Consider the following 230,686-nt stretch of genomic DNA (forward strand, 5'->3'; position numbering starts at 1 on the left):
GTGTCAAGCCCGTTATTGAACGAAATAATAATTAAATAGTAAAAGGGGTACATCGTAACCAGTGCGATAATAACAAGCAAACTTATATTTACGATATCAACGATGCGATCTTCGATCGTTCTGCGATGCATATTTGACTCCTTTCCGCTGTTAGAACAAGCTGTTTTTGGTGACTTTTTTGGACAGGTAATTGCTTCCGAATACAAGAATGATAGCGATTACCGATTGTATTAAGTCGATTGCCGTCGCATAAGCGTATCGTCCTTGCGCTAAGCCCATCTTAAACGCATACGTTTGCAATATTTCCGAGCGTTCATTATTAATCGAATTACCGAGCAAGTAAGATTGCTCAAAGTTGGATCCAACAAGGCCTCCGCCGAGCATGCTTCCAACTGCAAGAATAAGTACGACGATAATCGTGCCACGGATGCCAGGCAGTGTGATATGCCAGATACGGCGTAATCGACCGGCTCCATCCATCTCGGCCGCATCATACAACGTAGGATCAAGACCGCTGATCGCTGCGAGGAAGATAATCGCCCACCAGCCCGCCTCTTTCCACATGGCCGTCGTGACAGCTAGTCCCCAGAAATAGTCCGGACTGGACAGGAAAGGAAGTGAATTCTTCACAAGTCCTAATCCCTTCAATAAATCGTTTACAATGCCATTGTTGGTCGACAAGAAGACAACGAGCAACCCGGAAACGACGATCCACGAAATAAAATGAGGAAAGTAGCTGACTGTCTGTGCGAAACGCTTAAAGAACTGATGCCGCACTTCGTTAAACATAATGGCCAATAAAATTGGCATCGGGAAGGTAAAGACTAATTTCAAAAGACTGATTGCCAGCGTATTCGTTACAATGAGCTTGAAATTGTAAGCGTGGACAAACTCCTCGAAATATTTGAGCCCTACCCATTCACTGGTAAAGATCCCTTTAATGCCACTCGAGATTGAATAATTTTTAAATGCCATCAAAATGCCGAACATCGGCAAGTAATGGAAGATGAAGACAATCAGCATTCCCGTTATAACGAACAAATGAGCATATTTCTGTTTCACAATTTCACGCCAGATGGATCGTTTCACCACCGTGAGCTGCTTTGTCCGATGCGTTGTGCCTACCTTCGTTAGCTGCTCCAAACCATCCTCACTCCTCCCTCTTCCCCCGACTCAAGCTGCCGCTTGGAGAATATGACTTTATTGTATAGTCGATAGATTGAGATGAATAGTGTTGAAAACTTATATTCCAGCGATCATTTTTAAGGTATTTGTAAGCGTAATCAAATTTCAATGTTTCCAAATTTGTGAAGTGAATATTTTAAATTTCCGTATTCATTTTATGTGGAATTTTGACATCAGCGATTATGATTTGGGGGCCGGAGAATAGGCGTTAGGAGTCGATCGGATGAGTGTATTGTCCATTCTGGAACAATATGGGTATTTAGTTTGTCACACGACTACGGTCACTTTTTGTTGGTAAAATGTAAAGCTTCCAGATTCAGTCTCGACTATTATATAATCCATTGCGTCTTGAAGTTTTTTGATTCCTTTCGGCAATACAGCATGCTCATCTTGCCCACAGATGGCACCCTGTCCACTTCTGATTGAGCAAGCCCTCTTCCATCAGCAACTCGGCACAAGTCAAAACAACCTTCGAACCCGCAGCCCCGCTGACACGAATCCTCGGCCATCCCGAGAAGTTTTGGCCTAGATCCACCACATAGACGCCAGGCTTGGGATTTTTGCTGGCTTGCCAGCTGCCGTCCGTACTGATCCTCTCGCAAGCGCCGGAAGCATATTCAATGACGATATCAGCCAGGCACGTAGGCGTACCGAAAGAATCCTTAAACTTCGTATATTTTCCGCCAGGTACGTGGTAGAAGCCGTTCCCCAGCTCAATTTGAACGATATTAACACCAGACTTAAGCTGCGGCGTAATATCATAAGTCGTGTACAGAACCGTCTGGTCATAGTCCGTCCAGCCGGGATCAAGCTCATGATCGCCTATTTTGTTGCCGTTCAACAGCAATTCATAATGCCCAAGACCGCTAATATACACCCTCGCGCGCGCAACCTCATGCAAGGCATCGAAGTGACGCCGAAAGCGGGACGCTCCTTTCCAATTCTCTGTCGCGTCCGGATTTGCGATCCACTTCCCCTGCCAGCTTCGACTTTCCAGCTGTCCCATTTCCCACTAGGCTACCACGCTGTCATACTGCGTCCCCTGTTCATCTTCAATGTTAACCTTCCAATAGTATCTCTGCCTTGGCTGCAGTACAGTGCCAGCATAAGGAATAGCCGTATGATCGCCGCTGCCAACAATTCCGCTGTCCCATGCATCCACATCGCCATTCATCAGTCTCGCACAGCTCGTTGCAACCTGAATCCGATATGCCTTCTGGCGAAATGCCACCGGCATTTGTTCAAGGAACGACCAGCTCAGGCGGGGAGCTGGTTCGTCAAGGCCGATCGGATTAGGCCTGCCTTCTGTCCGCAGAGAACCAATCGCGAGCGGCAAGGACGTCGCAACCGCAATCGTGCGGGATTCGGGGAAGATATTACATGTCGCGTCGCCTTCCATCGGGCGCCTACATGCTGTATAGAAATGGTACAAAACCCCGTTATGGGTAATAACCGACGGTTTATGAGCAAAAACGGAATCGATCGCATTGCCTTCGCCAGTCTTAATGATCGGCTCTTCATATTTGCGCCAGTCAAGCAAATTATCCGACTGTGCAATCCCTTCCTGTGCCGCTTTATAGTTAAATCCAAAATAGAACATCGTCCAGCGCGATCCGTCCCGCAGTACGCAAGGATCACTAACGAAACCGCTGTCCCATGCGTCCGGCGTCACTTGAAGAACCGGATTGTGCTCATAGCGCGTCCATTGTACAAGATTCTTCGAAGTGGCTAGGCCAGTCTGTTCGGTCCAAGCGCCTTCATCTTTATCCTTCGCATTGTAAAACAAATAAAAAGTACCTTCATACTCCAACAAACATTCCTTATATAGCCTGCCTTTCTCCCATTCCCCGCCATCCTCAGGCACGAGAATCGGATTCTCCAGGCGATTCCAGTTCATCAGGTTGTCGTCTTCTGTCCATGCAAGTCCAATCTTGGCAGATCCCGCTTCGTAACCATCACCCGGATAAGAATGATAGACTAACCAGTACTTGCCGTTCCATTTCTTCAAACAGCCTGGACCATGCATATCATTGTCACGTAAAATCCATGTGCCGGCAATATTGCGAGAATCCCATGTGATACCTTCCTCATTTCTAGTCAATATTGTCGACAGATGCTGCCAATCATTGTGCCTAAACACGAACGGGCAATCTACGGCATGGCTATCAAATGCTCCCTTCGCACCTGATCCGACAAGCACAGGCTTCTTCCATTTGTATGGTGTCAAACAAGTGGCGATATCCATTATGCATTACCTGCCTTTTTAAATTCTACTAATCATTAAATCCATCGACTCATTGTCTGAGAATGGCTTTAATCGAACAGTAAATTCCGTCGTTTCTGCCGTAATCAGATAAGACGGCAAGGTTGGGGCATAGCCGCAGCTATGATTGCCTAGACCCGATTGTCTCCAATCGGCATTAATTTCTACTTCGCCCAGATGGATCAGATCAGAATGATGCTTGGCTTTGCTCAAAGCCTGGGTTGAATATCGGCTTACACCAACTTGCCCGAGTGGCATCCCCACTCCAGCAATAAGCAGTCCTACGCCGTCTACGTCCGTGACAGAAGCCCAGCGCACGTCCGCCTTGCTTCCACTCTCTTGCGGCTTGATATATGGCACGAATTGCTCATCAACTGTCCCTTCGTACACACCAAGCTTTCCGCTGGTCTTGCGGTCGGCGTAACATTCGTGCGGGCCTCGGCCGAACCATGAGAAGCGATCGAATCGATTCGGCATCGTGAACCGAATACCGGCTCTGGGAAGAGGCGGCAGGCCTTCCTTCAAAGGTTCAAGCCGGTTCTCCAGCTTCACTTCCCCGCTGCCGTAAATCGTATATAGCTGCTTTACTTGGAATAATGGCCGGGAGCCTTTTACGCTGAGCACGGACTCCGTCTTTATCTGAATGAAGGAGTCTTCTTTATGCGACACTAACTCGACACTGCGAACGTAGGCATCAAGTTCATGATAGCCTGCATCACGCCACTGCTTCGCCAGATGGACGTCATTGTCAATCGGTGCCCGCCACAAATTGATGCGAGGTCCTTGCGCGAGCAAAGATACGCCTTTATAATCCCAGGCAGTTATGTCTCCGTTCAGCTTATCGAACGTCAACGTGAAGACGTCGCCGTCGATGCGAATGAATTGATCGTACTCTGCAGCGGACACTCCAGCCAACACCTCCGTATCGGCGGCAGACTCCGAACAAGTTGAATTGTTCAGCGGCACGTCCGCCCAGGCCACCTCGTGGCCAGCCTGCGCCCAATCCGTGGAATCGCGCAGGACGAAGCTAACATGCAGCCAATATTCACTGCGCTCATCCGCCCAGCGCGTGCAGAAAGGAATCGTGACAAGCTCCTCTCCTCCTGCCGGAATATCCAGCGACGCAAGCTTCCCTTCCTCTAGTAGGATGCCGTCACGATACACACTCCAATGGATGGCAAGATGGAGCAGCGAAACAATATCGTAACGATTGCCTATCCGTAAGACGCCTTGCTCTGCTTGCACTGGAAGGACGGTAACCGGTTCGATCGCCTTCTTGAATTCGATTAAAGCAGGCTTGGGGCTGCGGTCGGGGAACAGCAATCCGTCGATACAGAAGTTGCCGCTATGAGGCTCATCACCGAAATCGCCACCATAGGCGTATTCGAGGCTTCCGTCGCTTGCACGGCGGCGAATCGCGAGATCTGTCCACTCCCAAATCAAACCACCACAAAGCCGAGGGTACCGGTAGACGGTGTCCCAATATTCCTTCTGATTGCCAAGTGCATTGCCCATTGCATGCCCGAATTCAACCATTAGATAAGGACGTGTCTCCTCCTTCTCTCCCTCTGCGATCAGCATGTCTACCGAAGGATACATCGAGCTGATGATGTCAACGATCGGTGCATCCTTGGCCCGTTCGTAATGAATCGGACGCGTCGGATCCACCTCTCTCGTCCATGCAGCCATGGCGTCGTGATTGTCACCATAGCCCGACTCATTCCCGAGGGACCAGACAATGACGGAAGGATGGTTCTTGTCTCGCTCTACTAGACGAGCCATCCGATCCAGGAATGCCTCTCTCCACTCAGGATCCTCAGCCAACCGGCTTTCATAAGCCGTCTTCTCGTCTGGATTGTTGATCCAACGACTGATCTCTCCGAGAAATACACAACCGTGCGTCTCCAAATCCGCTTCGTCGATGACGTACAGCCCATATTGATCGCACAGATCGAGCCAGCGCTCGTCGTTCGGATAATGAGAGCAACGAACGGTATTAATGTTATGCTGCTTCATCAGCGTAATGTCACGAACCATCGCCTCCATCGTCGTCACATGACCGAGATTTGGATCGAATTCATTACGGTTCACTCCGCGAAGGATGACCGGCATGTCGTTAACGAGCAGCCGTCCGGCCTGCACTTTCACTTCCCTAAATCCAACTGTATAGCGATGTGCTTCTGCCACCTTACCTTCCGCATTGGTCAATGTCAGCAGGAGCGTATAGAGAGCTGGCTGCTCAGCCGACCACATCTTAGGGTCGCGTACTGGAAACTCCGCATGGGCGACAGTTTCCTCACGAGGAGCAAGCGCAGCGACAGCAAGCGTTACGCTGGCAAGTTCATGCGCCGATTCGAGCAGAACCGCATGAATCCCGCAATTCTCTCCCCATCGGTCAGAACGATTCGTTAAGGTCACGGCAAGCTCCAACAAACCTTCCCGGTATGTCTCGTTGAGGCGAGTCCGAATGCGGACATCAAACATATGTACGGTGGGGATGGATAGCAGATATACGTCCCGAAATATCCCGCTCAGCCGCCATTTATCTTGATCCTCAAGATAGCTGCCTGTCGACCATTGATAAACGCGTACCGCTAGCTTGTTCTCACCAGAGCGGATATAAGGTGTAATATCAAATTCCATCCGGTTATGGCTGCCTTGACCGAAGCCTACTTCCATGCCATTCACCCACAAATGAAAAGCCGAATCCACACCATCGAACGCGAGAATGACAGATCTGTCGATCCAACTGTCAGGGATGTTAAACATCCGAGAATAGCAGCCCGTCGGATTCATCTTCGGAATGAACGGCGGGTCTACTGGAAACGGATACTTGCTACTGCTGTATAAGGGCACGCCATAGCCGTGTAACTGCCAATTCGACGGAACCGGGAGTGTATCCCACGCCTCGCAGGAAAACGCTTGTTCATAGAACCTTTCCGGGGTTTTGAACGGGTTCTCCGAGTAATAAAACTTCCATTCTCCATTCAGACAATGATAATAAGGGGAGGACGTTCGATCGTCCACTAAAGCCGCTTGAGCATTGGCGAACGGGATTGAAGCGGCCCTGGGACGCTCTGCGTTTATCTGCAACATGTTTACATTTTCATAATCGGGCAAATTGTCCATACTTTTCCTAGTACTATCCATACCCTTCCTCCTCCTTACATATAAGCGAACCTATTCAGCTATCGTCATGCCTCAGGTATAGCAAGCTTCAAGGTAAATGTCGTGCCTTCTCCTACGCGGCTTTCAATAAGCATACACGTTTGTCCGCCGTAGAACGTACGAATACGTTCGCTGACATTGTATAAACCATAACCTGAATTCTCGTTTTGGAGAGCTTGTCGATCCAGCTCGTTGCTGAGCACTCCTCGAATCAGATCCAAACGTTCCTCCGAGATGCCAGGCCCATTGTCGGAGACAATGATTAGGAGTTCAGTGTGTTCTCGTCTAACGACAATATCGATCTCCCCGCGCTTGCGAATGCGCCCGATACCGTGCTGGATGCAATTTTCTACGATTGGCTGCAAAATAAACCGCGGACAGCGAATATGGTCGATATTCGTCAATATATGGATTGAGAAGCGCAGCCGATCCAACATGCGCAGCTTATGCATATCGAAATAATGCTGAACATGATCGATTTCGTTCGTCAGCATCGTCTCGTTATCTCCTGAATTCAGCGTATATCGAAGCAGCCGGCCAAATGTATATGTGGCATTGACCACTTCTTGATCGTTATTGATCTCTGCCAGCATGCGAATGGATTCAAGCGTATTGTAAAGAAAATGAGGCTTGATCTGTGCTTGCAGCACAAGATAGTCCGCCTCCTTCTTCATGAGCTCGGTTTTATGAACGGTATTTAACAGTTCATCAATGCGATGGACAAGCGAATTGTAGGATCGGGTCAGAAAATCGATTTCATCATTAGATGTTCCAACCTCGTAGTAGGTTAGCTTGTTTTCGTCCACATGTCGCATATGCTTTGCCAAACCAAGAATTCGACTAACGAGAGAAGTAGCCGTCGCGTAATAGATCCCCGTCAGCACAGCCAGTGATCCCAATAACGAAAGTGCGAGAAAGAGCACCTTGGTCCGGATGTCAACGAATACTTCATCCATTTGACTGGAGAAGTAGAACTTCGTTGACAGCTCAGGGATCGACAACGTGTTCACAAGCGTCCTCTGCTTGCGCAAATAGGCGTAGCCTTGATTGCTTTTTTCGGCCATAGCCAGCAAGCTTACCGTCTGTTCGTTGTATAACCCGTTCCCCCCGCTGTTGTAGACTGTATCGCCGCCTTGCACAATCAGTACTTGCATGTTCTGATTGACATCAACCGCCTTGAGGAAATTTCGCAGCAACGAATCATTTGTTATAATCTCCAGCACAGCCAGCGGCTTCGTATAGCTGTTATTATAAACACGTTGGTAGTAGCTCAAGTTCGGAAGCACGGTAGTATCGGCTCCGCTGCGACGCAGCCAGACGCCTTTATCTACATTAACATTGTTTAGCAATGCTAGTGGCTTCTTATCCAATTGGTTCAGGTCCTCAAGCTCTCCGTTGACTGCGTGAACCTCATGCAACGTTTTGTACAGTTTAATAGACGAAATCTCGTTATGGTGCGATTGCGCATAAATAAATAGTGGTCGAATGTCTTTAAGATAATTGTATACAGATTGTAGCTCTGAAGTATTATAGCCACTAAGATAATCGATCAACTGCTGATTGTTCATGAACAGAGCATGAATCGATTCCACCTGGTTCAGACTCGACCGAAACCCTTCGCCAGCTTGAATGACCAGCTTCTGCTTACCTTCCGAATACTCTGATGTGACATCCATATAGAACTGATTGTACAAGTAACCGCCGAAGACAATAATCGGCAAAATCACGAGCAGCAGGTATCCGATCGCCATTTTCTTTACGATCCTCAAATTCTTCATTTCAACGGCCTTCCTTTGCATCGAGCAGCCTCGATTGAAGCGCTGTCATTCTGGCATTGTTTTTAGATCCATAAGCGTCTAAGCGAGTGATCATTCTCCGTTTCTTCCTACGTGTGCTGCCGTTAGGAGAATATAATTATATTGTATAGATGTGCGCTTGGGATGAATAGTGCTGAAAACTATAAAAACAACGAACATTATTAAGATGTATGTAAGCGTAATTATTAGATTCGGAATTGCAACGCTATATCTCGTCTCTTTCATAAAAAAACCATTTCTAAAAATAACCACAACATCATCTAACGCTCCTTTGCTCAAAAGAGTAAAATGATAGCCATGATCAATTCCGAAATGGTCCCATGAAATGCAACGCTCAACTCTCATTCTTTCTCAATACAGAAACGATAGCTCTTTTCCAACCTGCCCTATACACATCCCGCACTTCCGGATCTATCAATGGCAAATAGGTCTGATAAATCGATTTCTCATTCTTTACTTCTTCCCAAGAGGACCAGAATCCGATGCCGACACCACCGATATACGCGGAACCCATAGGCGATAACTCAGCAACTTCTGATTTAACGACTTTCTTGCCTAGCAGATTGGATTGGAACTGCATCAAGCCTGCATTCTCAGATGCTCCACCATCGGCACGCAATTCTTGAAGCTCAACATGGGTTTCATTCTCTATCAGATTAACAGCATCATCGACCTGATAAGCTATACTTTCAAGAGCTGCACGAATGATATGGGCTTTGGTTGTTCCTCGATTCATTCCAGTAATTGAAGCCCTAGCGTAAGAATCCCAATAGGGGGCTCCGAGTCCAACGAACGCCGGCACTAAGTAAACGCCTTCACTATCCGGGGCTTCTTGAAGCAATGCCTCCATTTCGTCGAAAGTCCGGAATAGTCCAAGATTATCGCTAACCCATGACAAGCAATCCCCTGAGGTGCGAATAACAGCCTCAACGGCATACGTTACATTTCCTCTTATTCCCCAAGCGATTGCACTTACTAATCCGTTCTCGGCTTGAACCGGCTTATCCCCCACATTCATTAACACGGACGTCCCCGTGCCATAGGTTGCTTTAGCCATCCCGATATCGAAGCATTGATTTCCGAACAGGGCTGCTTGAGAGTCTCCAATGATACCCGTAATTGGTACACGATACTCGCCAAACATAGTTGGATCTTCTGTGTATCCGAATATATCATCTGATGATTTAACCTCAGGCAGCAAGGTGATTGGAACCTCGAATAGGTTGCAAAGTTCTTCATCCCACTCTAGTGTATGAATATTAAATAGTGATGTACGGCTTGCATTGGTGTAATCCGTTGCATGTACGTTACCTTCAGTCAACTTCCATATTAACCAGCTGTCTATGGTTCCAGCCAGAAGATGTCCTGCATCCAGCTTATCCTCCATGCCTTCCACATGCCCAAGAATCCATCGCCATTTTGCAGCCGAGAAATATGGATCCAACATTAAGCCGGTTTTGGATCGTACCCTATCCTCCGCACCTGCCGCCTTATAAGCTGCACACAGATCTGCGGTCCGTTGGCACTGCCATACAATGGCATGATATACGGGAAGACCCGTCATACGATCCCAAATAACAGCTGTTTCTCGCTGATTCGTAATCGTCATGGCAGCAATAGCCTCATAACCAATCCCAGCGGAGCGTATAGCTTCATGTGCGGAGCGTTTTACATTGTTATAAATCTCGATCGGATCCTGTTCAACCCAGCCAGTTTGTGGATAGGATGTTCTATGTGAAACCGTACTACGCGTTACTATGGCACCCTCACGATCAACGATAAGTGCTTTCGTTCCAGATGTACTTTGGTCAATGGCCAACAAATATGATTTATTATTCATACTTACTCCCGTTTACCCAGCATTTCGAGTGCGAGTTGCTTAAGATTACTTTTGCTTAGTCCATAATACTCAAACACTTCCGCACTTTTGCCAGCAATCGCTGGTTCATCTGGAATTCCAATAATACGCATGGGAACCGGATCGTTTTGAACAACGACTTCGGCTACAGCTGCACCTAGTCCGCCAAGAACGCTGTGTTCTTCTACAGTGATAATATGTCCTGTTTCTTTGGCAGCTTGTATAATGGCTTGTTCATCCAGCGGTTTAATGGTGTGCATATTGATGACCCTGCATGACACGCCAACCTGCTTTAACTCGTCATGCGCATCAAGCGCTACACGAACAGTTTCTCCAGCGGCAATGATTGTGATGTCGTTTCCTTCTCGCATCCTTACGGATTTACCAATAATAAATTCGTAATCGTGAGATTCATACACATCTTCGACGGCATTACGGCCTATGCGAATGTATACTCCGCCGTTATGCTTTACAAGCGCTTCTGTCATACGTTTTGTTTCATGCCGATCTGCGGGCAAGATAACACATAATCCTGGAATTGCACGTGCAACTGCTATATCCTGTACAGAATGGTGAGACATTCCCAATGCGCCATAACTAACTCCACCGCTAATACCAACCAGCTTTACATTGGTTCCCGAATACGCAACGTCCACTTTGATCTGCTCAATGCTTCTCATACTTAGAAAGCAAGCTGGTGAAGTCACAAAGGGCTTTTTACCGCTGTGGGCCAGTCCTGCAGATATCCCAACGATATTTTGCTCTGCTATACCCACTTCAACGAATTGATCTGGGTATGCTTTAGCGAAAGGTGCCATCGCTGCTGATCCCCTTGAATCACTAGCAAGCACCATAATGTCACGATCATCTTTCGCAAGCTCGAGAAGTGTTTCACAAATCACTTGGCGGTTAGGGATTGTGTTCATTATTATCGTACCTCCCCCTTCTGTTCAAACACCTCTAAAGCTGCAGTTAACTCTGCGAGCGCTCTCCCTAACTCCAACTCATTCGGGACATGATGATGCCAGTGGGGGACATTCTCCGCAAAGGAAACTCCCTTGCCTTTCACTGTATTCGCCATGACTAGTGTTGGCTTACCGTTTACTGCTGGAACTGCTGCAAATGTTTCAACCAAATCTTTCATATCATTGCCATCGATTGAAACAACGTTCCACCCGAATGCTGCCCATTTATCTTCAAGTGGGTCCAGCCCCATTACCTCTTCTGTTGACCCACTAATTTGCAACCGATTCCGGTCAATAATAGCAATTAAATTATCCAATTTAAAATGAGCTCCTGCCATAGCTGCTTCCCAAACCGAGCCTTCTGCTTGCTCACCATCCCCCATTAGACAAAAAGTCCGATAGGACGCACAATCACGTTTAGCAGCAAGGGCTATTCCTACCGCAACTGCCAAACCATGGCCAAGTGCACCCGTGTTCATCTCGATACCAGGCACTTTGTTATTCGGGTGACCAATAAGCTTGGTGCCAAATTGGCTGAATGTGGCGAGGTCTTCTCTTGGGAAAAAGCCTCGATCCGCGAGTATGGACCAAAGGGATTCTACGGAATGTCCTTTGCTCAAGATAAACCGATCCCTATCTACTGCCTTAGGATTCATTGGATCTATGTTCATAATGCGATAATATAAGGCAGTTAATATGTCTGTATTACTAAGTGAGCCGCCAGTATGGCCTGTTTTGGCGGCCGCAATCATTTGAAGTAAATCCATCCGAATTTGTGTTGCTTTGGCTTGCAACGCTTTGATTTCCATATTTACTTCCTCCTCCTTACAAGCCCTTGCCTCGCAGCCATGCTTGAATTTCACTTTCTGTCGGATCTACAGGATCAGGTGTCAGCCCCGGAATATATTGACATGCCTCATAAAGCGATGGAATCACGTTCGCATGAATCCCGACTGAGTGATGCACATAAGGCCCTTTGACTAATTTTTCTTCCCAAAGTGGCCAATCATTAACTTCTACCCATACATATGAACCTCGTGTGTACGGCCCTTGTATGCCTTGCGCACGCCCAAGAAACAGTTGATAATCGCCATGATCTCCATCGAACCTAGCCAGCGTCATACCGCCGCCTTTAATTTCTCCTTCATGCGTTCCTGGTGCATGGTCATCAAACAAAAAGTGCTTGCGTAGTTTAGGCTTCTCTTCTACGGAAAGTGATACTGGGAAGTTACCACAGTGAAAAAGCAATTCACCATTGGCATTCTCCGGGTGCCGAACCGTCAAATCAGCGAAGAAAGTAGGAGCTTGATTCATAGCAGCAGCTTGCACCATGACGGATGTAATCGCTCCATGTATGTCTGTCTCACATGTCACTGGAATTTGTTCATCTGTCAGAATCGCATTGGCTAGGCAAGGCATAATACCCATAGCTGTTTGTAAAGAAGACCAACATTGAATGGCAATTGCCGTACTGCCTGTTTGTATTGCATATTGTTTCATCGCTACTTTTAATGCAGCAATCCGCTTTACATCCGCTTCCGACACTTCTGTCCAATCCAGTTTTGCTTTAATGTAATCGATAGCTTGAGCTAATTCAGAGGAATTCCCATTCTCAACACGTTTGGATGCTTGCTGAATATCTACGAGTGTAATTGGAAATAACTCAATACCAAACCGTTCCAACAACTCTCCTTCGTTACACATCATTGTCCAAAACGAAGACGGCCTTGGACCAATTTGCAGAATGCGAAGTGCTCGGAACTGACGAACAACATTAGCTGCTGAAATAAAATTTGAAAACCCTCTTTCAAACACAGGGTCGTTCACTCGTGTATTCGTAACATAGGAAAATGGCACATTAAAACGTCTTAGTACCTTACCAGTAGCAAATAATCCACACTGCGTATCGCGAAGCCTCATCCCGTCTTCGAGCGGTGCCTCATCACGAGGGCCCCACAAGAGCACTGGTTTTCCTAGCGCTTTACCCACTCGCGCAACGGTATCCTCTGTTCCAAAGTTGCAATGCGGGAAGAAAACAGCATCAACCTTCTCCTGGCGAAATCGATCGATAATGAGATCAGCGTTGATATTGTCGTCGTATAGAAGACCTTCTGAATTAATTCCCTCAAGATCCACGATGTCGATATCGAGCCCGAAGCTTTGGATTTTCTCCTTAATAAGTACCTTGTACTTAAAAGCGTCTTCTGCACTAAAGACAAAGCGTCTTGTAGGCGCGTAGCCAAGCTTTAACTTTTTCAAATTGTACGCCTCCATTTTGTTTAGTTATAAGTTTAGTTGTATCCAATAAACATAACTAAACAGTTTATGTAATATTTTTAGTTAATATTCAATAAATTACGATGTAAAACAAATCTAACACGGCGTAATTCAGCCGTCAATCATCATTTTAGCTAAACTTTAGTTTATTTTTATATAATTATTAGTTGCTATTATTTTCTTTGTTGTACAAATCATCATTCTATTATAAACTAAACTAACTAAACACCTTTAGCGAATGGGGATTAATTCACATGAAAATGGAAGATATCGCGAAACTAGCAGGCGTGTCCAAATCAGCTGTTTCGTTTGCTCTTAGTGGGAAACCTGGAATTAGCAATGAAACTCGAGAGCGTGTTCTTGAAATCGCTAGAGTACACGGCTATGCACCCAAACCGAGATTGTCAGCAAATGAAGGCTCTGTGAAATCCTTAACATTTTTGGTCTTTACGAATTCAGGGATCGTCCTCGAAGCGTACTACCAACAACCTTTCTTTCGAGAGCTGATTCATTTCATCGAAGAACGATGTCGCGCCAAAGGTTATTCCTTACTTTTTTCAACAATCAATATGGCCTACTTCGAACAAGAAATTCGGACGTTTTCTGAGGAAAATCAAAGTGATGGTGTCATTTTACTTGGTACAAACTTAACCTCAGTTGATATATTGGAAATCGCAAATCGGCTAAACCCTCGTCTTGTCGTACTTGACAACTGTTTCGATACATTACCTGTTCATTTTGTCGGGATCAATAATAGGATGGGTGCTTATCAGGCGGGGACTCACTTATGCAAATTGGGGCATCGTGAAATCGGATATATAGCTTCGAATGTTCATATCCACAACTTCGAGGAGCGAAAAGAAGGTTTTCAAGAAGCACTGAAGGCATATGATATACAGATCAATCCAGAACACTACTTTTCTGTAGCACCGACAATGCTTTCATCGCAGGATAATTTGAAAGCCCAAATCAAATCTTACTTGGACACAGGTCGTAACCTGCCTACTGCTCTTTTTTGCGAATGTGATTATATTGCTATTAGTGCAATGAAGACGTTAACTGAGCTCGGTATTCGGATACCTGAGGAAGTTTCTGTTATTGGATTTGATAACATTACGGAATCACAAATCATTTCACCTGAGTTAACAACTATCCATGTTGAGAAACAACGAATGGCTCAATTAGCAGTAGATTTAGTTATTGAATCTATCGAAGTAGGGCTAGAAATAACATCCAAAATCAGGGTCGATACCCGGTTTGTCGAGCGACGTTCTTCGCACAAATAATATTCGTTTTTGGCAACCACAATCATGCAGAGGAGCTTATGCAGCGACGAAATGGACCTGCCATTCGGGATGCATTCATCTAAACGAAAAATCACCGATCGAAATCTTTCCGATCGGTGATTTTATTATTGCCCGTCCACAGAGAATTCATATGAGCATTATCGCAACTAATTCTTTTGTTTCAGCCACTTCGACATTTTGCCTGTTTCGATGCCCGCCAGCAACACAATCCCTATACCATGGGTATCATTCGTCACCGCGTTCAGTTCAACCTTATAGTAGTCCGGTGTGAAGGAATATCGGGAACCCCGGCATACCCCGTGTACATTCCCGAACCGATCGATGCCATATTTCGTCAGGGCTTCCCATCCCCTGTTCACCGCATGTACTGCTTTTGACGCCATGTCATCCCTAATCCATCCATGGCGGACTCCTCTGGATAAACCGTAAACAAACATACTGGTGCAGGAGGTTTCCTCATATGAGTCCGGATCAGTTAAAACCTGATGCCACAGCCCACTGGATCCTTGCAAAGCCATATACCCTTCGGCAAGCTCATTGTAGAATGTCAGCAAGTTCTCCCGCTCCACATGGTTTTCCGGCATAACCTCCAGCAACTCCGACAGGGAGAAGAACACCCAACCGTTGCCCCGGCCCCATGGGACATTGGTCGGCTTGTTATGCTTAAAGTCGTACACATGGGACATGATCTTGAATTCAGGAATAAAGAGATACTTCTTAAACTGCTTAAATTGCCTTGCTGCGTCATCCAAATATTGGGCATTCCCCGTCAGCCGATAATAGCGGATTAAGAATGGGGTGCTCATATATAGGTCGTCAGCCCATAGTGTATTTTCCTGAAAACTGTTCAAGCAGATGCGGTAGAAGGCGCCATCTTCAAGACGTTCCTGTTTAAATTCCATATGATTCGCGATCTGTTCAACTAGATAAGGCGTATGAGGATCTTGCGAGTCGCTGTACGCTTCGAGCACAGCGGAGCCGAAAGAACCGCAGTCATCCAGCATATCCATTTCCACCAGTTGATTGTTTACCGAGGGATAGCCGTACTGCTCCGCATCCCATTTCGCATATTTATAGATCCGGGTGCATTCGGTAATATGGTTCACCGAATAATCGAGGATTCCCTGCTTCTGTAAGAACCTGCCGGTCTGCATCAGCCCGTAAAGCGTAACCCCCAGGGGATAATTCCACTTGGCGAACAGCACATTATCTAAGTAAGGTCTTACCCATGTATTCGGCCGATCCAGCTGCCAGAAGAATTGACTATCCCCCTGTTCAAACAAACGGTATAGGGAACAAATGCTATCTGCGGGTTCCTCCAGCTGTTTGTCAAAAGGCCCCAGATACAGCCATGGTTCAGAGTTCCCCTTTACACCCCTAGGAATTGATAACGCAACATTTTCCCCATCCATGATAAAGTCAAAGCCGTACTCCCATCCATATTCCGAGGAACACAGCTCCACCAGCACCTCATGCTTCCCCGGATCCAGCTTGAATTCCACCATATCCGATGTCTTCAGCGCTCCCGAAAACACTTCATTGCCATCCAGCCACATCCTCAGCTTCCCTGTGGAACTCCCTTTCAGGCTGCACACCTTTGGGCTAGCGCTGGAATGGCTAAGCTCCGACCAGAGGTAAGCCACCTTGTGGGGCCTATTGCCGAAAATCCGCGTGCACGGATTCAACTTCATTTTTTCTGCATCCCAGGAAAGCGCGGGGTACCAGACCATGCCGGATTGCTCTTCCAGGCCTGTGTATTCCGGGCTATGCTCTTCACTGAAACAGTCCGCATTCATGGCGTCAGAATAGATCCAGCCGGCCTGTCCCTTTCTTTCCTGAAAGGGAGACATAAACTCCATGGGATTCCATTTTGTGTGCAGCGTACCAAAAACCCCGCCAAAACCTGATGCTGTCTTCACAAACTTTATGCAGACTGAATTCCAGCCCTTGTGCAACTTGGCACGAATGCCTTTATTCATCTTGGGATTTACTTCTTCATTAATATCGGCTCTATACAGAAATTCTCGGTTCAAATAAACAGTAGCAGGACCATAGCAGCTCATTCCAAAGTCCGTCCACCCATCATGGTTGCTCCAGAGCAGACCAAAGACATAAGCAAACTGGCCCATTTTGGCTTCTGACAGCTTCTCTTCTAAATTCATATCGTATCTTCCATTATTCTTCTTAAGGAAGCCTTCCCGCGAAAAACTCCGGAACTCAAATGGAAGTGCAGGATTCCTTCCTATGTAGGCATTAGCAACGGTTTCAAGGATCTCCTCTGTACGGTCATACAACTTGGAATAAATGCTTTCCTGTTCATCAAAATACGGTTTCATTTTCGCAACTCCCTTATGAATTATTCTACGATTTTATGGTAGCATATGTTGAGTGTTTAAGGGATGTATGATATGATCCGATTTGTAATATATCCTGATTATTTGGTGGTGTGATGGATTGAAGACTAGCGATATGTTAAACGCCATGGTTCCACATTTTCACTTCGCTATTAAACGGTACGCTACCCCTTCCTGGAGAATTCCACATGCTGTTTTTCATCATCATAATCTCATGTTAATCATTGATGGTGAAGCCAATCTCCTTTGTAATGATGCTGAGTTTAAAGCTACAAGCGGTGATCTTGTTTATTTTAAACCTGGCGATATGAGAAGAGGAGATACGAATCCGAATAGTCTTGTGAAATGTTATACCATTGACTTTCAATATGCCTGTCCTATTAGGGAGAACGGCAGTTGGGTTCATCTTGATGTTGTGCTTCCTTTTCCGCCTCACAGCCATATTCAGGACCGGTATCTATTCCGTCGTTTGAAAGAATTATTTGAAGAATTCATGCGACATTGGTCATCGGGGCACGAGAATAGGACGTTCAAATGCCGCGCCGACTTCATGGAAATCCTTCTTCTTCTTTCTAAATACATGGAAAATAACACGATAAACTACAGCTCTATTCATAAAGTGGAGAAAGTAATCAACTACGTTGCAGCCAACTATGCCCGAAAGTTAACCCTAAATGAGCTAGCCGACAGCATACAAATCAGCCCCTCTCATCTCGGGCATATTTTCAAGGAAACAACAGGAGAAACGCCCATTGAGTTTATTATCAAATATCGGATCGCCCGTGCCAAAGAATTTCTGGAAAACGGTTGTTCCGTAACCGATACCGCAAGATTAGTTGGCTTTGGCGACATGTTTTATTTCAGTAAGTATTTCAAAAAAATAGAGGGGGTCTCCCCTACTACATATACGGGCTTGTAGTGGCGTCATCGTACTAAAAGAAAACGCCTGATATTGACGCCGATTTGCTGGCTGCTTTAGTTAGTCTTAAATACAAAGCACGGCAGCCAGACCTGTCTGGCTGCCGCTTTTGCGATCAAATCAATTCTGATTTTTGAAGCAAGCGCTGGATAAGCGCCGCAACTTCCGCTCTCGAAATGTATGCTTTCGGAGCCAGCAAGCTTTCGGTTCGTCCTGAAACAAGTCCGGCTTTCAAGCTGTCGGAGACGCCATTCTTTGCCCATGACGATACATTTTGCGAATCATCGTATGACCTCAACATTTCATCTGCCGAACCGTTCGGAAACTTCTCAGCTAGATTCGTTAATGCCATCGCTTTCGCCACAATGATCATGGCCTGTTCTCTCGTTATTTTCTCCAACGGGCGGAACGTTCCGTCTTCGAATCCGCTGATCAGGTTGTAAGTGTGAGCGGTCAAGATCGCGCTGCTGAACCAATCTGAAGGCTTCACGTCTGCAAATGAGGCATTTCCGCTTTCGAGCTTCAATCCCAAGCCCCGAACCATAATTGCCGAAAATTCCGCTCGGGTAATCTCTTGATCCGGTTGGAAGAGATCCTTGGTTATACCGTTAATCACCATTCGGGAGCCCATTTCGTTTACGGCATCCTTCGCCCAATGCCGGGCCACATCCTTAAACTCTTTCGGATGCCATACCACAGAATATGTACTGTTCGTCAAGCTGTTGATCTTGGCGACATATCTGCCGTCCACTTTGATGACCTTCGTCGGCACATGACGCACGGTTCCATCTGGTTCGACCACGACTCCGGTGGTGATCTTATTGGGATCTACTTCATCCGGTATAGCAATGGTTCGTTCCACAAAAGCATTAAACTTCGAGATTTCAATCGTCGTGCTTCCGGATGTCACTTTTATCGTGAAATCCAATGGAGGCACAACAAGCGTGAACTCTCCAGAAGCAGCAGTATTTTCCACGACCTTCGCCATATCAGCGACAGGCTCGCCGATTTCGATCTGTACCTTGATATCCTGCAAAGTGACGTCCTGGCCAAGTTGATCGGTTATCGCACTGATATTGATCTGCTGGGCTGGCAAAGTATATGTTGCATTCTTCGTCTTGATCTCTACGACCGCTTGTTTATGTTCCATGTTTTTGACCATCTGACCGTTCAATTCGCCAACGATAACGTCGGATTGAATATTAACCGGAATCTTGATCACCACACCCTGCCCTTCAGTCGCCAGCATCTCCTCCACTTTCTGCTGATCAACTACGACGGTCGTGACGATCTGACCATCCCTTGTCGTAGTCGTTGCAATTCCTGCACTCTCCACTTTGCCATTCACCAGAATCTCCACACTTTGATTCTGGCTCTCAGTCGAACTTGTAGTTTCAGTCGTGCTCGACGACGGCGCACTAGGAGTGACGGCATTAGAGGCAGCGGAAGCTTGACTGCTTCCCACGCTGTTGATCGCTCTTACCGTAAATGTATATGTCGTTCCATTCGACAATCCCTTTACCGTAATCGGGCTTGATGTCCCCGATGTTATTGTTTCACCAGGAGAAGTCATCACCTGGTAGCCAGTCACGGCACTTCCTCCGTTAGACGCCGGAGGGTTAAACGCGATGATGACTTGCCCATCCCCCGCTGTCGCATCGAGATCCGTCGGCGCTGTCGGGACTGATTTAGGCGTTGCACTGATCTGGTTGGAAGCGGCGCCCTCGCCCTCTTCGTTCATCGCTGTAACGACGAAGTAATATGTCGTCCCATTGGTTAACCCGGTCACATCAACCCCGTATACCGATCCATTAACGGTAACAGCCTCGGTTCCGTAGGTGCTGGAAGTTACGCTTTGATAGATTTTATAAGCTATCGCGCCACCCACAGGGCTCCAACTAAGACCTACTTTACCGTCGCCCTCTTCCACTTTGACAATGTTCGGCACTCCAGGAACATCCGGAATAAAGTAGGTGGTGTACGTAATCGCCCTCGTCACGGACGGGATCGCGGGCAAGGCGGCAGTAATCGTCACGTCTCCCGCAACGGACGGCGCCGTAAAGACAGTGCTGAATCGGCCGTCCACATCCGTTACCGCTTTAGCGGTTTCGGAGCTGTCAGACGAAGACGCCAATTCGACCTCCACGCCGGGGACCGGAAGATCGACGCCGTCGTAGACGACTCCTGTAACGGACACGTCCCCTCCGACCGTCACGGAAGACGGCGTTGCTTGAAGTTCGATCCGAGCGGGTACCCTTTGTACGATCTCGGTACCGTACACTTTAAATTCCCAGAGCGAGTAACCGTATGCGCTTCCTCTTTTCGTGCCATACATCTGAACATATCTTGCATTCACCGGTTCGAAGGAGATATCATTGATTCCGCCATCTCCGGTTGTTGTGCTGTAAACTGTAGTCCAATTCGTCGCGTCGTCGGAAACCCGAATTTGGTATTCCTTTCCATACGCAGATTCCCAATTCAGAGCGACCTTCTGGATGGATTGGCTAGATCCAAGATCGACGTAGATCCACTGCAGATCGGAATAGTTAGATCCCCAACGAGTCGCCAATGAGCCATCGACTGCATTACCAGCCTTCACGTCCGCGGCTCTAGACGAGCTCGCCACGACTGGCATGCCTTCCGCAAGATTGGGTGCTACTGCTTCATACACCTTAAATTCATTAAGCGAGTAGCCATCTCCGGTACCCTGCCGAACTCCCTGCATCCGAACATACCGGCTACTAACCTTGCCAAAAGAAATGTCGTCGATTCCGCCGTCTCCCATCACCGTTGTGTAAACGTCCGTCCAGGTGACAGCATCGTTCGATACTTGAATTTTATAACTTTTACCGTATGCCTTCTCCCAATTTAACCTAACTTTATTGATCGTATATTGATTTTGCAAATCAACATAAATCCATTCATTATCAGAAGCATTTGAACCCCAATACGAAGTTCTGTAAATATCCGTAGCATTCGAGGCAAATTGTTTGCCTTTGCTGGATGAAGAGGTCGAGCCTTTATCGTAAGCGAGATCAAATCCGCTGTCGTCGATGGAGGTTCCCTCGTTGATAGTAATGCTTCGACCGGTGAACGTATCCTTGCCGAGTCTATAGCTTGTCGTGGATTTTTCTCCGTTTCGATCCAGCGTCACTTTCACTGTAATCCCCGGTGTTTCGGGATTGGCAACTGAGATACGAACAGGCTCTGCGGATTCGTCAATGATTACCATGGCCGGTTTATCTACCGTGACAGTCAAACCGTCTCTCACCGTCATCGTATCTGGCTGATAAAACAGCAATTCCGCAATTCTTAGAGTCTGATGCCGGATAGCCTGGACGGATGAGGTATTCGAAAGAATACTTATCGGGTTGTCGCTAGCATAGCTGCCGACCTCTTCAGAAGTTTTGTTTGGCAATACAATGTACTGATAGGAGGCGTTTGTGGGTTTCACACCATGATCAAGCCAAATGGAAAAAATCGATTTAGTGATTGGCTCTGGTGAACTTCCCGAAATCACGTCGCTCCAGCTCCCGGTTTTCGTCTCCCGATTCACTTGAAAATCCGTCGGATTCGGGAATATATAGCCGATATTATCGTTATATGCCCAGCGTCCGTTTGTTTGCTTCGCTCCCTCTGCTACCGGATTGCCATCTACGAGAACATCGCCTGTCGTTTGACTTTGGTTCAATGTCGTGTGGATAGGAGCGTTATTCGTCGAAGAAATTCCTGCACCAAGCGCCACCATTTCATCATCGAAAAAGAAGAAACCCTTCTTTCCGCTTGTATTCAGCTTGTTAAAATCAAACGCAGTGACTCCATAACGCTCATTTGTCACTCCGCCTACAAACGTTTTGGGATTGTTGAAATTCCCATCTTTCGTGAGAACGTAGGGAGCTGTAGTACCGGGAACATGAGCCCAATCCATCAACGGATAAATGGGTCTGTATTCGTCGCCGGTTCTCTGAATGGCGGTGGCTCCTTGCGGCGTCCAGTACAGAAGGTTAAATCCCCCGGGATTAATCGTTCTCCATTCACCGCCTTTAACCGTGCTAGAAGACATCTTGACCGTAATTCCGTAGTCATTTCGCATATGTGAGGAGACAAGCGTCTGCCATTGCGTCATATTGTTGGAGTTCTGCCCGTTGCTCGTGCTCGTGCCGAAGTTGCGAATATTGTCTAGGAAACTCGCAAACTCCCCAGCCCTCATTGGATTAGCCATCTGCATCCACAAGAGCGGATCTTCATAAAAGGTCAAAGCCGCGCTTGAATAACCCGGCCAATCAGGCCCATTCATCCCCATACCCAGATCGGCAACATCACCTCGTACGAGATACCTGGTGCCGTCCAACAAGTATGACGATAACGAATCAATTGCCGCCTTGCTGTACGAGAACACGGTACCAGAGGTAATGTACGCCCAGAATGACATATCTCTAGCAAAGCTTCTTCCGTAGCCCGTCGTATAATTCGTTTTGCCATGCATGAAAAAAGACATGTCCGACTGGATTCCAGTCACTGTCGTCGTCACATTCGACAGCACGTTAAATGCATTTACGGCGTTCCGAACGATCTGAGCATCCTCCAGCAGTAAGCCTCGGTACATATAATTTTGATTGTACCAAGACGAGTTGGCTCCATCGACAGTGTGAGGGTTGCTGTCTAAAGTGCCTATAATATTGGAAACTTGCTCAGCAGTTAAATAGCCCTCACATAAAAATGCAATTTTTCCCAACCTTAATTGTTTGCCGATTCCGGTCTCCCACCAGTTGGTTGAAGTCGGCTTTACCGTAAACCAATAGTTAAGCGCCTTTTTAATACCACCTAACAGCGCTTCACTATGATAGCCTGGGTCATTCGGGTCAGCAAACGCCTGAGCCATCGATTGCATCCGATCTAATGCAAGGTAGGGTGACCAACCTCTCCCATTGGCGGCAGAAGTCGTACTCGTGTAATCGACATCCCCCCAGCTTCCATCCGGGTTTTGATTGGATAAGTAAGTGCCAGCCTGTGATTTGAAGGTCCATTCAACTCGACCGTTCGTTCCATCGTTTATGATATCTTTGGAGATGTAAAAATCAACCATACGCTTTTTCATCAATTTCATATCTTCGATCTCCTGTGAAGCATTCGTCTCTTCGGAAGTGCTCGCCGATACGGGCGAGTATAAAAATATCGATGCTATCATTAAACAAACAGTAGAAAGACATATCCACCTCTTAAACCTTTGCATCTGGTTATCCATTCTAAGGCTCTCCTTTTTTAAGCTCAAAAGTAGTTGATTAACGCTTTCTAAGTTACGTTCGCAAGTATATTGAAAGCGTTTGCAGATCTTTCAGCGTTAGGGTCACTCACCCTAACGCGTTTACAGCGGTTGCCGTATTCGCGTAAACGACGTCGAACCAGCTATTATTAAATCTTCCGCAAGTGGTTTAGTTCAACTCTTCCGTTGTTTCGCGGAATTGCTTGGGCGTCATGCCTGTCGCTTTCTTGAATGCCGTAAAGAAATGACTTTTCGCTTGAAACCCGGCTGCATCAACAATTTGAGATACTGGCCATTCGGTGGAATGGAGCAGCTGTTTCGCCTTTTCAATGCGCTGTACAAGTATGAAATCCGACAAGCTCACCTGCAACGTATCCCTGAATATGGTCCGTACATAGTTCGGCGAAAGCCCGATGTGCAAACCGATGTCTTCGATCGAGAGGACCGGATTGTGCAAATTTTGGTTGACGAAATTGACGACAGATGCAGCTACGTCCTCTTTACGCTTCTCACGGCCAGGCTTCTTTACCTTCTCTTGCACGACTTGGATTTCTTCCCTCAGCCACTCGTTCACTTCATTTAAACTGCCATACTGTTCAAGCTTCAGATTAATCCCTTGCCAATTCTGAAGAGTATCCGTTTGGAGGAAAGATTTCGCGATTTCATACATAAGACGGGCTAAATGGAATTTGCATTCCTCAAAAGGCAATTGCCGAAGCCATTGGAAAATATCATCCATCACCTTCGCTGTCTCAGCTTCATCGCCTTTATTGACTGTCTGGATCAAGGTTTTGATTAAGTCGTTCGGAATATCCTCCGATGATTTTCCCAGCAGAGACTGACGGTCCGAATGACCATAAATCTTCTCTTCTCCAGTTAAAAACTTGATATAAGAAATCTCGAGCACATCACGGTATATAGCGTTCAGATCAAAGGAATCCGTGAAGGTTGTTGAGAACGCGCATACGCAATTGATGTTGAGATAGAGGCTCACATTCTCTTTCGCTTCCGCCAAAGCGGCGCGAGACTCGCCATCATCCGTTGGATCCGCCATGAGAACGACGAGATGGTCGTCTTTAAAGTCTATCGATGCTGCGGTAATTCGGCGATTCCGCATCGTCTCTTCAACGATATTGCCCATTGCGTATTTAAGCAGCCTGCGGGAATAATACGTATATTCCTCTTCGAAGGAAGGGTACGATTCAATCCTTACGACCGCAAGTCTCAATCTTCGGGCGCCGGCGATCGGGGTCAACTGCCGGAGAGAAACGAGCGTCAATTCCGGCAAGTTTCCGTTCTGCACCCATTGCCTAAGCAGATCTTCCCGAATAATGTGTTGACTGGACTTAATCGACTGATCCATTTGTTCGACTTGAACGACCAGCTTGCGAATGCCGCTTCGGATCAATTCATATTCGGCTTTATCGCGAATCGCATCGTCATGTCGGCCCTCATTCTTATGAAGCAAGCCGACCAGGTCGCTGAATGGCAAGTAAGTTCTTCTTGAGATCCAGAACACAAAAAACAAAGTCAGTAAAAACATTCCGCCCGCAGAAAGCAAAATCATATTCCTCAAATGGGATACTTTGCTCTTCCACATCTCCCAGGGCGTGAATTGGTAGACCGTCCAGCCCTCCGGATCAATTTTGCTGTACCGAACGGTCCACTTTTGCTCGCCGTTCTCCCATCCGAACGTTCCCGTTTCGTCTTGCGATTTATCTGGAATCGCTTGCGCCAAATTCTCCGGCACTTCACCGATGATCGGATTGCCGGAAGGATCGGTTATGATGATTTGCACCAGGCTTTGATCGTTTGACTGCATGACATAGCGTTCAAACAACTTCTGATCAAGCAGCATAATCAAATAACCTTCAGGCTTCTTTAATCCGATCGCGCGGACAGCCAGTTTAATGTAGGATTCCAATTGATAATCATGTCTGCTGAATCGAAGATACGGTTCGGAACCTTCAACTATTTCTTGCAGTAGTGCTTGATCATAGAATTCACTATAATCGAACATGGCTTCGCGCGAGGTCCACACGCGTTTTCCGGAGGCACTGATTAAATCGATTTTATAGATAAAGGGTTCTGAAGAGATATATTTCTTAATACTATCATTCAACCTGACAAGTAGTTGGGGATCATCGTAATCCGTGAACCATCCTTGTACAGTCTCGTCCTCATACATCCGCATTCCATAGAGGCGCAGCTTATAGAGGGTAAACTTTGTGTTTTCAACGATTTGGCCGAGCTGGGTTTGGGCAGCCTGGTCGATTTCTTCACGCGCAGACATAGAAAAGATTTGGACAAGGTACAATGAAAAGACAGTTACGATAATCGTAAAGAGGATCGCGAATGTGGCAAACACTCGGAGATATGTTTTATGAAGAGTCCATTTCAATCTTTTTATTCTGCGCATTAGAGTCCCTCTTACCTGTTGGAATAACTCTATTGTACCCAGTAGGCTCGGTTTTCGATAGTTCTGGTTTTTACAATGATGAAATTCAGAACGTACGATAAATATCCGCGAGAGAAAGATCCGCGCAAGCCATCACCTCATCCGCCGCACCGTAATACATGCGTACGGTTTGATCCATTAGCAATGCGCCGCAGGAAAACACGACACCGCCGAAGAATCCATTCATCTCGTAATCCGTTTCCGGCATTAAGACCGGAACACGGGATCTGGCAAGCACCTTCCCTGGATCCTCCCTATCCAGCAGAACTGCTCCCATACAGTATCGATCGTTCACATCGGCTCCATGATACAGCTCAAGCCACCCATCCTTCGTTAGAAAGGGTACCGCGCCTCCGCCGATTCTCCCGTTATCCCAGCTTTGCTCCCTTAAGCCGATCAGGAACCGATGATTTCCCCAGTGCATTAGATCCGGCGATTCCGCAATCCACATCTCCGGCGAACCGATTGATTTCGGGACAGGACGATGCAGCATAAAGTACTTGCCTTCAATTTTACCAGGAAAGATCGCAACGTCTTTATTTTCCGGCGGCAGAATTAGTCCGAGTCTCTCAAAGTTACGAAAATCTTCCGTTACCGCCAATCTTACCGCTACGCCTTTGGGAGATACGGCACTATAAGTGATGTAATAACGATTGCCCAGCTGAGTGATCCTCGGATCCTCGATACCCCAAGCCTCCTCGGCATCAATCGGAAACAGCGACGGATACTCGTCGATAACGAACCGGACGCCGTCTTTGCTTCGCGCAACCCGCAGGTGCGACATCGAGGTTAAATACGCGTACCGTCCTTGTTCTTTCACGACACGCGAATCTTCATAGTTGTATCTAGGATCGTTCTTGTTCAGATATTTGATCTCGAGCGTCCTATCCTGCTCGTTCAATACGGGTACGGCTATAGAGTTGCCCGGCACATGGACGGGCATCTCCGCAACTCGGAGCAGCAAGACGATCTCGTCATTGATGGCAGCCACACCGGCATTGAACACGCCGACGACTTTGAAATCGGGTCTACTGGGCTTCACATGGTTAGTCGTAATAATTGGATTTTCTTCTAGTCTGCCTATTCTCATCTTGTTCTCCTTCATCGTTTATACGGATAGCCGCATCGCGCCGAAGCGGTTACAGCTTCGGGCGCGATAGCAGCCTACAGTTCGCTTAATGACCGGAAATATACGCGTCTAGTTGTTTTTGGTACTCGTCTTGAACTTTTTTAAGCGTGTTGCCCAGTTTGGATTTGAATTCCTCCATCCCTTTGTTGGAATCAAGCCCGCCGAGCAGAATCGGATAGACGAATGAATTGGCTTTCAGCGTCGCCACTTCCTGGGCGACCGGATCAGGATTGAATGTAAAACCTGCATCCACAGATTTGATGAAATTTTTTGAATCTTTCGTCCATCTCCACCACTTCAAATCTTCTTCTGATAATGTAGAATTATAGCGTTCCAATGTCGGATTCCATATCCAGTCGTAGCCGAATAGCGGGTAATCCGCACTAAGCGGCTTAAAGCCGTCCTTGCCTACCGCTTCCCAATCTTGTCCCTCGATGCCATAACTAAGCAGATCATAATTTTCCTTCTGATTCGCCCAATCAAGGAACATGATGGACCGTTCTTTATTCTTGCTTGTCTTTGGAATACTGATAAAGTTCCATTGTTTGAAATCGGAAACATATTTATGAGACGGGTCTAGCAGCGTCAGCCACTCTACTTCGCCGCCGAGCTTCTTCACCGCGTCTTGAATATTTTGCTTAACGCCTACGTCCGCAATGGTGATCGCTGCAGTTTTACCGTTCATGAACAGATCCTGCTCGTTTTTTACAGCCAAATTATCTTTGTTGATGATGCCATCCTCATACCACTTGCGCATATTCTGGATGCCTGCCCAAATTCCGGCGTCTTTCTCTTCGAGCATGTTGTAGATTTTGCCGTTGTTATTTTTCTTGTAAAGGAACGGGAACATCTGTGCGATTTCTTGTTTATAGTCATAGGCGGGATCGTAGTTGAACTTATAAGCATTCGTAATCCTGTCCGTATCTACCATCGTAGTAAGAGGATTCATGCCCTTCTCGTTCTCTTTCACTTTATACAAATAAGTATTGAAATCCTCGAAGGTTTTGATCTTTCCTAACCCGTACTTCTCGCGTAAATCTTTGCGAATATAGATACCGCGGATTTGGTAATGCGAGATGCCTAGCGGAATTCCGTACACCTTGCCTTCAAACTTGTTGGCATCCCACATGTCTTGGGGGCGAGTGCTAACGATATTCGTCCCATACTGTTTCAACAATTCGTCCAACGGCTCATAAGCGTTCGAAGAAACCATTTTGTTCAAGTGGAGCCATGGTGCGTCGAAAATGAGGTCAATGCTCTCGCCGGAAGCGAGTGCCACCGAGGTCTTGCTGTCTAAATCGGACCAAGGAATGAAAGTAATATCCAACTTTGCGTTGATCGTAGAAGCCATCCGTTTCTCAGCTTCCGCAATGACAGCATTCATCTTCTTCGGACGGTCGCCAGGAATATAAATCTTAAGCGTAACAGGATCTAGTGCTTTCGACCCGCTGCCGTTCCCTTTAGCCGCCGTTTCTCCGGTATTTCCGCCTTTCGTTGTTGAATTTTCTTCGTTGTTGTTCCCGCTGCAGGCGGATAGGATACTCGATAAAACGAGAATCAGGACAACGAACATGAGCAGCCTGCTCTTTTCTATAGCCTTGAAGTAACTCATTGTTTTTCCTCCCTTTTTTGATAACGCATATATGCTCAACCGATTGTTCGGTTAACGCCGTTTTACCCTTTTACCGAACCAACTGTCAATCCCTTTACAAAATAACGCTGAAGGAATGGATACAATAAAACGATGGGACCGATTGTCAGACATACAGTTGCTAGTTGTACACCATAAGACGGAATAGCCTGCGTATAGCTTGTGCCTGAACCTTGGATGTAAGATGCGGCGTTAATATTGGAGATCAATTGGCGAATCATAATTTGTAAAGGGTGCAGGTTTTCATCGTCGATAAATAACAAAGCCAGCCACCAATCATTCCAGTATTGCAGCGCATACAAAAGCGTAACGGTTGCCAGCACCGGTTTGGAGATGGGGAGAATTATCTGGAAAAAGGTTCGGTATTCCCCAGCTCCGTCTACGGTAGCCGCCTCATTCAACTCGTAAGGCGTTGTCCGAAAGAACGCGACCATAACGAAAGTATTAAATGGATTTAGCACATAAGGCAAGATGAGTGCCCAGATCGTGTCCTTCAGGTGATACCAGTTCACGATCATCAGGTAGAATCCTACTAAACCTGATCCGAACAGCATAGTAAAATATGTAAGAAAAGCCATAGTGTTGCGAAATCGAACCTTGCGATGCGCAAGGACGTATGCGTACATAGCCGTTATGAGTACCGCAATCAGCGTTCCCAGGATCGTAACCGAAATAGAAACGCCATAGCTGCGGTATACCTGTCCTCCATTGAGCAGAAAGTTGTACGCGAATAAACTTAGTTTTTCTGGAATAATTTGGAAACCATTGACGCGAAGCGCATTCTCATCGGTAAATGATCCGATAAGAACCATCCAAAAAGGAATCAAACAGAATAACATGAAAATGGTAGTAATCAGATATGACGACATACTCAGGATGCGATCGTTCAGTCCATAAACCTTTCTTCTCAAGTCAGATCACCTCCTAAAACAGTTTGGAATCAGGGTCGTATAATTTGATGATCCAATTAAAAAAGAGGATCGTGATCAAGCCCATCACGGATTGATAGAGCGATACGGAGGAAGCCATCCCGAAGTCGCCGAGCCCGCGCAAAGCCCTGTAGGAATAAGTATCGATAACGTCTGTTGTCGGAAACAGCAGGCTATTCTCCCCGACAATCCCGTAAATCATCCCGAAATCGCCGTAAAAGATCCGACCGATGGCAAGCAATGTCAGGATGATGATGGTCGGGCGCATCATCGGAAGTGTAATATGCAGAATTTGCTTGAACCGGCTTGCTCCGTCGATTGTCGAACTCTCATACAACTCATCGGGTATCCCGGAGATTGCCGCCAGAAAGATGACCGAATTGTACCCAGCGAACTTCCATATGGACACTATTGTCAATATAACCGGCCAATACGAAGGTGAGCTGTACCAATCGACGCCGCTCACACCCGATTTCTCCAGCTGAAGATTGACAAGGCCGTTCGTGGAGTTCAGCAGTCCGAACACCATCAGGCTGACAACTAGCCAAGATACGAAATAGGGCAAGAAAATGAACGTCTGCGCTAGCTTCTTATAGATCCGAAATTGAATTTCATTCAATAGAATCGAGATGATTACTGCCGTCCCCAATCCAAAAAAAATGAAAAGCGCGTTAAGACCCAGCGTGTTTAGAGTAATCCGGATCCAATCCGTACCTCCGAAGAGAAACTTAAAGTTCTCGAATCCGTTCCAAGAGCTCCCCCAGATCCCCTCCGTAATTCTGAACTGTTTGAAAGCAATAATGTGACCGGCCATCGGCAAGTAGGCAAATAAAATGAGAAAAAGTATCCCCGGCAATGCCATCACATATAGACTTCGATTTCGTGCAATATCTCTCAGAAATCCCATGATGCTCTCTCCTTTCCATGCTCACATCATAGGTTCCGCCGATTGGTTCTGTATAGTTCTTGTTTTAATAAACGGCCATTAAACAGGTGCGGAAGGCAGTTCTGATCTTAACAAAAATAGATCCCGTGAAGTAATTCTTCTAGCTTCATAGCTCCATCGCTGGAATCGTTTCGACTTTTCACTGCACAAGTCAAATACCATCGGATAAAAATCCGATGGTATTTGACTTTATGGCAACCACATCATATATTTGCTTCTTGGTATAATTGTCAAGTTTAACCTTTGAGTGCTCCAACCATGACTCCCTTTACAAAATACTTCTGCAAGAATGGATATGCCGCCAAGATAGGGAGTGTAGCAACCATAATAGTTGCATATTTGATCGTTTCCCCAATTGCTGCTCTGTCCTGAGCAACGGTTCCGGACATCATTTCATCTGTACTGTTGGAGATAAGAATTTCCCTAAGCGCCAGCTGCAACGGCCATAAGTCTCTATTTCTTAAGTAAATCATGGCCCCAAACCACTCGTTCCAGTGGCCTACCCCATAATACAGCACCATAACGGCAATGGTTGGCAAAGCCAGTGGCAAAATGATTTTAAATAGTATGATGAAATCATGTGCACCATCGATATGGGCAGATTCTACTAAACTGTCCGGAATTCCCTGGAACGCCGTTCTCATGATAATCAGATTCCAAGTTCCGATTGCTCCAGGAATGATCAAAGCCCATAATGAATCCATTAAACCGAGATTCTTGACTAACAAGAAATTAGGAATCAACCCGCCGCCGAAGAACATGGTGAACACAATCATGAGGGTAATCGGCTTTCTCCAGAAGAAATCTTTCCTCGAGAGAACAAATGCTCCCATGGATGTCATAATAATATTATAAGCCGTTCCCACCACAACAATAAAAAGCGTATTCATATACCCGGAATAAATGATTGGATTACTTAACACAGCTTTATAAGCCTCTAGACTCAAATTTAATGGCTTTAGGAGTAAGCCGCTATGGGCTGTAAGCTCATCTGCACTGCTCAAAGATGCAAAAATAACGTAAACAAACGGATAGGCCGTTATCACAGCCAGTGCGGCTAATATAATAACAGTCGCCGAATCGAAAATGTAATCCCCAACTGTCCTTTTGACAACCATACCTTCCACTCCTTACCAAAGACTGGTTTCATTAACCTTTCGGCTAGCGTAGTTTGCTGTTACGATTAAAATCAAATTCACGATAGAGTTAAATAGTCCCACTGCTGCACTGAAGCTGTAATTTGCCTCCACCAATCCACGCCGGTATACATAAGATGATATAATATCCGCTGTTTCATAAGTGCTAGGATTATAAAGCAATATGACTTTTTCATAGCCTTCACTCATCATACGGCCAATACTCATAATTAATAGGATCACGATTGTGGGAGCAATGCCCGGCAGCGTGATATGGACGAACTGTTTCCACCTTCCAGCTCCGTCGATGGTTACCGCCTCATATAGCTCTGTGTCAATAGCGGTTAGGGCAGCGAGATAGATAATCGACCCCCAACCTACGCCCTGCCAGATGCCTGTACCTACATAAATGGTCCTAAACCATCCTGCTTCAACAAGGAAGATCGTTCGAGAGCCTCCAAAATAAGCAATAATATCATTGATCAGGCCGCTTTTTGCGAAAAAATCGATAATCATGCCACAGATAACAACCGTTGAAACAAAGTGCGGTAAATAGGTAACGGTTTGGATCGTCTTTTTAAAATATTTACCTTTGACCTCATTAAGCAATAACGCCAGAATAATGGGTGCCGGAAAAGCAAAGATAAGCTGATAGAAATTGATTAGTAAGGTATTCCGGATGACTCTCCATGCTGAGATACTATTAAAGAAATCATGAAAATGTTTGAGTCCTACCCAGCTACTGTCCCAGATGCCTTTAACGGGGCTAAATTGTTTAAATGCGATGATGACCCCATACATAGGAACGTAGTGAAACAAGATGTACCAGGCTACTACAGGCAGGGCCATCAATATCAACCATTTATTTTTTTTATAATCTTTTTTTATAGCCTGAATAAGGCTTGGCTTTTGGTATATCAAAGGTTGCGGCTGCATCTTTACTTCTGGCACTATTGGAACCTCCCTGTATTGTAAAATGGGGGAATTGCTCCCCCCATTTCACACATGCTATTTATCAAAGATGTCGCTGATATTAAACGATTTCGGATTCAATGCCTGCGGGAATTTTTTAATAAACCGATCATAGGCGCTCTGTCTAACTTTGTTGATATCCTCAATACCTAGCTTTTTGATTTGCTCCACATATTTATCCCAAGTAGCATCCACATCTTCTTTCCCCATAAGCCACTTCAGGAACATTTCATCCTTATACGTGTTAATTTCATTTTGTTTGGTAGTTGTTTGAGAAACTTCATCTGGAGTCAATGTTCCTCTATAGTTCTTATTGGCTTTAGTAACCTGCTCTGCATATTTTGTCCAGGTTTTTAGTGACTCTTGTTGCTGGGGTAACGCCATGTACTGCTCAAAATACCTTTGATCCTGTACAAAAGGGCCGTCTTTAAAGGCGCGAGCGTAAAATTGTCCCATGGTTGCGATCGGTTGTCCGTTCGGATTATTCGTCACCAGCTCCGTATATTTGGGATATCCGTTCTCCATCTTATAGCTCACACCTTCAATACCGAAGTTATAGAGCATGGAGCCTTCCTTCGTATAACCATAATTCAAGAATGCGAGCGCTTCTTTCAAATTCTTCTTAGCTGAGCTGGTCACATTCCAAGCGCCGCCGCCGGTGGTAGGTCCATCCTTCGGCATAAAGGGATTGAAGTCGCCCTTGTTAAGGACGAGGTACGGCATGGCGACCAGGTCAAATTTGGGGTCTTTGTTCTTCATAAGCGGCAAGTATTTACCAAGACCTGAACCGGTGTTTCCTACGGTTCCTCCAGCTTGATTTCCAGTAATTTTGGCATCGATGGTTTTGGAATTATTCGTAGCCAATTCGGGATCTAAGATGCCTTCCTTATACCATTTCACCATGGTCTTGGCATATTCTTTAAACCTCGGGTCAATAGCACCGTATAGCACCTTACCATTCTCAATGAAGTGATCCTGGTTAATCCCCCAAGCTCCGGTAAAGTAGATCCCTTTAATATTTCCAACACTTCCGGTAAAAGGTGTCGTTGCCCCCTTCTTTTCTTTGAACGCTTTCAATACCGTATATAATTCGTCAATCGTTTCTGGCACTTTCAGTCCCAGATCGTTCAACCAGTCCTTACGCAAATAGCCTCCAAAGTACGTGTATATACTCTCGTCACCTTTGAGGAAAGGGGTATAAAACTGATTTCCATCCTCTGTTTCTACATCCATTAATAAATCCGGATAGGCTTCATAGATTTTGGCAAGATCCGGTGCATACTTGGGGATTTCTTTCTTGATGTCAAGCAGTATGCCATCTTCGAAGGCTTTCACCCTGCCTCCCGGATAGTCTCCAAAGGTGCCCACAATAAAATCGGGTATATCGCCGGACGCAAGCATAAGATTAAACTGCTCCTTCGCCGAGCCTTCAGTAGGATGAATATACTCAAGCGTAACATTTAGTCTCTTCTGCAGCTCTTTATTCAGCTCTGACTCGGCATAATTCTTCATAACAGCAAGAGCAGTACTCGGTAAGGGCTCCCAGACGCGGAATTTCACAGGTTTCTCAAAAGGCAATTTTATTGCAGTATCCGTCGAAGCCGAAGTCGTTGGTTCAGCTCCTTTTTCCTCTCCTACACATCCTGACATTACCGCAGATGTCAAAAGCGCTATCAAGAGGGAACCGGTCGTCATCTTGTTAAAAACCTTTTTACTTTTCAACATATATTTCTCCCCTTACCTTTCATGTTTTGGCTACATGCAATTGTAACCTGACTGCAAGCATTCACACTTCATCAACAAATACATTTGCTAGGGTAAGTGTAGTATTTCTATCAACCGTAAATCAATCTCTATCCAACAGAATGCGTATTCTAATTCCCCAAAGTCAATATTAAATATGGGAAAATCATCATCAAAAAACAAAAAGCGGTGCAAAATCGATGACGGAACTCGCAAATATTCTATGGTAGGAGATTTTCTCTATCTATCCGATCAACCCCTCAGTTGCTGTACCAAGCTATAAAGCGCGCGAGTATGGCGGATACTTCGGCCCGGGAAGCCCTACTAGCAGGCTCCAGAAGATTCCCTAGTTTGCCGTTAAGGACCCCCGCCTTCACGGCCCAATCCATGGCTTCGCTTGCCCAGATGGAGATTTCATCACTGTCCGCAAAGCTCTTGCTATTGTTGTCCGCAGCAGGCTGTCCGGCGTACCGGTGCAGGATCGTAATCAGCTGTTCCCGGGAAATAGCGGCTCCAGGGTTGCTGCCATCGCTGATCCCGGAAGTGATCGCCCAGTCTTGTGCCTTGCTGTACCCGTCTGGTCCACCACCGATCTCCACGCCGTCGAAGCGGGCCAGCACGGTGTAGAACATAGCGAAGCTCAGCGTTTCATCTGGCGCGAAGATTCCTTCACTTATGCCATGGAATAGTTCACGGCTGGCGGTAAAGGCAATCGACTCGGCCGCCCAATGGCCGCCAGGCACATCCTTGAACACAATCTTGTTGTCGATCACCTTCACCGTCATATTGTCCTTGGCTGTGAAGCGCAATCCAGCTTTAGTCCGTACAGCAGTTCTGATCACTTCCTGAGTTCCGTCTGCATGAACCACAACAGCTACTGTGGAAGCGGAGGCATCCTTGACGGGAATCGTAACCTTCGCTTGCGTCATCCCTTCGGGCAAACTGATCTTGGCCGTAATTTCGCCGGCAGGTGTCGTAATCATCTCAATCTTAACGTCCTGTGCGTCCGTTTCATTTGTACTGGAACTTCCATCAGGCTTGGTCACTGGTGTAACGCCCGGTGAAGCGATTGGATCGGAGGAATTGTTGCCTCCACTTTGGTTATCTTCGTCGCTATCGTCTGATACATACACACTTACGGTCACTGTGCATGTATCAGAGTAGTCGCCATCTTCAGTTGCCACCTTAATCACAGCTGTGCCTGTGGTATGGACTGTCACCAGACCGTCCTCATCCACAGTAGCTACAGCAGGATTAGACGAGCTCCAGGTCACAGCCTTGTTATCTGCGTCAGCGGGCTCAACTTGTGCAGATAGCTGGATTGTTGAACTCCCAGAGTTGGTATACAGTTGGGCGCTAGTTTGATTCAGGCTTACCCCAGAGACAACCTTTGCTCCTCCCGCAACCATAACTTTGAAATCATCGAAGTCGATGGAGGCATTGGCGAATTTATCAATGCCGAGCACCTGGCCAATCAGCTTGGTGCCGCCTGTATGGCGGAAGTTAAAGTCCGTTGCCACCTCAACATCATCCATATAAACGGTATAGGTTTTGGCCATCCAATTGACCACCATCTTGATTTTATACCATGTATGGAGTGAAGCAGGTTGGACTGGGACCTTATTGGTTGGCCCCTTCTGCACTAAAATGTTCCCCTTATCAAACGCTGTGACCACGGAATAGTTGCTCGCACCGCTGTCGTTTCTCACCATGGCGCCATTGAAGTAACCAGTGCCAGCATTTAATCTGGCGCGATATTCGATAATAATACGCTGATCCGCTTCTGCCTTCACCTCGCCTGCGAACGGCAAGAATAGGTTTGCTTTAGGTTCCGTCGTAGCAGGTGTGACCAACCGGAGGAATTTATTCCCGTCCTCCTCCTGCACAGTGGCAGTAGAGCCCTTGGTCAGGGCTTCGATCGTAATCCCGAACGGGTACTTGCCCGTCTCATCATCGGAGAAATCCCGGTAAGCGTTATAGAACACGCCATTCTGTGTACCGTTGAACGAACCTAACAGATCTGTTTCCGCTTGAGCAAGAGTGCTCTTGGCCTGATTAAGCTGCTCTTCTGTCAGGTTGGCGTCTGCTGATAGTTCCTCCGCATGGTTCAACTGAGCCATAAAGGCGTTATACGCTGCTTGACTATAACTTCCTAAACCTTTGTCCAGAGGATATGAGGAACTGTCTATCCTGCTCTTAACTTGATTCACGATTTCATCAAGCCCTAATCCCAGGACAACCTCCACGGAAACGGCTGTAGGAATCGTCTCCCCATTCAGTGTCAGTATGGCAGGCACCAGCACAGAGCCTAGTGAGTTGAAGTTCATTCCATCCAATTTCCAATTAACTGCAGCAGTACTCTTCACTCCCTTGTAGATAACCTCCACAGTAGTGGGCAGTCTAGGTGTCACTCCGGAGGGAGTCTTGATTGGAGTAAGAATCTGTGAAATCAGATGCGGATCAGGGGTTACTGTCAAGTTAAACCGCGCTTCCTTGCCGCCATATGTAGCTTGAATCACCGTATCCCCCGGTTCTGTGTCATATACATGACCAGTGACCGAAACTTTAGCTACGTCGGGGTTACTGCTGGAGTACGTGGTGCCGACGCCAGCAGTAACATCCTGAGCTTCATTCGTGTTGTAGCTTGCTGCTACCCGCAGTTGCCCTGTCTGCCCGCTGGTAAGGACGTTGTTCAATCCGCTGATGGCAATGGACTGCATAGACCTAGGTTCAGCGGTAACAGTAACCGCGATCGTGGCCGTTTTCCCGTCATAGGTTGCGGTGATCGTGGCGCTTCCCGCTCCGACCCCCTTGATCCTATCCCCATTAATAGCAACGACCGCTGTATTGGAAGAAGAGAAGGATACTCCACTCTCCACGGGGGAGTAGGTAGTGCCTGTTACCGTATACACAGGCAAACTGCGACTTTCATCCAATCCCAGCGTATACCCAGGAGATTCGAATAAAATTGTCGGCGCAGCATCAAGCTCGAATACATCTATACTGTCAATTTCGGCAAGGTTGGTGTCTGCCGAGAAGCGGACCGTATTATCGCCTTGCTTGAGGAAGACTTTCGCTGTGGAGATTCCCCAACGATTCCAGCCAGAATGGATGATGCTCAATTTGGAGCCAGAGCTTCCGTTGACCGACAATATCTGGGTTGCCGCTGTTCCGCTCACTGAGCCGTTGGCATTGCGCACAGACAGCATATAAAACCCCGTCTCCGGTACGTCGACTGTAAACTGGGCATAATCATTCGCATTCGAGATGTTGGCGATCTTCATTCCGCCGGAAGCGGTGATTTCCGGTCGAACAGCTGGACCGCTGCTGCCGCTGGGGTCTTTCACCAACAGGGCGGCTTCCGCCTCATAGCGCTTTCGCACCGGCTCACCTGATGGGATGGCAATCGGTTTATTCGGCTCGACGGGCTCTCCCAGGTTCGGCGTACCGTCCTCGTTCCAAGTGAACTTCTGCGTGCGGATACTGCGGTTCCAGCCTGCGCCTTCCCAGCGGGCTCCGTGGTAAACAATCCAGTCCTCAGTGCCGTCGGGAGAAGTCGTGAGGCTGTGGTGACCCGGTCCGATAACACCGTTGGCGCTGGAGAAGATTGGCCGATCTCGTTTCGTCCACGAGTTGAGATCCATCAAGTCAGTGCCAATCTTGGCCGTGATCAGTCCGAGGCAATAGTAGTCTGTCCAGCTGCCGTTTGCAGAGTAGACCAAGTTGATGGTATCGCCCTTTATCGTAATTTCGGGACCCTCATTGATCTTGCCTGGGGTATTCTCCCAAGCATACTCAGGCGTTGAAAGCAGCAGCCGTTCCGAGCTGATGGTTTTGGGATCACTCATTTTGGCAATATATAAGTTCTGGCCTTGCCCCGACTGATCACTTGCCCAGCCAGACCAAATGAAATAGTGTTGATTATGTACCGTCAGCACCGTGCCGTCGATCGCCCAGCGGTCGGTGGAATCGGTAATCTTCCCTATGAAGGTCCATTCTCCGCTCATCGGATCAGCATTGGCGTTCTCCAACACGTACATGCGGTGATTTTTTCCTTCCCCATTGTCAGGTGAGAAGTAGATATACCATTTGTACTGGCCATCGGCATCTTGGAGATAGTGAATTTCCGGTGCCCACACATTGGAACTGTACATGGTACCCGGAACCGCTCTCCAGACAACTACCTTATCGCCTGCATCAATACCGGTTAGCGTCTTCGATCTCCAAAGTGTGACATTCCCGCCGGTTGTATGGGTATAGTAGTAATAGCCGTCCGTGTGCTTGTAAGCATAAGGATCAGCTCCGTTCTGAAGGATCGTATTGTAGAAATTGGACACTTCTGATCCCCCCGCTGTCGATGCCGATATCGAATCTCTCGTATCTGGCGTCGGCTCTGCAGCCGCAGCTGCTCCTGACCATTGCGGCAGCATCAGCAGCACTGCGAGAATAAGCAGCAGATGCCTGAATCTTTTCCTGATCATGTGCAACCCTCCCTGGAATCATATAGCCTCTCGGCTTTCTGCCTATTCCATTACTCGGTTATTTTAATAGTCGACGTTGCCTCAAATTTCTTACCATCATTCAAGCTGCCGATAACGGTTACTTTGATATCGCCGGAAAGACTGCCCAGCGCTGCGATTACTTTTTGCCTGTTGAATTTGACCATAAGATCCTTGACCTTATTACCGTTATAGCCTCCAAGCTCCGCAGGCACCGTCTGCGCATTCACGAATACCCCGTTCACGTATAATTTAATGGACGCCGCCTGAATCAGCGAGGGATCATAACCCGAGGGTAGTTCGATATAAGCGGTCATCGAATTGGCACCGCCGCCGCTTTTTTTATTCAGCGTACCAGGGTTCAAATCCACAGAAGCCGCAATCGACACGTTAAAGTTAACCGATTGGGTGGTTAAATTACCGGCCAGGTCCTCAGCCGTCACGGCTAACGTATTCCTGCCCGCCATACTCCCCAGACCCACAACCTGCCCGTTCGCTATCGGCTGCCCATTCAAGGTTGCGGTCACATTGCTGACGCCCGATAAATCGTCATACACGGCATATGTAACCGTCAACGAATCCGAGGTCTTATACGAAGCAGCGGCGTGAATAGCGACGACGGGATTCGTTTTATCGATCCGAATGCCGTATACCGAAGCTGTCGCTGTATTGCCCGCCTTGTCAACGGCCGTTCCTGTCACGGTCAGGCTCGCGCCTTCCTTTGTCAAGACAATGTCGGGCGTCACCGAGGCAAGGCCGGAGCCGCTGTCGGTTGCCGTGAAATGAACAGAGACGTTGTCTTTATACCATCCGTTTACGTTCGGCTGCGTCGTTGCTGCGCCTGTAATGATCGGCGGCTTCGTATCGACTACAGTGACTAATGTAAACTTATCAAATGCAAGGTTATAGCTTGAACTCGAATCATTTTTACCCGTGATCCTGAATTCCAGCGTTTGGTCGCCCCCTTGAGAGAAAGTCACGTCTCCATAATCTTCATCCGTGTAGAGGAATGGTCCGTATTCATCGACTGTATTCCCCATTGCCGCTCCATTCACATAAAGCTGAGATATACCTTTGTCATCGTCCTTTTTGAGCAATACCTTTAAGTTATATGTTCCAGCCGACGGTACATGGATTGTGTACTTTACCCAGTCGCCTACAGCATTGGCTTCATATACCGCTGCTGCTCCTCCTGATGCCGGAGTTTCTGAAACTGTACTGTAATTGGCTCCCGAATTCGTTTGGGAAAGGGATTCCGCCTGATATTCATAGGCAGCACCGGGCGTTACTTTCACGATATATGCCGTATCGGTTCCCATCGTTGGTAAAGCCAAAGTTAGGGCATTATCGGTAACTGCATAATTGCCTTCCAGTTCAATGTTTGTTCCCTTCTGTTCTTTACCATTTTTTGTCCTTGTATTCTCTACAGATTCAACTCTGATATGAACCTTTCCAGCATTCTGCAGGTAAGCCGGGATATCCTTCAGGTGTAACGGTGTATCGTAACGAATCGTATTATCGGGATTTCCCATAAGGATAATGGATCGTTTCTCTTCACTGTCGCTGGTCGCGAAAGCCTCCACCTGATCTTTGTTCTGGATGGTTTCTACCTTTCTGCCCGTCGCAAGGCCATACCAGTAATACAAATACCAACGGCTTGTCGGCTCGGACAGTGTGGCGGAATCCGCCAATTCGTCCAAACCTGCTCTGAAATCAGGATTATCACCTTGCCATTGCGTATTTCCCTTTAGAGCATAAAGCAAACCATTCTGCTCTGATCTTTCCAGCCTGGCGATGTAGTTGACTGACAATCCAGGATCATAACCCTGGTTGATGTCACTGAGCTCCCATGGCCCTTGATATTCAGTAATTGCCATCGGCATCGGAGTGATCCCATTTTCAAGCATCCAATTCTTTAACTCCAGCGTATGTCCTTCAATGTCTAACGGAGCACCGGACAATTCGTGCCAGCTCAATATATCCGGCAGGGCATTATTCTCTTTGCAATATAACAAGAAGTCCTTCAGCCCCTCGAAATTATATCCAAGGTATTCCGGAGCCTGAACTTTGTTATGCGGATCCCAATTCTTGATGACGTTATAAGCCCTTCTGTGTGTCTCATTGTAGTACTCCATACGGTCTTTCCATTGAATATTAGGCTCATTCCATGTGATCCATGAATGTATGTCAACATTTTTTTCTTTAGCTTCATTCAGAAGACTCCGTACATAGTCTTCCCATTCTTCATAGGTCGTGAAAGGCCTGTCAGTTACGGGTCTTCCGGGCCACTTTGTTTTACCGTCATCGAATTGAAACCCATGATACGCATTGATCATGATTTTGGCTCCTGTAGCCTTCACTCGGTTATAGGTAGCAGAGTCAAATAGGCTCGGCAGCAGATCATGGTAGGGAGCACCTCTGACCGTCCTCACGGTTAACGGATCAATTAACTTCTGGGCTGGGTCAATCTTCCTAATCCCATGCAAGAAACCGCTTGCCAATTGAGTCGCTTCTCCCCAGTCTTTGGAATAATCAATGGTTACAGCCGTTGCCCGCACAGCATCTGTACCTTGATAAAGTCTCAAATTGTCAAGATTAGGGCCTTCATTGACGGTGGTCGTCAGTTTTATGGTGTTATTGCCTGCCTGCAGAGCAACCGTTCTATCAACCCTTTTCCACGTTTTCCAATTAGCAGTTACAGGGAATGGAAGAGGATTTGGGTCCGGGTTACCATTAACTTCCACCATAAGAGGTCTCTCACTCTTCGTACCTTTGTCGTTGGAGTATCTGATTTGTAATAAGTAGGTTCCTGCGACAGGTACATTCACTGTCCATGTTAGAGAACCACCGGGTTTGGCATGGAAATCTACAAATCCGCTGCCTTGCCAATCTCCATTGTTCTTGTTGTTATCGACCTTCGCATTAACCAATTCAGCGTCTTCAGCCTCGTATACCAGAATTGAAGGGGGAGCTACAACAGCGTTATCGAACTTTGCAGATTGATTGAATGTAGCAAATCCGACTTTGCCCGTTGTAAAGGATTCATCAGTCACGGAAAGCTTTCGCTCACCGTTTACATATCCTATTATCGTACTGTCGTTAACTTGGATTTTCAGATTATACTCTGTATCCTTCATCAGTGGATGGGATATGGACTGCAGCACAATCCATGTACCGGCTTCTTTCTTCCTCAGAGCGAGTGTTTGATCAGAAGAAGTATATGTGAGCTCATAGTAGTTATCATGATCACTAAACCTTGCCATGAGATGTACCGAATTGGTTGTATAACTGTCCAATGCTTCTACATGAACATCGGCACTAAATGAATAGTTGGTCCAAGAGGGTTCTCCTGTTACGCTTTGTGCAGCGCCTGACAGACTGCTTTGCCTGTAAGCCCCGTTTCCTGCATACATAACAGTTCCCCAGGTTCCGCCCTCAACAGTCCAATTTGGTGTTAAAGCGTTTTCAAACTTGTCAGATAAGAGATACACAGGTACCATAGACGGGGTGGCAGCGAATGAAGCTGCAGGCCTCAAACTGAACAGCAAGGATAAAATCAATAAAAGGGACACAAATAACGTTTTCTTACTTTTACCCATGTGTCACTACTCCATTTCATGATTTAGTTTAATTCCTAATTAAAACGACAGTAAATCCTCCTCCCCCTATTTTCTGATTCTTTCAGGAAACGTGGCATGGATGTGCCATTGTCACAAACATCAACAATTGCTAGAGCCAGTGTAGTATTTCTGTCCGTAATAGATCAATCTCAAACCAATAGAATGCATATTCAAAATTCCAAAAACCAATATCAAATATGAGCAATTCATCATCAAAATCATAAAAACGGTGCAATAATCGCTTCCGGAAAATTGTGGAATTTCATTTGTCGTGTATAGTAGTATAATATTTAGGAACGTAGGCTCTCCAAAACTGGTAATCCCTGCTTACGGATGAGGAGGATCTCATGAACGTAAAGAGAGTTTTGAACACGAGAAATAGTATCATTTTCACCCAAATTTTATCTTATATATTGATTCTGTTAATTCCTATCATTTTCACTGGAATCGTTTATTTCGTTACTGTAAGGACTATTGAGCAAGAAACAAACAGGGCAAATCTTGCTATGCTGAAACAAGTCCAACTGAATATGGACAATATCTTAAAGGATGCGGAGCGCTTAAGTTTTGAAATTGCTTTTAACCCGGATATTCAAATGCTGGCCACTTCGCAGGAAACGAACTGGAATAACAAACAGTATGAGGTTTCTCAGATCGTAAAAGATTTCAAAAGGATGAATATAACAAATGGCTACATAGATGATTTTTATGTGTACTTTAAAAACTTGGATGCTGTGATTTCTTCGTCAGCGGCTTCAAGGAGTAATTATATGTACTCTTTTCTTGTCAAGAATGGGCTAAAGTATGAACAATGGATAGATACGCTTCAACATGCATACAGCGGTAGGTATATCTCTATAGACAATCAGACAAGCTCAAATGAGAATCCCGGAGCGCTCGCTTACATGCGTTCAATCCCAATATCAAATACTGAGAAGTCTCTTGCCACCATCGTCATCCAGTTAAAAAAAGAACGATTTACTGAAATGATCCAAAATTTACAATCGGCACAGTATGGAAGTATCTTTATTTTAGACAATGATAATAACATTCTTGCATCGACTGCTTCTTTTCATTTATCGGATATCTTACAGTTGGAAGAGCTTAAGCGTAGCGATAATATGCTGGTAAAAGGGCAAGGAAAGGATTCGCTAATCATTTCCTATACGAAATCCGATGTATCCAACCTAACGTATGTTTCCATTGTTCAGCGTGAGATTGTGATGGAAAAAAGTGAGTTTACAGAAAAATTAATGATTGCAAGCATTATCCTATGTTTAATTTTTGGAGGAGCCGTATCGGTTTTACTTACATGGCGTAATTATAATCCGGTTCGTAATCTCATCCGTATCGTCCAAAATGGGAAAATAAAGAACTCTTATGACAGATCCAGTAATGAATATCAGTTTATTTATGAGGCAATCCAGGATGCTCTTCAAGAAAAGGAAAACATAAACCTGAAACTTAAACAGCAAAGCAGTGTTGTGAGAGCCGATTTCCTGCAAAAGCTTTTAAAAGGGAAGTTTGGCAATATATCTGTACATCACAATGCATTTTACGCGCTTGACATGCAATTTATATCCGGTGATTTTATAGTAGTGCTCCTATCCATAGAAGATAAGGGCAAGCTTATTTCCCTAGGGATTGGAGATGATTTTGAAGCGAAGTCAAAGCTCCCCACCTTTGTGATCACCAATGTTTTTGAGGAGCTCTTGGGAGCAAGGTATAAGAATTTTGCCACAGAAATTGATGAGAAAATTGTATTCCTAGTGAACTTGCAAGATCCTGAAGCGGAAGATCATGTGCAGGAATTGGTAAACATTACAGAAGAACTGCAAAGCTTTTTTGGAAAATATTATAGTATGACCCTTACAGTTTCCATCAGCGATGCCCATACGGGTATCCATGGCATGCAAGAAGCCTATCAGGAAGCCGTTGAAGCACTGGAATACAAATTGATTGCCGGTAACGGTAAGATCATCCCCTTCCAAAGTCTGAAATATAATGTCAGAGATTATTTCTACCCTCTTGAAAAAGAGCAAAAATTAGTGAATTGCATCAAATCCGGAGAGTTTGAAAAAGGAAAGCAATTACTTGATGACATTATTCACTCCAACTTTATTGACGGCACTCCCACTGCTGAAATGACAAGGTATTTTATGTTTGACCTTGCAAGTACAGTCGTAAAAACAGTAAAAGAAATATCTGCTGATGAGCCGGTGGAAAAATTGTTTGAATGCGAAACCGTAGCAGAGCTGCAGGAAGAAATCACCCATACACTATCATCGGCATGTAAACGCATACAGTCAAAAACCGGCAATCGTTATTACGAATTGAGCAGGAATATCATCGAGTTTGTTAATAGCCACTTTGGAGAAGTTACCCTAAATGTAGCAATGATTTCAGAAAATCTAGGAATTTCTCCAAGCTATATGTCCAAGCTCTTCAAAGAACAAACCGGAGAAACTTTGCCGGATTATATCAATAAGGTAAGGTTGGAAAAAGCGAAAGAATTATTAAGGGACGAAAAACTCAATATCTCCGACGCGGCTGTCAAAGTAGGGTATTTAAACAGCAATGCGTTGATACGCAGTTTTAAAAAGTACGAAGGAGTTACTCCGGGGAAATATAAAGAGTAATGAAATATTAAAAGATGGTCTTTAGTTACAAGACCATCTTTTAATTTGTACCTATTTTGATGAAATAACTTTATCAAGGAACTTATCTGCATCACTATTAAATTTCCAAACAACACCAAATTGATCAACCAACATTCCAAAGCAGGATGACCAAGGCATTTGTGATAGCGGCATGATAACATAACCACCTTCAGACAAATTAGAAAAGTATGTTTCCAGTGTCTGTTTATCATCCATAACGACACTAATCAGTATATTGTTTCCTTTAACCAACTCGCCCGTTACACTCTTCATCGAAGGTAAAATATCCGACATCATAATTTTCCCGCCAGTGGATTCTATTGAAGACTCCATAATCATATGTAATTCATTTTCTGGCAATGGATAGTTGGGATCTTGCGGAAAATCGCTGAATTTCACCTTTTTTACCTCGTTTGCATGTACAGCCTCCGAATAAAACTCAATCGCTTGTTCTGCGATTCCATCAAAATTTAAATATACAATAGCTGCCATATCGTTATACCTCCTTCTTGTGATAGATGAAGTATAATGTATAAGCGGTGACACCTATATGTCACCTTTTTAAAATAAAAGTACAAAAAAAGAGGGACCCTATGGAAAAGGTTGAGAGATTACTATCTATCGTCATGATATTGCTGAAAAAAGATATCGTTTCAACTAAAGAATTCGCACAATTATTTAACGTTTCCAAAAGAACGATTCTTCGTGATATGGAAACACTGAGTTTATCAAACATCCCGATCTATTCTGTCCATGGAAGCTATGTTGAAGACTTTCGAGATTATTTGAATAAAATGGTGGAGATGTATACTTCAAAGGCCCGCATGGCGTCAATTTAGCAGCCATGTGTTACTTAGATATTGCTTACAATCTTCTTATTTTGAAGCAACGCCACGAGAAATGCGAGCGTGAGGCCTTGACCCCATCCTTGAACACGCTTCCTAGAAATGACCTTGTAGTCTTCTGCTGAATGCATGACTGCTGTACCCGCAGAAACATTACGCACCGCACCATCCTCATCGATGTTGGCGATAATTCCATTGTAGGCCTTGGCAATGGCATTTTGGTGAAGTGGGTGTGCATAACTGACAAGTGCTGCGGCAACCCCCGCCGCGGCGCTTGTTTCCTCATAAGAAGATTCATCGTCCAAGACAGTTCGCCATAGACCATCTTGGGTTTGCAGACGCACCAAAGTGCTCAATTGGTCGCCAAGAGCGCCACCGATTTGCATCCACATAGGCATAAACGGATTCAACATCTTGTAGGACTGTGCCATAGTGTAAGCAGCCCAAGCATTGGCTCGTCCCCAATAAATACCAGAAAGATGGTCCTTTCTTACATTATCCCATGCATGGTAGAAAAGATTGTTCTTCGTATCTTGGAGGTATTCTTCGTGCCAATAGAATTGGTTTAGTGCATCCTCGATATATTCCTTATTATCCATTTTGTAGCCAAGCCTCAGCAAGAAATAAGCTGCCATGAACAATGTATCAGCCCATGCTTGCTCGGGGAAATCATTCTTGGAAGAGACTGTGTGCTGGAATACCCCTTCTCCAAAGCGGATTGCCTCCTTGCGGAGATACTCGGCCTTCATCAAAGCCAGATCCAGATATTTATTATCACCAGTAGCCTCGTGCAAGGTGATCATGGTATGCCCCATAGCGCAGGCATTTACCATCATCGGAGGGAGCCCCAGTTCAAGATACTCATCCACCCATTTAACTAGAAAATCGATATAATCCTGATTGCCAGTTGCTTCCCATGCTTTGGATATCCCGTAAAAGGCCACACCGCAAGACCAGTTCCAGGTAAAATCAATATTCATTGTTCTACGGACAACTCGGTCGATGAGTTCCTTTACTTCAACTTCGTTGCATTCAAACTTTCGCATAGTGTCTATCTCCTTCATTTCAATTTGTGTTCGTTTAAAGTTATATACTTGGGACTTGGTCAAATTCTGTTTCATTTATTTTCCTCAGTCAGATTCTACTGATTTCTCGCTTCTGAATGACAAATCCGGAACTGGAACCTTGGACCAGTTCATATCCGTACCCAGATAGAAGCTGGTGTAGCACGGCTGGTTATACACCACGTTCTGCCAGGCCACCCCAGTTCGGTACTGGGGATCGTGCATTAGGGTGTACAGCTTCCGGTCCGTCACCTCCGTGCTCATATAGATGCGGAGGGCCGTGCTGTCCGCCGTTCGCACGACTAGTTCTTCCCGCCAATCTCCGAACAGATCCGCCACCAGACAAGGATTACCCTTGGTGCCGTTGTTAGAGCGAGTTCCTTCGGCCGTCAGCAGCTCCCCACGCTTCCAATCTTCGATAACCACTGGTTCGTCAAAGGTGCCGCTGATGAACTGTGTGGTCATGTCTGCCGCCCACTTGATGCTCATGTTGGTGCCGGGAGCCCGTTCATCCAGCTTCTTTCCTTTAGCCGAGCGCAGCCCTCGAGACGGTTCATGAGCAAGGTGGCTTTCGCTGCACCAGGTTTGCAGCCCCGGCACGTCCAGCTCCACCTTGCCTATCATACCCCGGCCCACATCCTCCGTGGCAAAGGCGCCGTACAGCACCTCTCCGGTTGCGGCATCTCGCAGGGTATATCCATACGGGCCATGAACGCCAGCCTCATGAACCATGTAGATCTGGAGGCCGTCCCGGTCGGGATCGACGGCCGCTACATGCAAGGCATCCCCGTGGCCCAACTTGGCATACTCCCCGGGAGCCGCGCTCCCCTCAGGCAGAATCCCCCCAGAGCTGTACAAAATGCTGCCATCCTGGTCGATGGTAGCCGCCCCGAAGATAATCTCCTGGCAGCCGTCCCCGTCCACGTCAGCAACGGATAGGGAATGGGCACCCTGTTTAGCAAGTCCGCCATAGCCAGGGTTCCGACCGTCCTGTAGGTGAAGTGTATCTCGGAAGGGATTGTTCATAGTGACCCAGCCACTGTCTGTGAACCATATTTCTTTCAGCTCCTGCCCGTCCCAGCTGTACGCAGCCATGGCCGCCCGGGTGTAATACCCTCGAGCCAACAAGGCATATGGCTTGCGGCCGTCCAGATAGGCCACGCCGGCCAGAAAGCGATCCACCCGGTTCCCCGGTTCGATGCGATTCCAGGCATAGTCCCCCCACATGAGCCCGTCATCATGACGTCCCGGGTTATATCGGACGGTCGTAAGCTCTTCCCCCGTTTCGCCACGGAAGACGCTGAGGTACTCCGGACCTTTGAGAATAAATCCTTCGAATTGGCGCAGCTTATTGCGGTCACTTCTTCCTGGCGCAAATACATCCAGGAAATAATCCGCCAGGCGCACCGCATCCTCCCGGGAGAGTGGATAAGCATACATGGGAGCAATGCCGAAGCACGCTTCCAGCGTAGCCGGCCAGTGACCGGCTACCACCTCCTCGTGCAAGTGCCAGCCCTGAAACATATCCGCCACATGATCCGCATAATCGACGCTGCTCATACGGTAATCATCCTCATGACTATATCCCGCCTCCGTATCCTCCGTCAGCAGCGTGATGAAGGCTTCAGAGATGGGAGCGCCGTCCTGATATCGAATCATTCGAGTGCCCGGCGCCGTCTTGAACATCAGCTCCGCCTTACCATCTCCGTCAAAGTCATAGACCAAGAACTGGGTGTAATGGGCTCCAGCCCGAATATTGACCCCTAGATCAATCCGGTATAAGAGGGTGCCGTTTTGCTTATAGCAGTCTATAAATACATTTCCCGTATAACCAACATGGGAGACATCCTTGGAGTTAGACGGATCCCATTTGACGATAAATTCGTACTCCCCATCACCGTCCACGTCGCCCACACTCATGTCATTGGCAGTGTAGGTATAGGATTGACCTGCTGGCGTAACCCCGTCTGCTGGCTTCTGCAATGGAATTTCCAGATAAGGAGCTTCCCACGAACGGATTTCCGCGCACCGCTCCTGTTCTTCCCCATTCATCACTGCGGCTACCGAATATACAGATTCCCGAGTGCCAGCTTTATCTAGATAGTTGGTGCTGTCGCCGATCTCCGCAACAAGCAAGCCGTCTCGGTACAAACGGAAATCCGCGCCGGTCAGGCCGTGGTCCGAAGCGCCGGTCACCTCCTGCCCCAACAGCCGCCAACTGATAAAGATGCCCTCGGACGTGCATACTGCCGCCAAACCTCTGTCCAAATGCTCCATTTGTACGCTCATTCCAGATCCTCCTGCGTCTAAAAATTTATTCTCAGTATGACCCACACGGTAAGCCTTTTCCCGCTTAAGGCCTGTGGATGATAAGAAGTAAAAGACTCAACACCTGTAGCGTACTTCTTCGTGCAACTTCCGGCAATTGGACATTTTTGGCCAGACGACTTCAGGGAGTATTACTATTTTGAGCGGATTGCATTATCTTGCACCGGCTATCTCATCCTCGAGCAAAAAGCGACCGATTAAGGTCGCTTTCCTAATAAGCATGCTGAAGATGAGCCGTGACTTCTGCTATTGAAATTTCTTATATAATCGTTAATTACTCGCTAAACGTTTTTCGAAATTTGTCTTAAACACAAGAATATCATCGAGATTTATAGCGAAATTATGGTCACTCATATTGAAATTGATTACAAACAATCCAGCTCTCTCGCGAACCATAATCGTCGGACGAATACTGTCGCCAACAGCGTCTTGGGTAGTAGAGTTTCCATAAAAATACCAGTTTGTTTCAGTCGGGGTAGGTGTCGTGCTTTCGGACAAATTATTTCTTATTTTTCTACACAAATCCTCCATTAAGTTTTCATTAAGATTAAGTTCTTTTCCGTACTCGCCATCAACAGACATGTCGGCATATCCGTACCAAATATTTCTGCTTGCTTTCTTCCCGTCCTCTGAAGCATACGTTTCATCAAATAAAATTTCCATTTTCCTTATCCCCCTAACATATATCACTGCTATTATTAACACATTTTAAACTAATGATAACTAAACGAAACCACTTTACGACCAAGAACCCTGCCCCGTTAGTTAAGCCCTTTTTACCACATACCGTACAGCCATTCATCTTCGGTGAATGGTCCCTTGACCTGTAAAGAACCATCCTCCTGTCTTGTAACTAGTTCCGGATCGAAAGTATCCCCCACGCGGTGCTGAACTTTCGAATGGAACAGAAATGTCATCTCGTGCCAATTAGCCTTCGACCAATCCGACTCCCAAGCGTAGCCATCTAGCGAAGGGGCTTGTTTTCTTACAAAGGATTGCTCCAACACCCGCAACTCCTGTATACGAGATAATCGAAACACTCGAAATTCACTTCGGAGCGTGCAATAAGCCTGCAAATACCATAGGTATCCTTTTAAAATTAAAGCTGCAGGTTCGACGACTCTCTCACTCTCTGTACCGTTCATATTCAAATACTTAAATCTAACCTTGCTTGTATGCACAATTGCCTGTCTCAGGCTGTTCACTTTATCCCGCGCAGCAGGTCCTTGCCCCCACGGATTGAAATCGAAAACAATTTCCGCTCCCTGCTGCTCCATTTGAAGGCGATCTCCTCGACTGAGCAGGGCTTTTACCTTATCCAGTAGCGTGCCAAACATGCGGTCATCCAATTCTTTGGAACTGACACGTCCACGATTCAACAGCAGCACCGTGATTGCCAGCAAGCGGTCAATTTTCATAACAGATAGCACACCCCACTAGACTCCACTTTAAGCTATCTTCTCTTAGCTGACAATCCAAAGTCTTACATTTCCGTTAATCATTTATTATTTGATTTTAGATCTGCGGCATGCATTAATGGCTTTTGAAGTGCGTCCACAATGGCTGCGAAGATACTTGTTGCTACAATACCCATTAGACATAATGATGTAGGACCCGCTGCATCATCACTATCTGTAACTGCAGCAAGCACCCTCAAACTTACTATTCCTATCACAATAAGGAAAATGACTGTAAAAGCACATTTCTTTATAATCTGCAACGATTTAATGGACAATTCAGAGAAAGCATTGTTCTTTTCGATGTAGGTTAATAGTTTATAGGCTTGATACAACGCAACAGAAAACGCACTACAGAATCCGTATGCACACACTAAAAAGGGGATCAGGAAGTAAGCCGTATCTGGATGTACCTTTGCATCTCTAACGGCTATCACTGGCAACCAGATACACAAAGCAAGCACTGCAATTCCAACCAGAAAAATAATTACTTTTAAGAAAGTGGTTGAACCTCGTTTAACCTTCATTTAAAACACCTCACTTATTTAATGACAACATGATTCTAGCATATTATTTATCGTTTTACAATAAATTTGTATTGTTTTATTATAATATTATCGAAGTATCCTTTAAATAACTCACGTCATTCCATGCTAGTCCAGCAGACATAGAAAAACCAGCAACCCTTTATTATGGTTGCTGGTTTTTGGGATATTGGGCTGCTCAACTGTCAGTGAAGCCATTTGCTCGGATATTGCCGACCGTGCTGACGCTGCCGGACTGATTTTCACTTTTCGCCAGAAGGTACATCAAATTCGACCTCAACCGGGATCGGAGCACCGAAGTCCGGGTTCCCGTCTGCCGTCCAACCGAATTTCTGCATTCTGGCGCTTCTCCGTTTACTGCCGCCTTCAGATTCCGGAATGGCATGATAGACGATCCAGTCTTCCATTCCGTCCGGGGATACGGTAAAGCTGTTATGGCCGGGGCCGTAGACGGAGTTTTCAATCGATTTAAAAAAAACGGGTTTCTCGCTCTTGGTCCATGAAGCCGGATTCAACAGATCACTGTCTTCCTTCGCAGTCAGCATCCCTAGTGCGTAGTCATCGGACCAGCATGTGCTTGCGGAATAAATTAGGAATACTTTACCGAAACGCTTAAGGAAGCAAGGGCCCTCATTGATCGCCATTCCGCCTTGATGCTCCCAATCGTATTCCGGCTTGGTGAGCAGCGATTCCTCGCCCTTGATCGTCCAAGGGTTTTCCATTTCGGCGGCGTAGACCGCCGAGCCGTATTTCGGAAAATGACCGTAGCCCGCGTACATGAAGAAGAGCTTCCCGTTGTGCTCCAGCACCGTTCCGTCCAATCCGGGCAAGGCCGTATTCACGGCCCCCTTCATCAGCCATGTCCCTTCAAAAGGATCGGCATGCTCATTTTCCAGCACATAGATTTTGCGGTCATCGTCTCCGCCGCCGTTATTGTCTGTGAAATAAATGTACCATTTACCTCCGAGATGATGAATTTCCGGAGCCCACAGTTTCCTGCTGTCCAGCCCTTCCGCCGGAGGAGTCCAGACAGTCTTCATTGCGCCGTTCGCAATTCCGCTCATCGATGCGGATTTCCATAAATCCAACCGGTTGCCTCGCGTCACCATAAAATAATAATAACCGTCCGTATGCCGATATATCCAAGGATCTGGGCCTATTTCCAATATCGGGTTGTGAAATGTTTTCATCTGCATCGTGCTCATATAACGACTCCTTCCCTATCTAACGCTTCTGGCTTGTAAATCAAAATTGGACTCCGCCTTGACCGCGATCAAGCTTGAAATCCCACCGCCATTCTTTTTCATCTACAGTACTGACATTATCCAATACTTCTCTAATGGTCCGCATACCGCATATGGCAACGGAAACGTCGGGATTAGAGAGAACAAAATCTAAGGCTATCTGATGGGGATTGACCGTTTTAAGTGATTCTGGCGCAACCCGTTTCATAAAACGATAAAGAGACTGACTCGTAAGCGGCCTCATGACAACGACTCCAACGTCATGCTTGGCAGCTTCCGGAATGATTGGATCAGCAGCACCCTGATAAAAGAGATTATAACGGACTTGAATGACATCGAAAGATCCAGAACGAATGGACCAAAGCAAAACGTGATCAGGAACTTCGTTCGTGATTCCGATGAAACGTATTTTACCTTGTTCTTGACATCGTTTTAGTGCATCCAGCGGCCCGTCATTCACAATTCGTTTATAATCCTCTTCCGTTAAATACCCGCCATGAAATTGCATGACATCGATGTAATCCGTCTGGAGATGCTTCAAGCTGGCATCGACGGATCGAATCACATCGTCATACCCAAGATTTGAAGGTACCTTTGTAGCAATATAGGCCTCATGGCGGCGTTCTTTCAACACAGCTCCGATGATACTTTCACCCAACCCATTTCCATATCCCTGTGCCGTATCCATATAATTAAGTCCCTTGTCCAAAGCTGTATGAAGTGAATCGATAACCACGTCACGGCTATTCTGAGCTTCATAAGGTTCCAAATAGTTATCCAGCCCCATCGGTGCGCCACCGAATCCAACACAAGAAACGTTTAAATTCGTACGTCCAAGTCTTCTATATTCCATTCTCAACACCGCTTCCTAGCTTTATGCGAGGTTAATTTCTTTGATAAGCTCTAGTGGAATCTTCGGTTTCCGATCTTCCGTGAGCAGTCCGTTCATTTCTTGTTGAACATCAGTCACCTGCGTATAGCAATACCCGCAAATATAGTCGATATCCTTAATCGCTTGGGTAATGCCTCGGAATCGCTCAATAAACGCTTCTTCCGTCACCACCTGATTGCCGTACCCCCAGCCTTTATCGGTTTGGAAAGCGATCCCGCCAAATTCGCTAATGATGATTGGCTGGCCACGATACGTGTATCCTCGAGCTAGGGCATATTTCCCTTTGTTGAACGCCCAATCGTTGTTTACAATAGGAGATTTATCCACATAACGCTGAAGGAATTCCGAACCGGATTCCACATAATCATGTAATGTCAAAATGTCTGAGACGGTATGTTCCCATCCGTCATTTGTGATGACTGGGCGATTCGGATCCATCGATTTGGTCAAATGATAGATACCTTCAGTGAACTTCTGCTGCTTATGGTCATTCAAAATTTGCATGATACCCCAAGACTCATTGAAAGGTACCCACGTGATGATGCTAGGATGATTATACTGCTGCCTAACAATCTCGATCCATTCCTTGGTGAAGGTCTCAACTGCCTCATCATTAAATTCAAAAGTAGCTGCCATCTCAGACCATACCAAAAGCCCTTTGACATCACACCAATATAGGAACCGCGCATCTTCAATTTTCATGTGCTTTCTCACCCCGTTGTATCCCATGGCGAGAATAGCATCAATATCCTCAATTAATGCTTGCTCCGAAGGCGGTGTCAAATGACTGTCGGTCCAGTACCCTTGGTCCAAAATTAACCGCTGATAAATAGGCGTATTATTGAGGAGAACTTTTCCTTTTTCTATGGAAATCTTCCTCATACCGAAGTAAGAATACACATGGTCGATCACCACGTCATCTTGAAATAAAACAAATTCCACATCATATAAGTTCGGATTTTGCGGAGACCATCGGCTTACCTTCCACGGACCATTAGCCTCATGCAGCAAGTCTACCTCCAATTGAAGCCAAGGCCGATCCACGATCAAAGCGGTTTGTTTGAGGAGCTTCCCCTTATAACTGATTCGAGTCTCTAAGCGAAGCTGCCCCTGCATTAATTCACCATGCGTTTGGTATTCGAGTCGTACCGATTGACTGTCAAGATCAGGTGTCATTTTCACGGATTTGATATAAGATTCCGCCACATATTCCACCCATACACTTTGCCAAATTCCAGTTGTCTGAACATAAAAGCATTCGAAATTGTCTTTCACCCAACGCTGCTTGCCGCGTGGTTGCGTGCAGCTCTGACTGTCCTCCACCTTCATGACTAGGCTGTTTGACTGACCAAATTGCATATAAGGTGTAATATCAAATGAAAACGCAGCGTATCCGCCTTGATGTTGACCTACATACGTTCCGTTCACCCACAATTTAGCGAGATAGTCCACCGCTTGGAAATGCAGGATGATCCGTTTACTTTCCTGTTCCTTCGGAACTTCCAGCGAACGTTGATACCATATTTGAGGGTGAAATGCCTCTTCACCAATGCCGCTTGCTTTCGTTTCATAGGTGAACGGAACCATGATCTTAAGGTCCCCATCAAACTCCTCGTACCACTTTTCTTTCTCTCCAACGTTCCCGTCATCAAATCGGAATTCCCACTCACCGTTTAAACTATTCCATGATTCTCGTACAAACTGAGGCCTTGGATAGTCCTTTATATACATTTTTGTCGACATCTTGTGATGATCACTCCTATTTCGCATTAATAATCATTCATATTCATGGAACCCGCGCACATACCATCACGTGCGCGGGAAATGCATTCAGTTAATTGGTTCGGAATAATTCAACATTATCGATATCGGACCATTGGCTGCTGCTGCTATTCGAGGCGAAAAATCCGATGATCGCCTGACCACTCGTGACGCTAATACCGGAGATCGTCACTTGCGTCCAAGTCGAAGTAACCGGGAAATTGGCTTGGCGAACAGTCCCTCCATAGTCTTTCACTTCCATATAGTTACTGCTCTGGCCTCCGCTGCTTCTCAAATAAGCTCTCATCGTATAAGTTCCGTTTTGCAGACCTGTAATAGTCTGGCCAACATAAGCTGTACCTGGTGAACTAATGCCAGCAAGACCTATGAAGTAATTCCCTCCTCCAGGTGCACGCGTAATGCCGTCGTTAATGCCATGAATGTGAATCCGATCTGGATAATCGGACCCATATGTTGTCCATCCGTTCACATTTGCCGTTTCATAACCCCAGTTATTCGTGAGATTGACATTCAGCGGCGTAGTCGAAGCTGTTTTGATAAATTCAACGTTGTCAATATCCGCCCATTGGCTGTCGCTTGTATTCGCAGCGTAAAAACCGATAGTCGCCTGTGCATTTGTTACACTAATACCAGAGATGGTTACCTGCGTCCAAGTTCCTGTAACGGGAAAATTAGTTTTCAGCGTAGCTCCACCATAGTCTTTCACTTCCATGTAGTTACTGGTTTGGCCGCCACTACTCCTCATATACGCTCGCATTGTATAGGTACCTCGATCCAGACCTGTGATAGTCTGACCGATATAAGCGGTACCAGGAGAACTGGTTCCTGCAAGACCGATGAAGTAGTTTCCGCCCCCCGGTGCACGTGCAATACCGTCATTTACGCCATGAATGTGAATCCGGTTTGGATAATCGGCACCCGATGGTGCCCATCCGTTTACATTCGCCGTTTCAAAACCCCAATTATCAGCAAGATTCACGTTCGAGGGAGTACCTGCATTTCCCGTCCGCAAGTAAATGCCTGTGCTAGGAAAGTTGGCGGAAGTGACTGCCATAACACGAGTCGTATCAACAGCCATTAATGAATTCCAGTTGGAAAGCTTCGTGTCCGATACAGGGAATACATTATATAAATAACCCCAAGTCGCTCCATTATCGGAGCTGATCATCGTTCGCATCGAAGAATAACTGTCTCCCGTATTGGCGCTGGAATCATCCGTTTGGAAGCTGGCCATTAATCTGCCATCGCCTAGTTTGACGACAAACGGCGCTCCGGCTTTTTTCCCTGCATTCGTTGGAATAAACATGGTTTGACGGGTACCTGACCAATTTATACCATCATTGGAAATTTTGTATTTGATCACAAATGGATGCCCGCTAACGTCCGTAGCCTCAAACACTACAATGTATCTGCCGTCTGCCATTTTTGTGAAAACTGGCATGCCATCTCTGGAGCTATTAGCTACCCCATCGCTGACAACTGTCGCGCTGCTCCAACCGCTTCCATTCCAGGTTTTCATCAATAATTTCTGCTTCCCCGAGGTACCGACAACGGCTGAACTATCGTTCGCATACATAACGGAAATCGTGCTTCCCACATAGCCGAGGAATGGCTCCCATACCCCCGTGAAAGAGCTTTCCGATTCGGAAGCTATTTGCCCATTTGCCAGATCCGACCAGGTGTTGCCTCCATCGCTGCTCTTTCGAACTTTCAAATAAGTGGTATACGTGCTGCCAACATGTATGACCACGCGATAAGCCAGCCAAATGTCCCCATTGGTTAATAGGAGCATCTGGCCGTTGCCGACATCCCCATTCGCATCAGAAGCGGCTGTAATAGGCGTCCCCCATGTAAGACCACCATCCGTACTTTTCGCTAACTTAACTTTCGTAAAACCTCCATCCGCATTTGAATCAAAGGAAACCAGCAAGTTACTGCTGCTCAACTGAAGCATCCTCGGATACCAGACTCCACCTGTACCGGTAGTGTAAACTGTCGTGTTTGACGTTGGCCAAGCCATCCCGCTCGTTGCCGCTTGAGCCATATTGAAAGGAATTATAAGTGAAGCCACCATCATCAAAACCATCATTAATTTACCCAAGCGCAACCGACTTTTAGCTTTCATCATTACATTTCCTCCTCTGGGAAAAATGTTAATCGAATAGCTTTATTCATTGCGTGCTTGTGTCGAATCTAGAGGTAATTTAAAGTATGTAAAACTATGAAATCACCTCCTTACTAAGGATAAATTGGTAAAGAGCCACGATGGTGACGCTGAACGAATTCCAATTTTCCCATGCATCCATGCATTCGCATCCGTCCATTCCAAGGCAGGTTGCTTCGAATTGTTTACATATACCTTCATTGTTGCTCCACTTACATCAACAGCGATGTGTACGGTCGAACCGGCGGCAAGACTGAGTGGAGCTGAAGCTACTTCATTCTGGTCATAATTCATTCTTTTCAGAATCATGCGACCGTTGCGGAAAGTCAGTTGATAACCCATGAACGAATCCCTTACCTGTTCGGGAAATTCAGATTCGTTCGTGACACGGAACAAGAGCCCTGCCTCTTCAATAGAATCCGCTGTAGATTTCAAATCAACTTCCACCCGATAGTCCGTCCATTCATCGCTGCCTGCATACATTTTGGCATCCGAGCCCTCAGTCTGTACGGTATACCCGTCTTCATGCTTCATCCACTTGCCATACATATCTTCAGGCACAATTTGACTAAACAAATGTGAGAGCTTTTCTGTCGGCAGTTCAGTGACTCTGTATATATCTAAAAAGCGATAATTCAATTTTCCTTTAACCAGTTTTACTGTCAAAATATGCTCGCCTTTCGTTAGCTTCATATTTCCTATGTGCTTCTTAACCCACTGGTTTCCTTCGCTCTGACTATTGCCTAGTTCGAAACGTTGGGACTTCCCATCCACTTGCAGTTCCACCGTATCTTCGTTCCCGTCTTCCTTCAACATGGCATCGAAACCGTAGGTTCCGTCCGATTCCACATTAATCCGATAGGAGAGCCAATCCCCTTTTCCCGCTATCGCTACGGCATTACTGCCGTCTTCGCTCGTTTGGATCGGAACACCATCGTCTTCACGCATAACAGCCCCATTAACGGGATGGCCAACATGAAAGCCTTGATCCCTTACTTCCAAATAATGAACTGCTTCAATACTTCCTGGAACCGGTTTAGCGGTCTCAAAGTCGCTGCTGCCGCTGGCTTCTTTAGAAAATGCCGTGAATCCCAAAGTCGGCTTGACGTTGCGGTAGGTATACCCGATTTTCCCCGATTTCGCAGTGATGTCTGTAACAGTCAGTTTGTTCATTTGATCAAAAAAGACCTTCGTGCTTCCAGCATCACTTTCAACTCGAATGGTATGCAGTTTAGTGAAGTCCATCGATTGGGGAAGCTCCGAAATTGCATGTTGCTTCTTCTTTCCGTCCTTCATTTCGAACAGAGCTATACTTCGCAACGCGGGATCAACACCGACAACCTTATAATTATTGTCATCCGTGTAGGAAAAGACAGTCTCGAAAGTAGTCTCCCCCTCCCGCGTATTCTCCATGTTCAAGCGGAAATTATATTCAGCAGTAAACCGACTCTTATCGGTCTTATCGGTAGCTTTACTGCTCAACCAATTCGTTTCATCACCTTTGACACGAACATCCCAAAGCTTCTGATCCAGCGGCTTATTGATGCCATCATAGAAATCCGGCATTCGTGGAACGGGTTGAGGAAAATGAGTGCCATCGCCAAGAACTGCCATTTTCTCGCCGTTAAAAACGATTCGGTCCATGTTTAGCCTACGAACCGGAGGCCCTTCCTTCGAATGGCCAATTAAATTATGATAAAACATATAATAAGCATCGAGGTTTGGACCTATCACACTGGAACTATGGCCCAGCCCATTAAAATCTTGTTTCGTGCTGATGACGATTGGATTATTGTCCGGCACATTATAAGTTCCGATTGGCGAGTCCGTCGCTACAGCGTAATTGATTCGATATCCTTTACTGAACACGTGATTTCCTGTATAAGTCATAAAATATTTGCCATCGCGTTTAATAATCATCGAACCTTCCGTCCAATGGCCCATATTCGTGTTAAGCGCCTTTTCCTCCGTCATTGTGTACGGATCCGACATTGGGTGCCCAATAATACCTTTAGCACTCGCGTGTGTAAAATACCATTTGCCGTCATCATCAATAAATACAGAGCCATCAATAGATAAACCCAAATTTTCAGTTTGAATCGTAAACGGTCCAGTAGGGCTCTCGCTGCGAAGCACATAATGGCCTTTTCCGGCAGGAGAGGTATACATATAGAAATACCCATTCCAGTAAACGACTTCTGGAGCGTAAGCCCCTACGGTCAGTGGCTCTTCCGTAGCTAGCCCTTCATATTTCCAATGAATCAAATCGCTTGAGCTCCAAGCTTTAACACCCACACGAAAATCTTTCGTACTGCAATACAAATAATAGAGTCCGTTATATCGCATCACATAGGGATCGCCTATCCCGTAATCAGGCCATTCCTGCTCAAGCGCCAATGAATTCTGATACGATTCCCCAAGCGTGGAATTCATCATAGGACCTCTTCCTTTCCCGCCCAATGAAATTGTAATCACGATGGCTAATAGGAATACTACACCTAGCCCAATAAACATCTTTTTCGTTCTTATCCTACGTTTGGTCATTTTAATCCACTGATGCTTAAGGATTCAATAAAGTACCGTTGACAGAAAAAGAACACGAGAACAACCGGCACTAAAGCGATCAATGAAGCTGCCATCATATTCGGATAGTTGGCTTGCGAGATATAGTTAGCTTGCAAACTTGCAATAATAACTTGAATTGTTTGTTTTTCCGACGAATGCAAATAGATCACAGGTCCAAGAAAATCGTTCCATATCCCCATAAATCCTAGTGCCGCTTGTGCAGCAATCGCTGGTTTAACAATGGGTAACGCCACAGAAGCAAACGTTCGGAAATAGCTCGCACCGTCGATTTTGGCTGCATCAATTAAATCCGAAGGAATGCCTCCTTGCATAAATTGTTTGAAGAAAAAGATCGTGACAATATGACCGAATAAGCCGGGCACTATGAGTGGAAGCAGCGTATCCACCCAATTCAGGTATGAGAAACCGATAAATTGAGGAATCATCACCACGGAGTATGGAATCATCATCGTGGCAAGCAAACAAAGAAAAATAGTCTCTTTAAAGGGAAAATCAAATTTGGAAAATGCATAAGCAGCCATCGCGGAAACAAACAATCCCACGCCCAAAACACAAACCACAATAATGGCACTATTCATAAATCCGGTTAACAGCGGAGCTCTATTCCAAACATCCACAAAGTTATTCCATGTAAATGGGTCCGGTATCCATTTTGGCGGGAGATCAAAAACATGCTCTTGCGTTTTAAATGCTGTCGAGACCGTCCATACAAATGGAGCCAGCATAACAAACGAACCTAGAAGCAAAATAACGTAGGCCATTACATTCGTAGACCGCTCAATTCTATTCATCGCGCAACCTTCCTTTCTCTAGTCGTTATAAACCCAACGTTTGGATAATTTAAATTGAATGAGTGTGATGATAAAGATGATGATACCTAATACCCATGCGACAGCACTGGCGTACCCCATGTTAAAATACTTGAAAGCCTCATTAAAAATATAGAAGACGATGGTTGCCCCGCTGTATTCCGGTCCGCCATCTGTGGCCATAATGTACATTTGGCTAAACGATTGAAAGGTATGGATAATTCCCATGACAATAACAAAAAAGTGAATGGGGGAAAGCAACGGAAAAGTAATATGGCGAAATAGATGCCAACGGTTCGCACCATCAACGGTTGCCGCTTCGTAATAATCGGAAGCGATCCCCTGCAGCCCCGCTAAATATAGCACCATGTTTCCGCCAATGCCTCCCCATAAACCCATAAGAATGAATGAAGGCTTAACCCAATTCGGATCACCTAACCAGTTAGGTCCCTGGATACCGAAGAGTTGATATATCCAATCATTGATCAACCCATAATCATTATTCAAGATCCATTGCCATAACAAGGAAACAGCAATGATAGGTGAGATGACTGGAATATAGTAAATGGTTCTCAGGAAAGAAATCCCTTTTAGCTTACGATTCATTAGAATAGCAACCAAGAGGGAAAAGAACATACCAATTGGTATACCAATAAGTAAATATAACGTGTTATATAATGATTTATAGAACTTTTCGTCTAATACCATTTCTTTATAATTCTCAACACCATTCCATTTCGCAGGCGTGATCATGTCCCAATCCATAAAGCTTAATACCAGCGATGACACGATCGGCGCAAGCCCGAAAATAAGAAACCCAAGAACGGGAATGGATACAAATAAGTACGACCATATTATTTCACGGCGTCTAAAACCTGTTATTTTCTGTGCCCTTATCATACTGATCCCACCTGTTTTAGGACGAAGGGCGAAACCGGAAGCCTTCGGCCTCTATTTTCGCCCTTCCATATCCTTATTTATTATTTCTTGTTTCCTTTATCATAGAGCTCTTGAAGCTTAGGTTTCATTTCTTTAGCCCAGACCTCAGCCGTTTGTTTCCCTTCCCATACACGGCTTATCTCTTGGTTAAAAGTGTCGAGCCATTTCGTATCAACGGATCCTACAGCAATCGTCGGATGGCCATAATCCTGTATGATATCCAAGAATACTTGGCGATTCGCAGGTGCTTTATCATATTTTAAGAATTCGCCTTTTGCCATATCGATCAGATTCGGAACCGCTTGACCCAATTGGTAGTTTTCTTTCTGTGAGCTAGGATCCAAACTCAAATACGAAGCAAAGTTAAATGCATCCTCAGGATATTTGGTTTTGCCCGAAATGACGAATCCTAAAGAACCTAACCAAGTTGCTGTTTTTCCTGTTTTCGGGCTTGCTGGCCATGCTGCAATATCCCATCCAAAAGGCAGCTTCCAGAAACCAGGCTGATCCCACGGCCCCATTGGGAACATACCAATTTTGCCTGCAACAAAGCGGGCATAACCACCTTGTGCTTTCTCATCTGTTGGCGAAGGAGCAACTTTATATTTCAATTTCAAATCTGCTACAAATTGTAAGGCTTCTGTGAAAGCAGGTTCGTCAATTTTGATGGTTCCTGTAGTGTAATCAATATAGTCCCCACCATTCGCCCATACGGCTGATTCCAATGAATAACCAGCAACTCCGAACACATCTGTCTTCCCATTCGCGCCTTGTGTTGTGATTTTTTGGGCAGCAGCAATCATATCATTCCAAGTCCATTCGCCAGCTTTTGCACTTGGATATTTGACACCTGCTTTATCAAACAGCTCTTTGTTATAAGCGAATGCCCAAGGACCTACATCTTTTGGCAATCCGTACAGATTACCTTTTCCAATAAATTTACCATCATAACGATAACGGTCTAATCCCTGTTTCCAAACATTCTTTTCATCAAAAGATGATGATGCTTTAATTAGATCATCCATTTTCAGCAAACTTCCACTGCCTGCAAGTTTTTGGAACTGAGCTTCACCTGCATAGAAAACATCCGGCGCTTTGCCCGAAGCAATCAAGGTATCCAATTTTTGATAATACTCAGCCGGAGGTACGACGGTATATTTCACTTTCTTTGTTGGATACTTCTGCATATAGGAGTCAGTTAGTTTTTGAAATACAGCCTTTTCCGAATCGCCACCCCAACCCATAAAGGAAATCTCGGAATTCTCTGCTGGTTTGGCTGTTGCAGCTGCAGGTGTTGCCTGGCCGGAAGGTTGCGTTGTAGATTTATCTGTCGATTCTGTTGTGCTTTTCGAGCATCCCGTTACAACCATGGCGAAACTTAGCATTAGTGGCACAGAAAGCTTAGCCATTTTACTTTTCAATACGTTCATTTAAACTCCCCCAAATCAGATTTTGGTTTAATAAAGCATAAATTTGAAAAGGTATTGATAAGAAATGTGAAGCGTTTGCAAAAAAGATATACCTTTCTTTTTGATTTATCAAACATCAAACATGTTTTATTACAATTATGATGTTTATATTCACATAATAATCCAGAATAAGCGCTTTGTCAACGCTTTCATTCAAATATTATGTTTGTTTCAGCGTAATATAGCGATAAGGCCGGTTAGTTACATATAACATGTAACTAACCGGCCTTATCGGGCATAACCTTTCTATATGTCTACACATATTGAATTTTCATTATTATTGCTTGGGCATAATCGCCGAACCCACGACCAAATAAGTTGATTCCTCCATGGTGCAAAGCATCTGGTTTAATCCCAATCTTGAATCCAATGAACGGGTACTTCTCAAGATGCAGATCCGCAAGCGAGACAGAGGACGTTTTCTCATTATCGACGGAACTCCGCTTTTCATCTACCCTCCATGTTTTCAGAATACCGTATTGCGTACTGCTGTCGTTCCACCACGGAGGATTAAGCTTGCCTCTATGGTCGCCGAAATCGCCTGGTGATGTCCAGGTTCCTATCTCTATGCCATTGACCCATACTGTAATGTCCGAAGGCCACTCATTGTTATAGTTAGGAGCTTCAGAACAAATTTCCAATGAAAACTCGATGGATTTGATCGCTGCCTGATGTGGAATTACTTTAGGAAAACGGTATTCAATCCATCCCTGACGTAACCAAATGATTTCAGCTGTTTTACTTTCCGGGTGATAAAAGCTGACCGGATCATCTTCCGGAATTACCATTCCGTTTAGATTAGCCATCCCGCATGTCGGGAATACTTCAAAGTTTATAAAATGTCCGATTGGCATCTCGATCTCATACAAATCGTTTGGATTTTTATACATTGCAATTGGGTTCAGAATCATGCGTACGTCATCAAAATTACGGCTGCATACCTTCATTGCCCCTCGAGATGCGGGCTGTAATTCCGTTAAGATAAGCCCTGATTCCTCCAGTACCTTAACATTAATCGCAGTAGTGGAAACTGGAATTTTAAGCATCTCGGCAATTTCAATAATATTCAGATTATGATGTTGCAAAAGGAGCTTGATGATATTGATTCTGGTGTGAGAAGAAAGTGCATGAGCAACAGCGACTAGTTGATCTGGTTCATTAATTGATAATTCCAACATACATATTCCCCCATTAACAAACTAAATCTTCGAACTTCTAAACGTTTTTACAATATATTAACCAATAATCTTGTCTCTTGTCCACTTATTAATAATAGCATTAGATTCCTAGTTGTAAGTACGATATTTCCGGTGTTGGGAATACAAAAAGCCCTACGATTTCTCGTAAGGCCAGTAGGGATTGAACAGTTAGAACGACAGATACGTTTCGTCCTTATATGTTGCGATATCTTTGTCTTCTCATCCACTGAGTCGCTACCCATTTCTCCCCGATTGCAACGGGGTTTCCTGCATGTAAAGTTAGTTCATTTAAGCGATTATCGTTATAAAAATATTCAAAATAGACGGCACTGCCTTTTTTCGGCGTTACTGAAAAACGAAGAGAAGGGAAATATGTTTCGCCTCCTTTTTCCACGTCATTTAAATACATCACCAGTGTGCTGATGCGATTGTTTACAACATCTCCAGATGTGAAATAGTCGAAATGAGGCTGATACTGTTCCCCAGATTTATAATGCAAGATTTGCAGCGGTTCAGCATGCGAGATCGGTATATTCATCAGTTCAGAAACTCTGGTTTCAATTTTTTGAATCCATTCATTTTCGTTCTCCTCAATAAACATGTTGCTACTTGTTCTAATGTTGCTTACAACGGGAGATTTGCCAATTTTAGCTCGCTGCATTCTATTTTTAGCTAAGTCAATCAACGCGTCACATTCTCCGTAGCTTAATACATTGTCAAGAATGACGATAAGCGGTTCATCCATTTTGCCGACAATATGAATCTCTTTATCCTTAGTGATAATTTTGTTCTCACATGCATTGAAAATCGTCTGCTCTATTATGGCCATCATTGCATCCTCCACTATGGATTAATGAGGAAGTAATCTACATGATGTCAGTCGATTTAAACAGATCTCGTTGAGTAAGACGTTCCTCCTATTGTTTAAATACTATTAACGAGGTTATTCTACTATTCCTCTTCGCGCTATATGAATTGACGTTGCAAGTACCCGCCGCGCAAAAAGAACCCCTCGAAAGGGGTTCAAATTACCTTGTGATAGCTTCTTTACAATTTACTTGCTCAACTCACGAATGAATCTGGCGAATACCGCAGCCACCTCCGCACGAGAGGCGTTTGTTTGCGGGTCAAAGTAGCCGCCGAATCTGCCGTTCAGAATGCCTGCTGCTGCAATGGCATCCACAGCTTTCCTTGCCCATGGACTCACGCTATCTCCGTCTACGAAATCTGCTTTAGTAACTGAAGGCAGCCTATATCCCTTACTTCCTGCATAGTTGTACAACATGACTGCCATCTGCTCACGTGTAACCGAATCATCTGGGCTGAACTTGTCTTGACCTGTTCCGCCCACAATGCCGTTCTTCGCCGCCCAGTTCACTGCCCCCGTGTACCATTGCCCACTTGGAACATCAGTGAAAACGGACGATGCGGCGTCGCTGGCGTCAATGCTTTCAAGATTAGCAAGTACTTGAGTGAACATAGCACGTGTCATCGATGATTCAGAACTGAACATGTTGTCGCCTGTGCCTTCAAACAGCTTGCGAGCCGTCACAAACGCGATATCCTTGGCAGCCCAATGTACTGAGGGGATATCATGGAACACTTTGCCGTTATACATAATATCGTAGATTCCCATCGTCGTTACGTCGAAAGTCACTTTCTCACCATCCACGATAACAAGAGGTAAAATCACATTTTTGCCGTTTTCTTTTTTTATCACAACATATTCAGATGCATCATGACCTTCAGCTACCTTGAATGGCAATGCGATGGTCAACGGATGGTTCGGTTCATTGTACAGAACAGGCTTCCCGTTATCGTACAGTTCAACCATATAGCTTCCCTTACGGACGCGAAGATTCAGTGTATTGCTGAACTTTTTCATCATATGCTGCAGGGCAGCGTTTGGTATTGTGACGGTTCCGAAATCGGTATCAACACGGAGAGTCGCATCCCCCATCGCTGTAACTGGCAGCGTCAATGTGAAGTCGATGATTTCGTTTGCATCGATGTTCAATTCGTTACTGCCGCTTAGCGCTTCTTTTATTTGCTCTTCCGTAATGTTCAGAAGATAACTACCGTCATCATTCTTGGTTAAGGTACCCTTATTACCATTCATGGAAACTTTCGGCGTATCTTCTACACGCACTGGACTTGTCGTACTAGCTCCTGATGCTGGAGTAGGCTCTAAATCGACAGGCGCTTCTGGAGCAATTCCATTGTACATAAAGATGAGTCTCTCGCTCGTCGTAATATTTGGCACATCTGTAATTTGGGAGAGTTTTTTGGTCCCCAGACGAAGTGTCAGTACAGCATTGCTGCCTGACCCTGCGATGTCTTGATAGACGATCCGATTCTCATATTTCGGTGAAGCCAGATAGAAAGGGCCGACGCCACTGGAGCGCAGAATAAATTTTTCATTTGTACCGATTTCCGAGGCATCGCCTTTGATCACATTGTAATTCCCTACCTGATCATCCTTTACAGATAAATACGTATTTGTTTGGAGCAGCCTTATGGAATAAGTGCCGTCCTCGTTAGTGATCATTTGATAGAATGGCGCATCTTTCTTCATGACGCTTGTCGTCAGTTCCCCATTTTCATTCATATTAAAATACGAATTGAGTGTTTCAGCGACTTTTTCCCCGTTAACGGTACTCCAATTTCTTTGATACAATGGCTCCCATCGCGTTCTCATCTGAAAATATGGTTCACTAGCTGCCTCGATCGGCTCATCCCGATAATAAGTCAGCGTGCCAAAGTTCAGATTATCAAAATGCACCATTCCTTGCGGGCGCATCGCCGCCGCAGCTTTGGTTGTCCATGTCAGATCGACGTCTGCCACCTTGTTGTAAAGAGCCAGCCCCTGTTCGAAAACAGGTCTTAATTCCCCTCTGTTAAGCCCGTTGCTATCTCTGTCAAAGCCAACCCCGTAATAGCCTCTGCTCGTATCCCCAAAAACATTGGGTATTGCAACGAAAGGTACATCCTCACCATTCAGTTCCTTCGCATACAGATTGTATTTCGCCATATATTCGAAAGCTTTCGCTAGCCTGTTATCATATAGGGAATATAAGTCCACATGCTGATTTTTAGCGATTAAACTAATTTCAGACATATACCCGAGACCTAACATGGCATGCCCCTGATCACGACCGGTTTCCATTGTCTGGCCTGAATCGTTCACATAAGCGAAGATGGAGCCGTTCGTATGAATGTCCTGATATAAGCTCATCGCGCGATCAAAAACTTCGGTATTATCATTCAAAACACCGATCGCTATCATACTAACCAAGGCTGCTACATCCCAATTACCATTGGCAAGCATGGGAACTCCCGCGTCCTGGATAACAGGATAGACGACATTGATCATCATATCCTTCAACGCTTTGAAGTCAGCGTCGCTATATCGGGTGTATCCACCGTCATAATACTTGATGATCTCCGCAGCACTGGCATATTTGTAGGCGTTAATACCAGCGCCTAATATTCTGTCACGACCGTCGATCACTTTCAGCGTATTGGCCCACTGTCTGAGGAGATCTACGGCCTTATCGGCAAATTGCTGCTCTCCCGTGATAACCCATTGTAAAGCATTGAAATACGCAGCGTTGCCGCCTTTCTCAAAATAGCCGATATTAGCGGAGTCCGACGGAGCACCACCGCGTCCAACATTCGAAAAGACCGTAGTCTGGTAGTCGACGCTGGATACGCCATAGGAAACACTGTTCAACATTCTCTGGTAGTCCGAGTACCACGGTTCCTCCTTCGCTTGAACACGAGCCTTCATTCTTTGCAGGTCTTCCATCGTTAGCAAAATACCCGGATGACTGAAAATACGAACATTGACATCCGTACTCGCTTGATACCCGCTTCCATTGTATTGAACGGCATACGTATGATTGCCGACGCGCAAGTCAGAAAGCGTCAAATGCATGAGACCACTGGCGTAAACCGCTCCCGAAACCGTCCCGTTCACACTGTAATTCGCAGGATTTGTATCGCCGTTTACTGGCTTCCAGAACAAATCGACACCATTTCCGCTTACTTCCTGACTGATTTCCAGTTGGTCCTTGTCCGTTACCTGTTCAAAATAAAACTTGTACTCGGTATTCTCAGAAGCAGTTCCACTGCTCTGCATCGCACCTTCGGTCATTTTCACATTAAAACGGTCAAAGTTGACATCGTCTCTCATGGTGGATAAATGCGACCAGATGCGGTAAAATCCTGAATTCGCATACTGATCTACATAAAACCGCTCATTCCAGCCAGGTAGACTTGCCGATGCTTTAATCTCAAATGTCCTGTCAATCGCGGTACCGTTTGGTTCGCCGCTTACAATATTAAAATAATGATGTGTATTGCTCAGAAACTCTTCTGCCGTGAAATAATTCTGGATGGTCAGATACTTGTTATTGTTCAATGACTTGATGGCATAAGATGTCCTCGTAGCTCCAACCTCGGGCTCCACATGATTCACTGTTGCAAAATAATTGTAGACATATAGTGCAAATGGAGAAGCCTCGGCGGCATTTGCCGTGAGCGAAAGCTTTTCCGTAACCGGATCCACCTTCACATAGTTGCCGGCGGCATTTTTCATTTTCATGATCATAGCCGCTGTTTTACCGTTGTTATAGTAATTTCCCATGTTGGGACCTGCAATCTTGACCGGTTGGTCCGCATCCACCAGATTATTTATCGCGGTTTGAAGCGTTAAGATCACTTGGTCCAGCTCAACTTGTGTCGTATTGTTTACTACTAATGCTTTGGCATTAGTGAGCGCTGTAGATAACACTGCCCAACTATTTGGTGTGTATGCGGTTACAATTAACTGCTCAGCCTGCGCGATCAGCGCGTTAAGAGAGGTTCTATCAACCCCGTCGTTCAGAGTGGGATCCCCCAATGTAACACTTAATGTAGGCGCTGGAAATGATGAAGCATTCCTTGAGGAATACAACTCACTGGCACTTACCGTACTATCGTCTACTTTCGCTGTCGCAAGATGAATACTTACTACTTTTCTTCCATTCGTTAGTGCGTTTTGAATTATGGATGACACATCAACAGAAAAGTTTTCTTCTCCGTTTGATGTAGCAATTTTGGAAACACTTGGAGAACCAGCGATTTCGTAGGGGCGGTTATTATACGTGACATTCGTCACCGTCCAGTCCGTGCTAGTCCCTCGTAGTGTAGATTCGCTTTCCGTAAACACAAGTTCATTCGGCGCATGCGATTTTCTAAAGCTCAACATCATGTTCATCTCGCCAATCTTGTATCTATTCGTATCAATAGAAGACAAATCAAACTTGACGTACACATGTCGAGACTTCCCATAAATTAATTTGGTAGCATTTAAACTTGTCCCCAGACTGCTTCCTTGCCCATTGAAATTAGATACAAATGCATCTTGCACCGCATGAAATGGCAGCACTGTTCCCGCTGCGTTCACTTTCATAGATCCAAAGAAAAGGGAAGGTAAAGACAAACATACGCATAGCAGTAAAGATATTCTCCGCTTAAAATTCTGTATCATACTCGCTCTCCTTTCGCAAATTGAACAATTTAATCTTAACAAGGGAGAAAATCGAGTTAAATCCAGTTTTTTAATTTCCTTATGTATGTTTTTTAAGAACTTTACGAAAATGATTTGAAAAACATAAAGCCAGAACGTCCGCTTTACAACGGAGTTCTGGCTTTATTCCCTTCAAGCAAAAACCCCAGGCAACGATGGTGCCATCTGCTATAAGCAATTGCTGCTTCGAGAGCTTGACCTATAGCCTTCGTCGATTGTTCAACAACTATATGAACAATATTAGCCCCGGAGCACCGAAGGAAAAAGCCGACACAGGAATCATGCCAGTGTCGGCTGAACACAAATTAATTTAATAGGGTTTGTTTCATATGTTGATTAAACCTTCTTAGCTGTTCAATCTCCCGGTGGTGCGTAACTTTAAAGTCGGTTGCTTGTTTCGAACGGCTTTTCAGGGTAACTTCCAAGCCCTCTAGCTGCAAATAATATTTCGCACTAGTCGGGTAATGCCTGCCTTCGAATAGGTTTGAGGCACCCAAGTAGTCTTGCAGCACCTGAGCCTTCTCTTCGTCCGTTTCCCAATTCTCCGTCAACCACACATATAAATCCGGCTGAAAATTGGCTAAGATTCCGCTATATCCATTCCCGCCAAGCCGTAACGTCTCCAGCACATGCGGGTTGTTCGCGATAAAGAGCTTAAGCGGCGTCCCACGGACAGCTTTCAGCTTCTCGGTGATTTGCACAAGATTGTTGCTGCACTCCTTCATAAAGGTAAACCGACCGGTTCCGGCGCACCACGCCAGCAATTCCGGAGAAAGCAGCCTGTGATAAGGAACCGGACACTCATACAGACCGAATGTCACTTCAGGCAATTCGCTGAGCAATCGCTCGGCATTGCGCTTCCACGCCGCTTCGTCTTCATCAGGTGCGGCAAGGCGGTTCGTGACCAGCACGAAAGCATCGATGCCGGTTGCCCAGATCTGCTTGATCTCTTCGATCTGCTGGCTAATCGCATCGGAGATATGGCCTGAAGCGACGACCGGCACCCGTCCGTCTGCCTTTTCCTTCACGAATGACGCGACTTGGACGCGTTCCTCTAAGGAAAGGTAGCCCATTTCACTGGATAGGCACACCGCAAACAGCCCATGTACCCCTTTTTCGATATACCAGTTTACCAACTGCTCTAAGGCCTTATAATCTACTTCGTTATCTTGCGTAAACGGGGTTAGCATCACCGGCCATACGCCGTTTGGGATCGTTGTACTCATGGACATTTCCACCTTTCAACCTCTTCAAATTTAGCCCTTCAGTCCTGTGGTTGAGATGCCTTCCACAAAGTACTTTTGCAGGGAGAAAAAGATAACCAAACTTGGCAACAGTGCCAGCACCGACATTGCGAACAAAGGTCCCCAAGCGGACTCGCCGGACGAATCCAGGAACAACCGCAAGCCCAGCGGTACTGTATACAACTTCGGCGAATTCAAGTACAGCAGCTGCGTGAAGAAATCGTCCCATGTCCACACGAACGTGAATAGCGCAGTGGTAATTAACGCCGGGACACTGAGCGGAATAATAATCCGCGCATAGATTTGCCATGGCCCGCAACCATCTATCCTTGCGGATTCATCCAGCTCCTTCGGCAGCCCGCGAATGAACTGGATCATCAAGAAGACGAAGAACGCCTCTGTCGCCAGCCACTTCGGAAACACCAGCGGGTAATACGTGTTGATCCAATCAAATTTACGGAAGAGCACGTACTGTGGAATGATCGTAACGTGATGCGGCAACATAATGGTGAGCATCATGAGGGCGAACCACACCTTTTTCAGCACGAAATTCATTCGTCCGAACGCATAAGCGGTCAGTGAACTCGAGAACAAATTACCGAGGACGCATAAGATACAGACGATAAATGAGTTCAAGAAAAACGTGCCGAAATTTGTTCTGGCAATGCCAGCCCATCCCTTGATGTAATTCTGCAGTGTAAATTCCTTCGGCCATAGGCCAGGATCAGAGAAGATGTATTGGCTCGGTTTAAACGAGCTGGCGATCAGCCATGCAATAGGGTATAGCATAAATACGCCCAACGAAAGGATGATCGTATGCATGATGATAGCACGCTTATTAAATGTAAACTGCATCGCTTAATTCCCCCCGTCCCCGTAATTCACCCAGTATTTCGAAGAAAGGAAGATCAGAGCGGTGAAGACCGAAATGATCAACAGCAGCACCCAGGCCATCGCAGAGGCATAGCCCATCTGGAAATACGTGAAGCCTTTCATATACATATATAGGGTGTAGAACAACGTGGAATCGATCGGACCGCCGGAGCCTCCACTGATGATAAACGCCTGTGTGAACGCTTGGAAAGCTCCAATTAGCTGAATGACAACGTTAAACAATAGCACTGGTGTCAACAACGGGATCGTAACGTTGCAAAATTGGCGTATTTTCCCTGCTCCATCCACTCTGGCCGCCTCGTAGTATTCGTGTGGAATTTGCTTCAGTCCCGCCAAGAAGATGATCATCGACGACCCGAATTGCCAAGCTGACAGGAGCGACACAGAATATAGCGCGTACTTCGGGTTCGCCACCCAATCGGGACCATGCAATCCCGTCAGCGTATGCAGGAGCTGATTGGCGACACCATCACCGCTAAACATTTTCCTCCACAGCACCGCAATCGCCACACTGCCACCCAACAAGGTCGGGATGTAATAGAGCGTCCGGTAAATCCCAAGCCCCTTCAGCCCCATATTCAGCAGCATCGCAACTGTCAAAGCGAACGCCAGCTTCATCGGTACAGAGGTGAACACGTATAGAAACGTAACCTTCAAAGCATTCAAATAATGTACGTCGTTTGTAAACATATTGGTGTAGTTGTCGAATCCGACCCATTGTGCTGGTTTAAGCAGGTCATACTGGGTAAAAGATAAGTACAACGAACTGATCATCGGTCCGAGCGTCAGCAGGAACATGCCCAGCAACCACGGTAGTAGAAACAAGTAGGCGGCGGCATTTTCTTTCCAGAGCCTCCTCACCTTATGCCCCATTCCTCGATTCGTCGCAGTAATTTGGCTCACAATGGCCCCTCCTTGTCGCAAGTTGCATGGGAAACCTTATTTCCGGTTTACAGTTTTCTCCGCTGCGTCCATGACTTCTTGTGCTGCTTGTTCAATTGTTGCTTTGCCAAACATCACCTTCTGCGAAGCCGAAACCATCGCGTTCGCATATTCAGCCCCGTTCGGCAGATCTGGATCCTTTACACCAGCCTTCGAAATATACGTTTCAAAATACGAATAAATCTTTTGTTCTGTCGGCGTAATCGTCGGCTTGATCATGTCTCGCACCTTGGCAGAACCCGGAATACCACGCTCGCTACCAAGTACTTTGGTCGCTTCTTCGTCGTTGATGAAGAAGTTGATGAACATCGCCGCTTCCTTCGGATGCTTGCTCGTCTTATTGATCGTCCAGAACTGACTCGGGTGAACCCACAAACCGTTCTTGGCACCAGAACCGCCGGATGGCAGCGCAGTGAGTTGCAATTCATCCTTCATGGCGTTCTGATATGCGGTCAACTGGTTCAGCCAACTCATCATGAAGACCGTTTTGCCTTTCGGGAAAATCGACGTATCAACGGACAAATCCGTATAGGTTGCCGCTTCCTCCGGCGTGGGCAGAAGGCCTGCTTTGCGCATGCGATCCCACATCGTGAACCAACGAACTACGTCATCCTTGGTAAAGTCCAGCTTGCCATCCTTATAGGTCGATTTGCCGCTTTGCCGCAGGAAATATTGGAAATACAGGTTGTATCTCGATTGATCCGCGAAAGCATAATAGCCCGGTCCGAGTTTGCTGACAACTTCTTTGCCATAAGCTTCGTACTCCTCGAAGGACATCGTATCCTTTGGCGGCTGCATGCCGGCTTTTTTAATCAGATCGTTGTTGTAGAACAATCCGATGCCGTTCGTCCCGAGGCTGATACCATAATATTTATCATTCATTTTGCCCGGATCGGAATAGGCAGGATCGATGCTGTCCAAGTTGATCTCCTTGTTCTTGACATAAGGCGTCAGATCCAACACTGCATCTTTGACGACGAGATCGGTAATCCCCCCGATGTTGATTAAGTCCGGTGCATTGCCGCCAGCCAGCTGCGTATTCAACTTTTCCCCGAATTGATCGGTTCCCGTGTATTCCGGTGTAATCTTGATGTTAGGATATTTTTTTTCAAACAGCTCAATGACCTTCAGTGTTCGTTCGTGGCGACTGGTCGTACCCGACCACATCGCGCGCAGCTCGACCTTCTCCCCACTCGTTTCTTTTACCTGTGTGCTCACTTGCCCTTCTGTTGCAGCATTCGAGCAAGCAGATAAAGTCAGCATAACAGCGGCCAACGACCCCATAGCAACCTTCGAACGTTTCATAGGAACCCCTCCTTGTTTTGTCTTGCTTGGCTGTAAGTATATAGTAACTGCTAGGCGAATAGCGCAACAACACTAAGAAATTAGTCTGAGGTTGAAGATTTTAGTGGCCGTTCTGCTATGACAAAAAAATCCCCTTGAAGGGGACCTTATTTAAAAAGGATTCGATATTCGCCGGGCGTCAGGTCCACCTGCTTCTTAAACACCTGCCCGAAATAACGGGCATCCTGAAAACCGACGGCTTCCGCAATTTGGGTCAGCTTGAGGTCCGTCTGTTCCAGCAGCTGCTTGGCTTGATCCATGCGGTATTTCGTTAAGTAGTCGACAAAGGTATTCCCCTTGTTCTCCTTAAACCATTTGGAGAAATTCGCCGGGTGCATACGGAAAACTTCGGAAATCACATCCAGCGAAACAACCTCGGGATAATGCTCGTGGATATAGTCGAGCACCTCCTGCAGTTTCGCCGATTCTTTTGCCTGCACGTTCTGGTGATAGAGCTTCTCAATAAATTCGCAGATGCCATTGCACAAGTTCTGTTCAATCACGTCCAAATTCTGAGCCGTTCCGACCGTATTTAGGAAGCTTTCTTTGGCCCGATCCCACTCCTCAGCCAGAAAGAACGGAACCATGGACAGCTCTTTCTCCAGAACCGAGACCATGGATACCATCAACTGTTTGATATAGGGCACGGCCAGCCCCTTCACTCTGATTTCCTCCACAATGCCGGATAGGAAATGTTTAATTTGCTTATCCGTCGATCCTTGAATACGGGTATTCCAGTTCATGATTTTCTTTAAAATATCCGTAACAAACAACAGCTGCTTCTCTTCGCTGGCGCTGTCCGAATAGTGAAACACGTGCTGATCCGCACACAGAAACTTCCCAGTTAAAGCTAAACCCGCTTCCTTGTAAGCGGCCGGAATGTCATTGCGATTAGGTTGGGAGGAGGAGATCCCTAGCTCTACCCCAGAATTGCCAAAAGCTTGGGAAATGTGTTCCATCTCGTCTTCGGTGGCTAGCATCACCCATTCACGCTTATTCAGCTGAACAAATTTATGTTGCGCAAGCCGATCGGCAATCTCCGCTTCCATTCTTTCGCTTGGCAAATAGGCCAGAACCAAACGGAAGGCGTGCTCCGGATATCGCGCCAGATTCAACGTTTCCATGGAAAATTGACTGTCTTTGACCTGATTGCGCAAGAGGAAATGGTACGTCATTGTTTCTTGCATTCGCTTCTTCTCTTCTCGATCACGCAAATGCTTATAGGCTTTGCTAAGCACCTGTTCAAAATCATCATCACTCGCCGGCTTCAACAGGTAGTCGAATACACCATTCTTAATGGCCTGCTGCGCATAAGTGAACTCGTTATAGCCGGTTAGCAGCAAAACCATCGTATCCGGATACAGTTCCCTGATTTTCCCGCTAAGCTCTACACCGTCCATACCCGGCATTTTAATATCGGTAACCACTAGCTCCACCTGATTGGCGTTCAGCCATTGCAGCGCTTCCCTCCCGTTGTTGCAGGCATGAACTGCTTCGAAGCCATAACTTTCCCATTCGAACTGAATCAGCCCTTGCCGTACGATCGGCTCGTCATCCACAATCAACACATGGTAGATCATCGGTTAGCCCCTCCTTTTAGTAAATCCTTCAGCAGCCACACTTCCACAATCGTTCCTACGTGCTCAATGCTATCGATTTTCAAGCCCCACTCTTGTCCGTACAGCAACTTGATTCTTTCGTCTACGTTAGACAGGCCCAAATGCCGGGATTGCTCGTGTTCCTTGGCAAGCAGCAGCTCCTTCAATCTGTCCACCGGAATGCCGACGCCGTTATCCTGGATGATGAAAAAGATTTTATCCTCGTACTGGCCGCCCTTAATATGAATTTCCCCCGGCCCTTCCTTCGGCTCCAAGCCATGTACCACCGCGTTCTCCACTAACGGCTGCAAAATAAACCTCGGCAGCGAATATGCACGAATCTGCTCGGGGACGTCGACATGGATGCGGATCCGGTCCGAAAAGCGGGTCTCCTGAATCTGCGCATAATACTTGATATACATGAGTTCTTCTTCGACGGTAATAAACTTATCCGACTTGGAAAGCGACAATTTGAACAGCATGGATAGGGCTGTGATCATTTTGCTGATTTCAGGAATCTTGTTCATTCGAGCGATCCAGTTGATCGAGTCTAGCGTATTATACAAAAAATGCGGATTGATCTGCGCCTGCAGCGCACTCCATTGCGCCTCATTTTTCAACCGCTGCTGCTCGTAGACGGTACTAATCAAATCGCGTACCCGCTGCACCATCCGGTTATAGCTGATAGCCAGCATGCCGATTTCATCGTTCGTCTTAATCACCATCCGCGAGGTAAAGTTGCTTTTCTCCACATCGTACATCAGACTGATAAACTGCTTGATCGGCTTCGTAAAGTACCGTGTCACCCATACCCCCAAGGAGAGGGTGATCAGCAAGATGACGATAACGGTCGTTAAAAAATAACCGCGAATTTGCGTAGTTCCCTTAAGAATGTCATCGCGTGGCGCGACGGAGACGAACTGCCAATCGGCTCTTTCGAGCCGGAACTGTGTGACGAACATGTTCTTTTCTTTAAAATTAATGTACTGGCTTTTATTTTTCTCACCGGTTAAATCAAGCTTGGTGGTCAGCTCCTTCACATCCTGATTCCTTCCAAGAATCGGGTGACGGGCTGAATCCACCAAGAATAGAAATCCCGTGCTATGCGGTTGGAATTTATTGATAACCGCTTCCAATCGATAGCTCGGAATGACGATTCGAATAATGCCCAAGCTCTTCCCGTTGCTGGCAATCGTGCGCGCGAACACCATGGCATTCCCATCTTCCGAGGCGAACCAGTAGGGCTGGCCATTGCGCTTTTTCACCTCTTCAACCCAAGGCTGTGATTCATCTATTCGATCCATATGGAACCCACCCATATAAGAAAATCCGTTATACCCAAAAATATCAATCCGCTCAATGTCCGAGCGCGAATAAATATATTGATTCAACACCTGTCCAACCAAATTGGCATCGACAACTTTATCGTAAGTGGATGCGTAAGTTCTGCTAAGAACCTTCAACACCATGTCGTTCGTGCAAGCAAAAATGCCGACCAGTTCCAGCTCTGAGAAATACATGCTCATATAGCCGTCGCTTTGCCGAAGTGCCTGTAGTGTGATATCCTCTGCTTGGTTCTCCAGCAACTGGTTGAATTTCTGATTCGCCAAATACCCAGTTACAGAAATAGGGATGATGCTCGTCATGAGGATGATTAACAAGATTTTATTCCGGAAGCTGAAAAAAAAATTATTAAACATGCGCTCTCCCCCTAGACCCCGTCTTTTTATCTATTAATTTAACACAGCGGCATGACTTTGAATATTGCAGAAATATTGATTGATCAAGAACTTCTCACTGCTCCGTGTATTGGATAAATACTTGTCCTTTTTTGCTATGAAAAAATCCCCACGGTTTTGCAGTTTTCAAGTCCATTGTACTCATGGGCTTTACTTCACTGTCAACCCTATGGGGATAATATCAGTAGGAAGTTATTTCATTTTCAATGGTTTGTCCACTCGATCTCAACCTACTACTATCTTTTTCCACTAACCCTTACTTCTTCTACCGTATACAAAATATAGGGTAAGGGCAGACATAATCATCAGAATAACAGAATAAACCAGAGTCAGCGCTTTTGTATCAGCTACTGCATCTGCGTCTGTGCTATTTTTGATAACGATGCCCAACGGCTGGTATAGAGGGTGATACAGAAATACCGTCAAGTCATAATCCGCCAATATCCCGTTGAAATTCAACGCGAGGACTGCCAGCGTGGAGGGAAGAATGATGGGCAGAAGTACCCTTCTGAAGGTATAAAAGGATTTGGCGCCCAAATTTTTGGCTGCATCCTCTAGATTGCTGTCAAGACTGAAGAAGGATGCCTTCACCATTCGAAGAGTAAATGGAATATGAACGATCACATAGGCAATGAAAAGCAACCACACGGATCCGACCAACACGTTATTGCCAATAATAAACCTCGGTGTACCAAAGGTGACAATCAGGCCGATTGCAATTAATGTCGAAGGCAGCATCCACGGGATCAACAGAGAATACTCCAGCATATTGGTCCAGGTGTTTTTATATTTATGCAAGATCCGGGAAGCCATTAAAGCCAAGGCCACGACAGTAATTGACGCTGCAGCCGCATAGCAGACACTTACCAGATAAGGTTTAAAAGCGGAAAGACTTGAAAACACTTCCATGTAATTTTTCAATGTCAAACTACTGAAGGAAATCGATGCTTTTGCAATACTTTGAGCATCTGTAAAGGAAAAAGCAATAATGAGAATGACCGGGATGATATAGATTAAGAACAAAAAGTAGGCTGCGGCATGGGTAAGCACATTCGCAAGCTGATTATTAATTTTCTGTTTAACCATCTCGGATTTAACTTTGGATACTGACATGAAATTTCCTTTTCTTTCAAATCGGATCATGATTGAAAGCAAAAGCATGGTTGCCAATCCGAGAACGAGCGCGAGCAGTGCGGCCAAATCTTTGGAATAAGTGCTGTTGGCGAAGGCAAGAATCATAGGCGTAATGGTTTGAAATTCCGTCCCTCCCAAAATCAGAGGAGCCGACGTAGCCGCTAATCCTGTAAGAAAGAGGAGGATCGTCAACGCATAAATAGTTGGCTTTAAAACGGGAAGCACGACACGCCTCAAAATATAAAAGGCCGATGCCCCCATGTTTTTTGCTGCCTCGATTGTTTGAAAATCCACCTTACGCATAGCATTACTTAGAAAAAGGACATGGTTGGATGTGCAGGCGAACGTCATGACAAAGAGAACAGCCCAATAGCCGTGAAACCACGTTGTATCAAAGGATGGGAATACAAAGGCCAAGACTTTCGTCATAAGTCCTGTTTCACCGTAAATCAATTTGTAACCAGATACCAATACAACACCACTGTAGATGAGGGTTGTAAAATAACCAAGCCTCAATATTTTTGCGCCTTTGATATCAAAGTACTCGACAACCAGAACCAAAAAAATCCCGACAAGATTTACCGTAAAAACAAGCGAAATCGCTAAAATAAAGCTGTTGTACAAGCTTTTCATGGCACGGGGGGAGGATAACAGTTTTTGAACGGGTTCAAATGATAAATTACCCTTACCGAAAAAGATTTCGTAATACACATTAAGATTCGGATAAATCAGAAAGGCGATGACAAACCATGCTATCAAAGCATAGAAAATCAATGTTGACAAAGGGACAGACAACCGTCCTTTTTTAGTATTCTGTACGCTCAACAATGTTACCCCCTAGTACTGCAAAATATCGCCGGTGTGCATATAAATGTCAATCTCATCTCCCGTTTGGTATTGGTCATGCCCTTTTTCTGTTTCAACAGTCTTCAGTATCCCGCCGCCTGCAATCTCCAGCGAATACTTTGTGTATATGCCATAAAATTCCTGATCCACAATTTTCCCTTTTAGTTGAACCGCATTTTTATTAGGAGGTAATGGTGTTAGGCTTATTTTTTCGTTACGAATGTAAGATTTCTTGGCGGGGTCAATTAAATCCTTTAAGGGAGTGTTATGAATAATCTCCGGTTGAATCAGATTAATATCGCCTATAAAGTTACAAACAAATTCCGTCTTAGATTCATTGTAAATTTCTCTCGGCGTACCGACTTGTTCAACAATCCCCTTGTTAAATACAGCAATTCGATCAGATAAAGTCAAAGCTTCTTCCTGGTCATGTGTTACATATACCGTAGTGATCCCAAACTTCTTCTGTAGATCCTTTAACTCATTACGCAATTGCACCCTCAGCTTGGCGTCCAGATTGGACAAAGGTTCATCCAATGCGAGTATACTTGGCTTGAGCACAAGTGCCCTCGCGATTGCGACACGCTGCTGTTGACCTCCTGATAACTCAGACACTTTTTTGGCAAGCTGTTCCTCGCTTAAATCGACTTTTCTCGCAATCTCTTTAACTTGCTTATCTACTTCGGCTTTAGAGAATTTCTTCACCCGCATGCCAAAAGCAATATTTTCGTATACATTTAACGTGGGAAACAGAGCATAACTTTGAAAGACCATGCTGATTTCACGCTTTTCGATAGGCACTTGAGTGATATCTCGGTCATTTAACAGGATCTGTCCACTCGCAGGATTTATGAATCCGACCAAGCTCCGAAGAATAGTCGTTTTCCCGCATCCCGACGGCCCGAGAAAAGTGAAAAATTCTCCTTCTCTAATGTTAAGATTGAGGTTCTTAATGGCATGGAAGTCGCCAAAATGAATTTGAACATCTTTAAATGTAATCATTTTTACCCTCTGTAAAAAGTATTTTTTAAATCTAGCAGGCTGCATGCTTGGAATATTCTATCATGCAGCCTGCATTTTCAAAACCTTATTTCATAATTTCCAATTGAATTTTTTCTACCCATTTCCCAAGATTTCCGGCAACAAATACCCAGTCAAAAGCAATAGGCTTAATTGAAGCATAAAGATCTTGTACATCTTTGTTTGCTTTTGCAACAGCTTTCGTATTGGCTGGCATGGCATTAAACTGTGCGGCAAATTGCCCTTGCACGTCCGCCGAACCAATCCAATCGATAAACCTTTTCGCTGTTTCTATTTTCTTAGTTCCATTCGCGATGGCCGCTTGTTCTACAATCATTGGTACGCCACTACTTGGACTTACAATTCCCGCTTTAACCCCAAATTGTTTCTCTTTTGCCTGCAAGGTGCCCGAAACGACGGCTCCAATCGGGGATTTTCCATTCACCATATTTTGGTAGAAGTCTTCACCTTTAACAGCCGGTACGCCATTGTCATACAGCTTCTTGATTTCATCCCAGCCTTGCTTGGAAATACCATATTGGCCTTTGTCGTCTTTGTATTTGGTTAATATGCTTGCCACAATTAACTGCGGCGTAATTTGATCAAGCTGAGTAGGGGTCTCATATTTACCTTTGAACTGCGGATTGCTATACACATCGGACCAATCCTTCGGTGCTGTATCCGCCGTATAAGACTTTGGATTATAGCCAATCAGAATGGCTTGCTTGACCAAACCGTGGTAATATCCTTCCGTGTCGTTCAAGCCAGCTTCAATTTCACCAGCCCATGCAGGGGCATATTTGGTAAGAACTTTTTCTTTCTTTAAATTTTCATATAGCATATTGTTCAATCCATAGATAACGTCCGCAACCGGATTGTTTTTTTCGGCTATCAAGCGATTCGTTAAATTTGCTCCGCCTGCCCCAACAATTTCGATTTCAAATCCGGCTTCTTTCGCCTTCTGAACTAACCAATCACCTCTGCCGTCTGAATTCGCGTTCGTATATACAATCAACTTTTCATTCTTAATCGGTTCTTTCGCTGCTGGTGCAGATGCGGCCGGTGTACTAGTCGGTGCAGTAGTCCCCGTAGTATTACCGTTTGTATTGCCTCCACCGCAGGCAGATACCGCTAAACACATGATTGATATCAAAGATAAGCTTACCATTTTTCTCATCATACTTTTTGACTCTCCTTTGTGTAGTTGATTTTTTATAAAGACAGTGAGACTTTTAGCAGCGGTATTTCTAAATATTAAAAATTAATCCGTCATAGGCCACCACGACCCCGGCGGGTTTGAAGATTTCATCAAATTCATCGTGAAGAAGTTTGGAATTATGGCTAAAATGCGTGACAATGATGTGCCCTTCTTCTTTCAAAATATTTTCTTTCCGAAACTCACGCTGAGCCTCAAGCACCGTCTCAATACACATATGATTGCGATCTCGGGAATTCCCCGTGTATCCGTGCGTGCAGTCGAGTATAGCACAATCTAGATTTTTCCCCTTTAACCATGCCCATGTAGCTTCTGGAAACCAGCCCGAATCATGTCCATACAGCAGCTTTTTACCATCCTTTTCGATCACATACAACAAGCATGTTTCCATACGGTCATGATCCGCCAGGAGCGGTGTAACAAGTGCATCACCTACCTTAATCGTCTCGAATGGGCGCAGCAGATGAAATGCAAACCTTTCTCCTTCGAAGCGTCCGATGGCGACACGCGTATGGTACATTACGGCATCATTCCCATAGATATGCATCGGATGCTGAAGTTCGTGAGCAATACCCGCTCTGCGGCATTCTAAATCATAAGCATTAAAATGATCGGAGTGCGTATGGGTGACAAGCAGGTGTTCGATCGCGCCTAAATCAATGTTGTCGCGAAGCGCCTGCATATAAGAATCTGGCGAATAGTCGAATTTGATGACATCGTCAATGATGGCGGAGGTCCGAGTACGTATGTTTTTTCCTCCTAGCTGTCGTGCTTTGAGGCAATGCTCACAGCGGCAAAATGCATTCGGAAAACCCTCCGCAGCTGCTGTTCCTAGAAAATGAATTTTCATATAAACTCCCTCTGTCAATCCTAAAGAACGGATTTCCTCTCTACGATCTTCGTTTGAATTTTGATTGTAATCGGTTTCTCATGTGAATGATTGATGCGCTTCATAAGAAGATTAAATGCCGATTGAGCAAGCTGCCCGGTATCCTGTCTAACCGTTGTAAGAGGAATCGGCGTTAACGCTGATAACTGGATATCGGAAAACCCCACAATTGATAGCTTATCTGGGACTGAGACCCCCATACTCAAAGCTGTATATAAGGTTGAAATGGCTACATGATCATCCCCGCACATGAGAGCTGTCATCTGTGGATTCTCCTGAATAAACCGTTCCTGTTCAGGGTCGCTCTCGTTAATACGACTTGGATTGCATAGCACGCTTTTAAAATGAATATATTGATTTTTGACGGAAATCGCATGATCGAGCAACGCCTGGATATAACCTTGATACCTCTCCTCCCTGCTAGTGATATTATCTATCGAGTTCGAGGTGTAGCCGATTTCCCGGTGCCCCTTCTCAATCAAATACTTGGTCATCTGGTAAGAACCCTGATAATGATCGTGATACACACAATCAATCTGAACCTCACGAAAGATTCGATCGATAATAACAATCGGAAACTGCTGTAATTTCAATCTCAGCACCTGGTCACTGCATGTCTTGCGTCCCTGTGGAAATAAAATGATCCCGCCTATCCCCCCTTCAACAAGCCTCTGCAGGCAGCGGTCCTCATCATCTTTATCCTTGCTTATTTTTAGAATAAGATCGCAATCATGTTTTCGCACTTCGATCTCTGCTGCTGCAATAATTTTTGAAGTATAGTCGGATAGATGGGGCACTATGAGAGCAATCTGATTACTCTGCTTCACCTCTGGAAGCGCTTTATTTTCTGATGGAAGCTCTCCGTTGTAAGGATCTCCATCCCTGTGTTCGGAAAGGAAGGTCCCCCTTCTCGGTAAGCGGTAAACTAGCCCCTGCTCGACCAACCGTTCCAGTGCCAGTTTACTCGTCATCCGACTAACACCGAACAATTTCGCAAGCTCTCCTTCCGAAGGGACGGGATCATGCGGTTGAAGCCTACGACTCTGGATAATTCCTATGGCCTTATCAGCTATTTGCAGGTACAGTAGACTCGGTTTCTTTGACGCGTGTGCATTTTTCATTACTGGTTATCCCTCGTTTTTAATGATTCACATACTGCTAATAATCACACATAAGTCAGTGATCTATAGTGAGCTTAATTCATGTCACTGACATATACAATGACATAGATCATTAAGTTTTTGTAAAATAAGCATTTCACGTTAAAAATTCTAGATCTATCAACAATCTCTATATCAATTTATATCAATACTAACATGCCATTAAATCCACAAATTCTGTCCATCATATGTATGCGCCCTATTTTGGCATTGTTTTTCTTTCCGTCTGGCAGGTAGCGAATGGTACGTGTCTTTGTCCGAAATGCCCTATATTAATGTCATAATCATCTGCAGTTTTGGACCCGATCTTATCTTATGATGATAATAACGAGTTCTAGCAAGAGAACAGCGATGCCACAAAAAAGAGGAGGAGACGCTCGTGAACTGGAAGACTAAGTTATATGATTCAATCCGGACCATTGCCGAGCCATTCAAGCGTGATTCGAGGGTGCTTGGCGTTGCGTTTGGCGGGAGTATTGGGCGTGGGGTTGCCTGGAAGCATTCAGATCTGGAATTGTGTCTGCTCGTCGAGGAGAAGATCGAGGAGTTTGAACATTTTAACGTGATCGAAGGTATGGGCGTCGAAATCTTTCAGTTTAAGCGATCACATATGGAACGGTTTCTTGCCAATTTCGTGGAGCCAGATGAGTCTGTGCTTGACTTCCGAATTCAAATCTATGGTTGTAGAATCGCATACGATCCTTCAGGACTGCTTGCCCGTTTCAAGGACACGTTCGATCCGAGCTTATTTCATGAAAACGTAACGAGACTCAAAGTCGGAGAAGAGCTGCGCCGCGCCAATGAACGGCTGAATAAGGCAAAGGAACTTGTGCAGAGCGGTCATTTCCGCACAGCTCTCGCTCACCTTCGAATCGGACTAAATCATCTGATATTGGCAACTTATTGGCAGCATCGGCAGTTACCACGCAGTCAGAACCGTACTGAATACTTCTTGCGAAAATATATAGGTCTGTTCGGACACGATCATCTCTATCAAGCATTTATACGAACCTATGGTTTGGATCAACCTATCTCTCATATGAAGCTGCTTTTTAATGAGGCTAAGCGGGACATTCATTCCCTAGCTGACTTCCATTGGGGAAGTAACACGTCTCAGTTTCTGCAAGAGGCAGTCGATGGGAATCTAGCGTGGGGCTACGAGAAGAGCATCCTGTATGTGAACAAATTCTGCGTGCATGTGATGCAATGTCTGGGACCAGATGCAGAAGAAAACGTGTACGATCGGGAAGCTAACGCTCAACGCTATGGCCGTCTTTACAGATTTCTGAATATGGATCAGGTGGATCAGGAACAAGTGCAAGAGATGGTGAGATTGTTTGAGAAGGCAAAAGAGAAAGTGGTATAGGGGGGTATTCAAACCTCCTCCCCCACTGTTCTTGCCGGTACATCCTACGAGACTGACCATCAAACAAAAAAACAGAACCCCACTTATTTCCATGGAGTCCCGTCTTGCCCATTTTATTTATCCCAAACCCTCTTATATTCAATCTTTATTTTCCTGGATCATCATCAACAGCAGCATTTTCTCTTTCCTTAAATTCTTTGAATGATGTTATGGTGTAAAAGTTATTATGTTTAAATCACGATTATTTGCTGTGCTTGAGGTAACGCTGGTTGCTGCCGTAACAATGACTCTAACAGAATAGGTCGAGGTAGCAGTAGCTGGAGCAACATCTACCTGGGTACTAGCTAATGGAAATCTATGAGTTCCTGCATTGTTTTGGTTGGAATTAAAAATCCTAGTATCAATTAATGTTGAATCTCGATATAATCGCATTTCAAAGCGAATTGACCAGTTTGCAGCAGTAACGGCTTCAATAGATAAAGAGTAATCAATTTTAAGTCGCTGGTTAACCAAGACACCTTGAGTAAGACTTACAACTGTTACTTCTGTGTTTAATGGTAAAACACTTATTGATCCTGCGTTTTCAGCAAAAGCTAAAGTTGGTGAAATAACAGATGGACCCGTTGCACCAGTGACCCCTGTTGCTCCAGTCACCCCTGTCGCTCCTGTTGCTCCCGTTGATCCTATTGCTCCGGTTGATCCCGTTGATCCGGTTACCCCAGGAAAAAAGTAGTGAAATAATTGGCATCGGCTAACCCTAGGCGCGTTGCAATATCATATAATTTCAGCTCTTGCTCTCGCAGTAGTTCCTTGGCCTTCTCAACTCGAAACTCAGAAATAAATTCTTTCACGGTTTGACCCTTTTGCTTTTTAAAATAGAAGCACAGGTACGTCTCACTTAAATTGACATGTTCCGCAATGGCACCAATCGTAAAGCCTTTCTCATGAAAATGAGCGTGAATATAACGAATCACTACGGTATTCGGTCAATTTCCTTCCATATGTAGCGTCTCTCCTCGTCCTCCGCTTGCTCTGTAATTCCTTGAATAGCGGCCACTTCAAGCGTGACGAGCAATAATTGAAAAAACGTATCTTTTACCCGGACGATGTCCAAATCCTGTTGTTGAAGCGCACACGAGGCCCAAGCTTCAATGATGGCGTTAGCTTCATCAACCTCACCTTTTCTTAAGATCTCCCGATAGTTCTTCAACTTTTCCCGATCGATCTCAAACGCTTGGGGTTGCCCGATGTCATTCACAAAACACATACTATGACTATCATAATAAAAATTCAAATTTCCAGCCTCATAAGCGGTTCGATACGCACGATGAATGTGCTGAAGTCCTTTCACTGGTTCACCGACACCTACATACATCTTAATTTGACTATCCAACATCTGTTTCAATTCCGAATAGAGTTGATCCAATACTTGTCTACTGTCCCGGTAGCTGCTTCCGTACGCTTCGGGTAAAATCACGATCAACCAGTTGATCGCATCGAATCCACACAGAGCACCTACTATCATCATAAGCGGGAGCTCATTCAATTGTTTCAGTAACGTTTCTTGGAGAAATGCGGGATCTTCAGGTAATTGCGTTGGTGACCAGTAGAACGAAACCGCCATTACGGTAAACCAACCATCTGCCTGATAAGGCAAACTATGCTGCGTGCTAAGCAACTGGGCGATTTCACGCGAGGTTCCTTCTGAAATCAACCTGCGGACAATGTCTTGTTTGAGGAACGGCAAACTTTGGTCGTAGCTAGACTGGAGTCGCTTCTCGGTAAGAACTCTTTCATCTTCTTCTCTGCGCTGCTCGACTGCTTTCTCCACAGCACCGCGAACGATGTCCAAATTAATTGGCTTTTCTATATAGTTGGCTGCTTTTAACTGGATTGCGGATATTAAATAATCTTTATCGGAATACCCGCTTAAGAAAATGATTTTACATGTCGCGTCTGTCCAGCGCAGCCTTTTAGCAAATTCAATGCCATCCATCTTCGGCATCCTCACGTCACAGAGCACAATATCCGGCCGCCATTGACCAGCAACTTGCAGTGCGTCTTGACCATTGCGTGCGGTTTGCACTTCCGTGATGCCAATCTCAACCCAAGCAATATGCTTGCGAAGCAGCTCTCGCGTACGTTCCTCATCATCTACGATTAATAGTCTCATTCAAGCTCCTCCTTGTGAAAAAGAGAGAAAGCAGGCCGCCTGTGCGGACTGCTGCAATGGATTGTGTTGGTATTTATTATAGTATAGAAACCTCTTTCAAACACCGATTATAATTTCATAAACAGGCACTGCCTGAATGGATTGAAGATCGGCGATTCGCTCGGTCGCTTGTTCATGCCAGCCCGCCATTGTTGTATGGCTATTCACAAATGATCCCTTGCGAATGGGCGAAATATAGATATACATCCCCTGGTCAATCAGTCTCTGTTCGAACTGCTTCAAACCGATTTCCCAAGGTAACCCATTGCTGAAATTGTCGTTGATCAGATCACCATCGATGAAGGCATAACCTATATCACCTGTATAATTAACCCTCAACAGCACTTGTTTCACATCTTGAAAAGCATCTGTTGCGAAGCGGATCTCTGCTTTATCTGCGCTCACCTTGGTGAAATCGAACTTGATCTCTTTGTATGGAATGCGAAATAGATATGTGGTGAATAGTTCTTGCTTGCTTGTTTCAACAAGCTCCGCACCGCTCATGACTTGACTCGCATCCAAATCGGGGAATACGCGCAGCATTACGTCCCTCTCATCTGTTGATTCAAGCTTGATTTGACCATTCATGACCAGCAAATTGCTACTCGTCATGAAAACCCGCTCAATTCCCTGTACCTCTGCCTTCCAGAAATCGAGACTTTGCGCGTCTGATAAGGCAACTACGTGCACAACCTCTCCTGATACTGCTGCCTGCATACTGAACATCACCATGTCAGCTTCATCCAATGTGACGATGGTTACATCATTCATCTTTCGTACCGAACCCTGATCGAGCTTGATTTCAGCTTGCAAGGACGTTGTTTGCACAGCAAATTCGCCCCGCATACCATCTGGAATCGCGAAGAAATAGTAGATCTCACCGTCTACCAAAAGATGCGTAATCAGCTGTGCAGTCGCATACTTCAGCCTTATGCCGCCAAGATCGAATTGATAAGGCAGCATACAGTGGCTGTCTTTCTTTACTCGCATGCCGCCTTCTGCCGGGAACCGAATGGTCTCTTCCTGGAGCTCAATCGACACCTGAATATCTTCCAAATCCATGTTCTCGACATGATCCTGATAATTATTCAAGAACAACAGTCCAGAGCCCTCAGCTGCCCGGACAGCAAATCGCAGTGTACTCACGTCAGTTGGTTCTATGTCTGATGCCCCGATCGGCAGCAAAGTCTTCGTTCGACACAGCCAGTCCTCGTACTGCGTATAGAAATAGTGTTGAAGCTTTGTTCTTCGGTAGGACTCCCGCACTTGTCCGAACTCCCCAATCATCGCATTAAAATCATAGGAGATCTTCGGTGTTGCTAGGTCATTTAGGTATAAATCACGTTTCCCCTTCGGATTGGAACCCCCATGATACATATAGTAACCAATCATATTACAGCCTTCAGCAACCTTCATTCCCGTCATCGCGGGTACACTCATATAGTCAAATTGAAAACGATATTTATAGAAAGGCGTCATGCCGCCACCCATTTCACAGCACATATAGGGATAGTCTTCAGGCGTGTATAACGGTTCAAAATTGTAGCTCTTCGGAATCTCATTATTGTGCTTATCACGGAACAGGTACTCGGGTGTAGGCGGGTGCTCTTTCCTATCACCAAAACGATCGTGTTCATAGTAAATCCAAGGCCAATAAGCGTATCCGCCCCATAAAGGCAGCATCTCCTCCGTTGGCGTCGTCGCGCCTCCCCAAGCCGTGCACGTATAGATCGGCGTAACAATGCCTGCTTCAACCGCTAGTTGTTTTAGCTTGATCAAGTGAGCATCCCCATCACTCCCTTGGCTTAGCCACAGGTTGCTAATACCCGTCGTGAGCGCCCATTGCGCTGCAGAATGGTTATGTTCATTCTCGATCTGGGTACCGATGATCGGACCACCTTGTGCATAGAGGAGACCCTGCAGTTGATTTCCGATCTCCTGATAGAGTACTTCCACAAACGCCAAATAGCCCTCGTCATTAGAGCGTACGTTAAACGGGCGACCGAATAACCAATCCGGCATGCCGCCATTACGCACCTCTCCATGACAGAAAGGGCCTATTCTGACGATGACGTAAAGTCCATGAGTACCGCATAAGGCTACGAATTTACGCAGATCTTTGTTACCGCTCCATTCGAATGCGCCCTGAATCTCCTCATGCATATTCCAAAACACATACGTAGCGATTACGTTAATGCCACCCATTTTCATTTTAACAATCTCATCTTCCCACAACCGCTCATCATATCTAGAAAAATGAAATTCCCCACATACCGCAAAAAATGGTTTGCCATCTCGTTCCATATAATAATTCGTAAAGGCAAGCTCCTCCCCTTGTGGGTTCGTGCCCCCTTGCCGAATATGTCCTGAGAAAATTAGTTTGCGGTCATCACGAGCATCTAATCTGTATGTATTCATCTTCAAACCTCCCCTAATCCATTCACCCCATTATAAATGAAAAAAAACGAGGTGAGAAATAGGTAAAGTTTCGAAATTCTTTGAAAATCTAATATAAGTTGTTAATGGCATCAAGCCAATCTCCTACACCAATGGTTAACTCTACATACCATTCAAAAGAGTCATGAGCCGGTACCTCTTGTGCAGTGCTTGTCCAAAGCACAAGTAACTCGGTCAATTCTATTATTTAACGAAGAAATCGGATTTCCACCAATTGAATACTTTTTGCGGATGAAAATTCAAAAAAGCAGCTCAATTACTTAGCTTAACTCCTCTCTCCATCAAAGAGGTCGGTGCAACCATTGGTATCTCCGACCCCTATTATTTCTCGCGTATTTTCAAGAAAATGACAGGCTCCGCCCATCCACATATCGAAACGTTCCGAAAGGATAACGACAGGATTTGGAAAGGTGTTGGCCAACTGCACAACAAACTAAAAAAGCCTGGTTTCTCAGACTTTAGGTTTAACGGGAAAATATACCGTGTATGTCTCGTCCTTAATCTCATAGAGAGGAATAAAACGTATCCCCTCGTTTTGCCCCTTTGTCCTATAGTATCCGACATTCCACCAACTGTGATTCCGTTCGCGATCCGTTGTAAGTATAGTCTCGGGCAGTGTAGCGTTCCCAACTAAACGATATTCACGATCAATCAATCCCGCCAATACAATCGGACCATCCATAAAAGCTACCAAGTTTTCAGAGCCAGGAAGCAGCTCGGTTGTCAAAGCTTTTGGGAACTCAATTTGGATAAGATCTCCATCCTTCCATGTTTTGCGAATCTCAATAAATGATTGAACGATAACAGAATCAACCACTCGGACACCATTTACATATAGGATCGGATCACTGCTTACCCACCTTGGAACTCGAAGTTTCATGGTAAATTCAGCTGCTTGATCACACTGAATTGTTAATCTATACATAAATCGATCCGGTCGTTGCCCAGGAATTGGCGGCATATCAATTTTGGTTATAGCTGTCATTCCCGTTACGTTCCAGCCATTCAAAGGATAGACACCATATTGACCATCCTGCTGGAGATGAATGTGAACCAAAACACCATCTAACTTAAGCCTAACCTCCGATGGAAGCCATTGGCACACTGCTACTCCCTCTTGATCCTCCATGAAAATCTGCTGCTCATAAGAAGCATTCGCTTGTACAAGTGTTCCATGGCAACACCAAAAGTGCTGCGTATGAGATCCCCACTTCTTAAGACTCCCTGCTCCGATGCCCAGAAAATACGTAATCATGCCAGTTTCCCCATGCTGGTGAGCCAGAACCCCGTTATAGAATCTTCGCTCCCAATAGTCCGCATATTCGGGTTTCCCTGTCCATCTGAGCAGCACATGTGCAAGCCGCATCATGTTGTAGTTAACGCAATGTTCCTGTCCTACTCCCATTCTCTCCGCCATGTGGCCCTGCGGTATCCATAATTCACCATCATCTCCAGCGCCGGTGCAATAGTATCCTCTATGCGTAACCGCGCATGTCCAGAACGCTTCCACAACCTCTCGAAAACGCTCCTCTCCCGTTACTTCCCACGCTCTAGCAGCTCCCAAAATTTCAGGAATCTGCGTATTCGCATGCTTATTCGTCAATACGTCTTGTCCCGTCAACAATGCGTCAAAAAAACGACGGCGATCATACCGATGGATTAATTCAAGATGTGTTTCATCCTTTGTTAAACCGTATAGATCTGCCCAGACCTCCAACATGCCACCTGTTTCTGAATCAAGGAGGTCATCCATGTGTTCTCGGCTAAACTGCCCTGTCCAGCGGTAAAACCAAGAAGCTAAGCCTCGCATGAGATCGAGCGCTCCTTCATTTTGACCAATTGCATACATCTCGTATAGCCCCATTAATAGCTTATGAATCGTATAATGCGGTGCCCAGACTAACTTTCCTTTTGCTAATCTGTTCATGTATGACGCTGGAAATGCAGCAAGCCATTCACCCCCATTCGCCTCCTGACAACGCGCCAATTCTTGGACGATGTAGTCCGCTTTGGCTTTAATCTGCATATCTTTGGTTTGCGCATAGATACGGGCCGCCGCAGACAACCAATGTCCCATCATATGTCCTCTCAGCTCACAGGTTGGCGACTCCCATCCCCAATGCCAATGTTCAGGACCGTCCATACTTGTCGTTGTCGCACTAGTCGTTCCTCCATTTCCACTATAGCTCCATAAACCGGCTTCCAGATAGAAATTACGAAGCAAGTTATCGTTCGTTAAACTTAAGATATAGGTCTTATTCAGTTCAAAGCGAGCTGCAAGCGGCCCTGCTGATAATGTAACTTGCCCATTCGGAAAATCTGACATTATACTTCCATTCAAATTAATAACCTCCATTTTTTTGTTTCCTCTATCTATAATAAACCTATGTTTTTACTATACAAATACACAAAATAACAGTTTACATATACTTTTTTTAGCTTTATTCTAGAATCAATGATGTAATGGAGGCGATAAGAATAGACACTCAGGTTTATTTATCAGGCGATCGCTTTCCCTTAATAAGAGATCTGGGATGGAATCAGGTTCATGACGTGTACTCGCATCCTGATCGCACATTGGATTTCGATGTTTTTATATATGTAACAGAAGGAAGCATGCAAGTCATGGAAGAGAATCAGGAATATGTAATCCAAGAACATGAACATCTATTCTTAAAAAAGGGACTTCATCATTGGGGGCACCCTGTGACGACACCTGGTACCTCTTGGTATTGGATCCATGTTACTTCCCCAGACTTCGTACAAACTGACTACAAAACACATATTCCACTTCCTGAGATAGATTTTTATTATCCGAATCATTATGCTTACACATTCCCAATGCCTAAACATGGGACTTCACCTTTTCATCGCACACTAGAAAGTAGACTTCAATTACTTGTTACTGACTTTGGCAAACCCACTACGCATGGAATGGCACAACTTAGCTCACAAGTGTATCAAATGTTCTTGGAATTGCATAAAGCGATGAGCGAAAACAAAACTACTGAGAGTACAGGGAAAAGCGAAGTTATTACGGGGCGCATAATGAGGCATCTCATTGAGCATACGGATGAAGATTTTGATTCATCTTCAGTAAGCAGCAAGTTGAGATTAAATTACAGTTATTTATCGGCTACCTTCAAGAAACAAACCGGTCTAAGCATTGTTGAAGCGCATACGAAATTAAGAATAAATAAAGCAATTGAATGGATGCGAAATTCCTCACTTAACATCTCTGAAATTAGCGAGAGGTTAGGTTATAAAAATCCTTATTATTTCAGCAGAGTATTCAAAAAAGTAACTGGAGAATCCCCTTCTGCTTATATGAGACATTTTTATAAAAAAGCGATGACATAGAAATGAACGAATAGTCAAAAGATCGCCATTCATTCGGCTATTTAAACCGGACAGGGCGATCTTTTTATTAATTGTTGACCTTTATATTTGTAATCCCAAACTGGTCTGCTTCCGCAGTCCAAACCTACTATCTCACCATCGGCTTAAACGCACTACTTTCTGTTACCCCTGGCGCTAACGGCTTCATCTGCCCCAACCCGGTAACTGGAGCAGATATACCTTCCTTTCCAGGAACGGCATATTTGCTAAACCAAGTTCCCAGGCGCATTCTGAGTTCTTCTATCACAGATTGACACGCTATATCTTCAGCTCGATTGATAGTCTCGTCTGGGTCATTCAAAAGGTCGTAAAGCTCATGAGGCCCATACGGATAGTGATGTACGTATTTCCACTCTCGGGTGCGAATCATTCGAACTGGTCCATACTCGTCATAAATGACGATGTCCTCTCGGCCTTCACCTGGACTGTCTACCAGCAGATCGTAAAAGCTTCGCCCCGGCAGCCGCTCCTCTTCAGGATTAGGCAACCCAACGTAATCAAGCAAGGTAGGGAACACATCATATTGACTAATCAACTCACCCTGTACTTGTCCAAAAGGAATGGCGCCGATGTGACTAAAAATAGCAGGTACTTTCACCGATGTATCATACATATTAAATGGAAATGTACCATTCCCTTTTCCCCATATCCCATGATGGCCCATGTTCATACCATTGTCACCCGTAAACACGATCAACGTATTTTCACGAAGCCCCCGCTCTTTCAACATGTCCATGATCTTGCCAATTCCTTCGTCCATGGCGGTGACGGATGCGTAATATCCACGCAATAGCTCTTTACGGTATTCCCCTTCTCCTGTCGGAGCGGTCCGTGTCTGGTTCGGATGTAACGGCAGCTCAGGCACTGAATTGAACTGGCAGTCCTCGTAAATAGCGACATAAGACTCCGGATGCTCCGACCGATCCCAGGGTGAATGCGGCGCCGTATAGTGAACACTCAAATAAAATGGGGAGTCTCCATGCGACATTTCGTCTAAGAACTGCAATGCGTTATCCGTAATCATATCGGTTACGTACCCGTCGACGATTTTCACCTCTCCATTCTCCACGATATCGGGTCTCATATAGGAGCAGCCACCTCTGGCGATGGAGAACCAGCGATCAAATCCTTTTTTTGGAACTGTGCTGTTGCCCAAATGCCACTTACCGCTTAATGCACAGGAATATCCGGCTTGAGCCAGCAGCTCCGTATAAGTCGGTTGCCCAGCTAAATAATCGATCGCGGTCCGCTCATCGGCAAACACCGGCTGTATTCGCACCTGTTCGTTTAATTCACTCGGGTTGACATTGCCTGAGCGAATCCAATCATGAACACCATGTTGGGAAGGAATCCTTCCAGTCAATATCGACGCACGTGCTGGCGAGCAAACCGGCGAGGTACAAAAGAAGTTATCGAACCGCATTCCTTCCGCAGCGAGTCGGTCTAGGTTTGGTGTACGTATTTCACTATTACCTGCACATCCAAGCGCCCAACTACCCATATCGTCAGCAAGAATGAACACGATGTTTGGTTTTTGATTAGTTTTTCCCACGAAACAATGCCTCCTTAATTATGATGTTTCTTCCCAACTATAACGTACTATTTACAACGCTTTGATTCCATGCCACAATCAACGGTAGATTTGACATTTCTTACGATGTCTGCGAGCAGGAGGTCCTCTTTTGTTTATTCTCTATCCTGATTCACAAAGGCTAGAATTTCGTTTTCAACCCAGTTGGATTCGACATATGCTAAAACCACATGATTTCAGCTTCGGTCCTGTAAGAAATCCATTGCCAGTCTTTTGGCTCATACTGGATGGGATTCGTACTATTCAAATCGAGGAAAAGCACCATATTGTTCGTAAAGGTGATCTTATTGTGTTTCCACCAGGTGTACCGTACCAGCTTCATGCGGAACAGTCCGGCGATCCCGTAAGTTACTTATCACTCAGCTGCATGATCAAGCTTGGACCGTTCAAATTTCATGAGTCTTATCCCTTTCCAATGATTACAACCTTAACAGATAGTGACGCTATCACTCGACTTGCTGATCTATGGATGACATCAGTCGTCTTATTTGAGCAATTTGCCACCACACTGCAACGACACATTGACACTAATGAAGATAAGCAAATGCAATTAACTACATCACTTGGACTGCTTCGAGTTCAAGGCGCCGTCCAGCAATGGTTTGCACTATTAATGGAATTGCTTCTACCACAAATGCCGAATCAACTTCCCAATATCGATCCACGGATTGTTAACGTATGTGCTTATATTCAGGAGCACGCTCATGAATCACTCTCACTTCAAAAGTTAGCTGCTCATGTTTATTTAAGTTCGAGCCATTTTAGCTATCTATTTCGAAAAGAGATGGGGCAACCACCTTCTCAGTATTTGCGAAACCATCGAATCCAGATTTCCGAGGAGTTGCTAGTTCAGACCGATTTATCCATTAACGAAATCTCTCGACGTGTTGGTTACAACGAACTAAGCGAATTTAGTCGCGCTTTTCGTAATGCTGCTGGGATTAGTCCACAAGCATATCGGAAACAGATGAGAATAACCGATTATTGATTACACACCTCAGTGAAGTTTTCGGCACAACTTGAAGGGTACAAACCTGCCTTACCCATTTGTGCCCCTAAAATTTATGCTTTTTTTGTGCCTGATACACTTTGCATTGAAACCTGACAGCATTTTCATGGAAGTGGCATAAAAAAAAAGATGCTATCGTACGAAAAGTTGTACGATAGCATCTTTTAGAATGTCAAACAAGATTGAATTGATAATGATCTTATCCACAGATTAGCGACAAACTCCCCTTGTTCAATTTCCAAAGAAACGTTGTCCAACGCACGGATCGTTTCCCCGCCCGTCACATTTTGCTTGCAGACAAATTATCCCAGATGTCCGGAATTGTTTCGTCAAAGAACTCATAAGTGCTTCCACCAAAAATGATGAGCGTTGGTACAATAAACACAATAAAAGCGATGAATAGAACCATTCTGCGAATGGCATGCTTCCTCCATGTTATGAAATAACTGTGCAAAACAGCAAGGAGAAAACCAGTTAAAAGAAATAGAATGGAAAACAACAGCACCGCAAGCGGCGCCTGCGGGCCGAACAATTCATTGCCAGGATTGGACAGAAAGAAAGGAGTACCGAACAGCAAGAGATTGATTGTTCCATATAAAAGTCCTTTGAACAAGGTTCTCTTAGGAAGAATCGGTTCCGCCAATGTAAACAGGAGGCTATTGGCAAGAGAAAATCCAACTCCAGTAAGCAGCAAGAAAAATACCCCACCTAACGTCAGGCCGCTTGCCATTTCTGGAAAAACTGCCGCAATAATACCCATGAGTACCCTAAGCCAAATACCCGCAACTATCCCGGTTACGTTTGCAGCGAGAAACGCTGCACCAAAGCTTGGAATGAGATTCCGACCTAGATAAGGGGAAGTTTTTCTTATGTTTTCGCTAACCAATTCCATGATTCCTCAACACCCTTCTTTCATCACTCTGTATTATTCTGCTTAGGAGGACTGTGGCTTCAGCACATACACTCAAAGCCCGTTCCTGAATCTGAGACCGATACCGTTATGATAGCCCTCTTGTTTGAACATCCTACGTGGAAATTCCGAAAGAATTTAGAGGTTTTTATGAAGTAACACACGATCTTGTTGATTACATAGCCTTTTTAAACATATGACCGCTTTTAATCGATCACTTGTGCCAATTTTCCCATAAATCACACTAATATAATTTTTAATGGTTCCTTCACTCATAAAAACCGTATCCGCGATCTCACGGTTACTTTTTCCCTCAATCATTAATTGAATTATTTTATTTTCACGATCGGTAAACGCAATGTGTTCATTTTTCAATTTATTCGGATCAAATTGAAGTTGAGAAGTACCAGACAGGAAGGATAATCGCTTAGCCAGCTTAGAAGCAATCTCGGCAGGCATCATTAGTTGGCCTTTGGAAGCATCTCTTACCGATTGAAATAATTTGTCACCAGGCATATCCTTTAGCAAATAACCGGACGCTCCGTTTAGTAGTGCCTCGACGATATAATCCTCATCCGCAACAGTAGTTAAGATGAGGATCAACGTGTTGGGAAAATCCTTTTTTATGCACTTTGTACTTTCGATTCCATTCATCAAAGGCATATGAATATCCATGATTACGAGCTCAGGACGATACTGCTTCACCAGATCATAAGCCTGTAATCCATTCTCTGCCGTAGCCAGTACTTTCATATCATCTTCGAAATTAAATAGGGCTTTCAATCCATCCCGCATTAATGCTTGATTATCGGCAATTATCATTTGAATCATTCGAATCCCCTTCCTATGAAAAAAGTACGTATAGACTTGAATTGATGACTGCACAATGACTCCCGTAACTAATCATATGACGATGCAATTGATACAATAAAACTCGTAACAGGTTGCAATTGTTCTTAGAAACCCGATGCGCATGAAGCAATCATAGATTAGATGTCAGGAGGTGAAAAATATGAAGCTACGTAATCGTGTTATGACCGCTTTCTTAGCGGTTTCTGCGTTAACTGCAATGGCAGCAATTTCGGTCTCTGCAAGAACCAGTTCCGACATTACTATTTTGGAGCAATGCTGGTGGTTTATCACAAAGTAAGCATTTCACAACAGTGAGCAGCTTGAAAGGCGGGCTGCTCCTTTTTCTATTGCCAAAGGAAGTGATCCAATGCGAAAAAACAAGTTTCTCCGGGAGTTCAGTGAATGGAGCAAAGCGATTATTATTGCTGTTATTCTGGTTATGCTTTTAAATATATATATCGTGCAAGTTTATAAGGTTGAAGGCCCTTCTATGATCCCGACCCTTCACAATAATCAATACGTCTTCCTCTCCAAGTTGAACCGAACGTATAAATACGAAGATATTGTTATCATAGATCCCCGTGTGAACCGAGCGCGATCATTTAGCGATTCGCTTCTGGACAACCCCGTACTTGCGGGTTTAACCGGAGGATATTGGATCAAAAGAGTGATTGGCAAGCCTCACGACCAATTGGAATTTAATGAAGGTAAATTATATCGAAACGGAACGCTTCTAAATGAATACTACCTTAATGAAACCATGAAAAATGTGCCAAATGCCCGCGTCGTTGTACCAGAAGACAGTCTCTTTGTGATGGGAGATAACCGAAATCACAGTTTGGACAGCCGATCGGTCGGTCCTGTTCCTCTCTCTCATGTTATCGGAATTGTAATACGTCATTAGCCATGCCATTTAAATAGATGACACTTTCCTCTTCACTTATTTTATTGATCACTTTTGAATTTTCAGCTGGATTTTTATCGAGATTTTGTGAATATCCTAACGAAAATCGTAGCTTCTCCTCTATAAAACAAGGGAGCAGCTCCCGAATGGCGAGCTGCTCCCTTGTTGATACTTGCTGGGGTTATGATTGTTGGTCAACGAAATTCACCCTATACCAAAATTGGTGAGAGGACCAGAACATCTTACACACCTGTCCGAACATAATCGCACGCACATCATACAGCGCTTAATCCGTTGGTAACTTCACGGTAGCAAATGTTTCTTTCAGCTTGTAGTACGATTTCTTCAGCCGTTCGTGTGTTTGAGGATAGTCCCATCCTTTCCATTGATATAACGGCATGTCATTCGCGCGAAGCACGCCGTTGCTTGCAGATGGCAGGAAGTCAGCAATTGCGCCCACCCCTGGATGCTGTATGGTGTCTGCGTCCGGTTCCGGCTTATAGGTGAGGACGGCAACACGGAAACCTGACGTTTGCACGCTTGCATCAAGGCCATTCTCCCTAATGTCTCCTATCGCTTCATGCATGCTGGGATCTTTAATATTGAGTAGTTGCCAGGGAATGCGCAGCTCGACAATCGCATCCTTGGCATTCACCGCCACATCCGTAAGAGAATCGTTTTGCTGACTGTCCGGGTCACCATCGCCGAAGCGAAGCAAGCCCGTTTCATAGGATTCGAAAGGAATAAACGCAGCGTCGCCTTGCCGATTCGGAATCGTCAACGGCTTATTTAACGTCAGCATCTGTTTATGGAATACGCCATTGTTTTTCTTGTCAGCGTATGGGGCTTGCGGAATCATGCCCAGCATGCGGCCATACTGCAGTTCGTGCAGGTCGTAATGCTGTCAACCCATATCCGGGAGGTGTTCGGTCCTTTGACATCGATCGCAAAATCAAACCCGGCATCGCTAGTTAGTCCTCCTCCAGGAATCGCCGACTGCCCTTGACCTGTCACCGTATCAAGCAGGAACGTCGCATTGGTTCTCGTCCAGTCGAGCGGCTTGTCGCTCTTACCAAAATCGAGGCGGAAGTATACATACCGTTCGTCACTTGCCATATACAGACGGTCGATTTGGCGCTGCTCGTCGTAACCGTCATTATATTTCCGCAGAACGCTTGCGCCGGTTTTGCCAGCGACGGCAAGCGGCCCAATACCGGCTCTCTCCCAGTCCTCCGTTTTTCCATCCACTTTCACAATCAGCTCCGAGGCGCCAGGATCGAAGCTCATCAACCCGAAGTTTTGCTCACTCGTCTGAACGTTCGACCAGAACGGACGGCGATCTGGATTGTCGTAGTCCATGTTGTTCCACGTACGCTTGAACCACTCGTCCTGCCAGGAGAACACGAGCCCGCCGGCCATTCCTTCACGATAGATATCCTCGAACAATCGGCTGTTGATCTCCCCTTGCTGATCCTCGGACAAAAAGCCTTGATTCCAGCCGCTGACATTGCGGTGCGTCATACCGCGCGATGCGGGAACGCCGAACTCCGCCACAACGACCGGCATCCGGTGTACCTGTTTCAAATCCCGCAGGTAACCGGCGTAATTATTCTTTTGCCCCCGATAATCGATATATTCAGTGTACTTCGTTTCGTAATTCATGAATTCCGGATAGTACGGATATACATGATAGGATGCGAAATAGCCGGCTTTGAGGGACGGTGTTGGCCAGATGACGTTCGGATCGATGGATATCGCATCCTCCTTGGCACTCGGCTCTGCCGGATGCTTCAAAGGATCAGTTGTCACCCAATTCGTAAAACTGATGGGCCGTTGCCATTTGTATTTCTCCGTTTCATACTTGACGGTATCGTCCATCGCTTTCGCCAGCCACTTCTCGAATGAGGATGCCTTCTCCGTCCGGAAGTAGGTACCTTCGAAATCCGGCGCATTCACGTGTTTGGCGTTCGTAGAGATAACAATGTCAGGATCCCATTCGACCCCGATGACCCAGCCGAGCACATACGGCGAAATGTCCGCTGTGTACGAGCCGGAGGCATGGCCAGGCCTTTCAGGAATTTTGGCGTTCCCGTGAATCACGTCAATGGTGCGTCGTGTTTCCTCGGCGAAATCTTGTGAATTCTCATCGGCAAACACGTCTCCTGACGCTAGGAGCTTGTCCTCGTTCATCCAAATGCCTTGCAGCACATAAAGCGGATTTACCGTCTTCTCATTGTACGCTTTAAGCGCCTCATAAAAAGCTGGCGGATGCAGCGTATAGATGCGCACCACATTCGCATGCATGTCGCCGATATGCTGAAACCATCGGGTATACTCGGCTTTCGATATCGCCGCTTCTCCTGGGAAATGCCCCGGTTTGGCGATTCCCATATTGACACCCTTAAGCAGCAAATCTTGCGGCTCGCCATTGCGGTACACCTGCAAATATTGGCTCCCAACGTTAGCTGGAATCGTCAATCCATCCACCTTCACCGTCTCCACATGTACGCGTGGAGCGAATACCCCAGACACCAAAACCGTCGCGATACCCCCTATAAGCAGCGCTATGACGGCAGAAGCAATAAGCATTTTCCGTTTCGTAAGAGCGCTGTACCCAGCTTTACGTATTTTTCTCATTTGCCGCTGCCTCCTTGATCTACGGAAATGCCTTTGCGAACCATGTCTCCCCACTCTTGTCGTTTACCCAGAATGGCTTGTACAAGTCCTGTGCATCGCCATATCGTTTGGATCGGCCGATACCAGAATGATTCAGACAGCGCCCACCAGAACAGCCGAGATACATCTGCCACTCGGTTATATCTACCCATTCCCCATTCCTCAAGCAGTACTGCCCCCATCGATAAAAACGAGCCGTACACGATCATGGCGGCGAGCAGCAACGCACTAAAAGCGATGTTGACGTCGCCGATCAGCAAATGAACAGCAAGGAACACATAACCGATCAATTCGACGACAGGACCGAGCAGCTCGACGAACAGAAAATATGGCATCGAAACAAGTCCGATACGGCCGTAACGCGGATTGAGCATCATGCCGCGATGTCGCCATAGACTCTCAAACAAACCGCGATGCCAACGTATACGCTGCCGCTTCAAATACTTCAATTGCTCCGGGGCTTCCGTCCAGCACACAGGATCGGGAATATAGGCGATGTGCGCCTTGCTCTTCTTTTGGCGAATCAAGCGATGCAGCCGTACGATTAGTTCCATGTCTTCTCCGATCGTGCCGGTCTCGTAGCCGCCCGCTTCCAGCAGCCAATCTTTGCGAAAAACACCGAATGCGCCAGAAACGATCAGCAGCATATTCATCTTGCTTAACCCGATACGTCCCATAAGGAATGCCCGGAAATATTCGATTACCTGCATGACGACGATCGTGTTGCGAGGCAAGCGAACGTCTTCGCCGAGGTAACCCCGATCGACGACACTTCCGTTGGCAATGCCGACACTACCGCCGCAAGCGACGATTTCTTCTCCAGGCTTTGCTTCCACGATCGGCTTCATAATTTTCAGAAAAGCGTCCGGATCGAGCACTGTGTCGCCGTCTAGCGAAACGACATACGGATAATGTGCAAGATTAATTCCGACGTTCAATGCATCGGCCTTGCCCCCGTTCTCCTTGTCGGCCAACCTGAGGTTTGGATGAATGCGTGACTGGTATATGCCGCGAACCAGTTTCGTCTCTTTGTTCAACCCTGACCAACGTACTTGATGCTTGACTTCAAACATATCAAACTCGTTGATCATCTTCTGTTTCGTCGCGTCTCGGGAGCCGTCATTCACGACAATGATCTCATAGGTTTCGTAATTGATGCCAAGCAAAGAGCGGACGCTGTCGACGATGTTGAGCTCTTCATTGTAAGCTGGCACAAGGATGGATAAGGGTGGACTGAAGGATGAGTGCAGGATTTCTTCGTTTTGAAAAGATAGGGAATTTGCTTTTCTACGAATCGCACGCATTGCGACGAAGAACAGTATCATGTAAAAGAGCATAATCATAAGGATGTAGACGACAATAGTAACCGATCCGATAACTGAAGCCGATGTGATCCATTCACTCCACATTTCGTTCATAGCTTCTCCTTTCCAGCATCTCTTCCGCTGCCTCACGTGCATAACGATCGGCATGCATCGAGGCGATGCGGGCGAGATGTGCATCACCTTGCGAATAACGACCGATTGATTGCGCAGCTTCGATACGGACTGCATACCGATCGTCACCGATCATTTGTTCCAGAAGCTTCAGGTACTCAGCATTCTTGATCTCCCCCATTAACCGTGCGGCCATCAGCCGTTCCTCCCATGGATATTGACGCCAACCGGAATAACGAACAAAATGAGCTTCCTCCGCTTCCTGACTCAAATACCCGAAACCCGCTGCCGCTTTTAGCGCACGAATGCGCAGTTCATCGGTCGAAGAGCACAACAAGTGCTCAATTAGGGCAAGGTAATGCTCCGTACGAATATTGCGAGTCCGCAGCACATCAAGAAGATTACGCTGCAACAAGTCATTCCCCATGTCGAACCGATCAATTAGCTCCTCAAGCAGTTCCGTTCCTAGCGTCATCAACAATTGTCGGTAACGGTGATCGGACAACAGCGGCAGTGGACCGTATACGCCGAGCAGCCAATCTAGTAGCTTCTTGTCCTGGAATGCCGCTAAAACCCGCAAAGCCGCAAACAACTCCTCAGGCTTAATCCGCTTGCCAGTTACAATAGTGGAAACTTCCTCATGAAGTCCTTTCATTCGAAACATACCGACTTGAGCAAGAGTACGCAGCCGTACTTCTGCCTTACGATCGTTCAAACGGTTTCGATATAACGGTCCATACAACTCTTCGGCGAGACGATACACACGCTCGTGTTCCGATTGCGTCCCCGCTACACGAAGCCGGTGCGTCAAATACGCTTCAAGGGCGCGCCATTGCCATGGATGATACGGTGAAATCCGACGCGACGTCTCTCCCATCGTCACATAACGTTCGATCGGTGAATCCGGCATCGAAGCGAATGACGACCATACCGCTATCTTGTTGCGTCTTTTGTTAGATATCCATTTCCGGGTAATCAAATAACAATAAAGGGCGAGTAGTAAACAGATCCAACACATGCAAAATAAAAGGATGGCATTAAAAGCTGTTGAATCGCTCATCAGCTCCTCCCCTGCAAGAGACGACGTATACGAGCTTCAAGCTCTGGCAGACGGAACGGTTTCGTGACGTAATCATCCGTGCCCGCCCGGATGGCCTGCGCGATTTCCGTCTCGTCGCCGTTGCCAGTCAGCATCAGAATGCGATATTTATCAGCCGGATATTCTGCTCGCAAACGAGTTAGCACTTCCATACCGTTCATACGCGGCATCATTCGATCAAGAATGAGCAAGTACTGATGCTCGCTGTGATGCCATAAGTCCGAGAAGAAAGCTTCTCCGTCCGCAAATGTACGAATTTCCAGCTCTTCTCCTCCCACAACTTCCATATCGCGCAGGCGTCGCTCCAGCATGTTACGGATTAGTGGGTCGTCGTCGATGACGGCTACACGGCAAGCTCCTTTGCGCTGAATGCCTATAATCGTATGGGTTTCGCTCAAGCGATTGCGAAGGCCGAGCTTAATCTCCCTCATTGCTTCACCCAGTGCGGCAATGCAAGCATCGGGATCATACGTCCCATCCAGAGTCGTGAAAACATAAGACAGCGACATGCTGACAGCATCCCCAGCGATCTCAAATCGTTGAGCGGCAAACAATGCCGACAACCGATTTAATCTCAGCGCTATGGTTTCCACTGTGCCTTCTCGTCCCAGAAGTACAAAACGGTCCCGATCCCATCGGACAAGCAGTTCGTCCGTCTGAACCTGCGCTCTCAGCCATCCGGCGGTATGATGCAAATAACCGTCGGCCGCTGCATGGCCATATCGCTCGTTCAAGCTGCGAAATGCATCAATATCAAACTGCGCTGCCCAATACGACTTTCCTTCAGCAATTGCCTCTTGGCCGATTTGCCCCCACCGGATTCGTAAATATTGCGTATTATAAAGCCCAGTTAACTCGTCTGTCAGCATCATTCGGCTAATTGCTTGCTTGCGGCGCAGCTTGTTCAGGACGCGTACGACAAACTCATTAAAATCGAAGGGCTTGGGGATGAAGTCATCCGCACCAGACTGATACGCCCTGATGCGAACAGCGGTGTCGTTCTGAGCGCTGATTAGCAAGACAGGCACCATAAAGCGCTGCGACCGCTCCTGCAGAATGGTTAGCAAATCAAAACCGCTATGGCCTGGCATGACGACATCCAATACGATACAATCTGGCTTAAGCTCATAAAACCATTTGATCGCCTTATCGGGATAAGGTGTCGCTAAGACCATGCATCCCTCTTGTTCCAACTGCTCTTTCATCAATTGAAGAAAGGCCACATCGTCATCGATCAGCAGAACAAGCGGGCCCGGCACCTCGGAAACCATAACCGGGGCCAGGGGTTCGGCTTCCACGGTTACTGCGGATTCCCGATACGTCGATCCCACAGCTCGATGCGAAATGACCTGTACGCCGTGTATATCCGTTGCTTTCCTTAATGTCATTATTGATTCGATAAAGCGTTCAAATTCCGCCATTGTCCACAATCGCGAACCATCTTCTGTAAGATCAGTCAACAACCGTTGGGCCGCTTCCGTCCATTCTTGCAAATCAATTGTAGCCGCTGTCCCTTTAATCCTGTGCAGCAACCCGTATAGGTCAGCTTCCCGGATCGGATTGTTCGCCGAACGCCACGAAGCAATCGTTTCGTCGAATTGCCTAATAAACAGTAGCTGATATTTCTTCATCTCGCTCTTCCTTTTCTCGCTAGGGTATAGTCCATTCATTATAGCTTCCGTTCTTCCATTCGTTCAAGTTCCTTTCAATCTTGTGTACACAAAGCAACTTGAACGATGCGAATCGGCATTTGTTGTCACGAAAAAAGCAGCCTCCCATTTACTTACCATGGTCAGCTGCCGAAGATTACGAATGCTAAAATGACTTGCTGCGTTTGCTTACGACTACCGTAACTGGAAACAATTCCTAAGGATCTGGCTATCCTTGCAAACAGCTTGAAGGGAAAAGGCGCGACCATGCGGTATCTTTTCTCATTTCGGTTTAACCTGCACGATCCCCTGCCTAGCAATATGATCAGCTGTACGAATAGCAAGCGCGATCGTAGTCAATGTTTGATTCTCAGCTCCGATGTAAGGCAGAGCGCTATTGTCGGCCACATAGAGGCCGGAGACTCCATGAATTTGACCATATGGGTTCGCTACGGAAGTATTGGGATCGTCTCCGATTCGGCATGTGCCCGAGTCATGATGCAAATCGCCGAGCGGAGTCAGGCAAATAGGCGGTCTCCCGTTCTTGGCAACCAAATGTACGCCCGTGTCTTTGGCAATGCGCTTTATCCCTTTCGTCATTTGATCCACGACGCTCCAATCTGCCTCGCTCAAGGAAAAATGAACCTTTATTTCAGGAACACCGTACTCGTCAATTTTGTCCGGATTCAGCGTAATCCGATTGTCAAATCTCGGTTCGGCTTTGCCATACCCATAGAAGTTGACCGTGGTTTCACCAGTTAGTGGTCTTTCAACGCTAATCGGATACCAATAGAAGGCTTCGGGCCCGGTCATTAATACAGAATAAGGTTTATTCGGTTCCTGCGGTATCATAATATTCAGCGGACCCCAAGGAACAGGAAAATCAGAAGTAGATATCGATCCTGTTGCTTGCACGAAAGTTTGATTCGTCAGAAAGTGTCCCAATGCCCGGTGCTGAAATCCCGAATGCAAGAGCAAGCGCGGCGTCTCGAACGTACTCGCGCTCACAACAACGGTTTTGGCTTTTAGGTTGTAAGCGGTTTTATCCGGTGAAACGACCGTAACTCCCGTGACTTTTCCGTTTTCTTGAAGAATCTTTGTAGCACGTGCGTTGATCGCCAAATCGAAAGGCCTCTGATTAAGAGCTCTGGCAAGTAAGGAAATAGAACTCGTAAACATGTCTGTATGGATTTGCCCGAGAGACTGAGGCACAATATCAGCAGCAATCGGAAGAGGAGCAGCTTTTGAATACCCACTCATCCATAACCGCTCCAGCAAAATTTCCGTGAACGACGCTCCTTCGGCGAAGGCCCCAGTGACATTCATGACTTGTTCTGCAATGCCGTAATAGCTTTCCATCTCATGGACAGGAATTGGCCACTTCGCCAGATCCCACGCATGTAACCGAGGAGTAAACGCGTACCAGAATAACGTTCTGCCTCCCAACGCAAATAGCTGTCTAGCCCCCGGATATTCGGGTAAAGAACCAGGCAGCGGCTTGGATAAGTAACTAAAATAAGCTACGAGACGATCTTGGTTTAACGTCGACACGTTTCGGGCATGCGTTGGGATGATCTGGTCGCCCCGTTCAATGATGCCAATTCGTTTATTTTCCCTCTTCCATTGTTCGCAGAGTCTCCAGAGCACAGATCCTCCCCCGGCTCCCGTACCGATGATTAGAACATCATATTCCTGCTGAGCCATCTCGGAGAGCGGCGTGAGGGGAATCCAGTTGTTCAGCGTCTCTGCTGATGCAACTGGGCAAGTCGGTAAAGAAGCAATCGTTGAAGCTCCTGATGTTGTTTCGGAAGGAAGATAAACTGACATACCGGTGATGTCGAGATCAGGATGTGGAATATGCGGATTGAGCACAATGAGCTCCTCAACGGATAAAGCGTTTTTCACCGCAACAGCTCTAAGTGTTTCGTGCATGTTAGAGACCCATATCTTCAAAGACTCTCACTCTCCATCCGGCCTATTATTGTAACTTAACCTTTCAAAGTTATCACTTAAGCTCGTGATCAAAACGTTGCGAATGGCGCTGTGTTGCCGAAGGTCGGCGCTGCTCCGTGAGCGGAGGCCGCCCAACGCACCGCATTGGCGATTACCCGCAAAATTTGTTTATGATAATAGGTCGGATACGCTTCATGTCCAGGTCTGAAATAAAATATTTTCCCAAGACCGCGCGTATAGGCACACCCGCTTCGAAACACTTCACCACCTTCAAACCAGCTTATAAACACAAGCTCTTCCGGCGCTGGAATGTCAAAAAACTCCCCATACACTTCCTCCGGTCTGAGATCGATATACTCGCCGATACCTTGTGTAATCGGATGGGCAGGATTGACAACCCACAGAAGCTCCCTTTTCGCATCTTCCCGCCATTTTAAGTCACAGCTAGTCCCCATCAATCTCTGAAATAGTTTGGATCGATGTCCAGAGTGAAGGACGATCAAACCCATTCCCTGCAATACCCTTCTTTGAATGCGTGTGACGACTTCATCAGAGACCTGATCGTGCGCTAGATGACCCCACCATATTAGCACATCAGTTGCCCTAAGCACCTCCTCGGTCAATCCATGTTCTGGCTGTTCCAGGGTAGCGGTTCGAATCTGAAAGCCATACTCCCCAATGCCCTGCGCGATTGCATGATGAATACCATGCGGGTAAACCGATGCAATCTTAGGATCTGTTCTCTCATGAATAAATTCATTCCAAATGGTTACGCGTATCGGTCCCATTCCATACATCCATCCATTTCCAATTGATGTTCTCACCCAGATTCCCTCCTAGAAGCTTAAATACCCGACATGCGACATAAACATTTCAACGCCAATCATATATTGAATTAATTATCAATGAAGGATGTGAGATGTTTGAACATTTATGTAGCTGACCGCGGCGATACCTTAAATAAGTTGTCCAAGCAATTTCAAATACCACTGGATCAATTGCTCGCGGGCAATCCACACATAACCAATCCCTTTATGGACCTTGCCAGGTTACATGTAAATCTATCCTCCACTAGCGGACAGAAGCATGCCAATCGAATCACCGCCACTTTTTGTCCGCCTGTGCATGAGCAGAACTTTATGTCGAATTGGATTCCACTTACGCCCATCGAACAAATGGCTGCAACTGAATACGATGTTCTTGTTGTTGGATCTGGCGCCGGAGGAGGCGCAGCGCTCTGGCGCTTATGCGAACAACTGGGACATACCGAAAAGCGGATTGGGATCATTGAAAAGGGAGATCTCTTCTTACCCACCCATGCAGCCAATATAGCAACGATTGACGGAGATAATTTCAGATTGTATGCGCCACCACAAATCACAGATCCAATCGGGAACAGACTTCCGCAATTTCCAGGCTTGAAGCTCATCTATGCACTTGGCGGAAGAACCTTGTTGTGGGGAGCAATCTCTCCTCGAATGGCCGCTTCTGAACTGGCAAACTGGCCGGTTCCCCTTGAAGAAATGGAGATCTATTACAATATCGCCGAAGAAATAATGAACGTAACAACCACCTATACGAAAGGATCATCCATAACGCAAATCCTTCTTCAGCGGCTCCGGGACAACGGATTTCACACGGCTGACGATATTCCTATCGCTACTGATCTGGATGAAACACGGTACGGGAAGCTGCACGCGAATGTGTTTTTCAGCTCCATCGTTTTTTTGGCCAGAGCATTACGTCATCGTTCCTTTGACTTGGCCGTTAATAGCTATGCGACTAAAGTTGTGACGGATGGCGAAAGAACCATCGGCGTTCAGGTGATGACCCCGGATATGCGCTCTTATTTCATCAAAGCAAAACATGTTATTTTATCAGCCAGTGCCTTGCAGACGCCGCGTATTCTTCTTAACTCTCAAATACCCGGGAAAGCAATCGGACATTATTTAATCAATCATTCGTACTTGATTGCCACAGCTAATGTAAATACATTGGGTTTTTATGAACCTCTAGGTGCATTGGGCATTATCATCCCCGAATCCCCTGGACATCCGTATCAGCTTCAGCTTCAAGGGCCTGAACAATTTTTTAACTACCAATACGAGAAAAAACCGGTTAAAGATGATTGGCGAATCAGCTTTTTCGGTGCTTCCGGCAGGGTTGAAGCCCGGTATGAGAACAAGGTCTATATCGACCAGGGCCGGAAGGATCGTTATGGTGTTCCGGACATACAGGTCAATTTCTCATACAGCCCGCAAGATGATGCGATTATGCGTCAAATGTATACTGCTATCGAAAGAGCCTCCTCTGCTATGCAGCTTCGTTTAGCCACGTTGAACGATACACTTGCTATTTGCTTAATGCCGCCTGGCGGGGATAACCACGAAGCAGGAACATGCCGAATGGGCGATGATCCCTCTATCTCAGCCACAAATCAATATGGTCAAATTCATGGGATTTCAGGTCTATACGTCGCCGATAACAGTGTTCTTCCTTCCATGGGCGCAGTGAATCCAACATTAACTACAGTAGCTTTGGCAATCCGAACAGCCGATTACATCTGTAAGCAAATCCTCTGAGCCTTGGACCCGAGCGATTCGGGTTATTTTTTTTGTCCTTTCCCTTACCCCAGTGTATGCCTAAACAAAAAAACAGATGACTGCCCCCAGCGTAAATCCCCATAAGTACTAATGCTACAAATTTCATGATTTTCATTCCCGAAATCAATGCACCAACCTACCAACCCTAAACCTCGCAATCCGCTTCGCCTGCTCCTACTAAGGTAACCGGCTAAATAGCACAGATATTTTCAAATCTCCCTGCTCAAGTTCCCTATTTCAATTTAAGTTGAATATTTTCTTTGAAAGTATTGTTATTTTTGCATTACTCAAAATAACAAATATATATTTAGTATTTTTGAAATAGAAACTGCATCGATTCTAGTTATGACGCAGGATTATAATAGAATCACACTTAGAAAACGCTTACGTTTTTGTAGTCTAATAAGTTGAGTTTTATAGGATTTGTGGTACATATCCGTGGTACGGGAGGGAGAATTCATCCCCCTCGTCAAAGTCGAAAGGATGGTATACATGCTTAAACGTAAACTAATTCTAACAGCTCTAATTTGCAATATGTGTTTAACTTTGGCTTCAGCACCTCCTGCAAACGCTGCAGACGACGCTAAGTTCGAGATGACTGCACCCGTTACCGAAGCAGAAAACGGTGAATTTACAGTTACGTTGAAAGGACAAAATATCCAGGATTTATTTGCATACGAAGTAAAACTTGGCATCGATGCCAACAATGTCGAAGTTGTAAAAGCCACCACAGCAATTGCTGGATTCTCCGTACCACCCATACTCAAAAACAATGAAATTACTTTTGCTCATACGAAAGTGGGTAAAGTGACTGGTGAGATAGGCAACGTAGACATCGGCACCATCACTTTCAAGGCCAAAAAAGCCGGAACGACAATTATTAATTGGACCAACATTAAAATAGTAGATTCGAGTTTGGACAGCAAAACATTCTCGCCAAACGCATCTACAAATTTCGTTAAAATTTTTGGCGACCTTGCAGGCCATTGGGCCAAATCTGATATTATGCAGATGGTAGATAAAAAAGTCGTAGAAGGTATGGACGATGATCATTTTGCGCCGAATATGAATGTAACAAGAGCTCAATTTGCAACACTGCTCTCCAAGGCATTAGACCTGAAGGATGATACGGGGAATAATCCTTTTACCGATGTAGCATCTGGATCCTGGTTTGAGAACAGCGTGAAAAAGGCTTATGCTGCCGGACTTATCAACGGCATAGCGGATGACGCGTTCGCGCCGGAGCAATATATCACTCGCGAGGAAATGACAGCTATGCTATTGAGAGCTAACGCCCATGCGACAGGAATTAATATTGAAGATATGACCGTCAAAGAGTCCATCAAATTCAGCGACGAGTCAGCAATCAACGACTGGGCTAAAAAAGCAGTCGCACTTGCAGTCGAATCTGGCTTGATGAACGGCAGAACAGAAAGCGAATTTGCTCCGAAGGAGCATGCCAGTCGGGCTGAATCCGTTGTCGTTCTGAAAAGGCTCTTAGCAGAGTTGAATTAAAAAGCTTCCCTTCCCGCTATTGCTGTGGGAAGGGAAGCTTTTTTGAAATAAGAAGAAGGGATAAATTGCAAATAAGCCGCTCCTAGGGAGCGGTTTATTTGTTTAACTACTCGAAGATCTTGGAGGCAATGTATGCCATATCAATAATATCTATCCTATTATCTCCATTCATATCGGCTATCTTCGCAGTTGCCCAGTCTGCATTTGTTGAGTACTTGCCATAATGGTAAGCACCAATTGCAAGGTCACCTATATCGAGGCTTCCATTCTTGTTCAGATCTGCAGATACGACCTTAATGACCGCCGCTTTGAAAATAACTTCAGCACTGCCCAACGTTTCTACCGCATTGTCAACTTGAATCTGGGTAGCATTTACGTTATCTTTTATAGCTTTTGCTGCATGAATAGCTGCGCCGAACGCTTCTTTAGCTGCTTGCGGATATTGTCCAGGCTGTGTACCAACCATGATACATTTTTATTTGTTACCACGGCAACTCCGTCTAGATAGAGGACATTTGTTTTAGTCGCCGAATCGATTGTCGTTACTAAGTGCTTCCACACGCCTGTTTGTAATGCGTCACTACCGGCAACACTCTGTTCACCACCACCGTTATTAATTGCTGAATGCAGTTTCCCGCTCCATAATTTTGGGGTTAGAAACTCATACTTGGTTGAATCGACTCCAAGGGCGTATAGCCATTGGTTTGAACTGCCGCCACTCCATTTTACCCATGCTGCGATTGTAATATTGTCCATCCCGTTTAAAATACCATTAGGAATTTTCACATAAGACGCAGTCGTCGAATTGGAGGCCCCTCCTGCCAAAACATAGCTTTTACCGTCCACACCTGTATCCCTAGTAATTGCGTTGACATATGTACCGTTGAAACCGTTGCCTGAAGAATCCTGCACTGTAGTCCCGCTTGCCTCGTCAAACTTGTACCAGAGCTTGAGATTTGTATCGGTTGCAGCTTTCACGGCAGGTTACACGCCAATTATGCTCGCTAAAACAGCCGCAGCCATAACCAGAGAGACAATTTTTCTAACTTTTCTCATCTTCTGAACTCCTTTTTTAAGAAAAGGTGGCCTTTAAAATAATTGTAATTCGAATTCTGCCCTATCCCGATTATTGAGAAAGGGCAGAACTCTCATTTCAACTAGCTATTACTTCAATTATTCAAGTATCTTAGTTGCAACAAACGCAATATCCAGAATGTCGATCTTATTATCAGCATTCACATCCGCAGCTTTAGCAGTTGCCCAATCTGCGCTTGTGGAATCCTTGCCATAATGGTAAGCAACCATCGCCAGATCTCCCACATTGATGCTTCCGTCATTATTCATGTCTGCAGACTTCATCACCGCAGCCTTGAAGATATCCACCGCGCTGCCCAGTGCTGTTACGGTACTGTCAACCTGAGACTGTGTTGCACTTACATTGTCATTTACAGCTTTTGCTGCGTTAATGGCAACGCCAAACGCATCTTTCGCAGTCTGCGGATATTGACCCGTTTGTGTTCCAACCACAACAGTGTCAAACAGGCTTTGTGCATTCGCAATCGCAGCTGTCAATGCGGATTTATCTACAACAATTTCCACGCTGCCTACCGCAATGTTCTTACTGCTAAGAGCTCCCTGAATCACGGTTCCTTCCGGACCCACGCCGAAGTTAACCTGGGTAGTTGCAATCGCTCCCGTCGTATCATGAACACCAGCCTTAACCTTGAAGTTCACATTTAGGACCGGTGTACTTGCTCCAGTAACCCCTCCGATATTAGCGGCAATAAGTCTTACTTTTCCAGCCGTCAACTTATCCTCTTTAACGATCTGGATATTGTTGTTGGCACCTGTCGCACTAACATAGTCAAATACGTTGGCATCATAAGACAAGGTGATGTCTTGGGCATAAACACTTTGAGCCAAATTGTCTAGATTTACGGCAACTGTGAAGCTGCTACCCGGCTTCACACTGCTGTCCGCCGAAATTGCAGCAGTAGGCACTTTTTGTTCAGGCCAGATTGGATCAGTGGTTGCATTGCTTGTGGTTAACAAGATCCGGTCAATAATCAAACCAGATTCCCTTCCCCACAAATTTAATACATGCTCGCCAGCGGAAACATTTATCGTCGTACCGCCTGTCACTGCTGTACCGCCATTACTGAGATTAACCCATCTAAATTGACTGTTACTCACATTCTGAATGCCATTGGATGTGAATTTATATTGATTATCCAATCCTACGTGGATGGAGTCCGTTTGGAAATTTCGACTCTTGGCAAGTAACCAAACATTGTAGGTTCCCGAAGCTGGAAAGTTAATCTTATAATTAAGCCTAGAACCAGCAGCGAGGCTGGCCGCATCAGTCCCTGACGTTATTGCCGTAGCATCGTCTGGGCCAAATAACATGGCTTTCGTTGACTGTCCGTCAACCAGGGACCAAGTATGTCCATTTATGGTGCCATATACGTAAGCATTAACTGTGTTTTCTGCTGCAGCCTCTGCTTCGATGGCCACCACGGCAGGCGTATTGACACTTACATTAATTTGCGTTGTTGCTGCATCGCCTATTGTTCCTTTATAACTTACAGTAACATTACTTGTTCCACTGGTTTTGGCTGTAATTGTACCGTTTGCAACATCTGCAACGGCTGGACTCGAATTCGTATAAGTTGCTGATTTCGTTACATCCTCCGTGTGTCCATCCATATACTCTGCTGTTATTTTAAATGTGGCGGTTCTGCCAGTATCCAGTGCGAAAGAAGCATTATCAACGGTTATCTTCTTCACCGTCAGCTCACTGTTCAAGTCTTTTACTTGTAGATTGAGTGTATCTGTTTTACCGCCATAGCTTACGTTGATGGTTGCTGTACCATACCCAGTACCCGTTACTACTCCGTTGCTGACACTAACAATGCCGCTTGGCGATGATGTTGAAGTTGCTTGAGCAGTAATATCTTCACTGGTTCCATCAGAGTATACGGCAGTAACCTTCGTAGTTGCCTGGTTCGTTCCAGATACAATATCAATCTTTTGTTTATCAATAGATGCATTAATGGCAGCTAATTCATGAACAGCGCTCTTTTGCGCGAACTGCCAAGAATCTACCTTGAAGAGATTGCCTGAAGATGCTCCCCTGTACACCATATAAACATCATGAACACCCGCAGCACCTGTAACATTTGTTGTTTCTGTTTTCCAAATGTTGTCTCCGCCTGTGTTGGAAATCGGAAGTGTCCCAATCAAGGCACCGTCGGCACTGTCAAGACGGAGTTCAATCGTGCCACCAGCCGAACCGCTTGCAACAGTAGCCTTAAAGATTCCGGCTCCTACATCACCGAAGTCGACTTTGGAAACGGCTGTCCAGTCTCCATCACTAATGTTGCTCACGGCCAGGTTTATACTACTTACCATTCCGCCAGGTTCGGTAGTGGTTTCCGTAGATATGCCTCCGTTCCAACCGATGGTTTCAGCCTCAACTCTTGTATATGGATTGAAATTTTTCAACTGCGGGACACCTTTATAATCTCCAGTAATATTTTGAATGACTCCGTTGGCATCCATATTTACCTTATTGATGTGTGCGTTGCGGTATCCGTGTGGTTGCCCCCCCATTTGAGGTACCGTCCCACTTTCAGCTAATGCTTTCGCAAGGGTCTGAGCATGGTAGACGATATACCATTGGTCGTTGAATTCAAAGACGGCATGGTGATTGTTGCCTCCGACACCGAAAAAGCTCGCTGGATTAGGCAATATGGTTTTAACATACGTAAATGGACCCATTGGATTATCACTTACCATATAAGCAATCGTTCCAGTTGGAATATCCGCTGGGTGCCCGCTTGAGAAATTCGTACAATAGGAATAGTAGTATTTTCCATTGTATTTATGGATACCTGAGTCTTCAAACAACCAAGGCGGATTAATACGTCCTAGTGTTCCGCCGCTTGCTGTCAAATCCAAACTAATCATATCGGCTCCGAGCTTTGCCACACGTGCTGTCCCGGGGTCAGCCTCCTTACCAGTCGGTACACCGCCTCCAAAATAAATATACCCGCTTCCATCATCATCAACTAACACCGCTGGATCAAACAGCCATGTAACATCACTAGCTCCTGGAGTGTTTCTATTCACCAGAGCTTTTCCAATTGGATCTGTAAAAGGACCGATTGGACTGTCCGCAGTGAGCACCCCTATTCCGTTTGCACTATCTGCAAAGTAAAGGAAAAATTTCTCCTTACCATCTATCGTTTTATGTGCGGCTGCTGGGGCCCAAGAATTATTAGCCCATTTGGCTGCTCCTTGCGCACCGGCTACAGGTATTTCACCGTGGTCTGTCCAATTAATCATATCGTCAGATGAAACAACCGTAATCTTATTAATCTTACTATATCCGTTATCTTTAATTGTCCCGTCTGCATTGTATTCAAATACATCATTGGTCATGTAAACATAGACTCTGCCATTATATACCATGGCATTCGGATCAGCACCAAACTTTTGCGTAAATAACGGATTAGCGTTGCCAGGAGTTTTGCCGATTGCTGGCGTGACCGTAGTTGTCGCAGCTTCGACCCTCTCTGTAATTACTGGGCTTGATGTAAGAACAACAGTTAAAGCCATTGTGACACCAAGCATTTTCTTCCACTTTTTCATAGAACAACCTCCACCATCATGAAATGATTTTTATTACGTTAGACATCACATTTCTTATTGCAATCTACTTTTTGTTTTTACCTTAGACACCTGCCCCTCCCTCTACACCACGGCAAGTAAAGCGTTTTCACCAACGCTGACACAAAATAAATGTCTTATCCCACTCTGCTTCCTCGTACTAAACAATTCTCATGACTACCATTCTGCTTCTGACTGCTTTAATTATAACTTTGCGATTTGGAAATCACGATGTAATTTCTTTGTTAAAAAGTTGAAATTTTAGGTGGGAATTTGCACGAAGTGAATGTCAAAAATGAGTAATCTTAGACAAATAGGGCGAACTAATTGATTATTTTTTTTGGGGCTTTTCTAGGTAGTAAGCTCTATCCCATAGTGACCTTTCATGTTTAGGAATAGAGCTTACTATCATTCAGTTTTTGTTAGCGTTTATGACCTATTCAAGTATTTTGGATGCAACAAACGCAAGATCCAGAATGTCAATCTTATTATCGCCATTCAGATCCGCAACTTTAGCTGTTGCCCAATCAGCGCTTGTGGAATCCTTGCCATAAAGGTAGGCAACCATCGCAAGATCTCCCACATTGATGCTTCCGTCATTATTCATGTCCGCAGACATAATCGCCGCTGCCTTGAAGATATCAACTGCACTGCCCAGTGCTGATGCGGCACTGTTAACCTGGGACTGTGTCGTACTTGCATTGTCATTTACTGCTTTCGCTGCACTGATAGCAACGCCAAGTGCATCTTTCGCTACTTGCGGATATTGACCAGCTTGTGTTCCAACCACTGCAGTGTCAAACAGACTTTGTGCGTTCGAAATCGCAGCTGTTAAGGCGGACTTATCTACAACGACTTCCACACTGCCTACTGCAACGTTCTTACTGCCAAGAGCTCCCTGAATCACGCTTCCTTCTGGGCCTATACCGAATTTAGCCTGGGCAGTTGCAATTGCTCCCGTCGTATCATGAACACCAGTCTTGACCTTGAAGGTCAGATATAGAACTGGTGTGCTAGCTCCAGTTACTCCTCCAATATGAGCTGAAATGAGTCTTACTTTTCCAGCGGTCGACTTATCTTCTTTAACAATCTGAATATTGTTGTCTGCACCTGTTGCACTCACATAGTCAAATACATTGGCATCATAATTCAAGGTGATATCCTGGGCATACACACTTTGAGCCAAATTGTCTAGATTCACCCCCACTGTAAAGCTGCTGTTAGGCTTCACACTACTATCCGCCGAAATTGCAGCAGTGGGAACTTTCTGTTCAGGCCAGATTGGATCAGTGGTTGCGTTACTTGTGGTTAACAAGATCCTGTCAATAATTAAACCGGATTCCCTTCCCCACAAATTTAATTCATGCTCGCCAGCGGAAATATTTAAAGTCGTACCGCCTGTCACTGCGGTACCGCCATTACTGAGATTAACCCATTTAAACTGGCTGTTACTCACATTCTGAATACCATTGGAAGTAAATTTGTACTGATTATCCAACCCGATGTGAACAGAGTCCGTTTGAAAACTATGACTCTTCGTAAGTAACCATACATTGTAGCTTCCTGTGGTTGGAATGTTAATTTTGTAATTAAGCCTGGAACCTGCAGCAAGGCTTGCAGCATCAGTCCCCGTCGTAACAGAAGTTCCATCATCAGGACCAAATAACATTGCTTTCGTGGATTGTCCGTCAATAAGCGTCCATGTATGGCCATTTGCGATACCTTGTACATAGGCATTTGCTGAGTTTTCTGCAGCCGTTTCCGCCTCAATGGCCACGATGGTTGGCGTATTAATATTAATGGTATAGACTGCCTGCAGACCATCCTTGCTTACAGTCACTGTAGCCTTTCCTGGTAGAGCCATTGCTTGTGTAATCGTGACATTTGCGTCAGTGTCATTTGAAGCAGCTGTAACTTGCGGGGGTGCTGAACCTGCAGGAAGATCTACGGAGTAGGTGTATACACTTGAATTAAATCCACTAAGTTGTACGCCATTCAATTGAAGCGATTTAAGATTCGTGTCGAAATTTGATCCCGACAACTTGTCATCTAATTTAAAATAATCAAAATCAACATAACCACCTGTTGTTTTTGTTGCGTAATTAAATAATGCAAATCGGTAGCCCATAAAATGCGGGAGTGTATACGACATTTGGAGTGTATTTCCTATAGAAGCCCAACGTTGACCATCAAGACTGAAATAGAAATAAGCTTTATCTGTCCTATTCTTAAAATCGAGTTCAGTCCTTAAGTAAACAGTATTTTGATTTAGAGGGATACTAGCTAATTCCACTGGCGATCCTGAACTGCCATTCACCATGATGACAGATTTCGTATTGCCGGACATTTTGACGCCAACATATCCATAGTTTTTTTGAAATGCCGCAATTCCAGCATAATCCCCATCTTTCATATTGCTAACATCCAAAGCAATCGTTCCTGAACTTTCTGGCCCGAAGGTTCTTTGTGTAAGAGAGTTTCTTGCATTCAAAATATCAGTGCTCGTTTGTCCTGTCTTAAGTCTCAGATACCCGGTTCGATCAGTTAAAGACCAGAACCTATTATCGGGATTATGGTTCCATTGCCATACAAGTGAAAGGTTGGAGCCATTATCGTCATTCTCACCACTCGCTACCGCTGTGTGATAAGCTGCGACCTTATCTGTTCTCTGATCGAAATTATCTGATGAAACCCATGACTTCGAAAGTGCCGCTGGAATTTCCGTATCATTGACATCCCCGAATATAGGCCACCCATCCTGACTCCATGTCATCGGTACAATATAAGGAATTCGCCCCACTGATCCGTAATCTTGGAATAAAACGCCATACCACTTTCCGTCAGGGGACTGAACAACTCCCCCTTGCGCTACACCAGCACTGTTAGAATTACTACCGGATTTTAAAGCAATTTTCCCTTCATATATGCCATCAATCGTATCCGCTCTGTGTACTAATTCAGTACGAATACTACCTGAAGGCCATGAGATGTTGAAAATATAATATTTACCATTAATTTTATAAATGTGAGAGCCTTCAGCTCCAAGACCGCCAGAGCCTCCTGGAGCACTTGCATTTTGAATGATTGTTTTATTCATTCCACCTGCTTTGATAGCTGTGGCATCGGCTGTAAGCTCAATTATTTTAATCGTTCCATTTCCATAAACCATATATACACGTCCGTCATCATCAAACAGCAAGGACATATCATGATAAACGCCCCCAGCTAATTCATACTTTTCCCAAGGGCCTTTTTCTATGTCCGTAGTCTGAAAAATATAGGTCTTACCAATATCATTAGAAGCAAATACCACATAAAACTTGCCGTTATTGTATCTAATGCTGCTTGCCCATGAGCCCTGTCCGTATATGTTCTGTCCATTAGAAAGCGTTTGCTTGTCATTAGCAGCTAAGATATCGTAAACATAATTGACGATTTCCCAATTTACGAGATCCTTAGACTTCATAATTGGTACTCCAGGGTTCACGTGCATCGTAGTACTGGTCATATAGTAAGTATCGTTTACCCTAATGACATCAACATCCGGTACATCCGCCCAAATAATTGGATTTTTGGCAGTACTCTCTGCTGCGTGTGTCATCTTGTTGCCTGGTAAACAACTTACTACAAATGTAAAAACTAATAAGAATGCAAACATTTTTTTATATATCAATTTGAATTTCCTCCCATTCTGGCTCAAATTTAAAAGTTAGTTTTTAACCATTTGGACCAATGACTTGAACTCTCATGATTTCAAAAGCAGAAATTGATTGCGCTTTAAAATTTAGCTATAAGCATCTCGTCTCCTTTCTGGTTAATATTTCCTTTATTATAACTGTGTCGAATTATAATCACGATGTAATTTCTTTTTATTAAAGTTTACTTTTTTAGGAATTGCAAAAATTAAAGGACACTGGTGGAATTTGATTCCGCAAGTGTCCTTACTAGCAAAATGAGTGCATTCGTTTAGGTTCATGAGGTTGCTCAGATAGGATTAGTCATATTTATCGCATGATAATCTGTTCACTAACATCACCACGCTCCATGACTAAAAGGGCGTTGTCTAAATTCCCATTTTTCTTAAATTCCGTGGTGGTCATCCCCGTTATTCGTTTAAACAGAGTTGAGAAATAATGAGAGTCGTTATAACCAACGAGAAATGCAATTTCAAATGATTTGAGCGATGTCGTCTTAAATAACTCCATCGCTTTACGTATCCGATAATGCGTCAAATACTCAATAAACGTACGACCTGTTTCCTGACTGAAAACTTTGCTTAGATGGCTGGAACTCACCTTGACATACTCCGCAGCATCTTGAAGTGAAAAGGTGTCATTATTGTAATTCGCATGTATATATTCCTTGACACTTCTCAGCATTTCACCATATCTGTCGTTAGTTTGAGAACGCCATGACCAGAATTGATTCGTAAGGCTGGTCAAATATTGGACAGCCTCTTCAGTGGTACGTACCGTTTTAAGAATTTGCTGTAATTGTTGGAGCGTTTCTTCAGGCGAATCCCAGTGCCGGTACATGTCCTTAGCCGAACGGAAAACCTCCAAAGTTAAATCGTTAAGAATGTAATAGCCGATTGGAGCTGTGGACCAATCAATTCCGCTCAATGCCGAAGCATATCCCTCAATAAACGATGACAATTGTGAAGAGGATCCTATTTTCAAGAAATTAACAAACAAAGTGCGGTCCAAGAAGACGTACTGCTCCATAGAGCCTGAGAGCGATTCCCACAGTGTGACCCGGTTTTGGCTTGACAGTCGCCTCCAATGCATATCCTCAACGGCTTCCAGAAAGGAGAGGTGAATATTCATAAGTCGCTCCTGTACGCTACCGATACCCAAAGCGATTGAAATCGAGGCAGCGGGGACCTGCTCAGTATTTATATTTAGTATTTCCTTGAATATTTCCAGCTCATACTTGATTTGTTCCAGAGTCTCTCCTTTAATCAGCCAACAGATCTCGGTGCGGCTTCGCTTGAAATGTAACAATTCCTTATGATCGAGCACGTGTTGAAATTTCTTAATTAAATCATTTTCTATTTGACTCACTAAACGGAGATCTGATAATGGCTTGTCTTCAAGCGTACGAACTTCTGAGATGACGACAACATAATACTGCGCTTGCAAATCAAGCGACAACGACATACCGAGTTGAATAGCTTCGACCGTTGTAACAAATCCGCTGCACAGATCATTGAGCAATTTCTCGCGCGAAATTTCCGTTTTCTCCATCTCGCTTTGCCTCAACTTATCAATGTTAGCCTTAATTTCTCGCTCCTTATCGATCAACTCGCTTGTGGAACGTAGTAGCTGGATGAGATCTGAGGGACAGATTGGCTTCAGACAGTAATCGTGTACCCCCATCCGCAATGCTGTTCTTGCATAACCGAAATCCTCATGTCCCGTCAAAATGATGATTTTCACTTCCGGATTCCGTTCTCGGACGATTGCGCTTAAATCCAGACCGTTCATAAAGGGCATCATAATGTCAGTAATGACGATGTCGGGACGTAATTGTTCGATTAAAGTTAGTGCCATTTCCCCATCGGGTGCGTCTCCGCAATAAATAAAGCCCTCTTGTTCCCATTGTGTGTTATCTCGTATCGTTTCCCGAATCAGAATTTCATCATCAACTAGCATGACCTTTTTCATTTCGTCTCACCTTTTTTCCATTTGAATGAGAAGGGCGACTAATGTACTTGACTGCGGCTTGTTGCTGATTTCAACTCTGTAGTATCATTTCCCCTTTTGAATACAGACCCTTAATATAAAACGCTTTCAATGCTTTACAACAATTCTCTTATTTACTATTTTAACAGTCTATACCCCAAAATTTAATGAACAAACTTTCGATATTTTGTAATTTTATCGGATTTTCGTATATCGAAATTAGTCCATGCCGGCATATCCACCTCATCCCTTCGTGGCATTGTTAAACACTCCGAATCAATAATCAATGAAAGGTTAACCAGATCATTCTGGTTAACCTTTTTGTGAAAAATTCTCAATTGGTTCAGAAAATAATGAGATATTGTTTTGGTCACACCAATAATTCGATAATAAGATCATCTAATTCCTGAGACAATCTCAGTACTGCATCTGAACAAAGATCTTCACTTTTTCCAACATAATTGAGCTCATTCCTTTTGGACTCGATCGCAATTTCGATATACAACACTTTATCCACCTCTTTAATAATGAAAGAACGGTAGTTTTTTCATCTTATAATTGTATTATAAATATCAGTATGAATTGATTCCATAGATAAACTAAATACGGTTTGTACAAAGTATGGATCCATCGACAATCCCACTCTGTTCAAAGAATATTATTCAAGTATATTGGATGCAACATACGCAATGTCAATAATATCGATCTTATTATCGTTGTTCATATCTGCAATCTTAGCTGTTGCCCAGCCAGTGGTGATAGAATCCTTTCCGTAATAATAAGCTGCAATTGCAAGGTCACCTACATCGATTCTTCCGTCTTTATTAAGATCTGCGGACTTCGTAACTTCAGCCTTGAAGGTATCTACTGCGTTGCCCAGTAATGTTACGCTACTATCAACCTGGGACTGTGTCGCACTTTGGTTGTCTATGACAGATTTTGCTGTGTTGATGGCAGCGCCTAATGCATCTTTGGCTGCCTGCTGGTATTGACCAGGCATTGTGCCGACTACTGCTGTGTCATACAGGGTTTGAGCATTCGTAATGGCTGTTGTCAATGCTGTCTTATCTACAACCATTTCTGTACTACCGATTGCAATGCTCCTACTGCCAGGAGCTGCCTGAATAACGGCACCGTCAGAATAAGCAAGATCTACCTTAGAAGTTTCAATCGTTCCAAACGTATCCTGGACACCTGCCTTTACCTTGAAGTTCAAATTCAGAGCCGTTGTGCTTGCTCCCATTATCCCTCCGATATTGGCTGCAATGAGTCTAATTTTTCCTGCAGTGGTACTGTCCTCTCCAACAATCTCGATGTTGTTGTTTGCCCCTGCCGAACTCACATATTCAAATTTATTGGTATCATAGGTCAAGGTAATATCTTCGGCATAAACAAGTTGGTCCAAGTTGTTCAAGCTGACTGCCAATGTAAAGCTGCTCCCAGGCCTCACACTGCTGTCTGCTGTGAGTGCAACTGTGGGTATTAGGTTGCCCGTATTAACATCGGCTACAAAGGTTGTAACACTTTGGGCAGGTAGTTCAGCTGTAAATGAACTGTTCGACACATTAATGGAAGCTCCGACTGCAAGATTCTTGCTACTGTCTGTTACCCATGAAGCTACTCTCGATGCTGACTCGTTCTGCAAAACAAACTTTTGACTCACTGCTGTATTACTTTTATTCACTGCGACAATAACCGCCTTATCGTCACCCTTATAAGCAGATGTATAAATCTGCGGTTCGGGATTTTTGGTAGCTTCAACCCTTACGTAGCCATTGCGAATAAATTTCGAGTAATGTGCCATCATGTATCCACGCTTGCTTATCGTGCCGTCCTCTTTCATGGGACCATATTGCCTGCGGATGTACCACCATACATATGTTTGAAAATTCCCTTCTACCATGGCATTATACATATGCTCTGCAATACCCAATGCCTCGGGCCAGCGATCTGCCGAATCGTTCTCACTATTCGGAGTGTATACTTCCGTCATCCACAATTCTTTCCCCGCTCCCTTTTGTTCGAAAAGTGGGTAAGGGAAATCTTTATAAGTAGTGCCATACGTGTGGGCACCGAGAATATCCATATTTGCAAGAGCTTCCGAATCGTTCAAAATTGGGTCTGACATTCGTTTTACGTAAGAAAATGACTCAGGTGCTATAACCCTATTATTTATGGATCCAGCATTTTCTTTCATAAACCGAAGCATTTCCTCGGGGCTCCACCATGTCCAATCATGTGCATAATCAGGCTCATTTTGAACAGAAATCGCATACAGATTCACACCGTTGCTCTTCATATATGTATCGAATTCGTTCAGGTACTGCGCATATTCATCGTACATATCGTATTTAAGCCGTTTTGATGTTGAATCTTCTACATATGGGGAAACATTGATATTATCAATATTCGGTCCTTCTGTACCAGTAGTTACTAGTTTTAAAGTATTGGTTCCGTTCTTCATGGATACCTGGATTGATTTTTCTCCCCAAGTTGACGGGCTGCCGGTTGCTGCAAAGGCCACATTGCTAAGCACTTTCGTCCCATTAACATATACATCCAGATTGCTTGGCCCATCCTGCAGCGCATACCGAACTCTTATATTTTTTGTCCCTGTACTGCCTATAGTAATGTTATTCCACTGAATAGCTGCATTAGATGAAGCTTGAAAGTCGACATATCCGGTACTGCTATAGCCCGAATTTGTACTATCCACCGCGGAGCTGGTCAATGTTGTCCCCATCTCAGCTTCATAAGTGGTGCCGCTGCCCGAGCTACTACCAAGACTGAAAGTTTCGAGCATCTCACTTGGAGGGTTCCATGGTGAAGCAAACACGATTGCTCCATGTTCTATCGCCTTCTTTGCAGTTTCCAATTCTCTTCTCCAGTTATTTTTATCTGGGTCTATAAAAATTCTCAAAACAGTAAAGCCCAACTGATTATTTTCGTTGCCAAAAGCTGTTTCTCTTTGAGCTGGTGTTAAATCTCCAATCCATGCAGGGTGGTTCATGCCTCCAAAACCGCGAATTACTTGCTTTTCTGCCGATAAATCAACGATTACATCGTTTGCTGATGATGCCGCTGAAACCTCAGTCGTTGCAGTCACAAAGAATAACGGCATCACAGTTACACATGCCAAGAGTACACTAATTGATTTTCTAATCCGTGGTACCATAGTTTTCATCTCCTTAATTGAAATCGCTCTCAATAAAAGTTTAATAAAATAAAGATTGGAATTACATGGATTATTTTATTTGAAAACTTTAATTTTTTTGGATTTCCTTCTATTTTCTTAAAAGGTGGAATGATGAAACTCGGTTCCCCCACTGAGAGAGAACCGAGTTCCTTAGGCTGTATAGCGTTATTTTGGGTAGGATTGTTGATACGCCTGTCTTCTTTCTTTCATAACTGCTTCGCCTCCGGCATCCTTCCATTCCTTAAGTTGCTGATCATAAATACTGTCGACTTCGGTAGACTTGGCAGTAATAATCTTTGCAAGCATCTGCTTGACCTTGTCGTTCAGAATCTGCGAATACTTAATTTCCGCCTGAATTGGAATGTCCACGCGTGGGCCTGTATAGCCGTCACGTGCACCCGTCTTAATACTGCTGATGGTGAAGTCTTTAAATTGCGGGTCGGTCGCATTGGCTGCCATGTTCTTTTCTGGTGTGTCCGTACTCACGTATTTACCATTCATTATCATGGCGTAATCTTGATTATTAAAAAGGATTTGGTTGGCTTCAGGCGTTGTTAAAGCGAACGGAATTCCATCGTCTCCAATTTTGTAAGAAACCCCTTCTTGTCCGAATTGCAGTGCGATAAGATTCTTCGGTTCCGCCATCCAGTTCAAATATTTGATAACCGAATCAACGTTCTTACTTGCTGCTGGAACCATCAGATAAACACCGCTAGGAGAATACATTGGTTTAGGATACTTGCCGTTCGATGCTTTGAACGGATCAATCGTCGCGAGCACGGCTTGAGGATTGTTCTTCTTCAAGTTCGCATAGTAGCCACTGTAAATCGGATCGTTTGTGTTCGGTGTAGCAGACCCTGCGAGGCCATTAACAACTTGCTTGTTGAACGTCTGACTGAAGTCTGCCGCAAGCGGGAAGTCTTTATCAAGTAGGCCTTCGTTGTATAGTTTGTTTAGGAACTTGAAAGCTTCCTTGTTACCAGGCAGTGTCCACCCGTCTGGATCAGCGAATAAGTCCTCTTCGGTAATCTTATTCCAATCCCAGAACGAGTTGGTCAGCGGTTTAATATGGAACATATCTATCAACGTAAAAGGAATGACCTTTCCGCCAGTATTACCTGGATCCTTCTCCTTAAACGCTTTCAATGTTTGATACCATTCATCCGTCGTCGTCGGCAATGGCAGATTTAATTTATCCAACCAATCCTTACGGATAATACTTGTCGTTTGCGATTGGATGACCCGTAACGCTGGAATGGTAAATTGCTTACCGTTAAAAACGCCGTCCTTCAGTGTTGGGGCAAGTACTTTCTTCAACTGCGGTCCGTATTTCTCAATCGCTGGCCCAAGATCAGCAATTCCACCACTTTGCACGTAACTTTGAACAGTTGGCTTGTCGTACGTAAAGACGAGATCAGGCGCAGTTCCGGACGCCATTAATACATTCAGCTTCTTGACTTCCTCGGAGCGTGGGATGGTGACAAACTTGATCGTAATATTGTTCGGATCTCCAAAGTTCTTCTGAACATACTGCGTCATGAAATTGTCAGTGATCGGCGGAGCGCCTGCTGGTGCATTACTTCGATCAAACAGCTCAACCGTCAAATTGATCGGCGGACCTTTCGGTGTCTCGCTCGCACCTGTCGAACTTTCCGGAGTAGCTGAGTTGCTTGGGCTGTTTTGTGAGTTGCTGCATCCTGCAAGCGCGATAGTAGACGTCGCTAATACTGCCATTGCTACTTGAATGGTTTTGCGAAATTTTACTCGCATGCGTAATCCTCCCTTTAATCTATTAAGTGTATAGTGAATTCAACCGCTTGAAACGGTCGAGACAGCTATCAGCCTTTAACTGCACCTACAAGCATGCCAGAGATAAAATAACGTTGGAGCCAAGGGTATACGAGTAAAATTGGTACAGTTGCGAACATGATGCTTGCCGCCTGCAAGCTCTCTGGCACTGGAGAAGAACCTCCAAATCCTTCCTGGGCTGTGGCATCGTTTACCTGGCTGTTAATCACGATCTCATATAGCTTTTGTTGAATGGGATATAAGTGTGCGTCGTTAATATAGAACAGCGCATCCTGAAACATGTTCCATCGATCGACCGCAGAATACAAAGCCAATGTCGCTAAAATCGGCAATGACAACGGTAGCACTATTCGCATCAAATAACGGAAATGACCACATCCATCCATCCAGGCGGAATCTTCTAGTTCAGCTGGGAGCTGTGTGAACGATGTTTTCAAGATAATTAACAAGAATGCGTTAATGAGCAGTGGTAAGACCAGCGACCATACGCTATTCAACATATGAAGCTCTTTAATCAACAAGTAGTTTGGGATAATCCCTGGATTAAAGAACATCGTTATGATGATCAGAGCGAACAGGATGTTTTTCCCTTTAAAATTCCGCCGGCTAAGTGGATATGCAGCTAGGATCGTAGCGATCAAGCTCACAATTGTATAAATGACAACAAGCCAGATCGTAAACAATAGCGAGCGGATCATGCTTAGGTCACCAAATACGTTCTTATACGGTTCGAAATTTAAATCTATCGGCCATAATGTCACTTCGCCGGACATGATTGCTCGATTACCACTGAGCGATAACGAGAAAATATGGATCATGGGCACCACGCAGAACAAACAAAAGATGCCCAGCAGAAGCATAATAACGGTATTGCCTATTTTCTCAGCCGGATTTTGAATCATATATGTACCCCCATTAAAAAATGCCTTGATTATTGATTTTTCTCGAAATGAACTCTGCCGACAGAAGTAGAATTAATCCGACTACTGACTGGAACAAACCGACAGCAGTTGCAAGTGCGAATCTTGCGGACTGAATCCCTACAGAATATACATAAGTACTGATTACTTGAGCGTAATCCATCACATATGAGTTCTTCAGAACATAAGGTTGCTCGAAGCTGATATTGGCCATATTCCCGATCTGAAGTATGAACAGGACGACAATGGTCGGCTTTATGCCTGGTAAAGTAATATGCCAGATCTTGCGCATTCGGGTTGCACCATCCACTTCCGCAGCTTCATACAATTCCTTATTAATTCCCGTAAGCGCTGCTAAATACAGAATCGTTCCCCATCCTGCATTGCGCCAAACCCCTGCCCCAACATAAGTTGCAATCCATAGCGCCGGTTTTTCCAAGAATGGAATGGGGGAAGCGCCGATAGCCATCAACATATGATTAATCGAACCATTATTGGTTGATAGCAACTCGATGGCCATCCCCCCTACGATGACCCACGAAATAAAATGGGGCAAATACATCAATGTCTGGCTTATCTTCTTATACCATTGCACCCGAAGTTCATTTAGAAGAAGTGCTAAAATAATGGGAACCGGAAAGGTCAGCAATCCGAGTACGTTCAACATCAAAGTGTTTCGAAGTGCCTTATAAAATTCGGGCATGGCGAGAATCTCCTTAAAAACTGCGAAACCTACCCATGGACTGGCCCAAACCCCTTTAAATATGTTGTAATCTTTGAAAGCAACTATAACGCCAGCCATCGGAATATACCTAAAAATGATGAAAAATGCCATTGGTACGACTATCATTGCGTATAATGACCATTGTCTTTTCAAATAGGCAACGCCACCTCCTTTGACTGTAAGAATGGAGGTTGTAGTGCTAGCTTCTGTTTTCATTACATCGTTCCTCTCCATTTGGTGTACTCACATATGTGTATTTTTCAACATAATGTTGCTTGCTTCAAATGCTTAGGAATTTAATCCAAATTTAAGCTCTCGAAGGCTTTTATGTTTCTTTCTTTTTATACTTAAATTGTAAATTTAAGCGCTTTCAAAATCCATGGACAAACTTTATACCGTTTGTATAAATTATGGATAACTTTTTATTTCACTCATAACTGTAACAACAAAAAAATGAACCTCCGAATAATCGATAATCAGAGGTTCTTGTCCTGTTAGGACAAATCACAAAACCATATTTTGTTCAGACTGCATTCGTTTCAGACATATAGATTATCCTATTGCTTAGGATTTCAAATTCCTGTCGATCAGATCCACTATTCTCTAGCAAAATTCTGGATGGAGGGAAACCTTTTATTTTCTTGAATACCTTGCTGAAATAATAAATATCTTCAAAACCGCATTTATAAGCTGCTTCCTGTACAGTAAATTCACCGCTAAGGAGAATATTCTCGGCATTATTGATTTTCATTCTGTTTATATATTCCTTAACGGATGCACCCATGTATTTCTTAAAAAGAGTTCCAAAATACGCAGTGGTCAAGCCAGCAATGGATGCTAGCTCCTCAACTTCTATTTGATTTTGCAAGTTGCTTAAAATGTATCTAATGGATCTCTGTATTCGTTTGTCTATGTTCACATTGTTGTCTTTATAGTATAAAGCCTTGAAATAGTAATGAAGGATCATAAGCAACAATGCGCGCGCTTTCAATTCATGACCTTTATTTTTCTTTAACCATTCAAATGTCAATTCATTGTACAATGAATGTAATTCTTCGGGCTCACCGATATGAGATATTAATGGAAACGGCAGATTAACATCCTTACCTTCCATATCATAGAGTTGAATATTCAGCGCATAACTGATCATTAGATTTGCAGAGTCAGTGGTTGCACTTCGGCGACTGCCCTTAGGGATGCAAAGGAGATCTCCTTGATTTACTTCATACACAGTACCATTAATGCAGTAGTAAGCCCTTCCTTTGAAGATATATGTTAAATCGTAAAAATCTATTGTCGCATCTTCAATAATCCAATTCGGTGTGGAGTGTCTATTGATGAATAATTCAATTTGAGGATTAATCCCGACATATTCCATAGAAATTATCCTTTCTAATATAATATTTTAAAGATAACAGCCCTTGAACGCTCATACTGGAGCGCCCAAGGGCTATTAGTTTGATGGGAAATGCAAGATCTGCATTCTCCGTAAATCATTAAATTGCCTAGTTTTAGTAATTCATAATAAGTCTCGCAATGTACGCCAAGTCTGAAATATCAATATAGGGGTAATGGCAGAGATCATCAGTGCACTAACTAGGATTAAGATTAGAAATAAAGAGCCTAGGCCCTCGCCATGGCTCTCGAGAGTTACAACTTTACAGCCCCAAGAAATTATAAATAACCTGAGAAGCCTCCGCTCTAGTTCCGACCCCTTGAGGTATAAATAAATTAGCCTCTCGACCCTCAATAAGAAGCAAAGCTCTCGCGTTCCTAACATAAGTCACGGCCCACGGTGATACAATATCCTCGTCATCAAAAGCAGATCCCAAAGGCATAACAGCATCACTGTGTTGCAATCCATAAGCCCGCATGAGCATGGCGACCATTTCTTCTCGTGTAATCGATGCCTCAGGCACGAAGGCTGTTTCGCTCTTTCCTTCTACAATTCCTGCCTTTACCGCAATGGAAACCTCAGGATAGAACCAGTCCGATAGCGAAACATCCGAGAAATTGATGTTTCCTTTGTCGGTTAAATGAAGGGCTCTCACCAGTAGGGCCGTGAATTCAGCCCGAGTAACCTTCCGCTCTGGCTCAAAATTGGTGTTACTTGTACCAGATACAATATGTTTAGCAGCAAGTTCGGTAATAACATTTTTCGCCCAATGAACATTTGGAACATCCTCAAACGTTTTCGTATATTCTAAGGCTGCATATTTACTAAAATGATAAATGTCAGCTGAAATTTCCCCGTTTGCGTAGGTACCTCCTATAAACTCAAGCGCTCCGTCATCCGCTATGTAATAAATGGAGACCAACTTGGTATTTAAGGAAGGATCCACTTTTAATCGCAAAGTGATTGGCTTTGTGAAAGTTGACAAGGAAGTAATCTGATTGTCACCTGTGATTAATTGCAAACTGAATTCGTATACGTTGCCAGACGATTTTAAACCGACGTTCTGGGATTGCTGGCTACGGTCTATCAAAGTGTCAGCTTCACTAAGAGTCAGCGGATTCATAGTGAATACGAGCGTACTTTTATTTAATTGTTCCTCAGTTAAATTTCCTCTTAGCTGCAGCAATACCTCGTGAGGAATCTCCACACTAAGATTTTCCTTCTTGATCTCTAGACGCGTCTGGGGATCCGTACCAATCTGGTTTACCGCTACATTCACTTTATTGGCAGTAGCCGGAAGCTCTACGGTTTTTTTGCCTTGACCATCGTCCCTAATCTTTATCGGATCAGTGATAGGATCGGTATTACCGTCCGTGTTACTGCCAGTGTTACCACCCGTGTTTCCGCCAGTGTTACCACCCGTGTTTCCGCCAGTGTTTCCGCCAGTGTTACCACCCGTGTTTCCGCCAGTGTCACCGCCAGCGTTTCCGCCAGTGTCACCGCCAGTGTCACCGCCAGTGTTTCCGCCAGTGTCACCGCCATTACCACCATTACCTCCATTCACAACGCTAATGCTTTTCTGAGCGCCGCCAACTGCATCGAAAGTATTCAATTGGGAATCAACTAAGATAATTTTGTCTAGCACGATGTCGGCTGTTCCAGCAGTTAGGCCTGTAAAGGTAAGTGTATATAGGCTGCTATTCCCATCTAATCCCCTAATGGCCCCTAAGTTTGAATGCGCGAGCTGAAGCTGATTGCCTTTAATGATAGGAGCGACTGTAAAGCCACCTGATACATCGCTTACCGCAGACTTAAATTGGAGCTTTGTCGAATCATAAGTAAGGTTTAGCTCATAGGCATATAAATCATTCAGTTGCAATCCTTTAATACTAACCTTCAGTTCACTACCAACAGTAGTCGAGTCGGAGGTTGTTGTTAATATAAATTGGGGTGAACCTTCAGCATGTGCAGGTGATAGGGGAAGCATACAAATCGTGTATAAGAACATGATTGCAAGAATCCCTCCCATCAAGCCTTGTCTTCTAGGCATTGCTTCTTCATCCTCTCTGCTAAAATACCGGAAAGAAGGTAAATAGTTACCTTCCTCCGGAAATCATTGCTTGCTTTAGTAATTTAGAATAATTCTTGCGATGTACGCAAGGTCGGAGATATCAATCCGCCCGTTATGATTATTATCGTAACGCTTAGAGATGCTCCAGTCCGGTGAATCGGAGGTTTTATTGTAGTGTTTAGCCAGGACTCCCAAATCACCGATTGTAGCTTGAGTATGAATCGAACTATGAAATGTTTGCAGCGCACTGCTAAGCTGCGAGACCATCTGGTTTACCTGATCTTGCGTAGCTGAGGCATTCAACGCCATCGTTTGTGCGTCGCTGACTACCATCTGCAAAGCCGCTTTGGCGCCGTTTGGATATTGTCCCCACAGATTACCTTCCATGGAATCATTAAGGCTTGCGACTGCCGTTTCAATCGTACTATTTAAAGCAGTTTTATCGATTATGTTTGCGGTTATGGTAACGTTATACGCGAGGCCGCTATTCACGGTCGAGACCGTTCCGTTGTCGTCAGATACTTTAACATCTGTCAGGTATACGGAACTCGTGACCGTACTTGACGAAGAAAGTGCCTTAAACTGAAACTGAAGAAGGTCCCCGCTTCCGTACACCGCATTCGCTACTCCTTGAGAGAATGCCAAGACACGGACTTGGCCAGGCGTCACAACATGACTGTCTGCGACAGTAACTCCGGTTTTCAAGGATTGAATACCTTGAAGCTCGAGCTGAGAGGCGTTATAGTTTACGGTTATATCTTGGGCATACACACTTTGTGTTACGTTTACCAAACCGTAGTTCACATGAAATGACTGGCCTGGAATAACACTACTTATACCCGTTAAGGTCGCCGAAAACCCCGTCTGACCGATGATGGAAAGTGAATTGACACTTATACTTGCGTTTCCTTTAACTATACGCAGTGCATATTGACCATTCTCATTGGAAATTGTGCTGGTAACTCCTAGTGAAGTTAGCGTAGCATTGTTTGCCAGTAATGCTAATGCTTTAGTTTTCAATGTTTCTGCGTTATCACCAGTTGCATTTGGCACCATAATCGTGTTGCCAATTAGATCTGCCGCTTGTTCTACAGCCAGCTGGTCTGCGTTGGCATCTCCAGGTTCTGCCAATGTCTTCACTAAGGTCACATTAGTGAATGTCGCTTGCAGATCTGCTGTAGCACTTAAGTTTGTTGCATATAATTGTACTTTTGCATCCTTGAAGAAATCAGGAGTAAAGGTTGTTGGAACAGTAGCACCTGGTTTACTACTCATAATCGTCCAAGTTGATCCACCATTCGTGGAAAAATACCCTTGTGCATCGTTTCCACTCTTCACAATGCGGAGATAATAGTCTGTGCCACTCAAGCTCGTTTGACCTGTTGTATTTGAATTTGGAGTCGCGCCTGATTTACCCGAACTATTAACTTTTATACTTGTACCAACTCTTATTGCATTGATTCTAAAGAACTCACCGCTTGAAGGTTTACTGATACCAAATCCTACTTGTGTATTATCAGTGAAACTTGCATCACTCAGGGCTTTATTCACGCTAATCTTCGCTGTAAGTGTCCAGTTGCCATCTGCCGAACCTGGGAATTGCAGCATATTATGGCTATTCGGGTAATCGGTATCCGATTTGGTGGTGGTAACCGTTGCACTTCCTGCTGCATTATAGGTTACAGCATTCACTGTCGGATTGATTACCTCCCAACCTACCGGTAGCCCGCTCGCAAAGTTAATGACCTCACTCGTGCTGAATGCTACTTTGAACGTCTTTACTACAGTTTGGCCTTTAATAAAACGTACAACAGCCGTACCTACATTGCTGTCAGCTTGCGAAATACTTACTTTTACATCTTTATCATTTGAAGATGCCGTTACTACTGGTAAGGCATTACTTGTTACCGTATACGCATAATCCGTCGTAGCGGCGTCAAAATTTGCTGGTTGTGCGCCATCGATGAAAATATTATACGAGGTTATCACTTCAGGTGTTAGTGACAGCTGATCTGCATAAAGGATGTTGGAATCCTTCGCATACAGTGCCAAAACAACCTTCGCAGTGCCAGCCGGTTCATTATAAGTGAATGGTTGGTTAGGTGTCTCATGCCAGTCAGCCACCTTTACGTCAACTGGCTGGAAGGAAGTTAAACTGACCGGTCCACCCTCAAGGATGCGGCCAACAAGTTGGCCACTGGCGTTCCAGTAAGCAGGATCTCCGGCTTCACGCGCTGCGTAAGGTTCAGGCATGTCACGACCATTGATACGGGTCATGCCCAGCTGATTTCCAGTGCTGTCGTAGTAGACCAGTGCGGCTTCAACGTCACCCGGGTTCTCCGCAGCAATGTCATAGCTCTCTGGACGACTCTTCATGGCAAGGAAGTACCCCTTGAAATTGTACTTTTCTCCCTTGGTCAGCTTACTAGTCACATCCTGCCACAAGCCATCATATTGCTCTTGGGCATTGATACGGTTGGCAATTTTGCCAGAACCGGCAACTTTCGATGTGGAATTGTTTTTCAGATAACGGGAAAGGCCCGAATAGCTCTGAATGTTATCCGCAGTTAAAGCAGGTCCTGTGACGGATTGTTCAAATGTTCCATTATTGTAACGTCCTGCAAACCAATTGTTTGTATTGGAGGCAGTTGTCGTATCAAAGTCGCCATTGAGCAGAATGTTGCCCGGAATGGACACCGTCGAGTTGTTCGCAGCCGTACTCCAGTCGGAGTCATTGGCTCCAAATAGGAAGCGGTCAACGGTAATTGAACCGTTAGATACGATGTAGAGATCCTTATGGCCATATGCGCTTAAGTCGCCCGTGTCTACCATGTCCTGATATTTACCGTATTTATCATTGGCAGGCACGTAGATATCAGCTACCTGTGTACCTTTGGATAAGATATCTGCCGTGCTGTTCACAGGTGTTCCTACCGGCAGGACATAAGCTTGAAGATTGCCGCCTTTTGCTGACTTCGTCTGTGCGGTCAGATTTAACAAGTGTCTGCGGACCACACCGCCGTTTGCGGAACCATCCGCAAAGTTAAGGTTTTTGTAAGCGAGGTATGTACCATTACCTAAGGTGATAGCCTCGTTGTCACGCCCAGCATTTCCTGCCGTGTTACCAGGCACGCTGTTGTCATTTCCTTCTGCCTCAAGGGAGGAGAAAATATCGCGTTCGCCATCAAGACCGTTATAAGTGGCAAAAGTGCCCTGGGACGGTACAATGGTAACGATGCTGGCCGATGGGATGTCGATAACAAATTTGCCGTTACTAACAGGAATCGTAGCCAGCTTCTTCTGGTTCTCGCTACCCGAGGTACGGAACACAGTTACACTCGTGGTACCTGCAGGGAAGTCCTTCAGCGTGAATTCCAAGGGCTGGATGCTGTCATCATTTTTGGCATTAGATACTGTCATAGAGAAATCATTATTCATCGGGTTCTTGAAGCCGACAACATTGATATCGGCTATAGGTGCCCGTGTTACATCGAAGCGTACGTCGCCAGGCTTCATAAAGCGGGAGAAATGGCCATAGCCGTAAAAGCGTTTAAACAAACGGTATTCGCCAGTCAGCGTGCTCGTGTGTCCTGCCTTCTGCTGCGAGTTGGTGTTGACAAAGCGAATGAGATCGGAGCCGTCTGCACCATTGTTATCCCACATACTCCACCACACGAACCCATTGAAACCTGGATTGCTTGTGAACATATTCGTTAGCAGGTTGGACCAACGAACGGCGTCATTAATGTTCTGATTGCCGTACCGCTGCGTATAAGCACCGGCTGATCCGTCGCCTGTATCCTGATTCATAAACTCGGCCTGCCAGAGTTTATACCTTGTCAGATATTCCGGATACTTGGATCCATCCTTTGTATAGTCCAACGGACTTTGGGAAAAGTCACCCGTATGGTACAACTTCGTTTCATCCGTACCGATTCCGACAGTGCCATACAAGTGAGTCGTAAACGTGTCGAGATACGGGTTTTTATCTGATGCATTACCTGGATCCGTTTCAGCGAATACCGTTCCGCCTCTGCTTAGAGATGCACTGAGGTTGGTACCATCTACAGCAGCAAGCTCAGGAATAAAATCAATAATCTTACCCGTAGGATTCTTAATATCGTAGAGGGCACCGCCTGGCTGCATAGATTTTTTCAGGGTAGGGCCAATGTAGCCGTCAATAAGCTCTTGGACATAAGCAGCGGTTCCTCCCGCAAGATCAACCTCATTAAAGGGGTTGATATCGGTAATGGGAATACCCCACTGTTCCCACATGCCTCGGATATAATTGACGAGATAATCGGCATAAGCCTGGTAGTAAATTTTTACTGGCTTACCGTCAATTGTAGCTACGTCCCCACGAATGATTTTGTTAGGCGTATTGTTCGACGTATTACTCATCCAGTAAGGTACGGTCCACGTGCAGGCATAGAATTGCTTCACGCCATACTGCATAGCCTGTAACATCGTCCATACCTGATCGTAGTCGAACAGCTCTTTTCTGGTCCGTGGCGTGTTTTTAATCACTACAGGATCTTGCCCTGGTGCACTCAAGAGATTGGTTGGGCCTCCATCGTCATTTGCAATCGGTTGATTCCAAGATGGGTAATCCCATACGAAACCCTCTACGGGCACCAGCGTACCTGGATCATGTTCGGGCTCGTTGGGCCAAATACTATCGGTATTCCCGTCGTAGAAACGGTCATAAGCTTCAATTTTATATCCGTACTGGCCAGCCGTCCCCCTCATGGGAATGGGATTTCCCTGGATATCAAAGCCGGGTCTTGCGACATCTGCAAGTAAGCCTGTAACAGGATTGAATCCTGGGCTAGTTGCATTCGCGTTAGCGGTGGTGAGACTGCCGTTATCGCCGATGATCACACGCACGATGTCGTGTCCAGTTCCGTCTTTTTCGCTGAATGTCAGATTTAGCAGATGTCTTACTTTGTCCTGATAACCAGCTGCAGCGAGCTGCATCATCTGGACGGAATCTGTGAAGGCATAGGCGGCGCCTACACCATCCATTGTCTGATATTGCGTGTACCAGTTAGCTGTTACCGGAGCAGCACTAACTGCTGCATGAACCGAATTCGAAAACGACATAGGAGCAATGGCGGAGAGCATCAGTGCGCTAACCAAGTTAATTGAAAGCGACTTTCGCCAGTTATTTAAATTCATTTTACGTGTTCCTCCTTCTCGAATTGTATGCGCTTTCATATTGATGAGATACGTTCCGTACAAGTCATTGATGCCATCAGATAACGTAATAACTGCGCTAGCACTGCGAAGAGTTTTATACCGCGAGCTTGTTGTTATCGCAATAATTCTTAGCTCTTCGAGTCTATGCTTATCACTGCATGCATGCTTAGGATGTTCTCACATCTCACAATGATTCGCTGGATGCCCAGGTGCGATAGAAGGAGATGGACAGCTTGCGGGTTCTTTATCGCCTCTCCGACCAACAGCCAGCGATCCACCAAAGCAATTATTGTAGCCAACGTTCCCCCTCTTTTGTTTCATTTATTAGTTGTCCTACCTGTTACTATAGTACCAACTCGCAAGTAAGTTATATATATGAATGATCCACGAATTGTTATAAAATAGACCGAAAATGCATACAATCCACGGCATTCGCAATTTTCCTCGACAGTAAAACGATTTTCCGACTTCTAAATGAGACTGTTTTGTTGCTTTCCGGGGTGAGTAATCAGAATTATTTAGCCCAATACGGTTTGGATGTGGTTATTGTCTCACCCGTCATTATAGCTTTCTCGATCATCATGCCCAAATAGTGGTCCTGTGAAGCCTCCGCCAAACTGTAAAATTCTGGACCTCCATTAATATATTCGGCCATCTTCGCCAGACAGCTGGCAATGGCAATTTCATCGTCATATAGCCTAGCAGGAGCAAACGGGTTCCGGTACAGCCATTGTTCCCCGCAAAGAATTCCTTGCAGGAAATAGCCTTCCGCATTTTCATACTCCCCTCGGTTAATTCGCTTTAAATCCATTTGCAATGGAACCGTGTTTTCCTGCTGAATCAGAATTCGATTATCGAAAATTTCGCCTCGCTCTCCCCTTATGGAAAGATGGTTGGAACGAATCCATGATCGATGTTGGTTTTTGGTAAAGTCATATATCCCCAGCCTGTCTCCGAAATCCAGCCACGCTAGATCCCTTTGCATGGGAATCATCCTGTCCTCTGAAGGTGGACCACTCCGGGTCGGACCGCTGACCCATTTGGATTCGAAACGCATAGCTTTGATCTTAACCTCCTCAAATGTGATCCCCAGAATCCGGCGGATCAAGCTGACGGCGTGGTACAGTTGGGAAATGGAAACCGTCGTTTCCGAAACAACTCCGAGTTTTCCCGAACGGATCATGGCTAACCTAGCTTCCTGAACTGGATGAAATTGATACTGCTCGGCTACCTGCACCCGGGCACCAGTCAATGTCAGTTTGTCGTGTAGAAGTTCTAGTCCCTGCATATCTGGTGCAGGCGGCGTTTCTACCAAAACTGGTATCCCTACCTCCACTAACTTGAACAGATAGTCCCTACTCTGAGAGCCACTTACACACAGCACAAAGAAATCTGGTTGGTCATGGTTTAAAAGTTCTTCCAAGGATTGGTAGGCTGGAACCTTCCATTGTTCTTCCATCGCTTTCGCTTTGGTTGAATCCCTCACGACCATGCTGCTTATTTGAAACCGTTCTGGTAACGCTTGGGCGATCCGTAAGAAGTACTGCGCTCGAAAGCCAGCTCCACCGATAATACTGATTCTCACTCCCAAATGACTTACCCCCTAAATAATTATAATCCGACTAAAAAATGGAATACGCATGTAGGAACAAACCATGTAATCTAAGCGATGCAGTTTTCCTTCTCGGCAGTGTTGTTTACCAGGGGAACCAATTGAAAGCGTTACCGAAAACTGGTGTAGACTTCGAGAAGGGTATCTGCGGCGGCGGAGTCACATTTTAATAAGGTCTGTCGGGTTCATTCCGGTCATTTTTTTGAAAAGTAGGCTGAAATAAGGGAAGTTTTTGTATCCGACGCTCTCTGCAACCTCATAGACCAGCATGTTCCGTTCCAAAAGCAGTTCGCGGGCTTTTTCAATCCTGACACGAGTCAGGTAGGTGTTGAAGGTTTCACCGGTCATATTTTTGAAAATGATAGAAAGGTGATTCCGTGAAATAAACACTTTATCCGACAGAACGGCAAGCGTTAAATCCTCCGCATAATGCTCGTGAATGTAGTGGGTAATGAAATCAACGACCTGACGGTGTTTGCTGCTGCCCTTCCATTGTCTACTGTCGCAGATAATGGAGATTTTCTCTGATAGCCACTTCTGTAGTTGATCTGGCTGAATTAAGCCCTTGATCTCCTTGGCAATCTGGTCGTTCGTGAAGAGATCATCCAATACATGTCCCGCTTCATAAAGACAGTATGAAATAATCCCCCATAATTCACTTCCCAGCATCTGAACATATTCAGAGTCTATCCCCACATGGCTCTCCAGTTCTCTGATATAATCGGCCACCAACTGCTGCGCCTTTGTTTCCTGAACAGCCTTCATGGCATTGGCCAGCTCGTATGAGAATTTTACCGGAAACAGGGCGACTTGCTCCTTCGCGGTCGCCACTTCTCCCTGATAAACAAAAAACTCAAAGGATGGGGTTGGGCGCAGTTGTCTCAAATCGATGGCTCGGAAAGCTTCCTCCGTTGAATCTGGAATTTTGGTCCAGTCGGACTTAATGCTACCGATTCCGACACGGCTCATCAATTTCAGATAGCTTGCAACGCTTTCAATGATCTGAATGCCTAAGACTTCAATGGCCTTTTGGGTATTTTCATTGTTATCCGCTTCCGGATGGATAATCAATACGGCTCGCGTGCTGTGAAGCTCTGTATACTCAACGGTAGGAAATACCCTGCGCGCTAGCTCGTAAACGATATTACTCACTGCGAATCGAAATAGGTTCCAGTCTGACACTGAAAATTTGCGAACTCGCTCATCGCGGATTAGCTCGATCCCGATCACTGCATGGTTGGTATCGGACCAGAAGCGGTAAGGTTGAGGCAGAATCCCCCCATTTTGGTTAGCATTGACCAATGTGCCTACTGCAGCTGACCGCACCCATTCCTTCTCAATAAATGGCTCGTACAACATCAGCTTGTGTTCTAGCTCTCCTTGCTTCATCCGCCTCTCTTCCTCATCCATCAACTCATGGATAACCTTGTTTAGAATCATCTTCAACGTCGGCACACTAATGGGTTTGGACACATAATCACTGACGTTATGCCTCAGGGCCTGTCTGGCATGTTCAAAATCGGAATAACCACTCAAAATGATAATTTTCCCGAGGAATTCTTCTTTTCTTAATTGTTCAATCATGTCCAGGCCGTTCATTAGGGGCATATATATGTCTGTTATAACTATATCCGGCTGTGTAGTCCTGATCATATTTAGCCCGTCGACGCCGTTCGATGCTTCCCCTACTAACTTCGTTTCTAATTCATCCCAAGGAATGTTACGCTTCATTCCTTGAAGCACTTGGCGTTCATCGTCTATAATGGCTATCTTCCACACCATATTGTCCTCCTTTAGCTATTACCAATATCAGCATTCAAGAGTGATAAGCCTAATACGTATGCCTGGAACATTTAAATCCTTGACTGCTATAAAATTAATATTAACTACCTTTAAACAAAGTTTAAATAGGAATCATCCACAAATTATTATAAAATATCACGATCCTATCCCTGTGTTCATTTCATCCCTCAATATTCATTAATAGGTGGTTCCGTCAACAATGGAAGAAATATTTCAACTCGGGTCCCACCCTCTTCTCGTTCAGACAGTTCAACGCCGTAGATCTCGTGGAAATAACCAGCAATTCTTTCCCTAACATTGCGTATGCCGTAACCGCCGGTATGGCGCTTCTTCTTATTTTCCACCACTTGCTGGAGACCAATGCCATCATCATCGATTATGATTTGAAGCGAGTTATCCTTACGGTTCATCTGAATATGGACATAACCAAACTGCCTCGTGTTAAACCCATGCACGATAGAATTTTCCACGAAGGGCTGTAATGTCAGCTTGGGGATATACAGATCCATAACATCTCTAGGCACATCAATGAAATAATTAAGGCCGTCGCCCCAACGGAGTTGTTGGATTTCCAGATAGCATTCGATATGCTCCAATTCACTCTCAATCGTAATGAAACTATCGCCGTTTGATAGGCCGATCCGAAACATTCGTCCCATCAGTTCTAGAATCTGACTAAGCTCGCCATGTCCGGCATCAATGGCCATCCAGTTCAATTGGTCCAGCATGTTGTAGAGAAAGTGTGGGTTAATATTTGCCTGAAGCGCTTCAATTTCAGCTTTGCGCTGCTGCTCATATCGACGCTGTAAGGACAGGTATAACTCCTCAATCCGCTCATTTTGCTTGCGGTAACCAGCAAATAAATAGCCAAACTCGTTCTGATAATCTCCTGGTAATTCCAAACTTTTACCACCGATGGAATAGGAACTCATGGCAGTTACCAACATATGGATGGGCTTTGTAAATTGTCTACTTAAATAGAGGGTAAGTAGTAACAACAGCAGGACGGCGGCAACACCAATGATACCAATTACTTCTGCTAAATGGATGCTGCTAGCTGTAATCTGGTTCCAAGGTGTCATTTCAACTAGTGTCCAATTGGAATTGGCCAACTTCGAATACACCAATAGTGAATCTTCCATTTTGGAATTTCCGCGAATATGAACATAGCCGGATTGCTCTGTTTTCATATTCACCCATTGGCTCACCTCCAACTGCTTCCACGTTTCTCCTATTTCCAAGAATTCCTGACCATTACTGTCTGTCATGATCCGATTGGAACCGCTTGAACGGCCAGACAACAGGGACCGGATTTCTTTGGCTTTAACATGAATAACAACGACGCCTAAAAAAGTATTATTAAATAAAATTTTTCGTCCAAAACTGAGAACTGGAACATCCCCCTGTAAGCTAGGGATATCATGCTCTCCTGTCCAAGCGAAATCATTTTTATCCAAATACTTGTCCCATCCTTGCCTATTTAAGTCCTTTATATCCCAAAATTGAATGTAACTATTTTCCTCTTTAAGGAAAGGACGTTCCATATATAGATCAATACCTTGTATAAGAGGTATGGAATATGTCAGGTTTGCCATCGCATTCTGAACATTATCGGCTTTCTGGTGCCGGTCGAATTCATCCTGACTATTCCAAAGAAGTCTAATCAATTCGTTGTCACGAGAGGTGGACAAGGAAATCTGCTCAATCATTGTAAGTCGTGTCGAAATTTCATTATTTAATTCATCCATTAATTGCTGTTGATAGTGGGAGGTGTTCTTCACCAGGGCTTTGGAGGAAATATTATAGCTCGTCCAAACAATACAGGCGAGAACTAACACGATGAGAACAAAAAAGCTGCGGAAAAATAAGCTTTCAATTCGAAATTTCTTAAAAAGATTCGTCATTCGGGGCATCTCCTTACATGGCTTTATGTTAAAGAAAACGGTAAAGCTACGAAGGAAATCCGTCTCTTTACCGTTTTCAAGTTGCTTATTTAAATTCATCTTACCCCTTAATCCCTGATGTCGCAATGCCCTCAACGAAATATCGTTGCAGAAACGTAAATACGATGGTCGCAGGGAGTATGGAAACCAGAGACATTGCCAGTAATTGTCCCCATTCTTGGGCGGACTGGGCGTCATTGATCATTCGCAACGCCAAACCTACCGTGTACTTATCAACTGAGTTCAGGTACAGCAGGTGACCAAGGAAGTCATCCCAGTTCCACAGGAAGCAGAAAATCATGATTGTTACGATTGCAGGCTGGGTAAGTGGCAGAACCACTCGCCAAAATATTCCGAACCATGAACAACCATCAATCTTGGCAGACTCATCAAGATCCTTCGGGATACCCCGGATAAACTGAATCAGCAGGAAAACGAAGAAGCTTCCGCCCGCGCCACTGGCTACCAAGTGGGGAACCACAAAAGGGAGATAGGTGTTTACCCAGCCCAGTTGGTGGAACATAGCATACTGAGGAATAATCAATACTTGTGCAGGCATCATCAAGGTCATCATAAGAATGGAAAACCAGAGTTTCTTTAACGGGAAATCCAGACGTGCAAAGCCGAATGCGACCAGAGTTGTTGAAAACAACGTTGCAATCAGAACCATTGCTTCAAGACTGAAAGTGTTCAAATAAAAGTCGGTGAAAGTGCGCCCGGGAATAGCATGCCATCCATCCGTATAGTTGCTCCATTTCGGTACGGAAGGGAAAATTCCAGGCGAACCAAGTTCTGCATTCGATTTCAGCGATGCGCCAACCCACCAGATCAAGGGATAGACCATCACAAAACTGAACACGATCATGAGGGTATGGCGGATAGTAGAATTCCATTTTATAGTCATTTCCGTTTCTTTCCTCCTGTGTCCGTTTCGTAGAAGACCCAATACTTTGAGGTGCCCGCAATAATAGCCGCAACTATGACAATCATGACCAGCATGATCCAGGCCAATGCGGAAGCATATCCTAATTCATAGCGGCTAAAGGCCCTCTCATATAGGTATAGTGCATATACATACGTAGAATTCATCGGACCGCCATTGGTAATAACGAAAGCAGATGTAAACATTTGGAATGAGTTGATTACACCCATTATCAAGTTAAAGTAAATAATTGGTGAAAGCATTGGCAACGTAATCTTGAAAAACTGTAAGACTTTGTTCGCGCCATCTACAGAAGACGCTTCATAAAGATCGCTCGGAATTTGCTTTAATCCTGCAAGGAAGATAACCATGGCTGAACCGAATTGCCAGACCGTCAGGAGAATTAGCGTCCATAACGCAGATCCCGGATTCGTGATCCAGCCTTTTCCTACAATACCGAAAATGGAAAGAATTTCGTTGAATATTCCGTCAACACCGAAAATATTACGCCACAATATAGATACAGCAATGCTTCCTCCAATGAGGGAGGGAAAATAAACCGCAGTGCGGTAAAATGAAATCCCTCTCATTGCTTTATTCAAGAGAGTTGCCACCAGTAAAGCTGCGACCAGTTTCAATGGTACTGATGCCAACACATATTGAAATGTTACACTAACTGATTGGGTAAATCTCGGATCATCTGTAAAGATGCGGACATAATTCCTAAGACCAATCCATTTGATTGGTTCCAACAAAGTATAATCGGTGAGTGAATAATACAGCGATAAGAACATGGGATAAGCTGTCAACCCAAAGAATCCGATTAACCAAGGAGAAATAAATAAATAGCCCGCAAACGGGGCATCCCATCTGCTAAAAAACTTGCGCTTCTTTTTCACTTCTGCGCCGTTTGGAGCAACGATAGTAGAATTGTTCAAGTGCAATCACCTCTGTACTTTCCATAAAGTCGGTATTTTTATAATTTAATTATATAAGTCGCGCTTGTCAGGCTAAAGTAGGCAAATCATCGAATTATTATAAATTATAACGAAAAAAACGAAGAAGCTAGCCAGGCCGCTTCCTCGTTTTAGTTAATAAAAATGAATAGATAGTAAATTTTTAGCTATAAATCAACCGTCCTGCTTGGTCGGCAATCCCGCTTTTTCTGTAGAAATAAGTATTAATCCGGTCCCTCCATTCTTTGGCATGCTCCGCTTGTTCTTCGATACGCTTAGCGACTTGCTTATGCAGAACCTCATCCATGGTTCCAGCAAGACTATACCAAAGTGTTAATAGACACTGAGCCTTTTCTGCACCTTCGAAATGGGAATCATAAATATGTTGAATAACGGTTTTGCCAGAATGAAGGACATGGGTATAGGGAACATGATGGAAGAACAACAGAAGTTCATCCGGGCAATCTGCGAGGGATTCATACCGCTCGAAATTAGGTGTGTTGTACTGGGATGTATATCCCGTCCCCGTTGCTACTGTCCGATCAACTCCGATTCCTTGCCAATCGGCATAATGATAAGTCCCCCATTTGGAGTATTCATATCCGTCAACATCAGGGCCATAGTGAGTATGGGGAGTAACCATAAAGCCTACGCCGAGCGGTGCCGTATAAGATTCATAAATGGCTGGCGAATTTAATAGTACGTTCTTGATAACCCTGATGATGTTTTCATTATCGCCGAAAGTTAGCTTAATCCAATCATCAGCAATATCCTCAGAAGTCAAGTCCGGATTCCAAACCAGTCTTCCATAGCCGTATAAGTTGGCTTGCGCTAGCAAATGGCCTGTCCAGTTCATGTCATTGCCGATATTAGAAACAGCAGCAATACCTGCCAACTGGTTACCATGAACGGTACCACTGGCAATCTGCTTGATGGTGGAGCCTTCACCTTTGGTGTAAGTTTCAAAATCCAGGATTTCCTTCCAGTGTGGGATCAAATAAAACACGTGGCGTTGCTGTCCTGTATACTCCTGGGCAATTTGGAATTCGAGTACCTGATTTGTGGATGGCATGGCTCCAAGTAGTGGAGAAATAGGCTCCCTGACTTGGAAGTCCATAGGACCGTTTTTGATCTGCAAAATGACGTTATCCATAAAGCGACCGTCTAAGGGTTTGAAGTGATCGTAGGCTGCTCGTGCACGGTCGGTCTTTCTGTCGCGCCAATCTTGCTTGCAATCATACACAAAGCAACGCCAAATCACGATACCGCCAAAAGGCTTCAATGCATCAGCCAGCATGTTGGAGCCGTCAGCATGATCACGACCATATGTAAACGGCCCTGGACGGTTTTCCGAATCCGCTTTAACCAGGTAACCTCCGAAATCTGGTATAGCCGCATATACATCGACAGTTTTTTCCTTCCACCATTGGCGGACCTCCGAGTCAAGGGGATCCGTAGTCTGTAGACCGCCGATTTCAATTGGACTAGCATAATTGACGGATAGGAACAGCTGGATTGCATATTTACGGAAAATGGCAGCTAATTTGGCCACTTCAGGCAAAAATTCTGTAATAAGCTTGCTTTCCACTTTATGAACATTCACATTATTGATCACAATGGCATTCAGCCCTGTGGATGCAAGCATTCTTGCGTAATCCCGAATCCGGTCCAATTCTTCGGTAATCAGATTGTCCTTGAAAAAGATCGACTCGCCAGCATAACCCCGTTCTACACTGCCATCCATATTATCCCACTGGTTGATCATTCTTAGCCTGTTGATAGGATTTTCGATAATATCTATTTCATCTAAGGACGAGCCTGTGCTTAATAGACGTAACAGGTGAAATGTGCCGTATAGCACGCCTTTGGCGGAAGATGCACCAACAGCAATACAAGCGTATTCTTTATCAGATTTGATGACATAGCCTTCCGAACCGACCCATGTAATTTTATCTGCTCCTAATACACGATCTACAAGAGGATGGTTGCCAAATGTTCCGAGCGCAATAACATGTCTCCCATAGTCCACAATTTCCGGCTGTACGCCCAAAATGCCCTCCAGACCCCTGGTTAATTCAGACACTGCGGTTTGGATAACCTCATTTTTTTCCATTACGGCAATTCGATTAAATTGCGCATATTGATTGTAGCGTTCGCCAGAAACCAACTGGCGATATCCCAGCCATGCTTGATAGCCGCTGTCGGCTTGAAAGTTAGATAATGTGCCCATGAATAAATAAATCCTCCTCATTTTGCCTTCATTATTATCTTAGTGCTTGTAATCCCAAATATCACCTGAAAGACTCTCTATGACACATCCACTAGCCCAGGGCATTAGGCAAAACCATGTACTAGCCGGCGAACCATCGCTATATGTCTCCGTTACCAGCCCTTCAGAATGACAGAATCGCTCTGACATCCAACCCTTTTTCCCATAATCAAATTCTTTATCAAACCGATTGTAGGTCTGACATCCCCATTCAATAGTATCTAACATCCGATCACGGACGTAATGATCGTTAGTGTTCTCCACGAAGTACAGCAGTTCATCAACAATGTTGCTGGACATAGGATGGATATGCGGATTCGCAGTAGAGGTGACACTGCCCCCACAGCTTGACCAGCCAAGTTTGCTCAGAGGCGCTATTTTTACTGGCGAATTATAACAGAACTTGAAGGTGAATTCGTAGTCTATTGCATCCCTCATATGCTTCAAATATAGCTTATCTCCTGTAAGAGCATGCAGATATCGAAGAGCCTTTATATAGGCGAGAATCCCCTCCGAGTCTATAGCCTTGTCTGCATCGAGGGGAGTCCCGTAGCATTCCATCCGTTTTACATAGGTTTCATAATAATGTCTTTCACTTCTCCGCAAGCTTTCAAGATATGTCTTGTCGCCAGTCAGCCAACTTCTATAAGCCATTGCCGCCATGCACCACGTTCCGCAGAAAGCGTCATATTCTATGCCAGCTCCTGTTAATTCCGAAAGAATGTAAGGGTATTCGTCATCTGTATTTTTTGTTCCCTCCATTATTACTAGAACCTTCGTTACAAAATCCAGCCAATCGTCATGGAGGCAATGCTTAAACCGTTTTTCATACTCATAAGCCTTCAAAATATAATACATAGCCTGCCCGATCAGGTAAGAGGTATGCCCTGGTGTATGCATTCCGTCAAACCACCATCCGTTGTTTGACCAATTGTTATTGTCATACGTTTCAAAGGGAAGCCCCGTAGCAGGATTCAGGGAATGCTCCACCATATTTGTGATACATAACAGAGCCTGATTTCGCATAGATTCATCTTCGAGCCGCAGGGCTGCCATTAAGACTGGTACTGCTACTGACAATCCATTTGTCCAAGAAAGAGAAAATATCTTATTGTATCGATATCCACCGTTTTCTTTGTCTTCAATAACAAACCCTGAATAACTCAGGTCTTCCGGAAGCCATGCATATTGATAAATTGCTTTGGATAAATCTGATACCGTTGTTCTCGGATCGCTGGCTTTTCTCGGGCTTTGATGATAGCGATAATAGACTTCTTGAATAGCAGTATTGATACCCAATTCTGATACTGCTGCATATTCATATAGCTCCAACGTAAACGCCACAGATTCCCCTGCCGCCAGCTCAAAGCAATTCTCTTCAAGAGGTGCCCGATTTTTAACAAGTGTTGCCTTAATGAATAACCACGGCGCATTCTCATAACCGAGTGTGTAACCGACAGTTCCTTTGGAAAGGGAACAAGTATAGCCGCCGTACTGATAAAATTCCCCTTCGTTGTCAGGCTTCCACTGCTGCTTGATTCCTTGTTTATTGATAAAATAAGGGCTGGCACAAAGTCCGTATATTTTTCCGTTGTCATATACAAATGCAGCAGGGTGAGATAGCCTGTCACTTCTTACCATCCACCAAGGCGAAGCTGGACGAGGCGGACTTCCGTCCCTCAATCTCGGAAACTCTTTAGGCACGTTCAGGGGAGCTTCTCCACGGTTTCTGCCATACATGAATGCGGGCAGGAAATAGCGAGGTTTTTTTTTCACAAAAGGCAATTCGACATGGATAACCCCCGACCATGCAACGCTGCCTTCATTGCTTACCGAAATCTTTGCCTGAAATGGATCTTTGGGACTACCGTTTCCGCCTGTAATATCTAACGATGCGATCAAACCATGATCCTGCAGTTCGGAATAATCGGTTGTTTTCCCTAATTTATTTCTTGCTGTTAGTATCAGTCTTTCCATGATACCCTCCATTTTCTTGTAAACATTGCTTCCCCTACATTCTCAAACATTTGGTTGCACTCTCCCATAAACTTCAAAAAATTAAAAGATACCCCGGAACATTTTTTTGTTCCAGGGCATCTAGCATTGACTACTTTTCGTAAGACTTCGAAGCAGACTTCAGCTGATCAAAGGCTTGTTGCGGCGTGATTTTGCCAAAGGTAAGTTGATCGCCAACCAGAGTCCAATCCTTGTCAATAAAGTTAGTCCAGCCGCTTGTTGAATCCCAAGTTTGGCCGTCTTTCTCTGTTGCGCGGAGCAGGTCCAAACCGACCTTGTCTGCATCGCTAAAGCTAGCTTGCAGAAGGGCGGAAATGTCTTTGTTTGCAGGCAATCCACGTACTGTCCCCAAAATTTTAGCTGCTTCAGCATCATTGACGAACCAATTTAAAAACTTCTTGGCTTCCTCTTGCTTCTTGGAACTTGCACTAACAGCCAAGTACATGGAAGGCTTCAACCAGCCGCCTGGAGCGGAGACGCGAGGCATAGTCACCAAGGCATAAGCGCCTTTTTTCAAGCTATCATACGTACCATAGCCATTAGAGAAGGCATAACGCACCAGAATTTTCCCTGAAACCATCAGGTCCAATTTAGGATCATTTTCTTTGTCAGAGGCGTTTACATCAGCTGGAGGAACAAGTCCATCCTTACGCAGCTCTTCGAATTTTTTGGTCCATTCTAGGTAAGTAGCTTGATCTACATTAAATTTGCCATCTTGGGAGACAACCGAGCCTTTCCCTTTTGCATACTGATAGGCTGAGTACACGAAGTAATTGCCGCCGTAATCCTTGGTGAAATAAGTTCCGCTAGGTAATTTCGCTTTGGATTCTTTGGCTAGAGCAAAGAAATCGTCCCAGTTCCAGCCATTTGCGGGATTCTTGATGCTTAGCTTATCCATCGCCGCCTTATCGTAGATCATACCAAAAGCAACAGAGCCAAGGGGAATAGCGTATTGCTTACCACCGGATTGCCCGCCTGCCATCAGCTTCGTATCGAATTTGCTTACATCCACAGCTGGAGTTAATTCAGCCAATTGCTTGCGAGCAGCCCAGTCTGGCGTCCAGCCCGGATCAAGCTGTACGATATCTGGCGCGTTGTTGGCTGCCGCTTGAGTGGACAATTTATCCAGATACCCGTCCATACCTGAGTATTCAGGTTCGAATGTTACGTTCGGATTGTTCTTGGTGTACAATTCAAGTGCTTTCAACGTTGCGTCATGGCGGTTCTGAGCACCCCACCACATAATGCGAAGCTTAACCGGTTCGGTGCTTGCCTTTGTCGTCGGTGCAGCAGTTGGCGCTATCGTGCTTGTTGCTCCTTTGTCGCTAACACCACAAGCAGCCAGCGATCCAACCAATGCGGTTGTTGTAGCCAAAACAGCTAGAGAACGTTTCCATTTAAACATTGTTACCCCTCCTGTATTTCATTTATTGTTTTTATTTCTATTACAATATTAACAACTCAGTAATTAGATTGATATATGGATGATCCACGATTTATTATAAAAAAGACCGATTATGCATAGGGTAGAAATATAACCTAAAAAGCAATAATCTGGTGCATACATAGGGTCAGAAGCTGTCAATCAGTGATAATTTATATCAAATTATAATGCTATCAACTTTCGATAAAATATACTTATAATGGTAATAGAAAGTGGATTCAAATAGGTATTAATTGCAACAAGGGGGGATTGGTGTGAAAAAGGGTGGATTGAGCAAGAAGCTTCGCAAGCTACATTCTGCTAATGCTTGGATTTCGTTGTTTCTGGCAGTAAGTGGTATTTTGCTTTATATACCGCCCATGCGGGCTTTGTTAGGAGAAGGCCGGGTTTGGGTGAAGCAGCTGCATATCGCAGTTGGGCTGGTATCCTTGGCGGTGGTCATCCTCTACCTACCGTCCATCTTAAAACATCTCCGCCAGTTGTCCGGCCGCAGAGCCCAGCAGGGTAACCTCATGGTAGTACTTGTCCTGTTGGCAGGCTGGATCGGGTCAGGCATTATCTTATGGAGGTACCGGTCGTTTCCTCCGGCTTGGAACAACACAGCGTTACTAGTTCATGATTTGCTGACATGGATTGGCATTCCATATGCTCTATACCATTCATTCACACGAAGCCGTTGGCTAATAAAGGCGGGCAGGGATGATGCTCGGAATGTGACTGCTCCTCCGAACAAACCTTTGAAGGTCATAGATCTCGGCTCCTACGAGCCATCTACAGGAAGGGTATTCCGCCATATATCCCGGAGATCCTTCATCAAGGTGGGGGTAGGGGCGATTATGGCGGCTGCCGTCTTGCCCCCGTTTACCCGTTGGCTGACCTCCGTAGTCGGTGACTCCAACCTCTCCTCACTTCAGGAATTGGAGTCCATGCCTGCAGATGTACTAAAGCTAACGCCATTGCCAGATTCGCTGCCTCCAAAGGGAGGTGGGGCGAAGGGCAACTTCAGAATCTATACCGTGACTGACATACCTAAGTTCGACCCAGAGAAGTGGACGTTTGCTGTCGACGGTTTAGTGAATCGGCCTTTTCAATGGAACTGGACCGAATTCCTGGCTTTCCCCCGCCAAGTACAAGTCAGCGATTTTCACTGTGTCACAGGCTGGTCGGTCAACAGCTGCACCTGGGAGGGCATTCCCCTGAACCAACTGTTAGAGTACGCAGGTGTCAAGGATGGCGTAAAGCTCGTGAAGTTTTATTCAACTGACGGCGAATATACGGACAACATCACCATAGAACAGACTTGGATGGAGGACGTGATGATCGTGCTTATGCTAGACGGCAGGCCAATTCCCCGAGAAATGGGAGGCCCTGTCCGGTTGGTGGTGCCACAAATGTACGCTTACAAGTCAGTGAAATGGCTGAATAGAATCGAGCTTATTGACACTGATCATATCGGTTACTGGGAGAAGCGAGGCTATGCCAAGGATGCCTGGATATGGGTTCCACCTATGTAAGTTTTCAGGGCAATTCGAGTGCAAACACACAATAATACCAGAGGTGCTTTTATGTTTCTTCACAAACTCATACAAAAAAGTGTGATCTCCTACTATTTTCAAAGTGTTTTGCTCACAACATGGGACCTTACATGATCATCATAATTTTTAAATATCAATCTACTAAAATTGAAGGCACCATGATTCCAAACATGGAAATCATGAAAACCATCCTTAATCAGAATTTGATAAAAATGATTAAGATTATTCCCCGATTGATGTATAAGCCCATCTATAGATTTTATATAGCTGCCATTTGCTACTCCATCTGCATCGCCGCAGGTGGTATATAGCAAATGAAGATTATGTATGCAAGACGCAAGACTGAGTCCAAGAGTTTTACCATCACTCGACGTAGGAGCACTTGAAAAAGTACCGACATAAGCGAACAGATCTATCATCCCTGGCGCTAGCACAGTCTTATCCAACCCGTTGTTCCAGGGACTCTCTGTGCCCGTGATTCGCGTCGAATCATGTCGGTAACCGCCAAGGATCAGATTCAAGGTCTGCATCCCCCCCATTGAAAGCCCAGCGATCGCTCTGTGGGTGCGGTTATATAGGATCCCCTCATAGGAGGTGTCTGTTATATCTGCGGAGGTTTTGTAATTCGATTCTATAAATGGAATCAGATCGTATCTCAGCTCATAATCAAAGTAATAGAATCCCAGCATATTGGTTCCTTCGGTATTAAATGAGGTATCTGTCCAGTCGTACGCGCTTCTTCCGTTAGGAAATACGACGATTAGCAGATCGATATCGCCGTTTACAATCAGATGATCCAATAGATTACAAATAATAAAACGCCCGTCAGACTTGCCGTTACTGCTAAACCATTCATCATGATCCCCACCTACGCCATGAAGCAAATACAATACATTATAGCTAACTGTGGTGTCGGTTGGGTCATATCCCGCAGGTAAATAGACGTTGCATTTCTTCAATATGGCATCTCCCACAATGGTCTCTCTTCCTGCTTCACTGCCATCAATGTTCCGATCTGTTACAAACTGTCGAGACAAATTAATATAGTTGCCTACCTTATAGGTAACTTCCTGAACCGTACCTTGAAGCTCATCATTAACTGACTTAAAATATTCGGCAGGCACTGCCGTCACGTTCTTACTTCTCATGGATCGTCATTCTCCCTTCGGTATATTTTCCAGTTAGCCCCATTCCGCACTAGAAGCCCTAAAACAAAGCTGCCGCACATGTCATCCATCTGCGGACAGCCTTTCTTATTCCATTCAGGTAATGTTAATGTACCTTTTGAGCTTCCATAATCCTAATGATGATAACCGCTGCTTCTCCACGTGTACTGAAAGCCTTCGGCTTCAACATACCGTCTTGGTAGCCGTTCAGCACACCCTTGGTGGTCAAAGCCGCAAGCGGCCCTAGTGCCCAGGCGGAGACGTCTCCACTATCCTTATATTCCAAGACGCCGTTGGCAGATGCCAAATGTGAGGCACGTACAAGGATTACGGCCATTTGTTCCCGGGTGATGTTGTTATCCGGGCCGAAGGTTCCGTCCTCATAGCCATCCACGATTCCCAGCGCCGATGTGGTTGCAATGGCGTCCTTCGCCCAATGGCTGCCGGTATCAGCGAAATCGGTTCCGCCTGCAGCGTTCAGTTGAAGAGCTCTGACGATCATGGAAACGAACTCGGCTCTTGTTATGGTTGAATCAGGCTGGAATGTGCCGTCTTGGTAGCCGTCGATCACTCCAGCTTTTACAAGTTCTTGGATACCTGCTTCCGCCCAGTGTCCTTTAATATCTATCAAGGCCGGAAGTTGGACAGATGCGGACTTTTCTGCCGCCAATACTGCAAACTTGGTGAAGTGCGTCACACTGCCGGAAACGGTGCCTTTCTCCCGGTCGATCTTAATATCGTCCAGTTTGACCCATGTGCCGTTTTCTTCGTTGTACCAGTACAATGCCAGTTCATGCCTATCATCCAACAAGTTGGTGTTGAACGGAATGGTGATCGTGACTGGTTTCTGGAATGGTCCTGCTACGTCTTTGATAATCTCGTACACATCTCCAGCCAGCTTCAAATCCGGATCTGGTTTCAGCTGTGAAGTGTCGCTCAAGATTTTAATGCTCACATATATGTCACTGCCTATTGCTCCTGCCGGCAAGTCAACTGCCGCCCCATTATGCTCTACCTTACCTCCTGTCTCTGTCTGCACCTTAACTGCCCCTTCCGGCACTGGGGTCGAGACAGAGGAAGTCTGCGACGTCGACGAGTCGGATGCCTGGACTTGATCAAGCTTCAAAATACCGAATCTTGAAGTGTTCTGGTAGGATTGCCCTGTCGGATCGCTCCAAGAAAATACGCTGTCACGGCTTCCTCCGTCCTGATCATTGTTAACCTGGAAGTCGAATCCGATTACGGTTCCAGCTTGTGGAGTAATCGTATCCAGCGCTATAGCTGCTTCTACAACGTAACCTCCATCCATAATTTTGGTAGCCGATGTATAGTTATTTTGGGTGGCATGGCCGCCAACAGTCTTTACATTTTTGAAATTGATCCGGTATTGACCATCGTCACCTTGGTAGCTATCGGTTTTTCCGTTGTTCTGGTCAACGAATATTTCCATCGAATCCTGCTCCCATGCGTTGGCATTGGCATCGCTCAATTTGCTGTCTAACACAACGGCATAGACATAGAGGTTATGCTCATCCCACATGGCACGCAATTGAGCTTTCGCGACTGCATTGTTATGCTGCTCTACCATCACATCAGTCGTATAAACTGGTGCGTTCGCCCACTTGCTGTCCATTTCGCCATCGATTGCAGGAGTTCCGTAAGAAGCGCTTGCCGCTATTACCGCATCGATATAAGTCAAAATCCCGTAACCCAGTACATCGTTGTCCTGAGTGTTCCGTGGATCACTCCAAGAAACGATAACGCCGTTGCTCCCATGCTCCGTACCATCATTAATCCCCATATCGGATGCTCTAATGTCAAACTTCACTTGCTTGCCCAATGTGCCTGCTATCGGGATTGCTGCTTGCAGCACATAACCATCGGTTCCTTCCGTAATATGAACATCATTTCGTGCGAATGTATATTTCTTAATTCCATTATCATCCACGAAGAGTTCTATTTGATCCGTTGCCGTTTTGGTAATGTCTTTGACCGCTACGCGGGCATAAACATGTTGTTCATCCCATAAGGTTTTCACTTCAGCCTGAAGGCTACCTAATTGTTGCGTTTTCAATGCAGGAACTGTTTTCCAAACCGGATCTGAAGCATTAGTCGGTGTACCTTTCGCTGTATTTGCTGTCTGAGCGGTTATTGGCAGGTGGGATGGCGTCAACGTCTTTACTGCTTCAATCATCCCCCAATAAGCATATTTGGCTTGGTACTGCACATCGAATGGGAAAGGAGCATCTTTACGGGTTGCACCTTGGTTATCAAGCCAGGTATGATCATCTGCAATCCCCCATAACGTAACATTGCTGATCCATCCGTCAGGATTGTATGCCTGCGTGTTCGACGCGGCATTTGTGCCCTCATTGTCCAGCCTAACAAGCTCTTGGTACAATTGCTTATAGCGGTAGCCTTGTTTCACAAGGCTGGACTCATCATAGCTGGTGGAGTTGCTGTCGGTATAAACCGAAATATCAAGTTCCGTTATTTGATTGTCGAATCCGGCTTCTCCAAATTTTCGTATGGAATCAGAAATTTGCTCGATCGAGGGACCGCCAATGCTGATGTGTGTTTGATGACCCACACCGTCAATTGGAACTCCCTCGCCTTTCAGCTTTGTCACCAAATTAAACAAAAAGTCACGTTTGACCGGATCCTGCGTACTGTAATCGTTGATATACAGTTTAGCGTCTGGCAACTCTTGACGAGCGACCCTAAAAGCTGTACGGATGAAATCCAAGCCGGTCAGCGTATACCACTCGCTCTTCCGCATGCCGTCTGGCTGTCCAGGATCAATGACTTCGTTTACTACGTCGACGGCATTGATCGGCACTTCCATGGAACTAAAGTGACGCGCAACGGTTTGGATATAAGCCGTCAGACGGTCAAGCACCAACTGTTTATTCTCTGGTGTAGCCGCAAGCGGCTGGCCCTGCGCATCCTTAAACATCCATTCCGCAGCCTGCGAATGCCAAGCGAGGGTATGCAGCCGGAAATTCATCGTGTGATCCTTGGCATATTGTGCGATCTTGTCTGCTTCCGCCCAGTTCCATTGCCCTTCTGCCGGTTCCAGAGAACCCGGCTTTGTGGCATTCTCTGCCACGAGGGAGCTGTAGTGATAGTCCAGAAGCGTGTGTACATCGAAAGTAAGCTGATCTCCTGTTACGGCAGCACCGATTTTGAAGTTGTCCGCATAGATGTCCTTCAAAGGTTCAATATCCGTCTGAATCGGCTTCGGCCCGGATACTTGACCGACATAGGACAAATCGAAATCGTCCATATAGAAGGACCTTGCATCTTCGTACTTGTTGGCTACTTCCACGTATGCATTCATTACGGTCGGAGTGGCCGCCACGGTAAAAGTACCCGTCAACTGTGCCCATTGATCAGAAGTTACCGTCACGTTTGACGAAACATTCGTATATGTACTATCGCCGCTCTGAACAGAGAGCCGCAATACTGTGGGGGATTGTCCTGGAGCCATTTTTACCCAAGTGGACAAATTGTACTTGTAGCCCTTGGACATCTTGCCAAGGACGTTCAGTAACGGCCCGTCATATTGCTCTGATACCGTGGTCAGCAAGCTCTTGGAGCCGCTTGTGGTGTGATTGTCTGCCGTCGATATATCGATATTGCCGGAGCCGTTTCTGCGTACCCAATTTCCTTGACCGTCCTCAAAAGAGGATTGGACTCCAGTTTGGTCAACTGTTCCCGAATCAATCGGTGCAGCCGGCGTGACATCCGTTAGCTGCACTTCATCGATATAGAGGTCCTCCATAGTGGTGGAAGCTGAATCCGACTCCACCCATATTTTGAACGCTTTCGTATCACCTGGAAGCTCGTATCCCTTCAGTTCAAAAGTGGTCCAATCGGTGGAACTAACCGATTTATTTCCTACCAGCCAAGGATATTTGTTGGTCAGCGAGGCGGCATCGATATTGGAAGCGATATGGAAATTATCGGTTCCTGCTCCGACTTTAAGCTTCAGTGACAAATCGTACGTATGGCCGGCTTGGGTATACGAAGTCAAATCCAAGAACGGGGAGCTATTACTTGCAGCACGGTTCGTCATCGCCAAGGATTTGGAGCCATCGGAGGCTGTCGCCGACGTCACGACAATGCTTCCGTCTCCCATCCAGGATACCCTAACCCAACCGCCAGTTTGGCCATCTTCAAAGCTTTGGGACAAAGCGTCCGTATTGCCAGCAGCCGATGCCATCACAGGCACTAAAAGTTGCGGGGAGAGCATTCCAAACAGCAGCGCGATTGCCATCCATACATTAATTTGTTTTCTCACAAGCATTTTCATCCTCCTCTTTTTGCAATCGCTTACAAGTTTATTCCAATATCATTCTACAACTTAGGTAATTGACTTCACATACTCAAAATAAAGAATAATCCCCCCTCAATTATGGCGTAGATAAACTAGTGCGATGTTTTCAGTCGCACTCATAGCAAATAGACGTGTATCTCTAGAAAAGAAATACACGTCCTTCATTTAACGTCCTCTATACCTTACTTAACTGTCTAAATACACCGGGCTTGTCAGACACACGTTTCTCAAACTCTTTGAGGAAATGATGGTAGTGAACATATCCGATCTGCTCCGCAATTAGACGAATCGTCTCATCAGTTTCGCAAAGCATACGCTTCGCCGCGTTAATACGCAGGTCATGAATATACTCAATGATGCCTACGCCGTTCCTCTTCATAAACGCTTGGCCTAAGTAAACTGGGTTCATGAAGAACCGTTCTCCGATATCTTTAATTGTCAGCGTTTCCCGGTAGTGATCCTGGATAAACCGCTCAATAACTCGAAGGGGATGACCAGAGAACTTCTCTTTATGCTGCTTCAGCTGGCTCATATACTGCTGCACATACGCCTGCAGGGACTCCTCCACTTCCTTTAGGGAACGATGCTCCCTTCTCAAAAAATCGCGAACACGAGGCAGCGCCTCCGAGTCAATCCCCATCTCCCGCATGACAGCAGCGCTTTTCAAAACAATACGTATGACCAGCATATGGACGACTTCCCGGGCCGTTTTGTTAGCTGACAATATCATAAACATTTGCGTAATCAGGTTCTCAACCCGCTTATCCTGAAGCGCCTCAAGGGCACTTTGAATATCATCTATGATCGAAACCCCATGAAGATCATAACTGATTTGCTTGTGATGAATCTTATCATAATCGAGTGGACTACCGGATATATGAAAGAAATGATGCATTGATGTCTCTAGAGCACCTGAATACGAAGCTTCTATATGATGGAGGGATTCCACCCGTGGTCCTATCGAGAGACAGCATTCGAAACCTTGCTCATGTAAGTCTTCGTATAGCTGCCCAGCCCATTTCTCAATCTCAGGGAATGACTCCATAACAAGACCAGCTTGGCTCCCAAACAAGTCAATTGTATGAGCTTTTCTGGAAAGGAAGTAACGTGCATCCAGCTCTTGTACGGAGCCGCTAAGCCATTCTATATGAATGTACCTCCAGCCCTGATCTCCTGTTGCTAAGGTATCAAGGATTTCCACAACGTTTACGTCTGTTGCCGAAATTTCTCCCCGAAGCATTTGAGCAAGCAGAGTAGGTACTAGACGGTCGGTAAAGAGGTCATGGCGTAGCCTTTGCTGTTTTCTGTGCTGCAGCTCTTCAGTAACGAATTGAATGACAGCCTCCCATTCCCTGTCCAGAGCCGGTTTAAGCAAATAATGCTTTACCCCATACCTTAAAGCGGATCGCGCATATTCGAAATCATTATAGCCGCTTAAAATGATGAATACGGGATCGTTGCCTGCCTTTTGCACCCGATCGATCAATTCTAATCCGTCAATTACCGGCATCCGAATATCTGTCACAACGAGATCAGGCTTACAGGCTTCAATGCAGGATAAAGCTTCTTCGCCGTTCTCGCACATTTCTACGATTTCAAAGCCAAGCTCTTCCCATTCGACCATAAGCTTTATGCCTTCCAAAGCAAAAGGCTCGTCATCCACGAAGATAACCTTATACATGTCCAATCGTCTCCTCCTGTTTCCTAATAAGACTCAAAGGAATCTGTATGGTAACGCTCGTTTTCTCGAAGGGGATACTTTCAATTTGGAACAAGGAGCGTTCCGCATAAAACAGATTTAAACGTCGGTACACATTACGAAGTCCGATATTCTTGCCGTTGTCTTCTCCCTTATTCAGACTCTGAACAATTTCATCCAGTTTCGCGCTGTTCATACCGATTCCGTTATCTTCGACCTTCATGAGCATGTTCATCCCAGCTCTTTCTACCGATATCCGAATTCTGCGATTCCCTTTCACCGATTGAAGCCCATGCTTGCAAGAGTTCTCCACGAGCGATTGAATACTCATCTTCGGGATTCGATACGATAGAACAGAGTCGTCAACGGACAACTCATAGTGAAACCGATCTTGGAATCTGAATTTCTCGATCTGGAGGTACATTTCAGTAAAGCTTAGCTCTTCTTCTACTGTCACCAAATCCTCCTTCCAGCTTAGCAGCCTTCTCAAAATCTGGGACAAGTTTTGTATAATTTCAATCACATGCTCATAACGATATTTCTTACATACAATAAGAATCGCATTTAACGTATTGAACAGAAAATGAGGATCTACTTGGCTCTGCAAATAATTCAACTCGGCCTGTACGCGTTCTAGCTCCAAATCCTTTTTTTGAATTTCGAGTTTGTACACGTCGTTAATTAAATTACGAATTTTCTCCGTCATCAAATTAAAGCTGCGAAGAAGATGACCGATCTCATCTTTTCCTTCATACATCGTAATGGGTTCGAACCTCTCGTTTTTCACCAACTGCATATGTTTGGAGAGCTTTCTTACCCGGAAATTGAAAGAGTGCATAATGATGTAAATCAATACCGTTGGAATAATCGTACTAATGAGCGTCAGCCAGATAAAGAAATGGATAACCCCTCTTCTCTCTTCCGCAATTCGACTTCCCTCTGGAATTCCGACCAGCCGCCAGTTAAGCACATAACTAGCGTTACTGAGAGGACTGACAAAACTCATCGCTGGTAAGCCTGTCAGTTGAGAAGCCTTTGACACAGGGAGTGTCGAGAGCAAAGGGGCACTTCCTTTAAATGTACCTGCTGATTCAAGAACAAGCCGATTTTCCTCATCCACGAGCTTGATTAACAAGTAATTACGCTCTTTATCGAACAGCTCCAGCAACTTATCCATCCGAATATCGATACGCAGATATTTAGAGAATTTCATGAGGTCTGGGAAATTGTCCAGCTTCCGAATAATGCTAACATATACCAATTTCTCTTCGGGATTCATCGGATTCGTATCTATATAAGAGGTCACTGTCACCTTATCTTTATTTGCGTTCATCTTCTGATACCATTCACTCTTCAAATCATTAGGTTTCAGCATAAAGTAGCTTCCACCATTGGATAGCGTTGGGTTCGATGTGTATACGCCAATCCAAGAGATGTAGGGATAAATATTCGGATACTGCCCCAATTTGTCTCGGAGGTAACTGTCGTATTCTTCGTAATAAGCAACATTATCCGAGTACGTATATTCGAGCATCTCATTAAATACACGATCAGCTGAAACAGCGTTGCCAATCACGACACCTGAGTTCACCATTTGCATGATTTCGTTTCCGACCCTATCCAGAGAAATCCGCAAGTTATCCATCTCTCTACGTTCTGTATTTTTACTATCTTGCAAGAAAAATAAGCCGTTTATACACAATATCGGAAGTAGCACACACATCAAGTAAATGATCAGAAACTTGAACTTCAGGGAAATATCATTAACAACACGCAACAGTTTCCATTTCCGGCTCATATTTGCTCTCCTTGTCAGTCATTGGTTAACCCTTCTTGTAGGCAGAGGGTAATAGGCCAGTAAGTGCCTTGAACTTGGTTACGAACTGTTCGGAATCCGAGTAGCCGACACGATCTGCTACATCGGATATTTTCATTTCTTCACGGCGAAGTAATTTTTTGGCCTCGTCAATTCGTACGACATGTAAATATTCATTAAAGGTAAGTCCAACTTGCTTCTTAAACCTCTGGCCAAAATACGCAGGATTCAGCTTAAAATGCTCTGCAACAACCTGCAGCTGCAGCTTTTCCCTATAGTGTGATTTGATATAGTCTCCCGCTGCAGATACGACTTCATCTTGCCCTAAGCCTTTCTTCTGACCAATCCACTCTGCAGCTTGCAGAATTTCTTGTGTTACCTTGCGCTCCAAGAGGCCAATATCCATTGGAACGGTGGGAAGAAACCAATTTGGAGTCCATATAAGATCACCGCCGAATTGGGTAATCGTCTTAAGAATTTCAAGCTTAATGTTGCCTAAATATGCACTTATCCAAGATTCAGATACAGATTGCCTCGAAAAAGCAACAAATAACTGGTGTACATGGGCTCGCACTGTTTCTGGACACCCACTCCCTACAGCATCTAGGATGGATTCCGTCATACCAAATGCAGGAAGCGTCTCCGCTGACCACTCTCCTTGATAGATGTAAATCCCTTCAGTTCCAGAAGGGAACTTGCACATTTCGGCTATAAGCCCCTCACGAAATGCTTCTTTTAACGCTTGAGGTCCCTTATGTTCACTGCTAATTGAAAAGGAGATCGCTGTACCCCAGTCATGTCTGAAACTGGTCATGATCTCTGTCATCATCGCAGTAGAAAGTTCGCGTTCCTCGGGTCCTGTGACCAGCAAGAATCCATGGCGTTCTTTCCCTACGCCAAATGGGAGCATCCTCACTTGCGTAAGCCTGAACTTATCTGCAATAATCTGCTTCAACTCCGACTGAGCTTGAGCTTCAATGTCAGGTTCAAGCAAAACGCAGCGGAATCTAGATCCTTCATGAAGCTCCAACAAGGTGCTCGCCTGCTCAATCCATATCTGCCTGTTCTCTCCCTGTAACAATTTTGAAATCGTTTCCAATCGTAAGCAATCCAAAGCAGCGCTTTCGAACTGGATAGCAGCTATACGCTCTCGAATCGTAACCGCGACCGCTTCCACTGCAGCTACAAGCTCCGCTTCCATCAAAGGTTTCATCAAATAATTGGCGACACCATGCCGCATCGCTGTTTTAGCATACTCGAAATCCGCATACCCACTCAAAATAATAAATTTCACACCAGGGTGTAGGAAGGAAGCTTGTTCAATCAATTCCAAGCCATCTATAACAGGCATTCGAACATCCGTTAGCACCAAATGAGGCAAGGTCGACGCCATCAAAGTTAATGCATCTTCACCATCTGAAGCTTCCCCGCACACTTCAAAGCCTAGTTTATTCCAATCAATCATCGTCCGCAGTCCCTCTAGCATGTAAGGCTCGTCATCGGCAAACATAACCCTTAACATGGGAATCACCTCACTTCGGAAAGTAGATATGAACTATTATAAAGGATAAGATGAGCTTGAATAAAGCAAAAACCGTCCCAGCACCGAGCTGAAACGGGAAATGATGATAATCATCGCTTGCTAAGTCTTATTCTTTGACACTTCCAAGGTTCATACCGACGATAAAATACCTTTGCAGAAAAGGATATACGAACAGAATCGGAACCGCCGCCACAATCGTGATTGCCGCACGTATGGAAGAAGGCGTAACCATGGCCTTCGTTTGATTTGTGTTTGCCCCAGCCATCAGACCGGGATCGTTGTTGCTGCTCATCGTTGATCCAAGCAGCTTCATCATTTCGTACTGAAGTGTACTCAGCTTCAAATCAGACGAAGCATACAGGAACGTATCGAACCAGGTATTCCAAGATCCAACCGCAATAAACAAGGCGATGGTCGCTAGTACAGGCGTACACAACGGGAATATGATGCGTATAAATATGGTGAAATCACCGGCTCCGTCCATTTTCGCAGACTCCACCAAGCCTGATGGAAGCGTTCGAATATACGTCCGAATGACAATGAGATTGAACGCATTCACCATTCCTGGGAGCACATACACCCAGAAGTTATTCAAAAGTCCCAGGCTTTTGATTAGAAAGTAGTTAGGAATTAATCCCGCATTAAAATACATCGTCAACACAAAAATTAAACCGATGATTTTACGAAAAAGATAGTGGGGCTGTGCTAGTGTATACGCTAACATGGTGGTAAGGAATACACCTATCACCGTCGTTGTAATCGTACGAGCGACTGAAATCCACGCTGCATGGTAAATCGTACCTGAAAGGAAAATCGCTTTATAATTTTGCAATGACCATGAACGAGGCCATATATAGATGCCTCCCCGAAGCGCATCATTGCCCTCATTGAATGAAATCGTTAGTGTATGAAGGAACGGATATAATGTTACTATAGCAAGAACGAGCATGAAGATGCCGTTAATTGTATGGAACAGAATCGGCTCCATCCGAATTCTGCGCGCAGTCATTGTTCCCATCATCATCTCTCCTTTATATCAACCGCTCTTCACCTAAGCGTTTGGCGGTAGAATTTGCAATTAGAATAAGGATTATACTCACAGCTGTTTTGAAAATACCTGCCGCAGTGGCCAGCGAATAGTTGCCTTGAGCAATCCCGTACTTTAGAACGAAAATATCAATCGTTTGCGACCAGTCGACGATCAATCCATTGCCGAGCAGGTACTGAATTTCAAAGCCTGCATCCAGAATATGTCCGATGTTCATGATTAATAGAATGATAAATGTCGACTTGATCCCAGGCAGTGTGACGTAAAGGATTTTCTGGTAACGGTTTGCACCGTCGATTCCGGCAGACTCATACAGCGACGGATCAATCGAGGTGATAGCTGCAAGGTAAATGATGGTATTCCATCCCACCTCTTTCCATACATTAGATAAGCCCACAATCCCCCAAAAATACTTACCTTGACTAAGCCACATCACAGGTTCCTTAATGATGTGCAGCTTCATCAACAGCTGATTAACGATACCATCATCAACGGATAGGGAAGTCGCTACAATACCCGCAGCAATGATCCACGACAGAAAATGAGGCAGATAAGAAATTGTTTGGATGGACCGTTTCCAGAAACGAGCTTTAATTTCATTCAGTAAAAGAGCTAAAATAATGGCTGTTGCAAAGCTAAGAACCAAATTAATCATACTCATGGCAAGCGTGTTGCGAAGCACCTGCAAGAACGTATCATCTTGAAAGAGAAATTTAAAATGCTTCAATCCCACCCACTGCTGTTTGGATAATTTCAAAGCCGGACGATAATTCTGGAACGCCATCAACCAGCCCCAAATCGGCACATAATTGAAAATCAGAATATAAATCACGATGGGAAACGACATCAGAATTAACTGCTTCTGATTTTTGATCGTCTTCCAACTTAAACCGACCCCGATTTCCGGATCAATTTTTTGCTTTTTCTTTGGTCTTTTGGACAGTATGGTCTCGGCCATCGACATTCCCTCCTAGGAAGTAAAGCGGAGAAGACCCTGAGTCTCCCCCACTCTACTGCATGTTCTATTCTCTTATTTGCTGCTCCAATTCTTAATACGCCAGTTAATTTGTTCATTGATACGATCTTCGATGGCTTTGAAATTGCTTTTGGAAATCTGATCCACATATTCCTTCCAAACACCTTCAAATTCATCCGGTTTGACCATAATAGCTTTTGGCAAATATTTGACGGCAAGGTCTTCCATCTTCTGATTGGCCACTTTGGCTGGTGAACCATCCACCAGATCAATACTCCACGCTGGGTAGTATATGGGATTTTCCACAGGTGATTTGAAGAACTCTGCCCATGTCTTATGGTTGTATGCCTTCAGTACTTCCTGATCCTGCGGCTTCAAGCTGTCGAAGAATTCCTGTGGCTGTGATCCCGCATCAGTTGCATTTCCGTCACTATACGACCCTTGCATCTTAGGCAGACCACCCAAGAACGCTTCCGCTTTATTCGCTAGCTTCCATGTATTATCGTCTGCTTTCGCGCGCTGTTCAGGCGTACGGTAGAACTTACCATCCTTCACCTCATAATCCTCGCCTTGAATACCCCATTGGAGTGTCTTCTGCCAATCTTCGGTCATTAGTGTGTCAAGGAATTTGATGATTTGAACCGGATCCTTGGCTTTCGTCGAAATCCCGAATCCGCGGTTGATGTTCAAAACTGGACGGTCACGGTAGTGCTCTTTGGCGCCTGGATATAAGAGCGGGAACCCGACGTATGTGCTGCCGAATTTACCTTGTGATTTCAAAGAATTTTCTCCATCGTTAAAATTCCATTGCTGGTCGAACATCCCAATGACGCGACCACTGGCAATTTTAGCTAAGTACTGATCGTAGTTCTGTACCAGTGCTTCCTTATCCATCAAGCCTTGCGCATTGATCTCATTCAGCTTCTTATAATAGGTCTTGGCAATATCCTTGTCCGCAAAAATTTGCGCTTTCCCGTTATCGACAATAACACCACCGTCATTTGGGTAACCAGCTAAATGCTCTGGCGGATTAAGCAACGGGAATTTTCTCCAGTCGAAGGCCAACGTCTCGAACCCGATCATATCTGGGTGTTTCGCTTTGTATTTCGCAATAATATCGAAATAATCGTCCAACGTTTTAGGAGTTGGATAACCCATTTCCTTCAGGACATCCTTTTGCAGGTAAAAGCCTGGTCCTCCATACGTAGTATCGTTAACTTGACCACTGAACACGCCGTAAGCCGGCAGAGCATAAAGGTGACCGCTTGCAGGATCCTTGGCCTGATTCCACACGGAGGCATAGTGCTTCTTCAAGTTCGGTGCGTACTTCTCAATCAGGTCCTCGAGGGGAATAAAAGCGCCGGCCGCAATAAGTTTATCATCCCCGGACATAATATCCGCATAATCACCGCCGGCAATCATAACGCCCATCTTCTGCTGCAGGTCACCGACAAGAAACTCCATTTTTAGGCTAACGCCAGTTTTATCTTTAATCATCTTGTAGATCTTGTTGTCAGGAGTCGGCTGTTGACCAGGGCCACCAATGAACACAGATAATGTAACTGGCTTAATCGCGTCGTTTTTCGTTGCTGCAGGACTTGTCTGACTTCCGCTAGGTGAAGAGGTGCTGCTTGCCGCATCCTTCGAGTCGGTGCAGCCTGTCAGTGTTAATCCTAGAGCCAGAACAGGTACCAAAGTTGCTAAAACAGGACGTTTTATTTTCTTAACCATGTTTCTAATCCTCCCTTATTGTCTCCATGAAGATGCATTTTTGTATAGGTCAATGTTTTATTTGCTTACACTATTTATTATACGGATCAAGAATGCGCTTACAATTCACAGAATATAGGTATTACCCCTACGAATTACAGCTGTTAATGTACAGTTATGAAACTATTTTACACTATTTAAAGTTCAGAACACGAATACAACCTTTATGGGAGGATCCAATATGGGAAAAACTTCCTTGTTAGCGAGGTGCGTATCGCTGGCCTTGCACTCATGCAAGAATTTTTGTTCAATAAAACAGCAGCAGTTTAGGACGTTATTTTCTCGTCCATGGCTGCTGCTGTTTTGTAATTCTGGGTTATTTGTAACCCCATAAGTCCATACGGGCGCTTCATCACTTTTTCTATTTCAAGCCTGTCGTTGCGATCCCATCAATAAATTTCTTCTGAGCGAAGAAAAATACGAGTAGGAGTGGAACGGTAGCCATCACAGATGCTGCCATTAATAAGTGCCAATCCGTTCCTGCTGTATCAGTGAATAACTTCATAGCAATTGGTAATGTAAACAACTTCGAGGAGCTGATGTAAATTAACGGATCGAGAAAATCTTCCCAGCTGTGTAAAAAGGTGAAAATCGATAATGTCGCGAATGCTGGTGTTGCCATTGGCACCATGATGCGCCAGAAAGTTTGCCACGGGGTACTGCCATCCATTTCAGCCGCTTCATCTAGTTCCATAGGAATCGTGATATAAAATTGTCGAAGCAAGAACACGCCGAAGATTCCGCCTGCCCCTAGCATAGGTGGGATGATTAACGGGAAGTGATTATTTACTAGCCCTAGCTGAGAGAACCAGATAAAGTTTGGAATAATCGTTACCTCATTCGGGATCATCATCCCCGTTCCAACTGTTACTACAATTGCGATGTACAGACTATTCGCATAATGCGTTACAAATAAGGGCTGTACTTTAAACACTTGCGAATAATTGGACCATACAATCGGACTCGGAATCCATTGGGGAGGAAACATAAATATTTTCGTTTGATCCTTAAGTGATGTGGTCAGCATCCAGACAAACGGCATCAAAATGACGGCGGAGACAATCGTTAGTAACACATACGTTAAGCCATTACCCAGCAATCGGATGGATTTATTGCTCATGATGCACCCACCTTTTTCTGAAGTTCCACTGCACCATGGTAAGTACGAGTATTAAGAAGAAGAGGATAAACGCAACAGCAGATGCGTAACCAAGATCATAGGTTTTGAAGGCTAGCTTATAGATGTAATATACAAGCACACTTGTACTACTTCCAGGACCCCCATCGGTCATAACACTGATCTGCGAGAACACTTTCAGTGAACCTATTAAGGTAATGATTAATGTTAGGAATAACGAAGGCGAAATCATGGGTGTATTATACAGAAAATGCGGATTGATCTGACTTTGTAGTGCATTCAATTCCGAGTCCTTCTCCCGTAACCTGAGCCCATACATCTCTTTAATCATGATATCTAGCTGAGAAACCATGTTGTTAAAGCCCTCTGTCAAAGGATTCAATAATCTCGACCGGATTGCCAGTGCCTACCTCGGGATCCGCAGCCAAAGTAGCACCCATCGCCATCAGAGATGCATGCATGGTAACAACCGCAACGAGCGCAAACAAGCGTCTCCAGTCTTGTCAGCTTTTAAATGCCTTGTTTCGTTTCATTAAATTTCCTCCTTTGATTGTAATTAATCATAAATGTTGATTCTAGGTTGAGTGTGATAATCTGCGCTATAGTGCTTAAACTCAAAACGGTTTCGGTAGTTAAAGTAAGCGCTTTCTATAGTGATTTTAACAATGGTATAAATTTGCGTATATATCACTTTTCAATGATTTCTTGTACTTTCTTAAAAGAGTAGATGCCTACGAAGCCCCATAATACAAAAGCAAATAGCCCTACGATTTCTCGCAAGACTAAACCATCCTTCAGGCGAAATTTTGATCAAATCCATCAGACAATCAGATTGTAAGAACTTTCTATATAACTAGTGTCTTCCCATGCAATAAAACAAAAAAACGCGTTTAACGCGGTTAACGCTGAGCCGAAGAAAAATGGGATGATGAGACATTGCTGCGTATCTATCCAACCCATCATTTGACTTGACTATTCGGATTACAAATGAAACAATTATTTATGAATAATCGATACTCAATAACTGGAGTGATGTGTATGGATATCCTATCAATGCATTACGGGAAGCACTGCGTTCCAGAATGGAAATGGCATGTTCCCGTTGGTTGTCATCCAGGGTTTACCCTGTGGAGTATTTGGGGTGGAGAAGGTCAAATCATGCTAGGTAAGAACTGCTACAAATTAAGCGTCGGTGATGTTTTTTTTATTAATTATAAGAAGGAAGTCGATGCCTTTCAAAATGAACATACCAGTCTCGATGTACGTTATATAGATTTTACATTGCGAAATCCGGATATCTTGGATGACTTGCCTGAGCATCACCATTTTGATCAATATCATTTTGTATTGGAGCTTTTCAATCGCTTTCGTTTAGCCGGAGAAAGAAATAACTTGACGCAAATGGAAATATGGCTGAAAGCACTTATTACGGAATATCAACATATAACGCCAACATCAGCCGGAGCATATACAATAAAAATTGATGAGCTATGTCGCATGTTTCAACAACATCCACAGCAGCAATTTGATATGAGCGAGCTTGCCCAGAACTTTTCTCTTACGACAGACCATTTTATTCGCATTTTTAAACAGGAACGCGGCGTTACTCCGTACGCCTATCTGCAGCGCTGCAGACTGGAAACTGCCAAAACTCTGTTGCGCATGTCTACTCTCAGTATCACGGACATTGCGAGCAGTTGCGGCTTTTCGGATATTTATAATTTTTCTCGTTTTTTTCAGTCAAAAACAGGAGTGTCTCCAAGCAGATTTCGCCATTGAAATGCTTCATCAATCAATCATTCAAGTTTACCGGAGTGCCTTTTTCAGCGCTCAAGTAAACCATATCTAACATTTGAGTGATCTTAAGTCCCTGCTGAGGCGTGCATGGTACCTCTTCATCATTAATAATGGCATCCAGAAACGCTTGCCGAACGTTCGGCATCGTAGAAATCTTCATATCTTCTAACGGAATGTTATGGACTTCTCCGCCGATTTCCAAAAACATCTTATTGCATGCTGCATTCCCATCTCCAACTACTTTATGCAGGACCGCACCGCCCTTGGAGCCATAAATCCGTGTTGTAATCACCTCGTTCTCTCGATTGCTGGCCCAGGATGCTTCCAATTCAAGCATAACCCCGCCCGTCATACGAAACATAGCTACACCCATGTCTTCAAGCTCGAAATTCTGAATGCCTCTGTGCGCAGCCTCGTCCTTGGAGACCTTGCAGAACGTGTTTGCAAGTACCCATTCCGGATCTGGATGACCGCAAAACCACATAGCACGGTCAAGCACATGGACGCCAAGATCAATGATTGCTCCACCGCCACATACTTCTTTACCAGATGAAAGCGGATACCACCATGGTACTCCTCGTCTTCGTTGCCACTGTGTTCGCACATAATAGATATCACCAAGCTTACCTTCGTCGATAACGGATTTTAACGTTTGGCACTCGTGTTGAAAGCGCTGATTGAAGTTGATCATCAACTTCTTGTTGTACTTTTGAGAGGCCTCAAGCATTTTTCTCCCCTCTGCCGCATTCCTTGCCATGGGTTTTTCACACAGCACATGCACACCTGCTTCCATCGCCTGAATGGAAAGCCTCATATGCAAAAAATTAGGAACTGCGAGGCTAATCGTATCCAAATTTTCCTCTTTCAGCATCTTATCGAAATCCGTATATTTTTTTGAAATGTTATATTTATCGCCTATCTCTTTCAGTCTTGATTCATCAACGTCGCACAACACAATTTCTTTAACGCTGTCGCTACTAGCGTAGTCTTTAACATGACTTGCTCCTACAGTTAATCCGACAACACCTACTTTAAGTTTTCTGTTGCTCAAGCTTATCCCCCCGTTATTTAATTGCAGAAGCATATATCACGATAATTCTTAAATCCTCTGGACCGTTATTAATAAGACCGTGACTGCCGCTTGCACGGCAGACGCTGATGTCGCCGGCCGACATCTCGTATTGGTTGCCATCAAGCTCCATGATTCCGTGGCCAGAAATGCAGTAATACCACTCTTCCATGGGAACATCGCTGTTATGTTGGTGATAGCCGAAGGTAGAACCTGGCGGGATGATATCATCATGAATGAATTTGATGTACTGCTTATCACTTGAGGACACAGCATGAATAATATCCATTAGTTGAAAAGGACCTTTGCCACCATGGCAATTTTGACGAGTCTCATACGCTTGTGACTTATTTTCGATAAATTCTGTTTTTTTCATAAGTTAAAACTCCTTTTCAAACATGAGTTGTGTTAAACATTTTGATAAATTAATCATAGGCTTGACAAACTGGAATGTAAATGTAAAAAGGCGATATGTTTTATGAAAAATCGATATAACATAGAAAGCTCCTTTCTTTATAAACCGGCACCCCATCGGAGTCCCAGTTCTCACCCTTTTATGCATTCTGAACAAATGTTTGTCTTTGTTGTCATCGTTCTCCTTACGAGTTTGCCATAAAATAAAATACGCGTTCACCCAATGGAATGAACGCAGTTGTTAATTATGGACAGCTATCCTGTAAGACTTCCCTAAGTGTGCCTATTCTTCTCACTTCAAAATAGCTCCTGCCGTCAAAGCATTTTCAATTCGTTCATTACCTATCATATATACGATAATCATAGGTAAACTCGAGAGCACCATCGTTGCACCAATAAGTCCCCAATCTGAAACACCGACGCTGACGAAAAAACTTAGCAAACCGACAGTTAACGGCCGGAATTGATCTTTAGAGGCAATAATAAAGGCAAGCGGGAACTCATTCCAGATGCGCATAAACAACAGAACGCATTGTGTCATAAGTGCAGGCGTTATTATCGGAAATATGATTTTGAAAAATGTCTGATACACATTCGTCCCATCGATACATGCGGCTTCCTCTAATTCCTTAGGAAGTGAACGGAGAAATGCAAACAACATCAGCACACAAGAAGCGATTGCGAATCCGGAATAGGGCAGAATGAGCCCCCAATAGGTATCCTTAAGATGTAACCATTTAATTAATTGAAATAATGGAATTAATACAACTTCTATAGGTACTATTAACCCTAAGGACACATACAATAGTGCCGCTGAATTGAATCTCCATTGCATTCTGCTCAGACAATACGCAAGCATACTCCCTGTCAAAAGCGTGATTGCAATAGTCCCTAAGGTATAAATCAAGCTGTTTTCGAAGTAAACAAAGAAATGGTACTTCGACAACGCTTCACGATAGTTGATCCATTCCCATGAATGAGGAATACCGAAAGGATTATTATAAGCTTCACTTTTGGACTTCAGTGACATCGTAAACATCCAATATAAGGGAAACAGAAACGTGCAGCCTACAACTAGCCAAAATACACGGCTTAAGTATTTCAAAAAAGTCTCCTCCTTAGAATTCGAGTTTCTCTCTGGCGATGAACCGTTGAATAAGGAAGGAGATCAAAAGGCACTCAAGAATAAATACAACCGCAATAGCCGTTCCTTTACCAAATTCAGACGTTTCGAATGCCACATAATACATTTGATAAATAACCGTTCTGGACAGATCTCCCGGACCACCAGCTGTCATGACACGGACTTGCGAATAGAATGCCATCGAACCTAATGTAGATAAAATTAATACATATTTAGTTACATCCTGAAGTAGCGGAATCGTTATTCGTAAGCAAACTTGGGCAAAGCTAGCACCATCAATGATTGCTGCTTCGTAATAATTTTTGGGGATCGTCTTGATTCCCGTATAGAAAAGCATGGCGTTCAACCCAATATATTGCCATAGAAATGTCAATCCGATGCTTGGCATTACTGTGTTCTTTTCAGTAAGCCAGGAATGCGTCCAAGCATCAAGACCTATCGATCGCAGGATGCTGTTAAACAATCCCCATGTTGGTTCATAAAAAGAAATCCACATTTGCGAGACGACGGTAACGGATAATATAGCTGGAAGCATGGCAGAAGTTTTAAAAAAACGACGGAACTTTGGTGTTTGAACATCCATAAATAGAGCAAACATTAGGGACAAAGGTAAACCCAAAAGTACTGATATCCCTACAATGAGATACGTATTCTTATGTGCAGTCCAGAAAGAAGCAGAAGTAAGGATTGCCTTATAGTTATCCAATCCAACAAACCCTAAATTTCGAAACCCATCATGACGATTCAAGCTCATCCAAATTTCAGGAATAAGTGGATACACGCAAAAAACAGTAAACAGAAGCAACGCTGGTGCGGAAAATATAAATATGGATAATTTAGTACTGTAATACTTGTTCATGGCTCTCTCCACCGTCTGATTTGATATAGAATCCCCCGGGAATTTATCTTCCAAGGGGACCTCGGTTCACTACATTAACACATCAAATTTACTTTTTAAACCAAGTATTCTCACTCCAGATCTTGCCCATTTCCGAAGCAAACTTGTCAGCAGGGTATTGACCCGTCAGCAATTTCGCGCCTTGCGTTGCAAGCTCTGCTGAAGTTTTGGCATCTAATGAGTTAAGTGCCAGTGAGGCAATTTTAGTAGGAATAGGATTGTACCAGCTCACAAATTTCTTCATAAGCGGCTTAGCCTCGGCCACTGTATTGCCTGTTTTTAACGCAATTGGTGCACCCGTAGCTTCAAAATATTGAGCGTCAGCCATAGCTAGAAACTCTGCCAGTTTCACCGCTTCTTCAGGATACTTACTTTTTGCACTAACGGCATAACCATTTAGTGGAGATCCCCAGAACTGAACGTGCTTATTTGGGTCGTATTTGTCGCTAGCACTTGGGAACGGGAAGAAATCGACTGTATCATCTTTCGCTAAATTTGGAAGTTCCCAAGTAAACATCATATACATAGCAACTTTCTTAGAAGTAAACATTTCGTTGGCTGGACCATAATCTAGGTTAGCAATTCCTTCCGGAAAGACGCCTTCCTTAACCATCTTCTCAATGCGAGACACCCCAGCCTTAACTGCTGGATTATTGAAGTCTGTTTTATTGCTCACAAGGTCTGCCATCGCTTGCGGATCACCAATTTGAATCATCTGTTGAAGCAGGAATAACTTCGGTCCCCAACCATCTTTACCAGGGGTAACAGCAGGCACCATGCCCTTGCTTTTTAGCTTTTTCGATACTTCGATAAATTCGTCAAAGGTCTTCGGCACTTGTACGCCCGCTTGATCGAACATGTCCTTATGGTAGAAAATAACCGGTGTGAAATACGTATCTGCTCCAGAAGACAAGCTGTAGATCTTTCCGTCAACATGTTTCAATGCATCAGGTACAGCGTATTTGCCTAGAAACCCGTCCTTGGTGATCGCTGAGGTTAAATCCATAATGCTGCCGGTACTGTTTAATGGAGTAAAGTAACCCGCGTCATTCCAGAATACATCAGGCATATCACCTGCAGCGTTAAACGTTTTCAATTTATTCGCCATATCTTCGCCGCCGCCGCCTGGCTCAAATTCAATTTCTACGTTTGGAAACGCCTTAGCAACGTTCGGTTTAATATGCTTTTCCATGATGTTATTGCGATTCTCATCCGTTGTAATGGTTACAACTCTCAGTTTTACCTTCTTATCACTCCCAGCCTTATTTGGCGTCGTTGTTGCCGGAGCTGAGGAAGTTCCAGGTGTTACTGAAGGTTGGGATTCTTCCTTTGTACTGCACCCTGCTGAGACGAGAAGCATACTTGCCAGAAGAGAAGTGCCTAATACCTTTACTGTTCTTACCATTTGTTGACCTCCTAGGTTTGATTAAAGTAACGTATCTATTGGAGGTGACACCTCGTTGGAAGCGGTATCATTTCCTTAATTTCATTCTACGAATTCTAGGTAAATAATTACAGAGACTATTCTCGGACAGAAAGGAAAATTGTTTGCACTTGCAAAAAAAAAGACGCAAAGTGACATTTACGGAAAATGTCTCATTGTGCCGTTTGTTGAGAAAAAGAATTACTCTATTGGATATTGTTCACGTACTTACTGGGGGCAATGCCAATATACTTCTTAAAGCATTTACCAAAATAATTAGCATCTGCGTATCCGACCTGACTTGCAACGTGTTGTACAATCTTCTCTCCTTGATCAAAAAGTCCCTTTGCTTTCTTGATGCGTAATTCAGTCAAATAGTCGTTAATTGTAATGGAGGTTTCTTTTTTGAATACATAACAGAGGTGATTGTAATTCATATGCACACTATTTGCAAGATCTACAATACGCAATTCTTCATTCCCATAATGATTCTGAATATATAATTTTACCTCGTCCACGACTTTGGCAGCTCTGCTTTGTTTCCTGCCATGCACATGTGAAATTACTTTGAGAATTAGGTTGCGAATCCATCTCTCTAGTTCACCGAAAGAGTTCAACTGTTGGATGTACTGTAAAATATCTGATTTCACCGTATCCTGAAATACGTCTTCGAAGCTTTGAGACATCTCATCTAAAAATTCCAAACAGGTGGATACAATTTCAAGTGCGGAGACAAAAAGCATTTCAATGGAAGCGTTCTTGGTACGAGCATCCTGAAAGAAAGTTGTAAGCCACTCTTCCGTCTCTGTGAGATTTCCAATTCGCATACTCATCAACAGCCCGATTCTCCGTTCTACGGAGAATAAACTAACCTTCATCCCCGATTCGGCAATCATGGAATGAAGTATAACTTGATTACCGCCCAAAACAAAGCGATGTTTCAAAGCTACTAACGCTTCTTGGTAAGACACAGATATCGCTTCAAAGCCAGGATATCCATTGCCAACGCCGATCGTTACCGTACATCCCAAAGTTGCCTGAACCGATTTCCGAATCGCTTCACCAATCGCTTCCACACTGTCGGAAGAAGCGGTAGGAACACCAAGTATGACCACATACCGATCGTTAGCGTCGTGGCAACTAGCACACGGATATGCGTTTCGAATAAATTCTTGGGCTATATGTTGAACAGCCAGCTTGCGAATATGCTTATCTTCTTCGGAAACAAGTTCCTCCTGTGAATCAATATCGACAACGAATACCCTATATAATGGAGCATGCAGGTTGATGCCCAAGTATTGCAAACGATCTGAAGTCGTCGAGGAATCTACCACTCCGTTGCCCTGCAGCCATTCATTTAATAATCGCTCCTTTAACATTGGCATATTCTCTGTTGCCTGCTGCTTTAAGCGTTCATAGTCCAGCTTTACTGACCGTTCCTTATGGATCAGATCCTTTATTTCAAGTAAGGATCTTCTAAGTTCATCCTCGTCAATCGGCTTGAGCACGTAATTAAAAACCCCAAGCTGCACAGCCATTTTGGCATATACAAACTCGCTTTGACCTGTTAACATGATAAATTTTGTTTCCTGCTCTGATTGTTTGGCTTTCTGAATAAATTCCATGCCGTCCATAATAGGCATATTAATATCGACCAAGACGATATCAGGACCAATTTCAGACATCAACACTAGAGCTTCCTCACCATTCTTCGCTTCGCCAGCGATCTGGAAACCTAACTCTTCCCAAGGCAATGAAATTTTCAACGCTTGTCTAAAGTAATATTCATCATCGACAATGAGCACTTTTAACATCTCATACCTCCCGCAATGGTTTGAACGGCAAACGGATGGTAACTCTGGTATATAAGCCTACTTCGCTTTCTAACTCTAATCCGTATCTGTCCCCATACAGCATTCTAATCCGATTATGGACACTTCTGACTCCGAAGCCAGTTCTTTCACTGAAGTCCGAAACTTCCCTCAACAATCCCTTTATTTGCGATTCTTCTATTCCCACGCCGTTATCGTAAATTTCAATACGCACCTCGTCACCCAGTCGGTGCCCAGTAATCCTCAATAAGCCTTTTTCCTTTTTCCTCTTAAGTCCATGATAGATAGCATTTTCCACGATCGGCTGCAACGTTAACTTCGAAATTGCACACGACATAATTTCCTCGTCAATATCCATTGTATATTCCATATACTCCACATAGCGCAATTGCTGGATTTCCAAATAACTCTCAGATAGTTGCATTTCCTCTCTAAGTGTAATAATATCGTTACCTTTGCTTAACGAAATTTTATAGAAATTGGCCATATATTTCGCTGCTGTAATGGCTTCTGTTTTCATATTCAGCTTAATAAGCGATATGATCGTTTCAAGGGTATTATACAAAAAATGGGGTTGCACCTGCGTTTGCAGCAATTTGAATTCAATCTCAGCTTTCGTCTTCTGTTCCTCAACATTTTCAGCCAATAGTTCTTCGATTCGGTCCATCAGATTATTAAAAACATCGTTTAAATAACCGATTTCATCCGATGATTGATACGAGCTTCTGACCGTCAAATGGCCAGTCCGAATATCTCTCATCGTTCTGGAAAGTTGGAAGATCGGCCTCGTAATCGATCGAGACAACAGATAGGAGACAATAAATGCGAGCAATAGACATGATGAGCCGATCCAAATAATTAATTTGTTAATTTCTTTGCGCTCCACCGTAATTTCATCAATTGGAATAACACTTACAATCGACCATTCCAATGGTTCCAATCGATGAGTAGATACCAGCACCTTCTCGCTCCCGTTTCCTTGAAAGAAGCCTGTTTCTACTTGTGTCGAATTAGGAATTGATATCGAGGTTGCCTCTTTGAAATCCCGGTACAAATTAGCTTTATTCTGGGAGGAGATGATTTTCCCATTTTGATCGAGTATATAGAAATTCCCTTCCTTGTAGTTCATTTTCCTTTCATAAATAGAGGCGATAACCGTTTCTTTTATGTATAAAACAACCAATCCAACAGTTTTTCCAGTATCTTTATGGATCACAGTTTTGGAAACAGCAAATACGTTGTCATCCCCTTCATATCGGAATTTGAACTTCATTAACCCTGTCAAGACAGGCTGAAAGGAATGATCGGTAGCTTCTGGGCCGGATCCGAATATACGGGAAGCAAACTCATTATCTGCAAAGCCTACATCGACCCATTGATGATTCGAGGTGAGAACACTTACCGCTTTGATATTGGTATTGGGCTCAACAATGTTGCTAATGACTTCAGAGAGCGTCTTTTTCATTGATAAATTGTCTAACCCCCCCACATAATGAGAGGTCGATAAGTTATTATTTTCTAAGAAATCGTTATAGAGTTCATTTTGCAATCTGAAATCGGTTGCCAATATTTTTGAATAATCTTCTACTGTCGTGATTAATGTCTGAAGGTTATTGTCTATGAGAACGAGTTCCCTTGACGAATTTTTGACTGCTTTCTCGATAATTGCTTTTTGAGAGACGATGTTGGCAAAAAGCGCAATAATTGAAATCGAAAGGATAATAATCAAAATATTTGTGGAGAAGATTTTGTTCTTAATCGAGATCCCATTGAAATATTGCTTATACCCTTTCATGTTGATGCCACCTTTCAACTGAAGCAGACAAACATTAATTTAAGCGTTCACCAGCAAACTAACTCATCCCATTCCCATCATTATATAAGGAAGAAATTAACAACACAATATTCATTCTTGTGCAATTTTTTTGCATTAAAAGCCCAATAAGCACATGTCATCTCTAAAGAGACATACAGCTTATTGGGCATTAAACTAGCGAACTCAAATATTTTTTCCAGTTTGACCCATTCCGCTACAGAACTCCAAAACACAGCTGCCGCACATGAAATTCACGTGCGGACAGCCTTCCTTATTCATGCTCGCGAGCGTTATTGTACCTGTTGAGCATCCAAAATCCGAATCATACTAACTACCGCTTCTGCACGAGTGCTGAAAGCCTTCGGCTTCAGCGTACCGTCTTCGTAGCCGTTCAGCACACCCTTAGCGATCAATGCCGCAAGGGGCCCTTGTGCCCAGGCGGAGACGTCTCCACGATCCTTATAGTCCAAGTCGATGTTGGCAGATGCCAATTGTGCAGCACGTGCAAGGATTACGGCCATTTGTTCCCGGGTGATGCTGTCATCCGGGCCGAAGGTACCATCCTGATAGCCGACTACAATCCCCTTTGCGGATGCTATTGCAATTGCATTCTTTGCCCAGTGGTTACCGGTATCGGAGAAGGCTGTTCCACCTGTTGCCGTCAAGTGGAACACCCTGACGATCATGGATACGAACTCAGATCTGGTTACGGTTAGATCAGGCTGGAATGTGCCGTCTTGGTAGCCGTCGATCACTCCTGCTTTTACAAGTTTTTGGATACCTGCTTCCGCCCAGTGTCCTTTAATATCGGTCAAGACCGGAGGTTTGACAGATGCTGGCTTTGCTGCTGCCAATACGGCAAACTTGGTGAAGTGCGTCACGCTGCCGGAAACGGTGCCTTTCACAAGGTCGATCTTAATATCGTCCAATTTGACCCATTTGCCGGTTTCTTCGTTGTACCAGTACAGTGCCACCTCATGCTCATCGTCCAGCAAGCTGGTGTTGAACGGAAGGGTGATCGTGACTGGTTTTTGGAACGGTCCTGCTACATCCTTGATAATCTCATACACATCTCCAGCCAGCTTCAAATTCGTATCCGGCTTCAGCTGTGAGGTGTCGCTCAACTTTTTAATGCTCACATAAATATCACTTCCTACTGCTCCTGCCGGCAAGTTAACTGCCGCTCCTTTATTCTCTACCTTGCCACCTGTGTCTTTATGCACCTTAACCGCGCCTTCCGGTTCAGGGGTCGAGACAGAGGAAGTCTGCCCCGGATTGCCCTGGCCCGAATTATTCGACGGCGCGACCACACTTAAGCTAGCAATCGCGTTCGTGTCGAAATCGACAACGTTCATTGTACTGTCCACGGTTTTTATTTTTTTCAGCTCGACCGTTCCGCTTCCCAATGCCGTTGCCTCAAAAACCATTTCCGCCAGTACGACTGTCCCTGTCTCTCCGGATATCGGTCCGACTTTCGTAAACGCCAATACAATTTGGCTGCCGTTTAAGGCAGGCGTAACGGCATAACCGAATCGGGCGCTGGATGCGCTTATGAATCGCAAATGATCGGTGTTGAACGTCGCTTGAAGTTCTGTCGCATACACGTCGGATAGACCTTGACCGACCACCTGGACTCTGACTTCACGGCCGGTGATCGGCTGATTGTTTGAAACGGAAAGCGTGTACGTCGGAGCGGCGTGAACGACCACAGTCGCCAATGAAAACACGCTTAACAGAAATGAGCCGGCCAGCAAAAGACTTAAGCAGACGATTCGAATCTTTCTCAGCACGGCGTAGTGACCGTAAAAGTCTCCCGATCGGTGAAAATTAGGCAACAGCGCAGTCACCCTCTTAGTTTGTCTCATTCGTCAACTTCCTCTCCAAATGGATGGGGGAGGAAGACACGAAAACACCTCCTCCCGACCGTTTAGCCTATCGTTAAATTATGAACCAGTTCAATTACTGCGAGATTCCTAGGATGCGGTAAGCGACCGCCGCCAGATCCTGTACCCCGATCGGACGCGGCGTTGTAATGCCTAGCGCCTTGTACAACGTCCAATTGATGTCCGCGTTGCTTTGCCCGTAGTGTCTTCCAATGACCGCCAAATCCCCGATGGTCAATACGCTTGATCCGGACAACGTTTTTAACGATCCGTTGAATACGGATGTCGCTACTTCCAACTGAGTTGCCGCTTCTTGAATGCCTGCCTGGGATATGACCGGATCGGCCAGCGCGATGTTGGCGGCAGCTAGTTTTGTTTGCAGCAGCGCTATGGAACCTCGCGCATATTGTCCAAGGAGCGAACCTTCTATCGCGCCGGTCAAGCGGCTGTCAGCCATGGCAATTGCCGCGCTCAGAGCCGTTTTGCTAATAAGCTCGATCTTCACATTATGGCTGGCCGAGCTTACCTGCGTTTCAGTGACGCCGTCCGAGATGATCACATGATCGACCGTGATGGCATTAAGCTCGACAGTCGCACCAACGTCTTTGGCCTTGAAGCTCAGTTCCAGCAGATTGTCTGTATTGGAAATAGCCTGGCCTACGCTTGCAGCAAGGAATCGGATGTTGGCCTCACCGCCGCCCGAAGTGCCTTCATGGTCAAGCACAATCGAGAAGCCGTTTACCAGAGAGATGCCTGACACATATTCCACCTTCGCTGGGTCGTAACGAACGGTCAGATCGATTGCATAGACGTTGGACGTCACGTTGTTCAAGCCAAAGTTCAATTTGAAAGATTGCCCGGATAAGATGGAATCCGCTCCGCTTAGCAACGCGCCTTCTTGACCGCTGATTGAGATCAGCGCGCTGCCGCTCAAACTGGATCCGCTGGCTTTCGCCGTTACTTTCACGACGCCATTCTTTTTGGCCGACAGCAATCCCGTCTCGCTGATGATCGCTGCATTTGTCCCCGAACCGTCTTCTGCGGTAACCGACCATACGACTGGCACTCCTGCTAACATTTGCAGCGTGCCGGCTTTCGTAGTGATGGAGGTCGCTCCTGCTGCTCCGGAAACTACCGGTGGCTTGCCCACAAGTGTAACCACACCCCATTGTGAACCGTTAGCATAGGACTGTCCGGTCACGTCGTGCCACATGATAACGTCCTGGCGGCCACCCGTTGCTTTCGCGTCATTGATCTGCAAATCAAATCCAATTACCCGATCAACCGTTGGCAGGGTAGCTTTAAAGGGGATCTTCGTTTCAATGTAATAACCGCCATCCACGACTTTGGCAAAAGACTCAAATCCTGCGCTGATACTGCCTGGATTGAAGGTTTTCGCATTCAGATAATTAATACGGTATTGTCCCATACCTGTGCCGTAGGAGGTTTGTTTACTATTGTTCTCATCCACAAAGATCTCGACGGAGTCATGCTCATGCGCATTGCTGCTGCTGTTGTTCAGCTCAGGGGATTTTACACGCACCAGAACATACAGGTTAGTATCGTCCCACAGTACTTTAGCGGAGCCATCCGTCGGACCGTTCGCCATTGTCAAATGCTTAAGGATCGGCAGCGTGGCGGTCGTATCCCAGAGTGAATCGAGTACAGCCCCGCCGAGAACAGGCGTACCGTATACGGCAGTTGTAACTCCACTCGGTATCAGTTGAAGTGCTTTGGTCGCATTACGCAGCGCGTAATAGGAATTGTCCACTGCTGCCTGGCCGATATCACCATTGGAGACGGCAGTCTTGGCCTCACTTAATGCGCTAGCAAATACGTTCCATGAATTGCTTGTATAAATGGTAGCTTCCTTGTTATTGACGGACTCAATCAAGGAGGTCAGCAGGGATTTGTCGACTGCTGAAACAATTGGATTCGCCGGTCCACCACGGCCCGCCTTGACATTGTTAAAATATGTTTCTACTTTCGTAATTTCGTCAGTTGTAAGCACTCTGTTGTAAATGAGAACCTGCGAGACCCTGCCCAGGAAGCGGTAAGGGGTTGCAGCCGCCATCGTGTAACCTACACCCAGATCCGAGCTGTTTCCTAAAAGCGCCTTAGCGTTAGTTCCAGTGCCGATGACATTATTATTAACATAAACGGCTCTATTAGTTCCGTTTAGCTGCGCCCGAACGCTGGCCAGACCATCAGTCGCTGTTGTTGTAATTTGTTGCCCGCCACCCGATACGCTGCCATCCGTATTACCAAAGCGGATGTTAACTCGGTTTGTTCCTACACCCAGATTAATACCGCTCCAACCGCTGTTGGCCGCCCACGTTTGGTAAGCTTCGTTTAATCCGAAATAAACAAGACCACTTTGATCGCTAGAGTTGTTGGCTGTGGTTGTTGGTCTAGCCAGCGCGTATATCGTCATCTGCGTACTGCCGTTATAATTCTTAAAGCCTGCAGCTTTTAACGGCCTTGACATCGCTGCAAAATCTACATAGTCGTATCCATCGTTCTTTAGCGTAGGGTTGCCGGTTGGTGTTCCAAGATTATCACCACCGCTGCCGGGGACGTTCGCTGGTACAAGCTTCGCTGGGACGCTCCCCATATTTGTCCATCCAGTTACATTACCACTTCCATCTTTTTCCACACCCTCGTCGGCCTTGAGCCATAAGTCAAGACCATCTCTAGGAATATCGGCAGGCGTCATATCACGCACCACGACACGAGCGTGCGACTGGCTGAGAACATCGCCTTCTTTCGAACGTACATAAATAATGTATGGACCGACCAACTTTGGCGCGGTTATCTCTATCATGCTGCCGGAGGCCATTGTTTCTTTGTCGCTTTCAATGAAATTTCCGTCGCTCGATGAAGAAATCCATATCTGTTTAGTGGCGTCGTCCAGATCGTACGCAAACCTGACTTTCCCGCCGGGGGCTACTGACACGTCAGCTGGGAGCAGCCTATTCGCCTCCGATACTGTGGTGGTAAAGTTGAAGGTTATGGCAGGCGTCGAAGTGCTGCCTACCAAAGTCCAGCTACCTGCAGTTCGGATTTCGTACCCATTCGTCACAGGCTTGCCGTTAAGTGTAAAGGTGTAATCCGTACTCAAAGTCAGTTTAAGCGGCCTTACTGCAGAAACTTCATAGCTCTTCCCATTTTCCACATTAGTTGCTGAACCGCTCGCATCAACATATACCGTATACTTGGAAGTGGCCGTTGCTCTGCCGTCTCCATATTTGATATACAGTTTGTATTCACCTGCGGCAGACGGAGCATTAATTGATTTTACGTCGCCGGCAGCTTTTGTCATCGTAGTGCCTTCATTAAAAACAGTTGTGTTCGCGGGCGCGATCCAAACGGTGTCTTGCGCTTTTAGCAGACCCCTGCGGTTCAGCTTTTCACCTTTACCCATAATGACATTGGAAGCCAGCTCAAACTCGGTATCGGCAATGAGGCTCCTTGGAATCATATGCGTGTATTCGTTAGCAAGACCCGAATTCAAAACGATGTCATTGCCCTTAACCGGCCAAATGCGGGCTTCGCTTTTGTAATTGTTGTAAGTAATCCTAGGGCCGCCATTCTGGTCGTTATTCCCATCCACATAACCATCGACGGCAATCATATCGCTTTTGCGCTTCCAGTTGTTAAACTCATAAAGACGGCTCTGTCCAACAGCATGGGAAAGCTTGGACTGCACGACGTTGCCTATCATCTTAATGAACGTGCTGCCTTCGTCCGGATGGAACCCGTTCGTCCAGTTATTGGAGGTCGTGGGTTTGCCAGTTGGGTTCGGGTCAAGGAAGTTGTAGTTCATCTCAGTGAAATTCGTCCAGTTGTCAGAATGCCAGTTACTACTCTTGTCAGTGACAGGGTTGTTTGTCAAATTATTGACGGTGTCCCATGTCCCTCCACCCGGCAAATTACCTGGATCCCCCTGCCGGCCCAGTGAATAAATGGCTCCGGAGTCGTTAACAACTGTGCAAATTTCTTCTACCCGGTTATAGTTTATTTTGTTATTCCTAGAGGTCGTGGAAATCACTGGAGATCTCGCGAGACTCGTTTCATGCGTACCTTGGTAAGGGCCGCCGGTCTTATTGGTACCTTGGGAGGTAAAGCCAAAGCCATCATACTCGTCCCAACCCCAGCCGATGCTCATAGCGCCGTAAGTGGTGTCATAGATGTAATTGTGCATTACCTGCATATTCGTTGTGTAGAAAGAAGCCAGTGCGTTGGCGCCCGGGAATCCGTAACAGGTCCTGAACAAAAAGTTATTTGTAATATAAATATTCTCCGGCACTGCTTCCGTACCCGCCGCAAATTTCTCCTTACCAACGCCCGCCCAATTCCTTATTGGCGTGCCAGAGAGCGAAACACTGGATTCATGCGAAATCGCCACATCGTTTTCATAGATATGCTGCGGATGTCCGATTACAATGCCAGAAGCGAGCGTATCTACGATATAGTTGCCCGAGATTTCGATATCCTTGGCATCGTTTTCTACATGGATGCCATTAAATCCGGTAAGCCCAATCTCACCGTTCAGCACTTTGATGTTCCTCGCCGCGTTGATCATTACCGCTGCCGGCGGTATGTCATACCCTCGGTAGAAAGTCTCATGCCAGTTGATGCTGCTGGGGAAGTAAACTTTGTTCACAATAGAGCCCTGAACAGATGCATAGCCTCGGGAACTGGTCGTGACCGGACCGGATCCGTCGCTAAGTGTATATGTACCCGTCAGTTCAGTCAGTTTATAGTCGGTATGGGCAAACTTCAGCCCGTTGAAGGTTATGTTTTTGACACGTCCATCATCGGAACCCGCAACAGGGTTCAATCGATCTCCTACAGGGATCCCTCTTATGTCGAGGACCGTCTCGAGCCTTGGAATGACCACGTCGGCGGTATTAATATCTTCGCCTGCAAGCGGGATGTAATAAAGCGTGCTTTCCGCCTGGTCGAAATAGAAATTTCCGCGTTTGTTAAAGAACTCGAAAGCGTTGCGGATTACTTGATTGTTACCAGGATTGTATTGCGTGTTATTACCCAAAGACTGTGAAATGAACCCATACGGCATCTGGAACCGGAACATGATACCGCCGGGCTTGCTGCTGGCTGCCGGCGCCTCTTCGATCGACGCGAAGGTGATAAAAGGTCTCGCCCATCTGGCGGTGGAGCCCCCCGTGCTTTCGGCTTCAATGTTTTGGGGGTTTTTCGTTGCTGTCGTCAGACCTACGCTGGCATCGAATACGATACCCGCCCGGATGTTGGTGCCGTTCTGCCACGCCCAAGGGTTATTGGCAGCGGTAAAGCTGGCTGTGGGGGTGCCCGTGACGGTTCTGTTGGCCGAAGCTATTTCCGAGCTCTTCGTCATGGTGGCGCCCTTATCGTTTACATAGAGTGCGCGCAGCTTATCGCTCCGGTTAAGGGTCGTTTTATACGCCTTTAAGCCGCCTGTCTGAGTAAGGCCAACAGCTTCTGTCCATACGCCTTTTTTCAACATTTCGCCGGCGCTGATTACCGGCTTTGCACCCGGCGCCGCCTCATAGCGAATTGTGCTACTTGCACTTCCGGAATCATCCTTGTCAAAAACGAGGGTTTCATCAAGCGTATAAAATCCATCCGCAATTTGAACGACGATATCACCGCCAGTCTTAGGCAGTGTCCTTACTACTGTTTTTGCCTTGGCAAGCGATTTATACGGCTTAGCTTGTGTTCCGTCACCTGTATTATCATTGCCATTTGTAGCAACATAAATTGTTGCACTTGGCGCACTGGCAGCCGCTTCTACCGATCTTGAAAATGGTAACATGGATAAGATCATTACCAAAGTCATAATCCAAATGAATGCTCTCCTTCTCACTTTCATAAAACCTCCTTGGATTTGCAATTTATTAACTGTTCTGGTTAGCACGACAGTAGGAGCTTTGTTCGAATCACCCCCTTCCATTCCGAACTTAACAGCGTTATGTAAGCGATATCATTTCTGAGTTCATTGTAGTTTTTCACGACCCTTTCGTACAGAGACAATCATACGGCCAGAAGGAATTTTGTAGGAACATTGATTGGTTATAGGATAAAAATGCCAAGGTAAGACAAGGAAAAGCCCAAGTACAATTTGGTAAATGACTTGAGCTGTATACAAATAGAATCTTACAAGTCTTCTAGCTTGATTTCTATGTAGTTTCCTGTGTAGTGAATTTGCGTTTTCTTCTCTGCCTCTTTGAGAGATCCATCAACATCTTTAACACCAAAAAATGTTATGTTAAATGACTGATTTGTGCTCATCCCGGGATAAGTTCCTTGCCGCTCTTTGATAATGAAAGTTCGTTTCTCCTCATCCCACACCATAGGAATTAGAGCAAAAACACCCCTTTCATAATTGTAATTGTCTCCTTCGTCTTCATAGTAAACGAAAGAACTATTTTGCCCCGAGTAGATACATAGGTGTATATTATTATTCGGACGTTCTTCAGCAAACTGAATACTCCCGCCCCTAGGCACAATAGATCCTGCCTTTACATAGAGAGGTATACGGTCTAATGGTGCCTCAGCTTCTATCGTTTGCCCACCTGCATAGATGCGATTTGTCCAGAAATCGTACCACTCATTTCCTTGAGGTAAGTAAACATTTCTGGTTTTCTTCACACCTTCAAGCAATTCTGAACCCGCATTGTAATACATAGGCTCGGTGACTGGATTTACTAAGAAAGCTGGGCCAAACATGAACTGATCTCCAATGTTATATGTATTCGGATCGTGCCTGAAGTCAAATGATAACGCTCGCATTAAGGTATAATCATGTAGATATACTTGGGCAGATAAGGCATACAAGTATGGCATTAATTCGTATCGCAGACGAAGGAATTTTACAATGGAATCGTATACAGGCTCACCAGGCTCTCCAAATCTCCATACCTCCCTAGGTGTATCCGTACCATGTGAACGAAACATCGGAAGAAACGAACCATACTGGAACCAGCGAGCATACAATTCCCGGTAACCCATATCCTGGACGCCTGCGTTATATTCACCGTTCCAAAACCATAGTTCCGGCTTATTTTGAACAAAGAATGCTCCAATATCCACTGTCCAATAAGGCGAACCCGTTGCACAGAAATTCAATCCAGCTGGAATTTGCTTTCGAAGCGTCTGCCAATTTGCAGCAATGTCCCCCGACCATGTTACCGTTCCATAACGATGTTGCCCTGCGTAAGCTGAGCGTGTCAGATTTACGACCCGTTTACTCTCTGTGGTTCGGCGTTGTCCTTCATAAATGCCTCTGGAATGCAGCAAGGAATACGCATTAATGAACTCCGGATCAAGATAAAGCTTTGCTTCTTCTGTGTTAATCTGCCTGCGTTGTTCTGGTTCAAGCTTGATTGATCCATGCCAATCCGCTTCGAAAGGTTCTGTGCAATCACACCACCAAGCATCAATGCCGTGTGCAAAAAGTCCTTCGTTCGCCTGTTTCCAGTACAATTGTCTGCCTTTCTCCTGAAAAGCGTCATACGTTGCCTGATTTCCAAGCAAGCATCCATTTTCATTCATTTCCTTATTGTTATCGCTCTGTGGATTCATAATGGGCCAAATGGAAACCATCAATCGCGCATTCATCCGGTGAAGCTCTTCCACCATAGCTTTCGGATCTGGAAAACGTTCAGGATCGAGCGTTTTCTGACCCCAGAGTTCCCCAGTCCAGGACTTCCAATCCAGTACAATACAATCAAGCGGCAGTTCTCGTTCACGATACTCACGAACAACGGCTACCAATTCTTCTTGTGACGTATAACGCTCTTTGGACTGGATATAACCGAATGACCACTTGGGCAGCATCGGTGCTTTTCCAGTTAATTGACGGACTCCATGCACAATACTGTCCATCTCCGGACCATGAATGAAATAATAATCCATTTCATCGTCTACTTCCGTCCATAAATAGGAACCAAAAGTATCATCTCGAAACGTCATCATGGAATAGCTGTCCACTACAATGCCATATCCACGCGTAGATACAAGGACTGGAACAACCGCCTTCATATTTTGTTGATACAAGTATTGATACGTTCCCCGCAAATTCATTACGCCTTCTTCGTGCGAACCCAAGCCGTATAATGCCTCATCTTCCATCCATTCAAACTCAAGCTTTGTATGAAATGCTTTTCGATCTCTCACTTTGGTTACGTTGTCAGCTCGGACACGCAGGCCATCGGCTCCCTGTCCAGCTTCAATACTGGCGGATTCATCAAATACGGATTTCATAACATCCATGGGGACCAGCGTTTTGCCTCTACGATCTGGCTCTTTAGTTAGAACAGCACCTGCAGCATCCAGATAAGTAAAAGCCCCCGTCTTCTTAAGGATCCGTATTGTCAGTTCTGCCGTTGAAAATAATAAATGACTTTGGAGATCTTCTACGGTGAAGCGAATCTTCGAATCAGGCAAACCTGTTATCATTAGACTTTCTTGCGTACTAAATTCAGCTTCCAATGTATATCGAATCCTAATGATCTTGCTGGAATAAGGGGTAAGCATGATTCTCCCGCTTGTCGTTTCTAGCAGCAGACGATCCCTCTGCACAATATGTTGAATGATTTGCATCATGATTCTCCTTGTCAAAGAAATTTGAAACCATTACCCTTTTACCGAGCCAGATGTCATACCTGAAATAATGTATCGCTGACCTAATAAATACAAGATAACAGCAGGCAGACAGGTCATTACAATATCAGCACTCACTAAATTCCAGTCCATTTGATATTGGCCGAAGAAATTATAGACAGATAACGTCATGGGCCACTGTTTGGCATTGTTTAAGAAGTAGAGCGGAAGTAAGAATTCATTCCATGAATTAATGAAAGCTAGAATAAATGTTGTCACTACAGCAGGCATTAATAATGGAAATATAATGGAGAAGAATAGCTTTAGTGGGCCGCAGCCATCAATAATACCGGATTCGTCGAGTTCTTTGGGAACAGTTCCCACAAATCCATATAAAATAAATACACTGAATGGAATTTGCACGACTGCGTACAGAATAATAATTCCGATTTGCGTATTCATTAAATGAGTCATTTGCATCATCTTGGTTAATGTAAAATAATTGATGGGCAAGGCAATGCCTAAAATTAAGAAAAAGTAAAAAAAGCGATTCAATCTTGAACGATTTCTAGCATAGATGTAGGCTGCCATAGCGGATAATAAAATACATAAAATTGTAGAAGCTCCGGTATAAAATAAACTGTTCAAAAGTGAACGAAGTAATTTCCCCTTTTCAATAACCACCAGAAAATTTTCGAAATGTAGTTGTTTAGGCAAATCAAAACCCATCGAGCTGGCCTGCGTTTTATCCTTTAACGAATTAATCACAATTAACAGGAGTGGCGCTAGCGTGATGATGCTCACGATCCAAGCAGTCGTATTTTTCAAAATATTCTTCACCATGTTCAGCTTCATTTGCCCACCTCATCTTCGTTGCTCATCCATTTGACTGCCCAAAAGCCAATCACGATCATAACGAGAAACATAACTGTAGATAAGGCAGTACCTACACCATAACGCCCGAGGGAAAATTCCTTAAACACGCCCGTATATAGTACTTCTGTTTCGTATCCCGGCCCACCGTTCGTAAGCGCGTACACAATATCAAACACTTTAAATCCATAGATAAAATTAAGAACTGTTGTAACTGTAAGCGCCGGCATCAATAGTGGAATAATGATATGCTTGAATTTATTCCTAAAATTGGCGCCATCTATTTCCGCTGCCTCATAGTACATATCCGGAATGGCCTGAAGACCTGCCAGTAGAATGACCATAATATAACCGACCCCTTTCCAGGTGTCGACAGCAATAATGGATTTAAAGGCCAAATGGATATCCGTCAGCCAACTTTTAGCCAAAAATTCCAAACCGATGGATCTTAGGAACTCATTGACTAATCCAACTTCAGGATGCAACACGGACTTGAAAATTAATCCTACAATTAATGTAGGAACGATAACTGGCATAAAGATAACCACACGATGAAAATTTTTACCTTTAATCCCCTGATTTAAGATTAGAGCGAGGAAAAGCCCAATTCCCGTTTTCAGTATGGCCGTTGTTATCGTGAATGTAACTGTATGATTCAAATAGGATACGTATTTCTCATTTCCTGAGAAGATCGTTCGAAAATTATCTAGTCCTATGAATTCAATTCCTTCGCTATAACTATTCCAATCTGTAAAAGAAAAGTAAATTCCCATAAAGCCTGGAATTACAAAGAAGAGCAGATACAGTACCAATGCGCCAATTGAAAAATAAAAGGGATATATGCTTTTGTTCATTGTAGGACGCTCCACTCCACATTATCTTCAGTAACAACCCAGCAAGAGTCATTATCCTATCCGCTGGGCTGTTCTGATTTAAACTTTTGTAAAATTATTGTGCCCAAGCAGGGTCTTTAGCTGCTTTTGCCGCATCACTTCTTCTTTTGTCAATGCTCTTCAAAATATCCTTAGGCTGCATTTTCCCTGTAAACATTGCTGAAATGTCTTTCCCGATATCCATCCATTGCGGATTTAGGTAACTAATGGATGTTTGATATACAGTGCCTTGTTTTTTGCCATACGTATCGAAGAATGCCTTTTGATCAGCTGTGTAACGGTTCTTAATATCTTTGAAATTCAAAGCTAAGAACTTCGGTTCGTTATCCAAAAAGAATTGCAAGTTTTCTGGCTTCGTCAGATACTGGAAATATTTCTTTGCCAAATCAATATGTTTGGAACCTGAATAAATAAATTTACTTGGCGCAGCAGGATTCACATTTAATATCTGATTGTCAGCAAGCGGCATCAAGAAATATCCTAATGTATCGGCTTTAACCTCTGGGAACGCTTTTTCGATTTGCGCCGGCAACCCAAGATTATACACCGTCATCGCATATTTACCGCTTGCCATGTTCTTTTCTGTATCGGCGTATGTATTTGAAAAGTAGTTATCTCCCATGTAACCCGACTTCGCAAGTTCATTGAGCTGCGTAAGTGCCTGCTCCATAATCGGTACGTTCGCGAATTGCTCCTTATTACTATTTAGCTTATCCGTTAATCCAGGATTGACTTCTTCGAATTTAGGACCAAGCTCAGGAAACCAAAGCACATGATGCCAGCCATCAGACACGGGTTCATAAATAGGCGTAATACCTGCAGACTTGATCTTCTCTGATGCCGCTTTAAAATCAGCATAAGTAGTCGGTACTTTTAGGTTTAGCTTTTCATATATTTTTTTGTTATAAACGACAACCCAGTCATAACTCGGATCCCAGATGGTTAGCGCATACACCTTTTTATTATAAGATCCTTGTTCTACAAAGAGAGGGTCTTCTCGTTTTACCCATTCTTCACCGCTTAAGTCAACCGCGTTTTTTTCGACACCGTACAAATTGTTCAAATCAAGCTGTCCATCCTGTCCACCGAAAATATCCGGGGCTTCCTTCGCATTGAGTTTCGTCTTCAGAATATTCTGGTACTGATCTGATGGAACGATTTGGTAATCAATATGAATGCCTGTTTCCGCCTCAAACTTCTTTGCGAGCTGCATTTCGGACTCCTTTATCCAGTCTTGGCTAGCCATGTATGTCAGTGTAACTTTTTCTTTTGGCATTTCTGTTGATTTCGCACTATTGGTAGCACCGCTTGAAGCTGCTGGTGTTATGGTCTCCGCTTTACTTCCACATCCTGCTAACACAGACGCCATAATCCCAATCGACACAATCACCGTAAATGTTTTTTTCATTGAACTCGGTTCCCCTTTTCACTTGTGGTTGGTATTGTTTACGCTTTCATTATATATGCAATTCATTTCCACCTTCCATGGATTTACAATGCTTTATAACTGGACATTCTTTACCTCCGTCAAATTTCTTTTGACAATTCACTATAAACACCGCAAACTAAGCATACAAAATCTTATTCATGTATTCAGTAGGAGACTATGGTCATTCACAAACGTACCATTCGATTCGTTCTTTTTCAGACCTATTCCTTAATCATCATAGTGGTATTATCGTTAGTGGTTGTACCTTTTTATATCTGGTCATCCGATTTACTTAAGAAAAAGGCTGTTGAATCTCTTGATAATCTCTCACAATCCATGCAGGACAAATTAGACCTAGAAATAAGAAGAATTGACTCTGTATCTTTAAATATTTTGTATTCCAATCTAGTGAAGGACAAATTCCTCAAATTTACTGGGGGATCTGGCGACTCAATCAATAACAATAAAGATCTAGCAGACATTTTAGTTGCAGCCAATGGACCTGCTCTCCCGGTTAATCAAATTAATTTATATGATTTAGGAGGAAACATGTTTGGATCCGGCATCGACAACCGTAGAACGAAAGTAAACTTGCCTAATAAACTCTGGTATGAAGAGGTGCTCGCAAATACCAAGGGCAAATACATCACAATTCCGGAGAAGGATGATGAGCTTTCACTATTCCTGTCCTCCAAGGATGCGTATTCTATCTCATTGGTTCGGTTGTTTTTTGACGCTAATAATACCCCGGAAGGTATCGTAGAAGTCAAGCAAGATGCAGATAAATTATTCACCAACATTAATGATTACATGAAGCACAACTACGGGCAAAAGGTTATTGTATATACGGATACTGGGGACATTATTTATCCAACTAACCCCAAAGCTAAGGAACTAATTTCTTACTTTACCCTTCTGCAAACCAATTCCCATTCAGCTATGAGTAACATCCGTAACCCTAATACAAATGAGAAAGAAATTTATAGTATCGCTCATTCCGAGTACACAGGTTGGAACATTGCTCTCCTAGTCTCCGAACAGCAATTATTAGGCCCCTTAAATGATTTTACCAAGAAAATCGCTATGGTTAGTATCGCCATTCTACTGCTTGCTATTTCGCTTTCTTACCTTGCAGCTAAACGAATCACAAAGCCCATAGCAAGAATGCATGCCACTATGAAATCCACCAATTTAGTAGGTATCACCTCACATACACATTTAGAACTAAATAGCGGTTTAAACGAGCTTGATCGCTTGCAGTTCGCTTTTAACAAGATGAGCGAACGACTGAAAGAATCCATGGATCAATTGTTAATGTCTCAGTTACAGGAACTTCAAGCCAAAATGTTAGCGCTTCAATCGCAGATGAATCCTCATTTTTTATACAATACGTTAACTACGATTTCCATCATGGCCGAAGAGAATATGAACGAGCAAATAGTCATTATGATTGAGAATTTATCCATGATGTTAAGATACATATCCGCTGATAATTCATCTCTTGTCCCTTTAGAAACTGAACTAGCCTATACCGAAAAGTATCTGGAATGCATTAAAATCAGACATAAACAAAACGTTCTGTATACATTTGAAATGGCAGATAACATGAAAAATATTCCAGTTCCGAAATTGATCATTCAACCACTTGTTGAAAATTCACTGAAATACTCATCCAAACTGTTGCCTCCATGGACAATTAAGGTGAGAGGGTACCAGGAGAACGACCACTGGTTCGTAGAAGTTACCGATAACGGACCTGGATTTGATCAGAGGGCCATCACTGAATTTACGAATAGGATTCAGGAAATCGAACAAACCGGGATCATTCCTGGATTGCAGCTTGATGGTATGGGACTACTGAATATATATCTCAGGCTGAAAATTTCTTATAGGACAGATTTGTGTATGCAAACCGTTAACCTACCAGATGGCGGGGCGATGGTAAGAGTTGGAGGAATAATTGAAGGGGTGAGGTAACCTGGAGCATACAACACAAATTCGCGTGGTTGTTGTTGAAGATGAAGAATTAATATTGAATAATATCGTTAAGAAAATTCAATCCTTAGATGCTTCCTATGTCATCATTGGTACTGCTCAAGATGGCTTGTCTGCGCTAAAAGTTCTTGAAAGTAATGCTGTCGATGTTTTATTTACAGATATCCAAATGCCTGCCATCGATGGATTAGAGTTGTTAAAGCAAGTGTCGCTTCAATTTCCCCACATAGAAAAGGTAATCATCAGTGGGTATAACAATTTCGATTATGCTCGTCAAGCAATCAAATTCAACGTGAACGAATACTTATTAAAGCCAATCATCACCAGCGAATTAGAACAAGTCCTAATCAAGATTAAGATGTCAATTGAAAACAAAAGGCAGTTACCTAAGTCACTGCCTTCTTCCGAGAAAACGATGCGTACACCTGAAGAAATCGTGCAGATGGTTCAACTATATTTAAAAGAAAACTTTTATGAAGAAATTACACTGGAATCGATCTCCAGGCACTTTAATTTTCATCCTTCTTATCTTAGTAAAATTTTCATCAAACATTCGGGGGGACCGCCTTCCAAATACTTGACAACAGTGCGCATCAATCACGCCAAATATTTGCTTACAAAGGAAAAGAATCTCTCTATTAGAGAAATTTCTCAGCGTGTAGGCTACCCGGATCCTTATTATTTCAGTAGAATTTTCAAACAAGTTGCGGAAAGAACCCCTACGGAATATCGAAACTTGTATGAGTGATGTACGGCACGCATACCCCTTTTATCTCAAAATTTCGATATCACATAACGTTTACCGCTTTCAACATGGAACCAGATACAATCGTTCCCCCTATGAGAGTAAGTTACATCTTCTCCATCAAGCGTTATACTGACCATCTGCTTGGCTAGCACTATGCATATCTGCTTAATTGAAGCTGTGATCTCCGCTTTCGTCAATGCGCCATGCTTCCATTCCAAATCAATTTCATAACCTCCTCTGCCTCGCAACCCCTTGATATACCCGTCTTTCCAGGCATCGGGCAACGCCGGCAGGAATTCCAAATAATCCTGATGCGATTGCAGCAGCATCTCGGCAATTCCTGCTGTAGCTGCAAAGTTTCCATCAATTTGGAACGGAGGATGTGCGTCAAACAGATTGGCATAGACACCGCCTCCTTGATTCATCGGCGCGTCCCCGTTTACAAGCGTTAACAAATTTGAGAGTAACCGCTCTGCGCGATTGCCGTCTTTGAATCTTGCCCATAAGCCGATTTTCCAGCCAAGGCTCCAGCCCGTTCCTCCGTCTCCTCTAATTTCAAGCGATGTTCTCGCAGCATGAAAGAGATCGGGAGCAGACTGCTCCGTAATCAGCCGGCCCGGATAGATTCCTACAAGATGAGATACATGTCGATGATGGACATCCTCGTCTTCATAATCCTTAGACCATTCTTGCAGCCGGCCGTGCTTGCCGATTTGAAGCGGCACTAGCCTTTGCTTCGCCTTTGCAAGTATCTTCGCAAAACCTTCATCCATTTTCAGTTGTTTCGCTGCCTGAATACAATTGTCAAATAACTCACTTATCAAGGATATATCCATGGTTGACGCAGCGCTTACTGCATGCTCCTTGTCGCCAACCAGGAATTTATGCTCGGGAGAGGTCGAAGGCGAAGTAATGAAATACCCCTCTTGATCTTCAACGAGCCAATCCAAACAAAATAGCGCAGCTTCCTTCATAATGGGGTATGCCTGAACTCGTAAAAAAACGTCATTCCCACTGAAGGCATAATGTTCCCATAAATGCTGCGTTAACCAGACACCACCCATCGGCCAGTACGCCCAAACCGGGTCTCCATGGCCATAATCGCCAACCGGTGCCGTCTGGGCCCATAAATCAGAATTATGGTGTGCTACCCATCCTCTAGCACCATAATTCGTTTCAGCCGTCTTCTTGCCATTCAGTGCCAACCTACCGATATAATCAAGGAGTGGTTCATGCAATTCCGCCATATTACAAGGCTCTGCAGGCCAATAGTTCATTTCTGCATTAATATTGAGCGTATAGTTGCTGCTCCATGGCGCCCGCATTGACTCATTCCATATCCCTTGAAGATTGGCAGGCTGTGTTCCCTGGCGTGAGCTTGCAATCATCAGGTACCTTCCATAATGGAACAGGAGTTCAACCAACCCCGGATCGCTGCTGCCATATTCAGCAATCCGCCGATCGGTCGGCATATGCGCGGGCGCTTTGCTTTCTCCTAGCGACAAGGCAACTCTGCCAAATAGCTGGCTATGATCGTCAAGATGGTGCTGAAGAATTTCTTGGTATCGTTTGGCGCGAACGGCATCAATCGCTTCAGCGGTTCTTTGCTTCGGATCACTTTCGCGGCAACTCGCGCCAATGTTTGGATCAAAGCTTGTCGCCGCATTGAAATATAAGGTCGCGCTGGTCGCTCCAATAACGTGCAGACCGTTCGAATCGGCCTTCATCGCCCCGCTTTCATGCACCACAGCCAATCGGCCATGGAACTTCAATGATTGTGAGGTCTCTGGATCGCCGTAAATAATGGGATTATCCGTAAAGTAATAATTGGGCCATACTTGCTCAGGCGCTGTACCGGATATCATGCATTGATCGGCATCAACACATAATTCATAACGTAGAGGACTGTCCAGCCAAGTACGAAAATTGAGCAAACTTTCCTTGCTCGACGTTAACCGTACAACAATGGTTTGATCCGGATAAGAGGCGAATATTTCTCTGGTGTACTGAACGTCGCCAATGTTATACGTGACGGTCACAACGCCAGTTGATAAATCCAGTTTACGGCTATACTGGTGTTTCACATCGCCATGTGCCATTCGGATATGCAAATCGCCGAATGGCAAATAGGATTGCGTATAGGGACCCATCATTTCCTTGCAGAGCCGATCCGCTTCCTCATACCGTTCTTCTGCGATTAACTCCCTCACCCTAGGTAAAACTTCTTTCGCTCCCGGATTATTCCAATCCTTAGGGTAACCTGACCAAAGCGTATCTTCATTTAAAGCGATGCGCTCTTTCTCAACACCGCCGAATACCATCGCGCCCAGTCGGCCGTTCCCAACAGGAAGCGCTTCTGTCCAGTAGACGGCGGGAGATTGAAATTGAATATTCATGATGATCTTATGCCCCCTCATTCATTAATAGATTTACGGATGGTTGATTGAATTCGCTGCATGATGAGAGCAAGGCTATCAATCTACTGCTCGAAGAAGTAATTCAAACTCCCGGTCACGATCACAGATCAGCACACCATTCACAACTTCCAGCTTAGCTGCCTGAATGGACGAGCGCCGCATTTCATAGCCCCCATCTTCATGATGTCCATGAATACGGCCAGGATGAGTGAAATAAAAGATATACCCCTCTTCTCCTTGAACGACCACATCTGCGTGAAGGCCGATTGTCCCATCATCCTCACGCTTGCCGGGCTGGTCGAGAATGAGGCCGTTTCGTTCCCACGTCTCAAGATCATCGGAGCGGTACACACCCTGCCCTCGCCACTCGTCTACAATCATCCAATAATAGCCGCCCAAGTTGAAAACGTTCGGTCCTTCGTGGCCTCTATCGGTTATCACTTGCCCAATAGGTTGCCAAGCATACAAATCTTTGCTGTCTGCAGCATAGGTATGATTGCCTTGCTTAAACCACATTCGAAACGTACCGTTCGGCAGACGATACACACAGGAATCAATCACGTTCTCCTCACTAATGCCAAGCGTGGACTGAAACTTCCATTGAATAAAATCAGGGCTTGTATAATGCCTAATACGAGCCTTTCCCGTCCAATCTTCTGGTACGCCGTGAACATAAGTGACATACATATGGTATAGCCCATCATGCCAAATGATTTCAGGTGCCCAAAACGTATTTCTGCCCCAACCTGTTTCCAAACCTTCCAAGGTTCCCCGGTATAACCAAGTTGTTCCGCAATCCGATGAGGAAGCAACGCCGAGATCAGTGCCATGCACCCATCCGTATTTCGGACCTTCCTGCGTTGCCCGACGGTTCGTGTAAATCATCCACCATTCCTGAGCCTGCCGATTCCATATGACAACAGGATCTGCCGCTCCATCATAAATAGGATCCCTAAACAACGACGATTTCATTTCATCTCTTCTCCACTCCCGCCACTTCATAGCAAAATTGATCTACATCAAGATAACCCTGTTCACTCTGGCAATTATAGCTATATAGTCCAATTCGATCTCCCCTGTAATGCCCCCACCCCAACTGATAGGGGTCCCCAAAGCTCATGAATTGCTCCCCATCGACACTGAATTCAAACTGGTTGATTCCGTCGAGATTCCACACAGATCTTAACCGAAGAGTGTTGCCTGTTAATTCGGCGCCCCACGTAATGGTTCCTGAATCGTTAAACTTCAGAACCTTTGTACCATTCTGTTGTTGTACGCCAATTGTACAGTAGGTTTGCGCAAAATGGCAAAGGCCCGCTTCTTGTCCGTCTACCATGCCGCCAATCTCTATTTTTGCCGTAACCGTATTGTGAGCTGTTCGATACGCTCTTTGTGAAATGACGTTGCAGACAGTAAAAAAATTATCCTTCTCGATGGGTTGGCATGCGTATAGACGCAAATAGCCGGGCCGTTCCGCTAACGACCATTTGTCTTCTCGCGGCTGATGGTTCCATTCCCAATAAGGCTCAAGCATCGCCTGGTCAAAATCGTCCTTGCTGGCAAGAACCGTCACGGGATATCCGTTTATAGACTTATTGCCACCCCATACCATCTCTCCGATTCCATCGCCATCCGTATCGTCTCCAATAATTGGCCATCCGTGGGTCCAGGTTACAGGCAGCAAGTGAAGCGTTCTTCCTTCCCATCCCCCTATTCCTTGATGACTAATGAAATACCAATCCCCGTCAACGGTTTGGACAAGACCGCCTTGGTTCGGCTCCCGGTCTACCTCCTTGCCGTGTGTATGGATAAGCTCCTTTTCCTCATAAGGCCCATAAATATGCTTTGCCCTTAACATCATAACGACTCTGACGTCAACGCCTTCTTCATGGCGAACCTCGCTGTGAAAAAAATAGTAAACCCCATTTATTTTGTAGAGCTTATTGGCTTCGCTTCCCTTGTACTGATGAATAATCGTATCGGTGTCATGCAACAGCTCTCTACCGTCTTCACTGAGTTTAAATAAGTGGATATGATAATTATCAGCAAAATTCGTGGCCACAAAGTAGCCCTGTCCGTCATCATCCCAAAACGGGCAGCCATCATCCCAGCCGCTAACCGCCCAAACATGATGCAGCGGCTCCCAAGGTCCAGTCGGGTCGACGGCCGTGCTCATAAACAATCCTTCATCGGGCGTGAAGAAATAGACCCAGTATTTATTCTTGTGGAATCGGATCGCGCCTGCCCAGACTCCTCTGCCATAACGATTCATGCGATCATACTTATATTCCGGGCCGATGCTTGTCAAATCTTTCACAACGTGCCCGATCATTCTCCAATTCACAAGATCTTTGGAATGCAGTACCGCCATGCCTGGTGAGCAATGCAGCGTAGAGGAAATAGCGTAGTAATCATCTCCGACCCGAATGACATCCGGGTCGCTATAATCCCCTGGCAAGACTGGATTGACATAGGTGCCGTCTCCCTGATCTCCCCAAGCTCCTTTCTTCGATAATAGATTGTAGTTTGCTTCCATAGTAAAGTCATCCTTTCCATTATAATCTGCTTGTAAGCAAGCTCGATGATCAAACTCATTCTGGACTTATGAATGAGGGCCGGTCATCAGAATTCGGTGTGATGCTCCCGTTCCCGATGACCAGCCCTGTTAGGGTCGACAAATCTTACATCACTTCAAAACATTGACAATCATCGTATTACTGGATGTGGCTCCCGCATAGTTGACGAGCTCAGCCTGATACGAATACGTACCTTTTTCCTTATTGGTTACAGCGGTCACAGCAGATTGGGCTGAAGGCGTATGATTCGTCAGCGCTTGTGTATAGATCAGAACGCCATTTTCATATAAATTATACGTCGCTCCATTGATTCCCCACCACAAGTTCATGTTGACATTGAAGTTTCCGTCACCATCCCAGTTATCGTTCGACAAAACAGGTTTGGAAGGCGTTGCTTGCGTTACGTTTACAAGCAGCGTATTGCTTGTAGTAGTACCGTATGCATTCGTAAGCTCTGCATAATAACGATAGGTACCATTCGGTTTATAAGTAATAGATGTTACGGTAGATTGGGCATTCGGCGTGTCGTCCGTAAGGGTCTTCGTTTCAATTAACACATCGTTCTCATAAAGCTTATAAATCCTGCCGTTTTCTCCGTACCACATATTCATTAGAATATTAAAATTACCATCCTGGAGGCCCGTATCCTGCCCATTGTCTTCAGTAAGGACGACGGCACCCGGCTTAGCCTTGCTTTTCGAAACGATGTTGTTCACCACGTAGCTGCTTACATTCGATTCATTGCCAACGAAGTCCTTGCTTCGAGCGTAGACAGTAACATTGTCGGAGACGGTAACAGGTGAGACATACGTTGTCCATGTGCCGCTATTCCCGATTTTGTATTCCTTGATCACCGCATTGTCCGGAAAGCTGATCGTCAAGGAAACATTGCCATTAGTCGGACTTGTGACGTCAGCTGTGAAGACTGCGTCCCCAAGGACAGTCTTGTAGATATTGCTGACTGTATAACTCGACTCGTCCGAGATATTTCCTTCAGCATCCGTACTTCTTGCATACACCGTTGCGTTCTCGAAGAGTGTTACTGGCCCCGTATACGCTGTCCATACGCCGTTATCCCCTACTTTGTAATCCATCACAGCCGCCTCAAGCGGATAGTTGATGGTCACATGAACATCTTGGTTGGTCGGCACTGTAATATCGGCATACAAACTGGCCACAGCAGGCGGAGTCGTATCGGCGATGTTTACAGTGACCGTGTGCTGCTGCTCCACATTGCCTGCCCAGTCCACACTCCAATATACAATTGCATGCGCTCCGTAGGTAGTCAACGTAACCGTGTTTCCGGTTTGCTGCGCGCCTCCGTCCAATGTGTAGTAGGTTGCCGCAACGCCGGAACTATCATCATAGACACTAAGGGTTACCGTCGCATTATTCTTGACCGATCCCTTCGGTGCATTATCGGTTGTTACCGGAGGCGTCACGTCTGCCGGTTTCACTGCCCCGTGGAATCTCACTTCATTCATGTTTCCAAACCACGCGTTTGGGTTGACAATTTTGATGTAACGGTACGGCACTTTACCGTTCACCGCCAAGGTTTGCCAATCCCGTGTAGATACCGCCGCTTTGGTGAGCGTTGTCCATGTTGTATTATCGTTGGAGCCTTGGATTACTGTACCATTAATTCTTGTATAATTTTGATCTTGTCTTGCTAGCAACTCTACACTCGTAAGCGCAGCTTGATTGCCAGCATTAAAGTCAAAGATGATGTAGCTTCCCGTTCCGGAATTGTTGCTTCCAATACGGAAATCGGAACCCGTGCTTGCATTGCTGTCAAACAAATAATTCACCTGCTGCAAGGTTTGGGCTGCAGTTCTTCCTGAAGTTGAATCAATTAAATTCGCGTTGCTAGTGATATTTGTAATCACATCCGTCTCATCAACCAGATACAGAGAAGAGTTGTCTGTTGTTTGAGTAGCCGGATACCCTGCCGTTCCGTCTTGTTTATTGTAAAGAATGGTGTATTTCACCGGCCCAGTTGCCACACCTTGATTCAAAGTCGCCGTAGCCGTCCAGTTGATATTGTCTGTGGAAGATACGGTTGCCTCTTGGTCTTGAATAGCGACTTTTACGTCTTTAATGAGCTCTTTGGCTACAATTGCTAGTTTTACTGTGTTGCCGGGCACGATCCTACTCGCGATGCTTTGAGCCGAACTGATTGAAGCTGATTGGATTCTAATCAAATTTTCAACTTTTCCATGGAATCTCACCTCAGCCATATTGCCATACCACGCATTACCATTGTAAATACGGATATAACGATACGGGACATTGCCGCTGACCGGCAAGGTTTGCCAATTCGGTGTAGATACCGCTGCTGTAGTGAGAGTCGTCCAGGTCGAATTATCGTTGGAGCCTTGAACGACTGCCCCGCGAATTCTGTCATACAAAGCTCTTCCGAGCAATTCTACACTCGAAAGCGTAACTAGATTGCCTTCCTTAAAGTCAAAGGTGATATAGCTTCCGGATCCGGAGCCGTTCAACCGGAAGTCGGAACCCGTACCTGCATTGTTGTCAAATAAATAATTCACTTGTGTTAATGTGTCTGCTGCTGTTCTTCCTGAACTTGAAGTTGAATCAATCAAATTTGTGATGCTGGTGATATTTTTAATTAAATCCGACTCGTCTACAAGGAACAGTGTGGAGTTATCTGTCGTAGTGTGAATAGGGAATCCGACCGCTCCATCTTGCTGGTTGTAAGTAATGGCGAAATTCACTGTGCCTGTTGCTGCGCCTTGATTCAAGGTCGCCTCAGCGATCCAGTTGATATTGTCCGTAGACGTAGCCGTCGCAGCCAGGCCTTGAATCATGACATTGACGTTATTAATCGCTTCTTTGGCTATGAAGGCTAATTTGACCGTGCTACCTGGAACAATTCTGTTGCTGAGGCTCTGAGCCGAACTGATCGAAGACGACGCGATCTTGCTCAGGGACTTCACAACGCCATGGAGTCTTACTTCCGCCATATTGCCGTACCACGTATTCGCATTGTAAATTCGGATATAACGGTACCCTTTCGTATCGCTAACCTTCAACATTTGCCAATCCGCGGTAGATGCCGCTGCTTTGGTGAGAGTCGTCCACGTGTTATTATCGTTGGAGCCCTGAACCACTGCACCGCTTATCCGAGTAAATAATCCTGAATCTTGTCTTGCAAGCAGTTCTACATTCGAAAGCGTCACTTGATTGCCTTCCTTGAAGTCAAAGGTCATGTAGCTTCCCGCTCCAGAGCCGTCCAACCGGAACTCGGAACTCGTACTAGCATTGTTGTCAAATAGATAATTCGCTTGTTTTAACGTATCTGCCGCGCTAAAACCAATCAAATTGGCGAGGCTGGCAGCATTCGTAATCAAATCTGAATCATCGGCAGCGAACAACTTGGAACCATCGGTTGTGCCATACAGGGTATCTCCGTTCGTTCCGTCCTGCTTGGTATAGTCGACACTAACTTTCACGTCGCCGCTTTGCTCTTGTCCGGTCAAAATTGTCGTAGCCGTCCAGTTAATATTGTCCGTCGTACTGACTGTGGCAACCTGGCCTTGAATGTTAACCTTTACGTTACTAATCGCTTCTTTGGCCGTGATAGATGCTTGGATTGGCTTTCCAAGCGCAACCCGGGCGTTAAGAGCCTGATCCGAACTTAAGGAAACCGATTGAATCTTGTTGCCAATTTCATAACGTGTTCCATAGACATCAAAATCATCCAATTCCAAGAGATTCACCACTTCACCATAAAGAACAGCAGGAAGCGGTTGAATCATTTCCAGTTTGATATAACGATATTTCTCATTTTGGTAGGTAGGATCCACATCAAGGGTATGAAAAGCTTGCGTATACTGGGTGACACCCGGTGTCAAACGTGTCCAATTCACCTTATCATTAGATCCATATACCGTGGAGTTGGCGAGACGATCTACGAAGATATTGCCCTTAAACCCAAACTTGGTAGCTGAAATCTTATAATCGGGACCGAAATCCAGCATATGGTACAAATGAGGCGCCGATCCTTGCGCAAGACCATAGCCAGCACCGGTAGACCAATCACCATCGTCCATTTTAGAAGCATAAGCACCCCAGGAGGACCAAGCTACTACCTTCGACCAACGCATACTTCCGATATTATTTAAAGGCGTCACTATTGCCAGACCCTCGGTTGCAGCCCTTAGCGCTTGCAATTGCTTATCGAAATCCACCTCGGATGCAGTGTTAATCAGACTCAACGTGTCGTTATACACCGTTTGGAAATTCTTGAGCGTTGCTTCCACGTAAGCTTGGTTGAGATCATAGGAAGCAATGATGGCTTGAACTGCAGCAGCACGGTCGCTGCTTACGATAATGTTGACATTTTTGACCGAAACGGTAGTGCCGTCCGTAGCCGCAAGGACAACGGAATAGTCTCCGGCCTCTGTAGGCTGCCAGGAAAATGCGCCTGTATGGGCATCGATCGGAAGACCTTTGGAATTATTCTGAAACTCATACGCAATCACATCCGTGCTGCTGGCATCGGTAGCAGACAAATCGACATTCACAGACGCTCCTACATAGGTATAGATCTTTAAATCCGAGCTTCCGGATTTAAATACCGGAGGTGTTAGATTCGTACTTGCCGCCGCATCAACGGAGTCTATATCGACGGTAACACCAGGCGCTCCTTTTACGGTCATATAAACGATATTTTCAAAAGATCCGGCAAGGGACACATATCCCCACTCCCCTTTCGTATCCGGAAGAGTGAAGGTCGAACCTAGCGCATTAAATGTGCTTACGCCATTGGTTCGAATCTTGAATCCAAAGGGCCCCGAACCGGCAGCGCCTGCAAAACTGAGAGCAGCTATTTTACTTCCTTCTTGCGTTGCATGAAATTGGATAAAGCTGATATCCCCTTCTTGCATCAGAGCCGTATTGTTATCAAGCTTCGTGTATCGGTCTTCAAGTTCCAGGATCTTACCATTTGATTTATCCTGAGGAATAAACTTTGTTGCATCAGCCTCAGCCTCCGCTGGCAAATAGAGCCAGAAGTCATTGCCAGCATCCTTGTTCCCCCACATACCGGGAGTTGCCGGTTGTTTCTTGGTAAAGGCTTCATAGTAATATGGGGCAAGCTCGGATACGTCTTCCTGTTTGACGTACGTATAGTAGGAATAAAAATCCCAAAAATTCGCAGTATCAAATCTTCCCCTGTAACCGCCTGATAGACCATTATAAGTGTCTCTTATATATCCCCCCATACCTACGTTATCTGGGTCGCCACCGGTAATGGCGTATGCCTGTGGAGTCCATGGCGTGTCATTACCGAGCATGAACTGCCAGAAATAGTCGGCTGCCGCCAAAAGTCGATGATTCAGAAACGCCATGATATCTACGGCATTACCCGCTGTAGACGGGGCTCCAGTTACCGGATCAATTTTGGTTCCCTGAGCATGGATCAAACGGGTTAAGATAGCCGCGTTGGTTAAGTCTCCGCCGCCGTGCGCTTGGTCTCTACCCATCTCCATATGCTGTACGTGCGGTTCTACCGGCGTTCCTTCCCCGACTATCGTTCCCGGTTTTTCTTCCTCCGTTACCCATCGGAACAGCGCCTTGATCGATCCGTTGAAGCCTTGATCATGAGCTGTACGGTTAACGGTAAACCATTCCACAGCCTCGTTGTATCTATCGCGGTTGCCGGTAAAGATATAACCGGATATGGCACCTATCAACGGATAATTATGCTGGTTCATAAAATGGTTTTGGTCATGCAAAAAGGTTTCTGTTGCGGGAATAATAAGATGATTGGTTAAATCAGCTGTATCTTGATCTGTCCAAGCCAGTGCTTCTGTTTGAGTGCTTGTGTACCTCATGATCTCTGCGGCCATGAGCATTCGATTAAGAGGTATTCCTGCGTGAATACAGGCATCTTTATAGTACGCATATTTCGCAGGATCCATCTGCTCCCAAAGACGGATGATCATCATGGCATTGGCACGATATACTTCGTCGCCGGTTATATAATACATCATCGCCTGTGCATATGCCTTTATGCCATCTGCAATAAACCTTCCTTCAATACCCTGACTGTCAAAATTATCGTTGAGTACTGTAATACCGTCTCTACTGTTGCTAGAACCAATCGTTCTTGAAGCTTCAGGAGCCGTGAGCAACATGTTATTCCAATAGTATGTCCAAGGTTGTGCTCCCGTTCTGATCTTCGATCTCAGGTTATCAAGAAGCTCCTTGGTGAGTCCTACTCCGGGATGTGTAAAGCCTTCCTCATCGGTTACCTGTGTAATCGCCGGTAAATAATCTGTAAATACCGAAGCTGATTCTGCCTTAACGGTAACTGGTATAGCGGATAAACAAATCTGTGCTATCATGATGATTACTGATAGAATCGATACCAATTTCCCTTTATTCTTCATTCGCAATCTCCCTCTCATGTAAAATGTTGAAGTTATTTCCTTAAAAAGAAATAATAGCGTTTTCAATATTCGTTATATATCCTCCCTTTCTTACCTTCCTACAAGCCGTATATCGATTCAGCCCTTATGCGGAAGGGACAGAGCCCTTCCACTTCGAAACTCTGATCATCACCCGACGGTTTATGCTTCATGGCGAAACTGGATGTCATGCGCATGTTCGTTAATGTCAAATTTCCCCTTTTCTGCATCCAAAATCAACTCGCCATTGATACGAAGATTGATGAAGGTGATCCCGCCTACGAATCGTTCTTGATCAAATCCGTATATGCGATTTTTATTTTCATTTTTTCCATTATAGGACACGTTTCGGAATGTGACATTTTCAACCCGCTTACCGGGTACAGGATTATATTTCTCGTTCCATACCACCCGTATGTCTACCAACTGGCCCAATTCAAAATCCTCCACGCGGATATCCTCATAACTAACATTGCTTACGGTGTTATTATCGCCGACGTTAATATTCATCGACCCCCAATAATTAGGTTGAGGTTCATGATGTTCCAGAATATCGATATTGGAGAAATGAATATTCTGAATCAGGTCGCCCCGCTGATAATCTCCGTGCCCCCCTACATTAAGCGCATGGGCTACGTCTGCCCAAAGGACGGAGTCTCTAACGCTGATGAAACCCGCATCTCCTCTGTAGTCCCAACGACTTCCGTAAATGGCAATACAATCATCCGATGTTCGCAGGAACACATCTTCGATTTCGATATGTGAGCTGGCCATCATGTCAATGCCGTCGGACCAGCCACGCGTGCTGAAGGATTTGAAGTTGCGGATCTGGATGTATTCGGACTTACCAATGTAAATGCTGTAGTGTGGCGGGTCGAGCAGCACGATTCCTTCCACCGTAATATGGTGTGAAAAGGTGATCCGGACACCTCGGAAAGCCGAGAATCGGTGGAAGTCGGATAAATATAGCATCCCTCTCCCGCGAATCGTGACATCATGTACATGATCGCAAACGAGTGAACCGACAACGATAGCACCACCTGCGATATAGACAGTTTTCCCGGACGGAATGCGAAAGATCGTCTCCTCCAAATAATGCATGCCCGGCTCAAAATAAATCACTTCCGGCTCCACGCCACCAGGCAGCAACGGGCTGTTCGCCAAACGGTCGATATCCTCCATTCGATGGATGGCAGGCTTCAGGAACAGCACGTTCGGCGCGCCTGGTTTAGGAGGTTCTTTCTCCAGAGGATTCGCAAAGAGATGAAGATTGCTGAACCGATCTCCGTTCACTTCTATCGACAGCTTGCACGGTTCATTCAGACGAAAGGTAACGGCCGCTCCATCCACTTCGAATGGAATTTCCTTCGAGAGCGGTCTAATGACCGCTTGATGCACGGAGCCCTTCCGGCTCACGACCCTAACATCCACCGTTCCTTCCATGTCAAAATAGGCCATTGATGCCTGTCTGACATTGTGCATGTCCACCTTCGCTTGATATACGAAGAGCGGCTGCCAGTCTTCTCCAGGAATTCGGACGCTTACTTCAAAATCGTCCTGTCCCACCGCCCCTTCAGGAGCCTGCCAAATCTGTAAGAGGCTCATTATTATACTCCTCCTTGGAATCATGATAGGGAGGAAGACCTTAAGGCCTTCCTCCCATGTACCTTAAATTTCCGGCGACCACGCCGATATCACTACTATCACAAAACAGCGAAGTATTAGATAGTTTAAAAAACTGCAAATTCATCGATATTAAGCTTCTTCACGACTTTAAAAGCCTTCAAAATGTTTAATTTGGCTACTTCCCACCAGCATCGAGATAAGCTTGCACCTGTTTAACGACCTCTTGCCGTATTGTGTCCAGACCTTGGGTACGCCACTTCTTGTTTTGTTCCCTCGCATAATCCTTCCATTCCTTGACCATGCCAGTCATAAGCAAATCGGATGCTTGCAGCATAACGGGTTTGACCTTGGCAATTTCTGTCGCGACGGATGCTGAATTAAAGATAAACCCCGATAACGGCAGCTGATAATAGCTTTCATTGTTTCTAGCCCATTTCAGGTAAGCCAGTGTCTTCAGATCGTTATCCGTAAAGATGCGGGACAGGGTTGAATGATTGGTTAGTTCATAGCCCGGAAAGCGGTATTGGGGTGATTCGGCCGTCAACTTATAGCCGCCCACTCCGTCCATAACCCAATGTTCGCCTTCAATCCCAAGTTCGAACAAGTCGTGATTTTCTTGGCTACTAAACAGCCAGTCCAGAAATTTCATCGTACGATCCGTATTCTTAGATGTGACCGGAATGACTAGGCTGTTATTAGCCCAGAACGTAGTTCCAATTGATGCTGGCTGCATATCCCGTTGTGCCTGACTCCCTAGAAGGAACGGCTCATAATCCGCCTCAGGATTAACCCGTTGCAAATCTTGCCTAAGTCTGGCAATCCCGGATAGGGTCGTGTCGGCCTGTGAAGCAGCTTTGCTTAAATCTAGAGCAGTTTCTGCTTCTGACGATAGTGGATTTGCATTGTTGTATTTTCGAAATTGAACCCGGGTCCCGAAATGTTCGTAAATGGCATCATGGGAATTAAAAGGAGCTGGAAAATCGGCAAATTCCGAGTCGGGGTCGCCGATGGTCGCAGCGCCAATTACTTTCTTTCCATCCTTGGATAACGCCACACTAAATGGAATGCCGCCCGTAAATGAATCTGACATCATCGGAGCCAATCGTATGTCGCTGTGCCCCTTTGCATCAGGAATTCCCAATCGAAATATGCCCCTGCTGCCGATCACAGCCGGAATTTTATCCGGAAATTGATGAAGTACTTTATCAAAATAAGTAGTTAGGTCATTCATCGTCTCGAGCGGTTTCATGCCTAACGACTCCCGAATATCCTTCCGGACCGCAATTGCCGGCGGGTCATAATAGGAATCCAACAAAGGAATGGTATAGATATGGCCGTTGATTGTATTGGAATCCATCATTTCCTTAGGGAATGCTTTCTTTAAACCTGGATAATGATCATTATTAAAGTACTTGTCCAACTGTTGATAATAACCCATGCTCACATTATTAAATAAGTGTTTTGTCCAAGGTGCATCGAACATCAGGTCGACGGGCTCTCCGGTGGACATTCTTAACATCATTTTTTTTTCATTCTCCAAATAGGGACTAAACTCGAATTGAAGCGTGGTGTTTAATGTTGCATGCGTCATTTGTTCAAACTTCTGTAATATCTGGTCCATGTCAATAGGTCTGTCTCCGAACAGCATTACTTTTAATTTAACAGGATCTGGAATATCTGAAGTCACTGGTAGGTTTCCTGTCGAACTTGACCCACGATTTGGGCTATTCACATTTTCCTGACAAGCCGATAAGAGTAAGTTCAAGCTAAAGACTATAAGTAGCCAAGGAACAAGTCTGAATCTTTGATACTTCATGTATCTCCCCCCTGTAATTAGCAACCTATTCGCAGATTGATTGAGTCTTTACTCCATCAATAAGGTTTCGAGCTTATGTTCCCTACGGTAATGGTCAGGCGTCATGCCAACATGCTTTTTAAATAACACATAGAAATAGTTGGTATTCTCAAAACCCACATTTTCGCCAATCTTCCTTGCAGGGTCATCTGTTTTCACTAATAGCTCCTTTGCTTTCTCCAAGCGGAGTGCCGTTAGATATTCTGAAACAGAATGATTCATTTCCTCTTTGAATAGTCGTCTCATGTAATTGGTGGACAGACCCACGAATTGAGACATCTGATCAACCGAGAGATTATAATCCAAATAGTTTTCCTTCATGTACTCCACCATGGCGGCAACGGTTTTACTATTTTTCGATTTGGATTCCTGATCACGAAGTCTTATGATAATTTGACATAGATTCATGTACCAAGCTTCCATTTGTTCTAATGTATCAAGGTGCAATAATTCTTGCTGGCGAGTATGAATCTCCAAGCTATGATCCGACTGTTCTAAGCTTGACATACTCTTGGCTACGCGGATTGTCATAATAAGCAGCTGGATAAGGGAATGAATAATCACATCATAGGTGAATGCCATCATTTCAGCAAAAAATTCAGACGTATATTCCTTAAGGGCTTCCATATCTCCTGCTTTAAGACTGGTCATGATTTGCTTCTCCAACGCATCGGGATATTCATACTCTCTGAATTCCGCCCCTATCCGATCATCGAACGACAGGATGCTATTAGTTCCAAAGATTAAACGGTAAAGAACGGTTTGGTAAGCGCTATCCCTGGATTCACGCAGCTGTTCCATAGTGTGGGCAACGGGTCCAATCCCTATCGTAACGGTAAATTTCAATAAGCTTCTGATGTTTGTTTGTATGTCGGCAAATAGGCTTCTTAACACACTTATATGCGCTTCTGCATCCCCATTGCCAATATTGAATACGAAATCTAAAGAATCGTAGCCATTCTCAATAACTTCCAATTTAAAGGTATTGCCGACAATCTCTTGACTGATATTCTGAATGGCAAATTTGAATAGCGATAAATCAACCATATCATATTTTATCGAGATCTCATGGAACCCGTCGATCTTGAGCACACAAACTATAAAACGATCCCCTGCTGAACCGATCTGCAACTTCTCCATCGCTAACTTGACTTCCTGATTATTATTCACGGTGCCATTAAGAACCGATCTAAGAAGACTTTGTCTGCGCACGGGTACCGATTGATTGAAGTCAGTTTGCAAGGTCTCGACTTTATCTTCCAATAACGAGAAAGACTTGTTTATCAAATCATATTCGTTCAGGCTGACCTTTTCTTTCGTCTCTGTTGTTGTTTTTATCCTAATCAGAAGATGAGAGATCGGGAAATATATAATTCTTGTAAAGAAGACCGATGTAATCGTAATCAATAGAATACAAACCAAAGTTAGCGCAAGTATGAAGTTCTGCAACGTGTGAACTTTCCCTAACAGTTCATTTTTTTCCGAGAATACAACGAAATTCCAACCTAGATTATCAGACTTCACATAAGAAATGCGATATGATTTTCCTTGGATCGCTTCATCCATCTCTCCTCGCATACTGTTAGAACGAACAATCGTGGAAAGGATCTCTTGGGTTGACACATCATCATAAGACCACCCCCTTGGTTCAGAAATAATATGGCCTTGATAGTTGATGATCATCATTTTGTTCGGTCTTTCATCGTTTCCTTTCAAAATTAGCGATTGAAGCACCTTTTGATCCAAGTTCAAAACCATGCTGTTCTGTTCTTTGCTTGAATTAATCCTTGTATAGACGATCGAAATATAGTCCTGTTTGGTCATCTTATTCGCATCCGATGAAAAGGAAAGGGTCGCTGTTCGTGGAATAAACAATCCGTTCCTCGTCATATCCCCTTCTTTCAGAAAATCCGTCATGCCTTTATCAAAAAAATCATCAATCGTGCTAAATGCCTTGGCCGAATTGAAAACAATGCCAGCATGATAATTGTATACATAGATCGAAGACACTAATGGATTGGTGTTTTTAAATCCTCCTAATTGGCTGTTGATGTCGTAGATATCATTGGTACTAAATGTTGTCCCATTCAACGCTTTTGAGATATATTCATTATTCAGATAAAGCTGAGAATAATAGTTGTAGGTAAAAGTAAGTAAAATATCCGCCGTATTATAGGTTTGATTCATCATTCTTGATGAAGTTTCCACAATGTCCTCTGTCATATTTGACGAAACCCTTTTAAGCACCACATAAGAAAAGCAGCTAATAAATAAGAATCCGATCAACACATACGAAAGTATGATTTTAAACAACATATTTTTTTTCCGAAAAACAGTCATAACATTTTTCATGTTCACGCCACCCAACAGATGAATAGTTTTGTAATGTTATTATATCCTTAAACAACATCTTAGTGGAGTAAGATAGCTGTTTGAATATCAACAAACTGTTTAAATTCTGTTAAATGCCAATGAAAAATGCCTGCACAGACCTAAGTCTGCACAGGCATTGCCTTTATTTACTTCTTTTGAGCGAGGAAGGTATTGATTTGATTCTTCAATTCTTCCTTAATTTTATCTACACCTGAAGCCTTCAAATCCGCATTCATCTTCGACAAGTGTTCATTAACTTCGCCGAAGCCGGACAATAGAAACGGTAGATACTTCTGTATAACAGTGTTACATTTGGCAATCTCATTTTTTACAGGCTCTTGATCAAATGTAAATCCTGCCAAAACATTTTTCTTGTACGATTCCGGCTTGAATTGATAATCATAATATTTTTGGAGTTGATCTGACAATCCTGCAGGGATTCTGTTTAATGTCGGATTCCATGTCAATTGGTAACCTGGGAACATGTAATTTTTCGCTGGATCGACGCCATCCGGAAGCTTCCATTGATTCGTACCTACGGACTGCCAGTTTGTACCTTCAATCCCGTACGTAAACAAATCATTGTTCTCTTGCTTGGAGAAGATCCAATCCAGGAATTCCATTGTTCTGTCAATTTTTTTGGAAGTAGCAGGTATAGCAAGGAAATTCCACGCTTTGCCATCTGTCGATTGCTTTCCAGGTGCCAATTCTTGATTGTTTTTAAAGATTGGCCAGAAACCAAGTTCTGCATTTGGTACTTTTGCCTTAATTCCAGCTTCCGTACCCTTGAAATTACTCAATGTTACGAATCCAGCAGCGTTTTGTTTCCCTGTTCCAGTTGTAGCCGTCAGTGTGTCTGCCGGGATAAATTTGTTAAACCGTTTCGCTTGATTAAACTGGTTCATCAGATAATCCAGACCGTATTTGGGATTAATTTTAGCCCAATCCGATGCCGGATCTCCATAAGCCGCTATACCCGCTACAGATTTTCCATCTTCTGCGATTTGGGTATAAATATAATTCGCTTTAGGATTACCACCGCCCGTAAATGGGAATACCTTTCCTTCCAACTGTTGAGCATTGATATCAGTAAATAATTTAAAGAAAGCCATATTTCCATAATTCGCAAATGGTACCATGTCTTTTTCGTTTTGGCTTACTTTGTCAAGGTAGTTATATAAATCGTCATAACTGCTGATTTCCTTCATGCTGTACTTCGTTAACAAATCCTTTCTGTAATATACGCCTTCCATATCCATAAACGCGTTTGTAATTGGAATGACAAAGGTTTTGCCAAAGATCTTGTTGTCATTGATATATTCAGGTGAGAATGCCTTTTGAAGTCCTGGATATTGAGGATTGTTAAAGTATTTGCTCAAATCTGCTAATGCGCCGTCTTTCGCGTTTTTATCCTTATCCCATGGGACAAAGAGGTCGAAATCTTCTGCCGCTGTCAGCCATAATTGTTGCTTTGTGCCATAGTCCGCAGGCGGTGTCCATGTCAGATTCAATGTCGTATTCAATGTATCCTTCGTACGTTTCTCAAACTCTTTAATGGCGGGATCGACAGCGCGATAATGCGAGTTTTCAGCCCCGAACAGACGAACATTCAGCGTAACCGGATCCTTACTTTTTGCTGGTGAAGCACTTCCAGTAGTCGAAGCGCTTTCAGTCGGCTTACTATCTTCCTTGCTGCATCCAACGATTGAAGCAGCAAGCAGTGTTACAGCAAGCGGTATTACAAAAAACTTTTTTTTCATGTTTTTTCCTCCCTAATAATCATATATCTATACTAAACCGCTATAGCGGGTCTAGCCCTTAACTGCGCCAACCACTAAACCTTTAACAAAGTACTTTTGTAGAAAAGGATAAATGAAAATGATTGGACCTACAGTGACTACAGCAGTAGCCATTTTTGCCGTATTGGTTGGTACAACATAATTAAGCGAAACGCCAGGCAATTCATTCACTTGATTCGCAAAGTCCACTTCTCTCAATACCTTCATGATCAGATATTGCAGAGAGTACAGTTCTTTATCGTTAATGAAAAGAGTGGCTGTAAACCATTCGTTCCAGAAACCGAGCCCATAAAACAATCCGATCGTTGCCAGTGCAGGCTTAGATAACGGAAGGATGATTTTAAATAAAATATAGATGTCATTAGCTCCATCCATTTTGGCGGACTCAGCCAGTGAATCAGGGATTTGCTTGAAGAAATTTCTTAACAGAAACATATTAAATGGGTTAACCAGCACCGGCAGGATATACACTAAAATATTGTCTGTTAAGTTTAAATACTTTGTTATCAATAGATAAGTTGGTATTAAACCTCCGTTGAACAGCATCGTAAAATACACGAAAAAAGCAATCTTGTTTCTGTGAGTAAATGTTTTTACAGAAAGGGCATAGGCCATAGCACTCGTAAGGATAAGACAGAGCACCGTACCCACAACGGTGAAAATGATGGTTGTCTTGTAAGCATTAAAAATCGCATTATCCTGAAATATGACCTTGTAGGCAAATAGAGATATTTCTTTTGGAATTAGAACGAAGCCGGTCATCTGTACCGCTTTTTCGTCAGATATGGAGCTTGATAGAATGAGAATAAAAGGTAAAATACAAAATAAAGAAAATATCGTCATAAACAGATAAGAAACAATATCTATGCCTTTCCCCTCAAGGCTTTTATTCATATTTAACAATCCCTTCCTAGAAAATTGCAGAATCCTGATCATATTTCTTTGCGAGCCAATTCGTTATAAATACAATTACTAAGCCGACAAACGATTGATAAAGTCCAATCGCGGTGGACATGCTGATATCATTCATCTGCCTAAGCATTCTGAATACATAAGTGTCAATAACATCGGTCGTGTCATATAAGTTCGGGTTATCGCCTACGATGGCATAAATCATCCCTAAATCTCCGTGGAATATTCCGCCTATGCCGAATAAGGTCAAGAGTACCGCTGTTGTTCTGAGCTGCGGCAGCGTAATCTTGGTTATACACTGCAGGCGGCTGGCTCCATCCATTTTGGCGGCTTCATAAATTTCCTGGTCAATCCCTGCTATAGCCGCCAAATATACGACGGAGCCGAAACCTGCCGTTTTCCAAATTTTCAATATGATCAGTATCCCGGTCCATAATGCAGGATTGGAATAAAAATTGATTTCTTGCCCTTCTTTCAAATAACCAACTGCTTTTAAAACCGTATTCACTAATCCTACATCCGTAGATAATAGGGCAAAGACAAACATGGAAACCAATGTCCAAGATATAAAATTAGGCAGAATGACAATAGATTGTGTCACTTTCTTGAAATACTTGGAGCTGATTTCAGATAGAACAAGGGCAATAAAGATGGAAAAAAACAAACCAGTTACAAGAAATAAAACATTTAAATACACCGTGTTCCAGGTAACTGTCAGCCAATCTTTTGAAGTGAAGAAATACTCAAAATTTTTCAACCCAACAAATTTACTTTTGAAAATCCCTTTTACTACGTTGAAATTTTGAAAAGCTACAATGATGCCTACCATCGGCAGGTACTTAAAAATCACAAAATACAAAATACCCGGCAGTACTAATAAGTACAAATAAAAATTTTGACTGATATCTGATAGGAATGTCTTTTTTTTCTTTTTTATTACTCTGCTGTCCGATTTGGTATTACTCAAAGCTGTTTGCATGATTATCCTCCTTATTCTGACTTCCTTGATGAGTTAACCGAAATTTCGATATGCTGCGATCGAGTCAGCCTCTCAGTTAAGCTGATAGGACTACTATCGCAAACTTTCGGATCAAGGAATAGTTTAAGAAGCTACAAAATCAACGAATTTCAACCATTACTGCACTTCAAAAAGCTTCAAATTCAATAAATTTAGTGAAACTATCGTTATATGAACTATCTATGAGAGTAACCAACAAGAACTTGATCCCATAAAAAAAAGACCGCGGTTTAAGCGGACTTCATTAGGACTGTCTCATATTCACTGTTGTTGAAGAAATGCTCTACTTCTCTATTCCCTCTAGATAAGCCAAAACCGATTGTCACAATCAAAGATCTCTTATTCAATTTCAGCATCATCACCTTCTCTCCATTTGAAGTATCTTCCCACACTGAGAGAAAGAATAATGCATGTGCTTCTAAAGCAAAAAAATAGAACCTCACATCTTTCCAGCGCTTGTAGAACCAACGGCTTACGCTGTTTTCACCATAATCCACGATAAATCAGCGGCAACTCCACATTCTCATTGGATTGATCAAAGTGATCGAATCCTTCTCCCCTAACAACCTCGTGAATAACAATGATTTGATAGCTCATCCCAAGAACTTCTGGAAGCTCTGATAATATCATGATAATCGCCTTCCCTGTTTGCGCGATGCGGGACATTAGCTTATGAATTACTGATTGGCACCTACGTCAACGCCCCGTGTTGGTTCATCCAGGATAAGAATGTCTGAATTATTCAACAACCACGGTGCAAGCAATACTCTCGCTGGTTACCACCGCTCAGATTTATAATTAATTGATCTAGGCTTGGTGTTTTGATTCGGAAGAAGTGCTCCTGAAATTTTGCGGTCTTCTGTCAACAATCCGACGTGTTTGATCAATTTGTTGGATAAACAACCAACCACCGAGCTTTGAACGATTAATTCGGTGGTTGGCTGAATATATTCCTGGACTTCCAGTTTAAAGTGAGCACAATTATCAGGATTTTATTTGAGATATTACGATTTTAGAAAAGAAATCGCGTTTATGATAGATGCTGCGAAATGCATATCGATCTTTTTGCCTGATTGCGCATGAACGTAATTCTCAAGCATATTGAAATTATTCTTAGCCTGAGGCTTACTCAAGTGTGCTTGCAGGGTCTCGATCTTGTCTAACAAATTAGTGAAAGTGGCTGGGTCGAAAATCCAATTCTGTTGGTCCGCATAGCGCACAGCCTCATCTAAGTGATTCGCATCCATCTGGACTTTCAGCGAAAACGTTCCAATAGTTTCATTTCCTGCTGAATCAGCAGCCGTCACCTTCACGTTATGATCGCCAATCTCAAGAGAGAGTGGATTGAATGAATAAGGAAGACTAACTTGCGTGCCGTCAACCTCGAAAGACTTGCTAACAACTCCACTTAATGGATCGGAGATATCAAACGTCAGACTGCCGCCATCCGTCCAGAATACTTGCATGGAGCTGGTTTGCACGATCACTGGTCCTGTCGTATCGATATTCACTTTGGTTGTTTTTACGTCTTCTTGATTGCCCAAAGAGTCGACACTCCAATACGTAATCATATGCGAACCCTCATCTGACAAAGAAATCCTGGTGCCTTGCTGAGTCGGCTTCCCATCCACCGTGTAGAATGTACCGTCAACACCAGAACCACTGTCACTCACCGTAAGTGTGACTATTACAGGGTGATTCACCCATCCTGTCGGTGCATCATCCGTCGTTACAGGCGGAATTGCAGGTGCTGGCTGGTTCACTATGGCAAGGTGAGGCTGAGCTGGCTCCGTCATACCCACGCCAAGATAGAAGCTTGTGTGCGGCGGTTGGTTATACCCTGTATTTTGCCATGCTACCCCTAAACGGTAGATCCGATCATGCATCAGTGTACGCAACCGAGTTTCGGTCAATGTACTCGTTGTATAAATCCGCAGCTCAGAGCTGTCTGTGTTCCGCCATACGACTTCTTCACGCCAATCGCCAAACAGGTCGGCTTGCAGGTTCGGCGTTGATTTCGTGCTATTGTTGGACAGTGCGTCAGCCGCGTTAAATAAATTGTTGGTCACATGGTTCACATAATCCCATTTATCAATGCGATTGGCATCTAACAACTCACGATTCAAGTCACCATCCCACCAAATGCCGAAGTTCGTGGAGCTCGGAATCGTCGTCGAGATCAATTCGCCTTTGGCACTATAAAGGCCTGTGAGCGGAATATGCTGCGCATTCGTGATGGTTGCTGCCCATACTTCCTCACCCAAATAATTCGGATCAATGTCTGCCGACATACCGCGTCCAGTATCGATGCCTGTATGCACGCCCCACAGAATTTCACCCGTTTTCGCATCCCTGAAATCCATCCCATATGGGGAATCCGTATGCTCATGCACGTTGAAGAACTCCAACCCTGGTCTGGACGGATCCAGATCGCCTAGATGCTGAGCATCCCCGTGACCGAGGCCCGTATTGTAAAGCGGTGTGCCATCATCATCAATGGCCATCGCCCCGAATGTGATCTCATCCTTGCCATCGCCATCTACATCACCAATGGACAAGTTATGATCGCCCTGTGCGGTGTAAGCAGCACCAAGTCCTTCATCGTTCGTATCGAAACGCCACCTTTTCGTCAATGCACCATTCTTGTAATCGTAGGCCACAATCACAGTTCTTGTATAATAGCCACGGCTAAAAATCAAGCTTGGATGCTCACCGTCAAGGTAAGCTACACCAGCAAGGAAACGGTCCACACGGTTACCGTAAGCATCGCCCCAATCGGCCACGACTCCGCGAGGAGGATCATAATTGGTCGTCGTGATTGCTCTGCCAGTTAATCCATCGAAGACAGTCAGAAATTCAGGTCCTTCCAGTACATAACCTGAGCTGTTTCGGTGATCGGCCGATGCATCGCCAATGACAACACCTGTTCCGTCAATCGTGCCATCAGCTGTTTTGAGTGCGACTTCCGCTTTCCCATCGCCATCAAGATCAAATACCTGGAACTGTGTATAGTGCGCACCGGCGCGAATGTTTGGTCCAAGGTCGATACGCCATAGACGAGTGCCGTCCAGTTTGTAAGCATCGAGATACACGTTGCCTGTGTAACCAGCTTGTGAGTTATCGTGGGAGTTCGATGGATCCCATTTCACGATCAACTCGTACGTGCCATCGCCATCCACATCCCCGACACTAGTGTCGTTCGCGCTGTAGGTGTAGGCTTCTCCTGCTTTCGTGATGCCGCCCTCCGGAATCTGCATCGGAATAGACATATAATTGTGCTGCCATACGGTTGCTTCTTTCGACGCTGCTCTCTCTTTGCCGACGATCACGGTTTTCAACAGATAGACCGATGAATCTGTTCCCGCTTCATCAAGCAGATTCGTTGCCCCTGTGATCGGTGCTGCATTTACTTTGACTCCGTCACGATATAAATTGAAGGCAATATCAGACGCATCTGTGCCAAGCATTCTCCAACCAACATATACACCGTTGTCTTGCTTCACCGCCACAAGCGCGCGATCGAGATACTCGGCTTGACGGTTTAGTACGGTAACAGCTGGTGTCTCCAGCGTTTCGGATTGGTCCGATATACCACCTGCACTTACAGACGCTACCCTGTAAAAGTATGGAATGGTTGTTAGTACTGTAGTATCGATATAGCTAGCTTGATTGGATTTGCCAATCAACTCGAAGCTGCCGCCAGCTGACTCTGAACGGTAAATGTTATAGGTCTTGGCTCCCGTGACCGCATCCCATTGCATGGTGAGATCGTTCTTGTTCACTGCGCTTGCTTGCAGATGGACAGGTATTTCTGGGATTGGCACAGTTGGATCAATCATGGAAACGGCAATGGACCCTGATGGTCCTGTCTCCGCCCATGCCAAGTCCACGGTTGTCACTTGGTATTCGTAGTTCATGCCTACATCGACGGTGTTATCTATATAGGTATTCGTTGTTGCGCTGCCCAGCAGCTCGAACTTGGATGTTCCGGCCACTTTGCGATAGACGTTATACTTCGCAGCATCTTCGACGCCAATCCACGACAAGGTGATAGAAGGATTTGCTGGATCTACTTGTTTGCTCTCAACCTTCAGTACTGAAGGCGCCATAAGAATAGGCGTAATCTCCAACCCATTTACAATGCCAGTAGAACCGCCAAACTTGAAGTTCATTTGTCCATCACTCACGGAGACTTGTGGAATTATTTTCTCAACCACAGACTTATTGCCTGCTGTAACGGTTCCATAATCGGTCCCCTCGATGGCAACAGTCGTTCTTGCACTTCCCAGATAGTCGCCAACGTATAGCTTAACGGAGTATAGACCATTTGGAAGATCAACCATGAATTCCCAGCCAACATTGAAATAGCCGAGCCAATCGCGAAGCACATCTGTGCCCGTAGCACGATCACGGCCAATCATACCTGTAGGATTCTTAATGCCATAGCCTTTGTCTGCTGAATAAACAGTAGAAAGATTAACGCCAATATAGCCTTCTTGAACAGGTGATGTAGCCAAACCGAAGTCGTACTTGATCGTAGCATGTTTCGTTGTAATAACAATGACATCCGATTGCTCTGATTCGCCTTTGCCGTTAATCGCTGTCACAACGACATGGTAGGTTTGTCCTTCTGTCATACCTTGCGTCGTGATGGTAGGAATCGTCGAGGTCCCGACTAAGACGTAATCCGTTTCAGAAGCTAACTTTCTGTAAATTTTATAAATATCTGCACCCTCTACCGTATTCCATGTCAGCACAGCACCTGCATTGCTTATACTGCTTGCCACAACCCCTGTAGGCTTAGATGGAACAGCAGCCGGCGGTGCAATATCGGTGACATAAGCGGAGACCGGGATATTAAGATCTTTAATTCCGCCTGATAACAGACGCGCAATCTGAATGGCGCCATACTCTTGGAAATGCGTGTCATCTGCGTTGCCGGCAGGGAAGGCGGTATACGTTCCGGCCGGTACATGGAGGAAGACGGCAAGCGTCCCGATTGGACCGATCGTGTTATAGTACGCACGACTTAATGAACTGAGGTCCACCAATTTGACATCCATCTCTTGTGCTACTGCTTTCATCCCATCGACATACTCAGGGAAGCTGATATTGAATAGACCCGTTGTTGCGTTAAAGTCTCTTCGACCAACAGGTGTTACCAGAATCGGGATCGCTCCACGCTGTCTAGCCCCGTTGATATAAGTCTTCAGATAGTTTTTGAAATCCGCAGGGGAAGCATATCGTTCTGGAACTGAGATCGTCGCATCATTATGTCCGAATTGAATTAAGAAGTAGTCATTCGGTTTAATCGCTCGCAAAATGGTATCTAAGCGGCCTTCCGTGAGGAAGGTTTTGCTGCTTCGCCCACCGATGGACTGGTTGCTGAACGTAATGTCAGATGTAAAATAGTGGGAAATCATCTGTCCCCAACCGGCTTGAGGCTTCCAGTACGGATCATAAGTTTGCACGGTAGAATCGCCCGCAATATATACCGTAGGCGTTTCTCCAGCTGCGCGATCCGCCAGCTTTGAAATGACGAGTCCATTAATTTTTGGCGCAGACCCGGAGAAGAAAATGTTCAATTGACCATCCACGAGAGCAACTTCGAACGATTGCTCCAAATAGTCGCCAGCTGCTTTAGACGTGAGTGCAATTTTATTCGCTGTCATTCCTTCTACGGATACAGCAACTTCCGTTGCTGCACTAGCATCACCTGCGGTAACGGAAACCGCATAATCCCCATTGGGTAGATCCACGTTGAAGGACGTACCTGACGGTGACAAATAATCGGATTTCAGCGGATCTGCAGTACCGCTGTTAGCAGAGCCGACAAGCGATGGATCGGCGAAGCCGTATTTGAGCTGAGGGGAATACGCAACTGGAGCCGTAATCCCAAAGTAGCCGTCCGCTACGACGCCAGGGCCGAAGTCGATTTTCAACGGGAAGTCAGATGGAAGCGCATGAGGAACAACAAATACTGTACTTGCTGCCACATTAGAAGCCGCAGAAATACCTGCTGTGTTGGAAGCTTTCACCTGATAGTAATGCACAACTGATGTATCAGCTGTTGTGTCGGTGAAGGAAGTCGATGTAACCGTACCTATTTCAGTATAGGTTCCAGCAGCAGAATCCGAACGAAGTATGGTATACCCTGTTGCGCCCGCTGAAGCTGTCCATTGCAGGGATACTTGACCTGCAGTGACACCGCTTACCATTACATTCGATGGAGGAGCTGGAAGGATGACGGTTTGTACCACATCCGCTGTCACAGATGCACTAGCTGTGGATTCAAGGCCTCCTGCGTTTATAGCTGTAACTTGATAGGAATATGTATTTCCTGCCGATACGGCTGTATCAGTGAAAGAATTCGTTGGCACCTGTGAGATCAAATCATAGCTTGTCGCGCTATTCGTCGCACGGTACATATTGTAATAGACGGCATCCGTGACACTGTTCCAAGCTAGTGATACGGATGCTGCACCAGCAATCGGATTGATATTAGTCACTGCGAGAGCTGTAGGAATCGAGGGAGCTGTAGCTAACACCTGCTCAATGATTAGACCATTCAAATACCCCGCCCCTGTACCGCTGTAACCGGTTGTGATACCTACGGTTAACTGACCATCCGTGACAGTTGTGCTATACGTTGCTTGCGCAATTGCAGTCTTCGTTGAAATCGTCCCTTTCGCCACACCTTCCAGGGAAACGGATGTTTTCGTTGTTGATGTACCCGCAAGCAGATCACCTGAATAAATGGTCACATTATAATTCCCATTCGGTACATCTGCTAGGAACGTGAACGGTGTTCCCAGAATGAAATCGTTCGTCAGGTCCGTTCCACCTGAACGGTTCCTTGAGGCGCCTGTTGGCAATGCCGTTTCAAGCCCGTAGCCTCTCGCCTGCGTATAAGTCATTTGATCATGAACTTGATTATACCCCGCCAAGACTGGACTGCTTACTGGACCAAAATCAAATTTACCTACATAAGCATCTGCAGCATGTGCCGTTGGTTGAGCGTTTGGCAGTACTTGGATAGCAGTGCTTGAAATCATAAGACCACATAATAGCATAGCTGCTATTCGACTTGCTTGCTTTTTCATTAGACAAAGTCCTCGCTCTCTATGTGGTTTTCATTCTACCTAGATGCTCGTTCTCGTTGCGTCAACTCACACCTCCCCTTCATTGGGAATGTTTACCTTCCCACATCATAATGGGTTTTCTTTGTTATTCACATGTAAAAAGTCGATCTATTTGTTAAAAAAACAGTCTTTTTGATTGCGCTTACAATTCAACTATTTTCGAGTATTCACATGAATTCACGAGATACATAGATATAAAGTCCTATTTATATTCGTTTTTTACACTTTTTTTGTCGAAAATCAATGAATTTCACCAAATATAAGAAATACAACCCCAATCGTAGCTATCTAGGGGATCGCTTACATTCAATCCCGAACGGATCCGGCTTCTTCTTCCGTTTTGGCCGTCTCGATGACCGCTGCGAGGAAAGCGAGCGTGAGCCCTTGTCCCCAGCCTTGCGCCCATTTACGGTCAATGCGGAGGTACCCTTCGATATCGTTCATGACGGCCGTCCCGCCGGATACGTTCGCGACCCGCCCGTTTTCGGTGATATTACCCAGTATGCCGTCTAATGCCTTCCGAACGTACTTCGCATGCAGCGGATTGCCTTGCATCACCATCGCGGCGGCGATGCCCGCCGTCGCCGACACTTCGCCATAAGCAACCGGGTAATCGAGCACTGTGCCCCAGAGGCCGTCTTCCTTCTGCAGCTTTTTGATTGCTGCAAGCTGGTCGCGCAATGAACTCCAGATATGCATCATTGGGGGATACAGATAGCCTTCCGGCACCAACCTTGCCGCACGGGACATCGTATAGGCCGCCCAAGCATTGGCGCGCGCCCAATGAATCCCGGACATGTGATCCATGTTGATATGGTTATAGCCGTGGTACCATAGCCCTTTTTCCTCATCCTGCAAATAGTTGATATGCCAGAAGAACTGATGCAGTGCATCGTCGATCCATCGCTTCTCCTTCAGCTTGACACCGACGCGTAACCGTCCAACCTGGAATTCCAGCATCGATATACTCGTCGCACCACACCGCCATCCGTTCCAGATAGGCGCGTTCGCCCGTCACTTCGAACAGACGGCTGACGCCATAGAACGCAACGCCGCCCGGCCAATCCCACGTCAGATCCATCCCGAAAGTATAGTCCGCCACACGACCGGCAATCTGTCGCAAGTCGTTCGCTGTTGTATCAAATTTCAGTTTCATGTTGCCCTCCATAAATTAGAGCCCCCGCTTACGACAAGGGCTCTGGAAATTTAGACTCGGTTATCGTGATTACCGGAATTGACCCGCATCGATTGCTTTTTTCTTCTCATCCAGAATCTCTTGGTAGCCTGCCTGGAGGAACTTCTTCTTAGCATCTGCATACAGCTTGTCAAACTGATCCTGAGGAGACATAACAACCTTCAAGTAGAGCTCCTGGAAGAGGGCGTTCAGGTCCGCTTTATGCTCGGTTACATTCTTGAGTACAACGGAGAACAAAGCATCCGGCGTACGGTATTCTGCGGTAGCGTTCCAATTTTTCATCAGCTGTTCGGTCAATTGCTCCTGTCCGGGAACCGTCCAATTGCGCAGGTTCGCCTTGGTTGTCAATTCCGGAGTGGAGAATTCCGCGATTTCGGTCACAAGCGCCCAGTAATCCTTATTGTTGTTGTTGGAAAGCTTCGATTCGCCTTTGAAATCCGCAACTTTCTTCGGCAGACCATCGGCATCGAGGGTATAGTTCTGACCTTCGACCCCATTCTGCAGGAAGAACAAGTTCTTCGGCTGGCTCATCCACTCAAGATACAACCAAACGGCAACTCGTTCTTGTTCGGTTGATTTGTGGTTAATTCCCATGATGAACCCAAACGGCCAGTCGGCGCGTCCCTGCGGCTTGCGACCTTGAGGTACGCCGGCCTCCGGAGGGATGACGGCAAATTGGGCTTTTGGATTGTTCTTCAACGTAGCGGCGAATAGGTCAGTATTGCTGGCAAGATAAAGTCCATATGTTCCGGTCCTGCCCGCCACAAACTCGGATTTGATCTTGTTGTCGTCGTCGCGTAAATAAAACTCCTTGTCAATCAAACCGTTGTTATATTGATAGTTTAAGTTCTTCAGCCAGCGCTCCGTATCAGCGGTCGTGAAATCCGCAACGGCAAGATCGGAATAAAGCGCGCGGTACTTCGGATCAATCGGCCAATCACGGAAGGCATAGCTGTAATTGAATACGTTCCGGGTTAAGGATCCACCTGATACGCCGAGTCCCGCTGCCTTCCATTTCATGAGCATCTCGTTGTATTTCTCTAGGGACGTCAAATCCTCCACTTTCATGCCGACCTTTTCGACCCAGTCTTTCCTGATGAGGCTCACAAAGTTGTTATAGTTAGGACGCTTAGCGAAGAGGAACATATTCTTCTTGTCCACTACACCATATTGTTCAATCGTTGTGCTCGTGTTCTTCCAGTAGGTCGGTGCATACTTTGCAACCTCGTCCATTTTGAGCGGCTGCAAGACCTCTTCGGAGTAGTAAGTAAGCGCCTGAGGCATGTCATAATGGAAGATTATGTCCGGTGCCTTGCCGGCTGACAGCAGCTGCTCGAAATCCCTCACTTCGTTACTGCGCGAGATCGGCACGAAATTGACTTTGACATTGTGTTTCTCGCCAAATTCCTTCTGGATCCATCGTGTGTAGTAGTTGTCGGCAACATTCCAACCCTCGAACGCACGATCATACACCGGAATATCGAGGGTGACCGTCTGTGCGAAACGATTCGAAGAATCAAGCAAGCTGGTGCTTGCGCTCGCGCTTGGATTAGCCGAGGTGGTCGCGGATGGAGATGCATTGTTCCCGCTGCCGTTATCATTGCAGCCCGCCAAAAGACTGGTACTTATCACGGAGGCCAAAATCACAGGGACCCATTTCTTAATACTCATCGAATTTCCCCCAATATTAAATTAGTTACTATTCAAATGCCGCTTTAAGGTTATTCCTTAACGGCTCCAAGCATCGTTCCCCGAACAAAATACTTCTGAATAAACGGATAGACGCAGACGATCGGCAATGTTGCGAATACAACGACCGAAGCCTTGAGCACCTCCGGATTGCTAAGCTCCACTTGGGTGCTCTCCAGCTGAAAGCTTTCGGTCGCCTGGATAACCAGATAATAGAGTTTCAACTGTAACGGCCGCAGGTCGGTATTCTGTTTAATGTAGAACAGAGCATCTTGATAAGCATTCCAGCGACCTACCGCATAAAAGAGTGATAACGTTGCCAAAATCGGCTTGCAGAGCGGGAGGACGATATTCAATAAAATTCGGAAGTGTCCGGCTCCGTCAATCCTTGCCGATTCCTCCAAGCTGACCGGAATACTACTCGAGATGGAGCTCCTCAAAATCAGCAGATTGAATGCGCTGAACGAAAGCGGCAGTATGAGTGACCATATGCTGTCCAACATTCCCAGGCTGTTCATTAGCATGTAGTCGGGAATAATCCCGCCATGGAAGTACATGGTGAACACAAAGATAAAAGTCAACAGCGTACGGCCTTTCAGCTGCTTGCGTGATAACGGATAGGCCGCGCAAATCGTAACGATCATCCCCAGAATCGTGAACAGCACAGTAACGAGGACGGAAACGTAAAGGGATCTTAGGATACTGTCGTCAGCAAAGATTTTCTCGTAGGCCTGGGCAGTGAAGCCTTCAGGCCAGAGATACACCTTGTTAGCGATTACAAACGCGTCATCGCTAAAGGATTTGGCGACGACATGTATGAACGGCAGCGTGCACGCAAGGGAGGCAACAATCAATACCAGGTGGATCATCACATCCCAAATGTCAAAGCGAAATCTACGTTTTACGGCATTCGTACCAGCAGATGATTTCATGGGTTCGCATCCTCTCTAAATCAATCCGTCTTCGCCCAGTTTCTTCGCGATCCGGTCGGCGACCAAGACGAGGACGAGCCCGATGATCGATTGAAATAAACCTAATGCGGTCGCACGGCTGAAGTTGCCGCTTTCAATCCCCCAGCGGTACACCAGAACCGGTATGGTCGTGGTGAACTCAGTAGTCGCCTTATTCTGTAGGGCCATAATCCGCTCGAAGGAGCCACCCATTACACCGCCCAAGCTCAAGATCAGCAAAGTCACGATCGTCATCCGGATCGAGGGTAAGGTAACGTTCCACATTTTACGCCATCGGCCCGCACCGTCAACGATAGCCGCTTCATACATCTCTGGATTTATGCCACTGATAGCCGCAAGGTAGATGATCGACCCCCAACCCATACTCTGCCACACTCCGATGGCCAAATAACTGATCACCCAATTGTTATCCTCCTGTAGAAACGGGATCCTGATGCCTCCCAGCTTCTCGATGAGATTATTCACCATGCCGTTGCCTTCGCTTAAGAGCTGATAGGCGATGGCACCGATAATCACCCAGGATAGGAAATGGGGCAGATAGAGCAGCGTTTGATTCATGCGTTTGAACATAAGGTTTTTGACCTCATTGAGAATAAGTGCGAGCACAATCGGCATCGTAAAGCTGAACAAAAGGTCCAGGATATTCAATATCAGCGTATTCCGAATCGCTCGGCCAAAGTCGGGTTTGGCGAAAATCTCTTTAAATACTTCAAATCCTACCCATTCACTGCCCCAGAAGCCCCTCGCGATTTTATAGTCTTTGAAAGCGATCGTGAGTCCGAACATGGAGGAATACTTAAAGGTCAGTACCATTACTAAAGGAAGAAGCAGCAGCAAGTAGAGCTGCCAATCCCTGCGCAGATAGTGATATCTCCCCCATTTGTACTTCTTGGACAACGATAAAGCGGTTACATTTTTGGTATCAGAAGTTGCCATTGATTTCACAGTCTCACCTCCTCAGTACTTGGGGTCTCCGGTTGATTTACCTCATCGGTTCGTTCCGGATCGGTCTCATCATACCGTTCAGTTTGCTGATCGGTAAATCATGAGTATTGATTCAACCCGTCATTTTTGATTAATGTGCAGCAAAATCGCTATCCTGGGACTTTCTAATGATCAATTCTGATAGGTAGGAGCAAAAGTTAAGCTGCCTTTGTCGGCCATAAGGACCGAAAAGACAGCTCGATGCCCCCGTGCTTTACGGACGGAGTGTCGTTCATTTTTATTCAGGATGTCCGTAACTTCGCCGCCTTGTAACTGCTCGGAGGCATCCCTTCGAATTTACGGAAAAACCGATTGAAACTTTGTACATTATAATAACCAACCTCGAGTGCAATCTGCGTGATAGTCAACCTGGAATCGACGAGTAGCTGCTTCGCCTTCTCGATTCTCAGCTGGTTGAGATAATCAATCGTACTCATGCCTGTCATCTCGTACACGATCTTGCGCATGTAAGAGTAGCTGATGCCGATTTCCTTCGCCATGTCCTCAAAGACGATTTCTTCGCGATAGTGTTCGTTTATATAGCTAATGATGCGCTCACCGTAGTTGTTGGTCTCGCCTGGTGAACGCGCCAGGTGCTGCACGATTTCCCCGTAGAAAACGCGAAAATAATCTTCCAGGTCGTCAAGCGTATCGATGGATGCGAGGGTCGCGTAAATATTGCCTCTTCCCGCGAAAATCCGCGCCGTGTTTACATAGTTCTCTCTAAGGTGCTTGATAGTCACGCCTACTAATTGATGGTAAATAAATAAGATATTATCGTAGGAAATGTATTCTGCGGAACGGATTTCGCCGCTTATGATTTCCAGTTCTTTGATGATGCTGTCGAGTTGACCATGGTTCAAGTAGTTTAGAATTCGTCTTTCGCTGTTGGCAGGATAAATATATCTCTTGTCGCGCCCCTCTTGCTCCTTCCAATAGATGATTCCACCACTGCCTGCGATCATGCGGTGCTTTACTCCCTCCATCGCTTCGATCACCCGTTCCCCGACGTTGTCACTCGACTCTGTCGGACTACTTACACCTATCGTGACAGAGTGTACCAAGAGCTCCTCCGCTTTATCACGAATATCGCTGATTGCGACGTCAATGCCAGCACCTTCCCTTTCAAATTCCAGCAGCCCGTAGTTAATCACAATAGCGAAGCAGCCGTCTCCTTGATATACGCATCGTGTATGCACCCCATTCGGAAACATGCTGTCGCATTGGGAGATCAGCAGCTGACGATGCGTGCTGCGCATCTCCGGATTGTTCCTGCTCACATACTTCCTGTATCGATCAATCGAGATGACGGCAACAATAAAATAACGTGCCGGAAACATGACGGCGGCCGGCGGGGTCAGTTCGCCCCGCAGCAGATTATGAACCGCAAAACTGCTTGCATCCTTTTCACGGACATGGAGCAGCCCATGGAGCGCATCTTCTTCCTCCTGCATTCGCCGGAACGCCGCATCCAGATAAGCGAGCTCGTTCCTGCCTTTTACACCCAAATGACCGCGCTTGCGTAATGTCCGGACCAATTCCCTGGCCGGCTTAGATAACCATGTCGCGAAAATGACGGTCAGAATGGTCCCTGCGAAAATAATGCCCGCTGTAAGGAAAATGATATTTTTCTGTAAGGTATGTGCCTTGGTCATCAGTTCATTGATCGAGTAAATCTTCACGTAAATCCATCCGAACTGCTTCGACCGAGACCACGTGTAGAGCAACCTTTCTTTGTCATGCTCGCGTAATACATATCCCTCCGCTTTATCCTGCGCTAAGATCTCACGAATAACGGTCTCCTCACTGCCGTTCTTAAACAGCATGCTCTTGTCATAGTGAGAGATAATGGTTCCCTTTGAATTCATGAGCATGTATCTTTGCTCACCGCTACTTGATGAGCGGATTTCATTCTCCATTTGGGTTTCACGCAAATTCACGACAATCGTACCGCGCATGGTAGTTGAGAGCCGGTTGAGAGGCAGCACATAGGAGATAACGTCCACACCCGAATCAAGCTTACGCGGATACCAGACCCCACTGATTCCTTCCCGCTCGGCAAGGGCTTCCTTCATCCAATCGAAGTCCTCGTACCGCTCCAACTTCGTGATGCCTTTATCTGTCGACACGACATAGTCCGAATCGCTCACGTAAAAGAAGGAGGAATAAACTCCGTCGCCGATCCGGTTAAGACTCATCAGATCTTGCTGTACGGATAATGCGTTAAAGACATTTTCGTAATTCGAATTGATTTCCTCAAAGGTTTTGTAAGGGCGGATCTTGTCAAAGAAGTGGGTCCCGGCAAGACGTATCGTGTTCTGGGCCAAGATGTCGAGCGTATTCTCGTTCAGATTGCGGTTAGCATTCAATCCGGCGAGAGCAGATTCTGCAATGGCATGCTCCGAATTTCCTAAAATCTGTGCACCGCTGTACCATGTTAACGTCGCTGTTGGAATGGCCATAACGCAGAACAGAATTAATGCTAATTGAAGCATCATCGGAAACCGCTTCATAGCGCCCCTCCTCATTTAGTGTCTAGTAGAATGAGCATCGATATCCCTAACTAACGAATCACCCAAATTAATCTCCGAGCTTTCTTCTTAATTAAGTACATAAAATAATACATATTCTACCACAAATAACTACCTGTTACTTCAACATTAAAAAGGAACAGTTACCCGCCGCGGCGATCTGCTCCCTGTTTATTTCACTATCGTTTCCCGTTATACAAGGGTGCTCCTTTTCTACCTATGTCTGTTCATTTTCCCTATCTACACTAAAGAGGGTGTCCTTCGCCATTTTCATAGCTCGGGACCCCCTCTTTAAATAAACCTCTTTTTTCTAAACGATGTAAATTTCAGATTTTAGGATGAGATTACCAGCATTACTCATGGCCTATTAGTTCAAGTAAATATGACTTAAAATCGACGATTCGTTGGCTCCTTGGTCTATGTTCCGTCCCACCAATGAGAACTGGAATTAGAGAGTCTGATTTGTACAAAGAACCATGGGCTCCTCCCCCTTGATGAGCTGGATTGCTTTTATCTATAAACTCGAACCCGGGTTTGGAAGTAATGACGAAATATTCGCCATCATGAGAATTCAAAGCCGAGGATAGACGCTGCAGCGCATCCGGATAATCTCCAAATTCTACCGTATTCCCTTCCTGATTCCATGCTAGATCCAGGACTTCGACACCACCCTCCAACGTCCATTTTTGGTTGTAGGGATCTGTAATGGCACCATTCGGTTTATACCTCATTTCTTTGAGGTTATTGCCCTTGATGACGTTAATCCATCCGTTCTCTTTCCAAGCAATCAAGTCGATCCGCTTATCGGTACTTAATCGCTCAGCGATATTGCGGTTGCTGTATTTGCCATTGGCATTGTACACATAGGTCATTCTTTCGTTTGCAGCCAAGATCAAATCCGTTTGCTCCGTTACTGAATCACCGGGGGTATTCAGATTGTAATTTTGAAAAAGCTCGGTTAATTTTATGACAGGATTATCCCCTCTTTGCTGGACTTGGCTTACGCC

General features: G+C 45.0%; 145 protein-coding genes and 1 pseudogene (2 of these 146 only partly in view). 15 read left to right on the top strand and 131 right to left on the bottom strand.

What is annotated here, in order from left to right:
* The 10 genes from ASG89_RS00185 to ASG89_RS00235 all read right to left on the bottom strand — a co-directional run.
* A protein-coding gene (locus ASG89_RS00185) for a carbohydrate ABC transporter permease (protein ID WP_057308299.1) crosses the window boundary here: on the bottom strand, window positions 1-131 show its beginning. It extends 751 nt beyond the left edge of the window; only the first 131 of its 882 coding nucleotides appear in the window; its start codon is at window positions 129-131; the stop codon falls past the left edge of the window.
* Between the two features lie 19 nt (window positions 132-150).
* On the bottom strand, window positions 151-1,143 hold the full coding sequence (locus tag ASG89_RS00190; RefSeq protein WP_235549526.1) for an ABC transporter permease: 993 nt from the start codon (window positions 1,141-1,143) through the stop codon (window positions 151-153).
* 427 nt (window positions 1,144-1,570) lie between these two features.
* Window positions 1,571-2,191 (bottom strand): family 78 glycoside hydrolase catalytic domain, encoded by a 621-nt coding sequence (locus tag ASG89_RS00195; protein WP_057308300.1) that lies wholly within the window; start codon window positions 2,189-2,191, stop codon window positions 1,571-1,573.
* Between the two features lie 6 nt (window positions 2,192-2,197).
* Window positions 2,198-3,412, bottom strand: a complete 1,215-nt coding sequence (locus tag ASG89_RS00200) for a hypothetical protein (RefSeq protein ID WP_235549527.1) — start codon at window positions 3,410-3,412, stop codon at window positions 2,198-2,200.
* A 36-nt stretch (window positions 3,413-3,448) separates the two neighbouring features.
* On the bottom strand, window positions 3,449-6,598 hold the full coding sequence (locus tag ASG89_RS00205; protein WP_057308301.1) for a glycoside hydrolase family 2 TIM barrel-domain containing protein: 3,150 nt from the start codon (window positions 6,596-6,598) through the stop codon (window positions 3,449-3,451).
* A 44-nt stretch (window positions 6,599-6,642) separates the two neighbouring features.
* Window positions 6,643-8,394: a sensor histidine kinase gene (locus ASG89_RS00210; protein ID WP_057308302.1), complete on the bottom strand. Its 1,752-nt coding sequence runs from the start codon at window positions 8,392-8,394 to the stop codon at window positions 6,643-6,645.
* Window positions 8,395-8,767: 373 nt separating this feature from the next.
* The gene (glpK, locus tag ASG89_RS00220) at window positions 8,768-10,273 is read right to left on the bottom strand and encodes a glycerol kinase GlpK (RefSeq protein ID WP_057308304.1); all 1,506 of its coding nucleotides are present in this window, start codon (window positions 10,271-10,273) and stop codon (window positions 8,768-8,770) included.
* Between the two features lie 2 nt (window positions 10,274-10,275).
* Window positions 10,276-11,217, bottom strand: coding sequence for a transketolase family protein (locus tag ASG89_RS00225; RefSeq protein ID WP_057308305.1), 942 nt, complete (start codon window positions 11,215-11,217; stop codon window positions 10,276-10,278).
* Between the two features lie 2 nt (window positions 11,218-11,219).
* Window positions 11,220-12,065: a transketolase gene (locus tag ASG89_RS00230; RefSeq protein ID WP_057308306.1), complete on the bottom strand. Its 846-nt coding sequence runs from the start codon at window positions 12,063-12,065 to the stop codon at window positions 11,220-11,222.
* A 16-nt stretch (window positions 12,066-12,081) separates the two neighbouring features.
* Window positions 12,082-13,515: an L-fucose/L-arabinose isomerase family protein gene (locus ASG89_RS00235; protein ID WP_057308307.1), complete on the bottom strand. Its 1,434-nt coding sequence runs from the start codon at window positions 13,513-13,515 to the stop codon at window positions 12,082-12,084.
* Window positions 13,516-13,787: 272 nt separating this feature from the next.
* On the opposite strand from ASG89_RS00235, the gene ASG89_RS00240 reads away from it, so the two are divergent.
* Entirely contained in the window at window positions 13,788-14,819 is a 1,032-nt protein-coding gene (locus tag ASG89_RS00240) for a LacI family DNA-binding transcriptional regulator (protein WP_057308308.1), read from the top strand.
* A 167-nt stretch (window positions 14,820-14,986) separates the two neighbouring features.
* Here the strand turns inward: ASG89_RS00240 and ASG89_RS00245 are convergent, their stop codons facing one another.
* Window positions 14,987-17,176: a glycoside hydrolase family 105 protein gene (locus ASG89_RS00245; protein ID WP_057308309.1), complete on the bottom strand. Its 2,190-nt coding sequence runs from the start codon at window positions 17,174-17,176 to the stop codon at window positions 14,987-14,989.
* A gap of 118 nt (window positions 17,177-17,294) precedes the next feature.
* Between ASG89_RS00245 and ASG89_RS00250 the strand changes: the two genes are divergently transcribed.
* Window positions 17,295-18,113 (top strand): AraC family transcriptional regulator, encoded by an 819-nt coding sequence (locus ASG89_RS00250; RefSeq protein WP_057308310.1) that lies wholly within the window; start codon window positions 17,295-17,297, stop codon window positions 18,111-18,113.
* A gap of 115 nt (window positions 18,114-18,228) precedes the next feature.
* On the opposite strand, the gene ASG89_RS00255 is transcribed toward ASG89_RS00250, so the two are convergent.
* From ASG89_RS00255 to ASG89_RS00305, 11 genes are all read right to left on the bottom strand, one after another.
* Complete coding sequence (locus ASG89_RS00255; protein WP_057308311.1) at window positions 18,229-23,220, bottom strand: polysaccharide lyase family 8 super-sandwich domain-containing protein; 4,992 nt, start codon at window positions 23,218-23,220, stop codon at window positions 18,229-18,231.
* Window positions 23,221-23,545: 325 nt separating this feature from the next.
* On the bottom strand, window positions 23,546-25,795 hold the full coding sequence (locus tag ASG89_RS00260) for an AraC family transcriptional regulator (RefSeq protein ID WP_057308312.1): 2,250 nt from the start codon (window positions 25,793-25,795) through the stop codon (window positions 23,546-23,548).
* Between the two features lie 85 nt (window positions 25,796-25,880).
* Window positions 25,881-26,924 carry a glycoside hydrolase family 130 protein gene (locus ASG89_RS00265; RefSeq protein ID WP_057308313.1) on the bottom strand — a complete coding sequence of 348 codons (1,044 nt, stop codon included), beginning with the start codon at window positions 26,922-26,924 and terminating at the stop codon, window positions 25,881-25,883.
* Between the two features lie 85 nt (window positions 26,925-27,009).
* Entirely contained in the window at window positions 27,010-28,575 is a 1,566-nt protein-coding gene (locus ASG89_RS00270; protein WP_057308314.1) for a DUF3502 domain-containing protein, read from the bottom strand.
* A 62-nt stretch (window positions 28,576-28,637) separates the two neighbouring features.
* A complete protein-coding gene (locus ASG89_RS00275; RefSeq protein WP_235549528.1) occupies window positions 28,638-29,525 on the bottom strand; it encodes a carbohydrate ABC transporter permease in 888 nt (295 codons plus the stop codon).
* A 13-nt stretch (window positions 29,526-29,538) separates the two neighbouring features.
* A complete protein-coding gene (locus ASG89_RS00280) occupies window positions 29,539-30,450 on the bottom strand; it encodes an ABC transporter permease (protein ID WP_057308315.1) in 912 nt (303 codons plus the stop codon).
* Window positions 30,451-30,725: 275 nt separating this feature from the next.
* Window positions 30,726-31,607 carry a carbohydrate ABC transporter permease gene (locus ASG89_RS00285; RefSeq protein WP_057308316.1) on the bottom strand — a complete coding sequence of 294 codons (882 nt, stop codon included), beginning with the start codon at window positions 31,605-31,607 and terminating at the stop codon, window positions 30,726-30,728.
* 12 nt (window positions 31,608-31,619) lie between these two features.
* The gene (locus tag ASG89_RS00290) at window positions 31,620-32,561 is read right to left on the bottom strand and encodes an ABC transporter permease (RefSeq protein ID WP_057308590.1); all 942 of its coding nucleotides are present in this window, start codon (window positions 32,559-32,561) and stop codon (window positions 31,620-31,622) included.
* A 72-nt stretch (window positions 32,562-32,633) separates the two neighbouring features.
* Window positions 32,634-34,322, bottom strand: a complete 1,689-nt coding sequence (locus ASG89_RS00295; RefSeq protein ID WP_057308317.1) for an extracellular solute-binding protein — start codon at window positions 34,320-34,322, stop codon at window positions 32,634-32,636.
* A gap of 278 nt (window positions 34,323-34,600) precedes the next feature.
* Entirely contained in the window at window positions 34,601-38,821 is a 4,221-nt protein-coding gene (locus ASG89_RS00300) for a family 43 glycosylhydrolase (protein ID WP_057308318.1), read from the bottom strand.
* A gap of 50 nt (window positions 38,822-38,871) precedes the next feature.
* Window positions 38,872-42,438 carry a CBM35 domain-containing protein gene (locus tag ASG89_RS00305; RefSeq protein ID WP_057308319.1) on the bottom strand — a complete coding sequence of 1,189 codons (3,567 nt, stop codon included), beginning with the start codon at window positions 42,436-42,438 and terminating at the stop codon, window positions 38,872-38,874.
* 368 nt (window positions 42,439-42,806) lie between these two features.
* Between ASG89_RS00305 and ASG89_RS00310 the strand changes: the two genes are divergently transcribed.
* Complete coding sequence (locus tag ASG89_RS00310) at window positions 42,807-45,098, top strand: helix-turn-helix domain-containing protein (RefSeq protein WP_057308320.1); 2,292 nt, start codon at window positions 42,807-42,809, stop codon at window positions 45,096-45,098.
* A 51-nt stretch (window positions 45,099-45,149) separates the two neighbouring features.
* Here ASG89_RS00310 and ASG89_RS00315 read toward each other — a convergent pair whose 3' ends face one another.
* On the bottom strand, window positions 45,150-45,611 hold the full coding sequence (locus tag ASG89_RS00315; RefSeq protein WP_057308321.1) for a VOC family protein: 462 nt from the start codon (window positions 45,609-45,611) through the stop codon (window positions 45,150-45,152).
* 101 nt (window positions 45,612-45,712) lie between these two features.
* Between ASG89_RS00315 and ASG89_RS00320 the strand changes: the two are divergent.
* A pseudogene (locus tag ASG89_RS00320) lies at window positions 45,713-45,877 on the top strand (helix-turn-helix transcriptional regulator); the annotation flags it as partial.
* Between the two features lie 95 nt (window positions 45,878-45,972).
* On the opposite strand, the gene ASG89_RS00325 reads toward ASG89_RS00320, so the two are convergent.
* From ASG89_RS00325 to ASG89_RS00455, 27 genes are all read right to left on the bottom strand, one after another.
* Complete coding sequence (locus ASG89_RS00325) at window positions 45,973-47,010, bottom strand: glycoside hydrolase family 105 protein (protein ID WP_057308323.1); 1,038 nt, start codon at window positions 47,008-47,010, stop codon at window positions 45,973-45,975.
* 84 nt (window positions 47,011-47,094) lie between these two features.
* Entirely contained in the window at window positions 47,095-49,317 is a 2,223-nt protein-coding gene (locus ASG89_RS00330; RefSeq protein ID WP_057308324.1) for a rhamnogalacturonan lyase, read from the bottom strand.
* Between the two features lie 309 nt (window positions 49,318-49,626).
* Entirely contained in the window at window positions 49,627-50,019 is a 393-nt protein-coding gene (locus ASG89_RS00335) for a hypothetical protein (protein ID WP_057308325.1), read from the bottom strand.
* A gap of 113 nt (window positions 50,020-50,132) precedes the next feature.
* Complete coding sequence (locus tag ASG89_RS00340; RefSeq protein WP_082592585.1) at window positions 50,133-50,774, bottom strand: helix-turn-helix transcriptional regulator; 642 nt, start codon at window positions 50,772-50,774, stop codon at window positions 50,133-50,135.
* Between the two features lie 80 nt (window positions 50,775-50,854).
* Entirely contained in the window at window positions 50,855-51,340 is a 486-nt protein-coding gene (locus tag ASG89_RS00345; RefSeq protein WP_057308327.1) for a DUF2975 domain-containing protein, read from the bottom strand.
* Window positions 51,341-51,600: 260 nt separating this feature from the next.
* Window positions 51,601-52,563, bottom strand: a complete 963-nt coding sequence (locus tag ASG89_RS00350) for a glycoside hydrolase family 43 protein (protein ID WP_321166456.1) — start codon at window positions 52,561-52,563, stop codon at window positions 51,601-51,603.
* Window positions 52,564-52,603: 40 nt separating this feature from the next.
* Window positions 52,604-53,455, bottom strand: coding sequence for an aldo/keto reductase (locus ASG89_RS00355; RefSeq protein ID WP_057308328.1), 852 nt, complete (start codon window positions 53,453-53,455; stop codon window positions 52,604-52,606).
* A gap of 21 nt (window positions 53,456-53,476) precedes the next feature.
* Window positions 53,477-55,237, bottom strand: coding sequence for a glycoside hydrolase family 2 protein (locus tag ASG89_RS00360; protein ID WP_057308329.1), 1,761 nt, complete (start codon window positions 55,235-55,237; stop codon window positions 53,477-53,479).
* Between the two features lie 91 nt (window positions 55,238-55,328).
* Entirely contained in the window at window positions 55,329-57,404 is a 2,076-nt protein-coding gene (locus ASG89_RS00365) for a sialidase family protein (RefSeq protein ID WP_063867613.1), read from the bottom strand.
* Between the two features lie 99 nt (window positions 57,405-57,503).
* Window positions 57,504-59,876 (bottom strand): family 43 glycosylhydrolase, encoded by a 2,373-nt coding sequence (locus tag ASG89_RS00370; protein ID WP_162259659.1) that lies wholly within the window; start codon window positions 59,874-59,876, stop codon window positions 57,504-57,506.
* Between the two features lie 104 nt (window positions 59,877-59,980).
* Complete coding sequence (locus ASG89_RS00375) at window positions 59,981-60,817, bottom strand: carbohydrate ABC transporter permease (RefSeq protein ID WP_057308331.1); 837 nt, start codon at window positions 60,815-60,817, stop codon at window positions 59,981-59,983.
* Window positions 60,818-60,835: 18 nt separating this feature from the next.
* Window positions 60,836-61,735 (bottom strand): carbohydrate ABC transporter permease, encoded by a 900-nt coding sequence (locus ASG89_RS00380; RefSeq protein WP_057308332.1) that lies wholly within the window; start codon window positions 61,733-61,735, stop codon window positions 60,836-60,838.
* A gap of 80 nt (window positions 61,736-61,815) precedes the next feature.
* Window positions 61,816-63,204 carry an ABC transporter substrate-binding protein gene (locus ASG89_RS00385; protein ID WP_200963394.1) on the bottom strand — a complete coding sequence of 463 codons (1,389 nt, stop codon included), beginning with the start codon at window positions 63,202-63,204 and terminating at the stop codon, window positions 61,816-61,818.
* A 293-nt stretch (window positions 63,205-63,497) separates the two neighbouring features.
* On the bottom strand, window positions 63,498-64,421 hold the full coding sequence (locus ASG89_RS00390) for an ArsR/SmtB family transcription factor (protein ID WP_057308333.1): 924 nt from the start codon (window positions 64,419-64,421) through the stop codon (window positions 63,498-63,500).
* Window positions 64,422-64,635: 214 nt separating this feature from the next.
* A complete protein-coding gene (locus ASG89_RS00395; protein ID WP_057308334.1) occupies window positions 64,636-65,271 on the bottom strand; it encodes a 2OG-Fe(II) oxygenase in 636 nt (211 codons plus the stop codon).
* Between the two features lie 225 nt (window positions 65,272-65,496).
* Entirely contained in the window at window positions 65,497-69,975 is a 4,479-nt protein-coding gene (locus ASG89_RS00400; RefSeq protein WP_057308335.1) for an S-layer homology domain-containing protein, read from the bottom strand.
* A gap of 344 nt (window positions 69,976-70,319) precedes the next feature.
* A complete protein-coding gene (locus ASG89_RS00405) occupies window positions 70,320-71,240 on the bottom strand; it encodes a dihydrodipicolinate synthase family protein (RefSeq protein ID WP_057308336.1) in 921 nt (306 codons plus the stop codon).
* Window positions 71,241-71,270: 30 nt separating this feature from the next.
* A complete protein-coding gene (locus tag ASG89_RS00410; RefSeq protein WP_057308337.1) occupies window positions 71,271-72,113 on the bottom strand; it encodes a carbohydrate ABC transporter permease in 843 nt (280 codons plus the stop codon).
* Between the two features lie 3 nt (window positions 72,114-72,116).
* The gene (locus ASG89_RS00415; protein WP_057308593.1) at window positions 72,117-73,025 is read right to left on the bottom strand and encodes a carbohydrate ABC transporter permease; all 909 of its coding nucleotides are present in this window, start codon (window positions 73,023-73,025) and stop codon (window positions 72,117-72,119) included.
* 66 nt (window positions 73,026-73,091) lie between these two features.
* Window positions 73,092-74,399: an ABC transporter substrate-binding protein gene (locus tag ASG89_RS00420; RefSeq protein ID WP_057308338.1), complete on the bottom strand. Its 1,308-nt coding sequence runs from the start codon at window positions 74,397-74,399 to the stop codon at window positions 73,092-73,094.
* 146 nt (window positions 74,400-74,545) lie between these two features.
* Complete coding sequence (locus ASG89_RS00425) at window positions 74,546-76,018, bottom strand: response regulator (protein WP_057308339.1); 1,473 nt, start codon at window positions 76,016-76,018, stop codon at window positions 74,546-74,548.
* Window positions 76,015-77,736 carry a sensor histidine kinase gene (locus tag ASG89_RS00430; protein WP_057308340.1) on the bottom strand — a complete coding sequence of 574 codons (1,722 nt, stop codon included), beginning with the start codon at window positions 77,734-77,736 and terminating at the stop codon, window positions 76,015-76,017. Before ASG89_RS00430 ends, ASG89_RS00425 begins: the two co-directional genes overlap by 4 nt.
* Before the next feature lie 288 nt (window positions 77,737-78,024).
* Window positions 78,025-79,734 (bottom strand): ABC transporter permease, encoded by a 1,710-nt coding sequence (locus ASG89_RS00435; RefSeq protein ID WP_057308341.1) that lies wholly within the window; start codon window positions 79,732-79,734, stop codon window positions 78,025-78,027.
* A 12-nt stretch (window positions 79,735-79,746) separates the two neighbouring features.
* Window positions 79,747-80,757: an ABC transporter ATP-binding protein gene (locus ASG89_RS00440; protein ID WP_057308342.1), complete on the bottom strand. Its 1,011-nt coding sequence runs from the start codon at window positions 80,755-80,757 to the stop codon at window positions 79,747-79,749.
* A gap of 85 nt (window positions 80,758-80,842) precedes the next feature.
* On the bottom strand, window positions 80,843-81,955 hold the full coding sequence (locus ASG89_RS00445) for an extracellular solute-binding protein (protein WP_057308343.1): 1,113 nt from the start codon (window positions 81,953-81,955) through the stop codon (window positions 80,843-80,845).
* Between the two features lie 67 nt (window positions 81,956-82,022).
* On the bottom strand, window positions 82,023-82,841 hold the full coding sequence (locus ASG89_RS00450; RefSeq protein WP_057308344.1) for an MBL fold metallo-hydrolase: 819 nt from the start codon (window positions 82,839-82,841) through the stop codon (window positions 82,023-82,025).
* A 20-nt stretch (window positions 82,842-82,861) separates the two neighbouring features.
* Entirely contained in the window at window positions 82,862-84,001 is a 1,140-nt protein-coding gene (locus ASG89_RS00455) for a substrate-binding domain-containing protein (protein ID WP_057308345.1), read from the bottom strand.
* Window positions 84,002-84,419: 418 nt separating this feature from the next.
* Here ASG89_RS00455 and ASG89_RS00460 point away from each other — a divergent pair, with 418 nt between their 5' ends.
* Window positions 84,420-85,406 (top strand): hypothetical protein, encoded by a 987-nt coding sequence (locus ASG89_RS00460; RefSeq protein ID WP_057308346.1) that lies wholly within the window; start codon window positions 84,420-84,422, stop codon window positions 85,404-85,406.
* 207 nt (window positions 85,407-85,613) lie between these two features.
* On the opposite strand, the gene ASG89_RS36000 is transcribed toward ASG89_RS00460, so the two are convergent.
* The 6 genes from ASG89_RS36000 to ASG89_RS00485 all read right to left on the bottom strand — a co-directional run bounded on the left by ASG89_RS36000 (window position 85,614) and on the right by ASG89_RS00485 (window position 92,416).
* The gene (locus ASG89_RS36000) at window positions 85,614-86,060 is read right to left on the bottom strand and encodes a hypothetical protein (RefSeq protein ID WP_057308347.1); all 447 of its coding nucleotides are present in this window, start codon (window positions 86,058-86,060) and stop codon (window positions 85,614-85,616) included.
* Window positions 86,061-86,119: 59 nt separating this feature from the next.
* Window positions 86,120-86,380, bottom strand: coding sequence for a helix-turn-helix transcriptional regulator (locus ASG89_RS37275; RefSeq protein ID WP_057308348.1), 261 nt, complete (start codon window positions 86,378-86,380; stop codon window positions 86,120-86,122).
* Window positions 86,380-87,579 carry a response regulator gene (locus ASG89_RS00475; RefSeq protein WP_057308349.1) on the bottom strand — a complete coding sequence of 400 codons (1,200 nt, stop codon included), beginning with the start codon at window positions 87,577-87,579 and terminating at the stop codon, window positions 86,380-86,382. The genes ASG89_RS37275 and ASG89_RS00475 overlap by 1 nt, the downstream gene beginning before the upstream one ends.
* Before the next feature lie 96 nt (window positions 87,580-87,675).
* Window positions 87,676-90,036, bottom strand: a complete 2,361-nt coding sequence (locus tag ASG89_RS00480) for a beta-galactosidase (RefSeq protein ID WP_057308350.1) — start codon at window positions 90,034-90,036, stop codon at window positions 87,676-87,678.
* 88 nt (window positions 90,037-90,124) lie between these two features.
* Window positions 90,125-90,253 (bottom strand): hypothetical protein, encoded by a 129-nt coding sequence (locus tag ASG89_RS38115; protein ID WP_268795565.1) that lies wholly within the window; start codon window positions 90,251-90,253, stop codon window positions 90,125-90,127.
* 273 nt (window positions 90,254-90,526) lie between these two features.
* Window positions 90,527-92,416 (bottom strand): beta-L-arabinofuranosidase domain-containing protein, encoded by a 1,890-nt coding sequence (locus ASG89_RS00485; RefSeq protein ID WP_235549529.1) that lies wholly within the window; start codon window positions 92,414-92,416, stop codon window positions 90,527-90,529.
* A 122-nt stretch (window positions 92,417-92,538) separates the two neighbouring features.
* Here ASG89_RS00485 and ASG89_RS00490 point away from each other — a divergent pair, with 122 nt between their 5' ends.
* Window positions 92,539-93,435, top strand: coding sequence for a helix-turn-helix domain-containing protein (locus ASG89_RS00490; protein WP_235549530.1), 897 nt, complete (start codon window positions 92,539-92,541; stop codon window positions 93,433-93,435).
* A 127-nt stretch (window positions 93,436-93,562) separates the two neighbouring features.
* Here ASG89_RS00490 and ASG89_RS00495 read toward each other — a convergent pair whose 3' ends face one another.
* Window positions 93,563-95,026 (bottom strand): sulfatase-like hydrolase/transferase, encoded by a 1,464-nt coding sequence (locus ASG89_RS00495; RefSeq protein ID WP_235549531.1) that lies wholly within the window; start codon window positions 95,024-95,026, stop codon window positions 93,563-93,565.
* A gap of 196 nt (window positions 95,027-95,222) precedes the next feature.
* On the opposite strand from ASG89_RS00495, the gene ASG89_RS00500 reads away from it, so the two are divergent.
* Complete coding sequence (locus ASG89_RS00500) at window positions 95,223-96,053, top strand: AraC family transcriptional regulator (protein ID WP_157276467.1); 831 nt, start codon at window positions 95,223-95,225, stop codon at window positions 96,051-96,053.
* 301 nt (window positions 96,054-96,354) lie between these two features.
* Here the strand turns inward: ASG89_RS00500 and ASG89_RS00505 are convergent, their stop codons facing one another.
* Both ASG89_RS00505 and ASG89_RS00510 read right to left on the bottom strand, forming a co-directional pair.
* Entirely contained in the window at window positions 96,355-96,966 is a 612-nt protein-coding gene (locus ASG89_RS00505) for a hypothetical protein (RefSeq protein WP_057308352.1), read from the bottom strand.
* Window positions 96,967-97,122: 156 nt separating this feature from the next.
* The gene (locus ASG89_RS00510) at window positions 97,123-97,815 is read right to left on the bottom strand and encodes a response regulator transcription factor (protein ID WP_057308353.1); all 693 of its coding nucleotides are present in this window, start codon (window positions 97,813-97,815) and stop codon (window positions 97,123-97,125) included.
* Between the two features lie 181 nt (window positions 97,816-97,996).
* Between ASG89_RS00510 and ASG89_RS36005 the strand changes: the two genes are divergently transcribed.
* On the top strand, window positions 97,997-98,134 hold the full coding sequence (locus tag ASG89_RS36005) for a hypothetical protein (protein WP_157276468.1): 138 nt from the start codon (window positions 97,997-97,999) through the stop codon (window positions 98,132-98,134).
* A gap of 69 nt (window positions 98,135-98,203) precedes the next feature.
* Window positions 98,204-98,740: a signal peptidase I gene (lepB, locus tag ASG89_RS00515; protein WP_057308354.1), complete on the top strand. Its 537-nt coding sequence runs from the start codon at window positions 98,204-98,206 to the stop codon at window positions 98,738-98,740.
* Between the two features lie 286 nt (window positions 98,741-99,026).
* On the opposite strand, the gene ASG89_RS36010 is transcribed toward lepB, so the two are convergent.
* From ASG89_RS36010 to ASG89_RS00550, 7 genes are all read right to left on the bottom strand, one after another.
* Window positions 99,027-99,599 carry a hypothetical protein gene (locus tag ASG89_RS36010; RefSeq protein WP_235549532.1) on the bottom strand — a complete coding sequence of 191 codons (573 nt, stop codon included), beginning with the start codon at window positions 99,597-99,599 and terminating at the stop codon, window positions 99,027-99,029.
* A complete protein-coding gene (locus tag ASG89_RS00525) occupies window positions 99,596-101,377 on the bottom strand; it encodes a hypothetical protein (RefSeq protein WP_057308356.1) in 1,782 nt (593 codons plus the stop codon). Before ASG89_RS00525 ends, ASG89_RS36010 begins: the two co-directional genes overlap by 4 nt.
* Window positions 101,374-102,825 (bottom strand): glycosyltransferase family 2 protein, encoded by a 1,452-nt coding sequence (locus ASG89_RS00530; RefSeq protein ID WP_057308597.1) that lies wholly within the window; start codon window positions 102,823-102,825, stop codon window positions 101,374-101,376. Before ASG89_RS00530 ends, ASG89_RS00525 begins: the two co-directional genes overlap by 4 nt.
* Window positions 102,815-103,912 (bottom strand): HEAT repeat domain-containing protein, encoded by a 1,098-nt coding sequence (locus tag ASG89_RS00535; protein WP_057308357.1) that lies wholly within the window; start codon window positions 103,910-103,912, stop codon window positions 102,815-102,817. The genes ASG89_RS00530 and ASG89_RS00535 overlap by 11 nt, the downstream gene beginning before the upstream one ends.
* Window positions 103,912-105,582, bottom strand: coding sequence for a response regulator (locus ASG89_RS00540; RefSeq protein ID WP_057308358.1), 1,671 nt, complete (start codon window positions 105,580-105,582; stop codon window positions 103,912-103,914). Before ASG89_RS00540 ends, ASG89_RS00535 begins: the two co-directional genes overlap by 1 nt.
* A 300-nt stretch (window positions 105,583-105,882) precedes the next feature.
* Complete coding sequence (locus ASG89_RS00545; RefSeq protein WP_057308359.1) at window positions 105,883-107,532, bottom strand: GMC oxidoreductase; 1,650 nt, start codon at window positions 107,530-107,532, stop codon at window positions 105,883-105,885.
* Window positions 107,533-107,621: 89 nt separating this feature from the next.
* Complete coding sequence (locus ASG89_RS00550) at window positions 107,622-108,341, bottom strand: ThuA domain-containing protein (RefSeq protein ID WP_157276484.1); 720 nt, start codon at window positions 108,339-108,341, stop codon at window positions 107,622-107,624.
* Between the two features lie 135 nt (window positions 108,342-108,476).
* Between ASG89_RS00550 and ASG89_RS00555 the strand changes: the two genes are divergently transcribed.
* Both ASG89_RS00555 and ASG89_RS00560 read left to right on the top strand, forming a co-directional pair.
* Complete coding sequence (locus ASG89_RS00555) at window positions 108,477-110,135, top strand: GMC oxidoreductase (RefSeq protein WP_235549533.1); 1,659 nt, start codon at window positions 108,477-108,479, stop codon at window positions 110,133-110,135.
* A 513-nt stretch (window positions 110,136-110,648) separates the two neighbouring features.
* Window positions 110,649-111,671, top strand: coding sequence for an S-layer homology domain-containing protein (locus ASG89_RS00560; RefSeq protein WP_162259660.1), 1,023 nt, complete (start codon window positions 110,649-110,651; stop codon window positions 111,669-111,671).
* A 106-nt stretch (window positions 111,672-111,777) separates the two neighbouring features.
* On the opposite strand, the gene ASG89_RS36015 is transcribed toward ASG89_RS00560, so the two are convergent.
* The 21 genes from ASG89_RS36015 to ASG89_RS00660 form a co-directional block, all read right to left on the bottom strand.
* The gene (locus ASG89_RS36015) at window positions 111,778-112,137 is read right to left on the bottom strand and encodes a hypothetical protein (RefSeq protein ID WP_157276470.1); all 360 of its coding nucleotides are present in this window, start codon (window positions 112,135-112,137) and stop codon (window positions 111,778-111,780) included.
* Window positions 112,056-112,649 (bottom strand): LamG-like jellyroll fold domain-containing protein, encoded by a 594-nt coding sequence (locus tag ASG89_RS00570; RefSeq protein WP_057308363.1) that lies wholly within the window; start codon window positions 112,647-112,649, stop codon window positions 112,056-112,058. The genes ASG89_RS36015 and ASG89_RS00570 overlap by 82 nt, the downstream gene beginning before the upstream one ends.
* Before the next feature lie 195 nt (window positions 112,650-112,844).
* Window positions 112,845-116,324, bottom strand: a complete 3,480-nt coding sequence (locus ASG89_RS38375; protein ID WP_063867615.1) for a carbohydrate-binding protein — start codon at window positions 116,322-116,324, stop codon at window positions 112,845-112,847.
* A 454-nt stretch (window positions 116,325-116,778) separates the two neighbouring features.
* Window positions 116,779-120,000: a family 43 glycosylhydrolase gene (locus tag ASG89_RS38380; protein ID WP_157276471.1), complete on the bottom strand. Its 3,222-nt coding sequence runs from the start codon at window positions 119,998-120,000 to the stop codon at window positions 116,779-116,781.
* A 346-nt stretch (window positions 120,001-120,346) separates the two neighbouring features.
* Window positions 120,347-122,008 (bottom strand): response regulator, encoded by a 1,662-nt coding sequence (locus ASG89_RS00585; protein ID WP_057308364.1) that lies wholly within the window; start codon window positions 122,006-122,008, stop codon window positions 120,347-120,349.
* A 388-nt stretch (window positions 122,009-122,396) separates the two neighbouring features.
* The gene (locus ASG89_RS38120; protein ID WP_321166457.1) at window positions 122,397-122,543 is read right to left on the bottom strand and encodes an aspartyl-phosphate phosphatase Spo0E family protein; all 147 of its coding nucleotides are present in this window, start codon (window positions 122,541-122,543) and stop codon (window positions 122,397-122,399) included.
* A 141-nt stretch (window positions 122,544-122,684) separates the two neighbouring features.
* Window positions 122,685-125,201: a carbohydrate-binding protein gene (locus tag ASG89_RS35240; RefSeq protein ID WP_082592521.1), complete on the bottom strand. Its 2,517-nt coding sequence runs from the start codon at window positions 125,199-125,201 to the stop codon at window positions 122,685-122,687.
* A 186-nt stretch (window positions 125,202-125,387) separates the two neighbouring features.
* Window positions 125,388-126,992, bottom strand: coding sequence for an extracellular solute-binding protein (locus ASG89_RS00595; protein WP_057308365.1), 1,605 nt, complete (start codon window positions 126,990-126,992; stop codon window positions 125,388-125,390).
* Between the two features lie 68 nt (window positions 126,993-127,060).
* Complete coding sequence (locus ASG89_RS00600; RefSeq protein WP_057308366.1) at window positions 127,061-127,933, bottom strand: carbohydrate ABC transporter permease; 873 nt, start codon at window positions 127,931-127,933, stop codon at window positions 127,061-127,063.
* Between the two features lie 13 nt (window positions 127,934-127,946).
* Entirely contained in the window at window positions 127,947-128,801 is an 855-nt protein-coding gene (locus tag ASG89_RS00605) for an ABC transporter permease (RefSeq protein ID WP_414813233.1), read from the bottom strand.
* Window positions 128,802-129,198: 397 nt separating this feature from the next.
* Window positions 129,199-130,053, bottom strand: a complete 855-nt coding sequence (locus ASG89_RS00610; protein WP_057308368.1) for an AraC family transcriptional regulator — start codon at window positions 130,051-130,053, stop codon at window positions 129,199-129,201.
* Window positions 130,054-130,333: 280 nt separating this feature from the next.
* Window positions 130,334-132,121, bottom strand: coding sequence for an S-layer homology domain-containing protein (locus ASG89_RS00615; RefSeq protein WP_057308369.1), 1,788 nt, complete (start codon window positions 132,119-132,121; stop codon window positions 130,334-130,336).
* 75 nt (window positions 132,122-132,196) lie between these two features.
* Complete coding sequence (locus ASG89_RS00620) at window positions 132,197-137,320, bottom strand: cohesin domain-containing protein (RefSeq protein ID WP_057308370.1); 5,124 nt, start codon at window positions 137,318-137,320, stop codon at window positions 132,197-132,199.
* A gap of 535 nt (window positions 137,321-137,855) precedes the next feature.
* Window positions 137,856-138,926, bottom strand: a complete 1,071-nt coding sequence (locus tag ASG89_RS00625; RefSeq protein WP_321166461.1) for a Gfo/Idh/MocA family protein — start codon at window positions 138,924-138,926, stop codon at window positions 137,856-137,858.
* 186 nt (window positions 138,927-139,112) lie between these two features.
* Window positions 139,113-140,732 (bottom strand): response regulator transcription factor, encoded by a 1,620-nt coding sequence (locus tag ASG89_RS00630; RefSeq protein ID WP_057308599.1) that lies wholly within the window; start codon window positions 140,730-140,732, stop codon window positions 139,113-139,115.
* A gap of 191 nt (window positions 140,733-140,923) precedes the next feature.
* A complete protein-coding gene (locus ASG89_RS00635) occupies window positions 140,924-142,660 on the bottom strand; it encodes a histidine kinase (RefSeq protein WP_057308372.1) in 1,737 nt (578 codons plus the stop codon).
* 100 nt (window positions 142,661-142,760) lie between these two features.
* Entirely contained in the window at window positions 142,761-143,603 is an 843-nt protein-coding gene (locus ASG89_RS00640) for a carbohydrate ABC transporter permease (RefSeq protein ID WP_057308373.1), read from the bottom strand.
* Complete coding sequence (locus tag ASG89_RS00645; protein WP_057308374.1) at window positions 143,600-144,559, bottom strand: carbohydrate ABC transporter permease; 960 nt, start codon at window positions 144,557-144,559, stop codon at window positions 143,600-143,602. Before ASG89_RS00645 ends, ASG89_RS00640 begins: the two co-directional genes overlap by 4 nt.
* A 181-nt stretch (window positions 144,560-144,740) precedes the next feature.
* Window positions 144,741-146,807, bottom strand: coding sequence for an alpha-glucuronidase family glycosyl hydrolase (locus ASG89_RS00650; protein ID WP_057308375.1), 2,067 nt, complete (start codon window positions 146,805-146,807; stop codon window positions 144,741-144,743).
* 39 nt (window positions 146,808-146,846) lie between these two features.
* Complete coding sequence (locus ASG89_RS00655; protein ID WP_057308376.1) at window positions 146,847-148,823, bottom strand: hypothetical protein; 1,977 nt, start codon at window positions 148,821-148,823, stop codon at window positions 146,847-146,849.
* A gap of 130 nt (window positions 148,824-148,953) precedes the next feature.
* Window positions 148,954-150,267 carry an ABC transporter substrate-binding protein gene (locus ASG89_RS00660; protein WP_057308377.1) on the bottom strand — a complete coding sequence of 438 codons (1,314 nt, stop codon included), beginning with the start codon at window positions 150,265-150,267 and terminating at the stop codon, window positions 148,954-148,956.
* Window positions 150,268-150,560: 293 nt separating this feature from the next.
* Here ASG89_RS00660 and ASG89_RS00665 point away from each other — a divergent pair, with 293 nt between their 5' ends.
* Complete coding sequence (locus tag ASG89_RS00665) at window positions 150,561-151,820, top strand: molybdopterin-dependent oxidoreductase (protein ID WP_235549534.1); 1,260 nt, start codon at window positions 150,561-150,563, stop codon at window positions 151,818-151,820.
* 98 nt (window positions 151,821-151,918) lie between these two features.
* Here the strand turns inward: ASG89_RS00665 and ASG89_RS00670 are convergent, their stop codons facing one another.
* The 11 genes from ASG89_RS00670 to ASG89_RS38125 form a co-directional block, all read right to left on the bottom strand.
* Window positions 151,919-152,989 carry an alpha/beta hydrolase gene (locus ASG89_RS00670; RefSeq protein WP_057308378.1) on the bottom strand — a complete coding sequence of 357 codons (1,071 nt, stop codon included), beginning with the start codon at window positions 152,987-152,989 and terminating at the stop codon, window positions 151,919-151,921.
* Window positions 152,990-153,113: 124 nt separating this feature from the next.
* Complete coding sequence (locus ASG89_RS00675) at window positions 153,114-157,316, bottom strand: endo-1,4-beta-xylanase (protein ID WP_057308379.1); 4,203 nt, start codon at window positions 157,314-157,316, stop codon at window positions 153,114-153,116.
* Window positions 157,317-157,521: 205 nt separating this feature from the next.
* A complete protein-coding gene (locus tag ASG89_RS00680) occupies window positions 157,522-159,027 on the bottom strand; it encodes a response regulator (RefSeq protein WP_057308380.1) in 1,506 nt (501 codons plus the stop codon).
* Complete coding sequence (locus ASG89_RS00685; protein ID WP_057308381.1) at window positions 159,020-160,843, bottom strand: sensor histidine kinase; 1,824 nt, start codon at window positions 160,841-160,843, stop codon at window positions 159,020-159,022. The genes ASG89_RS00680 and ASG89_RS00685 overlap by 8 nt, the downstream gene beginning before the upstream one ends.
* Window positions 160,844-160,868: 25 nt before the next feature.
* Window positions 160,869-162,383: a response regulator transcription factor gene (locus tag ASG89_RS00690; protein ID WP_057308382.1), complete on the bottom strand. Its 1,515-nt coding sequence runs from the start codon at window positions 162,381-162,383 to the stop codon at window positions 160,869-160,871.
* Window positions 162,384-162,510: 127 nt separating this feature from the next.
* Window positions 162,511-163,428: a carbohydrate ABC transporter permease gene (locus ASG89_RS00695; RefSeq protein WP_235549535.1), complete on the bottom strand. Its 918-nt coding sequence runs from the start codon at window positions 163,426-163,428 to the stop codon at window positions 162,511-162,513.
* Window positions 163,429-163,435: 7 nt separating this feature from the next.
* On the bottom strand, window positions 163,436-164,410 hold the full coding sequence (locus ASG89_RS00700; RefSeq protein ID WP_057308383.1) for an ABC transporter permease: 975 nt from the start codon (window positions 164,408-164,410) through the stop codon (window positions 163,436-163,438).
* A gap of 72 nt (window positions 164,411-164,482) precedes the next feature.
* Window positions 164,483-166,159, bottom strand: a complete 1,677-nt coding sequence (locus tag ASG89_RS00705; RefSeq protein ID WP_057308384.1) for a hypothetical protein — start codon at window positions 166,157-166,159, stop codon at window positions 164,483-164,485.
* 400 nt (window positions 166,160-166,559) lie between these two features.
* A complete protein-coding gene (locus tag ASG89_RS00710) occupies window positions 166,560-167,318 on the bottom strand; it encodes a carbohydrate ABC transporter permease (RefSeq protein WP_057308385.1) in 759 nt (252 codons plus the stop codon).
* On the bottom strand, window positions 167,308-167,688 hold the full coding sequence (locus ASG89_RS00715) for a histidine kinase (RefSeq protein WP_057308386.1): 381 nt from the start codon (window positions 167,686-167,688) through the stop codon (window positions 167,308-167,310). The genes ASG89_RS00710 and ASG89_RS00715 overlap by 11 nt, the downstream gene beginning before the upstream one ends.
* A 4-nt stretch (window positions 167,689-167,692) precedes the next feature.
* Window positions 167,693-167,824, bottom strand: a complete 132-nt coding sequence (locus ASG89_RS38125) for a hypothetical protein (protein ID WP_268795566.1) — start codon at window positions 167,822-167,824, stop codon at window positions 167,693-167,695.
* Between the two features lie 550 nt (window positions 167,825-168,374).
* Between ASG89_RS38125 and ASG89_RS00720 the strand changes: the two genes are divergently transcribed.
* Window positions 168,375-169,115: a helix-turn-helix transcriptional regulator gene (locus tag ASG89_RS00720; RefSeq protein WP_057308387.1), complete on the top strand. Its 741-nt coding sequence runs from the start codon at window positions 168,375-168,377 to the stop codon at window positions 169,113-169,115.
* A gap of 13 nt (window positions 169,116-169,128) precedes the next feature.
* On the opposite strand, the gene ASG89_RS00725 is transcribed toward ASG89_RS00720, so the two are convergent.
* From ASG89_RS00725 to ASG89_RS00785, 13 genes are all read right to left on the bottom strand, one after another.
* The gene (locus tag ASG89_RS00725; RefSeq protein WP_057308388.1) at window positions 169,129-170,184 is read right to left on the bottom strand and encodes a Gfo/Idh/MocA family protein; all 1,056 of its coding nucleotides are present in this window, start codon (window positions 170,182-170,184) and stop codon (window positions 169,129-169,131) included.
* A 13-nt stretch (window positions 170,185-170,197) separates the two neighbouring features.
* Entirely contained in the window at window positions 170,198-170,578 is a 381-nt protein-coding gene (locus ASG89_RS00730) for a cupin domain-containing protein (protein ID WP_057308389.1), read from the bottom strand.
* A gap of 330 nt (window positions 170,579-170,908) precedes the next feature.
* The gene (locus ASG89_RS00735; protein ID WP_057308390.1) at window positions 170,909-171,721 is read right to left on the bottom strand and encodes a carbohydrate ABC transporter permease; all 813 of its coding nucleotides are present in this window, start codon (window positions 171,719-171,721) and stop codon (window positions 170,909-170,911) included.
* Window positions 171,722-171,734: 13 nt separating this feature from the next.
* The gene (locus tag ASG89_RS00740; RefSeq protein ID WP_057308391.1) at window positions 171,735-172,619 is read right to left on the bottom strand and encodes a carbohydrate ABC transporter permease; all 885 of its coding nucleotides are present in this window, start codon (window positions 172,617-172,619) and stop codon (window positions 171,735-171,737) included.
* Window positions 172,620-172,707: 88 nt separating this feature from the next.
* Window positions 172,708-174,063: an ABC transporter substrate-binding protein gene (locus ASG89_RS00745; protein ID WP_057308392.1), complete on the bottom strand. Its 1,356-nt coding sequence runs from the start codon at window positions 174,061-174,063 to the stop codon at window positions 172,708-172,710.
* 224 nt (window positions 174,064-174,287) lie between these two features.
* Window positions 174,288-175,895: a response regulator gene (locus ASG89_RS00750; protein ID WP_057308393.1), complete on the bottom strand. Its 1,608-nt coding sequence runs from the start codon at window positions 175,893-175,895 to the stop codon at window positions 174,288-174,290.
* A 1-nt stretch (window position 175,896) separates the two neighbouring features.
* Window positions 175,897-177,708, bottom strand: coding sequence for a sensor histidine kinase (locus ASG89_RS00755; RefSeq protein WP_057308394.1), 1,812 nt, complete (start codon window positions 177,706-177,708; stop codon window positions 175,897-175,899).
* Between the two features lie 311 nt (window positions 177,709-178,019).
* A complete protein-coding gene (locus ASG89_RS00760) occupies window positions 178,020-179,594 on the bottom strand; it encodes an S-layer homology domain-containing protein (protein WP_057308395.1) in 1,575 nt (524 codons plus the stop codon).
* 94 nt (window positions 179,595-179,688) lie between these two features.
* Complete coding sequence (locus tag ASG89_RS00765; RefSeq protein WP_200963396.1) at window positions 179,689-185,487, bottom strand: sugar-binding protein; 5,799 nt, start codon at window positions 185,485-185,487, stop codon at window positions 179,689-179,691.
* 284 nt (window positions 185,488-185,771) lie between these two features.
* Complete coding sequence (locus ASG89_RS00770) at window positions 185,772-188,222, bottom strand: TIM-barrel domain-containing protein (RefSeq protein WP_235549536.1); 2,451 nt, start codon at window positions 188,220-188,222, stop codon at window positions 185,772-185,774.
* Between the two features lie 30 nt (window positions 188,223-188,252).
* Window positions 188,253-189,074: a carbohydrate ABC transporter permease gene (locus tag ASG89_RS00775; protein ID WP_057308397.1), complete on the bottom strand. Its 822-nt coding sequence runs from the start codon at window positions 189,072-189,074 to the stop codon at window positions 188,253-188,255.
* Window positions 189,071-189,946, bottom strand: a complete 876-nt coding sequence (locus tag ASG89_RS00780; protein WP_057308398.1) for a carbohydrate ABC transporter permease — start codon at window positions 189,944-189,946, stop codon at window positions 189,071-189,073. Before ASG89_RS00780 ends, ASG89_RS00775 begins: the two co-directional genes overlap by 4 nt.
* Window positions 189,947-190,040: 94 nt before the next feature.
* Window positions 190,041-191,393: an ABC transporter substrate-binding protein gene (locus ASG89_RS00785; RefSeq protein ID WP_057308399.1), complete on the bottom strand. Its 1,353-nt coding sequence runs from the start codon at window positions 191,391-191,393 to the stop codon at window positions 190,041-190,043.
* A gap of 198 nt (window positions 191,394-191,591) precedes the next feature.
* Between ASG89_RS00785 and ASG89_RS00790 the strand changes: the two genes are divergently transcribed.
* Window positions 191,592-193,391 carry a sensor histidine kinase gene (locus tag ASG89_RS00790; RefSeq protein ID WP_057308400.1) on the top strand — a complete coding sequence of 600 codons (1,800 nt, stop codon included), beginning with the start codon at window positions 191,592-191,594 and terminating at the stop codon, window positions 193,389-193,391.
* Between the two features lie 25 nt (window positions 193,392-193,416).
* Window positions 193,417-194,157 (top strand): response regulator transcription factor, encoded by a 741-nt coding sequence (locus ASG89_RS00795; protein WP_057308401.1) that lies wholly within the window; start codon window positions 193,417-193,419, stop codon window positions 194,155-194,157.
* Between the two features lie 26 nt (window positions 194,158-194,183).
* Here ASG89_RS00795 and ASG89_RS00800 read toward each other — a convergent pair whose 3' ends face one another.
* The 20 genes from ASG89_RS00800 to ASG89_RS00890 form a co-directional block, all read right to left on the bottom strand.
* Window positions 194,184-196,553, bottom strand: a complete 2,370-nt coding sequence (locus ASG89_RS00800) for a glycosyl hydrolase family 95 catalytic domain-containing protein (RefSeq protein ID WP_057308402.1) — start codon at window positions 196,551-196,553, stop codon at window positions 194,184-194,186.
* 78 nt (window positions 196,554-196,631) lie between these two features.
* A complete protein-coding gene (locus ASG89_RS00805) occupies window positions 196,632-197,546 on the bottom strand; it encodes a glycosyl hydrolase (protein ID WP_057308403.1) in 915 nt (304 codons plus the stop codon).
* Window position 197,547: 1 nt separating this feature from the next.
* Window positions 197,548-199,110 carry a glycoside hydrolase 43 family protein gene (locus tag ASG89_RS00810; RefSeq protein WP_082592525.1) on the bottom strand — a complete coding sequence of 521 codons (1,563 nt, stop codon included), beginning with the start codon at window positions 199,108-199,110 and terminating at the stop codon, window positions 197,548-197,550.
* Window positions 199,111-199,260: 150 nt separating this feature from the next.
* Window positions 199,261-205,566 (bottom strand): discoidin domain-containing protein, encoded by a 6,306-nt coding sequence (locus tag ASG89_RS00815; RefSeq protein WP_082592527.1) that lies wholly within the window; start codon window positions 205,564-205,566, stop codon window positions 199,261-199,263.
* A 180-nt stretch (window positions 205,567-205,746) separates the two neighbouring features.
* A complete protein-coding gene (locus tag ASG89_RS00820) occupies window positions 205,747-207,189 on the bottom strand; it encodes a glycosyl hydrolase family 28 protein (protein WP_057308404.1) in 1,443 nt (480 codons plus the stop codon).
* Between the two features lie 196 nt (window positions 207,190-207,385).
* On the bottom strand, window positions 207,386-209,026 hold the full coding sequence (locus ASG89_RS00825; RefSeq protein WP_057308405.1) for an extracellular solute-binding protein: 1,641 nt from the start codon (window positions 209,024-209,026) through the stop codon (window positions 207,386-207,388).
* A 48-nt stretch (window positions 209,027-209,074) separates the two neighbouring features.
* Window positions 209,075-211,417 (bottom strand): AraC family transcriptional regulator, encoded by a 2,343-nt coding sequence (locus ASG89_RS00830; RefSeq protein ID WP_057308406.1) that lies wholly within the window; start codon window positions 211,415-211,417, stop codon window positions 209,075-209,077.
* A 167-nt stretch (window positions 211,418-211,584) separates the two neighbouring features.
* Window positions 211,585-213,198 (bottom strand): ABC transporter substrate-binding protein, encoded by a 1,614-nt coding sequence (locus ASG89_RS00835; protein ID WP_057308407.1) that lies wholly within the window; start codon window positions 213,196-213,198, stop codon window positions 211,585-211,587.
* Window positions 213,199-213,249: 51 nt separating this feature from the next.
* A complete protein-coding gene (locus tag ASG89_RS00840; RefSeq protein WP_057308408.1) occupies window positions 213,250-214,131 on the bottom strand; it encodes a carbohydrate ABC transporter permease in 882 nt (293 codons plus the stop codon).
* A gap of 16 nt (window positions 214,132-214,147) precedes the next feature.
* A complete protein-coding gene (locus ASG89_RS00845; protein ID WP_057308409.1) occupies window positions 214,148-215,128 on the bottom strand; it encodes an ABC transporter permease in 981 nt (326 codons plus the stop codon).
* Between the two features lie 269 nt (window positions 215,129-215,397).
* A complete protein-coding gene (locus ASG89_RS37300; RefSeq protein WP_057308410.1) occupies window positions 215,398-215,664 on the bottom strand; it encodes a hypothetical protein in 267 nt (88 codons plus the stop codon).
* Entirely contained in the window at window positions 215,651-215,833 is a 183-nt protein-coding gene (locus tag ASG89_RS37070) for a hypothetical protein (RefSeq protein ID WP_057308411.1), read from the bottom strand. Before ASG89_RS37070 ends, ASG89_RS37300 begins: the two co-directional genes overlap by 14 nt.
* 338 nt (window positions 215,834-216,171) lie before the next feature.
* Window positions 216,172-222,270, bottom strand: coding sequence for an OmpL47-type beta-barrel domain-containing protein (locus tag ASG89_RS38395; protein WP_057308412.1), 6,099 nt, complete (start codon window positions 222,268-222,270; stop codon window positions 216,172-216,174).
* A 345-nt stretch (window positions 222,271-222,615) separates the two neighbouring features.
* Window positions 222,616-223,269, bottom strand: coding sequence for a glycoside hydrolase family 88 protein (locus tag ASG89_RS00865; protein WP_414813227.1), 654 nt, complete (start codon window positions 223,267-223,269; stop codon window positions 222,616-222,618).
* Window positions 223,157-223,465: a glycoside hydrolase family 88 protein gene (locus ASG89_RS38500; RefSeq protein WP_414813228.1), complete on the bottom strand. Its 309-nt coding sequence runs from the start codon at window positions 223,463-223,465 to the stop codon at window positions 223,157-223,159. The genes ASG89_RS00865 and ASG89_RS38500 overlap by 113 nt, the downstream gene beginning before the upstream one ends.
* 69 nt (window positions 223,466-223,534) lie before the next feature.
* Window positions 223,535-225,175, bottom strand: coding sequence for an extracellular solute-binding protein (locus ASG89_RS00870; RefSeq protein ID WP_057308413.1), 1,641 nt, complete (start codon window positions 225,173-225,175; stop codon window positions 223,535-223,537).
* 50 nt (window positions 225,176-225,225) lie between these two features.
* On the bottom strand, window positions 225,226-226,125 hold the full coding sequence (locus ASG89_RS00875) for a carbohydrate ABC transporter permease (protein ID WP_057308414.1): 900 nt from the start codon (window positions 226,123-226,125) through the stop codon (window positions 225,226-225,228).
* A 15-nt stretch (window positions 226,126-226,140) separates the two neighbouring features.
* Window positions 226,141-227,100, bottom strand: a complete 960-nt coding sequence (locus ASG89_RS00880; RefSeq protein WP_057308603.1) for an ABC transporter permease — start codon at window positions 227,098-227,100, stop codon at window positions 226,141-226,143.
* A 290-nt stretch (window positions 227,101-227,390) separates the two neighbouring features.
* Window positions 227,391-229,661, bottom strand: a complete 2,271-nt coding sequence (locus ASG89_RS00885; RefSeq protein ID WP_057308415.1) for an AraC family transcriptional regulator — start codon at window positions 229,659-229,661, stop codon at window positions 227,391-227,393.
* Between the two features lie 371 nt (window positions 229,662-230,032).
* Window positions 230,033-230,686 carry the 3' portion of an alkaline phosphatase family protein gene (locus ASG89_RS00890; protein WP_235549537.1) on the bottom strand. 918 nt of this gene lie beyond the right edge of the window, so 654 of the gene's 1,572 nt are visible here — the last part of the coding sequence; its start codon lies off the right edge, out of view — the gene reads right to left on this strand; it ends in the stop codon at window positions 230,033-230,035.

Origin of the sequence: Paenibacillus sp. Soil766 (assembly GCF_001428105.1) — a bacterium.
In the GTDB taxonomy this organism is placed as follows: Bacteria; Bacillota; Bacilli; order Paenibacillales; family NBRC-103111; genus Paenibacillus_E.

Coding starts and splice junctions, on each gene's coding strand:
- ASG89_RS00195 (WP_057308300.1), bottom strand. CDS start 2,191: ATGGGACAGCTGGAAAGTCGAAGCTGGCAGGGGAAGTGGATCGCAAAT.
- ASG89_RS00205 (WP_057308301.1), bottom strand. CDS start 6,598: ATGGATAGTACTAGGAAAAGTATGGACAATTTGCCCGATTATGAAAAT.
- ASG89_RS00210 (WP_057308302.1), bottom strand. CDS start 8,394: ATGAAGAATTTGAGGATCGTAAAGAAAATGGCGATCGGATACCTGCTG.
- glpK (WP_057308304.1), bottom strand. CDS start 10,273: ATGAATAATAAATCATATTTGTTGGCCATTGACCAAAGTACATCTGGA.
- ASG89_RS00225 (WP_057308305.1), bottom strand. CDS start 11,217: ATGAACACAATCCCTAACCGCCAAGTGATTTGTGAAACACTTCTCGAG.
- ASG89_RS00230 (WP_057308306.1), bottom strand. CDS start 12,065: ATGGAAATCAAAGCGTTGCAAGCCAAAGCAACACAAATTCGGATGGAT.
- ASG89_RS00240 (WP_057308308.1), top strand. CDS start 13,788: ATGAAAATGGAAGATATCGCGAAACTAGCAGGCGTGTCCAAATCAGCT.
- ASG89_RS00245 (WP_057308309.1), bottom strand. CDS start 17,176: ATGAAACCGTATTTTGATGAACAGGAAAGCATTTATTCCAAGTTGTAT.
- ASG89_RS00255 (WP_057308311.1), bottom strand. CDS start 23,220: ATGAAATTGATGAAAAAGCGTATGGTTGATTTTTACATCTCCAAAGAT.
- ASG89_RS00260 (WP_057308312.1), bottom strand. CDS start 25,795: ATGCGCAGAATAAAAAGATTGAAATGGACTCTTCATAAAACATATCTC.
- ASG89_RS00265 (WP_057308313.1), bottom strand. CDS start 26,924: ATGAGAATAGGCAGACTAGAAGAAAATCCAATTATTACGACTAACCAT.
- ASG89_RS00270 (WP_057308314.1), bottom strand. CDS start 28,575: ATGAGTTACTTCAAGGCTATAGAAAAGAGCAGGCTGCTCATGTTCGTT.
- ASG89_RS00280 (WP_057308315.1), bottom strand. CDS start 30,450: ATGGGATTTCTGAGAGATATTGCACGAAATCGAAGTCTATATGTGATG.
- ASG89_RS00285 (WP_057308316.1), bottom strand. CDS start 31,607: ATGGTTGTCAAAAGGACAGTTGGGGATTACATTTTCGATTCGGCGACT.
- ASG89_RS00290 (WP_057308590.1), bottom strand. CDS start 32,561: ATGCAGCCGCAACCTTTGATATACCAAAAGCCAAGCCTTATTCAGGCT.
- ASG89_RS00295 (WP_057308317.1), bottom strand. CDS start 34,322: ATGTTGAAAAGTAAAAAGGTTTTTAACAAGATGACGACCGGTTCCCTC.
- ASG89_RS00300 (WP_057308318.1), bottom strand. CDS start 38,821: ATGATCAGGAAAAGATTCAGGCATCTGCTGCTTATTCTCGCAGTGCTG.
- ASG89_RS00305 (WP_057308319.1), bottom strand. CDS start 42,438: ATGGGTAAAAGTAAGAAAACGTTATTTGTGTCCCTTTTATTGATTTTA.
- ASG89_RS00310 (WP_057308320.1), top strand. CDS start 42,807: ATGAACGTAAAGAGAGTTTTGAACACGAGAAATAGTATCATTTTCACC.
- ASG89_RS00315 (WP_057308321.1), bottom strand. CDS start 45,611: ATGGCAGCTATTGTATATTTAAATTTTGATGGAATCGCAGAACAAGCG.
- ASG89_RS00325 (WP_057308323.1), bottom strand. CDS start 47,010: ATGCGAAAGTTTGAATGCAACGAAGTTGAAGTAAAGGAACTCATCGAC.
- ASG89_RS00330 (WP_057308324.1), bottom strand. CDS start 49,317: ATGAGCGTACAAATGGAGCATTTGGACAGAGGTTTGGCGGCAGTATGC.
- ASG89_RS00335 (WP_057308325.1), bottom strand. CDS start 50,019: ATGGAAATTTTATTTGATGAAACGTATGCTTCAGAGGACGGGAAGAAA.
- ASG89_RS00340 (WP_082592585.1), bottom strand. CDS start 50,774: ATGAAAATTGACCGCTTGCTGGCAATCACGGTGCTGCTGTTGAATCGT.
- ASG89_RS00345 (WP_057308327.1), bottom strand. CDS start 51,340: ATGAAGGTTAAACGAGGTTCAACCACTTTCTTAAAAGTAATTATTTTT.
- ASG89_RS00350 (WP_321166456.1), bottom strand. CDS start 52,563: ATGAGCACGATGCAGATGAAAACATTTCACAACCCGATATTGGAAATA.
- ASG89_RS00355 (WP_057308328.1), bottom strand. CDS start 53,455: ATGGAATATAGAAGACTTGGACGTACGAATTTAAACGTTTCTTGTGTT.
- ASG89_RS00360 (WP_057308329.1), bottom strand. CDS start 55,237: ATGTCGACAAAAATGTATATAAAGGACTATCCAAGGCCTCAGTTTGTA.
- ASG89_RS00365 (WP_063867613.1), bottom strand. CDS start 57,404: ATGATGAAAGCTAAAAGTCGGTTGCGCTTGGGTAAATTAATGATGGTT.
- ASG89_RS00370 (WP_162259659.1), bottom strand. CDS start 59,876: ATGATGAATTCCACGCTTGGGGAATCGTATCAGAATTCATTGGCGCTT.
- ASG89_RS00375 (WP_057308331.1), bottom strand. CDS start 60,817: ATGAATAGAATTGAGCGGTCTACGAATGTAATGGCCTACGTTATTTTG.
- ASG89_RS00380 (WP_057308332.1), bottom strand. CDS start 61,735: ATGATAAGGGCACAGAAAATAACAGGTTTTAGACGCCGTGAAATAATA.
- ASG89_RS00385 (WP_200963394.1), bottom strand. CDS start 63,204: ATGAACGTATTGAAAAGTAAAATGGCTAAGCTTTCTGTGCCACTAATG.
- ASG89_RS00390 (WP_057308333.1), bottom strand. CDS start 64,421: ATGTTGGAATTATCAATTAATGAACCAGATCAACTAGTCGCTGTTGCT.
- ASG89_RS00395 (WP_057308334.1), bottom strand. CDS start 65,271: ATGGCCATAATAGAGCAGACGATTTTCAATGCATGTGAGAACAAAATT.
- ASG89_RS00400 (WP_057308335.1), bottom strand. CDS start 69,975: ATGATACAGAATTTTAAGCGGAGAATATCTTTACTGCTATGCGTATGT.
- ASG89_RS00405 (WP_057308336.1), bottom strand. CDS start 71,240: ATGAGTACAACGATCCCAAACGGCGTATGGCCGGTGATGCTAACCCCG.
- ASG89_RS00410 (WP_057308337.1), bottom strand. CDS start 72,113: ATGCAGTTTACATTTAATAAGCGTGCTATCATCATGCATACGATCATC.
- ASG89_RS00415 (WP_057308593.1), bottom strand. CDS start 73,025: ATGGGGCATAAGGTGAGGAGGCTCTGGAAAGAAAATGCCGCCGCCTAC.
- ASG89_RS00420 (WP_057308338.1), bottom strand. CDS start 74,399: ATGAAACGTTCGAAGGTTGCTATGGGGTCGTTGGCCGCTGTTATGCTG.
- ASG89_RS00425 (WP_057308339.1), bottom strand. CDS start 76,018: ATGATCTACCATGTGTTGATTGTGGATGACGAGCCGATCGTACGGCAA.
- ASG89_RS00430 (WP_057308340.1), bottom strand. CDS start 77,736: ATGTTTAATAATTTTTTTTTCAGCTTCCGGAATAAAATCTTGTTAATC.
- ASG89_RS00440 (WP_057308342.1), bottom strand. CDS start 80,757: ATGATTACATTTAAAGATGTTCAAATTCATTTTGGCGACTTCCATGCC.
- ASG89_RS00445 (WP_057308343.1), bottom strand. CDS start 81,955: ATGATGAGAAAAATGGTAAGCTTATCTTTGATATCAATCATGTGTTTA.
- ASG89_RS00450 (WP_057308344.1), bottom strand. CDS start 82,841: ATGAAAATTCATTTTCTAGGAACAGCAGCTGCGGAGGGTTTTCCGAAT.
- ASG89_RS00455 (WP_057308345.1), bottom strand. CDS start 84,001: ATGAAAAATGCACACGCGTCAAAGAAACCGAGTCTACTGTACCTGCAA.
- ASG89_RS00475 (WP_057308349.1), bottom strand. CDS start 87,579: ATGAGACTATTAATCGTAGATGATGAGGAACGTACGCGAGAGCTGCTT.
- ASG89_RS00480 (WP_057308350.1), bottom strand. CDS start 90,036: ATGAATACATACAGATTAGATGCTCGTGATGACCGCAAACTAATTTTC.
- ASG89_RS00490 (WP_235549530.1), top strand. CDS start 92,539: ATGGAGGCGATAAGAATAGACACTCAGGTTTATTTATCAGGCGATCGC.
- ASG89_RS00500 (WP_157276467.1), top strand. CDS start 95,223: ATGCTAAAACCACATGATTTCAGCTTCGGTCCTGTAAGAAATCCATTG.
- ASG89_RS00505 (WP_057308352.1), bottom strand. CDS start 96,966: ATGGAATTGGTTAGCGAAAACATAAGAAAAACTTCCCCTTATCTAGGT.
- ASG89_RS00510 (WP_057308353.1), bottom strand. CDS start 97,815: ATGATTCAAATGATAATTGCCGATAATCAAGCATTAATGCGGGATGGA.
- ASG89_RS36005 (WP_157276468.1), top strand. CDS start 97,997: ATGAAGCTACGTAATCGTGTTATGACCGCTTTCTTAGCGGTTTCTGCG.
- lepB (WP_057308354.1), top strand. CDS start 98,204: ATGCGAAAAAACAAGTTTCTCCGGGAGTTCAGTGAATGGAGCAAAGCG.
- ASG89_RS36010 (WP_235549532.1), bottom strand. CDS start 99,599: ATGATTCCGCAAGCCCCATACGCTGACAAGAAAAACAATGGCGTATTC.
- ASG89_RS00525 (WP_057308356.1), bottom strand. CDS start 101,377: ATGAGAAAAATACGTAAAGCTGGGTACAGCGCTCTTACGAAACGGAAA.
- ASG89_RS00530 (WP_057308597.1), bottom strand. CDS start 102,825: ATGTGGAGTGAATGGATCACATCGGCTTCAGTTATCGGATCGGTTACT.
- ASG89_RS00535 (WP_057308357.1), bottom strand. CDS start 103,912: ATGAGCGATTCAACAGCTTTTAATGCCATCCTTTTATTTTGCATGTGT.
- ASG89_RS00540 (WP_057308358.1), bottom strand. CDS start 105,582: ATGAAGAAATATCAGCTACTGTTTATTAGGCAATTCGACGAAACGATT.
- ASG89_RS00545 (WP_057308359.1), bottom strand. CDS start 107,532: ATGCACGAAACACTTAGAGCTGTTGCGGTGAAAAACGCTTTATCCGTT.
- ASG89_RS00550 (WP_157276484.1), bottom strand. CDS start 108,341: ATGGGACCGATACGCGTAACCATTTGGAATGAATTTATTCATGAGAGA.
- ASG89_RS00560 (WP_162259660.1), top strand. CDS start 110,649: ATGCTTAAACGTAAACTAATTCTAACAGCTCTAATTTGCAATATGTGT.
- ASG89_RS36015 (WP_157276470.1), bottom strand. CDS start 112,137: ATGGTTGGTACACAGCCTGGACAATATCCGCAAGCAGCTAAAGAAGCG.
- ASG89_RS38375 (WP_063867615.1), bottom strand. CDS start 116,324: ATGAAAAAGTGGAAGAAAATGCTTGGTGTCACAATGGCTTTAACTGTT.
- ASG89_RS38380 (WP_157276471.1), bottom strand. CDS start 120,000: ATGTTTGCATTCTTATTAGTTTTTACATTTGTAGTAAGTTGTTTACCA.
- ASG89_RS00585 (WP_057308364.1), bottom strand. CDS start 122,008: ATGAAAAAGGTCATGCTAGTTGATGATGAAATTCTGATTCGGGAAACG.
- ASG89_RS35240 (WP_082592521.1), bottom strand. CDS start 125,201: ATGGTACCACGGATTAGAAAATCAATTAGTGTACTCTTGGCATGTGTA.
- ASG89_RS00595 (WP_057308365.1), bottom strand. CDS start 126,992: ATGCGAGTAAAATTTCGCAAAACCATTCAAGTAGCAATGGCAGTATTA.
- ASG89_RS00600 (WP_057308366.1), bottom strand. CDS start 127,933: ATGATTCAAAATCCGGCTGAGAAAATAGGCAATACCGTTATTATGCTT.
- ASG89_RS00605 (WP_414813233.1), bottom strand. CDS start 128,801: ATGATAGTCGTACCAATGGCATTTTTCATCATTTTTAGGTATATTCCG.
- ASG89_RS00610 (WP_057308368.1), bottom strand. CDS start 130,053: ATGGAATATGTCGGGATTAATCCTCAAATTGAATTATTCATCAATAGA.
- ASG89_RS00615 (WP_057308369.1), bottom strand. CDS start 132,121: ATGCCTAGAAGACAAGGCTTGATGGGAGGGATTCTTGCAATCATGTTC.
- ASG89_RS00620 (WP_057308370.1), bottom strand. CDS start 137,320: ATGAATTTAAATAACTGGCGAAAGTCGCTTTCAATTAACTTGGTTAGC.
- ASG89_RS00635 (WP_057308372.1), bottom strand. CDS start 142,660: ATGACGAATCTTTTTAAGAAATTTCGAATTGAAAGCTTATTTTTCCGC.
- ASG89_RS00640 (WP_057308373.1), bottom strand. CDS start 143,603: ATGACTATAAAATGGAATTCTACTATCCGCCATACCCTCATGATCGTG.
- ASG89_RS00650 (WP_057308375.1), bottom strand. CDS start 146,807: ATGGGCACATTATCTAACTTTCAAGCCGACAGCGGCTATCAAGCATGG.
- ASG89_RS00655 (WP_057308376.1), bottom strand. CDS start 148,823: ATGGAAAGACTGATACTAACAGCAAGAAATAAATTAGGGAAAACAACC.
- ASG89_RS00660 (WP_057308377.1), bottom strand. CDS start 150,267: ATGTTTAAATGGAAACGTTCTCTAGCTGTTTTGGCTACAACAACCGCA.
- ASG89_RS00670 (WP_057308378.1), bottom strand. CDS start 152,989: ATGAGAAGTAAGAACGTGACGGCAGTGCCTGCCGAATATTTTAAGTCA.
- ASG89_RS00675 (WP_057308379.1), bottom strand. CDS start 157,316: ATGCTTGTGAGAAAACAAATTAATGTATGGATGGCAATCGCGCTGCTG.
- ASG89_RS00680 (WP_057308380.1), bottom strand. CDS start 159,027: ATGTATAAGGTTATCTTCGTGGATGACGAGCCTTTTGCTTTGGAAGGC.
- ASG89_RS00685 (WP_057308381.1), bottom strand. CDS start 160,843: ATGAGCCGGAAATGGAAACTGTTGCGTGTTGTTAATGATATTTCCCTG.
- ASG89_RS00690 (WP_057308382.1), bottom strand. CDS start 162,383: ATGTTAAGGGTTATGTTTGCCGATGACGAGCCTTACATGCTAGAGGGA.
- ASG89_RS00695 (WP_235549535.1), bottom strand. CDS start 163,428: ATGATGATGGGAACAATGACTGCGCGCAGAATTCGGATGGAGCCGATT.
- ASG89_RS00700 (WP_057308383.1), bottom strand. CDS start 164,410: ATGGCCGAGACCATACTGTCCAAAAGACCAAAGAAAAAGCAAAAAATT.
- ASG89_RS00705 (WP_057308384.1), bottom strand. CDS start 166,159: ATGGTTAAGAAAATAAAACGTCCTGTTTTAGCAACTTTGGTACCTGTT.
- ASG89_RS00710 (WP_057308385.1), bottom strand. CDS start 167,318: ATGAGCAATAAATCCATCCGATTGCTGGGTAATGGCTTAACGTATGTG.
- ASG89_RS00715 (WP_057308386.1), bottom strand. CDS start 167,688: ATGGTTTCTCAGCTAGATATCATGATTAAAGAGATGTATGGGCTCAGG.
- ASG89_RS00720 (WP_057308387.1), top strand. CDS start 168,375: ATGGATATCCTATCAATGCATTACGGGAAGCACTGCGTTCCAGAATGG.
- ASG89_RS00730 (WP_057308389.1), bottom strand. CDS start 170,578: ATGAAAAAAACAGAATTTATCGAAAATAAGTCACAAGCGTATGAGACT.
- ASG89_RS00740 (WP_057308391.1), bottom strand. CDS start 172,619: ATGAACAAGTATTACAGTACTAAATTATCCATATTTATATTTTCCGCA.
- ASG89_RS00745 (WP_057308392.1), bottom strand. CDS start 174,063: ATGGTAAGAACAGTAAAGGTATTAGGCACTTCTCTTCTGGCAAGTATG.
- ASG89_RS00750 (WP_057308393.1), bottom strand. CDS start 175,895: ATGTTAAAAGTGCTCATTGTCGATGATGAATATTACTTTAGACAAGCG.
- ASG89_RS00755 (WP_057308394.1), bottom strand. CDS start 177,708: ATGAAAGGGTATAAGCAATATTTCAATGGGATCTCGATTAAGAACAAA.
- ASG89_RS00760 (WP_057308395.1), bottom strand. CDS start 179,594: ATGAGACAAACTAAGAGGGTGACTGCGCTGTTGCCTAATTTTCACCGA.
- ASG89_RS00765 (WP_200963396.1), bottom strand. CDS start 185,487: ATGAAAGTGAGAAGGAGAGCATTCATTTGGATTATGACTTTGGTAATG.
- ASG89_RS00770 (WP_235549536.1), bottom strand. CDS start 188,222: ATGATGCAAATCATTCAACATATTGTGCAGAGGGATCGTCTGCTGCTA.
- ASG89_RS00775 (WP_057308397.1), bottom strand. CDS start 189,074: ATGAAGCTGAACATGGTGAAGAATATTTTGAAAAATACGACTGCTTGG.
- ASG89_RS00780 (WP_057308398.1), bottom strand. CDS start 189,946: ATGAACAAAAGCATATATCCCTTTTATTTTTCAATTGGCGCATTGGTA.
- ASG89_RS00785 (WP_057308399.1), bottom strand. CDS start 191,393: ATGAAAAAAACATTTACGGTGATTGTGTCGATTGGGATTATGGCGTCT.
- ASG89_RS00790 (WP_057308400.1), top strand. CDS start 191,592: ATGGTCATTCACAAACGTACCATTCGATTCGTTCTTTTTCAGACCTAT.
- ASG89_RS00800 (WP_057308402.1), bottom strand. CDS start 196,553: ATGAATATTCAATTTCAATCTCCCGCCGTCTACTGGACAGAAGCGCTT.
- ASG89_RS00805 (WP_057308403.1), bottom strand. CDS start 197,546: ATGAAATCGTCGTTGTTTAGGGATCCTATTTATGATGGAGCGGCAGAT.
- ASG89_RS00810 (WP_082592525.1), bottom strand. CDS start 199,110: ATGGAAGCAAACTACAATCTATTATCGAAGAAAGGAGCTTGGGGAGAT.
- ASG89_RS00815 (WP_082592527.1), bottom strand. CDS start 205,566: ATGAAGAATAAAGGGAAATTGGTATCGATTCTATCAGTAATCATCATG.
- ASG89_RS00820 (WP_057308404.1), bottom strand. CDS start 207,189: ATGAGCCTCTTACAGATTTGGCAGGCTCCTGAAGGGGCGGTGGGACAG.
- ASG89_RS00825 (WP_057308405.1), bottom strand. CDS start 209,026: ATGAAGTATCAAAGATTCAGACTTGTTCCTTGGCTACTTATAGTCTTT.
- ASG89_RS00830 (WP_057308406.1), bottom strand. CDS start 211,417: ATGAAAAATGTTATGACTGTTTTTCGGAAAAAAAATATGTTGTTTAAA.
- ASG89_RS00835 (WP_057308407.1), bottom strand. CDS start 213,198: ATGAAAAAAAAGTTTTTTGTAATACCGCTTGCTGTAACACTGCTTGCT.
- ASG89_RS00840 (WP_057308408.1), bottom strand. CDS start 214,131: ATGAATAAAAGCCTTGAGGGGAAAGGCATAGATATTGTTTCTTATCTG.
- ASG89_RS00845 (WP_057308409.1), bottom strand. CDS start 215,128: ATGCAAACAGCTTTGAGTAATACCAAATCGGACAGCAGAGTAATAAAA.
- ASG89_RS37070 (WP_057308411.1), bottom strand. CDS start 215,833: ATGTCCCGCATCGCGCAAACAGGGAAGGCGATTATCATGATATTATCA.
- ASG89_RS38395 (WP_057308412.1), bottom strand. CDS start 222,270: ATGAAAAAGCAAGCAAGTCGAATAGCAGCTATGCTATTATGTGGTCTT.
- ASG89_RS00865 (WP_414813227.1), bottom strand. CDS start 223,269: ATGCTGGAATTCCAGGTTGGACGGTTACGCGTCGGTGTCAAGCTGAAG.
- ASG89_RS38500 (WP_414813228.1), bottom strand. CDS start 223,465: ATGAAACTGAAATTTGATACAACAGCGAACGACTTGCGACAGATTGCC.
- ASG89_RS00870 (WP_057308413.1), bottom strand. CDS start 225,175: ATGAGTATTAAGAAATGGGTCCCTGTGATTTTGGCCTCCGTGATAAGT.
- ASG89_RS00875 (WP_057308414.1), bottom strand. CDS start 226,125: ATGAAATCATCTGCTGGTACGAATGCCGTAAAACGTAGATTTCGCTTT.
- ASG89_RS00880 (WP_057308603.1), bottom strand. CDS start 227,100: ATGGCAACTTCTGATACCAAAAATGTAACCGCTTTATCGTTGTCCAAG.
- ASG89_RS00885 (WP_057308415.1), bottom strand. CDS start 229,661: ATGAAGCGGTTTCCGATGATGCTTCAATTAGCATTAATTCTGTTCTGC.